Annotated in this window: 199 protein-coding genes, 1 tRNA gene and 2 pseudogenes (2 of these 202 running past the window's edge); 67 read left to right on the forward strand and 135 right to left on the reverse strand. The window is 67.3% G+C overall.

All coding sequences use genetic code 11. From position 1 onward, the window contains the following. Positions 1–6,849, reverse strand: partial view of an amino acid adenylation domain-containing protein gene (locus tag ACSUZC_RS13470; RefSeq protein WP_439029043.1) — the 5' portion only. The gene continues 1,386 nt to the left of window position 1, outside the view; the window shows 6,849 of its 8,235 coding nt (coding positions 1–6,849); it begins with the start codon at positions 6,847–6,849; its stop codon lies off the left edge, out of view. Between the two features lie 393 nt (positions 6,850–7,242). Here ACSUZC_RS13470 and ACSUZC_RS13475 point away from each other — a divergent pair, with 393 nt between their 5' ends. Further along, positions 7,243–8,145 carry a hydroxymethylglutaryl-CoA lyase gene (locus ACSUZC_RS13475; protein WP_439029044.1) on the forward strand — a complete coding sequence of 301 codons (903 nt, stop codon included), beginning with the start codon at positions 7,243–7,245 and terminating at the stop codon, positions 8,143–8,145. A gap of 46 nt (positions 8,146–8,191) precedes the next feature. On the opposite strand, the gene ACSUZC_RS13480 is transcribed toward ACSUZC_RS13475, so the two are convergent. After that, a complete protein-coding gene (locus ACSUZC_RS13480; RefSeq protein ID WP_439029045.1) occupies positions 8,192–8,635 on the reverse strand; it encodes a universal stress protein in 444 nt (147 codons plus the stop codon). Between the two features lie 179 nt (positions 8,636–8,814). After that, the gene (uvrB, locus tag ACSUZC_RS13485) at positions 8,815–10,971 is read right to left on the reverse strand and encodes an excinuclease ABC subunit UvrB (RefSeq protein ID WP_439029046.1); all 2,157 of its coding nucleotides are present in this window, start codon (positions 10,969–10,971) and stop codon (positions 8,815–8,817) included. Between the two features lie 103 nt (positions 10,972–11,074). On the opposite strand from uvrB, the gene ACSUZC_RS13490 reads away from it, so the two are divergent. Further along, positions 11,075–11,671 carry a DUF402 domain-containing protein gene (locus ACSUZC_RS13490; protein WP_439029047.1) on the forward strand — a complete coding sequence of 199 codons (597 nt, stop codon included), beginning with the start codon at positions 11,075–11,077 and terminating at the stop codon, positions 11,669–11,671. Here the strand turns inward: ACSUZC_RS13490 and ACSUZC_RS13495 are convergent. The 4 genes from ACSUZC_RS13495 to ACSUZC_RS13510 all read right to left on the reverse strand — a co-directional run bounded on the left by ACSUZC_RS13495 (position 11,665) and on the right by ACSUZC_RS13510 (position 15,354). Next, positions 11,665–12,135, reverse strand: a complete 471-nt coding sequence (locus tag ACSUZC_RS13495; protein ID WP_439029048.1) for a hypothetical protein — start codon at positions 12,133–12,135, stop codon at positions 11,665–11,667. The two genes, ACSUZC_RS13490 and ACSUZC_RS13495, sit on opposite strands and share 7 nt — an antisense overlap. Positions 12,136–12,270: 135 nt before the next feature. Beyond that, on the reverse strand, positions 12,271–13,167 hold the full coding sequence (gene coaE / locus ACSUZC_RS13500) for a dephospho-CoA kinase (RefSeq protein WP_439029049.1): 897 nt from the start codon (positions 13,165–13,167) through the stop codon (positions 12,271–12,273). Between the two features lie 136 nt (positions 13,168–13,303). Continuing rightward, complete coding sequence (gene aztD, locus ACSUZC_RS13505) at positions 13,304–14,569, reverse strand: zinc metallochaperone AztD (protein ID WP_439033119.1); 1,266 nt, start codon at positions 14,567–14,569, stop codon at positions 13,304–13,306. A 38-nt stretch (positions 14,570–14,607) separates the two neighbouring features. Next, complete coding sequence (locus ACSUZC_RS13510; RefSeq protein ID WP_439029050.1) at positions 14,608–15,354, reverse strand: TetR/AcrR family transcriptional regulator; 747 nt, start codon at positions 15,352–15,354, stop codon at positions 14,608–14,610. Positions 15,355–15,613: 259 nt separating this feature from the next. On the opposite strand from ACSUZC_RS13510, the gene ACSUZC_RS13515 reads away from it, so the two are divergent. Further along, positions 15,614–17,182, forward strand: a complete 1,569-nt coding sequence (locus ACSUZC_RS13515) for a DEAD/DEAH box helicase (RefSeq protein WP_439029051.1) — start codon at positions 15,614–15,616, stop codon at positions 17,180–17,182. Then, positions 17,179–17,775 (forward strand): SWIM zinc finger family protein, encoded by a 597-nt coding sequence (locus ACSUZC_RS13520; protein ID WP_439029052.1) that lies wholly within the window; start codon positions 17,179–17,181, stop codon positions 17,773–17,775. The genes ACSUZC_RS13515 and ACSUZC_RS13520 overlap by 4 nt, the downstream gene beginning before the upstream one ends. Positions 17,776–17,896: 121 nt before the next feature. On the opposite strand, the gene rpsA is transcribed toward ACSUZC_RS13520, so the two are convergent. Then, the gene (rpsA, locus tag ACSUZC_RS13525) at positions 17,897–19,378 is read right to left on the reverse strand and encodes a 30S ribosomal protein S1 (RefSeq protein ID WP_439029053.1); all 1,482 of its coding nucleotides are present in this window, start codon (positions 19,376–19,378) and stop codon (positions 17,897–17,899) included. A gap of 190 nt (positions 19,379–19,568) precedes the next feature. On the opposite strand from rpsA, the gene ACSUZC_RS13530 reads away from it, so the two are divergent. From ACSUZC_RS13530 to ACSUZC_RS13540, 3 genes are all read left to right on the forward strand, one after another. Further along, the gene (locus ACSUZC_RS13530) at positions 19,569–20,114 is read left to right on the forward strand and encodes a 2'-5' RNA ligase family protein (RefSeq protein WP_439029054.1); all 546 of its coding nucleotides are present in this window, start codon (positions 19,569–19,571) and stop codon (positions 20,112–20,114) included. Positions 20,115–20,294: 180 nt separating this feature from the next. After that, positions 20,295–21,404 carry a class I SAM-dependent methyltransferase gene (locus tag ACSUZC_RS13535; protein ID WP_439029055.1) on the forward strand — a complete coding sequence of 370 codons (1,110 nt, stop codon included), beginning with the start codon at positions 20,295–20,297 and terminating at the stop codon, positions 21,402–21,404. Positions 21,405–21,447: 43 nt separating this feature from the next. Beyond that, on the forward strand, positions 21,448–22,311 hold the full coding sequence (locus ACSUZC_RS13540; protein ID WP_439029056.1) for a class I SAM-dependent methyltransferase: 864 nt from the start codon (positions 21,448–21,450) through the stop codon (positions 22,309–22,311). 16 nt (positions 22,312–22,327) lie between these two features. Here the strand turns inward: ACSUZC_RS13540 and ACSUZC_RS13545 are convergent, their stop codons facing one another. The 6 genes from ACSUZC_RS13545 to ACSUZC_RS13570 all read right to left on the reverse strand — a co-directional run bounded on the left by ACSUZC_RS13545 (position 22,328) and on the right by ACSUZC_RS13570 (position 29,522). Beyond that, the gene (locus tag ACSUZC_RS13545; protein ID WP_439033120.1) at positions 22,328–23,080 is read right to left on the reverse strand and encodes an amino acid ABC transporter ATP-binding protein; all 753 of its coding nucleotides are present in this window, start codon (positions 23,078–23,080) and stop codon (positions 22,328–22,330) included. A 29-nt stretch (positions 23,081–23,109) separates the two neighbouring features. Then, the gene (locus ACSUZC_RS13550; RefSeq protein WP_439029057.1) at positions 23,110–24,072 is read right to left on the reverse strand and encodes an amino acid ABC transporter permease; all 963 of its coding nucleotides are present in this window, start codon (positions 24,070–24,072) and stop codon (positions 23,110–23,112) included. A 1-nt stretch (position 24,073) separates the two neighbouring features. Beyond that, positions 24,074–24,973, reverse strand: a complete 900-nt coding sequence (locus tag ACSUZC_RS13555) for an ABC transporter substrate-binding protein (RefSeq protein ID WP_439029058.1) — start codon at positions 24,971–24,973, stop codon at positions 24,074–24,076. 76 nt (positions 24,974–25,049) lie between these two features. Continuing rightward, the gene (locus ACSUZC_RS13560) at positions 25,050–26,141 is read right to left on the reverse strand and encodes an isocitrate/isopropylmalate dehydrogenase family protein (protein ID WP_439029059.1); all 1,092 of its coding nucleotides are present in this window, start codon (positions 26,139–26,141) and stop codon (positions 25,050–25,052) included. Beyond that, positions 26,141–28,921, reverse strand: coding sequence for a DNA polymerase I (gene polA, locus ACSUZC_RS13565; protein ID WP_439029060.1), 2,781 nt, complete (start codon positions 28,919–28,921; stop codon positions 26,141–26,143). Before polA ends, ACSUZC_RS13560 begins: the two co-directional genes overlap by 1 nt. A 31-nt stretch (positions 28,922–28,952) precedes the next feature. Next, complete coding sequence (locus ACSUZC_RS13570) at positions 28,953–29,522, reverse strand: GNAT family N-acetyltransferase (protein WP_439029061.1); 570 nt, start codon at positions 29,520–29,522, stop codon at positions 28,953–28,955. Positions 29,523–29,783: 261 nt separating this feature from the next. Here ACSUZC_RS13570 and ACSUZC_RS13575 point away from each other — a divergent pair, with 261 nt between their 5' ends. Genes ACSUZC_RS13575 through ACSUZC_RS13590 form a run of 4 tightly spaced genes read left to right on the forward strand, consistent with a single transcriptional unit; the run spans position 29,784 to position 33,956 of the window. Further along, on the forward strand, positions 29,784–31,037 hold the full coding sequence (locus ACSUZC_RS13575) for an ABC transporter permease subunit (RefSeq protein WP_439033121.1): 1,254 nt from the start codon (positions 29,784–29,786) through the stop codon (positions 31,035–31,037). A 3-nt stretch (positions 31,038–31,040) separates the two neighbouring features. Continuing rightward, positions 31,041–32,030 carry a branched-chain amino acid ABC transporter permease gene (locus tag ACSUZC_RS13580; protein WP_439029062.1) on the forward strand — a complete coding sequence of 330 codons (990 nt, stop codon included), beginning with the start codon at positions 31,041–31,043 and terminating at the stop codon, positions 32,028–32,030. After that, positions 32,023–33,147, forward strand: coding sequence for an ABC transporter ATP-binding protein (locus tag ACSUZC_RS13585; RefSeq protein ID WP_439029063.1), 1,125 nt, complete (start codon positions 32,023–32,025; stop codon positions 33,145–33,147). The genes ACSUZC_RS13580 and ACSUZC_RS13585 overlap by 8 nt, the downstream gene beginning before the upstream one ends. Then, complete coding sequence (locus tag ACSUZC_RS13590) at positions 33,144–33,956, forward strand: ABC transporter ATP-binding protein (RefSeq protein WP_439029064.1); 813 nt, start codon at positions 33,144–33,146, stop codon at positions 33,954–33,956. The genes ACSUZC_RS13585 and ACSUZC_RS13590 overlap by 4 nt, the downstream gene beginning before the upstream one ends. Before the next feature lie 58 nt (positions 33,957–34,014). Here ACSUZC_RS13590 and ACSUZC_RS13595 read toward each other — a convergent pair whose 3' ends face one another. Both ACSUZC_RS13595 and ACSUZC_RS13600 read right to left on the reverse strand, forming a co-directional pair. Beyond that, entirely contained in the window at positions 34,015–35,379 is a 1,365-nt protein-coding gene (locus ACSUZC_RS13595) for an ABC transporter substrate-binding protein (RefSeq protein WP_439029065.1), read from the reverse strand. A 159-nt stretch (positions 35,380–35,538) separates the two neighbouring features. Then, positions 35,539–36,162 carry an ANTAR domain-containing response regulator gene (locus ACSUZC_RS13600; RefSeq protein ID WP_439029066.1) on the reverse strand — a complete coding sequence of 208 codons (624 nt, stop codon included), beginning with the start codon at positions 36,160–36,162 and terminating at the stop codon, positions 35,539–35,541. 112 nt (positions 36,163–36,274) lie between these two features. Between ACSUZC_RS13600 and ACSUZC_RS13605 the strand changes: the two genes are divergently transcribed. Beyond that, positions 36,275–36,348 (forward strand) — tRNA-Leu (locus ACSUZC_RS13605). Between the two features lie 134 nt (positions 36,349–36,482). Here the strand turns inward: ACSUZC_RS13605 and ACSUZC_RS13610 are convergent. From ACSUZC_RS13610 to ACSUZC_RS13645, 8 genes are all read right to left on the reverse strand, one after another. After that, positions 36,483–36,911, reverse strand: a complete 429-nt coding sequence (locus tag ACSUZC_RS13610) for a tyrosine-type recombinase/integrase (protein WP_439029067.1) — start codon at positions 36,909–36,911, stop codon at positions 36,483–36,485. A gap of 1,458 nt (positions 36,912–38,369) precedes the next feature. Beyond that, positions 38,370–38,813 carry a hypothetical protein gene (locus ACSUZC_RS13615; protein WP_439029068.1) on the reverse strand — a complete coding sequence of 148 codons (444 nt, stop codon included), beginning with the start codon at positions 38,811–38,813 and terminating at the stop codon, positions 38,370–38,372. A 195-nt stretch (positions 38,814–39,008) separates the two neighbouring features. Next, positions 39,009–39,338 (reverse strand): TfoX/Sxy family protein, encoded by a 330-nt coding sequence (locus ACSUZC_RS13620; RefSeq protein WP_439029069.1) that lies wholly within the window; start codon positions 39,336–39,338, stop codon positions 39,009–39,011. Then, positions 39,335–40,303, reverse strand: coding sequence for a quinone oxidoreductase family protein (locus tag ACSUZC_RS13625; RefSeq protein WP_439029070.1), 969 nt, complete (start codon positions 40,301–40,303; stop codon positions 39,335–39,337). The genes ACSUZC_RS13620 and ACSUZC_RS13625 overlap by 4 nt, the downstream gene beginning before the upstream one ends. Before the next feature lie 9 nt (positions 40,304–40,312). Further along, a complete protein-coding gene (locus ACSUZC_RS13630) occupies positions 40,313–41,206 on the reverse strand; it encodes an NAD(P)H-binding protein (protein ID WP_439029071.1) in 894 nt (297 codons plus the stop codon). Between the two features lie 375 nt (positions 41,207–41,581). Continuing rightward, positions 41,582–43,006 (reverse strand): MFS transporter, encoded by a 1,425-nt coding sequence (locus ACSUZC_RS13635; protein WP_439029072.1) that lies wholly within the window; start codon positions 43,004–43,006, stop codon positions 41,582–41,584. A 198-nt stretch (positions 43,007–43,204) separates the two neighbouring features. Further along, the gene (locus ACSUZC_RS13640; protein ID WP_439029073.1) at positions 43,205–44,785 is read right to left on the reverse strand and encodes an AMP-binding protein; all 1,581 of its coding nucleotides are present in this window, start codon (positions 44,783–44,785) and stop codon (positions 43,205–43,207) included. A 58-nt stretch (positions 44,786–44,843) separates the two neighbouring features. After that, complete coding sequence (locus tag ACSUZC_RS13645) at positions 44,844–45,788, reverse strand: NAD(P)H-dependent flavin oxidoreductase (protein WP_439029074.1); 945 nt, start codon at positions 45,786–45,788, stop codon at positions 44,844–44,846. A gap of 125 nt (positions 45,789–45,913) precedes the next feature. On the opposite strand from ACSUZC_RS13645, the gene ACSUZC_RS13650 reads away from it, so the two are divergent. Next, entirely contained in the window at positions 45,914–46,570 is a 657-nt protein-coding gene (locus tag ACSUZC_RS13650) for a TetR/AcrR family transcriptional regulator (protein WP_439029075.1), read from the forward strand. 316 nt (positions 46,571–46,886) lie between these two features. Here the strand turns inward: ACSUZC_RS13650 and ACSUZC_RS13655 are convergent, their stop codons facing one another. Both ACSUZC_RS13655 and ACSUZC_RS13660 read right to left on the reverse strand, forming a co-directional pair. After that, on the reverse strand, positions 46,887–48,797 hold the full coding sequence (locus ACSUZC_RS13655; protein WP_439029076.1) for a flavin-containing monooxygenase: 1,911 nt from the start codon (positions 48,795–48,797) through the stop codon (positions 46,887–46,889). A 938-nt stretch (positions 48,798–49,735) separates the two neighbouring features. Beyond that, positions 49,736–50,329 (reverse strand): TetR/AcrR family transcriptional regulator, encoded by a 594-nt coding sequence (locus ACSUZC_RS13660; RefSeq protein WP_439029077.1) that lies wholly within the window; start codon positions 50,327–50,329, stop codon positions 49,736–49,738. Positions 50,330–50,755: 426 nt separating this feature from the next. Here ACSUZC_RS13660 and ACSUZC_RS13665 point away from each other — a divergent pair, with 426 nt between their 5' ends. The 3 genes from ACSUZC_RS13665 to ACSUZC_RS13675 all read left to right on the forward strand — a co-directional run bounded on the left by ACSUZC_RS13665 (position 50,756) and on the right by ACSUZC_RS13675 (position 53,101). Continuing rightward, entirely contained in the window at positions 50,756–51,688 is a 933-nt protein-coding gene (locus ACSUZC_RS13665) for an alpha/beta hydrolase (protein WP_439029078.1), read from the forward strand. A 51-nt stretch (positions 51,689–51,739) separates the two neighbouring features. Beyond that, on the forward strand, positions 51,740–52,012 hold the full coding sequence (locus ACSUZC_RS13670; protein WP_439029079.1) for a YciI family protein: 273 nt from the start codon (positions 51,740–51,742) through the stop codon (positions 52,010–52,012). A gap of 120 nt (positions 52,013–52,132) precedes the next feature. After that, complete coding sequence (locus tag ACSUZC_RS13675; RefSeq protein WP_439029080.1) at positions 52,133–53,101, forward strand: SCO6745 family protein; 969 nt, start codon at positions 52,133–52,135, stop codon at positions 53,099–53,101. A gap of 21 nt (positions 53,102–53,122) precedes the next feature. On the opposite strand, the gene ACSUZC_RS13680 is transcribed toward ACSUZC_RS13675, so the two are convergent. After that, positions 53,123–53,884 (reverse strand): enoyl-CoA hydratase/isomerase family protein, encoded by a 762-nt coding sequence (locus tag ACSUZC_RS13680; RefSeq protein ID WP_439029081.1) that lies wholly within the window; start codon positions 53,882–53,884, stop codon positions 53,123–53,125. Between the two features lie 72 nt (positions 53,885–53,956). On the opposite strand from ACSUZC_RS13680, the pseudogene ACSUZC_RS13685 reads away from it, so the two are divergent. Beyond that, positions 53,957–54,118, forward strand: a pseudogene (locus ACSUZC_RS13685) (helix-turn-helix domain-containing protein); the annotation flags it as partial. Positions 54,119–54,286: 168 nt separating this feature from the next. Further along, positions 54,287–54,829, forward strand: a complete 543-nt coding sequence (locus tag ACSUZC_RS13690; protein WP_439033122.1) for a TetR/AcrR family transcriptional regulator — start codon at positions 54,287–54,289, stop codon at positions 54,827–54,829. 1 nt (position 54,830) lies between these two features. On the opposite strand, the gene ACSUZC_RS13695 is transcribed toward ACSUZC_RS13690, so the two are convergent. The 3 genes from ACSUZC_RS13695 to ACSUZC_RS13705 all read right to left on the reverse strand — a co-directional run bounded on the left by ACSUZC_RS13695 (position 54,831) and on the right by ACSUZC_RS13705 (position 58,092). Continuing rightward, on the reverse strand, positions 54,831–55,661 hold the full coding sequence (locus tag ACSUZC_RS13695; protein ID WP_439029082.1) for an SDR family oxidoreductase: 831 nt from the start codon (positions 55,659–55,661) through the stop codon (positions 54,831–54,833). A gap of 95 nt (positions 55,662–55,756) precedes the next feature. Further along, a complete protein-coding gene (locus ACSUZC_RS13700) occupies positions 55,757–57,013 on the reverse strand; it encodes an acyl-CoA dehydrogenase family protein (RefSeq protein WP_439029083.1) in 1,257 nt (418 codons plus the stop codon). 20 nt (positions 57,014–57,033) lie between these two features. Continuing rightward, on the reverse strand, positions 57,034–58,092 hold the full coding sequence (locus tag ACSUZC_RS13705) for a phosphotransferase family protein (protein ID WP_439033123.1): 1,059 nt from the start codon (positions 58,090–58,092) through the stop codon (positions 57,034–57,036). Between the two features lie 504 nt (positions 58,093–58,596). Here ACSUZC_RS13705 and ACSUZC_RS13710 point away from each other — a divergent pair. The 9 genes from ACSUZC_RS13710 (at position 58,597) to ACSUZC_RS13750 (ending at position 69,846) form a co-directional block, all read left to right on the forward strand. Beyond that, positions 58,597–59,478 carry a TetR family transcriptional regulator gene (locus ACSUZC_RS13710; protein WP_439029084.1) on the forward strand — a complete coding sequence of 294 codons (882 nt, stop codon included), beginning with the start codon at positions 58,597–58,599 and terminating at the stop codon, positions 59,476–59,478. A gap of 176 nt (positions 59,479–59,654) precedes the next feature. Then, positions 59,655–60,626, forward strand: coding sequence for a cyclase family protein (locus ACSUZC_RS13715; RefSeq protein WP_439029085.1), 972 nt, complete (start codon positions 59,655–59,657; stop codon positions 60,624–60,626). A gap of 5 nt (positions 60,627–60,631) precedes the next feature. Continuing rightward, positions 60,632–62,287 carry a class I adenylate-forming enzyme family protein gene (locus ACSUZC_RS13720; protein ID WP_439029086.1) on the forward strand — a complete coding sequence of 552 codons (1,656 nt, stop codon included), beginning with the start codon at positions 60,632–60,634 and terminating at the stop codon, positions 62,285–62,287. 403 nt (positions 62,288–62,690) lie between these two features. Next, the gene (locus tag ACSUZC_RS13725; protein ID WP_439029087.1) at positions 62,691–63,779 is read left to right on the forward strand and encodes an SDR family oxidoreductase; all 1,089 of its coding nucleotides are present in this window, start codon (positions 62,691–62,693) and stop codon (positions 63,777–63,779) included. Positions 63,780–64,056: 277 nt separating this feature from the next. Then, a complete protein-coding gene (locus ACSUZC_RS13730; RefSeq protein WP_439029088.1) occupies positions 64,057–65,553 on the forward strand; it encodes a flavin-containing monooxygenase in 1,497 nt (498 codons plus the stop codon). Between the two features lie 59 nt (positions 65,554–65,612). Beyond that, positions 65,613–66,557 carry an alpha/beta hydrolase fold domain-containing protein gene (locus ACSUZC_RS13735; protein WP_439029089.1) on the forward strand — a complete coding sequence of 315 codons (945 nt, stop codon included), beginning with the start codon at positions 65,613–65,615 and terminating at the stop codon, positions 66,555–66,557. 61 nt (positions 66,558–66,618) lie between these two features. Beyond that, the gene (locus tag ACSUZC_RS13740) at positions 66,619–68,400 is read left to right on the forward strand and encodes a sigma-54-dependent Fis family transcriptional regulator (RefSeq protein ID WP_439029090.1); all 1,782 of its coding nucleotides are present in this window, start codon (positions 66,619–66,621) and stop codon (positions 68,398–68,400) included. A gap of 61 nt (positions 68,401–68,461) precedes the next feature. Further along, positions 68,462–69,514, forward strand: a complete 1,053-nt coding sequence (locus tag ACSUZC_RS13745; protein WP_439029091.1) for an NAD(P)-dependent alcohol dehydrogenase — start codon at positions 68,462–68,464, stop codon at positions 69,512–69,514. A gap of 11 nt (positions 69,515–69,525) precedes the next feature. Continuing rightward, on the forward strand, positions 69,526–69,846 hold the full coding sequence (locus ACSUZC_RS13750; protein ID WP_439029092.1) for an EthD family reductase: 321 nt from the start codon (positions 69,526–69,528) through the stop codon (positions 69,844–69,846). 358 nt (positions 69,847–70,204) lie between these two features. Here ACSUZC_RS13750 and ACSUZC_RS13755 read toward each other — a convergent pair whose 3' ends face one another. The 5 genes from ACSUZC_RS13755 to ACSUZC_RS13775 all read right to left on the reverse strand — a co-directional run bounded on the left by ACSUZC_RS13755 (position 70,205) and on the right by ACSUZC_RS13775 (position 76,973). Continuing rightward, positions 70,205–71,863 (reverse strand): class I adenylate-forming enzyme family protein, encoded by a 1,659-nt coding sequence (locus ACSUZC_RS13755; protein WP_439029093.1) that lies wholly within the window; start codon positions 71,861–71,863, stop codon positions 70,205–70,207. Positions 71,864–72,222: 359 nt separating this feature from the next. After that, positions 72,223–73,614, reverse strand: a complete 1,392-nt coding sequence (locus ACSUZC_RS13760; RefSeq protein WP_439029094.1) for a glycosyltransferase family 2 protein — start codon at positions 73,612–73,614, stop codon at positions 72,223–72,225. Then, positions 73,611–74,621 (reverse strand): hypothetical protein, encoded by a 1,011-nt coding sequence (locus tag ACSUZC_RS13765; protein ID WP_439029095.1) that lies wholly within the window; start codon positions 74,619–74,621, stop codon positions 73,611–73,613. The genes ACSUZC_RS13760 and ACSUZC_RS13765 overlap by 4 nt, the downstream gene beginning before the upstream one ends. Then, complete coding sequence (locus ACSUZC_RS13770) at positions 74,618–75,577, reverse strand: WcbI family polysaccharide biosynthesis putative acetyltransferase (RefSeq protein ID WP_439029096.1); 960 nt, start codon at positions 75,575–75,577, stop codon at positions 74,618–74,620. The genes ACSUZC_RS13765 and ACSUZC_RS13770 overlap by 4 nt, the downstream gene beginning before the upstream one ends. 253 nt (positions 75,578–75,830) lie before the next feature. Then, the gene (locus ACSUZC_RS13775) at positions 75,831–76,973 is read right to left on the reverse strand and encodes an acyl-CoA dehydrogenase family protein (RefSeq protein ID WP_439029097.1); all 1,143 of its coding nucleotides are present in this window, start codon (positions 76,971–76,973) and stop codon (positions 75,831–75,833) included. Between the two features lie 169 nt (positions 76,974–77,142). Here ACSUZC_RS13775 and ACSUZC_RS13780 point away from each other — a divergent pair, with 169 nt between their 5' ends. The 3 genes from ACSUZC_RS13780 (at position 77,143) to aqpZ (ending at position 79,597) form a co-directional block, all read left to right on the forward strand. Continuing rightward, positions 77,143–77,814 carry a hypothetical protein gene (locus ACSUZC_RS13780; RefSeq protein ID WP_439029098.1) on the forward strand — a complete coding sequence of 224 codons (672 nt, stop codon included), beginning with the start codon at positions 77,143–77,145 and terminating at the stop codon, positions 77,812–77,814. Between the two features lie 91 nt (positions 77,815–77,905). Then, positions 77,906–78,667 carry a pirin family protein gene (locus ACSUZC_RS13785; protein ID WP_439029099.1) on the forward strand — a complete coding sequence of 254 codons (762 nt, stop codon included), beginning with the start codon at positions 77,906–77,908 and terminating at the stop codon, positions 78,665–78,667. A 147-nt stretch (positions 78,668–78,814) separates the two neighbouring features. Further along, complete coding sequence (gene aqpZ, locus ACSUZC_RS13790) at positions 78,815–79,597, forward strand: aquaporin Z (protein WP_439029100.1); 783 nt, start codon at positions 78,815–78,817, stop codon at positions 79,595–79,597. A gap of 2 nt (positions 79,598–79,599) precedes the next feature. Here aqpZ and ACSUZC_RS13795 read toward each other — a convergent pair whose 3' ends face one another. Genes ACSUZC_RS13795 through ACSUZC_RS13830 form a run of 8 tightly spaced genes read right to left on the reverse strand, consistent with a single transcriptional unit; the run spans position 79,600 to position 88,325 of the window. Continuing rightward, positions 79,600–80,580, reverse strand: coding sequence for a 2-hydroxyacid dehydrogenase (locus tag ACSUZC_RS13795; protein ID WP_439029101.1), 981 nt, complete (start codon positions 80,578–80,580; stop codon positions 79,600–79,602). Between the two features lie 32 nt (positions 80,581–80,612). Then, positions 80,613–81,947, reverse strand: coding sequence for an enolase C-terminal domain-like protein (locus ACSUZC_RS13800; RefSeq protein ID WP_439029102.1), 1,335 nt, complete (start codon positions 81,945–81,947; stop codon positions 80,613–80,615). A 22-nt stretch (positions 81,948–81,969) separates the two neighbouring features. Next, positions 81,970–82,689: a sulfite exporter TauE/SafE family protein gene (locus ACSUZC_RS13805; protein WP_439029103.1), complete on the reverse strand. Its 720-nt coding sequence runs from the start codon at positions 82,687–82,689 to the stop codon at positions 81,970–81,972. Between the two features lie 7 nt (positions 82,690–82,696). Further along, positions 82,697–83,773 carry an ABC transporter ATP-binding protein gene (locus ACSUZC_RS13810; RefSeq protein WP_439029104.1) on the reverse strand — a complete coding sequence of 359 codons (1,077 nt, stop codon included), beginning with the start codon at positions 83,771–83,773 and terminating at the stop codon, positions 82,697–82,699. Further along, a complete protein-coding gene (locus tag ACSUZC_RS13815; RefSeq protein WP_439029105.1) occupies positions 83,766–84,785 on the reverse strand; it encodes an ABC transporter ATP-binding protein in 1,020 nt (339 codons plus the stop codon). The genes ACSUZC_RS13810 and ACSUZC_RS13815 overlap by 8 nt, the downstream gene beginning before the upstream one ends. Beyond that, entirely contained in the window at positions 84,782–85,780 is a 999-nt protein-coding gene (locus ACSUZC_RS13820) for an ABC transporter permease (protein ID WP_439029106.1), read from the reverse strand. Before ACSUZC_RS13820 ends, ACSUZC_RS13815 begins: the two co-directional genes overlap by 4 nt. A 28-nt stretch (positions 85,781–85,808) precedes the next feature. Beyond that, positions 85,809–86,735 (reverse strand): ABC transporter permease, encoded by a 927-nt coding sequence (locus ACSUZC_RS13825; RefSeq protein WP_439029107.1) that lies wholly within the window; start codon positions 86,733–86,735, stop codon positions 85,809–85,811. A 15-nt stretch (positions 86,736–86,750) separates the two neighbouring features. Beyond that, complete coding sequence (locus ACSUZC_RS13830; protein WP_439029108.1) at positions 86,751–88,325, reverse strand: ABC transporter substrate-binding protein; 1,575 nt, start codon at positions 88,323–88,325, stop codon at positions 86,751–86,753. 367 nt (positions 88,326–88,692) lie between these two features. Between ACSUZC_RS13830 and ACSUZC_RS13835 the strand changes: the two genes are divergently transcribed. Both ACSUZC_RS13835 and ACSUZC_RS13840 read left to right on the forward strand, forming a co-directional pair. After that, on the forward strand, positions 88,693–89,730 hold the full coding sequence (locus ACSUZC_RS13835) for a 2-hydroxyacid dehydrogenase (protein ID WP_439029109.1): 1,038 nt from the start codon (positions 88,693–88,695) through the stop codon (positions 89,728–89,730). Beyond that, positions 89,730–90,125: a universal stress protein gene (locus tag ACSUZC_RS13840; RefSeq protein ID WP_439029110.1), complete on the forward strand. Its 396-nt coding sequence runs from the start codon at positions 89,730–89,732 to the stop codon at positions 90,123–90,125. The genes ACSUZC_RS13835 and ACSUZC_RS13840 overlap by 1 nt, the downstream gene beginning before the upstream one ends. Before the next feature lie 4 nt (positions 90,126–90,129). Here ACSUZC_RS13840 and ACSUZC_RS13845 read toward each other — a convergent pair whose 3' ends face one another. The 4 genes from ACSUZC_RS13845 to ACSUZC_RS13860 form a co-directional block, all read right to left on the reverse strand. Further along, positions 90,130–91,023 (reverse strand): LysR substrate-binding domain-containing protein, encoded by an 894-nt coding sequence (locus tag ACSUZC_RS13845; protein ID WP_439029111.1) that lies wholly within the window; start codon positions 91,021–91,023, stop codon positions 90,130–90,132. Positions 91,024–91,110: 87 nt separating this feature from the next. Then, positions 91,111–92,409, reverse strand: a complete 1,299-nt coding sequence (locus ACSUZC_RS13850) for a glucarate dehydratase family protein (RefSeq protein WP_439033124.1) — start codon at positions 92,407–92,409, stop codon at positions 91,111–91,113. Between the two features lie 56 nt (positions 92,410–92,465). Beyond that, positions 92,466–93,398, reverse strand: a complete 933-nt coding sequence (locus ACSUZC_RS13855) for a 5-dehydro-4-deoxyglucarate dehydratase (RefSeq protein ID WP_439029112.1) — start codon at positions 93,396–93,398, stop codon at positions 92,466–92,468. A gap of 26 nt (positions 93,399–93,424) precedes the next feature. Next, a complete protein-coding gene (locus ACSUZC_RS13860; protein WP_439029113.1) occupies positions 93,425–95,035 on the reverse strand; it encodes an aldehyde dehydrogenase (NADP(+)) in 1,611 nt (536 codons plus the stop codon). 357 nt (positions 95,036–95,392) lie between these two features. On the opposite strand from ACSUZC_RS13860, the gene ACSUZC_RS13865 reads away from it, so the two are divergent. The 6 genes and pseudogenes from ACSUZC_RS13865 (at position 95,393) to ACSUZC_RS13890 (ending at position 99,853) form a co-directional block, all read left to right on the forward strand. Continuing rightward, positions 95,393–95,992 carry a hypothetical protein gene (locus ACSUZC_RS13865; protein WP_439029114.1) on the forward strand — a complete coding sequence of 200 codons (600 nt, stop codon included), beginning with the start codon at positions 95,393–95,395 and terminating at the stop codon, positions 95,990–95,992. Between the two features lie 334 nt (positions 95,993–96,326). Continuing rightward, positions 96,327–97,562: a fatty acid desaturase gene (locus ACSUZC_RS13870; protein WP_439029115.1), complete on the forward strand. Its 1,236-nt coding sequence runs from the start codon at positions 96,327–96,329 to the stop codon at positions 97,560–97,562. Continuing rightward, positions 97,559–97,708, forward strand: a pseudogene (locus ACSUZC_RS13875) (rubredoxin); the annotation flags it as partial. The gene ACSUZC_RS13870 and the pseudogene ACSUZC_RS13875, both read left to right, overlap by 4 nt. A 167-nt stretch (positions 97,709–97,875) precedes the next feature. Next, entirely contained in the window at positions 97,876–98,055 is a 180-nt protein-coding gene (locus ACSUZC_RS13880; protein ID WP_010842361.1) for a rubredoxin, read from the forward strand. Next, the gene (locus ACSUZC_RS13885) at positions 98,052–99,254 is read left to right on the forward strand and encodes an NAD(P)/FAD-dependent oxidoreductase (RefSeq protein ID WP_439029116.1); all 1,203 of its coding nucleotides are present in this window, start codon (positions 98,052–98,054) and stop codon (positions 99,252–99,254) included. The genes ACSUZC_RS13880 and ACSUZC_RS13885 overlap by 4 nt, the downstream gene beginning before the upstream one ends. Continuing rightward, on the forward strand, positions 99,251–99,853 hold the full coding sequence (locus ACSUZC_RS13890) for a TetR family transcriptional regulator (protein ID WP_439029117.1): 603 nt from the start codon (positions 99,251–99,253) through the stop codon (positions 99,851–99,853). The genes ACSUZC_RS13885 and ACSUZC_RS13890 overlap by 4 nt, the downstream gene beginning before the upstream one ends. Positions 99,854–99,856: 3 nt before the next feature. Here the strand turns inward: ACSUZC_RS13890 and ACSUZC_RS13895 are convergent, their stop codons facing one another. After that, entirely contained in the window at positions 99,857–101,341 is a 1,485-nt protein-coding gene (locus ACSUZC_RS13895) for a phospholipase D-like domain-containing protein (RefSeq protein WP_439029118.1), read from the reverse strand. A gap of 117 nt (positions 101,342–101,458) precedes the next feature. On the opposite strand from ACSUZC_RS13895, the gene ACSUZC_RS13900 reads away from it, so the two are divergent. From ACSUZC_RS13900 to ACSUZC_RS13925, 6 genes are all read left to right on the forward strand, one after another. Continuing rightward, on the forward strand, positions 101,459–102,097 hold the full coding sequence (locus ACSUZC_RS13900; protein ID WP_439029119.1) for a CHAP domain-containing protein: 639 nt from the start codon (positions 101,459–101,461) through the stop codon (positions 102,095–102,097). A gap of 30 nt (positions 102,098–102,127) precedes the next feature. Further along, complete coding sequence (locus ACSUZC_RS13905) at positions 102,128–102,760, forward strand: DUF2461 domain-containing protein (RefSeq protein WP_439029120.1); 633 nt, start codon at positions 102,128–102,130, stop codon at positions 102,758–102,760. A 162-nt stretch (positions 102,761–102,922) separates the two neighbouring features. Further along, positions 102,923–103,225 (forward strand): hypothetical protein, encoded by a 303-nt coding sequence (locus ACSUZC_RS13910; RefSeq protein WP_439029121.1) that lies wholly within the window; start codon positions 102,923–102,925, stop codon positions 103,223–103,225. Between the two features lie 34 nt (positions 103,226–103,259). Beyond that, positions 103,260–104,255 (forward strand): antibiotic biosynthesis monooxygenase, encoded by a 996-nt coding sequence (locus ACSUZC_RS13915; RefSeq protein ID WP_439029122.1) that lies wholly within the window; start codon positions 103,260–103,262, stop codon positions 104,253–104,255. Between the two features lie 78 nt (positions 104,256–104,333). Next, a complete protein-coding gene (locus ACSUZC_RS13920; RefSeq protein WP_439029123.1) occupies positions 104,334–105,731 on the forward strand; it encodes an amidohydrolase family protein in 1,398 nt (465 codons plus the stop codon). Positions 105,732–105,809: 78 nt separating this feature from the next. Continuing rightward, positions 105,810–106,736, forward strand: a complete 927-nt coding sequence (locus ACSUZC_RS13925) for an antibiotic biosynthesis monooxygenase (RefSeq protein ID WP_439029124.1) — start codon at positions 105,810–105,812, stop codon at positions 106,734–106,736. An 18-nt stretch (positions 106,737–106,754) separates the two neighbouring features. Here ACSUZC_RS13925 and ACSUZC_RS13930 read toward each other — a convergent pair whose 3' ends face one another. Then, a complete protein-coding gene (locus ACSUZC_RS13930; protein WP_439029125.1) occupies positions 106,755–107,162 on the reverse strand; it encodes a YchJ family protein in 408 nt (135 codons plus the stop codon). Between the two features lie 94 nt (positions 107,163–107,256). Between ACSUZC_RS13930 and ACSUZC_RS13935 the strand changes: the two genes are divergently transcribed. Then, complete coding sequence (locus tag ACSUZC_RS13935) at positions 107,257–107,481, forward strand: dodecin (protein ID WP_439029126.1); 225 nt, start codon at positions 107,257–107,259, stop codon at positions 107,479–107,481. A gap of 36 nt (positions 107,482–107,517) precedes the next feature. Here ACSUZC_RS13935 and ACSUZC_RS13940 read toward each other — a convergent pair whose 3' ends face one another. Next, positions 107,518–108,408: an alpha/beta fold hydrolase gene (locus tag ACSUZC_RS13940; protein ID WP_439029127.1), complete on the reverse strand. Its 891-nt coding sequence runs from the start codon at positions 108,406–108,408 to the stop codon at positions 107,518–107,520. 80 nt (positions 108,409–108,488) lie between these two features. Between ACSUZC_RS13940 and ACSUZC_RS13945 the strand changes: the two genes are divergently transcribed. From ACSUZC_RS13945 to eutC, 3 genes are all read left to right on the forward strand, one after another. Next, positions 108,489–109,106, forward strand: a complete 618-nt coding sequence (locus ACSUZC_RS13945) for a TetR/AcrR family transcriptional regulator (protein ID WP_439029128.1) — start codon at positions 108,489–108,491, stop codon at positions 109,104–109,106. Between the two features lie 113 nt (positions 109,107–109,219). Next, positions 109,220–110,629: an ethanolamine ammonia-lyase subunit EutB gene (locus ACSUZC_RS13950; protein ID WP_439029129.1), complete on the forward strand. Its 1,410-nt coding sequence runs from the start codon at positions 109,220–109,222 to the stop codon at positions 110,627–110,629. Then, positions 110,626–111,432: an ethanolamine ammonia-lyase subunit EutC gene (gene eutC / locus ACSUZC_RS13955; RefSeq protein WP_439029130.1), complete on the forward strand. Its 807-nt coding sequence runs from the start codon at positions 110,626–110,628 to the stop codon at positions 111,430–111,432. Before ACSUZC_RS13950 ends, eutC begins: the two co-directional genes overlap by 4 nt. A gap of 120 nt (positions 111,433–111,552) precedes the next feature. On the opposite strand, the gene ACSUZC_RS13960 is transcribed toward eutC, so the two are convergent. The 25 genes from ACSUZC_RS13960 to hisD form a co-directional block, all read right to left on the reverse strand. Beyond that, positions 111,553–111,894 carry an SHOCT domain-containing protein gene (locus tag ACSUZC_RS13960; RefSeq protein WP_439029131.1) on the reverse strand — a complete coding sequence of 114 codons (342 nt, stop codon included), beginning with the start codon at positions 111,892–111,894 and terminating at the stop codon, positions 111,553–111,555. Between the two features lie 43 nt (positions 111,895–111,937). Further along, positions 111,938–112,450, reverse strand: coding sequence for a DUF6325 family protein (locus ACSUZC_RS13965; RefSeq protein ID WP_439029132.1), 513 nt, complete (start codon positions 112,448–112,450; stop codon positions 111,938–111,940). A gap of 54 nt (positions 112,451–112,504) precedes the next feature. Next, complete coding sequence (locus ACSUZC_RS13970) at positions 112,505–114,331, reverse strand: AMP-dependent synthetase/ligase (RefSeq protein ID WP_439029133.1); 1,827 nt, start codon at positions 114,329–114,331, stop codon at positions 112,505–112,507. A gap of 108 nt (positions 114,332–114,439) precedes the next feature. After that, positions 114,440–116,425 carry an ABC transporter ATP-binding protein/permease gene (locus ACSUZC_RS13975; RefSeq protein WP_439029134.1) on the reverse strand — a complete coding sequence of 662 codons (1,986 nt, stop codon included), beginning with the start codon at positions 116,423–116,425 and terminating at the stop codon, positions 114,440–114,442. Positions 116,426–116,610: 185 nt separating this feature from the next. Continuing rightward, positions 116,611–117,099 (reverse strand): hypothetical protein, encoded by a 489-nt coding sequence (locus ACSUZC_RS13980; RefSeq protein WP_439029135.1) that lies wholly within the window; start codon positions 117,097–117,099, stop codon positions 116,611–116,613. A 22-nt stretch (positions 117,100–117,121) separates the two neighbouring features. After that, entirely contained in the window at positions 117,122–118,000 is an 879-nt protein-coding gene (locus tag ACSUZC_RS13985) for an acyl-CoA thioesterase (protein WP_439029136.1), read from the reverse strand. An 84-nt stretch (positions 118,001–118,084) separates the two neighbouring features. Beyond that, entirely contained in the window at positions 118,085–119,509 is a 1,425-nt protein-coding gene (pyk, locus tag ACSUZC_RS13990; protein ID WP_439029137.1) for a pyruvate kinase, read from the reverse strand. A gap of 160 nt (positions 119,510–119,669) precedes the next feature. Then, positions 119,670–121,175, reverse strand: coding sequence for a glutamate synthase subunit beta (locus ACSUZC_RS13995; RefSeq protein WP_439029138.1), 1,506 nt, complete (start codon positions 121,173–121,175; stop codon positions 119,670–119,672). Beyond that, on the reverse strand, positions 121,168–125,739 hold the full coding sequence (gene gltB / locus ACSUZC_RS14000; protein WP_439029139.1) for a glutamate synthase large subunit: 4,572 nt from the start codon (positions 125,737–125,739) through the stop codon (positions 121,168–121,170). The genes ACSUZC_RS13995 and gltB overlap by 8 nt, the downstream gene beginning before the upstream one ends. A gap of 314 nt (positions 125,740–126,053) precedes the next feature. Beyond that, on the reverse strand, positions 126,054–127,955 hold the full coding sequence (gene lgt / locus ACSUZC_RS14005) for a prolipoprotein diacylglyceryl transferase (protein ID WP_439029140.1): 1,902 nt from the start codon (positions 127,953–127,955) through the stop codon (positions 126,054–126,056). Between the two features lie 103 nt (positions 127,956–128,058). Beyond that, positions 128,059–128,868 carry a tryptophan synthase subunit alpha gene (gene trpA, locus ACSUZC_RS14010; protein WP_439029141.1) on the reverse strand — a complete coding sequence of 270 codons (810 nt, stop codon included), beginning with the start codon at positions 128,866–128,868 and terminating at the stop codon, positions 128,059–128,061. After that, positions 128,865–130,208: a tryptophan synthase subunit beta gene (gene trpB / locus ACSUZC_RS14015; RefSeq protein ID WP_439029142.1), complete on the reverse strand. Its 1,344-nt coding sequence runs from the start codon at positions 130,206–130,208 to the stop codon at positions 128,865–128,867. Before trpB ends, trpA begins: the two co-directional genes overlap by 4 nt. A 66-nt stretch (positions 130,209–130,274) precedes the next feature. Continuing rightward, on the reverse strand, positions 130,275–131,093 hold the full coding sequence (trpC, locus tag ACSUZC_RS14020; RefSeq protein WP_439029143.1) for an indole-3-glycerol phosphate synthase TrpC: 819 nt from the start codon (positions 131,091–131,093) through the stop codon (positions 130,275–130,277). 172 nt (positions 131,094–131,265) lie between these two features. After that, the gene (locus tag ACSUZC_RS14025) at positions 131,266–131,991 is read right to left on the reverse strand and encodes a TIGR02234 family membrane protein (protein WP_439033125.1); all 726 of its coding nucleotides are present in this window, start codon (positions 131,989–131,991) and stop codon (positions 131,266–131,268) included. A gap of 26 nt (positions 131,992–132,017) precedes the next feature. Continuing rightward, positions 132,018–133,610, reverse strand: a complete 1,593-nt coding sequence (locus tag ACSUZC_RS14030; RefSeq protein ID WP_439029144.1) for an anthranilate synthase component I — start codon at positions 133,608–133,610, stop codon at positions 132,018–132,020. Beyond that, complete coding sequence (locus ACSUZC_RS14035; RefSeq protein ID WP_004021167.1) at positions 133,607–133,786, reverse strand: tautomerase family protein; 180 nt, start codon at positions 133,784–133,786, stop codon at positions 133,607–133,609. Before ACSUZC_RS14035 ends, ACSUZC_RS14030 begins: the two co-directional genes overlap by 4 nt. 74 nt (positions 133,787–133,860) lie before the next feature. Next, complete coding sequence (gene hisI, locus ACSUZC_RS14040) at positions 133,861–134,301, reverse strand: phosphoribosyl-AMP cyclohydrolase (protein WP_439029145.1); 441 nt, start codon at positions 134,299–134,301, stop codon at positions 133,861–133,863. A gap of 43 nt (positions 134,302–134,344) precedes the next feature. Further along, the gene (gene hisF / locus ACSUZC_RS14045) at positions 134,345–135,118 is read right to left on the reverse strand and encodes an imidazole glycerol phosphate synthase subunit HisF (protein ID WP_439029146.1); all 774 of its coding nucleotides are present in this window, start codon (positions 135,116–135,118) and stop codon (positions 134,345–134,347) included. 62 nt (positions 135,119–135,180) lie between these two features. Beyond that, a complete protein-coding gene (locus ACSUZC_RS14050) occupies positions 135,181–136,002 on the reverse strand; it encodes an inositol monophosphatase family protein (RefSeq protein ID WP_439029147.1) in 822 nt (273 codons plus the stop codon). Beyond that, positions 136,002–136,745: a bifunctional 1-(5-phosphoribosyl)-5-((5-phosphoribosylamino)methylideneamino)imidazole-4-carboxamide isomerase/phosphoribosylanthranilate isomerase PriA gene (gene priA, locus ACSUZC_RS14055; protein ID WP_439029148.1), complete on the reverse strand. Its 744-nt coding sequence runs from the start codon at positions 136,743–136,745 to the stop codon at positions 136,002–136,004. The genes ACSUZC_RS14050 and priA overlap by 1 nt, the downstream gene beginning before the upstream one ends. Before the next feature lie 48 nt (positions 136,746–136,793). After that, complete coding sequence (locus tag ACSUZC_RS14060; protein ID WP_439029149.1) at positions 136,794–137,123, reverse strand: hypothetical protein; 330 nt, start codon at positions 137,121–137,123, stop codon at positions 136,794–136,796. Beyond that, positions 137,120–137,761 carry an imidazole glycerol phosphate synthase subunit HisH gene (gene hisH / locus ACSUZC_RS14065; protein WP_439029150.1) on the reverse strand — a complete coding sequence of 214 codons (642 nt, stop codon included), beginning with the start codon at positions 137,759–137,761 and terminating at the stop codon, positions 137,120–137,122. Before hisH ends, ACSUZC_RS14060 begins: the two co-directional genes overlap by 4 nt. Continuing rightward, positions 137,758–138,396, reverse strand: coding sequence for an imidazoleglycerol-phosphate dehydratase HisB (gene hisB / locus ACSUZC_RS14070; protein WP_439029151.1), 639 nt, complete (start codon positions 138,394–138,396; stop codon positions 137,758–137,760). Before hisB ends, hisH begins: the two co-directional genes overlap by 4 nt. Next, on the reverse strand, positions 138,393–139,538 hold the full coding sequence (locus tag ACSUZC_RS14075) for a histidinol-phosphate transaminase (RefSeq protein ID WP_439029152.1): 1,146 nt from the start codon (positions 139,536–139,538) through the stop codon (positions 138,393–138,395). Before ACSUZC_RS14075 ends, hisB begins: the two co-directional genes overlap by 4 nt. Then, positions 139,535–140,878 (reverse strand): histidinol dehydrogenase, encoded by a 1,344-nt coding sequence (gene hisD / locus ACSUZC_RS14080; RefSeq protein WP_439029153.1) that lies wholly within the window; start codon positions 140,876–140,878, stop codon positions 139,535–139,537. Before hisD ends, ACSUZC_RS14075 begins: the two co-directional genes overlap by 4 nt. 282 nt (positions 140,879–141,160) lie before the next feature. Here hisD and ACSUZC_RS14085 point away from each other — a divergent pair, with 282 nt between their 5' ends. Then, positions 141,161–141,481: a hypothetical protein gene (locus ACSUZC_RS14085; protein ID WP_439029154.1), complete on the forward strand. Its 321-nt coding sequence runs from the start codon at positions 141,161–141,163 to the stop codon at positions 141,479–141,481. Positions 141,482–141,485: 4 nt separating this feature from the next. Here ACSUZC_RS14085 and nadC read toward each other — a convergent pair whose 3' ends face one another. From nadC to ACSUZC_RS14105, 4 genes are all read right to left on the reverse strand, one after another. Then, positions 141,486–142,397, reverse strand: a complete 912-nt coding sequence (nadC, locus tag ACSUZC_RS14090; RefSeq protein ID WP_439029155.1) for a carboxylating nicotinate-nucleotide diphosphorylase — start codon at positions 142,395–142,397, stop codon at positions 141,486–141,488. Next, positions 142,394–143,461, reverse strand: coding sequence for a quinolinate synthase NadA (gene nadA, locus ACSUZC_RS14095; protein ID WP_439029156.1), 1,068 nt, complete (start codon positions 143,459–143,461; stop codon positions 142,394–142,396). Before nadA ends, nadC begins: the two co-directional genes overlap by 4 nt. Positions 143,462–143,656: 195 nt before the next feature. Beyond that, the gene (locus ACSUZC_RS14100; protein WP_439029157.1) at positions 143,657–144,190 is read right to left on the reverse strand and encodes a DUF1990 family protein; all 534 of its coding nucleotides are present in this window, start codon (positions 144,188–144,190) and stop codon (positions 143,657–143,659) included. Then, positions 144,187–144,447, reverse strand: a complete 261-nt coding sequence (locus tag ACSUZC_RS14105) for a helix-turn-helix domain-containing protein (protein ID WP_238421658.1) — start codon at positions 144,445–144,447, stop codon at positions 144,187–144,189. The genes ACSUZC_RS14100 and ACSUZC_RS14105 overlap by 4 nt, the downstream gene beginning before the upstream one ends. Positions 144,448–144,537: 90 nt before the next feature. On the opposite strand from ACSUZC_RS14105, the gene map reads away from it, so the two are divergent. Both map and ACSUZC_RS14115 read left to right on the forward strand, forming a co-directional pair. After that, positions 144,538–145,311 carry a type I methionyl aminopeptidase gene (map, locus tag ACSUZC_RS14110; RefSeq protein WP_439029158.1) on the forward strand — a complete coding sequence of 258 codons (774 nt, stop codon included), beginning with the start codon at positions 144,538–144,540 and terminating at the stop codon, positions 145,309–145,311. 87 nt (positions 145,312–145,398) lie between these two features. Further along, complete coding sequence (locus ACSUZC_RS14115) at positions 145,399–146,121, forward strand: NUDIX hydrolase (protein WP_439029159.1); 723 nt, start codon at positions 145,399–145,401, stop codon at positions 146,119–146,121. Here the strand turns inward: ACSUZC_RS14115 and ACSUZC_RS14120 are convergent. The 6 genes from ACSUZC_RS14120 to ACSUZC_RS14145 are packed head-to-tail and all read right to left on the reverse strand — an operon-like array spanning position 146,084 to position 151,397. Then, positions 146,084–146,728 (reverse strand): DUF2567 domain-containing protein, encoded by a 645-nt coding sequence (locus ACSUZC_RS14120; RefSeq protein ID WP_439029160.1) that lies wholly within the window; start codon positions 146,726–146,728, stop codon positions 146,084–146,086. The genes ACSUZC_RS14115 and ACSUZC_RS14120 overlap by 38 nt on opposite strands. Beyond that, entirely contained in the window at positions 146,725–146,964 is a 240-nt protein-coding gene (gene bsaP / locus ACSUZC_RS14125; protein ID WP_238421662.1) for a biotin synthase auxiliary protein BsaP, read from the reverse strand. Before bsaP ends, ACSUZC_RS14120 begins: the two co-directional genes overlap by 4 nt. A gap of 32 nt (positions 146,965–146,996) precedes the next feature. After that, complete coding sequence (bioB, locus tag ACSUZC_RS14130) at positions 146,997–148,034, reverse strand: biotin synthase BioB (RefSeq protein ID WP_439029161.1); 1,038 nt, start codon at positions 148,032–148,034, stop codon at positions 146,997–146,999. Between the two features lie 41 nt (positions 148,035–148,075). Next, positions 148,076–148,867 (reverse strand): dethiobiotin synthase, encoded by a 792-nt coding sequence (gene bioD / locus ACSUZC_RS14135; protein WP_439029162.1) that lies wholly within the window; start codon positions 148,865–148,867, stop codon positions 148,076–148,078. Next, positions 148,864–150,066, reverse strand: coding sequence for an 8-amino-7-oxononanoate synthase (locus ACSUZC_RS14140; protein WP_439029163.1), 1,203 nt, complete (start codon positions 150,064–150,066; stop codon positions 148,864–148,866). The genes bioD and ACSUZC_RS14140 overlap by 4 nt, the downstream gene beginning before the upstream one ends. Further along, positions 150,063–151,397, reverse strand: a complete 1,335-nt coding sequence (locus ACSUZC_RS14145) for an adenosylmethionine--8-amino-7-oxononanoate transaminase (protein ID WP_439029164.1) — start codon at positions 151,395–151,397, stop codon at positions 150,063–150,065. Before ACSUZC_RS14145 ends, ACSUZC_RS14140 begins: the two co-directional genes overlap by 4 nt. Before the next feature lie 134 nt (positions 151,398–151,531). Here ACSUZC_RS14145 and ACSUZC_RS14150 point away from each other — a divergent pair, with 134 nt between their 5' ends. The 4 genes from ACSUZC_RS14150 (at position 151,532) to treY (ending at position 159,423) form a co-directional block, all read left to right on the forward strand. Further along, positions 151,532–152,089, forward strand: coding sequence for a TetR family transcriptional regulator (locus tag ACSUZC_RS14150; protein WP_439029165.1), 558 nt, complete (start codon positions 151,532–151,534; stop codon positions 152,087–152,089). Positions 152,090–152,263: 174 nt separating this feature from the next. After that, a complete protein-coding gene (locus ACSUZC_RS14155) occupies positions 152,264–154,441 on the forward strand; it encodes an acyltransferase family protein (RefSeq protein ID WP_439029166.1) in 2,178 nt (725 codons plus the stop codon). Positions 154,442–154,550: 109 nt separating this feature from the next. Then, the gene (glgX, locus tag ACSUZC_RS14160; protein WP_439029167.1) at positions 154,551–157,112 is read left to right on the forward strand and encodes a glycogen debranching protein GlgX; all 2,562 of its coding nucleotides are present in this window, start codon (positions 154,551–154,553) and stop codon (positions 157,110–157,112) included. Between the two features lie 4 nt (positions 157,113–157,116). Beyond that, positions 157,117–159,423 carry a malto-oligosyltrehalose synthase gene (gene treY / locus ACSUZC_RS14165; RefSeq protein WP_439029168.1) on the forward strand — a complete coding sequence of 769 codons (2,307 nt, stop codon included), beginning with the start codon at positions 157,117–157,119 and terminating at the stop codon, positions 159,421–159,423. A gap of 75 nt (positions 159,424–159,498) precedes the next feature. Here the strand turns inward: treY and ACSUZC_RS14170 are convergent, their stop codons facing one another. The 9 genes from ACSUZC_RS14170 to ACSUZC_RS14210 all read right to left on the reverse strand — a co-directional run bounded on the left by ACSUZC_RS14170 (position 159,499) and on the right by ACSUZC_RS14210 (position 169,004). Beyond that, positions 159,499–160,395: a hypothetical protein gene (locus ACSUZC_RS14170; RefSeq protein WP_439029169.1), complete on the reverse strand. Its 897-nt coding sequence runs from the start codon at positions 160,393–160,395 to the stop codon at positions 159,499–159,501. A gap of 77 nt (positions 160,396–160,472) precedes the next feature. Continuing rightward, positions 160,473–161,645: an MlaD family protein gene (locus ACSUZC_RS14175; RefSeq protein ID WP_439029170.1), complete on the reverse strand. Its 1,173-nt coding sequence runs from the start codon at positions 161,643–161,645 to the stop codon at positions 160,473–160,475. Then, on the reverse strand, positions 161,642–162,796 hold the full coding sequence (locus ACSUZC_RS14180; RefSeq protein WP_439029171.1) for an MlaD family protein: 1,155 nt from the start codon (positions 162,794–162,796) through the stop codon (positions 161,642–161,644). The genes ACSUZC_RS14175 and ACSUZC_RS14180 overlap by 4 nt, the downstream gene beginning before the upstream one ends. After that, a complete protein-coding gene (locus ACSUZC_RS14185; protein ID WP_439029172.1) occupies positions 162,793–163,914 on the reverse strand; it encodes an MCE family protein in 1,122 nt (373 codons plus the stop codon). The genes ACSUZC_RS14180 and ACSUZC_RS14185 overlap by 4 nt, the downstream gene beginning before the upstream one ends. Then, positions 163,908–164,897: an MCE family protein gene (locus ACSUZC_RS14190; protein WP_439029173.1), complete on the reverse strand. Its 990-nt coding sequence runs from the start codon at positions 164,895–164,897 to the stop codon at positions 163,908–163,910. The genes ACSUZC_RS14185 and ACSUZC_RS14190 overlap by 7 nt, the downstream gene beginning before the upstream one ends. Continuing rightward, positions 164,894–165,928 carry an MCE family protein gene (locus ACSUZC_RS14195; RefSeq protein WP_439029174.1) on the reverse strand — a complete coding sequence of 345 codons (1,035 nt, stop codon included), beginning with the start codon at positions 165,926–165,928 and terminating at the stop codon, positions 164,894–164,896. Before ACSUZC_RS14195 ends, ACSUZC_RS14190 begins: the two co-directional genes overlap by 4 nt. Further along, on the reverse strand, positions 165,925–167,268 hold the full coding sequence (locus ACSUZC_RS14200) for an MlaD family protein (protein ID WP_439029175.1): 1,344 nt from the start codon (positions 167,266–167,268) through the stop codon (positions 165,925–165,927). Before ACSUZC_RS14200 ends, ACSUZC_RS14195 begins: the two co-directional genes overlap by 4 nt. Positions 167,269–167,278: 10 nt before the next feature. Next, entirely contained in the window at positions 167,279–168,145 is an 867-nt protein-coding gene (locus tag ACSUZC_RS14205) for an MlaE family ABC transporter permease (RefSeq protein ID WP_439029176.1), read from the reverse strand. A 1-nt stretch (position 168,146) separates the two neighbouring features. Continuing rightward, the gene (locus ACSUZC_RS14210; RefSeq protein ID WP_439029177.1) at positions 168,147–169,004 is read right to left on the reverse strand and encodes an MlaE family ABC transporter permease; all 858 of its coding nucleotides are present in this window, start codon (positions 169,002–169,004) and stop codon (positions 168,147–168,149) included. Between the two features lie 354 nt (positions 169,005–169,358). Here ACSUZC_RS14210 and treZ point away from each other — a divergent pair, with 354 nt between their 5' ends. Then, a complete protein-coding gene (treZ, locus tag ACSUZC_RS14215) occupies positions 169,359–171,110 on the forward strand; it encodes a malto-oligosyltrehalose trehalohydrolase (RefSeq protein ID WP_439029178.1) in 1,752 nt (583 codons plus the stop codon). Positions 171,111–171,159: 49 nt separating this feature from the next. Here treZ and ACSUZC_RS14220 read toward each other — a convergent pair whose 3' ends face one another. Both ACSUZC_RS14220 and ilvA read right to left on the reverse strand, forming a co-directional pair. Then, positions 171,160–171,486: a hypothetical protein gene (locus tag ACSUZC_RS14220; RefSeq protein ID WP_439029179.1), complete on the reverse strand. Its 327-nt coding sequence runs from the start codon at positions 171,484–171,486 to the stop codon at positions 171,160–171,162. A 161-nt stretch (positions 171,487–171,647) separates the two neighbouring features. Beyond that, the gene (gene ilvA, locus ACSUZC_RS14225) at positions 171,648–173,024 is read right to left on the reverse strand and encodes a threonine ammonia-lyase IlvA (protein ID WP_439029180.1); all 1,377 of its coding nucleotides are present in this window, start codon (positions 173,022–173,024) and stop codon (positions 171,648–171,650) included. Between the two features lie 238 nt (positions 173,025–173,262). Between ilvA and ACSUZC_RS14230 the strand changes: the two genes are divergently transcribed. Beyond that, positions 173,263–174,240 (forward strand): SMP-30/gluconolactonase/LRE family protein, encoded by a 978-nt coding sequence (locus ACSUZC_RS14230; protein ID WP_439029181.1) that lies wholly within the window; start codon positions 173,263–173,265, stop codon positions 174,238–174,240. On the opposite strand, the gene ACSUZC_RS14235 is transcribed toward ACSUZC_RS14230, so the two are convergent. The 5 genes from ACSUZC_RS14235 to lspA all read right to left on the reverse strand — a co-directional run bounded on the left by ACSUZC_RS14235 (position 174,183) and on the right by lspA (position 181,589). Continuing rightward, positions 174,183–174,452: a hypothetical protein gene (locus ACSUZC_RS14235; protein ID WP_439029182.1), complete on the reverse strand. Its 270-nt coding sequence runs from the start codon at positions 174,450–174,452 to the stop codon at positions 174,183–174,185. The two genes, ACSUZC_RS14230 and ACSUZC_RS14235, sit on opposite strands and share 58 nt — an antisense overlap. A 108-nt stretch (positions 174,453–174,560) precedes the next feature. Next, entirely contained in the window at positions 174,561–178,103 is a 3,543-nt protein-coding gene (gene dnaE / locus ACSUZC_RS14240) for a DNA polymerase III subunit alpha (protein ID WP_439029183.1), read from the reverse strand. Positions 178,104–178,268: 165 nt separating this feature from the next. Beyond that, on the reverse strand, positions 178,269–179,867 hold the full coding sequence (locus ACSUZC_RS14245; protein WP_439029184.1) for a protein kinase domain-containing protein: 1,599 nt from the start codon (positions 179,865–179,867) through the stop codon (positions 178,269–178,271). 80 nt (positions 179,868–179,947) lie between these two features. After that, positions 179,948–180,874 carry an RluA family pseudouridine synthase gene (locus ACSUZC_RS14250; RefSeq protein ID WP_439029185.1) on the reverse strand — a complete coding sequence of 309 codons (927 nt, stop codon included), beginning with the start codon at positions 180,872–180,874 and terminating at the stop codon, positions 179,948–179,950. Beyond that, the gene (lspA, locus tag ACSUZC_RS14255; RefSeq protein ID WP_439029186.1) at positions 180,867–181,589 is read right to left on the reverse strand and encodes a signal peptidase II; all 723 of its coding nucleotides are present in this window, start codon (positions 181,587–181,589) and stop codon (positions 180,867–180,869) included. Before lspA ends, ACSUZC_RS14250 begins: the two co-directional genes overlap by 8 nt. Before the next feature lie 40 nt (positions 181,590–181,629). Here lspA and ACSUZC_RS14260 point away from each other — a divergent pair, with 40 nt between their 5' ends. Beyond that, a complete protein-coding gene (locus ACSUZC_RS14260) occupies positions 181,630–182,574 on the forward strand; it encodes a hypothetical protein (RefSeq protein ID WP_439029187.1) in 945 nt (314 codons plus the stop codon). 21 nt (positions 182,575–182,595) lie between these two features. On the opposite strand, the gene ACSUZC_RS14265 is transcribed toward ACSUZC_RS14260, so the two are convergent. Next, entirely contained in the window at positions 182,596–183,075 is a 480-nt protein-coding gene (locus ACSUZC_RS14265) for a hypothetical protein (protein ID WP_439033126.1), read from the reverse strand. A gap of 269 nt (positions 183,076–183,344) precedes the next feature. Here ACSUZC_RS14265 and ACSUZC_RS14270 point away from each other — a divergent pair, with 269 nt between their 5' ends. Further along, positions 183,345–184,328: an asparaginase gene (locus tag ACSUZC_RS14270; RefSeq protein WP_439029188.1), complete on the forward strand. Its 984-nt coding sequence runs from the start codon at positions 183,345–183,347 to the stop codon at positions 184,326–184,328. Between the two features lie 14 nt (positions 184,329–184,342). Here ACSUZC_RS14270 and ACSUZC_RS14275 read toward each other — a convergent pair whose 3' ends face one another. Both ACSUZC_RS14275 and ACSUZC_RS14280 read right to left on the reverse strand, forming a co-directional pair. Continuing rightward, a complete protein-coding gene (locus ACSUZC_RS14275; protein WP_439033127.1) occupies positions 184,343–185,779 on the reverse strand; it encodes a DNA polymerase IV in 1,437 nt (478 codons plus the stop codon). Positions 185,780–185,888: 109 nt separating this feature from the next. Then, on the reverse strand, positions 185,889–186,377 hold the full coding sequence (locus ACSUZC_RS14280) for a nitroreductase family deazaflavin-dependent oxidoreductase (protein ID WP_439029189.1): 489 nt from the start codon (positions 186,375–186,377) through the stop codon (positions 185,889–185,891). 113 nt (positions 186,378–186,490) lie between these two features. Here ACSUZC_RS14280 and ACSUZC_RS14285 point away from each other — a divergent pair, with 113 nt between their 5' ends. After that, entirely contained in the window at positions 186,491–187,183 is a 693-nt protein-coding gene (locus ACSUZC_RS14285; RefSeq protein WP_439029190.1) for a TetR/AcrR family transcriptional regulator, read from the forward strand. Positions 187,184–187,243: 60 nt separating this feature from the next. On the opposite strand, the gene ACSUZC_RS14290 is transcribed toward ACSUZC_RS14285, so the two are convergent. From ACSUZC_RS14290 to ACSUZC_RS14400, 23 genes are all read right to left on the reverse strand, one after another. Next, entirely contained in the window at positions 187,244–188,101 is an 858-nt protein-coding gene (locus ACSUZC_RS14290; protein ID WP_439029191.1) for an RNA polymerase subunit sigma-24, read from the reverse strand. 300 nt (positions 188,102–188,401) lie between these two features. Next, the gene (gene ileS / locus ACSUZC_RS14295) at positions 188,402–191,575 is read right to left on the reverse strand and encodes an isoleucine--tRNA ligase (RefSeq protein ID WP_439033128.1); all 3,174 of its coding nucleotides are present in this window, start codon (positions 191,573–191,575) and stop codon (positions 188,402–188,404) included. A 322-nt stretch (positions 191,576–191,897) separates the two neighbouring features. Beyond that, the gene (locus tag ACSUZC_RS14300) at positions 191,898–192,806 is read right to left on the reverse strand and encodes a hypothetical protein (protein WP_439029192.1); all 909 of its coding nucleotides are present in this window, start codon (positions 192,804–192,806) and stop codon (positions 191,898–191,900) included. Positions 192,807–192,837: 31 nt separating this feature from the next. Beyond that, a complete protein-coding gene (gene wag31, locus ACSUZC_RS14305) occupies positions 192,838–193,650 on the reverse strand; it encodes a DivIVA-like cell division protein Wag31 (RefSeq protein WP_439029193.1) in 813 nt (270 codons plus the stop codon). A gap of 342 nt (positions 193,651–193,992) precedes the next feature. Continuing rightward, complete coding sequence (locus ACSUZC_RS14310) at positions 193,993–194,334, reverse strand: YggT family protein (RefSeq protein WP_439029194.1); 342 nt, start codon at positions 194,332–194,334, stop codon at positions 193,993–193,995. Between the two features lie 56 nt (positions 194,335–194,390). Beyond that, complete coding sequence (locus ACSUZC_RS14315) at positions 194,391–195,110, reverse strand: cell division protein SepF (protein ID WP_439029195.1); 720 nt, start codon at positions 195,108–195,110, stop codon at positions 194,391–194,393. A gap of 113 nt (positions 195,111–195,223) precedes the next feature. Next, complete coding sequence (locus ACSUZC_RS14320; protein ID WP_439029196.1) at positions 195,224–195,976, reverse strand: YggS family pyridoxal phosphate-dependent enzyme; 753 nt, start codon at positions 195,974–195,976, stop codon at positions 195,224–195,226. Positions 195,977–196,000: 24 nt separating this feature from the next. Beyond that, positions 196,001–196,849 carry a peptidoglycan editing factor PgeF gene (gene pgeF, locus ACSUZC_RS14325; RefSeq protein WP_439029197.1) on the reverse strand — a complete coding sequence of 283 codons (849 nt, stop codon included), beginning with the start codon at positions 196,847–196,849 and terminating at the stop codon, positions 196,001–196,003. A gap of 8 nt (positions 196,850–196,857) precedes the next feature. Next, positions 196,858–198,030 carry a cell division protein FtsZ gene (gene ftsZ / locus ACSUZC_RS14330; protein WP_439029198.1) on the reverse strand — a complete coding sequence of 391 codons (1,173 nt, stop codon included), beginning with the start codon at positions 198,028–198,030 and terminating at the stop codon, positions 196,858–196,860. 236 nt (positions 198,031–198,266) lie between these two features. After that, the gene (locus tag ACSUZC_RS14335; RefSeq protein ID WP_439029199.1) at positions 198,267–198,968 is read right to left on the reverse strand and encodes a cell division protein FtsQ/DivIB; all 702 of its coding nucleotides are present in this window, start codon (positions 198,966–198,968) and stop codon (positions 198,267–198,269) included. Beyond that, positions 198,965–200,509: a UDP-N-acetylmuramate--L-alanine ligase gene (gene murC / locus ACSUZC_RS14340; RefSeq protein WP_439033129.1), complete on the reverse strand. Its 1,545-nt coding sequence runs from the start codon at positions 200,507–200,509 to the stop codon at positions 198,965–198,967. Before murC ends, ACSUZC_RS14335 begins: the two co-directional genes overlap by 4 nt. A 55-nt stretch (positions 200,510–200,564) precedes the next feature. After that, positions 200,565–201,782, reverse strand: a complete 1,218-nt coding sequence (gene murG, locus ACSUZC_RS14345; RefSeq protein WP_439029200.1) for an undecaprenyldiphospho-muramoylpentapeptide beta-N-acetylglucosaminyltransferase — start codon at positions 201,780–201,782, stop codon at positions 200,565–200,567. A 50-nt stretch (positions 201,783–201,832) separates the two neighbouring features. After that, the gene (gene ftsW / locus ACSUZC_RS14350) at positions 201,833–203,809 is read right to left on the reverse strand and encodes a putative lipid II flippase FtsW (RefSeq protein ID WP_439029201.1); all 1,977 of its coding nucleotides are present in this window, start codon (positions 203,807–203,809) and stop codon (positions 201,833–201,835) included. Positions 203,810–203,861: 52 nt separating this feature from the next. Next, positions 203,862–205,475, reverse strand: coding sequence for a UDP-N-acetylmuramoyl-L-alanine--D-glutamate ligase (gene murD, locus ACSUZC_RS14355; protein ID WP_439029202.1), 1,614 nt, complete (start codon positions 205,473–205,475; stop codon positions 203,862–203,864). A 5-nt stretch (positions 205,476–205,480) separates the two neighbouring features. After that, the gene (gene mraY / locus ACSUZC_RS14360) at positions 205,481–206,578 is read right to left on the reverse strand and encodes a phospho-N-acetylmuramoyl-pentapeptide-transferase (RefSeq protein ID WP_439029203.1); all 1,098 of its coding nucleotides are present in this window, start codon (positions 206,576–206,578) and stop codon (positions 205,481–205,483) included. Positions 206,579–206,717: 139 nt separating this feature from the next. After that, on the reverse strand, positions 206,718–207,269 hold the full coding sequence (locus ACSUZC_RS14365; protein ID WP_439029204.1) for a UDP-N-acetylmuramoyl-tripeptide--D-alanyl-D-alanine ligase: 552 nt from the start codon (positions 207,267–207,269) through the stop codon (positions 206,718–206,720). Beyond that, positions 207,266–208,894: a UDP-N-acetylmuramoyl-L-alanyl-D-glutamate--2,6-diaminopimelate ligase gene (locus tag ACSUZC_RS14370; protein WP_439029205.1), complete on the reverse strand. Its 1,629-nt coding sequence runs from the start codon at positions 208,892–208,894 to the stop codon at positions 207,266–207,268. The genes ACSUZC_RS14365 and ACSUZC_RS14370 overlap by 4 nt, the downstream gene beginning before the upstream one ends. Positions 208,895–209,147: 253 nt before the next feature. Then, on the reverse strand, positions 209,148–211,088 hold the full coding sequence (locus ACSUZC_RS14375; RefSeq protein WP_439029206.1) for a peptidoglycan D,D-transpeptidase FtsI family protein: 1,941 nt from the start codon (positions 211,086–211,088) through the stop codon (positions 209,148–209,150). Positions 211,089–211,196: 108 nt separating this feature from the next. Next, positions 211,197–212,060 (reverse strand): hypothetical protein, encoded by an 864-nt coding sequence (locus ACSUZC_RS14380; RefSeq protein WP_439029207.1) that lies wholly within the window; start codon positions 212,058–212,060, stop codon positions 211,197–211,199. A gap of 2 nt (positions 212,061–212,062) precedes the next feature. Beyond that, positions 212,063–213,049 (reverse strand): 16S rRNA (cytosine(1402)-N(4))-methyltransferase RsmH, encoded by a 987-nt coding sequence (gene rsmH / locus ACSUZC_RS14385; protein WP_439029208.1) that lies wholly within the window; start codon positions 213,047–213,049, stop codon positions 212,063–212,065. 229 nt (positions 213,050–213,278) lie between these two features. Further along, the gene (gene mraZ, locus ACSUZC_RS14390; RefSeq protein ID WP_238423518.1) at positions 213,279–213,719 is read right to left on the reverse strand and encodes a division/cell wall cluster transcriptional repressor MraZ; all 441 of its coding nucleotides are present in this window, start codon (positions 213,717–213,719) and stop codon (positions 213,279–213,281) included. A 481-nt stretch (positions 213,720–214,200) separates the two neighbouring features. Continuing rightward, on the reverse strand, positions 214,201–214,599 hold the full coding sequence (locus ACSUZC_RS14395) for a DUF3040 domain-containing protein (RefSeq protein ID WP_439029209.1): 399 nt from the start codon (positions 214,597–214,599) through the stop codon (positions 214,201–214,203). A gap of 165 nt (positions 214,600–214,764) precedes the next feature. Beyond that, positions 214,765–215,238 (reverse strand): SAV_6107 family HEPN domain-containing protein, encoded by a 474-nt coding sequence (locus tag ACSUZC_RS14400; protein WP_439029210.1) that lies wholly within the window; start codon positions 215,236–215,238, stop codon positions 214,765–214,767. 396 nt (positions 215,239–215,634) lie between these two features. Here ACSUZC_RS14400 and ACSUZC_RS14405 point away from each other — a divergent pair, with 396 nt between their 5' ends. From ACSUZC_RS14405 to ACSUZC_RS14415, 3 genes are all read left to right on the forward strand, one after another. Beyond that, positions 215,635–216,309 (forward strand): GNAT family N-acetyltransferase, encoded by a 675-nt coding sequence (locus ACSUZC_RS14405; protein WP_439029211.1) that lies wholly within the window; start codon positions 215,635–215,637, stop codon positions 216,307–216,309. A gap of 1 nt (position 216,310) precedes the next feature. Further along, the gene (locus tag ACSUZC_RS14410) at positions 216,311–217,945 is read left to right on the forward strand and encodes a phytoene desaturase family protein (RefSeq protein ID WP_439029212.1); all 1,635 of its coding nucleotides are present in this window, start codon (positions 216,311–216,313) and stop codon (positions 217,943–217,945) included. 81 nt (positions 217,946–218,026) lie between these two features. Then, entirely contained in the window at positions 218,027–218,977 is a 951-nt protein-coding gene (locus tag ACSUZC_RS14415) for an LppM family (lipo)protein (protein WP_439029213.1), read from the forward strand. 55 nt (positions 218,978–219,032) lie between these two features. On the opposite strand, the gene metF is transcribed toward ACSUZC_RS14415, so the two are convergent. After that, a complete protein-coding gene (metF, locus tag ACSUZC_RS14420; RefSeq protein ID WP_439029214.1) occupies positions 219,033–220,010 on the reverse strand; it encodes a methylenetetrahydrofolate reductase [NAD(P)H] in 978 nt (325 codons plus the stop codon). Positions 220,011–220,021: 11 nt separating this feature from the next. Between metF and ACSUZC_RS14425 the strand changes: the two genes are divergently transcribed. Together ACSUZC_RS14425 and ACSUZC_RS14430 are read left to right on the forward strand one after the other, a co-directional pair. Then, positions 220,022–221,182, forward strand: a complete 1,161-nt coding sequence (locus tag ACSUZC_RS14425; protein ID WP_439029215.1) for a polyprenyl synthetase family protein — start codon at positions 220,022–220,024, stop codon at positions 221,180–221,182. Further along, positions 221,179–222,771 (forward strand): alpha-(1->6)-mannopyranosyltransferase A, encoded by a 1,593-nt coding sequence (locus ACSUZC_RS14430; protein WP_439029216.1) that lies wholly within the window; start codon positions 221,179–221,181, stop codon positions 222,769–222,771. Before ACSUZC_RS14425 ends, ACSUZC_RS14430 begins: the two co-directional genes overlap by 4 nt. On the opposite strand, the gene ACSUZC_RS14435 is transcribed toward ACSUZC_RS14430, so the two are convergent. Further along, complete coding sequence (locus ACSUZC_RS14435) at positions 222,759–223,124, reverse strand: Rv2175c family DNA-binding protein (RefSeq protein ID WP_439029217.1); 366 nt, start codon at positions 223,122–223,124, stop codon at positions 222,759–222,761. The genes ACSUZC_RS14430 and ACSUZC_RS14435 overlap by 13 nt on opposite strands. Positions 223,125–223,268: 144 nt before the next feature. Here ACSUZC_RS14435 and ACSUZC_RS14440 point away from each other — a divergent pair, with 144 nt between their 5' ends. Continuing rightward, positions 223,269–224,507, forward strand: a complete 1,239-nt coding sequence (locus ACSUZC_RS14440; RefSeq protein WP_439029218.1) for a protein kinase domain-containing protein — start codon at positions 223,269–223,271, stop codon at positions 224,505–224,507. A gap of 22 nt (positions 224,508–224,529) precedes the next feature. Here the strand turns inward: ACSUZC_RS14440 and ACSUZC_RS14445 are convergent, their stop codons facing one another. Both ACSUZC_RS14445 and ACSUZC_RS14450 read right to left on the reverse strand, forming a co-directional pair. Then, a complete protein-coding gene (locus ACSUZC_RS14445; protein WP_238423422.1) occupies positions 224,530–225,921 on the reverse strand; it encodes a class II 3-deoxy-7-phosphoheptulonate synthase in 1,392 nt (463 codons plus the stop codon). A 44-nt stretch (positions 225,922–225,965) separates the two neighbouring features. After that, complete coding sequence (locus tag ACSUZC_RS14450; protein ID WP_439029219.1) at positions 225,966–226,448, reverse strand: polyadenylate-specific 3'-exoribonuclease AS; 483 nt, start codon at positions 226,446–226,448, stop codon at positions 225,966–225,968. A gap of 103 nt (positions 226,449–226,551) precedes the next feature. Between ACSUZC_RS14450 and ACSUZC_RS14455 the strand changes: the two genes are divergently transcribed. Beyond that, positions 226,552–228,126 carry a mannosyltransferase gene (locus ACSUZC_RS14455; RefSeq protein WP_439033130.1) on the forward strand — a complete coding sequence of 525 codons (1,575 nt, stop codon included), beginning with the start codon at positions 226,552–226,554 and terminating at the stop codon, positions 228,124–228,126. Between the two features lie 12 nt (positions 228,127–228,138). Here the strand turns inward: ACSUZC_RS14455 and ACSUZC_RS14460 are convergent, their stop codons facing one another. From ACSUZC_RS14460 to ACSUZC_RS14475, 4 genes are all read right to left on the reverse strand, one after another. Next, positions 228,139–228,846, reverse strand: a complete 708-nt coding sequence (locus tag ACSUZC_RS14460; RefSeq protein WP_439033131.1) for a lysophospholipid acyltransferase family protein — start codon at positions 228,844–228,846, stop codon at positions 228,139–228,141. A 207-nt stretch (positions 228,847–229,053) separates the two neighbouring features. Next, positions 229,054–230,037, reverse strand: coding sequence for an ROK family protein (locus ACSUZC_RS14465; RefSeq protein ID WP_439029220.1), 984 nt, complete (start codon positions 230,035–230,037; stop codon positions 229,054–229,056). After that, entirely contained in the window at positions 230,037–230,492 is a 456-nt protein-coding gene (locus ACSUZC_RS14470; protein WP_439029221.1) for a hypothetical protein, read from the reverse strand. The genes ACSUZC_RS14465 and ACSUZC_RS14470 overlap by 1 nt, the downstream gene beginning before the upstream one ends. Positions 230,493–230,615: 123 nt before the next feature. After that, a protein-coding gene (locus ACSUZC_RS14475; protein WP_439033132.1) for an ArsA-related P-loop ATPase crosses the window boundary here: on the reverse strand, positions 230,616–230,686 show its end. The gene runs 1,186 nt beyond the window's last position; only the last 71 of its 1,257 coding nucleotides appear in the window; its start codon lies off the right edge, out of view; its stop codon occupies positions 230,616–230,618.

The raw sequence follows: 230,686 nt of genomic DNA on the forward strand, positions 1-230,686 counted from the left end.
CGCGCGCATCGCGTGGGCTGCGGTGAGGTCGAAACCCGGCTCCACGACGCCTGCGATCTCGTCGTCGACCTGGTGTTCGGCGACGTCGACGAGGGGAATCCGGAAGTCGTGCAACACGTCTGCGGCCGGCACGATGACCTGCATCGGACTGTCGCCGTGTAGCGGGTAGCGGGTCCGGAGCGATTCATGTCTGGCGATGAGATCGCCGACGGCACCGGTGAGCGCCGGGATGTCGAGGCGTCCGTCGAGCTCGAGTGTGAGGCCGATGTTGTACACCGACGACGTGAGGTCGACCTGATTGATGGACCACAGCGCGCGCTGGACGCCGGTGAGGGCGACCATGTGGGTGCGTTCGCGCGGCGTCAGCATCCGGCTCGGCGTCGTGGGGTCGCCGGTGGTCACGGCGGCCACGAAGTCGGCGACCGTGGGGTTCTCGAACAGCAGGGCCAGCGGCACTCGGCGACTTAGGTGTTGCTCGACCAGGTAGGTCACCTTGGTCGCGGAGAGCGAGCTGCCGCCGAGTTCGAAGAATCCGTCGTACACGCTCACCTCGTGTACGCCGAGGACGTCGGCGAAGATCCCGGCGACGACGACCTCGAGTCTGCTGCGCGGTGCGACGTAGGCGCGGGCGGGCGAGATGTCCACCGCGGGAAGGGCTCTGCGATCGACCTTCCCCGTGCGGGTGAGCGGGAGCTCGTCGAGGACGACCACGGTATGCGGCACGAGATGTGCGGGAAGCAGCGCGACAGCGTGGTCGAGGATCTGTTCGGGTGCCGGGATGCGTCCCGGTGTCGGGGTCACGTAGGACACCAGCACGGTGTCGCCGGCCGGCGTCGGCGTCCCGACGCTCACGGCTCCCTTGATGTCTGGGTGGGTGAGGAGCACACCGTCGACCTCGCCCGGCTCGACTCGCATCCCGCGGATCTTGATCTGGAAGTCGTTGCGTCCGTGATAGATCAACTCACCCGAGGGTGTCATGGTCACGAGGTCGCCGGTGCGGTACATCCGCGTGCCCTCGTCGAAGGGGTTGGCGACGAAGCGGGACGCGGACAGGGCGGAACGACCGTGGTATCCGAGTCCCAGTGCGCGGCCGGACAGATAGAGCTCGCCGACGACGCCGTGCGGAACCGGTCGTAGGCCGGCGTCGAGGACCAGCAGGCCGACACCCGAGATGGGGCCACCGATCGTCACGCGGTCGGTGGACCGCAGCGGGCCGGAGGCCGTGGCCCAGATGGTGGCCTCGGCGGGACCGTACAGATTGAGCAGCGGCCGCCCGGCGGCGTCCCAACGGGCGACGAGTTCCGGCGGGCACGCCTCCCCCGCCACCATCATCACGTCGACGCCGGGTACGACGCGGGGGTCGAGGGTGGCGAGGGCCGTCGGCGTCATGATCGCGTGGGTGACCCGGTGTTCGGACATGAGCGCTTCGAGCTCGGGGCCGGCGAACACCTCAGGTGGACTGATCACCAGCTGCGCGCCCGTGCCCACCGCGAACACGATCTCCCACAGCGCGACGTCGAAGCCGGGCGCGGCGACGTGGAGGATGCGGGAATCGGTGGTGGCGCCGAGCCTGCTCCGCTGTTCTGCGGTCAGCTCGGCGAGCCCCGCGTGGGTCAGCGCGGCCGCCTTCGGCCGGCCGGTGGAACCCGACGTGAACTGGAGATAGGCCACGTCGTCGACGGAGACCGGTCGGGTGCGTTCGGCGTCGCGGACCGGGTGCGCCGGCCGGCCCGCGATGCTCAGTTCGACTTCGAGGTCGTCGAGGAACCACTGCTCGACCAGGTGCCGGGGCATGTCGCTCTCGGCCTGGTCGCTGTCGGCCTGTCCGCTGTCGGTCGGGCCGCTGTCGGCGTGGTCGGTGTCGGTCGGGTCGCTGTCGGTCGGGTCGCTGTCGCCACCGGAGACGGTGATCACCAGGACCGCACCGCTGTCGGCGAGCATTGCGGCGCGACGCGCGGCGGGCAGGCGGGGGTCGACCATGACGAACGCGGCCCCGCTGAGGGCGACGCCGATCAGCGCCAGCACCGAACGGTGTGACCGCGGGATGCTGATCGCCACGACGTCGCCCGGTCCGATGCCCCGGTCGATGAGAACGCGTGCGATCTGGTTGGTCGCGGTGCTGACCTCGGCCCATCGCAACGTGCCCGCACCGGTCAGTGCCGGGGCCGCGGGGTCGGCGGCGGCCATGCCGGCGGCGAGTACATCGGCCAGGGTGACCTCTGGACGGCGCCCGCGAGGTGGCGCGGTGAGCGCTCGGACCACGTCGGGTCCGAGCACGTCGATGGTTCCGATCGCCCGGTCTGGGGCAAGAACCATCCGGGCGAGGACGTGGCGCAGGCATCCCGCCAGGAGTTCGATCGTGCGGGCGTCGAAAAGATCCGTGGCATAGGAGAACTCGACGGCGTACGCATCAGGGCGGTCGGTCACGGTGACGGTCACGTCGTATTTCGCCGCGGGCACTCGCGCGTCGAGGATCTCGGCCGAGCCGGCCCAGTGCGTGAGCGCCTCGAGCTGATCGGGCTGCACCGTCAGGGCCACCTGGAAGAGCGGTGAATGCGATGGTGAGCGATGCGGCGCCACGGCGTCGACGACACGTTCGAACGGCACGTCGGCGTGGCTCATCGCGCGGGCGCTGCGCCGGTGAGCGGCGGTGACGAGGTCGGCGACCGTGTCGCCGGGGCGGAGCGCGGTCCGCAGCACGACGGTGTTGACGAACATGCCGACGAGTTCGCCGACCGCGGGGTCGTCGCGTCCGGCGACCGCGGTGCCAATACTCACGTCGTCGGTGGCGGCGAGGCGGCCCAGCGTGAGGGCCAGTGCCGACTGGAACACCGCGAACGGTGTGGCTGACAACGATTTCGCGAGCGCCCGGATGCCGGCTGTCGCGTCTGCGTCGAGTTCGGTGTCGACGTGGGCACCCTCACTCGACATCACCCGCGGGCGCGGCCGGTCGGTGGGGAGTTCCAGTAGGTCCGGGGCGCCGTGTAGTTCCGATCGCCAGAAGTCGAGGCCCTCGATCAGGGTCTGCGACGGTGACTCCGGGGTGCCGAGCGTCGCCGCGCGCTCGATGGCCACGTCCGCGTACTGCATGGGCAACGGGGTGAAGGCGGGTCGGCCCCCGGCGCGGCGGCTGTCATAGGCCGTCATCAGGTCCCGCAGCAGTGGTCGGAGCGAGTGCCCGTCCGCGGCGATGTGGTGCAGGACCAGGACCACCACGTCGCCATCCGGATGACCCGTGATCAGCCGGTACCGGAACGGGATCTGGACGGCGAGATCGAAACCCACACCCGCGACGGCGGCGACGGCCGCGTCGACCCCGCCGTCCGAGGACGAGGACACACGCGCGACCGTCACCGTGTCCGCACCCAGCGCCTCGTCGGCCGCGTCGATGTCGAGGATGCGCTGTTCGGGTTCACCGTCGACCATCGGGAAGACGGTGCGCAGGATCTCGTGACGGTCCAGGACGTCGCGGACCGCCCGGCGCAGGATGCCCGGGTCGACCTCGTGGGACAGTCGCAGTGCCCCCGACATGTTGTAGGTGGACTCCGCCGGGGCCATCCGGTTGACGAACCACAGCCGGGTCTGCGCCTGCGACAACGGAATCCGGGCCGGCCGCGGTCGCGAGGAGGTGTGGGTGGCGGAATGCGCCGACGTCGGGGCCGGAACCGCTCGGCCGGCGAGATCAGCAAGGTCGTCGGCGTCGAAGACATCGGTCAACGCAATCGTCAACCCGTGATCGAGGCGCGCACGGGACACCATCCGTGCAGCGGTCAGCGAGTCGGCACCGAGCGCGAACAGGTTGTCCGCGACGCTGACGCTCTCGCGTCCGAGCGCTTGCGCCACCAGGGACACGACGGCCATCTCCGCGGGCGTTCGTGGCTCCCGGAACGGCACTGCGTGCGAATCGAAGTCGGGCGCAGGCAGGGCCCGTTGATCGAGCTTCCCCGACCGGGTCGTCGGGAAGGTGTCGAGGAACACGACGCCGAGCGGCACCATGTGTCCGGGAAGGCGGCGCCGGCAATGAGCCCGTACCGCATCGGCGTTGAGTTCGCCCGTTCCGCTCCGGGAGTCGGACTGCCCGGGACGCGAACGGAGATAGGCGACGAGAACGGGTCCGGGTGCGAGATCCCGGCGGGCGACCACGACCACCGCGTCAACGCCCGGCATCGATGCGATCACCGACTCCACCTCGCCGAGTTCTACCCGTTGACCGCGGATCTTCACCTGGTGATCGGTGCGGCCGAGATACTCCAGCTCGCCGTCGGAGGTCCACCGAACGAGGTCGCCGGTGCGGTACATCCGCGTGCCGGTCGGGCCGGCCGGATCGGTCACGAACCGCGACGAGGTCTGACCCGCAGCGCCGAGGTAGCAGTTCGCGAGTTGCGTTCCGGCCAGGTACAACTCGCCCGTCACCCCGATCGGCACCGGACGCAGGCGACTGTCGAGGACACGGACCTCGGTGCCCGGCACGGGGTGGCCGATGGGGACGACCGACCCGGCCCCGGCGACACGATGAGCGGTCACGTCGATGGCGGCCTCGGTCGGGCCGTAGAGGTTGATCAACTCGACTGACGAGGTGTCGCGGACCCGCCGTGCCAACTGGACCGACAGCGCCTCCCCCGACGTGAACACCCACCTCACGTGATCGGGGAACGACACCTCGCCGGGAGCGGCGTCATCCCGGAGCGCGGGGGTGTCCGTGTCGGTGCAGACGGAATCGAGAACCACGTCGAGATACGCATCGAGCATCGAGGGAACGAAGTGCGCGACCGTGACGCGCGCGTCGTCGATGAGGGCGCGCAGATACGACGGATCCCGGTGTCCCCCCGGGCGCGCGATGACCATCTGGGCCCCCGTACGCAACGGCCACAACAACTCCCAGACCGACACGTCGAAGGTCGCGGGGGTCTTGTAGAGCACGACGTCGCCGACCGAGATCGGGTGGTCGTCCTGCATCCACGTCAACCGCTGGTCGATGGCGGCATGCCCGATCTCGACACCTTTGGGGATACCGGTGGAGCCGGAGGTGAAGATGACGTACGCGGCCTGCGTCGGTGATGAGATGTGCCGCCGGCCGGGGCGCGCGTTCACCGGTACCGGCTCCTCGACCAGCTGAAGGCCTCGGTCGGTGAAGAAGCTCGCGTCCACCCGCAGCACCGGGTCGACGGCCGCGGTGACGGCCCGCCGGCGTTCCTCCGGTTCGGCGGGGTCGACCGGGACGTAGGCCGCGCCCAGTCCGATCGCGGCATAGACCGAGCAGATCTGTTCTATCGAGCGGTCCAATTCGACTATCACCCGATCGCCGGGACCCACTCCGGCCGCGGCGAAGCGATCTTCGAGCAGCGCGCAGGCCCGGGCGAAACCGGCGTAGGTGAGCGTGGTCGGACCGAACGTGATGGCGGGTGCGTCGGGAGTGGCGGCGACCTGGCGGTCGAACGCGGCCAGGATGTGGCCGTCGGTCGTGCGGGTCGCCGGACCCCCGTTTCCGAGCCGCTCGAGCGCCGACGATTCCCCGGGCATCAACAGATCGAGATCGGCGACGGGCCGGTGCGGCTCGTCGACGAATTGACCCAGGATGTGGAGCAGCCGGTGGCGGTGCGTGTCGAGTTCGTCGGGATCGTAGAGGCTGGGGTTGGCGTGCAGCCCGACCTCCAGCGGCGCGTCGGGCCCCGCGGCGAACACGTTCAACACCAGGTCTTCGACCATTCCGGCCGAGAGCATGTGGTATCCGACCCGAGCGCCGTCGATGACGATCGGCTTGTCGAAGAGCAGCAGGTTCACCAGGGGCCCGAAGGACGTGCCGGCGGCGTCGCCGAAGCCCGCCGCCGCCCTGATGTCCTCGGAGCGGTACCGCTGATGCCGGAGTCCCGCGGTGATCTCGGCGGTCACCGCGGAGACGACGTCGGCGCATGTCGCGCCTCCGACCCCGTCGATGCGCAGCGGCAGCATGTTGGAGACCATTCCGGCCGACTGTCTGATGCGCGCCGTCGTGCGCGCTGTGACCGGCAGACTCAGCACGATGTCGTCTCCGCCCGACATCCTCGCCAAGTAGGCGGCGAACGCCGCGGTCAGGACGGCAGCCACCGACGCATCGAGACTCTTGGCGCAGCGCCGCAGGGCTGCGTCGAGCGACGGTCCCAGCATCCCGGCCGCGACGACCGTCTCGCTGTGTATGCCGGATGTGGCCGGGTGTGTCGCGAGGCTCACGCGTTCGGGGAGCCCGGCCGCACGCTCGGACCAGAAGGCATGGTCGCGGTCGAAACGCGTGCTCTGTCGGTAGGCGGCATCGTCGGCAACGACCTCGGCGAGGCCTGCCCGACGCGGCGGCACGTACGGGCCGGTTCCCGACACGTCCGCGTTGTAGCGTGCGACTGCCTCATGCAGGCACACCAGAGCGCCGTATCCGTCGAAGGCGATGTGATGTCCGCGCATGTACCAGTAGGTGCGGTCGTCGGCGACACGGAGGAAGGCCGCGACGGCGACCGGCTCCCCGAGCAGATCGACGGAGCGCTGGTGATCGGCACGCATCCACTGATCCGCGGCGGCGACCGGGTCCGCGGCGCCGCGCAGGTCGATGTCGACGACATCGAACGGGACGGAATGGTCGACGAACTGCATCGGGATGCCGTCGATCTCGGTGACGCGTGTGTATGCGGTCTGGAGTTCTCGGGCCGCCTCGATCACGCCACGCCGGAACAGTTCTCGATCGAATTCGCGGCCGTCGTCGACGATGTCGAGATAGTGCGCCACCGTCACCGAGTGGTCGTCGTCGAGGTTCTCGGCGAACCACATGGCGCGTTGCGCAGCGGTCAGCTCGATGAGATCCGCCGTGTCGGGCACACCGGCCATCGCGAAGTGTCCGTCTCCCCCAGTCCCATCTCGGTGGGACACGTTGTCATGCATGCGTCGTCCGACTCGGATCGCGGCGAATGGGTCGCTCGACGACGACGCCCCCGCGTCCCCCCGATGCGATCGTCGAACAGCAACGAATCATACGCGGTACATCGCTACGCCTTCCGAAAGTGATACATCCCATTCGTGAATCACTCAGGCAATCCTTGCCACACTTGAAATACTCTGTGACAGATGGGATCACGTGCGTGCCATTCAGTCACACCGGTCACTCTCGTACCGCCACGGAGGGTTACCCGGCGGCGAGATTAGACCGTTCGACCGACACCGCGGAACGGCGTCCGCGGCCCCGGCGGGTGACGTGGGCATCGCAGCGGGCAAGATCGGGCCATGACTCCGGTGCAGGTGATCGAGGTGGGGCCGCGCGACGGTCTGCAGAACGAGAAGACCTTGCTGTCCGTCGACGACAAGGTCGAGTTGATCGTCCGAAGCGTGGACGCCGGCGTCCGCCGCATCGAGGCGGTCAGCTTCGTCAATCCCGCACGCGTCCCACAGATGGCCGGCGCCGAAGAGGTCATGCGTGGGGTACCGCGCGTGCCGGGAGTCTCCTACATCGGGCTCGTCCTCAATCGCCGCGGACTCCATCGAGCACTCGGCGCCGCGGTGGACGAGGTGAACGCGGTGGTCGCCGCCACCGACGAATTCAGCCGCCGTAATCAGGGCTGCGGCGTGGACGAGGCCGTGGCGGCGGCGATCGACGTCGTTCGCGACGCCCGCGCCGCGGGTCTTGCGACGACCGTGACGGTAGCGGTGTCGTTCGGGTGCCCCTTTGCCGGCGACGTCGATCCGACGCGGGTGGCCGACATCGTCGCGCGTCTGACCGACGGCGCCGCACCCGACGAGATCGCGCTGGCCGACACCATCGGAGTCGGTGTCCCCGCACAGGTGCGCCGGCTCGCCGAACTCACCGCAACGCGGGCACCGGGGATTCCACAGCGCTGGCATTTCCACAACACCCGCAACACGGGCTACGCCAACGCCCTGACCGCCCTCGACTCCGGCGCGAGCGCACTCGACGCCAGCATCGGCGGATTCGGTGGGTGCCCGTTCGCGCCCGCGGCGACCGGCAACATCGCCTCGGAGGACCTCGTCTATGCGCTCGACCGCTCGGGCGTCGATACCGGGATCGACATGCAGGCCCTCATCGACGCCGCGCACTGGCTGGGCAGGGCGCTCGACAAAGACGTCCCCGCACTCCTCGGGCGTGCCGGGGGTTTTCCGGCAGCCCGCTGAGGCGGGGACGTCGATTCGCCGGCGCGGTGCGCCGTTACAGCGGCTTCTATCCGGTGGTGTGCACGATCAGCACGTCGCATGCGGACTTGCGAGCGACGTCGGCCGGTACCGATCCGAGGAGCCGCCCCGCGATCGAGTTGAGTCCACGGTTGCCCACGACCAGCAGGTCTGCCTTGACATCGCTCACCAACTGCAGCAACGCGTCGACCGGCGCTCCCTTGACCGGTCGCTGAACGATGTTCGTGGCGCCGGCCTTGCTCGCGCGCTCCTTGGCGGTGCGCAGGATCTCCTCGGTGGGGGTCGATCCCGTGACCTGGTACGCCTCGTCCTTGAGGATGTCGGCGGCGTCGCCGGCACCACGCTCGTTCGGGAAATACGCGCAGGCGATCACCAGCTGTGCATCGCCGGCGAGCGCCCCAGCACGCTCCACGGCCTTCATCGACGACTCGGAGCCGTCGGTCCCGACGACGACGGTTTCGTAAGAGCTCATCCCAACCTCCCGACATGAAATCGCCTCGCTGCCCATCAGCGAGGCGTCACCGCGAATCCCCGAAACAAGGGGCTCTTGCATCGGGACACTAGTTTGCCACGGGTGGGTCTGTCCCCCGATCGTGGTGATCGGCACACTGACACCGCGCGACGATCAACCCGACATCGCAGGTCATTCCACTATTTGATGCCCGCGGCATCCATCCCGCGCATTTCCTTCTTGAGATCGGCGATCTCGTCCCGCAGCCGTCCGGCCAGCTCGAACTGCAGGTCACGAGCGGCATTCATCATCTGATCGGTCAGCTGCTTGACGAGATCGGCGAGCTCGGCCCGCGGCATCGCCGAGACGTCGCGCTTCTCGATGACGCCCGAGCTGCCCGCCTTGGACACTTCGCCCTGTGCACGACGACCGCGACTCGAGTTGCGACCCGAACCTCCCACGGCGACCGCCTCGTCCTCGGCCTCGCGGTACACCTGATCCAGGATGTCGGCGATCTTCTTGCGCAGCGGCTTCGGGTCGATGCCGTGTTCCTTGTTGTAGGCGATCTGCTTCTCCCGACGACGCTCGGTCTCGTCGATCGCGTTCCGCATCGAGTCGGTGATCTTGTCGGCGTACATGTGGACCTCGCCGGACACGTTGCGCGCGGCGCGGCCGATCGTCTGGATCAGTGACGTGGTGCTGCGGAGGAAACCCTCCTTGTCGGCGTCGAGGATGGCGACGAGCGACACCTCTGGGAGGTCGAGGCCCTCGCGCAACAGGTTGATGCCGACGAGCACGTCATAGTCACCGGATCGCAGTTGCCGCAGGAGCTCGACCCGGCGCAGGGTGTCCACCTCCGAGTGGAGATACCGGACGCGGATACCGAGTTCGAGCAGGTAGTCGGTGAGGTCCTCGGACATCTTCTTGGTCAGCGTCGTCACCAGGACCCGCTCGTCGCGGTCGGTACGCACCCGGATCTCGTGGACCAGGTCGTCGATCTGTCCCTTGGTCGGCTTGACGACGACCTGCGGATCGACGAGGCCCGTCGGCCGGATCACCTGCTCGACGAACTCACCGTTGGACTGTCCGAGTTCGTATGGCCCCGGGGTGGCCGACAAGTAGACCGTCTGCCCGATGCGGTCGACGAACTCGTCCCATGTCAGGGGTCGGTTGTCCACTGCCGACGGCAGGCGGAACCCGTATTCGACGAGGTTGCGCTTGCGGGACATGTCGCCTTCGTACATGCCGCCGATCTGAGGGACGGTCACATGCGACTCGTCGATGACCAGCAAGAAGTCGTCCGGGAAGTAGTCGATGAGGGTGGCCGGCGCACTCCCGGCGGCACGGCCGTCGATGTGGCGGGAGTAGTTCTCGATACCCGAACAGAACCCGACCTGTCGCATCATCTCCAGGTCGTAGGTGGTGCGCATGCGCAACCGCTGGGCCTCGAGCAGCTTGCCCTTGCCCTCCAGCTCGGCGAGTCGGTCCTCGAGCTCACGCTCGATGCTCGCCATCGCCCGTTCCATGCGCTCGGGACCGGCGACATAGTGGGTGGCCGGGAAGATGCGGAGTGAATCGACTTGGCGTACGACGTCACCGGTCAGCGGATGCAGGTAGTACAACGCCTCCACCTCGTCGCCGAAGAACTCGATGCGCACCGCCAGTTCCTCGTAGGACGGGATGATCTCGACGGTGTCACCGCGGACGCGGAAGCTGCCCCGGGTGAATGCTGTGTCGTTGCGGGTGTACTGGACGTCGACCAGCAACCTCAGCAGTGCGTCGCGGTCGATCTCCTGGCCGACATCGATCTCGACGGACCGGTCGAGATAGGACTGCGGCGTGCCGAGACCGTAGATGCACGACACCGACGCGACCACGACGACATCCCTCCGGGACAGCAGGCTCGAGGTCGCCGAGTGGCGGAGGCGCTCGACATCGTCGTTGATCGACGAGTCCTTCTCGATGTAGGTGTCGGTCTGGGCGATGTAGGCCTCGGGTTGGTAGTAGTCGTAGTACGAGACGAAGTACTCGACCGCGTTGTTCGGGAGCATCTCCCGCAGCTCGTTGGCGAGCTGTGCGGCCAAGGTCTTGTTGGGGGCCATCACCAGCGTCGGCCGCTGCACCTGCTCGATCAGCCACGCGGTCGTCGCGGATTTGCCCGTGCCGGTCGCACCGAGCAGGACGATGTCCCTCTCGCCCGCGGTGACGCGCTGGGTCAGATCCTTGATGGCGGCGGGCTGATCACCCGCCGGCTCGTACTCGCTGACGACGGTGAAGTGGCCTTCGGTCCGCTCGATCTCGCCGACCGGCCGGAACTCCGAGTGCGCGATGACGGGGCGTTCTGCTGCAAAAGCCATAGTGCCAGGGTAAACGCGCCCTATGACACAAGTGTTCCCTGCACCGTCCGACCCGACCACAGGCTCGGCCCCGCTCGGCCGCTCCCCTGTCTAGATTCAGAGCATGACGACCGATCGTGGACCGGCGACCGACGCACCGGCACCCGCGCCACCACCGTTGCATCCACCCAAACGCGAGCTCTTCGACGTACCGGCGATGACGAACACCGACAACAAGGGGTTCGTCCGCGAGGTCGAGGAGTATCGCGTCACCGAGTACGGGCTCTACATGTCGCGGCGGGCACCCGGGCATCCCAGGTTCGATCATCTGGAGTCCTGGCTCCTGCCCGCCCTGGGCCTGCGCGCCAACATCTTCCACTACCAGGGCGGCTACCGCGAAGGACAGCGGCTCTATCTCGACATCGGACACTTCCACGGCCCCGACGAGCACGGGCACTGGCATGCCGAGGACTGGTATCTCGATCTGGTCGACGTGCCCGGCACTCCACCGGTGCTGCTCGACGCCGACGAACTGCTCGAGGCACACCGGAGCGGTCTTCTCGAGACCGTCCGGTGTGTCGAGGCCATGGAGATCGCGATGCGGGCTCTCGTCGGCTCAGCCGAGCACGGACACGATGTGCAGGCCTGGCTGGACGCCACCGCTGGTGGCGTGGTCTTCTTTCGCGACCACCGTTACGACAGCCGTCACGACGCTCAGTAGGTGGGCAGGACGAAACAGGCTCCCCCGCGGATGAAGTCGGGGAACGGCACGCCGGTGCCGACGTTGACCGACCGGGTCTTCGTGACTCCGTCGAGGGTGGCGGTCAGGACATAACGTCCCGGTGCCGGCGGCCGCCAGACCGGTGTGATCTCGACGCTGGTCGGCTTCTGGTCGTAGATCGTGGCCGTCCGGCCGTTGCCGGTGGAGGTGACCTTCAGATTGGACTTCGACGATCGGGGGTCCCCGACGAGGACGGACAGTTCATAGTCGCAACCGGCGCCATAGGTCCCGTAGTTGGCCGAACCGTTGGCCGACGAACCGTAGCCGGCGAGGGTGTCCACCGCGATACCCTGTAGAGCCGCGTCGGCCGGACCGGCGAACGCCGCGCCCGCGAATGCCGCCACAGCGAATGTCAGTGCGCCCCCGACGATTCGAGCCCGATTTCTCTTACCCCGACCGACCATGTTCTGCTCCACTCCTCAGCTTCGATGCGCCTTGCACCCCCGGGAGTCGGGAGTGCGCGACTCACAAGCTAGCAGTGTGAGACCGGATGCGGACCACTTTTGGAAACGTTTGTAGTCACTTTTTGTGGCAGTGCCCTACCCGGTGGTCACGCGCACCGTCGCGGGGCGCCCCGGATCGCACGATCCGTAGACGTCCGGGCCGGCCTGGGCGAAACCACCGTCGGCGAGACGGTCGCCGAGCGCCAAGGCGGCTTCGGCATCACGGGCGGTGATCTGCAGCGTGGCCGACGACGGGTCGGTGACGTCGACCGCCGTCGCGAGTTCGCCGGCCAGCGCCCACAGCCTGTTGACCAAGCGCGCCGAGGGGCCGTCCGGGTTCGGCTCCGCGGCGACCAGTTCGGGAACCGGTTGGGCGACCCGTCGCGCCCGGACGTTGGATTCCAGGGGCACCAGGCGCTCATCCCAGATCCGAGCCGCCGCCGCGGCGAGGTCCTCCGGCGCGCCCGAATTGTCGAGCCAGACATCGGCCACCGCACGACGCTGGTCGTCGGTCGCCTGCGCCGCGATACGCGCTCGCGCGTCTGCCTCGCCGACACCGCGCATCGTCGTGAGACGGTGCAGGCGCACCTCCGCGTCCGCGTACACGATGACCACCAGATGGAAGAAGGGCGCCGTGTGGTTCTCGACCAGGAGCGGGATGTCCTGCACCACAATCGCATCCGCCGGTGCCGCATCGAGGAGCGCCTGCGTGCGCGCACCGATCAGCGGGTGGGTGATGCCGTTGAGCTTCTGGCGGGAGTCGTCGTCGACGAACGCCTTGGCCGCCAGGGCGGGCCGGTCGAGCGCCCCGTCCGCGGCGAGGATGTCGGCACCGAACGCGTCGACGAGCGCGGCCAGACCCTCGGAACCGGGTTCGACCACCTCCCGCGCGATCTTGTCCGCGTCGATGATGTACGCGCCCCGCTCGACGAAGGTCTTTGCCACGGTCGATTTGCCGGCACCGATACCACCGGTCAGTCCAAGCCTGATCACGCCCACCAGTCTGACAAATCCTCCGGCAGGACAATCACACGGGCGGAGAGCCGACCGGCCCCGGTCCCCGGAGACTCCCGACGATGACCGTCGTGGAGACCTCCCCGGGAAACGGGGCCGAGAGTGGCGCCGGCCGCTAGCCGGTGACCGCGGCGAGCTCGATGGTCTGGTGCGGCAGATCGGCCTCGCCGACCTTCTCGTTCTTGGTCAGGTCGATGGCGACGATCTTCTTGGCCGCAGGGTCGCTGACGTAGGCGATGTTCTCCTGGACCACGACGTTCGGCATCGGGGACTGCCACTCGTCCGGCTCGGTCCATGCACCGACCGCGGGGATCTCGGCGATCTCCTGGGCCGTGTTGACATCGAAGACATGCAGGGCGCCATCGGTTCCCAGGATCACGGCGGACCCACCCGGGCCACGCTCGATGGACCGGAAGCTGTAGGAGGTGCCGAGGTCGACGAGCCGTAGCTGACCGGTGCGGGTGTCGGTGAGCGAGAAGCGGGTCGGTCGTTCGAGTTCGGCGTCCGGGTCGGACTTGTAGTCGCCCAGGATGATCGGGGACTCCTCGCTGCCGGCCTGGTTACCGATGCGGCCGTACGGGTCCGGGCTGTCGACCTTGCGGATCTCGTTCCCGTTGACGATCAGGATGCCGTCCTCACACCCGAAGGCGAGGACCCCGCCGGCGCCGGCGGCCTCGCCGTGGACACCCGGGCACTGGTCGTTGCGCACGATCTCCTTGCGCTCGGCGTCGAGGATCGCGATACCGCTACGCGAGTCCTCGTTACCCACGGTGGTCACGACGGTCCCGTCCTCACGGAACACCGCGACGCCGTGGTGGGGCTCGGGAACGGTGAAGGTCGTCGACGCCGGGTTCCCGCGCAGGAGCTCGGCCGGTTCGACGATGTCGACCTCTCCGGTTCCGTCGGTGAACAGCGTGATGCGGGAGTCATGGGGTACGACGTGGCCCGGCTCCTCGCCACCGAAGGTCATGTCGGTGAGAGTCGGCGTGGTGGTGTAGTGGTGGCCGTGGTCACCGTGCTGACGGGTCCACGTGCCCATGTCGAGGACCCGGAATCCATCCGACTCCGACACGAACACGTTGCGACCGTTGTCGGCGCTGTTGAGCCTGATGAATCCGTCGACGGGGAGGTCGGCGACCTGCTCCAGGGACTCCGCGTCGAGGACGAGGATTCCGCCGTCGTAACTCAGCGCGAGACGCGGTGTGGCGCTTTGCTGTTCGACGGCCTTGGCGGCACTCGACGATGCGGGCGCGGATTCGCTCGAATCCTCGCTTCCACAAGCGACGAGAGCAAAGGACGCGGCGGCGAGCAGTGCGAGGGATCGGGTCAGATTTGTCCGTTGTGCAAACACCCGGACAGTCAACAGCCAATCGAAAATCATTGTCAACAACGCATGGTTGGCCTGAGCCGCGGGAGGCGTCATCCCACCAGCGGACGCAACCCGTCGAGGAGTCGCCCCAGGCCGAATTCGAAGGCCTCGTCGGGGGCACCCGGCGCCTGATGGTGCTCTCCGACCGTGGTGCCGACGCGGTTCGCCAACGGAAACGCGCCTTCGGGGATCACCGCATCCAGCTCAGGAGCAACCGCCTCCCACCACTGCACGTCGGTCATCCCCGTCTCGGACGCGGCGACTCGGGCCCCGAGTGCCTCGCGTGCGTTACCCGTCACGAACGCACCCACCAGGACGATGATGTTGTCCCGCTCCAGGTCCGTGATCGCCACGTCTTCCAGCAACTCGAGCTGCCGCTCATAGCGGGCCAGCCGATGCGGGCCGAGCACCTGGCGCCAGGGGGAGGCATCCAGTAACCACGGGTGCGCCAGGTACTCGCCGCGTAACACGTGCGCCATGGCCGCAAGCGACTCGAGCACCGAGGACGACCTCTCGGGCATCCGGGCCCTCGCGGTCACCTGGTCGATCATGAGGGCGACCAGGACGTCACGTGTCGGTATGTAGGTGTAGAGCGTCATCGGCCCGATCCCGAGTGCGCCCGCGAGCGCACGCATCGAGAGCGCATCCAGTCCACGGTCGTCCGCGAGCCGGATGGCCGTGTCCACGATGTCGTCGACGGACAATCGTTGCCGTGGACCACGACGCGGCGCCTCCGCCCCGATCTCCGAGCGCCACAGGAGACGGACGAGCGCACGGACATCCTCGACGGTCGACACGTTGCCACCTTTCCCGTACGGTGTACCGAGTCATTACTCCGTACACCGTACCAAGTGAGGTGTTCCACTGCCCGTTCAGGCCACCTACCTTCCCGACATCCATCAGTTCGCCCTCTGGTCATCGCACGGTCAGGCCGGCGACGGCCGTGCGGAGACATGCCGTCTCGCAGTCCCGGACGGGAACGACCTCGTCGTCCGGGACATCGCGTGCGACCTCGTCGACGTCGACGAGGTCGCAGCCAAGGATGGGGGCGGACTCGTGCAGCTCGCGCCGTCGGTGCATGCGTGGCAACGCGTCCTCGCCGGCCACCCGGACACGCCGCTCCCACTCGCCGCGCACGCCGAGGTGGATCCCACCGGTACCGCGGTGACCACCGCCGGCTTCGCGCGAGACGTGCTGCGCGATTGCATCGGCGTGGAGGACCGACTCCGCGAGGTCTTGCACGCCAGCCTGCGGCCGTACCAGGTCCGTGGGGTCTCGTGGCTGGCGCAGACGGCCGAGGCCTCCACCGGCGCCGTTCTCGCCGACGAGATGGGGCTCGGGAAGACGCTGCAGGCGATCGGGCTGCTGTGCTTACGCGCCTCGGAGGGCCCCCAGCTCATCGTGTGCCCGACGAGTCTGGTCAGCAACTGGGCACACGAGATCGGCCGTTTCGCACCCTCACTGACGGTGTCCACCGGCACCCTCGAGCACGCGCCGGCAACCGCGGGTTCGGTCACCGTGATCTCGTACGCCCGCCTGCGCCTGAACTCCGGCCACCTACGCGAACAACATTGGACGACAGCGGTATTCGACGAGGCCCAGGCTCTCAAGAATCCCCGCACGCAGCTCGCGAGAGCCGCACGCGACGTCGACGCAGGTGCACGAATCGCGCTGACGGGAACACCGATCGAGAACGGTCTCGACGACCTGTGGGCGATCTTGCGGGTCGTCGCGCCTGCCCTGTTCCCCCACAAGGCGGTCTTTCGGCGCCGGTTCACCCGGGCCGTGAACGACGGCGACACCGAAGCGCTGCAACGACTTCGTGTGGCGGTGGCACCGGTCGTGCTGGCACGCACCAAGTCCCGTGTGGCCGCCGCCCTACCCGCCAAGATCTCCAACCCGGTCCTCGTCGACCTCACCGAGGAGCAGGCCCGGCTCTACGACGACCACCTCGCCGACATCGAGGGAGACGGTTTCGGTCGCGGAATCGAGAGGCATGGGAGAATTCTGGCCACACTCACCCGACTCAAACAGATCTGCAATCACCCCGCCCTGGTCACCGGGGACGACGGGCTCCTCGCGGGTCGGTCGGGCAAACTGGATGTGTGCACTGATCTCCTCGACGAGAACCTGCGGACCGGCGCGGCCACGCTCGTCTTCACCCAGTATCGGGATACCGGCGAACTCCTCGTCCGGCACATAGCCGAGCAACTCGGCGTCGACGCCCCGTTCTTCCACGGCGGCCTCCCGGCAGCCCGCCGGAACGAACTCGTCGCGGACTTCCAGGCGGGCCGCGGCGGTGACGTGATGGTGATGAGTCTGAAGGCCGGCGGTGTCGGGCTCACCCTCACACGGGCATGCGACGTCATCCACTTCGATCGCTGGTGGAACCCGGCCGTCGAGGCGCAGGCATCCGATCGAGTCCATCGGATCGGCCAGCGGCGGCCGGTCACGGTCACGACTCTGACGACGGCCACCACGGTCGAGGAGCACATCGACAGCCTCCACCGGCGCAAATCCGCTCTCGGCACACACGCCGGCGACACCTCGGCCCTGACCGAGTTCACCCGTCTCGGCGACGAGCGGCTGATCGACATCCTGCGACGCGGTAGGGAATCCGAATGAGCAGCGCGACACCCGAATTCGGTTTCACCCGCTGGGGCGCCGAGGTCGTTCGACTCGCAGAGCCGTTGTCCGTCCGAGCACCCGAACCGCAGGCGCCACGTGCTCGCAGCATCGCCCGGAACGGCGGTGTCGAGCTGGACGTCGACGGCCGGTCCGTCCGCGGAAGGGTCCAGCGGGGCGGGCAGGCTTCGGTCGCCCATCTCGAGTTCGCACCGATGACGGCTGCGGCCGCATCGATCCTGCGAACGGTTCTGGGCGCGGCGAACGAGCCCGGGGACGAAACGCACCGGCAGGTCGTCGAATCCGGGACGTGGTCACCCGCGGCGTTGGATGCGGCGGACTGCTCCTGTCGAGGGCGCGGGGACCGGTGCGTTCACATCCTCGCCGTCCTGTACGCGACGGCCGCGGCGATCGATCGCGAGCCTGCACTGGCCCTGCGCCTGCGCGACTTCGACGCGTCGTTCGACGGCGTATCCGTCGACACTGCCCTCGATCCCCCGACGGGTCGTGTGCCGCCGCGCTGGACGGCGCTGACCGCCTTCGATGTCCGGGACTACTGGGACGTCGGGAGTCGTGTCGACCTGCGCGGCTGAACATCGCGACCGCGGTACCTGGCGATCCCCTCTCCCCGACGAGTTCACCAGTGACCACATACGAGAGAAGCCCTCCCGGAATCCGGGAGGGCTTCTCTGTGGTGCTCAGAGAGCGACGATGTCAGGCGTTGCCCGACAGCTTCTCGCGCAGTGCGGCGAGCTGCTCATCGCTGGCCAGCGAACCACCGGCCGACGAACCGCCGGTCGAGCTGCTGCTCGACGATGCGGCGCCTCCGCGGCTCTCCGAAGCCGACGAGTAGTCGGTCGGGGCGTTGGCGGCCTCGGCGGCAGCAGCGGCGAACTTCTCCATCTGGGCGGTGTGCATCTTGTGGCGACGCTCGGCCTCGGCGTACCGGGCCTCCCATGCCTCACGCTGCTTCTCGAAGCCTTCGAGCCATTCGTTGGTCTCGGCGTCGAAGCCCTCGGGGAAGATGTAGTTGCCCTGCTCGTCGTAGCTGTCGGCCATGCCGTACTTCGACGGGTCGAACTCTTCGGTGTAGTCCTCGTTGGCCTGCTTGAGGCTCAGCGAGATACGACGACGCTCGAGGTCGATGTCGATGACCTTGACCATCGCGTCGTCACCGACGGCGACAACCTGATCCGGCACCTCGACGTGGCGCTCGGCCAACTCGGAGATGTGGACCAGACCCTCGATGCCCTCGTCGACGCGGACGAACGCACCGAACGGCACCAGCTTGGTGACCTTGCCGGGCACGATCTGGCCGATGGCGTGGGTGCGAGCGAACTGACGCCACGGGTCTTCCTGAGTGGCCTTGAGCGACAGCGACACGCGCTCGCGGTCCAGATCGACGTCGAGGACCTCGACGGTGACCTCGTCGCCCACGGCGACGACCTCGGACGGGTGGTCGATGTGCTTCCAGGACAGCTCGGAGACGTGCACCAGACCGTCGACGCCGCCGAGATCGACGAACGCACCGAAGTTGACGATCGAGGACACGACGCCCTTGCGGACCTGGCCCTTCTGCAGCTGGTGCAGGAACTCGCTGCGGACCTCGGACTGGGTCTGCTCGAGCCATGCCCGGCGCGACAGGACCACGTTGTTGCGGTTCTTGTCGAGCTCGATGATCTTGGCTTCGATCTCCTTGCCGATGTACGGCTGCAGATCGCGGACGCGACGCATCTCCACCAGCGATGCCGGGAGGAAGCCACGCAGGCCGATGTCCAGGATCAGGCCGCCCTTGACGACCTCGATGACGGTGCCCTTGACGGCCTCGTCCTTCTCCTTGAGCTCCTCGATGGTGCCCCATGCCCGCTCGTACTGCGCGCGCTTCTTGGAGAGGATCAGACGACCTTCTTTGTCCTCCTTGGTGAGGACCAGGGCTTCGACCTCGTCACCGACGTTGACGACCTCGTTGGGGTCCACATCGTGCTTGATCGACAGTTCGCGAGAAGGGATGACGCCTTCGGTCTTGTAACCGATGTCGAGCAGAACCTCGTCCCGATCGACCTTGACGATGGTGCCTTCCACGATGTCGCCATCGTTGAAGTACTTGATCGTGGAGTCGATGGCGGCGAGAAAGTCCTCGGCAGTGCCGATGTCATTGACGGCTACTTGCGGCGAGGTGATCGTGGGGGACGACATATGTTGAGTTGCTCCGGACAGGTGTGTAGTAGGTACGATTCGTGGAACTGAGGATCAACACCGCCACCGGTCGATTACGTCTCCGACCTGGGCCTGTGTGAACCGCGCGTCATACGGCACACGCGCGTACAAAAGACTACTCCAGCGGCGTTGCGCTGGGCAAATAGCCCGCGAATGAGACCATGTCCACGTGGCACACTCGCTCGAACTGATTCTCGACGACACCTCCGACCAGCGGGTTCGCGACGAATGGGCCGTCCTCGCCGAGGCCGGGCTGCCCCATCAGGGTCGCGTCGCCTCGCCGACCAACCGTCCGCACGTCACCCTGGTCGCGGCGTCGGTGATCGATTCCGGCGTGGACACGGCTCTGTCGGCGGTGAGTACCAGACTGCCCATCACCATGCGCCTGGGCGCCCCGGTCGTGTTCGGCCACGGCCGGCGTATGACCCTCGCCAGGCTCGTGGTGCCGTCGACCGAGATCCTGTCGGTCCACGCCCAGGTCGCACGGGTGTCCGCGGAGTTCCTCGGACACGAATCCTCCCCCGCTTTCGACCACACGCGGACAGGCAGATGGACGCCCCATGTCACGCTCGCTCGACGACTCGACACCGAGCAGCTCGCGCGCGCCCTCGCCATCCTCGAACTGCATTCCGAGATCGTCGGTTCGTTTGTCGCGGTGCGCCGTTGGGACCCTGACGCCGGCGTCGACCACGTCTTCGCGGGGCGGGCCTGCTGACCGTGGATCTGGAGACGGCGCCGCGATTCTCGCTCTAGCCCGCGCTCACGGCGGACAGGTTACCCACGTGCGGACGCCCGACGGACGGATCCGTTTGTCTGCACCCCGTCCGGCAGACGTCTGACATCTGTCCGGGCAAACGCCGGTGAAGTGCGTCACATCCGCGCCATCATCGAGATCATGACCGAACCACCGAACCACAGGAACACCGTCGAGGACAGCGGCAACGCCGTCGGCGCAGAGGAGTTCGCCGAGCGACTGTTCGCCTCCACGCTTGCGACCGTCGAAACCTTGAGCGTCTACCTCGGCGAGCGACTCGGGTGGTACCGCTGCCTGGCCGACGACGGTCCCCTCACCGCCGATGCGCTGGCCGCGCGCACGAACACCGACGCCCGATACGCCCGGGAATGGCTGGAGATGCAGAGCGCCTACCGCATCCTCGACGTAGACCTGTCGGCCGATCCCCCGGTGTTCGGCATCTCCGCAGGCGTCGCCGAGGTGCTCACCGACACCGCGAGCCTGTCCTATCTCGGCGCGCTGCCCCGGATGTTCGCCGCCGCGGCACGCCACCTGCCGGAGTTGCTCGAGGCCTACCGCACCGGAGGGGGCGTCAGCTGGGAAGCGCTCGGCGCCGACGCCCGCGAGTGTCAGGCCGCACTGAACCGCCCGTGGTTCGACTCCCGGTTGGCGCCTGCGCTCGCCGGTGTCGACCATGTGCACGCAACGCTCTCCCGACCGGGTGCGCGCATCGCCGACATCGGGTACGGAGCGGGTTACTCCACGATCGCACTGGCCCGGGCGTACCCGGAGGCCACGTTCGTCGGGCTCGACGTCGACGAGGCGTCGGTGCGGATGGCGCAGGACAACGCTGCTGCCGCGGGGGTGACGGACCGGGTACGTTTCCTTGTTGCTGACGGTGACGAGGCCGCCACACACGGCCCGTTCGACGCCGCCTTCGCCTTCGAGTGCCTGCACGACATGCCCCGGCCCGTCGAGGTCCTCGCGGCCGTCCGCTCAGCGTTGTCTCCCGGCGCCTCGATGATCGTGATGGACGAGGCCGTGTCCGATGAATTCGCCGGCCCGGCAGACGATCTCGACAAGATCATGTACGGGTTCTCGCTCCTGGTCTGTCTCCCGGATTCCATGAGCTCTCCCCCATCTGCCGCGACTGGAACCGTGTTCCGGACTTCGACGCTGCGAACGTATGCCCGCGACGCGGGGTATCGGGACGTCGTGGTGTTGCCGATCGAGGACTTCAGCTTCTTCCGCTTCTACGAATTGACCACCTGAACGGGGCACCGGCCGGACCCGACCGAGGCCCTAAGATCGCAGGATGCCCTCCGATGAGGCGGATTACACGCACACTCCGTCGAACTCCGACCCGTCGCCCCGCTCGCCGCGGGCCCTCGGGGACGTCGACTCCACGACCAGCGACCGGGCCAGCCGGTGGTGGTGGGACCACGACGCCGACAACTATCACGTCGAACACGGTGAGTTCCTGGGCACCTACAGCACGGGCGGCGACTTCGTCTGGTGTCCGGAGGGCGTGCGTGAATCCGAGGTCCATCTGCTGGGCGAGATCGAGAACCGCGACATCCTCGAAATCGGTTGCGGGTCGGCGCCCTGCGCCCGCTGGCTCGCCGCACATGGTGCGCGCGCGGTCGGCGTCGACCTGTCGCGCCGCATGCTGGGCATCGGGCTCGATGCGATGGCCGCCGAAGGTGTCCGCGTCCCGCTGGTCCAGGCGACTGCCGAGACGTTGCCGTTCGCGGCGGAGTCCTTCGACGCCGCGTGCTCGGCGTTCGGTGCCGTCCCGTTCGTCGCGGACTCCGCCGGGGTGATGGCCGAAGTGGCGCGGGTGTTGAAACCCGGGGGCCGCTGGGTGTTCGCGGTCAACCACCCGATGCGGTGGATGTTCCTCGACGATCCGGGACCCGAGGGCCTGACCGTACGCATCCCCTACTTCAATCGCACCCCGTACACCGAGACGGATGCGAACGGCGCTCTGACCTATGTCGAACACCACCGGACGATCGGAGACCGGGTACGCGAACTCCGAGCGGCCGGTTTCATCCTCGACGACATCATCGAACCAGAGTGGCCGGACGGTTTCGACCGCGAATGGGGCCAGTGGAGTCCGTTGCGCGGCAGCTACTTTCCCGGTACAGCGATCTTCTGCAGCCACAAAGCCGGGTGACGGGCGAGAACCGTTCTCAGAGGAGTTTCGACAGGAACTCGCGTGTCCGCGGTTCGCGGGGATTGGCGAGCAGTTCCCGCGGATCCCCCTTCTCCACCACGACGCCGGCGTCCATGAAGACCAGCTGATCTGCGACCTCGCGCGCGAAGCCCATCTCGTGGGTCACCACCATCATGGTCATGCCATCGGCCGCGAGTTCACGCATCACCTTGAGCACGTCACCGACGAGCTCGGGGTCGAGCGCCGAGGTCGGCTCGTCGAACAGCATGAGCTTCGGGTCCATCGCCAGCGCCCGAGCGATCGCGACCCGCTGCTGCTGTCCGCCGGAGAGCTGCGCGGGGTAGGCGTCCGAGCGCGACGACAGCCCGACCCGGTCGAGCAGGTAGCGGGCCTTCTCCTCTGCTTCGGCGCGCGACTGCCTCTTCACCTGCATCGGCGCCTCGATCACGTTCTCGAGCGCCGTGCGATGCGGGAACAGGTTGAAGTGCTGGAATACCATGCCGATGTCACGGCGTTGGGTCGCCGCGTCCTTCGCGCTCATCTCGTAGAGCTTGTCGCCGCGTTCGCGGTAACCGATGAGATCACCGTCGACGTAGAGGCGCCCGGCATTGACGCGCTCGAGGTGGTTCACGCATCGCAGAAACGTCGACTTGCCCGAGCCGGACGGGCCGATCATGCACAGGACCTCACCGCGCGCGACCTCGAGCGAGATCCCCTTCAGGACCTCCACCGAGCCGAAACTCTTGCAGACCCGGTCGGCCCGCACCATCGGCGTGCTCGCCGGCATCCCGTCCACACTCACGCTTTTTCTCCCCCTGCGGGCCCCGCGGCACCACCTGGCGCCGTCGCGGCACCATCGGCCATGGTCTTGAGTTGCCGTGCGGTCAGGTGGCGGGTCGCTCCCTTGGCGTAGTAACGCTCCAGGTAATACTGCCCCACCATCAGGATGCTGGTGACCGCGAGATACCAGGTGGAGGCCACGAGCAGCAGCGGGATCGGCTCGAAGATCACGCCGGAGATGTCACGCTGGCGCCCGTAGAGGTCGAGTGTGAGCGGCACCGCGGCGACCAGGCTGGTGGTCTTGAGCATGCTGATCAGTTCGTTGCCCGTCGGCGGGATGATCACGCGCATCGCCTGCGGGAGCACGGTGCGTCGCATGGTCTGCGACCACGACATGCCCAGGGCCACCGACGCCTCTGTCTGCCCCTCGCCCACCGACGACACCCCGGCTCGGACGATCTCGGCCATGTAGGCCGCCTCGTTCAGACCCAGCCCGATGACCGCGAACAGGAATGCGGCGTTGAGGGTCTGGATGTCCAGCGACACGAACTGGTGGACGAACGGGATGCCCAGATCGATCTGCTTGTAGATCGCCGGGAACAGCCCCCAGAACACCAGTTGCACGTACACCGGTGTGCCGCGGAAGATCCACAGGTACACCCACGACGTCCCCCGCAGAACGGGATTGGGGCTCAATCGCATGATCGCGAGCAACACGCCGAGGACCACCGCGATCGCCATCGACAGCAGCGTCAGCGCCAGCGTGTACCCGACGCCCGACAAGATGCGCGAATCGAACAGGTAGTTGCCGTAGGTGCCCCAGCCGTATGCCTCGTTGGTCGCCGCACCGTAGATGAACAGGGCGGCGAGCACGACGATCACGACGGCGGCGATCCACTGACCGGGCCGGCGCAGCGGGATCGCCTTGATCGGTTCGGGTTCGCTTGCCGCCGTTACGGTGCCGGGCTGCGGTGACGTCATGTCAGCTCACCGCGCCGTTGATTTCGGAGACATCGATCATGCCCTCCTCGAGGCCCCAGTTGGCCGCGATCTCTCGGTACTGTCCGTTGTCGATCAGATACTGCGCGGCTCGCTGCAGTGCGAGGGCGAGCGGCGAACCCTTTCGCACGGGCCATCCGTACGGGGCGGAGTCGAACACCCCACCCGCGGGCTTCAGTCGATCCTCGGTGCGCTTGATGGCGTAGGCCGTGACCGGCGAGTCGGCCGACATCGCGTCGACGCGCCCCAGGATCAATGCGTTGACCGCTTCGTCCTGGCTGTCGAACTTGACCTTGTCGATCGCGGGTTTGCCCGCGGCGACGCAGGCCTCGCTCTTGGCGGGCACCTCGTCGGTGTCCTCGTAGGTGGTGGTCTGTACCGCGACCCGGAGTCCGCAGGCGTTGTCCGGGTCGATGACGTCGTCGTTGTCGGCCGCCTGTGCCCACTGCACGCCCGCGCTGTAGTAGGTGACGAAGTCGACCTGCTTCTCGCGTTCCAGCGTGTCGGTGAACGACGACATGCCCAGCTGATACGTGCCTGCCTGCACGGACGGGATGATCGTGTCGAACTGGGATTCCTTGTAGTCCGGGACCAGTCCGAGCACCTTGCCGACCGCGTTCATCAGGTCGACGTCGTAGCCCACGATCTTGCCGGTCGCGTCCTTGTATTCGTTCGGCTGGTACGGGATGTTGACCCCGACCACGAGCCGGCCGGTGCGAGCGATCTCCGGCGGCACGAGCGCGGCGATCTGCGGCACCTTCGCGACATCGACGTCGATGGGTGTCACCTGGTTGGCGCGCTCGCGTTCCTCGTTGTTCACGCAACCGGTCACCACCACGGTGATTGCGAGGAGGACGCCGAGCCAGCGAGCCACACGCGTCACTCCACCTCCCTTCGTCCGGCTAAGCGCACCCACATACTGTAGTTCGCCCGCGCCGCCCCGGCTCGCCACCCGCCGTTCATGCCCGGTCATCGCGAACGGTCGCCACGACCGCGTCCGCGAACTCGGAGGTCGACGCGGTCCCGCCGAGATCGGATGTGGCGCTCGAGGCGAGGGTGGCGGCTACGGCGGAGTCCATGCGCGTGCCCGCGGCGACGAGCGCGGCGTCGTCGACCATCTGTCCGTACCGGCGGAATGCCATCGCCACCGACACGATCATCGCCACCGGGTTGGCGATCCCGCGGCCCGCGATGTCGGGTGCGGCACCGTGGGTGGCCTGCGCCATGACCCTGCTCGCCGAGCAGTTGACGGAGCCGGCGATGCCCAGGGAACCCGCCAGCTCGCCCGCCAGGTCCGAAAGGATGTCCCCGAACAGATTCTCGGTGACGAGGACGTCGAAGTCGCCGGGACGACGGACGAGCAGTGCGGCCATCGCGTCGACATGTTGCTCGTCGACGTCGACGTCCGGGAAGTCGGTGGCCACCTCACGACAGACATCTCGGAACAGTCCCGTCGTCAGACGGAGGACATTGGCCTTGTGCACGATCGTCACGCGCGCCGGGCGGTGCGGACCGGCGCGATCGAGCGCGGCTTCGAAGGCGACACGGGCGATGCGCTCGCTCGCGCCTCGCGTGACGAGCCCCACCGACAGTGCGACGTCCGGTGTCGGCATGAACTCGCCGCTGCCGACCGCCATGTTGCGATCGGCATAGAGGCCTTCGGAGTTCTCGCGGACGATCAGGATGTCCATATCCGGTGTCACCGCACGAACCCCGGGAAAGGCGACCGCCGGCCGGAGGTTGGCGAAGAGGTCGTAGCGGGTTCGCAGCACCGCACCCGGTGTGCGACCGCGGTGTTCGATCGGATACGACGCGGAGTCATGCGGGCCGACGATCCACAGCGGGAGCTCGTCGAGCGCGGCCAAGGTCTCCATCGGCACCGGGTCGGCGTGTGACGCTATCGCGTCCGACCCGAAAGGCAGTTCGAGCCAGTCGATCTCGATGCCCGATGCGCGTGCGGCGGCATCAGCGACGGCCATCGCCGCCGGGACGATCTCGCCTCCGATGCCGTCCCCGACCAGGACACCGACCCGCCGTGCGTCCGGGGTCATCAATGCGCCGCGTCGTCCCAGGACCGACCGAAACCGACCGACACCTCCAGCGGCACCGACAACGTGATGGCGCTGCCCATCTCCTCGCGCACGACCGCCTCCACCGCATCTCGCTCGCCCGCGGCGACCTCGATGACCAGCTCGTCGTGGACCTGGAGCAGCGTCCGCGACACCAGCTTCTCGGCGGCGAGACGCTTGTGCACGTTGATCATCGCGACCTTGATGATGTCGGCGGCGGTGCCCTGGATCGGCGCGTTGAGCGCCATCCGCTCGGCGGACTGCCGTCGTTGCCAGTTGTCGCTGTTGAGGTCGGGCAGGTAGCGGCGACGACCGAAGAGGGTCGCGGTGTACTCGTTGCGGCGGGCCTCGGCGACGACGTCGTGCAGGTAGTCCCGGACTCCGCCGAACCGCGCGAAGTACGCCTCCATCTGTTCCTTGGCCTCGTCGCGGCTGATCTTGAGTTGCGCTGCCAGCCCGAAAGCGCTGAGGCCGTAGGCGAGTCCGTACGACATGGCCTTCACCCGATGACGCATCTCGGTGGTCACCTCGTCGATCGGCACCCCGAACGCCCGTGATCCGACGAAGTTGTGGAGGTCCTCACCGGTGTTGAAGGCCTCGATGAGGCCGGCGTCCTCGGACAGGTGAGCCATGATCCGCATCTCGATCTGGCTGTAGTCGGCGGTCATCAGACACTCGAAGGGCTCACCCGTCGCCGAGTCGGAGCCGACGACGAAACCACGACGGATCTCGCGACCGGCCTCGGTCCGTACCGGGATGTTCTGCAGGTTCGGCTCGGTCGACGACAGGCGACCCGTCGCGGCGATCGTCTGGTTGAACGTGGTGTGGATGCGGCCGTCGTCGGCGACGGACTTCAGCAGGCCATCGACGGTCACCTTCAGTCGCGTGGCGTCGCGATGCTCGAGCAGGTGCGCCAGGAACGGGTGTTCGGTCTTCTCGTAGAGCGACTGCAGCGCATCTGCGTCGGTGGTGTACCCGGTCTTGGTCTTCTTGGTCTTCGGCATGTCCAGCTTGTCGAAGAGCACGGTTTGCAACTGTTTGGGCGAACCGAGATTGATCTGCTCGCCGATCACCTCGTAGGACGCCTCGGCCGCGGCCCGGATTCGGTCCGCGAACATCTGCTCGAGGGCGCCGAAATGGTCGACGTCGACCGCGATGCCGGCCGCCTCGGCATCGGCGAGCACGAACGACAGCGGCAACTCCATCTCCGTGAGCAGGGGCTTGGAGTCGATGCGGTCCAGTTCGGTGTCGAGTGTGTCGGCGAGTTCTTGCACCGCCCGCGCCTCGAGCATGTGTTGTTCGGCCACGTGGCCGTCGGTGTCGTCGTCGAGCAGCGACATCTGCCCGTTTCCCGGGCCGTCGTCGGCACGGAGCTCGCGCCGCAGGTAGCGCAGCGCGAGGTCGTCGAGGTTGAACGAGCGCTGTCCCGGGCGGACCAGATAGGCGGCGAGTGAGGTGTCGCTGGTGACGCCGTCGAGCTTCCACCCCCGGGGACGCAGCGCGTGAACGGCCCACTTCGCCTCGTGCACGGCCTTGAGCGCTGACGCGTCGCCGAGCCATTCGGCAAGCGCCGCTTCATCTTCCGGGCTCATCGCGGTGACGTCGACATAGGCCGAGGAACCGTCGGCGGCAGCGATCGCGATCCCGCTCGGGTCGGAACCGACGACGACGTGCGGTGCGGTGACGGCGAGCCCGGTGCGCCCGGTACGCGCGTGTTCGGTCAGCCAGCCCGCGACCTCGCCGGCACCGAGGACCGCGCCGTCGAGGTCGAAACCCGCTTCCGCCTCCGGCTCGACAGAGCTCAGCGTCGAGAACAGCCGGTCGCGCAGAACGCGGAATTCGAGGTCGTCGAAGAGCTGATGGATTCGGTCGCGGTCCCAGCCGACCATCGCGAGATCGTCCGGCGACGCGGGCAACTGCATGTCGCGGACCAACTCGGTGAGTTGGCGATTTGTCTGCACCGACGCGAGATGGGCGCGCAACGCGTCGCCCACCTTGCCCTTGACCTCGTCGACGTGGTCGACGAGGGCCGCGAGCGACCCGTACTCACGGATCCACTTCGACGCCGTCTTCTCCCCGACCCCGGGAATGCCCGGCAAGTTGTCGCTCGGGTCGCCCCGGAGGGCGGCGTAGTCGGGATACTGCGCCGGCGTCAGGCCGTACTTCTTCTCCACTTCCTCGGGCGTGAAGCGGGTCAGGTCCGAGACACCCTTGCGCGGGTAGAGCACGGTGGTCGACGCGTCGACGAGCTGCAGGGAATCGCGGTCACCGGTGACGATGAGCACCTTGTAACCGTCTTCCCGCGCCCTCGTCGCGAGGGTGGCGATGATGTCGTCGGCCTCGTAACCCTCGATGGCCATCACGGTGACACCGAGTGCGTCGAGGACTTCCTTGGTGAGGTCGACCTGCCCGTTGAACTCATCGGGCGACTTGGAGCGCTGCGCCTTGTACTCGGGGTACATCTCCGAGCGGAACGTCTTGCGCGAGACGTCGAAGGCGGCGGCGATATGGGTCGGTCCCTCGTCGCGCAACAGGTTGATGAGCATCGACGTGAAGCCGTAGACGGCGTTGGTCGTCTGGCCCGAATGGGTCTTGAAGTTCTCCGCGGGCAGCGCGAAGAACGCGCGGTAGGCCAGGGAGTGCCCGTCGAGGAGCATCAACACCGGCTGCTTGGTCTTGCCCTTGCCTCCGGCTGCCGTCTTGCCGGCCGTTCCGGTCGCCGTGGCGGGGGTCGTTGCCGGGGAACTCTGCGCTGGACTCACGTCGCAGAGTCTAGTGATCGGTCCCGACAGCTCACATCGGCCGGTACATGGTCCACACCTTCGGACCGTCGAGTGGCAACTCGAACTCCTCGGTCACCGTGAAGCCGAAACGCTCATAGAGTGGCACGTTGCGAACGTTGGAACACTCCAGATATGCGGGGCCGTCGATCTGGTCGAGCCGGTGACGCAGGAGGGTGGTGCCGACACCCACGCCGTGGACGGGTGCGCCGATCTGCCCGAGGTACCAGTGGGGTTCTTTGGGCCTGCGTTTGCCGAACTCCTCCTCGAGTTTGGCACCGCGGTTCATCCGGGAGCCCATCGCGCGAAAGAACCCCCACATGGACGCGATCTGCGCCGTCGTCGACACCTTGTGTCCGGGCGGGTCCCAGGCGGCGGCACCCACCGGCTGTCCGTCGCGCATCGCGAGGTCGAGTGTCGCCTTCGCGCCGTGGCTGTAGGTCAGCAACGTGCGGAACATGATCCGGTGCCGCGAGGTGTCCGGCTGCATCCACACGGTCACGGGATCGTCGGCGAAGGCCTGCGCGAGCAGTCCACTGGCGAGTTCGACATCGGTGGTGGTTGCGACGGTGACCGGGACCATCGGCCCAGCGTACGACCCGGACCGGCTCCCCGGCGGCACATTGGCCGAAAGTCGGGACCGCGATGGGCAGCAGAAGTTACTTCCGGGAAACCTCGTTGTCGCCACGTGGTGACGACAACGCCGCTAATGTCCCGCAGGATGACATCGCAACGCGCCGGCACCTGTGCACAGACGCCGCCCCGATGCGCTCTCGATGACCGCTCCGAGATCGAGAGCCATCCACCTGCTCCTTGTTTCCCCAAGCGGCCCACCGCGATCGCGATGTTGCTGCTCGTCGCCGCCTCGATCCTCTTCGGGATCCTCGGCACCGGCGCCGCCACCGCCGCACCCGGTGATCCGGTGCGCGTCTTCGGCGTGCTGCGAAACGGTCCGGACAAGGTCGAGGGCGTGGAACTCGAGGCGAAGAACGCGTCGGGTGCCGTGGTCGGTACGGCGACGTCCTCGGCCACGGGTGCCTGGTCCATCAACGTGCCGCCCGGCAAGTACACGATCGTCGTCGACACCGAGTCACTGCCCGACGGCGTGGAGGTCCAGAAGGCCGAACTGCCCGTCGACGTCAGCGGCGGGACCGCACGCCCGGTCATCTTCTCCTTCGGCGATGTTCGCACGGGAACCGAGGTGTCTGCCGTCTCCGAACTGACCCGCCTGGCGATCGACGGCATCCGCTTCGGCCTCATCATCGCGATCACCGGCGTCGGCCTCAGCCTGATCTTCGGCACGACCGGTCTGACGAACTTCGCGCATGGCGAGCTGGTGACACTGGGTGCGGTCATCGCCTGGGTCATCAACGTGAAACTCGGCGTGCAGCTCATCCCGGCGACGATCCTCGCGGTGATCGTCGGCGTGGGCATCGGCATCCTCAACGAACTCGGTCTGTGGCGCCCGTTGCGACGACGACGAACGGGGCTGATCGCCATGCTCGTCGTGTCGATCGGCCTGTCGTTGGTGCTGCGCTACCTGATCCTGATCTTCTTCTCCGACCGGGCCGAACCGTTCGACGACTATCAGGCACAGACGCAGATCGGGTCGGGTCCGTTCGCGATCACCCCGGTCAACCTGGCGTGCATCGTCATCAGCATCGTGGTGCTCCTCGGAGTCGCACTGCTGCTGCAGCGCACCCGGATCGGCAAGGCGATGCGCGCGGTCGCCGACAACAAGGACCTCGCCGAGTCGTCCGGTATCGATGTCGACCGGGTCATCCTCTTCGTGTGGGCCCTGGCCGGCGGCCTGGCGACGCTCGGCGGGGTGATGTTCGCACTGTCCGAACTCGGTGGTCGCGTGCAGTGGGAGATGGGATTCAAGCTCCTGCTGCTGATGTTCGCCGGCATCACCCTCGGCGGACTCGGCACGGCCTACGGCGCACTGCTCGGATGTGTGATCGTCGGCCTGTTGGTCCAGCTGTCGACCTACTTCCTCAGCCCCGACCTGAAGTACATCGGCGGTCTGTTGATCCTGATCATCATCCTGACCATCCGGCCCCAGGGCATTCTCGGATCTCGAGCGAGGATCGGCTGACCCATGGACATCATCTCAGCGCTCCAGATAGCGATCGCACAGCTGATCGGCCCGTCGGCGATCTTCTACGCCCTGCTGGCCATCGGCCTCAACCTGCACTTCGGCTACGCCGGACTGCTCAACTTCGGCCAGATCGCGTTCGCCCTGCTCGGCGGTTACGGCGTCGGCATCATGGCGGTCAACTACGACCAGCCGCTGTGGCTCGGCGGCATCATCGGCATCGCCGCGGCCGGGATGCTCGCAGTGATCCTGGGTATCCCGACCCTGCGCCTGCGGGCCGACTATCTGGCGATCGTCACGATCGCCGCGTCGGAGATCCTGCGGTTGGTCTTCCGTTCGACGTCGTCCGACGACTTCACCCATTCCACCAACGGCATCTACGGTTATGCGGGCAGCTTCTTCTCGATCAGCCCGTTCGACAACGGCAAGCAGTACTCGTTCTTCGGGGTCAAGTTCCTCGGCGGCGACCTCTGGTCGATGGTGGTGGGCTGGATCATCGTCGGCCTGTTGTGCCTCATGGTCTACCTCCTCGTCCGCAGCCCGTGGGGCCGGGTGCTCAAGGCAGTCCGTGAGGACGAGGACGCCGCACGCTCGCTGGGCAAGAACGCCTACTTCTACAAGATGCAGGCCCTCGTGCTCGGCGGTTGCATCGGCGGACTCGCCGGCGTCTTCAATGCCCTTGCCACACAGTCGATCAACCCCGACTTCTACTCGACGGCGCAGACGTTCTTCGCCTACGGCGCCCTCATCCTCGGCGGCGCGGCCACCGTCTTCGGTCCGGTGCTCGGCGCGATGCTGTTCTGGTTCCTGCTTGCCGTGCCCGACGCGCTCCTGCGCCAGGCCACCTCGGGCGATGACCCGCTCCTGCATCTGTCGGCCCAGCAGGTCGGCGCATTCCGGTACGTCCTCCTCGGTCTGGCGATCATCCTGATGATGGTGTTCCGACCGCAAGGACTGCTCGGCAACAAGAGGGAGGTGCAGCTCGATGCCTGATCACCCCACACCGCCCGCCGGCCGCCACTCGGCACCCGACGCCGACTCCACACCGGACGTCGCGTCCGCTCCCCCGGCGATCCGGGCCACGCGCCGGGACCTCACCACACTGTCGGCCACCGAACGGTCGCGATTGTTCGCCGATGTCTCGGCCGACCCGGGCTCGGCCAAGCCGGACCCGATCATCGTGGTGGACAACATCTCCCGCACGTTCGGCGGTATCAAGGCGGTGCAGGTCGACCATCTCGAGGTGCAGCGGGGCGCCATCACCGGACTCATCGGTCCCAACGGCGCCGGCAAGACCACGTTCTTCAACCTGATCACCGGTTTCGACAAACCCGACTCCGGCACCTGGTCACTCAACGGCGCTCCGCTCGGTCGGATGGTTCCCCACCAGGTGGCCCGTCGCGGCATGGTGCGCACGTTCCAGCTCACCAAGGCACTCGCGAAACTCACTGTCCTCGACAACGTCAAGCTCGGCGCGTCCGGCCAGCGCGGCGAGCATTTCCTGGCCGCGCTGGCGCCCTGGACGTGGCGAAAGCAGGAAGCCGAGATCACCGAGCGCGCACACGATTTGCTGCGCCGCTTCAAGCTCGACGCCAAGGCGGACGACCACGCAGGTTCCTTGTCGGGCGGCCAGCGCAAGTTGCTGGAGATGGCGCGCGCCTTGATGACCGACCCGGAGATCGTCATGCTCGACGAGCCGATGGCCGGCGTGAACCCGGCGCTCACCCAGAGCCTCCTCGAGCACATCAAGTCGCTGCGCGACGAGGGCGTGACGGTCGTCTTCGTCGAGCACGACATGGACGTCATCCGTGACATCAGCGACTGGGTGGTGGTCATGGCGCAGGGTCAGATCATCGCCGAGTCGCTGCCGGATCGGTTGGGCGAGAACAACGCCGTCGTCGACGCCTACCTGGGTGGGCACCACGATCAGGCGCTGGAGTTCGACGACCAGGGCCGGCCGGTCGGCGCCACCGCGGTGCTCGCGGAGAAGGTGGAGGCCGCGATCGAGGCGACGCTCGAAGGGGGCGGAGACCTGTCCGAGGTCACCGAACTCCCACCCATGTCGCCCGACACGACACCAGCCCCGGACGAGAAGGACGGCACACGATGACGACCGAACCCGGCGGGCAGTTGACGCCGGCACAGCTCGCGGCCACCCCGGAGGAACACCGCAAGCTCGCCGGCAACGCTCTGATGAGGGCCGACGACATCACCGCCGGTTACCTGCCCGGGATCAACATCCTGGAAGAGTGCAACTTCTACCTCGACGACGGCGAGATCGTCGGCATCATCGGTCCCAACGGCGCGGGAAAGTCGACGCTGCTGAAGACCCTGTTCGGACTGATCCCCGTTCGTAAGGGCACCGTGACTCTGCGCGGCGACGACATCACCTCGGCCAAGGCGCACGTTCTGGTCGACAAGGGCGTCGGATATGTGCCGCAGACCCAGAATGTGTTCCCCGCGTTGACCATCGAAGAGAATCTCGAGATGGGCGTATACCTGCGCCCGAAGACCTTCACCAAACGGTTCGAGTTCGTCTCCGAACTGTTTCCGCTCCTGTCCGAACGCCGGAAGGTCAAGGCGGGCGCGCTGTCCGGCGGTGAACGTCAGATGGTGGCGATGGGACGCGCCCTGATGATGGAGCCGGCCGTACTCCTGCTCGACGAACCGTCGGCGGGCCTGTCCCCCATGTTCCAGGACGAGGTGTTCATCCGCTGCAAGGCGATCAACGCGACCGGGGTGTCCATCATCATGGTCGAGCAGAACGCGCGTCGGTGTCTGCAGATCTGCGACCGCGGATACGTTCTGGACCAAGGGCGCAACGCCTACACCGACACCGGACGCAACCTCGCCAACGATCCGAAGATCATCGAGCTCTACCTCGGCACGCTCGCGGGCAGGTCCGAGAAGAAGGACTAGACCGACAGACGACGAGACCCCCGGCTCGGAAACCGGGGGTCTCGTCGTGTGCGGTGTTCTACTGCGCCGCGACCGACACGTACTTGCGTGTCGGGGTGAGCAGCTTGTTGCTGTCGTCGAACTCGAGGATGCCGTAGGAGCCCACGCTGGGTTCACCGGCGGCGTTGAAGGCGAGATTGCCGGTCTTGCCGACGTAGGCGATCGTCTTGCCGCTGTTCAGCGCGTCCAGGCAGGCCTGGTAGGAGTCGCAGTTCTCGTCGCCGTTGGTCACGCCGATGATGTTCGCCGCGATCGTGCGCCCGTCTGTCGACTTGGCGGCGGTTGCCGCGAGTGCACTGAGCACAGCGGCGTCGTAGCTCTCACCGGAGTAGTTGAAGTCGATGAGATCGCTGTCGAGTTCCTTGAGGGCAGCCTGGAAGTCGCCGCTGGTCTGCGTCAGCGGTGTGGTTCCCTTCATGCCCTTCAACAGCCCGGCACCCACGGCCTCGCCGAGTGCGTTGCCCATGTTCCCGTCGACGCCGTAGACCAGCTTTCCGTCACTCGGCCCGATGCCGACCTCGTGCATGCGCGTGATGATCTTGGCGCTCTCCTCGAACCCGATGACGGCGATGCCGTCCGGGTCGAAGTTCTTCACCTGATCGACTTCGGCGTTGAACGACTGGGCGTTCGGGTCGTAGATGATCTTCTGGATCTGGTCGGCGGGCACACCCGCGGCCTCGAGGTCGCGCACGGTGTTGTCGGCCAGACCGGTTCCGTACGGATCGTTGAGGGCGAGGATCGACACGCGCTGCACGCCGTCCTCAGCCATCGTCTGCGAGAGTGCCTGCGCCTGCAGGACATCGGCGGGCGCGGTGCGGAAGTACTGGCCCTTGTCCTCGTAGCAGGTGAACTCGTCGGAGGTGTTCGCGGGCGAGAACATGACCGCACCCGCGTTGGCGACCTTGTCGATGACCTTCAGTGACACCGACGACGACGCCGCACCGATGATCACCTGTGTACCGGCGCTGAGTTCCCGGTCGACGGTGGCGTTCGCCGTGTCGGTGGTGGTGTCGCCGGAGTCGCCGGTGACGATTTCGACCGGCTTGTCCAGGACACCGCCGGCGGCGTTGATGTCCTTGACCGCGAGGTTCACCCCGGCTTCCATGGGCGGTCCGAGGAAGGCCAGCGAACCGGTGGCCGGGAGCAGCGTGCCGATCTTCAGCGGCGCGGTGCTGGCCGGACCGGCGACGGGCTTCGGCGGATTGCACGCCAGTTTCTGCGCGAGGCCGAGACCCGGAGGGGCGGGAGTGGACTCGACGGCGGCGCTCGACGACGCCTCCGAACCTCCGTCGGAACCCGAGTCAGAGCTGCTGCAGCCGGTGACCACCAGCGCTGCCGCCGCGGTCACGACCACTGCCCCGCTCTTCAAGAAGCGAAAGGACATCAATGCTCTCCTTGCGATTGGCGTTGTCACGAAGGCGGCACTTCGAGATACCGAGAACCGCGCCTCGCTGGAGAAAAGCTAGCGCGATCTTGTTGCCGCTGCGTAAAGACAGCGAAACTGACGTACGCACAGCGCCATTTGCCGACGCAATCGCCGCGATCACTCGGCTCCGAGGGTCTCCACGACAACCTGCGCAACGGCTTTCATCGTCGTCCTGCGGTCCATCGCGGCGCGCTGGATCCATTTGAAGGCCTCGGGTTCGGACAGCGTCTGCTTCTCCATGAGAAGCCCTTTGGCACGTTCGACGAGCTTGCGGGTCTCGAGTCGCTCATTCATCGTCGCGACCTCGCCCTCGAGTTGCTTCAATTCCTGATAGCGACTCACCGCCACCTCGATGGCCGGCACCAGATCGGCCTTGGTGAACGGTTTGACCAGGTATGCCATGGCGCCGGCGTCGCGCGCCTTGTCGATGAAGTCCCGTTGACTGAATGCGGTCAGCATGACGACCGGCGCGAGTCGTTTCTTGGCGATCTCGGTCGCCGCGTCGATGCCGTCACGTACGGGCATCTTGATGTCCATGATCACGAGGTCGGGCGACAGCGACTCCGTCAGTTCGACGGCGACCTGTCCGTTCGGGGCCTCTCCAACGACGTCGTACCCCTCTTCGCGGAGCATCTCGATCAGATCCATCCGGATCAACGAGTCATCCTCGGCGACCAGCACCCGATGCGTAGTCGTGCTCTCACCGGCCGTTGTCGTCGCACTGTCGGTCACCGTGACCATCCCCTCCTCCGGGTCCGCTGGGCCGCGTCCGTGTGCACGCAGAGTACCGGTTGGCAGGCACATCGGCCGATCATCTAGAGTTGGTCTCCGGCGCGGGGCAACCCGTGTACTGGCCCCCGTAGCCCAATTGGCAGAGGCAACGGATTCAAAACCCGTCCAGTGTCAGTTCGAGTCTGACCGGGGGCACCGTGTCGAGGCAGGTCAAAGCTCATTTCGGGGACGCCCGCAGAGTCGCGATCAGACCCGGTATGCAGGCAGTATGAAAGCACTTTCAGCTGCAGCGCCCATCACATGAGCGATTTCGACCAAATCCTCGGGCATCAGGTGCCCGTACGATCTAGCGTCGTCGTCGCCGTCTTGTGCCCCAGCAGTGTTTGGAGCACCTTGACGTTGGCTCCGGCGCTGATGGCGAGCGAAGCGTACGTGTGCCGCAATTGATGGGGCCTGACCTTGGGAAATCCCTCAACGGACTTCATGCAGGACTTCACAGCGGAGTCGAGACACCGAAGCGCACCGATCGTCACCCAGCGCGTCTCCGTGATCGGAGGCCACACGAGTTTGCCGGCTGACCGTTTGCCGAACTGTTTCCCGAGCGGCCCCAGAGCAACGCGACCGCCCCCTCCGCCAGTCGAATGAGCTGCACGTGATCGAGGTGTACTGTGCTCGGCCTCCAGCCTTCGCGAGAGTTCGAAATCTTCGGCGGGAAAGGCGACGCGTCGGTAAGCGCAGGCAAGACCCCTCAAAGGCATCGGGCGCCTACGACACCGCTGCCGGTGGAAACTTGGCGGTCGGCGAGTGCACGTCGGTGCTGGTCAGACGGGTCTGCGACTGCGTGGACGCAACCGGGAACGTACTAATTGGCTATAGCCAGCCCATCGAAGTGGGCCACAGGATTACTCGCCGGGCGACGAGGCCTGTGGCTCGCGGTTTATCCGACGTCAGATGGCGTGCAGCTCGACAGCGGCACCTAGCGTATCCAAGTGTTCGGTGTTGCCTATCCGGGCCTGGACGGCTGCTCCGCAGACGATGTCCGCGGCCCACAGTGCCGGTTCCATACGGCCCACCGCGTGTTCAATGCAGAGTCGACTGCACCGCCCGCTGAGCTCGCGCATCTTCAACGTCGACATGTCACTGTTGTCGAGCTGGCCCCGCGATTCCAAGTGAAGGTGGAACAGGGAATGTGCGCCAGATCAGGCAGCAGGAACCCCATGCATCTGCGGCGGTGTCGGCGGTTGTTGGCACCGGCTTCGGTGCGGACAACGACGAAGCGGGCGACCGGGAGCTCTGCGACAGCGCGCACCCATGTGACGCGACGTTCGTGCTGGCTTCCGCGCCAATGGACCTTGGGTTCCCCAATTCGTAGCCCTTCCATGGCTTTACGGAAGGTCAACGACATCGTCTTCTCCACAGAGCAGCCGCCATCAGGTACACGCCCGGGTCCAGGTCTGGGCGTGATCCGCTGTCTCGGCCCACGCGATCAGCACGCCCACGAGACTAACCATGGGCCCAGACGCTGATGCCCGCGCGCCACCCCGCTCGAACGTGATCAGATGCTTGTTGAGTCATTGCTTTTCTCCCGCAGCGGCTTTGGCTCGGCTTGTCGCCTGGCTTTGTAGCTGCTGGCGATAGTCGGTCCTGAACGGTTCATGTAGTGCGCGGGTGGTATCGGCACTGGGTCACACCTGGTGAGCTTGGGGTTGGCCACCTTTGGATGTGGGTTTGAAGTAGCTTCTCTTTGTCGAGTTCGTTGAATCCACGCTCGGCTGTGCGCTCTGAGACGCTATACCACTCCTGCGCTCGTTCCAGCGCCATTCAAACGAGGTGTCCCTGCGCCCTGGGTTTCTTTCGTGTTCGAGGTACACAACCCTTGCGGCCACGGGCGGGTCTAATCAGTCCAGTGCGGACGCGGCACGTGTCGGTGTGCGCTTATGAGAAGCCGGGCATGGTGGATCCGCACTGAGCGGACTCTTAGGGTGCATCGGGATCCTCGAGGAGGTGCTCGGTGCGTCCGAGGAGTGCTGTTCTCTACTGGTCGAGGGCATCGAAGATGTCGTCGAAGTCCTCGAGTTCGCCGGCTGCGCGGCGCCGCGCGGTGATCGCGTTGTAATAGGTGTGGTCCAACTCCACAGCGACAACTGGAGCAGGGGCGTTCTCGGTGGGGCGGGCGCGGCACTCAAGTACCCCCGTTGTCCATTCGGTGCGCTGGGTCACCGGCCGTCCGGGCGAGCCCGCAGGTAAGTGTGCAGGAAGGTGTCGACGGCACGCGAGTTCATGCCAGTGGTGGTGTCGCCGATCGGTGCGGTGGGGTTGCCCACCGGTCGAAGGTCGGCAGCAACGCAGCGTCGGGGTCGTAGTGCTCGAGCCAGAACACCTCCGGAGCGGTGGCCCGGGCGGGTGTGGTGTTCAGAACCGGTGCCCACGGCGAGAAGCGGCAACACCGAATACACCCCGTGCGGGTTGTCTGCCTCGAGCGAGATGGTGATGTGGTGTCCGCCAGCGACATACAGCACACCGACCGCGACGTCGACCGTCACGTCACCGCAACGCAGCTCCCCCACCCGCGCGACAGGCAGTCCCAGTCGGCACACCAGGGTCAGGATGAGCGCGTCGCGGCGCCCGAAAAGACCTGCCCGCCAACCACTGTCCGGCAAGCCTCGACAAGACTGCCAATCGTGAATGTTGTCAGCGTAATACGTTAGTACACTGCGTTTTGTCACCGGACGATTGCAACACGAGTCGCCCTTACGTGCTACCGCACACGTTCTCAGCCGCCGCTTCAATCATCGTCGTGAACACTACTCACATGTAGCCCGAGCAGACAGATCCGCGGGCGCAGCACCCGCCCTCTACTTGCCGGCGCGTTTTGACGCGTCCACTCCGATCTTCACCCAGCGGGCCATCTCGTCAGCGTCGTCGTAGGCACTTTCTGGCACCGACCAGTAAGGCAGGTATACCTTCTGACGGCGCCCCTTGCGGCGGCGATAGGACATGCGCACACCGCCGGCCTTCTCGATCTTCGCGGCCGCCTTCTTGTCGCCTTTCACCAGCAGCTCGTCCTTGCGTTGGAACGCTATGATCTTGCCGTTGAGGTAGATGCCCTTGCCACCGAACACGGGCCGAATCGACACCTGCCCAACGGAATCGAAGAATTCGGCGATGCGCGCATCGTCCATCATCGCGCCCCCTGCATGTCGAGCAGAACGCGGCCGAGCGGACGCGCCTTCTCGGCGAAGGCGTGAGCTTCGCCTGCATCCGCCAGTGAGAAGGATCGTTCGACCGGCATGGTCAACTCACCCACCGCGGCACGCGCCATCAGCTCGGCGATAACGCCCCGGGCACGCGGCGTGCCCATTTCCTTGCCGTACACAAAGCTGAACACGGTGAGGCTCTGCAGCGAGAGGTCCTCGAAGCCAAACTTGGTGGACGTGCCGCCCGACGCTCCGACCAGGCCATAGCGGCCCTTGAACGCGCAGGCGCCGAACAGTGGATCGCCGCCCGCCATGTCGAGCACGAGATCAGCGCCGCGACCGTTGGTCAGCGCTTTCACCCGCTCGACCACGTCCTCTGCCTCATAGTCGATCAGGTGGTCAGCGCCGAGTTCGGCGATGCGGTTCAGCCGCTCTGACGTCGCCGCAACCGCGATCACCCGGGCGCCGGCCTGATGGGCAAGCTGCACTGCGGCGATGCCGACGCCGCCCGCAGCACCCCGCACCAGCACCGTCTCGCCCGGCTTCAGGCGGCCATACTCGAACAGCCCGTCATGCGCGGTGCCGAACTCGACCGGTACCGCCGCGGCCACAGACAGGTCCAGCCCATCGGGTACTGGATAGGCGTGGTTGTCCCCAACGGCGAACAATTCGGCATGGCTCCCAGCGAAGGCAAAGCCTGCCACCCGGTCGCCGGGGCGCAGGCCGGCCACCTCCGCGCCGACTGCCTCGACCACGCCCGACGCCTGGTAGCCGACGACATGCGGGGTGTCGCCCGGCGGGGGCGTATTGCGGCGGCTGAGCAGGTCACCGCCTTGGAGTGCTGCGTGAGCGACCCGGATCAGCACGGTGGCCGGGCCGACTACCGGGTCGGCAATGTCATGGATTGTGAGCACGTCCGGCTCGCCGTTGCGTTGGTAGGCTGCAGCTTTCATCGCGTGTCCTCACTTGTCCATCAGGTTGTCGGCCGAGAAGTTTGCGGCCAAGTAGTCATTGAACCGCTGCGGCGCGTCGCCGGTGGTGGTCTCCACTGCGTCGCTGACGGGCGCATCGCGGCGATCGGCGAAGGGCATGAGCGTCGCTGCAACGCCCGCCGCTGCCGTCTTCGACATCGGCGTGTTCTTGGTCAACCAGTCGACATAGCTGTCGGGCGTCAGGTCGAGCACGTCGATCGGGCGGCCGAGGCCGGCGGCATACCGAACTGCGATCTCGTCGATGGTCAGCGTCTCCGGTCCGGTCAGCGGCAGGATGCGCGTTCCGCGAACCGGGTCGAGAAGGAGCGCGGCAATCGTCCTCGCCACGTCGTCGGGCGCGATCGGCGCGAGCGAAGTGCTCCGGCGCGGCCAGGCAAACACGCCGTGCGCCAACGCCGCCCGGACGAAAGGTAGCTGGTCCAGGTCCGCCCACCAGGTCGGGCGCACGATGGCATAGGAATCGAACAACCGCTGCACGTCCGCCTCGTTGGCGCCGTGGCGCGCGGCAACCGGATCGGGCTCGTTGGGCCGCTCCTCTGCCAATGTCACCGACTCGCTGGACAACTTCACCGCGTATCCGACTCCCGCCTGCGCCGCGGCTTCCAGTGCGTGGCGCTCGCGGTCGGGGCCAGCATCGCCGGCGGTGATGACGCACACCGCGTCCGCGTCCGCGAACAGGTCTGCAAGGCCCTCGGGCTGATCGAGGTCCACGATGTGGGTCTCTGCCGCGCCCGCTGGACGGGCTTTCTCCCCACCCTGCGGAGAACCAACCAACGCGACTACATGGTTCTCGTTGCCGATCCGCTGGCAGACTCGTGCGCCGATATGGCCGCTCGCGCCGGTGATGACGATTTTGAGACTCATGGCCATATCCTATCTTGTGAAGTGTGCGGGCGATCAGGCGAACCTGTGTCAATCCTTCCGAATTTGCCGCCCCACCAACGGCATCCATCGAGACGAAGGCACTAGTTCTTAGCTGGAGCTCCAGTACCTAAATCAGTCCAGTGATAGCTCACGTCGGGGACTACTATTGCTGACGGCTTCAGCAGCGCGTTCTGCCCCACTCAGGTTGAGACCGGATGATCTGGCGTCAATCGATGTAACCAACAGTGACGTTTCGCCTTTCGCCACCGGTGACGAACGCACAGACGCAACCGTGACCTGTTCCTGGAGCGCAGGTGTGGACGCACAGCGTGCGGCGATCACCCGCAGCACTCGCAGACGATTGGTGCAGCGTTGCTAGACCTTTGGTGCGGTGGTGTGTCCCGCGCGGATCTGTTCCCCGAGGTCTGTCACAGGAGCTGTTTTGGCTCCGGCCGCAATTGATTCGAGGCTTCGCCCCCGTGTGCGTTCGCCGAACACACCCAGGATGGTGCCGGCGATGCCGACCGAGACCGCGAGGTACACGAACACCGAGGTGAATCCCATCTGTTTGAGGATTTCGGCGACCACGAACATGCAGAACACCGTTGCGATTCGGCCGCCGCTGTTCGGGATCCCGGTGCCGAGCGCCCGTAGCTGCGTAGGAAAGATTTCTGGCATGTAGGTGTAAAGGATCGCGGTCGCGCAGTAGAGGAGGAAGCTGACCATCACTCCGCCGATGAGGAAGAGCACATCGTTGTCGGTGAAACCGACCAGGAGCAGAAACAGTGCACAGGCCAGGAATACGACCATGACGGTGGTACGTCGTTCGAAGCGTTCGATGAGGACGCTGGCCAGGAGTGCGCCGGGGCAGGCGGCCAGGGCCACGATGGTGGTGTAGTTCAAGCTGGCAGTGGTAGAGAATCCGTGCTCACCGAGAAGCAGTGGCAGCCATGAGTTGAAGCCGTAGAACGCTGAGGTAGCAAAGATCAGGACCGATGACATGACGACGGTTCGTCTGAGAAAGCCACCGCGCACGAGATCGGCTGCCTTGCCTGCCTGAACGACGGGTTCCGGCGTCGGTACGGGCAGGGGGCTGCCGGTTTGACGGGTTGCCTCGGTTTCCAGCATCGCGACGAGGTCAGCCGCAGACTCGGTGTCCTTGTCGTTTTGCTCACGCCAGCGAATCGACTCAGGGAGCATTCTCCATGCGACGAGACTGATAGCCATGCCAAATCCGCCGAAGACGAATACCCAACGCCAACTGTTGTCGCCCATGGGGATAACCCAGCGGCTGAACAGCGACATCAAAGGGATCCCGAGAAAAGCGACGGCCGCAGCCAGCGACTGGACTTTGCCTCTGTGCATCCGTGGGAACATCTCGGATACGTAGGTCAAAGCGGCAACGGTGACGGCGTAAAGGCCTGCACCGATGAAGAATCGGTAAATTCCGAGCTGTAGGGGGCCGGTAGAGGTGGCCGACAGTATCGAGAGCACCGAGTAAAAGAGGGTTCCGAACATGAGCAGTCGCTGGCGGCCGAACCGGTCGGCGAGCCAACCGCCGACCAAAGAACCCGCAGCCATCCCAAGGAAGGCGCTGGCACTTATCCAAGCCACCTGATCCACCGAGATCCCCCACTGCTTGCGCAATGTCGGTGCCACGTAGGCGAACGCGTTGAGATCGGCCATCTCGAAGACAAGCAGAGCGGTGACGAGAACGCCCCACACCTTATGTAGACGAGTGAGGACCGGTAACCGGTTGAGTCTTTCGGCGAGGGTATGTTCAGTCATACGGGTGGTCATGGCGTTGCCTTCCTGAATCGGCGGGTTGAAAGTCGATGCCGTCCACACGTGGGGTTGGGACGGTCATTGCGACGAGCGGACACTCGTCATGATGCGGGTGTTGGACCGTGCTGCGCGGCGCGGATATTTGATCCCAGGTTTCGACCACTGTTGAAAGCTCGTCGTGTCCGGACCGCGTCGTTCTCAACCGTGTCGTTTCTAGAAGCGTGATGACCACGTCGCGCTGAGGAGCTTCTTGTCGATCTTGCCGACCCCGGTCGATGGCAGAGAGTCGACAATTCGCAGGTTCTTCGGGGTGTGTAGCGATCCCTTCGATGCGCGTACGTGGTTCAGGAGGTCTTCGACAGTTGCGGTGGCCTCGGGACGCAGGACCACCGCAGCGGTCACCGCCTCGCCCCACCGTTCGTCAGAAGTGCCGAACACTGCTGCGGCAGAAACGGCTTCGTGCCTGGCGAGGACGTCTTCGATCTCTCGAGGGAAGATGTTGAACCCGCCGCTGATGATCATGTCTTTGATTCTGTCGACGATGGTCATGTACCCGCGGTCGTCGGCGCGGACGATATCGCCGGTGTGTAGCCACCCGTTTGCGAACGCTTCAGCGGTCTGATCTGGTTGGCGCCAATATTCGTCCATCACGCCGGGTCCGCGTACGCACAGTTCGCCGGATGCGCCGGGAGACATGCGGTTTCCGTCGATGTCAAGTATCGCGCTTTGCACTGTCGATACCGGGACGCCGCACGATCCCCGCAAGCTTTGATCGAGGTGGTCGTTACGCCGCAGGATTGAAATCGGGTAGCACTCTGTTTGGCCGTAGAGCTGGCCGAAGATGGGGCCGAGTCGTTCGATCCCCTCGTCGAGGCGGGCACCTGACATCGGAGATGCGCCGTAGAGCAGCAGCTCGAGCGCACTGAGATCGGTGCGTTCGAGGTCTGGATGGTCGAGTAGACCGTAGATCATCGTCGGAACCATCAACGTCATGCTGATGTGGTTCCGCGCCATCACCTCGAGCACTCGATCAGCGTCGAAACGATCTTCGAAGTAGACCGTTCCGCCGCGTGAGAGGACGGGCAGGATCTTCGTTCCGGCGACGTGCGTCATGGGCGCAACCACGAGATACTGTGCTTCGAAGGGGATTTCAAAGTCCGTGGCGGTACCCAGGAGCGCTTGGTAGGCATACTTGCCGTGCCGCCGGACCGCTCCCTTTGGACGGCCTGTGGTGCCGCCTGTGTAATTGATCATCGCGATCTCGTCGCTACAGGCATCATCGTGGGGCCGGGATGCACCCACGGCGAGTGCCTCAGCCAGCAGATCAGGCACCTCATCGCTCGGACCGATACCCCACACCGTGGTACCGGCGGCGAACTCGGCAAGCTGTGCGGCGCGTTCACAGTGCCGGCGGGTATCGACCAAACAAGCTACTGCGTCCAAGTCGTCGAGTTGGAACAGATGATCATCCAACGAGCCCATCGGGTGCAGCCAGGAGGCGACCATTCCGCTGGCCAGCACAGCAATGCTTGCGCACCATGCTTCGGCGCGGTTGCCTGACAGCAGCGCGATTCTGTCCCCCCGGCGGAAGCCGCGAACGGACAAGACCCTCTGGAAGCGTCCGATCAGATCGGCAGCTGCCGCATAGGTGAGTTCACCGTCGTGATCGGAAAAAGCGATCCGCGAGGGATACCGGGCGAGGATTCGGATCGTCAGTTCACTGACCGTTGCGCTCGCCCACATATTCGAGGTTGTCCCGGGCGATGGCTGGCCGTCGGCTGTCTCGATTGTCATAGGTTTCCTTTGATCCGAGCGTGCGTGTCACAGAAGTTCGCGGATGCTGGCTGCAGGCTTAGGTGCGCTCGCGAACGGCGACGCGGTACTCGGTGACCAACCGTTCGATCACCGCGGCAACCGGTTCGACGCTGCGAACCCCCGACACCGAATGTCCTGCGCTCCAGACCTGGGTCCAGCGGGCGGGGCCGTGACCGCCGCTGCCGTACATCGCGGCGGCTGAGTCGACTGTGACGGTTTCGTCCAGGTGTGCCGGATCAAGACCAGCGGCCCGGATGGACGCCTCGAGCATGTTGGCCGACAGTCCGGTAAACGCGCGGGTCAAAATCACATCGTCGAGGCTGCTGTCAACCAGCATCTGCTTGTACTCGGCGGCTGCGCGGCTCTCCTCCGTAGCGAGAAAAGTCGTTCCCATATAACCGAAGTCGCAGCCCAATGTCTCTGACGCCGCGAGAGATCGACCGTCGCTGATCCCGCCGGCCAGGACGATCGGGCCCTCGTAAAACGCACGGACCGCACGCACGAAGGCAAACGGATTGAGCCAGCCGGTCTGCCCTCCAGCACCGGCGGTCAGCAGCACCAATCCGTCTGCGCCTGCATCCACCGCCTGCCGGGCATGTCGCAGAGTAGCCACGTCGGACATGACCACGGCGCCGACGTCGTGCAACACCTCGATTGCCGCTTCCGGCGACCCAACACTGGTGATCACCACCTCGACCTCGTGTTGGGCCAACAGTTTGAGGTCCTCGGTAAATCGCGGAGACCGCATGATCAAGTTCGCTGCGAACGGAGCCGCCTCGGGCGCGATCTCGCTCTTGAGGTGCGTCAGCCACTGATCTAGTTCGACTGCAGTGCGCGCGTTCGCAGTCGGAAAGCTTCCGATCACTCCAACGGAGCAGGTGGCGGCGACCAATTCCGGTCCGGAGACGTGAAGCATGGGTGCCGCGATCGCTGGGAGCCTCAGCCGGTCCCCCCACTTTTGCGCAAGCGAGACCCTCGGCATGACAGCTCCTCTGTGTTGGTTGAACCTGATCTGTGCGAGGACCCGTCCGACTCGGACGGCACGCGCAGGCCGCGGGCCACATTTGCGTGATAAGCGTTTAGCAAATATCGCCTACAATGTGATCCATGTCAACCCCGACGTCGAGTGAGCAACCTCCGCTCCCTACTCCGCCCCGAAAGCGTCAGAGCCATCAAGAGCGCAGAAGCATCGCCGAGCAGGCGCTGATGGAGGCCGCCCGCCAGCTCATATCCCGCCGCGGCGTCGACCTGACCTCGGTCGCAGATATCGGCGAGCTAGCCGGCTACAGCCGGGGCCTGGTCAACCATCGCTTCGGCTCGAAAACCGCCCTACTCCAGCAACTCGCCCTTACGAGTCAGAAAGTGGTCGAAGATCGCCTGAACGACCACTACGAGAACAAGTTCGAGGCAGTGCTGCGACTGGCGCACGTCTATCTCCAATGGGTCGAGGAAGAAGAAGACTTCGCGCGCGCGTTCTTTGCGATGTGGGGGGCAGCCCAGCCGGATGAGTCCATCCTGCGCGAGGTGTTCGTCGTCCTCGACGACATCTTTCGTAAGCGTTTCGCCGACTTGCTCGTCGCAGGCCAAGTTCAGCGAACCATACGAGCTGACATCGACGCCCCAGCAGTCGCTGTGGTGCTGGTAGCTATGGCTCGAGGAACGGGAATGCAGTACGTGATCGCTCCGCATCGCGTCGACCTCGGAGCAGTCGACGCGACAATGCAGGCATTTATCGAGCAAGCCCTGAGGCCGGTCGCCAGCTGAGAGATCTCCGTCTTTAACGGATCTCCTTAGGACCGAACTCGTTTGCACCCAGAGCCGCGTCTGTGTGAGAGAAATCCCGCAACGCCCGCTGATTAGATTTTCGAGGGGAGTCCTCAAACAGTCGACGAAAGGCGGGCACGGTGAGTGGCGGCGGTCCGGAACCAATGGGCTCGGGGCGCCCGGGAGATCGACCCGCAGCTGTAGCTGGTCGTGGCCTCGATTCGGGGTACCCCACAAGAACTGTCGAGGCCACGACCACCAACACAACATCGGTCAAGCCGTGAGACGAGTGCGCATTTCGTCGAGACCGACCGTTCTACTTTAGAACAATGTGGGTTTCAGCCGGCTGGCGCAACCGTGCCCACCAGTCTTCAAAGCGCAGTGGGTTGGGCAGAATAACGTCGCCTCTCGAGTTCCGGTAATAGGTCGTCGATCGTGTCTCACGAGCCCAGATGGAGTCTTTCAACTGCTCGGTCATCTCTGTCACCCAGGCGTCGAAGGCGGCATCGGTGACCTCTAGCGACGACGAATTGGTTTCGAACAGCAGCTGCAACGACTCCATTACGTAGTGCACGATCATCTCAACCGGGAAGTTGTGTCCGCCACCATGTCCGGGCGAGGCGTGCGGCCCTGAGGTGATGAACAGGTTCGGGAAGCCGGGTACCTGGCAACCGTTATAGGCGGCCGGGGAGTCCTGCCACACATCCGCGAGCAGCTGTCCACCCTTTCCTGCGATATCGATATGTGAAAGGTACTTGAACTCGAAACCGGTGGCGTAGACGATGATGTCCACCTCGTGAAGCCGGCCCTCGCCGTCGATGATACCCTCGGGCACAACCGACGTGATACCCGACGTGACGAGTTCCGACTTCTCCGACTTCAACGCCTCGAAATAGCGGCCTGGATCTCGGATTATCCGTTTGCCCCAGGGGGCGAATGAAGGCGTCAACTTCTCTTTCAGATCAGGCCGATCCGCAAACATTTCGTCGAGGTAGGAAAGTCCCACTTTCAGGGCCTCGTCATTCAGAGGGCTGATCGACAAGTCGTGCTCAGACGCCCACTTCTCGTCGAAACGGACCATCTCGTAATTGGAGTCGCTGGAGGGCAGGAACGTGAGAAGCCGGTGCCAGTTGACGTAGAACGGAAAATTTTTTGCGAGCCACCGATGTTCGTGAGGGAGCGGGTCCTTGCCCGCGCTCGGCATCACCCAGTGAGGTTGGCGTTGAAAGACCGAAAGGCTGCTGACCTCTTCGATGAGCGAGTCGACGATCTGCACGCTGGTGCACCCGGTGCCGACCACAGCCACCCGCTTGCCCTTGAAGTCACAGGAATGGTCCCATTCCGAAGAATGAAACGATGTCCCAGCGAAGCTGCTCAGTCCTTCAACAGTTGGAAACTGGGGGCCGGTCAAGTATCCAGCCGCCGTGACGACCGCATTGGCGCGGAGTAGCGCCTCTTCGCCGTCTGCGATGTACCGAATCTCCCACTCTTGATCGTCTTCCAGCCACGTCATCGAGGTCACGGTTGAGTTGAATTGCAGAGTATCGCCGATGTCGTACTTCTCGACCACCTTTTCCAGGTAGTCGAGGTACTCGGCACCCGTGGGGAATGCCTTCTTCCAGTCAGGGTTCAGCTCGAAGTGGAAGGAATAGAACGCGCTGGGCGTGTCCACTCCGACACCGGGGTACGTGTTCTTCCACCAGACTCCACCCAGCGCGGGGCGAGATTCCAGAACAGTCACGTCGATCCCGGCCCGTTTGGCCGAGATCGCCGTCGATATGCCGGCCATCCCCGCACCCATGACAGCTAGCTTGAAGCCCTCCGGCGCCTTGGCGGTCCGGTCGAGTGTCTGCGCGAACCGCACGAATCCGCCCTGCTCCCTGTAGAACTCAGCGGACTCTGGAGCCACCGTCCACCCGACCAGGGCCGAACACAGCGCTGCAAAGTCAGCATCCGAGAGATCCGACGCGTCCCGATTCAGACGTTCCGGCGACTTGTTCATTGCTTCGATCGCCCACGCACGGAGCTCGCGCGCATCTTCGCTGGGGAGCTCGGCAACGATGCCGGTTCCATCAAAATGATGACGAAGGCGTGACGCATACCGCTCGATCGGCGAGGTATCGCCGGTCATCGTCACCAAACTGGCAAGAAGGAGTGCCGGGTTGGCGACTCCGACCGCCGATTCGAGATCGAGGGCTTCATCTGCTCTGACGAGTTCAGTGGTCAAGGGAATACTCCATTCGGGACAGATCGTGCGGGTTTGATCCGAGGGAAAGACGCGGTGACAGTAGGTGTGGTCCACGAGTCGATCACTGCCACCGACGATTTGGTGGTGCGTTGTGATTACTAGTCACCACTGTCTGGTAATCAGGACTGTAATGAGGATCACGTAGACAGTCAAGGGTTGACTTCGCCAGCCGTGAGAGCTGAGCGACCTGTCCCCTGGTTTCCTGCACCGGCGAACAGAAGTGGTCGGGGTCCGGTGCGACTCATCATTCGGCCCCGAAGACATCCCAGAACCGGGACGATTATCGCCACCAGCAGAAGGATGAGGCAAGACGCGTCAATGGCCCGATTGCTACCGCCCCGGCGATGAGTGTGGAGAGGAGTACCTACGTGGAGGCAGCAGGTGAGATCTGCAGCTCGGTCGACAGCAACCCGATCATCGGAATGACCATGAGAGCCTGGATCTCCGCGATCGCTGCGATCATCGCCAATCCGATTGCCGCCCAGAACTTACGCGGAGGAAGTCGAGTCGATGCGGACTCAACGGATCGTCGAAAGGAACTGTCGATAGTAGGCGTCGACGTGTGAAGTGTTGCCCGCGATGGGTCCAAACTGTGATCTCTCGTGTGACACGTGCGAGGGGATGACGCTCATGAGAAATGTTGCCTGACAAGACGCTGGCCACGAGGCCAACCTGCAGCGACCCGGCATTAGCGGAGACCTGCGCGCGGCGGCCGTAAGGGCCACTTGACGGCATCCCCATGCTCGCCAGGTCACCTTTCTAGCGTGTTGTGACTAGTATTTCAAGAGCGACCGAATTGCGCTCGTACAAACGTCTTTAGAACAACTCGAATGTGGGCGCGCAAGCACGCGGGACCGCGGGCGGACGCGGCCGCGACGCCAAGGGGAGTTTGGGGACCGGCAGGAGGGATAGCTGGATCAGTTGCGGTGAGGAGCCAAGGCGTGGAGGAGCAGACCGACGACCGACCGTTCAAAACCGGCTGACAGCGGTCGGTCAGTTAAGGTGGATTCGAGCCACAGGGCACCGACCAGACATCGCGCAACGGTTCTGAGTTCGACGTCAGCTCGGAGCTCGCCACGCTGTCGTGCGCGCCGCAATACCTGCTCTACCGTGCGATTGGCCGGCAGAGCGGCCTTGTTTTTGTACTCTTTGACTACTTCCGGGAACATTTCGCCCTCGGCCAGCACATGCGCAAAGACCGAACTGAGGCGCGAATCGTTGAACACCTCCGCCCAGTCGTGCGCCAGGACACGCAAGTCCCCTTGCAGCGTGCCGGTATCAGGCACGTGAATTCGGCGTTCGGTGCGTCGAAGCGCATCGGTGATCAGGCTGTCACGCTCTGGCCATCGGAGATACACGGTGGCACGTGCGACGCCGGCCTCTTTGGCGACGCGTTGTACGGAGAAGTTCTGGAACCCGCGAGTGGCCAGCTCGGTGATGGCAGCATCCAGCACAGCATCATCGATGTTGTCGTCTCGTGGCCGGCCCACGGATCGCGGCACTGCGGCCATGTAATCCTCGCACTTCATTCGGGTGCAACCAGTCTACTGGCCGGGCTTTTTGCCTGATTGGTGACCCTATCGCGAAGTTGTGGACATGAAACCATCGTTCACCCACAGCACCTGAGGTGCCCACAGTCGGCTGCATTACGACGAGGAAGGCCGTCTGGCGCATACTCACGCGAACCATGCTGCGCGCGAGCGAAATAGGTAGTCCGATCCGCAGTCGGCTAGTGCCTTGTTATTTCCGACACTCGATGCTAGAAATGTTGTCAGCATCACATATTGGCGCCGGTCGCCGGTAACCGACCGCTCTGGTGCCCACGTCGCGCCGGCGCACCGTCGATACATCCTGGTGCGCTTGGCGGGCGCTTGGCTGCCGAAACCCGCCCATCGATCAACAACATCTACCGCCACCGCAGGAATAGGAGCGCCACGATGGCCCTCGATCCCGATGCCCGCGAGCTTCAAGACGTGCTCATCGACCAACCACTGGATCTCGATGATCTCGAAACCACTCGAACGCTGTTCTCCTCGGCACCCACTCCCCCGGCGCCGGAAATCGAAGTGGTGCAAGACGCAACTGCGCGAGGCCCCTACGGCGACATCCCTTTGCGCCTCTATCGACCAACTGCCGGTTCGGCCTCGCCCGCGGTCGTGTGGCTGCATGGTGGCGGGTTCGCGATCGGCGATCTCGATAGTCACGATGCGTGGTGCCACCACCTGGCGGCGGCCAGTGACTGTGTTGTCATCGCGGTCGACTACCGACTTGCACCGGAGCACAAGTTTCCGGTACCCGGCGAAGACTGCTTTGCCGCCGTGGAGTGGGTGCACGCCCATGCTGCCGAACTCGGGATCGACGCTGCACGGATCGCCATAGGCGGCGACAGCGCCGGAGCGACTCTCGCCACCGTTGTCGCCCAGATGCTTCGCGACCGCAAGAGCGATGCTGTGGTTCAGCAGCAGATCCTCGCTTACCCGACGGTCTACCTTCGGGTATCGAATCCGGAGTACAGCACAGGATTTCTCAGTGCCAGTGTGTGCGAACAGTTCTGGCAACTGTACATCGGTAGGGATGCCGATCGACTTGATCGATACTGCGCGCCGAGTAACGCCGGCGACTTGGGTGGTTTGCCACCCGCGTTCGTGCTGACCGCCGAAGAAGATCCCACGCGCGACGACGCCGAGCGATACGGCGCCCAACTGTCCGCCGCTGGTGTACGCGCCACAGTCAAACGCTATCCCGGCACCTTCCACGGGTTCCTCACGATGCAGGGTGTGCTCGGTCGCGCATCCGAGGCGCTCGACGACGTTGCTCGTGCAGTCCGCTCCGAATTGGGAGCTCCTGCAGCGACTCCCGCCACCGTCTGAACACGGGAGATCCTCCATAGCATTTGGATTCAACCGAAGAAGGAGCAAACAATGAAAATCGCCATACATGTCAGCACCTACGAGCGCGAACCGACGCCGGAAGAGACAGAAGCGCACGTGGGATGGCTGATTGAGCGGCAGAATGCGGGAGTGCTCCTGGCAGCAGGATTACGCTCAACCGGTGACGGCGGTGTGGTCATTCTCGGCGAGCACGATTCGTTGGACACGATCGACAGTGATCCATATGCTGCAGCCGGCGTAGCGACGTACGACACCACGACACTCGAAGCCGCACTCGGCACCTTGGCCACACAGGACCGATAGGTTCAGCGCCAGCTCAGCACTTCAGGCGTGCGGGTTCAGACGCGTGTGCACCGCATTCAGGTGCAAGTTCACCTCAAATAACAAAGGAGCGAGAATGTTTGACCTACGACGGGTTCGCCCATGTATGGCCGCAAGCAAGAAATGGCTTCACGCATGATCGGTTACGCCGATGGGCGACTGGTCATGCCGGCTGTCGGGCTGGGCGAGATGTTCTATGTGGTACCCCTTCTGGCGCCCGCAACGCGTGAACCCTACGAACGCATTGGCTTGACTGACATCGGCAGCACATACTTCGCGACGCGCTCAGCGCCGCTAGGTGCGGTCCCGGTCGAAACCGTGATCGCCACCTTCTTCGGTTGGTATCCGGGGAAGGTACGCCGGTATCTACCTCCGGCGTGGGAGTCGACCACTCCCGCCAAAGCCCTGCACGCGCAGCGAGTGGTTGTCGACGCCACGCTCCGGCGCGCCCTGGGATCGTGGATCGACAGCCCTGAGGCGCGCGAGATGGCGCTGTTGATGCGCAAGGCTGCAGAAGATCGCGATATCGTGGGACGCCCGTTGTTCTCCGCATTTTCGGCCCTCCCATGGCCTGACCCCGCCGAAGCACACATGACCATCTGGCACGCCTTCGCCCTGCTCCGCGAGTTCCGCGGCGATTCCCACCTCGCAGTGTTGGTCGCGAACAATATCGACGCTTGTGAATGCCACCTCATGATGGCCGCAGCAGTAGTGGCAGGTTGCCAGTGCCATCAGTCGTTTGCGGGGACCGGTACGAAGGTCGACGTCGAGACTCCGCCCAATGCGGCTGTGCTGGCCGATCGGGAATGGCCGGTCAGCGAACGCAAAGCCGCGCTCGGACGTCTGACCGATCGGGGTTTGCTTACCGCCGACGGTGATATGACGGCCGCCGGCATGCAGTTTCACCTCGACCTGGAACGTCAGACTGATCGCGCCGCGACCTCTCCCTGGGAGGAGGCCGACAACAGTGTGGATCGGCTCAACGAATTGTTACCGGAACCGGTCGGGTTGTTGGCTCAGGCATGGAACCTCGACGCGGACAAGACGCACTTCGCCACCGCCGTCGAGTAGACCCACTTGCCGACGAAGCCCCTACCGAGCCGCAAACTGTCCGATGCGGATGACGGCGTCGGGCGACGAACTGACCGCGGCGATGGTCGCGGCTTCGTCGGCCAAGTGTTCGTCGAAGGTCCGTGCGAAAGAAGCGCGGGCCAGGCGGCGTGTCTGTCCGACAGCCGGAAACGGTGCACGGGCGAGGATCTCGACGAGTTCGTCCACCCTGCTACCCACCGCATCGTCGCCTACGACATCGGTGATCAAACCCCACTCGAGTGCCTCGTCAGCGTCGAGAACTTTGGCAGCGAGCAACATCTGAGTTGCGCGCCGAAATCCAACCACACGCGGGAGCAGCGTCGAGACGCCGCAGTCCGGGGACAACCCGACTGCCGAGTATGCGGCGACAAACTTGCTGGACTTGCCCGCGACGACAAAATCCGACGCTAGCACCAGGCCGAGTCCAGCACCTGCGGCCGAACCCTGCACTGCCGCAACCACCGGAATCGGCAGGGTGTCCAGCGTGATGAGGGCCCGGTGCACTATGCCAGCGAGATCGGACAGGAACTCGGGGGTGTTGTCCGACTCGGCCATCCGTCGGACATCACCGCCTGCACAGAAGTTCTTGCCACCACCGGAGAGCACGACCACGCGGGCCTTCGTCTCGGCGACGAGGCGTTCGATCGCTGCCTCCAGCGCAGACGCGAGTTCGGGATCGAGAGCATTGGAGGCGGCGGGTCGGTTCAGGTGAATACGCACAACTCCGCGTGGGTCGATGAAGTACTCGACGGGGATCATCATGGTCCTACTTTCTGTTGTCTAGAGCGGTTTGTTCGGCTTTTCCGAACAGTAATGTTCCGTTAGGCTGAACAGATGTCGGTTTCGAGGAGTACGGACAGCCCTGGTGTCCACATCGGCGCCCGCGTGCGGGAAGTGCGGAAGGCAACGGGTGTGTCTCTTCGTGAGCTGGCGCGGCGTCTGGCGCTGAGCCCAGCGACCATCACCGCGCTGGAGAAGGGCCGGACGACGATGAGTGTCGACCGGCTGCACGAGATCGCTTCGGCGCTCGAGGTCTCGCCCACAGAACTGTTCGCCACGGGTACCCCCGTTGACACTCGGACGACCGCCGATCACGATACGCCCGCCCGCGGGCATTGGCGCGAGTTCGCGGACCCGGGGATGGACCCTGTGCTCCGAGCGGCATTGTCCTGCATCGTCGATCAGGGATATCACGGCTGTTCCATTCGCGATATCGCCGAGAAGGCCGACTCGAGTGTGTCCGCTCTGTACAACTATTACCCGAGCAAGCAGGCGATGTTGGTCGCGCTGTTCGACATGACGATGACCGATCTGCTTGGCCGCGCCACCGCAGCGAGAGACGAAAGTGAACCGGGTGAACCCGTCGAGCGGTTCTCGCGACTTGTGGAATCGTTGACCCTGTACCACAGCTACCGCAAGGAGATGGGCTTCGTCGGTGCGAGCGAGATGCGCAGTCTCGAAGGAGAGAACTATGCGGCGATCGCGGCGAAACGTGTTGCGCTGCAACGTATGGTGGATGCCGAGGTGCTGTCGGGGGTTGAACTCGGAGTCTTCGCCACGAACCGGCCGCACGAGGCGGCGCGGGCGGTGGTGACCATGTGCGTGGCGGTGTCCCAGTGGTACAACCCCGACGGCGACGAATCTCCCGAGGACATCGCCTCCACCTATGTGCGGTTCGCGTTGGATCTCGTTGTGCACCGGAAGTGATCTAGCGAGGGTCGACGAAGATGTCGTAGTCGAGCGGCTCGACACCTCCGTAAGGGGTGAGGTCGGTGATGCCGACTTCGGCCAACACGTCGACGTCGATCAACGTCTTGCCTGATCGGTATCCTGGGGTGTGCGAGAGCACGGCAGCGGCAGCATCGGCCATCACCTGTGGGCTGCGCGCGTGTGAAGTGCCCTCCTCGCCGCCCAGCAAGTTCTTCACCGCAGCCGTTGCGATGGTGGTCTCGGGCCACAGACAGTTGCTCGCGATGCCGGCCTCTGCGAACTCCGCAGCGAAACCTAAAGCCAGCAAGGACATTCCGTACTTTCCAAGGGTGTACCCGGGATGCTTGCCCAGCCACTCCTCGGACATGTTCAGCGGCGGCGACAACGTCAGAACGTGTGCCGACGAAGACTTCTTGAGGTGGGGCAGGCATGCCTGCGTCAAGGCGAACGTTCCGCGCACGTTGACCTGCTGGATGAGGTCGAATCTCTTCAGCGGCAGATCCTCGGTGCCGGAGAGATTCAAGACGCTCGCGTTGTTGATGCAGATGTCCACACCGCCGAACGTCTCGACCGCCGTGCGCGCGGCCCGCTCGACGTCCTCGCCGTTTCGCACGTCGCCGACCACGCCGACAGCTTGTCCGCCCGCTGCCTCGATCTCGTCCACCGCAGTGTGGATCGTGCCTGGTAGACGAGGGTCGGGACTGTCGGTCTTGGCCAGGAGCACCAGGTTCGCTCCGCCGCGTGCAAGTTCGGTCGCGATGGCCAGACCGATGCCGCGGCTACCGCCGGACATGACGGCTGTGACACCGTCGAAACGCTTGTCGCTCATGTTTCACCTCAGATTCGTTCGATGATGGTGGGCGTGGCGATGCCGCCGCCCTTGCGCGGTCGCGCGCATCAGGCGCGCCTCCAGGGTCGATCCTTTTACTGAGCAGACTTCCTCAGCTCCGCCTTTGCGATGGTGCGTACATGAACTTCGTCCGGGCCGTCGAAGATTCGCATTGCTCGGTGCCACCCGTACATCGCTGCGAGCGGCACGTCGTCGCTGACGCCCGCTCCACCATGGACCTGAATTGCTCGATCGATCGCATCGAGGGCAACGCGCGGAACAGACACCTTCGCGGCCGAAACGTAAGGAGCTGCAGCCTTGTTGCCGTGCTCGTCGGTGATCTTCGACGCGTACTGACACAGCAGCCGTGCCTGATCGATCGCGATCCGGGACTCGGCGATCTGCGCCTGCACGACGCCCTGCTCGGCAAGCGGTTTTCCGAACGCGACCCGGGATTGGGCGCGCGAGACCATCAGACCGAGAGCACGTTCCGCGGCGCCGAGAGCGCGCATGCAGTGGTGGATACGGCCGGGGCCGAGGCGTGCCTGCGCTATCGCGAAGCCCGCGCCTTCCTCGCCGAGGATGTTGCTCACCGGCACCCGCACGTTTTCGTACACCACTTCACAGTGCCCGTGCTGGTCGTGACGACCGAACACCGGAACGTCGCGGACCACCGTCACACCCGGGGTGTCGGTCGGCACCAACACCATCGACTGCTGCCGATGAGTCACGGCGTCGGGGTCTGTCTTGCCCATCACGATGAGCAGCTTGCAGCGGGGGTCGGATGCACCGCTGGTCCACCATTTGCGTCCGTTGATGACGTAGTCGTCCCCGTCGCGCTGGATGGTGGTCTGGATATTGGTGGCATCAGAACTGGCGACCTCGACCTCGGTCATCGAGAACGCAGATCGAATCTTGCCGTCCTTCAACGGTTCCAGCCACCGGGTCTGCTGCTCTTCGGTGCCGAACAGATGCAACAGTTCCATGTTTCCGGTGTCGGGCGCCTGTCCGTTCGTCGCCTCCGGAGCCAAATGCAAGCTCCAGCCGGTGATTTCGGCCAGACCTGCGTAGTCGAGCTGACTGATTCCGGAGTACGCAGGGAGGAACAGATTCCACAATCCGCGTGAGCGAGCTTCCTCCTTGAGGGCCTCGACAACAGGCGGCAGAGTGCTGTCGCCTGGCCCGACCTGCGCACGGTAGGCCTCGTATTCGTGTTCGGCGGGAAAGACGTGCGTGTGCATGAAGTCGACGAGCGTTTCGCGGAGCTCGAGCGCCTTGGCCGACGGTCTGAGATCGAGCGAGGCAACGTCGACGGTTGCGGGCATGGCCGACGTATTGACCGAGTGAGTCATGTAGGTGTCCTTCGGTGGATTCAGCCGGCCAAGCCGGTGACGGATGAAGCAGATGCACGCTCGAGTGCGCGTCCGAGGAGCGGACCGACCATCTCGCCGACGCCGGCGAAGTCCTCACCCTCGGTGTGCCCCTGGGCGTGACGGGCGTGGATGCCTTCGAGGATGATCGCTATCTTGAAATCGGCGAACACCAGATACCAGTCGATGTCCGGTACATCGATCCCGCGAGCGCTCACGTACCGCTCGACCAGCTCGTCGCGGGTGGGAAAGCCCGGCAGTGCCGTCGCGCCTGCGGTGATGGGATTGAAGAACTCGCCTTCGTGGTCCCAGAACGAGCACAAGATGCCGAGGTCGGTGATCGTGTCTCCCAGCGTGGACATCTCCCAGTCGAGGACCCCGAGAATACGAGTGGGGTCGTCGCGATCGACCATCATGTTGTCGATCTTGAAGTCTCCGTGCACGATTCCCGGATAGCTTCGCGAGGGCAGACCCGCTTGGAGGCGTCGAAACAGCTCGGCGACCTCCGGTCGATCAGACGTGGCCGACGCGTCCCACTGGCGTTGCCAACGTTGGATCTGCCGCGCGAGAAAGCCCTCGGGCTTGCCCCAATTGGCGAGCCCGACATCGGCGGGATCGATATCGTGCAACTCGGCGAGTGTGGTCATCATCGAATCCGCCAGACCGGCGCGCTGGGCTTCGGTGAGCTGCAGGGTGTCGTTCTGCGTTCGTAGCGTGATCCCGTCCAGCTTGTCCATGACGTAGAACGACGCTCCGATCACCGAAGGATCCGTGCACAGCCCTACGGTTCTGGGGACCGGTACGGCGCTGTCCTTCAAGGACGACAACGCACGGTATTCGCGGCCCATGTCGTGCGCGGTGGGAAGCACGTGTCCCTGGGGAGGTCGCCGGAGGATCCAGCTGCGGTCACCGTCGGTCAGCGCGTACGTGGGGTTCGAGCGACCGCCCGCGATGAGGGTGGCCTTCAGATCCCCGACGGTGCCGGTTTCGACTCCGCGCAGCCATTCTCGCACGCGGATCACGTCGAGTTTCTCCACTGCCGAGGTGGTGCTCACGGTTATCCCTTCGATTGATTCTGCACCGCCGACATCCTTGGGCGAGAACGCGGGAGGGTTCGGCAGTCGCAGGTTCACCATCGGAGCGAGCGCGGGCCAGGTTGCCGACCCGTGTTCGTGATCGCATCGCGCCGTCGTGCTCCGACCTTCCGACTCGCTTGCGGGCGCACAGGGCTCTCGCGGCAGCCCGTTGATTCTCAACATGCTCGCGAACGAACGCTCGTTTGTCAACGTTGCTGATCGATCCAAAAGTGCTGTTCTAGCTGTCGAGTCCATTCGACGCGTTCAGCACATGCATCGCGGACCTTCAGCTTTCGAAACACTGGACACGTGAATCGCGCGTCCGCTCACCCCGTCGGGACCGACAGTTTGCGTCGCGGGCCGGCGTCCGCGGACGCTTCTTCTCATGCGCGGGTTATCGGGGGCGAAAATCAGACGTCCGGCGGATCGGCTGCTCAGCCGTCATGCTCCGGGCTTGCAACTTGGTGGAGGCCTCGTACTGTGTTCAGCATGTCCGAACAGGCCAACGGCGCACACAGCGGAGACGTCGTCCGCGCGACGCGGCTTGAAGCCGGTCAGACCCTGCGCCAGCTCGCCGCCTCGATCGGAGTCAGCGTCGGCACGATGAGCGCCATCGAGAACGGGAAGGTCGGCTTGAACGTCGACAGATTGCGCGCCATCGCCGAGGCCCTCGGGGTCCCACCCTCTCACCTTCTGCGCCCCCAGCGTTCTGAGTCGCGCGAATCGAGGTCAGTTGAGGACCGAGATCCCGCATCGCCCCACTCGACGTGGCGCGTTTTCGACGATCTGGACCTGGACCCGGTCTTGGCCTCCGCCGTGGAGGTGTTTCGCGAAACCGGGTATCACGGTGCGACGATGCGCCTGATCGCCGCCGGTGCGGACATCAGTGTGGCGGGCATCTACCACCACTATCCGAGCAAGAAGCATCTTCTGCTCGAGCTGATCGGCCGGGCTTACGAGGACCTCCGCTGGCGACTGGAAGCCGCTGCCGAGGACAGCGACGCGGCTAAGGCGTTCGCGAACATGGTGGAAGCCGTCGTCTTGTTTCGCGAGAAGCGCCGCTCCTTGGCCTTCGTCATGGTCACGGAGGCGTCGCGGGCAGAAGTTCTTGCGGGCGCAGTGCCGGGAACGGGCCACGGCGACGTGCGGGAGATGTTCGAGCGGGTTGCATACCGAGCGGTTCAATCCAAGGAGTTCAGCATTCCTGAACCCCGCTTCGCGATCAGTGCAATCTTGACCATGTGCCTCACCCCCTCGACCTGGATCGAGGCCGAGGCTGCGATCCAGCCTTCGCGAGTGGCACGCATATACGCGAACTTGGCACTTTCCATGATGCAGTATCGCTCTCACCAGCATGTTCAGGGGAGCTGAACCAGCTCTACAGCCGGTCCGATTCCCGCGTGTCATACAACCCCCGGCGATTCGGCAACTTCTCGGAAACCCTTGACGGAACCCCTGTGCGATGAGACGCTCACCACAATGAACAAACCGAATGAACGATCGGACTGTTCAGATCTCACCTCTTTCTAGACTCTCGAAAGGCAGCCATGAGCCAGCATCATGACGTACCGGGGATGGGCGAACTCCTCAAGGACTCTCCGAAGAACTGGGGCAAGTGGGGAGATGACGACGAGGTCGGCGCCCTGAACTATCTCGGCGCCGACGAAGTGCTCCGCGGGACCCGGTACGTGAAGTCCGGTGAAGTCTTCACTCTCCAGGTTCCGATGGGGCATCCGCACGGTGACCCGGTCTTCCCCGGCCGGGTGGGAACCAAACGGGTCAACGTTCTCGACGAATCGTCCTGGGACGAGGGCAAAGAGGGAGCCCCCGACTTCGCCGGCGGTCTGCACTACGCGGACGACAAGGCCGAGATATTCCTGCAGGGCTCCTCGCAGTACGACGCGCTCGGACACGTCTGGTACGACGGCCAGATCTGGAACGGCTACGACGCCCGCACCACCGTGGGCGGCAATAAGAAGGCGTCCGTGCAGCCCATCGCCGAGCGTGGCGTCGTCGGCCGCGGCGTGCTCATCGACATCGCCCGTCACCGAGGCAAGAAGTGGCTGGACAAGGGTGAGACGTTCACCCACCTAGATATCCAGGAAGCTGCAAAGGCGCAGGGTGTGGTCCTCGAGAAGCGCGACATCCTTCTCATCCGCACCGGTTTCATGACCTACTTCTACGCAGTCTCGGGCGAGGAATTCTACGATGGTTTCATCGAGCCAGGCCTGACCTACTCACCCGAGCTGGTCGACTGGTTCAACGAGATGGAGATCCCCAACCTCGTCACCGACACCATCGCCAACGAGGTGACCCAGGACCCCGTCTCCGGTGTGATGTTGCCGTTGCACTGCGCACTCATGCGTAACCTCGGCATCGTCCTGACCGAGATCTGCGACATGGACAAGCTCGCAGATGCCTGCGCGGCCGACGGCCGGTGGGACTTCCTCTACACAGCCGCACCGCTGAACATCGTCGAGGGAACCGGTGCGCCGGTCAACCCCGTCGTCCTTCGGTGACGCCGGTGAGCATCTACGACAACAAGGTCTGGCTCAAGCACTACCCGGATCCTGGTAAGACCTCCCTCGAGATCGAGTTCGACACCGCACTGGACATGTTCAAGTCGACCGTCACTCGCAACGCCGACGGCGATGCGATCCGGTACTTCGACGGGCGGATCACCGCCCGAGAGCTCGACGAGTTGTCCGACGCGTTCGCCGTGGGCATCCTCGACTCCGGGTTCGAACCTGGTGAGAGAGTGGTCATCTACGCTCAGAACATTCCGCAATTCGTCATCGCACAACTGGGCACGTGGAAGGCCGGCGGGATCGCCGTGTCGGCAAACCCCATGTACCGCAGCCGCGAGCTCACCGAGATCTTGCGGGACTCCGGTGCGACCGTTCTCGTGTCGATGCAAGGCCTCTACCGTGACGTCGCCTCACAGGTCGTGCAGAACACGGACGTCCGCACGGTCATCACCACGTCCGAGCTGGAGTACCAGAGCGCCAACCGTGGCCCGCTGGCGGCGGTCACCCCGATCGAGTGCCCGGGCACGATCGACATGGCGACCATGATGGCCGAGTTCCGGGGTCAGACGCCACCACCGGCCGACCTAGGCCCGGAGTCGATCGCATTCCTCACTTACACCTCGGGGACCACCGGGCCACCCAAAGGTGCGATGACCACCCATCGGAACGTCGTGTTCAACGCCCAGACCTATCGGGACTGGGTCGGACTCGACTCCGAGGACGTGGTCCTGGGTGTGGCGCCGCTTTTCCACATCACCGGCCTGATCGCACACATCGCGGTCTCACTGCTCACCGGGGCGCCGCTGATCCTCATGGGCCGGATGGACCCGATGGAGACCATCCGCGCGGTCGAGGAACATCGGGCGACGTTCACCGTCGGGTCCATCACGGTATTCATCGCACTCATGAATACCCCCGACGTTCAACGCGAGTCGCTGGCCAGCCTTACCAAGATCTACTCCGGCGGTGCTCCCATCCCGCCCAGCACAATCCGGGCGTTCGAGGAGAAATTCGGCCACTACATACACAACATCTACGGTCTGACCGAAACCACATCGCCGTCGCACGGCGTCCCCTTCGGCGTCCGTGCGCCCGTGGACGAGATCACGGGCGCAACCTCAGTGGGTGTCCCGGTTTATGACACCGTCGTGCGGATCGTCGATGAGAACGGAAATGACCTGCCCCCCGGCGAGATCGGGGAACTCGTCACCGCCGGACCGCAAGTGGTCGCAGGGTACTGGAACAAGCCGGAGGCCACGGAGAAGGACCTGCCCGGCGGTGTACTGAACACCGGAGACGTCGGCTTCATGGACTCTGACGGCTGGTTCTACATTGTCGACCGCAAGAAGGACCAGATCAACGCCTCGGGCTACAAAGTCTGGCCGCGCGAGGTCGAGGACGTGCTCTACGAGCACGAGTCGGTCCGCGAGGCAGCGGTCATCGGCGTACCCGACGAGTACCGGGGAGAGACGGTCAAGGCCTTCGTCAGCCTGAGGCCGGGGAAATCGGCGACCGCGGAAGAACTGATCGCCCACTGCAAGTCGCAGATGGCCGCGTACAAATATCCGCGGGAGGTCGTGATCGTGGACGAAATCCCCAAGACCGCCACAGGCAAATTGCTCCGACGAGCACTGCGGGCCTCCCCCAGTTAGGGCGTCACCAGCATCAGCCCTACCACGTTGATGATCGCGAAAGCCGTCACACGAAGTATTCGCCGCATTGTCGGGAAGACATCTGCCGCCGAATCTTAGGGTCTGATTGCGAACGCTCGACAACGTTGCCCTCTGCGGCGTCTCGGCCCCGGTACAGCAATCACCGGGGCCGGGCGCGTCCGACGATGGTGTATCTCGGCCGCAGCCGCGAAGCGTCATACCTCTGCGCACTGCAACTGGGTAGACCGATTGGCTCCGGTTGTCGCTGAACTGCCTAAACCAAGACATCCCCCGTCAGGTGCAGCAAATATCTCGCGAAAAGGCCGCCGATCTATCGATAGCGCCCCCCAACGCTTCCAACATCCCTCACGAGGGACCTACATCAGGATCAAAAAGGAAACACATGTCCTCGACCGTACTCATTGCTGGTGCAAGCGGACTGATCGGAACAGCTGCTGTAGATGCCTTTCTAGCAGATGGATGGGATGTTATCGCTGTCTCCCGGCGACGCCCCGAAACGACAAGCACTCGTCCTTACCGCCACCTTCCCCTGAATCTTCAGGACGCCGACGAGGTCGATAAGGCCGTCGCCGAGTTGTCCGACGTTACTCATGTCGTGTACACAGCGGTTTATGAAAAACCTGGCCTGATCGAGGGATGGACAGATCCCGACCAGATGTCCACCAACAGCGCGATGCTCCAAAATCTGATCGATCCGCTTTGCAAGGTTGCTTCGATCAAGCAGGTCTCGCTGTTCCAAGGGACGAAAGCCTATGGAATTCACCTGCATCCCATGCCGATTCCCGCCCGCGAACGATATCCGCGGGACGACCATGCGAACTTCTACTGGCTGCAGGAGGATTACATAAAGGAAAAGTCGGCCGCCGACAAGTTCGATTGGACGATCTTTCGGCCACAGCTGGTCGTCGGGCCCGCGGTGGGCGTGGTCATGAATCTTCCACCCGTGATCGGCGTATACGCCGCAATTTGCAAAGAAGAAGGCCTGCCTTTCAGCTTTCCTGGCGGCGCACCATATGTGTGGGAAGCGGTTGATACCAGACTCATCGCCAACGCCCTGGTATGGGCGGCGGCTACACCTAGCGCCGCCGGAGAGCACTTCAATCTCACGAACGGTGAAGTATTCTCGTGGCGGGACCTCTGGCCGGCACTGGCAGATGAACTCGGCGTGGAAGCGGGACCGGACAACCCGGTTTCATTGGGGGAATTTCTTCCCGCAAAGGCCGACGTCTGGAAGAGGATCGTCGAGAAGTACGGACTTCGTGAACTCAGTATCGAGGAGATTCTCGGCGAGTCTCACTACTACGCGGACTTTTGCATGGCTTATGGCGCAACCGAACCCCCTCCCCCCGCATTTGTCAGCACTGTGAAAATCAAGCAGGCCGGATTCACTGAAACATGGGACACGCAGGAGTCGTTCCGCCATTGGCTCCGCCACTTGGTCGAACGGAAGATCCTGCCCGATTATCGCTGACCTCTGAGGAGATCCGGGGGGCCAGTCGCCGTTCTACGGGTAGGTCCTGGGGTTAGCACTGCACCTTGGGCCTACCCGTAGTGGTTGATCACGACGTTCGTTGCCGCAGTGGGTGATAAGGAGAACCCGTCCCTGTGGTGTTTGCGTTCCTCCCGATGATGGGATCAAGGCGTTTCAGATCGGAACATCTACGGATTGTGATCGCTGACACAGTGATTGACAGAACGACGCACATCTTCGATCCACGCGACGAAACCCACCAGGAGGACAATCCACAATGCAGGTCACCGAGAGACACGGACGGCGCTTCGCTACCATCATCGGCGCCGGCCCAGGCGGGATCGCCGCCGCCATGGCACTGAAAGCCGCCGGCATAGACGACTTCCTCATTGTTGAGCGAGCCGCGACAGTCGGCGGGACCTGGACCAACAACCGGTATCCGGGACTGTGCTGCGACGTACCTTCGCTGGTGTATGGCTTCAACGTTGAGCAAAAGGTCGACTGGTCTCGTGCATTCGCACCGCAGCCGGAAATCCGTCGCTACATCCAGGAAGTCGCCGACAAGTACGACGTGACCGATCATATCCGGTTCCAGACGACGGTCGTCGCAGCCGAGTGGTCCGATGAGACCGGCGCCTGGACCCTGACGGCCGAAGACGGATGGACGACGTCGTCGACCGTTGTGATCAGCGCACTCGGAATGTTCAACCGTCTTCACTGGCCAGAGATCCCCGGATTGCAGGACTTCGCCGGAACCACCGTGCACGCCGGCGCGTGGCCCGAGCAGAAGCCAGACCTGGCAGGCAAGGCCGTTGCCGTCATCGGTACGGCCGCGTCGGCCGTGCAGATGGTACCCGAACTCGCCAAAGAGGTTGGCGCCCTTGATGTTTATCAGCGCACTCCGAACTGGATCTTTCCGAAGGAGGACCCGGAGTACACCGCCGAAGAGCTGGAGGGCTTTCGCAACGACCCCGCATCACTCAACGGTCCGCGCGCAGACGTCGTCGACTACTTCGAACGTCTCGTGACCTACGACGAGCCGGAAATGATCGAAGAGCTCCGGGCCAGCGCAATGGAGAATCTGGCGGTGATCCAGGACGCTGAGCTGCGTCGCAAGATGGTGCCCAGTGTTCCGATCGGCGCACAGCGACCGCTGTTCTCCAACACCTTTTACCCGACGTTCAATGAAGACCACGTGGAGCTCGTGACCGAGGCGATCAGCCATATCACTCCGCACGGAATCGTGTCCGTCGACGGGCGCGAGCGAAAATACGATGCGATCATCGCCGCCACCGGCTACAAGACAGACAGGTTCCTGTCGGTCATCGATGTCAAGGGTCGGGGCGGGCGGGCACTGACAGAGGTTTGGGCTGAGGGTGCGTACGCCTACAAGGGGATGACCATTCCGGAGTTTCCCAACCTGTTCATGCTCTACGGACCCAACACCAACAACGGCTCGATCATCCGCATGCTGGAGCTACAGGCCGACTACGTCGTCGCGAAACTCCAGCGCATGCGAGATGAAGGGTTGGACAGTATCGAAGTCAGCGATGACGCGACGGTGGAGTACAACGCCTGGCTGCAGCGCAAATTGGACTCGGTGGGACCTTGGCGGGAAGTCGGCAGTCGCTACTACCGGTCCGACTCCGGGCGGATCGTGACCCAATGGCCGGGCAACATGGCCGACTTCGAAAAGCTGTTGAGCGATCCGGACGACGGCGCATTCACTGTCTCCGCAGCACAGGTGACCGAGCCCGAGAAGACCTCCGTCTAAACCCACCACGCCCTCCCCGTCCGTCTCGCCGACGGGGCCTGACCAAGGAGATATTGACAATGCCGTTGGATCCCCAGACCGAAGGCCTGCTCGATGCGTTGGCCGCCCAAGGCGTACCTCCGTTCGATCAGATGACCGTCGCACAAGCCCGCGAAACCGCCCATGCGTTCATCGATTTACAGGGTGACGCAGAGGAGGTTGCCGAGGTGCGGACTGAGACCGTGCCGGTTGACGGCGGCACAATCGACGTCCGCATCTACCGACCGGATGCCGAGGGGCCGCTGCCACTCGTGGTGTACTTCCATGGCGGAGGCTGGGTGATCGGCGACCTCGCTGTCGCCGACAAACCGTGTCGGGCGCTGGCGAACGCCGCCCGCGCGGTCGTCGCGTCCGTCGACTACCGGCTGGCACCCGAGTATCCGTTCCCTACGCCTTTTGACGACTGCTACGCCGCCACCGTCTGGCTTGCGCAGAACGCCGCCGACTTCGGCGCCGACGCGGGTGACCTGACGGTGAGCGGGGACAGCGCGGGCGGAAATCTGGCAACCACCGTCAGTCTGGCCGCCCGCGACCGTAACGGCCCGAAGATCGCGCGCCAGGTTCTGCTCTACCCGGTGACCTCGCCTGCCGAGGGCAGCCCCTTCGCCTCTTATGTCGAGAACGCCGAGGGGTATCTACTGACCGCCGGCAGTATGCGGTGGTTCTGGAACCACTACCTGCCCTCGCCGGGCGACGTTCACAATCCCTATGCTGTCCCGCTCGCCGCAGCCGATCTCTCAGGTCTGCCGCCGGCGTTCATTGCCGTATGTGAGTACGACCCGCTCCGCGACGAGGGAATCGCATACGCGGAAAAGCTAAGGGGGGCAGGCGTTCCCGTCACCCTGCACCGAATCGACGGTGCCGTCCACGGACTGTACTGGATGGGCGGGGCGGTGGAGCTCGGAAGGTCCCTGCTCGACGAGGTCGCCGCAGTAGTCCGGGCCACCGCACCGGAGTCGCTGTGAGCATGACCGACACTGTGTCGGCGGTAGTGGCATGCGCAGGCACTGTCGCATAGGAGCATCGATGGAAACGCACGTCGACATGCCCAGAGGCGCAGAGGTTTTGGGCGGCTCAACACGAAAGCGTGAGGACTTCACTCGCGACCCCCTCCCCGAACGTGGCGCACGTAGTTTGGCACAGCAGAGGTTGCCGCGAGAGGTGGACTCCTCGTGGCGGCGATCCGAGTTGTGCGGGCTCGACCCCGACCGCTTCTCCCCGCGTTACGAGCCCGACCGCATCACGCAGGATTCGTTTGTGGCGGTTTCAGGAACGGTCCTCGACCGCTTGTTCCAGCCGCTCGACGGTGGACCGACCGCTGTGATGTTGACGGATGCCGGCGGCCATATCCAGCGGGCATGGAGCGGGGAGAAGCCCGTCCGGAAGTTTCTGGCAGAAATGGGTGGTGAGCCTGGTTTCCTGTTCAGTGAGGAAGTGCTGGGCACCAACGGCCTGGGCACGGCGCTGGAGACGGGGCGGCCGATCAAGATTCGTGGATCTGAGCACTTTCTGACCGCCTACGCGCCGTTCGTGTGCGCAGCCACCCCGATTCACCACCCATTGACCCGTCGGCTGATGGGCGCAGTCAACGTTGCGCGCCGACTCACCGACGACGACGACCTCTTGCTCCCGTGGGGCATGGCTGCGGCCCGCGAGATCGAGGATGAGATGCTCCGCCGGGCGACGCGTCAAGATCGCCTTGTGTTCGACCGCTTCGTCGCCGTGGCTCGCAACTCACGAGCAGCTGTCGCCTGTATCAGCGAGCGCATGATGATCTGCAATCCAGCCGCCCGCAGCATCGAGGAGCTCGGTAGGCCGTTCGTCTGGGAGCAGGTCGCCCAGAACTCATCACGGGGTACCTTCACTCTGCCCACTGGAGTGACGGTACCGATCCAGACTGACGAGATCGTCGACGGAGGCACGGCGGTGGGGCTCGTGATCCAATTGAATTTGCAGTCAGCCACCCGCCCCGGATCGCGTGGCAAAGCACTCACCGCCGGCATCTCCAGGGCAGTCGATCCGCGACTGAGCCCAGCGGACACGCGGCGGGTACTGGTCGTGGGTGAGCCTGGGACCGGGAAGTCAACGTATGCCGAAAAGCAAGCGGCAGCCGTCGGCGACGCGCCGATGGCTCGGCTGGACTGTGCACTACAGCGGGTGGAGGGGACTGCGTGGTTCTCATCGCTGGCGGCCCGACTGGCTGAGCGGGGTAGTGCTGTCCTGTTGACCCATGTGGAGGCGTTCGATGACATTGCCGCGACGACGGTGTGCGCGATCTTGGACCGGGCTGGGGAAGACGGCGCGCGACTGTTCGCGACCGCCGACATCGGCGCACCCATTCACCAGGCCCTGATCGACCGAATAGGAGGACGGGTTCAGCTGGACTCCCTCGCCCAACGCCCCGAACGTATTCCGGATTTGATCCGAGACCTCACCGAACGGCACGCACCACGCCGCCCTGCACCCGTCTGGCCGCCCGAGACCACACGGATACTCACACGAGCCCCGTGGACCGGCAACATTCGGCAGCTCGAGTCGGTGGTCCGAGCCACGCTCGCCCACTCCGTCTCGAGCTCGGTCCAGATACACGATCTTCCCCCCGAGGTACTCGCGACCGTCGCAACGCGCCCCCTCTCTCGCCTCGAGCAGCTCGAATTCACCGAGATCATGGGCACGCTCGCCAAAACCAAGGGCAACCGCGCGCAGGCGGCCACACTCCTGCAGATCGGCCGCACCACCCTGTACCGGCGGCTTCGGTCGTTCGGTATCGACCCGGAGACCACTTTCCATCTGACCGACGGTCATTAGCGGGGGCACGCGCCGGCCACAGATTCGACGACACCACACCGCAGACACGAATGGAGAACACATGAAAGCCGCAGTACTCACCGAATACCGCAGAGACTTCGAGATCACCGAGGTCCAAGACCCCACCATCACAGCCCCGGACGAAGCCATCGTGCGAGTCGGTGCCGCCGGTCTCTGCCGCACTGACCTCCACCTTTGGGACGGGCAGTTCGACGAGGCTCACAAGGCGGCAGATCTGAGCCTGCCGTTCGTATGCGGACACGAGACCGCGGGCTGGGTCGAAGAAATCGGGCCAGGCGTGCGGCACCTCGCCGTCGGCGACGCAGTCCTGCTGCACCCTCTGGCGACGTGTGGCTACTGCAAGGCGTGCCGGGCAGGCGACGACATGCACTGCACCGCCAGCATGTTTCCCGGTGTGTTCGCCCCCGGTGGATTCGCCGAATACGTCAAGACCAACGCGCGAGCACTGGTGCCACTCCCCGACAACCTCACACCTGCACAGGTTGCGCCACTGGGTTGCGCTGGACTCACTGCTTACCGCGCAGTCCGTAAATCGTTGCCACTCGCCGTCCCCGGGACCCATACCGTGGTCCTGGGCGCAGGCGGTCTCGGACACATCGGGATCCAAGCCCTTCGCGCGCTCTCGCAAACGGAGATCATCGTCGTCGACCGCAGCGAGACCGCACTCGAACATGCCCGCGGCTGGGGCGCCGACCATCGGGTGCTCGCCAAAGACGACCGGTCCCACGTGTCTGAAATCCGCGAGCTCACCGGCGGCGCCGGCGCCGCAGTCGTCATCGATTTCGTCGGGGAAGGCGGCGCCGAGCGGGACGGAGTCGAGCTCCTCGGACCGAATGGCGTGGACATGCTGGTCGGCTACGGCGGAAAGCTCGAAGTCGAGATCCTCGGTGAGGCGCTCTTCCCGGAGACCAGCTTCGTCGGCAACATCTGCGGAAACTACAACGAACTGGTCGAGCTGGTCGCCTTGACCGCTCGGGGCACGATCGACCTCACAACGACGTTGTTCCCGCTCGACGGCGTCAACGACGCTCTGCACGCACTCGACGAAGGCCGTCTCATCGGTCGCGGTCTGCTGACACCCAACGAGAAATGAAGGAAGAGCCAATGTTCACAGTGACGTTCGTGATCCACGAGAAAGACGACTTCGACCGGACCGAAGCCCTGCAGTACTGGCGTGATACCCACGGCCCCTTGGCCGCGAAGATCCCTGGGGTACAGCACTACGTACAGCAACACGCTGTAGGCGCACCCGAAGGGGAACCCCCCTTTTTGGGCGTAGCCAGCATCCGCTTCGCCGACAAAGCGGCGTTCGAGCACGCGGCAGCGAGCCCTGAATTCGCCGCCGCGATCGACGATCTGCAGAACTTCTCCGACGCGAGTTCCTTACCGACGGCGTTCGTCGAAGAAGTCACGATCGTCAGCTGAAGCCGCTGTTTCTACCAGCCCAGGAGAATCCCACCAGGGAGCAGTTCGGCGAACTGTTCACCCAGATGCATCCGATCCCGGTCCCCAGTATCGAACCGGAGGATGTGATCGACGGGCTGCTCCTGGCCTCCGACCGGGCCCGCTACGTTACGGGAACGCAACTCAAGGTCGACGCCGGCTACATTGCCCTGAGACGCAACCCCGTTCGTGCGCGAACCAGCAGCCCCGCGGCCGCGGGCCGGTACTGAGGATGACCTCTTCGGTAACCAGCATTCCCGGCTGCGGGGCCGGTCCCCTCGGTGATGGTTCCGAATCTTCATCAGCAAACAGCACCCCACGTGGGAGGGTAGATAACGGGTTAATGTTGACGGAGTGCTCTACGCATGAGTTTGCCTGTCGCAGTGCGTGGTAGCGCGTCCACCAATTCGATTTCCCGCGGGTACTTATACGCAGACATACGGGCTCGGCAGTATTCGATCAACTCAACGACCGTCGCGGTCTCACCGGGCCGTAACGCGACATACGCCCGCGTGGATTGGCCCCGATAGTCGTCAGGGATTCCGATGACTGCAACTTCACGCACCGCCGGGTGCGATGCAAGCACCTGCTCGACCTCGAATGGCCACACCTTGTAACCCGCAGCGTTGATGAGATCCGTGCTGCGATCTACAACGTAGAACCAACCGTCTGAGTCCATGAATCCGACGTCGCCCGTTCTGAGGGCCCCATCGACGAACGATGCGCTTGTTGCCGCCTCCCGCCGCCAGTAGCCCGCAACGATCTGGGGACCAGAGGTGACCAACTCGCCGATCACGCCAGGTGAAACCGGCTGCCTCTTGTCGTCGACAACCTTGACCATGGTGTCGAAAACCGGCAATCCGACGGAAAGTACACCGGTCTCATCGTCTATCGGCGCGCGCACGCCGAACGGAACCATGTGCGACGGCGACGTCGATTCTGTCTGCCCGTACACGTTGTAGATGTAGCCTCCGAGAGCGGCTTCGAGCCGTTCAGCGGTCGCAGGCGGGATCGGCAGCCCTCCCGAACACCGCACTCGCAAGCTGGACAGGTCCTCCGGGGTGATTCCCGGCTCCTCAGCGAGCGCGATGTACGCGGTGATCGCGGCTACTGCAAATCTGGGCTGCCACTCACGAACAGCGTCGAGAATGACACCCGCATCGAACCGATGAGTGAGGACGATGGGCGAACGTAACAGAAGCGCCAACATCACCGAGCCAACCAGTCCGGTGACATGGAAGATTGGGGCCATGGCAAGGATCGGCTCCCCCGCGGCAAGACCGAACCAGTCGCGATAACCCTGTGCGCTGAAGGCCAGATTACGATGAGTCACCATGGCGCCCTTGGGTTCCCCAGTGGTGCCGGATGTCGGGGCGAGCACCGCGATGTCGGATGGCGCCGGTAAATGCACCTTCGGCGTCGGGCCGCCAAAGCTCGACAGGACGGCGACGAGGTCGAGCGTGTCGCCGACCGCACGCCGGGTGACATCGCTGAGAATGCGGGCATCGTTGCGAAGTTGAAAGTCAAGAGACGAGACAGTCACAACGGTGCGTATTGCGGTGTCCCCGGGCAACAGAACTCGCCGCGCCACATCGTCGTAAACATCGCCCAGGATCAGCAAGGCGGTCGGCGCGTAATCCCGAACCGCCACCTCGAACTCGTGCTCCCTGCTCATCGGACTGATGAAAGCCGCGATACCTCTGGCTTTCCACGCGGCCACGAGACCGATCACGACAGCAGGATTGTTCTGCAGACACAGCGCCAGGCGATCTCCGGGCACGAAGCCGCGCGAGATCAGGAGGGAGGCCAGGGCGTCCGAAGCCCGATCGACTTCTCTCCACGTGATCGTCGCGTCGAAGTAGTAGATAGCCGGCCCGTCCGGTGCTGCGCTGACCGCGGCGTAGAAGATCGCCAGGGCCGAATCGAACTCGATGGGCCGCTCGACAGGACGCCCTGCCGGGTAGCTGGCGAGCCAGGGGCGTTCGTCGTACGCGCTCACGGCCGCGCCCAGTTCACGCGAAGGAGCATCGAGGAGACCACGGTGACAGTCTACGTTTCTTGTTCTACGCCACGGCAGAATAGCCGTGTAGGACTCAGAGCTGTCGGCGCGGACGACGTGTCCGGCACCTTGGCAGCGTGCTACCCGACCCGGCACGCGGAGCCGGTTTCAGGGGCGTAAGACACCCAACTGTCGCAGAGAAGGGTTGTGAGTTCTGCTACCTACGCGACCCAAGTTCTACTGGCGAATGTGCGAGGATCGTTCGCGAACGCAGACCCTGTCGACCCATGATCGGAACCTTCACAACACGTCCAGTGGCCGCTCGCGCCTGACCGGGAGCTCCAGCGCCGGATCGACGCTCACCAGGACAACAACGGCTCCCCATCCGCGACGGAGATGCCGACTTCATCGTGGTGCACAGTCCGGACCCCGAACAGCCGCTGCAGGAGTTCGTCAGCACCCACATCGGTGTGGGCCGACCATCGTCGGACCCGGTGTCGTGCGCGCGACGACGCGACCGTCACCGACGCGGGCGGCGAGCCGTCGAAGTCCACCGTCACCTGGCCGCACTCCCCCGGCGCAAGCTGGGCCGTGAGCAGCGCGAGGGAATCACCGGAGAAGACGACGGGCCCGGTGACCTCGACGACGAACCTGCACCGCGACAGCGTCGATGCGTCCGGATCACCGATCCGGATACGCGAATCATGCACGCCCAGTTGGGCGATCAATTCATCGGCGTACGCCCCCACCAGCCAGACGGCCGCATCGACCCCGCGAAGCGCACTGGCGACTGTCTGCATCAGGGATGCCGCGCTGTGACCCTCCGTCGACACGACCACCGCGATGTCGGGGATCGGATACCACAGACCGGCGGTCCTGGCCGCCGGATCGGTGACGAGCGGGGCCAGCGCGAGAGCTTCGGCGTTCTTCGCCGAGATCCGTTCGGGCACCGCACGCTCGGCCCAATCGGGACCATCGTGCCATGCGACCGCACGGGGTTCGTGCGCGAACACCGCGCCCATCATGAAGGCCCGGTTGGCGAACTCCCAGTCCTCTCCGCCGTACCGGACGAACGACGGATCGAATCCTCCAACATCGTCGAATAGGTCACGGCTGCAAGTCATCACCGCACTGATCATGTACTTGTAGCTGTCCCAGCCCGGGGCCAGGAGGTTCGACGTGCGGTCGTACGCGTCGACCAGCCAGCCGGGTTCGCAGTCGTGCGAGGTTTCGAGGTACTGGTACTCGGACAGCCAGTCGACCACCGAGTTCGGTGCAACCCCACTCAGATCGGCATGTTTGCGCCGGCCGACCACGAGTGCGTCGGGTGCCGCGGCCGGCAGCCTGACCGCGCGGCGGAGATAACCGGCTGTCGGAACCGTGTCTGCGTCGAGAAAACACAGGATCGAGCCCTTCGACGCCGCGACTCCCAGGTTGCGGGCGGCCGCCGCACGAAAGCCCTTGTCCTCCTGCGATACCACCGTGATGGTCAATCGGGATGTCCACGCGCTGACATCCGGCGAGCAGGACGAACCGTCGTCGGCGACCACCACCTCGAGTCGATCAGCCGGGTAGGTCTGCGCCGTCAACGCCTCGAGAACGAGCGCGAGTTGGCGCGGCTGGTTGTAGTACGGGATCACCACACTCACCAGCGGGGTCACCACCGAGGGTTCAGGCAACAGGTCGTCGACGAGGTCCCAACGGTTGTCGGGCAACGTGATCCGACCATCGCCGAGCCCAATGGCCGTCACGCACTCCACCGCCGCAACAACCGCTCATGTACTCGCCCGACGTCGACAGCTGTGGGTGACGGCACCACTGCTGGATCGATCCAGGTGTCCGCCGGATGCAGGAACGCACTCTCGATGGCGGCCCGAAGCGCTTCGTCGGTGTTCTCGTGCATCGTCAACACCCCTGGGGAACGCGCGGCGAGTTCCTCGGTGTAGGTGGTGCGCGGCACCAGTGGCCTGCGCCCGGCGGAGATCCAGGAGTTGATCGAGCCAGATGCGGACATGTGCCGGTGATAGGCAACGGGAACCGTCACTGCGGTAGAGGCCCGCTGGAGTTCGTCGTCGGTCAGATATCCCGTGATCTCGCACCGCCTTCCCATGTCGGCCGCGAGCTTGGCGAGGTCATCGGCCAGATCCTCGTGTCCTGGTGACGGAGTGCCGAGCGCGACGAAACCGACCGACGGATCGAGACCGGACATCGCACGAAGTGTCTCGAGGTGCCCCTTCCCGGGATACAGGTAACCGAGCACACCGACCGTCGATTCCGATGTCTCCGAGGGCTTGTCGACGCGGCGGGAGTCGATCATCAGCGGTACGACCTCCACGTCGATCGCCGGGTCGACGTACTCGGCGAACAGCGACGCCTCGTGTCGGCTCGACACGATCACGCCGGTCGCCGCTCGGGCCACCGAGTGGAAGAACTCAACGCGTGCCTGCATTGCCCTTCCGTCCGAAGGCTGGGGTAGGTCGTGCAACGTCACCGAGACCGGCCGGCGAAGACCCGCGATCATCGCGAGCAGATTGTCGCGTGCTTGCACAGGCGTGCGTCCGAACAGACGATCGGTCACGTGCACGTGCACGAGCGCACAGTCGGCCAGCCCCGCGGGCAGGCCGGCGCGGAGTGTGCGCATGTGCGCCAGACGATGATGACCGCCCTCGGCGGTCACCGCGTCGAACACCGATTGCGCATACCGCACCACACCGTGCGACCGGGGTCCGACGAGGAGGTGTCCCAGGGGTCTCGTCATGCCATCCCCAGGATCTCGATGAGGTCGACGTAGCGGTCCAGCACGGCATCGATGAACTCGGGATGATCGGCGTACCAGAGCATCTGGCTGCGGTGGACGTCCTCCTCGGTGAGCGTCGCGCCGTTGACGTCCCAGAATGCCCGCGGGGATGCGTCGACACCGAGCGCATCGATCACCCGCTGTTCCAACGGCGCGCGGACGTTGCCCAGCAGCTCACGCGATGGCGGAATCGGCGCCGATGCACCGAGTGCGTCGAGCATCCGGTGACCGAGCCTCAGCAGTACCCGGTTCCCGGGATGGTTGATCGTGTGGGCGGCCTCGGCCCCGGCCTCGAGCAGGATGTCGGAGATGGCGATGTCACACTGGCGGCGTTCGCGAGCCGCGAGCTGGCCCACACTCCAGTGCGCTGCCTCCCGGAGGCGCTCGCCCGCGACGTCGACGTCCCATTCGTCGAAGGATTGACGGCCGTCTCGCACGGCGAGGACCGTTCGGAGGTCGTGATACGGCACGGCAGCGGGCACCGCCGACGGCTGCGAGGGATGCCTGGCGATGACCTGAAACGGATACAACCCGCCGTAGCGGATGACCGGCCAGACGATGACGGACGCCGACGGCGTCAGTTCGGCCAGGTCCGGTCCACCGATCGGTAGGCCTCGGTATCCGGCACGCACCGGTTGGGACACGATGACCGCGGCCCGCCGGACGAGGTTCTCGACGTGGGCGATGTCGGAGGACTCGAGTTCGTGGACCGGCGGGACGCGGACGGTACGGAACGGCAGGTCCGGGGAGCTGGACAACACGATCCGCAAGGCTTCGGCCTGGCAATTCCCCCAGACGACGAGCAGTTCCCGATCGTCGGTGACCTCACCGGACTCGGCATCGAACCCCGCGACGCCGTAGAAGTCGCCGTAGTGTCGTGTCCGCCCGTCCACCGGCACGTCGTGACCCGAGGTCATTCGAGCTCCGAAGTGGCGCGAGCGCCGTGGTGGTTCTCTGTCATCACCAGTACTGACTCCTTCTCCAACAGGCCCGGCCGGGTTCCTGAACCCTTGTATATCCGTTTCGCCCGCTAAAGAATCATCGCGCTGATCACACCACGTAGGTCATCACCGGCACCTGTTCCACGCCGCCCCTCGGCCGGCTCGGCGACACCGACGGCCCCGGTGATCGCGTCACCGGGGCCGTCGTCTGTTCGGAGTCGCTGGATCGTCAGAGCGTCCGCGCGATGATCTCCTTCATGATCTCGTTGGTGCCCGCATAGATCTTCTGCACACGGTTGTCGGCCCACAGACGGGCGATCGGGTACTCGTTCATGTAGCCGTAGCCACCGAACAGCTGGAGGCACTCGTCGGCGACCACCATGGCGCGGTCGCTGGTCCACCACTTGGCCATGGCGACGGTCGGGATGTCGAGTTCGCCCTTGAGGTGCTTGGTGATGCAGTCGTCGACGAAGACGCGGCCGATGCGCGTCTCGGTGGCCGCCTCGGCGAGTTTGAACTTGGTGTTCTGGAAGCTGAAGATCGGCCGACCGAAGGCTGTGCGGTCCTTGGTGTAGGCGATGGTCTCCGAGACCGCCTTCTCCATGCCCGCGACCGACGCCACGGCGATGATGAGCCGCTCCTGCGGGAGCTGCTGCATCAGCTGGATGAAGCCCTGCCCTTCCTCGGCGCCGAGGAGATTCGAGGTGGGGACACGCACACCGTCGAAGAACAGCTCCGAGGTGTCCTGCCCGCGCTGGCCGACCTTGTCGAGCACCCGACCGCGACGGAAGCCCTCGCGGTCCGCCTCGACCAGGATGAGCGAGATGCCCTTGGCCCCCTCGGAGACGTCGGTCTTGGCCACGACGATGATGATGTCGGCTTGGCTGCCGTTGGTGATGAACGTCTTCGAGCCGTCGATGACGTACTCGTCACCCTGCTTGATCGCCTTGGTCTTCACGTTCTGCAGGTCTGATCCGGTGCCCGGTTCGGTCATCGCGATGGCACCGACCGCCTCGCCGCTCGCCATCTTCGGCAGCCAGGCGGTCTTCTGCTCCTCAGAGCCGTATTCGAGGATGTAGTGCGCGACGATCCCGTTGTGGAGGCTGACGCCCCAGGAACTGTCGGCGACGCGGGCCTGTTCCTCGATCAGCACGGCCTCATGGGCAAAGGTGCCCCCGCCGCCGCCGTACTCCTCGGGGATGGACATGCAGAGCAGGCCGAGCTCTCCGGCCTTGTTCCACAGGTCGCGGTCGACGTGGTGCTGTTCGATGAACTTCTCGGCGTTCGGCTTGATCTCCTTCTCGCAGAAACTGCGAGCCAGATCGCGCAGCGCGCTGAGATCGTCGTCTTCCCAAGAGGACCGTTCGGCCATGGTGTTCGTACCTATCCACGAGTGACAATATCAACGGCGAGCGTAACAGTGATCGTTGGCAGCATTGTGGCGGCGGGGTCCCCGGCCGACGAACTGGACCCGTCGAGGCGGCGGCGATGAGATCCTTCTATCGCTCCTTTCGCCGGAGCGGATCGGAGGGGACTCAGCGATGAGCGAGGACACGTCGCCCGCCGACCCCCTGACACGCGCCGAACAGCGCTGGACCGCGTCGGCTTTCGTGCTGATCGCCATGGCCATACCGTTCCTGCTACCCGCTCGCTATTCGGCGGGCACCGAGTGGCTGCTCCCAGCGGTCGAGGGCACCGTCCTCCTCACTCTGATCGTGGTGGACCCGGGCCGGATCGACCGTCCTGGACGCTGGGTCCGGGCACTGTCGATCGGACTTGTCGTCGCGATCGCGGCCGGCGCGGCGTGGGGCGCGGGACGACTTGTCTGGGAACTCCTCCACGGCAATCCGCAGACGGAGGCGGCGAACGAACTGCTCGTCGCGGGCGCGCTGGTCTGGTCGCAGACCGTCATCGCGTTCGCCTTTCTCTATTGGGAACTCGACGGCGGCGGGCCCGTCAACAGGCACCTGCAGCGGCGCGCCTGTCCAGACCTGGTGTTTCCGCAGCAACTCGACCCCGATCTGGCTCCGCCGGGGTGGCGCCCGGTCTACTTCGATTACCTCTACCTGGCCCTCACCAATGCGACCGCGTTCAGTCCCACCGACGTCATGCCGTTCACCCGACGCGCCAAGCTCGCGATGGCGGTCCAGTCGATGCTGTCGATCGTGATCCTGAGCCTCGTCGTAGCCAACGCCGTCAACCTCCTCGACTGAGATGCCGGGCCCGCGCGGAATACCGCCCGACGCCGCTCGGTTGTCCCCAACCGATTCGGCAACAGGACCGAATCGGCGGAACGGAGTGCAGATGACGAGCGAGACACCCAGCACCGCGTCGACGCGGACGATCATCCCCGCCGCCGATCGCCACGTCTTCCGGAGTGGCTGGCTCGACTCACGACAGTCCTTCCCCGCCACGGGGAATTTCGACCTCGCGGCCAATGCCCACGGGGTGTTGCTGGTGCACAACGACGACCGGGTGGAGGCGGGCGAGGGGTTCGACGCGCACTTCCATCGCGATGCCGAGATCGTGACCTGGGTTCTCGACGGTGCTGTTGCACATCGTGATTCGTCAGGCAAGTCCGGCGTGATCGTACCCGGCGTGGCCCAGCGGATGAGCGCGGGCCGCGGGATCACCCACTCCGAGGCCAACGCATCGACGCGGACCCAGGACGAGGACCTGCGGGTCGTGCAGATGTGGATCGCACCGGAGCATCCCGGCGGCGAACCCGATTACGCCGAGCACGATTTCAGCGACACGCTGGAGTCGGGTGAGTTGATCACCGTCGTCTCCGGGATGACGGATCATGCGGGCACCGACGCCATCTCGATCAAGAACCCCGGCGCCGCTCTGCACGTGGCCCGCATTCGTTCCGGGAAAGCGGTCACCGTGCCATCGGCGCCGTTCGGACATCTCTACGTCGCACGGGGATCCGCGGTGCTGCCCGACGGTGTGCCGCTCGAGGAAGGGGACGCGGTCCGTACCACCGACGCCGACGCGTTCACCGTCACGAGCGTCGACGGAGCCGAGATCCTGTTCTGGGAGATGCACACCGGATTCGGCCACTGACCGCCCCCGCGCGCTTCACTGACGTGTACTCGATTTGCCATATCGTTGCCGACAGCCGACCGCGGCACTACCCTGTGACGCGTTCGACGTCGGTGAGGTTTCCCGTACGGCCCTTGCCGGTCCCAAGAACCGAGCGAAAGGACCCTCATGCCTTCTCCGTCGCCCGTCGCCCGACTAGGGGCAGAACTCTTCGGAACCTTCTGGCTGGTCTTCGGCGGTTGCGGTAGCGCGATCTACGCCGCCAAGCAGATCGCACAATCCGAGGACGGCCAGGACACGTTCCAGGTCGGAATCGGCTTTCTCGGTGTATCTCTGGCGTTCGGGCTGACCGTGGTGACGATGGCGTACGCGGTCGGTCATGTCTCGGGCGCCCATTTCAATCCGGCCATCAGCCTGGGTGCCGCCGTCAGCGGACGGTTGTCGTGGCGAGAACTGCCCTCCTATTGGATCGCCCAGGTGGTCGGCGGATTGCTCGCAGGTCTGATGCTCTTCCTCATCGCGAAGGGCCAACCGGGATTCGTGGCCGAGGGCAACATGGCCGCCAACGGATTCGGCGAACATTCACCGAGCAACTACTCGCTCGTCGCCGTCTTGATCGCCGAGATCCTGCTCACCGCCTTCTTCCTGGTGGTGGTCCTCGGTGCCACCGACGGACGCGCGCCGTCCGGATTCGGACCGCTCGCCATCGGATTGTGTCTGACCTTGATCCACCTGATCTCGATCCCGATCAGCAACACCTCCGTGAACCCGGCCCGCTCGACAGCAGTCGCGTTCTTCAACGGAAACGGTGCGCCCGGCCAGCTGTGGGCGTTCTGGGTCGCCCCGCTGATCGGCGGACTCATCGGCGGACTTCTCTATCCGCTGCTGTTCGAGAACGGGAGGTTCGCACTGCGCTCGGCGGAACGGGCCGAGGAGTCCGCGGTGGCCTGACCTCAGGGACGTGGCCACACCACGCGGGCGAGTTCGCGACCCTCCGCCAATCGCACGATGTTGTCGGTGACATCGCGGACGCGGCCCACGAATGTGTCGTGGGTGACCCCTGAGACATGGGGTGTCATCAGCACATTGGGCAGTTCACCGAATGGGAGTTCCGACGGATGCCCGCGGTCTCCGGACGTCGGATAGTGATACCAGACGTCGATCACCGCGCCGCCGATGTGGGCGCCCCGTAAGGCCTCGTACAGATCCTGCTCCACGACGAGCGGGCCGCGACCCACATTGACGAGCACACCCCCGGGCCCCAGCAGTTCGAGCTGCGCCCGGCCGATCATTCCCTCGGTGTCGACTGTCAGCGGCGCCGACACGACCACGACATCGGAATCAGCCATCAGTCGGTCGAGTTCGGAGGTGTCTCCGTACCACTCGAGTCCGGCGTCGTCGCCGACCCGTCCCGACCCGGTGACCGCGCACGCGCGAGCACCGAAAGCGCCCAGGAGATCGGCGGTTCTCCGGCCGATGTGGCCGAAACCGACGTATCCGACCGTCGCACCGCGCAACGTCCGCGGCTGCGCCACGTCATCCCGATACACCGCCGACGCCCACATCCCCTGCCGTAGAGCGTGATCCTGGGACGGCAGATCGCGGCGCAGGGCCACGGTCGTCGCCACGATGTACTCGGCGATCGAGTCTTCGTGATGAAACGTGTTGGCCACCTTCGTACCGGCGCGCAGGTCCTCGAAGCTGACCTTGTCGGTACCCGCGCCCCCGGTGTGCACCAAGCGCAGACGCGCGGCGGCGTGTGCCATCGCCGGCGTGAACCGTCCCCCCACGTAGACATCCGCATCGGTCAGATCGGCGACCAGTTCTTTCTCGTCGAACGCGCGGTGCCAGGAGATCTCGACCCCGGCGGGCACCAGGGATTCGAACATCTCGCGGTGCGGGCGCAGGTTGCGCTCCCCCACGACCACTTTCACGCTCGGACCCTCGTCCCGTCGATCCGCACCGTTCAGTTCCTCACCAGCGCCGGACGCTTGCTGTCGAAGGTCCAGTCCGGGATGAGGAACTGCATGCCGATCGCATCATCGCGCGCGCCGAGTCCCTCGGACATATACAGCTGATGCGCGGCCTCCACCTGCGCCATGTCCAGATCGACGCCGAGACCGGGCCGATCGGGCACGGTGAGATGTCCGTCCACGATCTCATAGGGCTCGGTGGTGAGGCGCTGCCCGTCCTGCCAGATCCAGTGGGTGTCGATGGCGGTGATGTCTCCCGGGGCGGCCGCGGCGACGTGGGTGAACATCGCCAGCGAGACATCGAAATGGTTGTTGGAGTGCGATCCCCAGGTCAGCCCCCAGGCGTCGCAGAGTTGTGCGACACGCACCGATCCGGCCATCGTCCAGAAATGCGGATCGGCCAGCGGGATGTCGACCGCGCCGGTCCGGATGGTGTGCCCGAGTTCGCGCCAGTCGGTGGCGATCATGTTGGTCGCGGTGGGCAGCCCCGTGGCACGTTTGAACTCCGCCATCACCTCCCGACCCGAGAATCGTCCTTCGGGACCGACCGGGTCCTCGGCGTAGGCGACGACATCGCGCAGCCGTCGACCGATCCTGATCGCCTCGTCTAGCAACCACCCGCCGTTGGGGTCGAGGGTCACACGCGCAGTGGGGAATCGCTCGGCGAGCGCGGTGACGACATCGGCCTCGTCGTCCGGCGCGAGTACACCGCCCTTGAGTTTGAAATCGGCGAAGCCGTACCGCTTCTGGGCCGCCTCGGCCAGGGCGACGACCCCGGTTGCATCGAGTGCCTCCTGGTGGCGCAGACGCAACCAGTCGTCGGTCTCCCCCGACCCGTCCGCGTAGTCGAGGTTTGTCTTCGACCGGTCGCCCACGAAGAAGAGGTAGCCCAGGGCCGGCACGCGGTCTCGCTGTTTGCCCTCTCCGAGCAGCGCGGCCACCGACACCCCGAGGTGGCGGCCGAGCAGGTCGAGCAGCGCCGACTCGACAGCGGTCACGGCATGAATCGTGACCCGCTGATCGAAGGTCTGATCGCCGCGGCCGCCGCGGTCTCGATTGGCGAAGGTTCGCCGGATGTCCTGCAGGACCGCGTGCAACTCACCGATCCCCCGTCCCTCGACGATCGGACGGGCATCGTCGAGCGTTCGGCGGATGGGTTCTCCGCCGGGGACCTCGCCGACACCCTGGTTGCCCTCTGAATCGGTGAGGATGACCAGGTTGCGGGTGAAGAACGGTGCGTGCGCGCCGGACAGGTTGAGCAACATGCTGTCCCGGCCTGCGACCGGGACCACACGCATCTCGGTGACCACCGGTGTCGTCGTCGTCATGGGGTGAGTCCTTTCAGTGTGGTCAGAAGAAGATCTGCTGCCCGATGAGGGCGGTGGCGCCCAGAGCGGACACGATGATCGACACCGCGCGAAGGCGCTTTCGGTCGAGGAATCGGTTGATGAACCGCGATGCGACGAATCCGAGCACCACGGCCGGGACCAGTGCCACGAAAGCCTGCAGGATGTCCATGGAAAGGCTGCCGGTGGCCGCGAGTGCGCCCAGCGACATGAGGCTGCCGACCAGGAAGAAGGCACTCATGTTGCTGCGAACGTGCGCGTTCGCCGCCCCGGAATAGACCAGCGCCATCGGCGGGCCGCCGATCGAGGTGGCGGTCCCCAGCAGGCCCGAGGCCGCACCCGCGGTCGCGAGGTTGCGCCGCAACGGCTCCGGCCGCCACCCGGTGGAGGCGACCGCGACACCGCCCAGCACCACCGCGGCCAGGAGCAGCGACAGCCCGCGGGCGGGCAACCAGACCAACAGGAGCGCCCCCGCGATGGTCCCCGGCACCCGGCCGGCTAGCGCCCACCCCGTGCCCCGCAGGTCCAGGCTCGCGCGTTCGCGCACCACGACCATGAGGGTCACGACGGTCGCCGAGGCGATCAGCAGACCGGGGAGCAGCGCGGGTGCCACCAGAGCCACGACCGGCGCCGCCAGCATCCCCATCCCGAAGCCGATCGAGGCCTGCATGCAGGACGCCAGGAAAACGGCGACGACGATGACGACGATCGTCACGACATCCACGCCGCGGTCACGACGCGACCGCGGGCATGCCGAGGCTCACGCGGCCACGCGGATGGAAGCACTCGGCCATGTGACCGATCTCCTGGCCATCGGTGGCGACCGGCGGAACCGCGGATGCGCAGATGTCGGAGGCGTGGGCACAGCGGGTGCGGAACCGGCACCCCGATGGCGGATTGAGGGGCGAGGGCACCTCGCCGCTGAGCAGTATGCGCTCGCGGCGTGTGGCGGGGTCGAGCGTGGGCGCCGCCGACATCAACGCCTCGGTGTACGGGTGTGCTGGATGGTCGAAAACGGCTTCGGTGCTGCCGGTCTCGACGATACGTCCCAGGTACATCACCGCCACCCGGTCGGCGACGTGCCGGACCACGGACAGATCGTGCGAGATGAAGATGTAGGAGATGTCGAGTTCTTGCTGCAATTCGTTCAGGAGGTTCAGAACCTGGGCCTGCACGGACAGATCCAGAGCCGACACCGGCTCGTCACAGATGATGACCTCGGGGTTGAGCGCGAGCGCGCGGGCGATCCCCAACCGCTGGCGCTGACCGCCCGAGAACTCCTGGGGGCTCCGGTGTTCGTCGCTCGGCCGGAGCCCGACCAGGTGGAGCAGTTCTCGTACCCGGGCGGCGCGGTCGCGCTTACGCGGATAGAGGTCTCTGTGCGTACGCCATGGCTCGCCGATGATGTCGGCCGCGGTCATCCGGTTGTTCAGCGAGGCGTAGGGGTCCTGGAAGACCATCTGCACCTTGCGTCGCAGGGCCAGAAGGTCTTTGCCCTTCAACCGGTACGGATCGGTGCCGTCCCACCGGACGGTGCCGGCGTCGGGACGCTCGAGCATCATCAGCGTGCGCGCGAGAGTGGATTTGCCGCAGCCTGATTCACCTACCAGACCGAGGGTCTCGCCGCGTCGGAGATCGAGGTTGATTCCGTCGAGCGCGCGCAGTTGCCGCCGTCCGCCCTTCGCCGGCACCACGAACGTCTTGCCGACGTCGCGGACTTCGAGGACCTGGGCGGTGTTCGGGGTCACGGCGTTTTTCGACGTGACGTTCGCGGCCGTGATGTTCTCCGCGGTGACGGTGTCAGACATTGTCGATCTCCTCCGAGAAGTGGCATGCCGCTTGCCGATTCGGACCAGTGCCGGACAGGGCAGGACGCTCGGACACACATCGCGCACGGGCGAGCGGGCAGCGCGCCTGGTAGACGCAGCCGGCGGGAATGGAATGCAGGTCTGGCGGGGTGCCGCCAATGGACTTGAGGTCGGCGCCTCGTTCGGTGCTGACGGGCACCGAGTCGAGCAGGCCCTTCGTGTACGGGTGCCGGGGGTTGCCGAACACATCGGCGACCGGTCCGGTCTCGACCACGTTGCCCGCGTACATGATCGCCACCCGGTCGGCCTGTTCGGCGACGAGCGCCAGGTCGTGGGTGATCAGCACGACGGCCATGTCGTGCTCGGTGCGGAGCCGGTGCAGCAGCGCCATGATCTGGGCCTGCACCGTCACGTCCAACGCGGTGGTGGGCTCGTCGGCGAGGAGCACCTTGGGACTCAGCGCCACCGCCATCGCGATGAGGAGGCGTTGCCGCATGCCGCCGGAGAACTGGTGGGGGTAGGAGTCGATGCGGGATTCCGGTTCGGGGATGCCGACGTGACGCATCAGCTCGATCGCCTCGTGCCGGGCCTTCTTCTTCGACATCTTGCGATGAATCCGGAAGGGTTCGGCGAGTTGGGTTCCCACCGTGTACACGGGGTTGAGGGCGGTGAGTGCGTCTTGGAAGACGATCGCGAGCTGCGTGCCGGCCAGCTCCCGGCGGGTCGATGACTTCGCGGTGACGAGGTCAACGTCGTCGAGAGTGATCGACCCCTCCTTGATCGCGGCGATCGGGTCGAGCAGCCCGACGAGGGCTTGCGCCGTCATCGACTTGCCACATCCCGATTCGCCGAGCAGCGCGAGGGTTTCACCGCGCCTGGCCCGGAACGAGACGTGATCCACGGCGCGGACGGGCCCGGACGGTGTCCGCAGCTCCACGGTCAGATCGGTGACGTCGAGCGCCACACGGTCGTCGATGCCGGACTCCGGTCGGTCGAGGGCGGGTGCACTCATCGCAGCGCCTTTCGTGAGGAGAAGAAGCGCTTACGCGCATTCGGGGTGGTCAGACGCCAGCGCTGGCCCGGGTCGGTGGCGATGCGGGCCCACGCGGCGAGGATCGTCGCCGACACCGTGGTGATGACGATGGCGAGGCCGGGGAAGAACGACAGCCACCACGCGGTCTGGAGGTAGGTGCGTCCCTGCGACACCATCAGTCCCCAGCTGATGTCGGGCGGCTGGATCCCGATCCCGAGGAACGACAGGGACGACTCCGCCAGCATCACGTAACAGAAGTCCAGGGTGGCCACCGTGAGCAGGGTGGGCAACAGGATGGGCAACACGTGACCGCGGACGATCGAACCACTGCTGGCCCCGAATGTCCTTGCGGCATCGACGAACACGCGGCTCTGCAACTCGGCGGACTCGGCGCGGGCGGTGCGCAGGTAGATCGGGATACGTGTGATCGCCAGAACCGCGATGATGTTGGCCGCGCTCGGTGAGAACACGTACAGGATCACGACCGCGAGCAGCAGGGACGGGAAGCTCATGATGACGTCGGCGACGCGCATGGCGGTGGTCTCACGCCAGCCGCGGTGGTAGCCGGCCCACATGCCGATGGCCGAGCCGATGACACACGAGATAATGACCGCGGGCAGCGACACCAACAATGTGGTCTGGCAGGCGACGATCAGCCGGGCCAACATGCTGCGACCGAGCGGATCGGTCCCCAGGATGTTCATCCAGCCGGTGTCGAGGCTGAACGGCGCCAGATTCGATTCATCGAGGTTCTGGTCGGTGGCCGCGTCGCCGACCAGCCACGGACCGAAGATCGCGGTGAGCAGGATGACGGTCAGGACACCCGCGGCGACCGTCGCGAACCTGTCGCGGAACAGCAGGCGCCACAGGGGCAGTTGCGACCGCGGCACCTTGTTGGTCGCGACCGAGTCTCCGGTCGGGTCGGTCGAGGCGACGGGGCTCGTCGGGTCGAGGGGTTCGGTGACGATGGACATGGTGTGTACTCCTCGGAATTCCCGGCGCCTAGACCGTGGCCTTGTCGCGAACGCGCGGGTCCAGCAGTGCCAGGCCCGCATCGATCACGATGTTCAAGATGAAGATGCTGATGGCGGTGAGGAGCACCGCGGCCTGCAGGACGGCGAAGTCACGTTGCAGGATCGAATCGATCATCAGCTTGCCGATGCCGGGCCATCCGAAGATGGCCTCGACGATGACCGCGCCGTTGATCAGTCCGACGGCGAGATCGCCCGCGACGGTCAGGGCGGGTGCGGCCGCATTGCGCAGTGCGTGGTGGGTGACGACACGGAGGTCCCCGGCGCCCTTGCTCCGGGCCACCTTCACGTAGGGAGCCGACAGCGCCGAGACCATCGCGCCGCGGACCACCTGGGTGAGGACTCCCAGTGGCCGGATCATCAGGGTCGCGATCGGCAGCACCCAGGCGAGCGTGCCGCCGGTCCCCGATGTCGGCAGCACGCCGAGGACGACGGCGAAGATCCAGATGCCGGTGATGGCGAACCAGAAGTCCGGGACGCTGGCCGCTGTCATGGACAGCAGGCTGGAGAAGCGGTCGGCCAGCGAGTTGGGCCGGTAGGCCGCCCAGCAGCCGATGACGATCGAGCCGAGGATCGAGAGCACGAGCGTCACGAACGCCAGCTGCAGGGTCGCCGGGAACGCGCGCAGGGCCATGCCCGCAGCTTCCTGGCCGGTCTTGAGCGACTCACCGAAGTCGAGGTGGAGGACCCCGCTCAGGTAGTCGGTCATCTGCTGCCAGATCGGCTTGTCGAGCCCGTTCGCCGCGGCGAACTCGGCACGCTGTTCCGGCGTCGCGGACACGGGTAGGTAGAGGTTGGTGGGGTCGCCGGTGAGCCGGGCCATGAAGAACACGCCGAACAAGACGATGATCAGCGGGATCAGGCTGGTGAACATCCGGCGCCGGAGGAAGGTGAGCATCGGTTCGCCTCGATTTCAGTCGTTCTGGGCTGGCGCATGGGTCATCTCGGCGAGGCGCATCTCATCGCCGGTGGCCGAGTTGGGCTGATAGGCAATTCTTTTCGCCTTCGCGAGGACTGCCTGCATGTGCGCGATGTAGGCGTACTGCCGGATCTCGCGCGGCTCGGCGGCGAGAACCGCGGACAATGCGTCCTGACGGGCCTGCCCGGTGAGTGCCTCGGCGGCCAGGATCTGCTTGTCGTATGCGGCGGTTCCGTAGGTGCTCTGGTATCCGTCGGACAACATGTACTGGTCCAGGGTGAACTGGGTGTCGCCGGCTTGGTTGCCGTGCATGATCATCAGCAGCACCGGTCCGGACCCCGGCACGAAAGGCCTTGTCTGATATTGCATCTGGCCGGAGGTGTCCATCATCTCGATGTCGACGTCCAAGCCGATGCGGTCGAGGGTGAACTGGATGTTCTCGATGGTCTCGTTGATCTTCGGGAACTGCCCTGTGCGGCCGATGAGCCGGATGGTGCGATCGACGGGCACGCCGTCCGCGCGGGCCTCGTCGACGAGTCGCCTGGCGTGGTCGAGGTCGTATGACGTGGGGGTGAGCTCATCGTTGTAGCCGACGATGCCTTTGCCGACCAGCTGGGCTGCGGGGGTGCCGAGGCCCTGGAACAGCGCGTCGACGATCCCCGCACGGTTGATCGAGTGGTCGATCGCCTCGCGGACGCGGTAGTCGTTCAGCGGCGCATCGGTGGCCTGCATCCGCAGCGCCGTCGTCTCGTTGTTGGTGTAGGCCGTCCCCAGATCGCCGGCACCGTCCTCCGGGCCGAGGGAGGTCGCGAGGTCGGCCTCGTCGTTGGTGACCATCGCGGCGCGAACACTGCCCTCACCGCGCCACTGGTACACGGCGCGGGAGAACTGCGGCGCCTCGCCGTGGTAGTTCGGATTGGCCTTCAGCGCCACCCGCTGGCCGGAATCCCAGAAGTCGACCATGTAGGGGCCCGTTCCGATCGGGACCCGCACCTTGTCGTCCGGGGTCGTGGTCCGCGGCACCACCTCGATGAAGGAGAGCCGCAGTGGCAGGATCGGGTCGGGCGTCTCGGTGCGCACCTCGACGGTGTCCGGGTCGACGACGCTGACCTCGCGCTTGCTGTCGTCGAACACGTAGCCGTTGACATCGCACCCGATCGCGCCGTTGAAGGTTCGTTCGATCGAGAAGGCGGCGTCGACGGCGTCGAACGGTTGGCCGTTGCTGAACCGCACACCGTCGGCCGTGCTGAGGCGCCACACGTTCGGCTCCACCTGGGTCCACGCGGTGGCGAGGCTGGGCTGCAGCGCCCCGGTCCCGGGGTCTCGTTCGATGAGGGGCTCGGTGATGTTCGATCGCACGACGACACCGGTCGCGGTGAGCGACGCGTCACAGGGCTCCAGTGTCGGGGGTTCCTGCGGCAGGACGATCCGAAGCGTGTCCGGGCTCGCGGTCTCACTCGCGGTGGTGTTGGCGACACTGCATCCGGTGACGGTCAGCAGGGCCACCGCGGACAGCGCCAGCGCGCCCGCGGCCGGGCGCTTCAGTGATCGCAGCGTGGCGATCTGCATGGGGACCTCCGATGGGAAAGGGAGCGAGTGATCTCGCGGCGGGCTGGACCGCGTTTGTGACGGTAGCCACACGCTATGAGCGACCGATTGGCGGCGTCAACAGAGCAAAACCCCAGGAACAAGCCTCTTCGGCGGGTTTTCGGGTGGTCTCGCGAACACTGCCGGAGATCGTCCCGACAGGAGAAACACACGCTGACCTGACGGTTCTCCCCTCCGGGTCGCCCCCCCACCGAATCGACGACCGCCTGTCCATACAGTTTGGGTATCGATCCATGTTATTTGCGTGTTGGACAGGTATTCGACGTCGCTTCTAGCGTGAAGTCATCCACTTGGACCGGTCCGTGTCCACGACAGTTCGAGGAGAATCATGACGAGCAGCCCCGCCGGCACCGTGTCGACGATCGATAGCGTTGCCGGACAGAACGTTTCCCGGCCCGGAAGCGTGCTGCGGGTCGGTCCGCTGAAGCCGTCCCTCGAGGATCTGCTCACGACCGTCTACGGCGCCGAGCGCCTCCCGGACGGTCCGGCACGCACCGCGTTCCTGCGCGAACACGCAGACGCGGTCACCGCCGTCGTCACCTCCGGACGCACCGGGGTCGATGCCGAGCTGATGTCAGCTCTCCCCAACCTCGGCGCGATCGTGCACTTCGGCGTCGGGTACGACACCACCGACATCGCCCGCGCAGCGGAACTCGGCATCGGGGTCAGCAACACCCCGGACGTCCTGACCGATTGTGTCGCGGACACGGCTGTCGGCCTCCTCCTCGACACCATGCGCGGACTGGCCGCCGCCGACCGGTACGTCCGCGCAGGCCGGTGGCCCGTCGAGGGGAACGTCCCTCTCACGCGGAAGGTGTCGGGAACCCGTGTCGGCATCCTCGGGCTTGGCCGGATCGGCGCAGCCATCGCCCATCGGCTGACCGCTTTCGGCTGCCACATCTCTTACCACAATCGCCGCGTCGTCGACGGGTCGCCGTATCGGTACGCGGCGTCGCCCAGAGAACTCGCGGCAGAGGTCGATGCCCTCATCGTCGCGGCCGCCGGCGGCGCCGACACCCGCGGTCTCGTCGATCGTGACGTCCTGGAAGCACTGGGAGACAAGGGCTTTCTTGTCAACGTCGCCCGCGGCAGCGTCGTGGACGAAGACGCGCTGATCGACTCACTGCAGAACGGACGCCTCGCCGGCGCAGGACTGGACGTCTTCGCGTCCGAGCCCGAGGTGCCGGCCGCACTGCTGTCGATGGACAACGTGGTACTCCTCCCCCACCTCGCAAGCGGAACCGTCGAGACGCGCGCCGCCATGCAGGACCTCACACTCGCCAACCTCGACACGTATCTGCGGACCGGCGATCTGGTGACACCCGTTGTCACCCCGGCTCCGACGCACACCCGGAAGGACGTCTGATGTCGGTTGTACTCAGCTATCTGCCCACCCAGGAGGGCCGCGGCGCCCTCCCCTTCGGTTTCGCCGAGGCGCGTATGCGGGGTACCGACATCGTCGTGGTGGCCGACGGGGACAGCGCGTCGTCGCCGCAGTTCCTCGTCGATCTCGAGACGGCGCGTACCACCGCGCAGGCGCAGGATGTCGACTACCGCGTCGTCGAGAACGACCCGGGCCTGTCACACGCCGACCAGCTCATCGATGTGTCCTACGACGACGACGCCGAACTGCTCGTGATCGGGCAGCGCAGACGGTCACCGGTCGGCAAGCTGCTCACCGGAAGCGTGGTCCAGCGCGTGCTGCTCGACGCACAGTGCCCGGTCGTGGCGGTCAAGCCACCGGTCCGCGCTGCGGTCTGACTCCTCAGATCCACTCCCGTTCCGGGAGCACGTCTTTGAGAAAACGAGCCAGCGCCGGATTGTTGTTGTCCGCCCGCCAGGCGACATTCATCTGCACCGGGCGGTCGCGGATCGCGGTGACCTGTTTGAAGACCACCCCGTCGGGGTGCATGGTCATCGCGGACTCCGGCACCAGCGCCATACCGAGCCCGGAGTGCACGAGCACCAGCATGGTGTGCACCTGCGTGACGTACTGGACGTACCGCGGCGAGGCACCGACAGCCGTGAACGTACTGATGAGCAGCTCGTTGAAGTATCGGGCATCCGTCGGCGAGTACATGATGACGGCCTGACCGTCGAAATCCTCGATCGTGAGGTGTTCGACCCCGGCGTACTCGTGGTCGGCGGGCAACGCGGCGACAAGACGTTCGTGATGGAGCGGCCGGGAACTGATGCCCGGTCGCGAGATCGGCGGTCGGACGACCCCGAGGTCGAGATCGCCACGGACCAGGGCCTCGACCTGGGCGGCGGTGACCATCTCGCGCAGGACGAGCCGCACGTCGGGTAGTCGTTCGCGTGCGGTCTGCATGAGCCGCGGCAGTACCGCCCTCGCCGAGGCGCCGGTGAAACCGATGTTGACGGTTCCGAGATCGCCTGCGGGCACCCGCCGAACGGTCAAGGCCGCGCCCTCGGCCAGCGCGACGATGCGCCTGGCATCGGGCAGGAAAGCCGTTCCGGCCGCGGTCAGCGACACGGCCCGGCTGCTCCGTTCGATCAACTGCACCCCGAGCTCGTGCTCGAGCTGCTGGATCTGCCGGCTCAGCGGCGGCTGGGTCATGTGCAACCGCTCGGCGGCCCGCCCGAAGTGCAGCTCCTCGGCGACCGCGATGAAACACGTGAGACGCGACAAGGAGAACATCGATTCACTTTCGGCATCAGTTCCCGCGATTCGCGGGTGTGTCCGGATGACGCTAGCCGATTGCCCCACACGGGTCGAGGGCCCTGTTCACCAACGGGGGCTGGTGTTCTCGAAAGCCGGATCGATCGACTGCATGTACCCCGTGTCGTCCCTGTCCCGGATACCGCAATCCAGATACTGCTGGTGCAAGCGCTCGAGCGCGCGCTCGTCGATTTCCACACCGAGACCCGGTCCGGTCGGTACCGGCACCGCGCCGTCGACGATCGTGAGGGCGCCGGGTTGCACGACATCTTCGTGCTTCCAGGGCCAATGCGTGTCGCAGGCGTAGGTGAGGTTGGGGGTCGCCGCCGCCAGGTGCACCATCGCCGCCAGGCTGATACCCAGATGCGAGTTGGAATGCATCGACAGACCCATCCCGAAGGTCTCGCAGATCCCGCCCAGCAGGCGGGAACGCTGCAGCCCACCCCAGTAGTGGTGATCGGACAGGACGACCGACACGGAGTTCTTCCGCACCGCGGGCTCCAGATGGTCGAAGGCGACGACACACATGTTGGTCGCCAGCGGCATCGTCGCCGAGGCGGCGACCTCCGCCATCCCGTCCAGCCCCGGGGTCGGGTCCTCCAGATACTGGACGATCCCGTCCAGTTCGGCCGCGACACGTTTGGACGTCTCGACCGTCCACGCGGCGTTGGGGTCGAGACGCAGTGGTAAGTCCGGGAATTCGGTCCGCAGCGCCTTGATCGCCGCGATCTCCTCGTCCGGATGGAACACACCACCCTTGAGCTTGATCGCGGAGAAACCGTACCGGTCGATCATCCGGTGCGCCTGCCGGACGAGGCCGGCGGGGTCGATGGCCTCGCCCCACTCGTCGGACAGCCCGTTGGAGCCGTGGGCGCCGGGATGCGAGGCCCATTTGTAGAACAGATACGCACTGAAGGGCACCCGGTCGCGGACTCGTCCGCCGAGCAGATCGCTCACCGGACGCCCCAGTGCCTTGCCCTGGATGTCCAGGCAGGCCACCTCGAACGGTGAGAACACCCGATCGGTGGTGCTGGCCGTGGTGATCATGCCGGCCACGCCGTCGCCGCCGGTCACCGACAGGGTCGCGATCCGCTCGTCGATCGTGCTCCGGATTCGGTGGAGCGCGAACACGTCCAGGCCGGTGATGACGTCTGCGGCCGCGTCCATCCGCGCGAGATGCGCGGTGTCGGCGTAGGTCTCGCCGAGCCCGCGAAGGCCACCGGCGGTCTCGATCTGGATGATCGCCCGCAGAGCGTACGGTTGGTGCACTCCGACGGTGTTGAGCAGGGGCGGGTCGACGAAGGCGACGGGTGTGACCGTCACCCGGGTGATCGTCGTGTCGAACCGCGGACCCGCGCCGACGATCTCGAGACCGGCGGGCGGGTACGCGGCAGTGGTCTGGATGGACACGGTACGAACTCTCAGACGGCCGCGCGGGCGGCGAGGTTACCGGCGAGCACGGCGCGGCCCGCGGCGATGATCTGCTCGAGCTCCGCCTGGTGCTCGGGCGTCGGCTGCACGAGCGGTGCCCGGACCGGGCCGGCGTCGATCCCTTCCATCGTCACCCCGTGCTTCACGAGTGCCACCGCGTAACCGGGCACCGTGTTGCGAAGGCGGACCAGCGGATGGAAGAAGTCGCGCAGCAACGCCTCGGTCAGTTCGGTGTCACCGGTCTCCAGCGAGTTGTAGAACGCCAGTGCCAGTTCGGGGGCGAAGGCGAAGGTCGCCGACGAGTACAGCGTGACACCGAGGGCGCGATAGGCCTGCTGAGTGATCTCGGCGGTGGGCAGACCGTTGAAGAACAGGAAGTCCTTGCTGTCGCCCAGCGCCTCCTTCACGGCGATGACGATGCGCGACACGTTGTCGAGATCGCCGGTGCCGTCCTTGAATCCGATGACAGTCGGCAGCTTCGACACCTGGATCGCCGACTCCTCGTCGAACACCGCGTTGCCGCGGTTGTACACGATCAGCGGGAGGTCGGTGCTCGCCGCCACCGATCGGGTGTACTCGGCGAGGCCGGCGGGCGGCATGGTCACCAGATACGGCGGCAGGAGCAGGAGACCATCCGCGCCATTGGCTTTCGCGCTCACCGCGAACTCACGCGCCTGGATCAGCGAGCCGCCTGCACCGGCGAAGACCGGGACGCGACCGGCGACGGTGTCGACGGCGCACCGTACGATGCGGCCGAACTCCTCGAGGCCGAGCGCATGGAATTCGCCAGTGCCACAAGCGACGAACACTCCACCGGGGCCAGCTGCGACACCGCGGTCGATGTGTTCGGCGAGACGGCGGTAATCGACCTCACCGTTGCTGTCGAAGGGAGTGACGGGAAAGAACAGGACGCCGTTGAGCATTGGGACTCCTTGGGGTGGTGGTGAGGTCAGTCGCGGGTGAGTTCGCCGTCGACACGGCGCCAGATGTGGTCGGGGTTGCCCTGCGCTATCGGGGCGGGCAGCAGGTCGGCGGGAACGTCCTGGTAAGCCACCGGCCGCAGGAACCGTTCGATCGCCAGCGACCCGACGCTGGTGGTCCGGCTGTCCGAAGTCGCCGGATACGGACCGCCGTGCACCATGGCGTGACCGACCTCGACGCCGGTGGGCCACCCGTTGAACAGGATTCGTCCCGCTTTGAGTTCGAGTATCTCGAGCAGCTCGCGAGCGGCGTCGTGATCGGAGTCGACGGCGTGGATCGTCGCGGTCAGCTGGCCTTCGATCCGCGAGGTCACGTCTGCGACCTGGTCCAGGTCACGGCATCGCACGATCAGACTCGACGAGCCGAAGATCTCCTGCTGCAGGGTCTCCGAGGCCAGGAACGAGGCGGCGTCGGTGCCGAACAGCGCCGGACGGCAGAAATACGACCCCGCCGCCTCGTCTGCCCGAGCGAGAACCTCCGCGGTGCCGGCGAACTCGTCGACCGCGGCCGCGTAGTTCGCCGCGATCCCGGGCGTGAGCATCGGAGTGGGTTCGCTCTCGCCGATCGCTTCGGACGCGGCTGCGATGAACGCGTCGAGATCCGGTCCGTCGACCGCGATGACGAGACCGGGATTGGTGCAGAACTGTCCCGACCCCATGGTCAGCGATCCCACGAAGGCGCGGCCGAGCCCCGCCGCATCGGCGCGCAGCGCGCCGGCGAGCGGGTACACGGGGTTGATCGAACTCATCTCGGCGTACACCGGGATCGGCTCCGGTCGAGCCGCGGCTGCGCGGACGAGAGCCGTTCCGCCCGAACGGGAACCGGTGAAGCCGACGGCCTTGATCCGCGGGTCGGTGACCAGGGCGATACCGAGTTCGGGCCCGCTGCCGTACAACATCGAGAACGTTCCCGCAGGCATGCCGGCCTCGGCGATCGCCTCGGTGATGGCCCGGGCCACGAGTTCCGACGTCCCGGGGTGGGCGTCATGTGCCTTGACCACCACCGGGCACCCGGCAGCGAGGGCCGAGGCGGTGTCACCACCGGCGACCGAGAACGCGAGCGGGAAGTTGCTGGCGCCGAAGACCGCCACGGGTCCCAGCGGCACCTTCCGCTGCCGGATGTCCGCACGCGGGAGCGGTGTGCGATCGGGGCGGGCGGGATCGATCCGCGCCCCGTTCCAGCTCCCCTCACGGAGAACGGAGGCGAACAGCCGGAGCTGTCCGGATGTGCGGCCGACCTCACCGCTGATACGTGCGGCCGGCAGGCCCGTCTCCGCGACGGCGCGCTCGACGAGCACGTCGCGGGCCGCGTCCAACTTGTCGGCGATCGCCGACAGGAACTGTGCTCGCCGCTCCGACGACGTCGCCCGGTAGGGCCCGAAGGCCTCGGCCGCCGCTGCGGCGGCCGCATCGACGTCGGCGGCCGAGCCGTGCGCGTATGCGGGAAGCAGTCGCTGGCCGGTGGTGGGGTCGACCGCGTGTACGGCGTCCCCGGAACCGGTCACACGAACGCCGGCGATGATCATCTCTCCGGTCAGGTCCTGTGTTGTCAGTGGTGCCGGCGGTTGCGCAATGGTCATCGTCTTCCGTCCCTGGGTCGATGTCTGGGGTCGATGCGAGATCCGCGGCGGTGCCACACCGCTGTGATCTCGGCCATGCTCCGACCGTAAGACCGGGCATTCATTCATGTCCAAGTCAAATAGTCACGCCGTCGATTCAGATCCGGCATCGATCCAGCTGTAGACACCTGCGTCACCGAGACATCGAACGTCATCCGTCCGGACCATTGCCGACCCCGACTCCACACAGCCGCGTATCGGCGATGCGACAATCACTGCGCCGAAACCCGACATACCGCACGATCGCCGAGCCACGACGAGTCGCCGGAGCCGGACCGGGCACCTCTCCTCCCCGACGAAAGCGAAATCCAGAACCCGATGAAGCGCATTCGCCTCCTCGCCGTCATGGCCCTGGCCGTCTCGGCACTCACCGTTTCCTTCGGCACCGCCCACGGTGCCCCCGCACCCGCGGTCCCCTCACATCACTCGATCGCATCCGCCGACGGGACCTCCATCACGTCCCAGCTGCGCAACGCGACCTTCGTCGCGGGCGAACAGGAGCTCCGGGTCGTCGACTCGAAGGGCCGGACCATCGAACGCGTCGGACTGGTGCTGCCCTTCGCCGGCGCCGCCGTTCCGATGCGCGCGCAGGTCTCCGCGGACCGCACCCAGGCGACCTTCACGCCGATCCTCTCCCCCGAGGCGCGTGCGGCGATCGCAGCCGGCGTTCGTCCGGCGTCGGCGAAGAAGGACCGCGCGTACCAGAGCATGATCTGGCACATCAACAACGGCTGGAACCGCGGCGGCAACGTCACCACCGCCATCGGGGCGCTCGCCGGCCTCGTCATCGGCTGCATCGTCATCGTCGGTTGCGTCTGGGGCGCAGGCGTCGGTGCTGCCATCGGTGCGGTCATCGGAATCAACAACGGCGACCCCCGCGCAGGACAGTCGATCCTCGACTGGATCAACACGCCGTAGCACCACCACGCGCCGCCGCTGGGCGGCCGTGACGGACACCTGATCCCCAACTCCCGAGTCCGGGAGTTGGGGATCTTGTTTGTCGCCCACCCTCATGCGAGTCCAGGCACCACGGCCCGCGATCGATGCACAGTCAACGGAAATCGACGCCCGGTCAACGAAATCGGCAGCACAGTCGACGTTTTGTGGGTCCGCCACCCTCGAGCAGCTGGATGCACCGCGCACGGGTTTCTGCCCGCCGACGCTTTACAAATTGCTCTCTATGTCTAGACAACAGACATTGTCTCGGTTAATGTCCAGTGCTGTACGTCACATTCCGAGACAGGAGCGCGCCTTGGGTACCGCACCGACCGAATCCGCCGCGGGTATGCCGGCCGTCGAATGGAGAGACAAGAAACGCCATCTGTGGCTTCTCGGTCTCATCCCACCGACATCGATCTTCCTGGCCATGGGCCTGGTCGCCGCGTTCAACGCGATCGGGCACGGCCTCGACACGGTGTCACCGGTGTGGTGGTGGATCGGCCCGATGCTGGTGTACGTCCTGCTGCCCATTCTCGACGTGTTCTTCGGACCGGACGGATCGAATCCGCCCGAGGAGTTGATGGAGCAGTTGGAGAACGACAAGTACTACCGCTACTGCACCTACGTCTACATCCCGTTCCAGATCGCCAGTCTCGTCACCGCGTGCTACCTGTGGACCGCCGACGACCTCAGCTGGCTGGGACTCGACGGCGGACTCGGACTCGTCTCGAAGATCGGGCTGGCGCTGTCCATCGGTGTCATGGGTGGGATCGGTATCAACACCGCGCACGAGCTCGGCCACAAGAAGGACGATCTCGAACGCTGCCTGTCGAAGATCACGCTCGCACAGACCTTCTACGGTCACTTCTACATCGAGCACAACCGCGGTCATCATGTCCGCGTCGCGACCCCCGAGGATCCGGCCAGCTCGCGCTTCGGGGAGTCGTTCTGGCGGTTCCTGCCGCGCAGCGTCTGGGGGAGCCTGAGATCGTCGGTGGAACTCGAACGAAAGCGTCTCGATCGCGCCGGGAAGCGGTTCTGGCATCCGAGCAACGACGTCCTCAACGCCTGGGCGATGTCGATCGCGCTGTGGGGCGCACTCGCCGCCGTCTTCGGCTGGGAGGTCCTGCCGTTCCTCGTCGTGCAGGCGATCTACGGGTTCTCACTGCTCGAGACCGTCAACTATCTCGAGCACTACGGACTGCTGCGCAGCAAGACCCGGTCCGGACGCTATGAGCGCTGCACCCCGGAGCACAGCTGGAACTCCGACCACATCTGCACGAACATCTTCCTGTATCACCTCCAGCGCCACAGCGATCACCACGCGAATCCGACTCGCCGGTATCAGACACTCCGCAGTTTCGATGGCGCACCGAATCTTCCGAGCGGGCACGCGAGCATGATCACGCTCGCCTACTTCCCGCCGGTCTGGCGACGGGTCATGGACAAGCGGGTGCTCGACCACTACGAGGGCGACGTCGAACGCATCAACATCGCTCCGCACCGTCGGGAGCGCGTCCTCGCCGAGCACGGGGTCTCGGCCCGATGAGCACCTACCGCTGTCCCGTGTGCGACTACGTCTACGACGAGACCGTCGGCGCCCCGCGTGAGGGTTTTCCGCCCGGCACCACCTGGGCGACCATCCCCGACGATTGGCCGTGTCCCGACTGCGGCGTGCGGGAGAAGATCGACTTTCTCGGCGCCGGGAGCGAAGCGAGCGGGCCGAATGATCTCGGCGCCGGGAGCGAAGCGAGCGGGCCGAATGACCCCGGCGCCGGGAGCGAAGCGAGCGGGCCGAATGACCCCGGCGCCGGGAGCGAAGCGAGCGGGCCGAATGACCCCGGCGAAGGAGTGGCAGTCCGATGAACTTCAAACTGTTCCGTTGCGAGGTGTGCGGTTTCGAATACGACGAGGAACTCGGGTGGCCCGAGGACGGCATCGAACCGGGGACCCGCTGGGCCGACATCCCGGACGACTGGAGCTGCCCGGACTGCGGCGCGGCCAAGGCCGACTTCGAGATGATCGAGGTGGCCCGGCCGTGACCGCCTCGCCGCCGGGGACGGCCGCCGGGCTGTCGGTGGTGATCGTCGGCACCGGGGTCGCCGGCATCACCGCGGCGGAATCACTGCGGGCCAACGGTTTCGACGGATCGATCACCGTATTCGGCGACGAGCCCCATCTCCCCTACAGACGCACGGCGTTGAGCAAGGGGATCGTCGTCGGCGACCTGTCCGACGCCGGGATCACCCTGCGCCCGCCGACGTATTGGACCGACCGCGGTATCGACATCGTCACCTCGGCGAGGGTCGTCGACGTCGATCCCCGAGCCCGCCGCGTGCGGCTCGCGGATCGGTCCGAAGTCGCCTACGACTCCCTCGTCCTCGCCACCGGCGGACGGGCACGACGGCTTCCCGGCGCTGCGTCAGCGGTGCCGTCGCTGCGTACCCGCGACGACGTCGACCGGATTCGGGCCGCGCTCGACGAGGGTCCGGTCGTGATCGTGGGCGGTGGCCTCATCGGTACCGAGATCGCCGCGGCGGTCGCCTCCTCCGGCGATGGCACACGTGTCTCCATCGTCGAGGCCGCGCCGTCATTGCTGTCCCGCGTGGTCCCGACCGTGATCGCCGATGACGTCGTCGATCTCCATCGCGCACACGGGGTGCACATCCACACATCAGCGCAGATCGCGTCCGCGGACGCGGGCGGAGTGACTCTCGCCGACGGCACGCGACTGGCCGGCACGGTCATCAGCGCGATCGGGATGGAACCCGACGTCGGACCGGCGAACGCCGCGGGTCTGTCCACGGGGACGGCGGGCATCGTGGTCGACGACGCCCTGCGCACGTCGACGGCCGGGATCTACGCCGCCGGCGACGTCGCGGCCCGACCCCACCCGTTGACAGGTACCCCCGTGCGGGCCGAGCAGTGGCTCACCGCGACCGAACACGGCAGACTGGTCGCCATGACCATCGCCACCGACCTGGGATCGGCCCCGTCCGGCGTCCCGGCGCCCCGGGTGCCACTCGCCTGGACGATGCAGTACGGCACCAACGTCCAGATCGTGGGCTGGCCTGCGGCCGGCGCCCGAGTTGTGCTCGACGTCGACGGATCATGCACCACGGCAAGATGTTTCGACGAGGATCGACTCGTCGGCGCCGTCTGCATGGGGCGCGGCGGCGCGGCACGGCAGATCCGGGACGAGATCGAGGCCACGCTCCGACCGGCCGGCATCGGGGCATGACCATCCGCAACTACGCGCTCGACAGCAAAGCGCTCCTGCGCAACTCGCTGCTCGACGGGTTGCACGACCTGTTGCTCGACCGGGACTGGGCGGCCGTGCGGATGTCCGATGTCGCCGCCGCCACCGGGGTGAGTCGCCAGACGGTCTACAACGAGTTCGGGTCCAGATACGGACTCGCACAGGGTTATGCGGTCAGGCTGGCCGGACGATTCGCCGGTCACATCACCGATTCGATCGCCGCCCACGTCGAGGATGTGACGGGTGCCCTCCAGACGGGGTTCAGCGAGTTCTTCGCCGGCGTCGCCTCGGACCCGCTCATCGCCTCGCTGTTGTCGGGCGAGGCCAAGCCCGATCTGATGAAACTGATCACCACCGACGCCGCGCCCATCATCACCACGGGAGCCGATCGCCTCGCCGACGCATTCCGCGAATCGTCGTGGCTCTCGATGCCCGACTCGGACATCGTGCGGATCTCACGAGCGATCACGCGGATGGCCCTGAGCTACATCGCCATGCCGCCCGAAGGCGACCGCGATGTCGCCTCCGACCTCGCCGAGATCATCGCCCCGGCAATCGAGGCGGCACGGATCCGACGCTGAGGGTCAGCGGCGCAACAGACTTCGCGTACCGCGGCGGATCACCGCGCGGTATACGCGTTCGACGGTTCCCGTTCGCGCGTCCTCGGGGTCGACGAGTTCGTTCTCGGCGATGTTCGACCGCTCGTCGTCGATCGATTCACGATCGAACTCCTCCAGCGTCCGGCCGGGGCCCACCAGCGCGTCGACGGCCGCGATGAGCGAACGCTTCTTCGCCACGGCTGCGTCGAAGGTCTCGGCCGTGACATCGAGGTGCTCGGAGAGCAGCCGCGTGCGCATCGCGGTGATGGTCTCGCGCAGGTCGCGGTCATCGTCATCCGAAGGGTTCGCCTCGATGGCCACGTCGCATTCGCTGTCGAAGCCCAGCGAGCGGTTGTTGAGGTTCGACGAGCCGACGCGCAGGAGGACGTCGTCCACGATCAGGACCTTGGCGTGCACGTAGATCGGGTCGCCGTTCGAGGTGGCGGGATAGTAGGCACGGAACCGATCGTGCACGTCCGCCCGCCAGAGCAACTGCAGCAGTTTGTGCCGGGCCCCGTCCATCGCGAGACGTTCCACGCGGCTGTCGGAATGTCGCGGCAGCACGACGACGATCTCGGGACCGTCGGGTTCGGCGAGCCGGTCGGCGAGTGCCTCGGCGATCTCGCGCGCCGCCAGGTACTGGCTCTCGATGTAGATCGTCCGGCGAGCCGCGGCGAACGCGGCGCGGTAGAGCAGGCGGATCTCCTCCACCTGCGGACGGGAGTCGTAGTACGGGATCGTCCGTGCCACCGCGACCTCGCAGTCGGTGAAGGTCACGTCCAGCTCTTCGGGCCAGATGTCGGGTCCGTCGGTGTCGACGAGCGGTGCCAGCTGTTCACCGGTCGCCGCCTCCCACCGATCGTGCGCGACACCTGCGACGACCCTCGCGGCGTCCCCGTCGAGCGCGACCGTGACATCGTGCCAGGGTCCGTGCGGTCGGCCATCGGGATCGCGTCGGAATTCGTTGTGGGACAGATGCTCTGAGGTGTCCCACCGGTCGACCGTCATGTCGATGCCGCCGCAGAACGCGAACTGGTCGTCGATCACCGCGATCTTCTGATGGTGTGCCGCCGACACGGGATGCGCCGCGTCGATCCGGTAGTGCAGGCGACGCCCGGTCAGCAGGTCCTGGACGAACGGGGGCGCCACGCCGCGCAGGATGCCGGTGAACGCACCGACGCTCCAGCGCAGGACGTGGATCTCCAGCTCGGGACGGTTGTCGATGAGCCAGCGCAGGAAGTTGCCGAGTTCGTCGGGGACCTCGTCGTGCGGACTCCGCGGATCGAGGCTGATGCGGGTGTCCACATCCCATCCGATGAGCACCACCCGCCGCCGCGCCTGGAGCAGCGCCGACTTGGCGTGCAGGAAGTAGTCCGCAGCGTCGACGATGCACGCGACGCGGCCTGCGGTCGCAATCTCCCGGCAGGTGTCCCCCGCACGCAGGATCGGTTCGTGAGCTGACTCGTCCACCCTGTTACTTCCTCTCGCATCCGGCCTGTCCTCGACCGGCGTCCCATTGTGCCAAGGCGGGGCGCCACCCATCCAAGCGCCGCCTGCCGTCTGCGGCCGGTGCCTACACTCGTCGAGGTGAGAGCACTCGTCCCGGATTCCCCGGCCGGTCCCGAGCGCGCGGCCCCGGCGCGCCGGCGCCGGCGCACGTCGGGGATCGTCGCCGCCCTCCTGGCCGCGGCACTCGTCGCGGGCATCGTCGCGTGGCAGTCCGTACCGGAGCGTTGGCTCCCCTGGGACACCGCGGTGTTCCCGCAGACCGACCCCACGTCGCTCACACCGGACCAGCGCCGGATCGTCGACCTCGCGCGAGCGCAGCACAATGCGCAGCGTCCGGGCACCTTCTACTCCGAAGGTGTCGACGAGCCGTGGTGCGCGAACTTCGTGAGCTGGATCATGCGCGAGGCCGGCCTCCCGCTCGCCAACCCCCACTCGGGAAGCTGGCGGATCCCCGGGGTGTACACCCTTCAGGAGTTCTACGAGGCCCACGACCGGTTCGAGCCCGTCGGCGGTTACGACCCGCAGGTCGGCGACGTCGTGCTCTACGACCGTTCCTCGGGATTCGGCCAGCACACCAACATCGTGGTTGCGGTCGACGGCGAGACCGCCATCACCGTCGGCGGGAACGAGATGGGCAAGATCCGGGTGCACACGCTCGAGTGGGCATCCGACGGCGGCGTCGTCGGATTCGGCAGAGTCGCCCGGGACGAGGCATGAGGAGCGGCAGGTCATGAGGAGCGGCGGGTCATGAGGTTCGACGGTTTTCCGGAGGCCGCCCTCGACTTCTACGACGACCTCGAGATCGACAACTCGAAGTCGTTCTGGGAGGACCACAAGGAGATCTACCGCACCGCCGTCGCGGAGCCGATGCGCGCACTCACCGACGCCCTCGCGGAGGAGTTCGGTCCCGCGAAGATCTTCCGGCCCCACCGCGACGTCCGCTTCTCCAAGGACAAGACGCCGTTCAAGACCCATCAGGGTGCGTTCGTCGCCGTCGGGCCGGCAACCGGGTACTACGTCCAGATCGGCGCGCCCGGCGTCCGTGTCGGCGCCGGGTTCTACGAGGCGTCGCCGGCCCGTCTGGCCGAACTGCGCAGGGCCGTCGACCACGACGTGCACGGTTCAGAGCTCGAACGTCTCCTCGACCGACTCGCCGACGACGGCTTCGAGATCGGCGGCGATCGGCTCAAGACCGCGCCGCGGGGTTTCCCGATCGACCACCCGCGCATCGCGTTGCTGCGCCACCGATCGCTGTCGGTGAGCCGCGACTACGGGTTCGACGCGATCATCCATTCCCCGGACCTCGTGGATCGCGTATGCCGGGACTGGCGGGCGACGGTGCCCTTCGTCGAATGGGTCGCGCTCCGCACCGGCGCCTGACGACGCTGCCCCACCGCGGTGTCCGGACGCGAATTCACGACGAGTTCTCCGGTTTGGCGCGCGCATGTGTCCGAGGCAGGGTGATACTGGTCGCCGACCGCCTCGGCGGCGACTCGCACCCCGAACCACCTGAACCGATCACGAGCACCGGGCGGACAGCCGATGACGACCTCTCCCGACGGCATCGCCGCGGAGTTCGACGCCGCGTGGCCGGGCCGCGTGCATCCACGGGGACCATCCGGTCATCGGGAGTCGCTGCGCCGCATATTCTTTCCCGACGCCACGCGTGACACCCTCGACGTTCTCGCGACCGACGCGATCGGTGTTCACAGCGTCGAGGTCCGGCCCGGAGTCGCCGAAACCGAACAAGAGGCCGAAGCGGCGTTCGGCGGCAATCCCTGGCGACTTCGGCTCCTGCGGGACCACATGGAACCGGGACGGGTGCTGGGGGTTTCTCCGCTCTGACCGCCAGCCCGCTCCAGACCACTCCGGAGGACCCATGACCGACGAGATCTCCCGGCCTGAGTCCGCGCGTCAGGCCGGAGCGCACGAAGGGGCCGCGACGCTCATCATCGGTCAGCGCGTCCACGCGGGTATGGACGACCGCTACCGCGAGTGGTACGGGAAGATCGAGACAGCCGCCGCCGGATTTCCCGGGTTCGTCGGATCGAAGCTACGGTCCCCTGATCCCAGCCAGCCGGACTGGACGGCCATCTACGGGTTCGACTCGGTCGGCCACCTTCAGGATTGGCTCAACAGCGCCGCCCGGCTCACCCTCGTCGACGAGGGCGCCCCCCTTTTCGACGGCCCAGCCACCGCGCAGGTGCTCGCGCCGGACACCGCGGAGCCGGAGACCCTGGTGACCGTGGTGGTCACGCACCGGGTCGACGAGTCCAGGATCGACGACTTCCTGGCGTGGCAGCGACAGGTCGACGACGCCGAGCACCGCTTCCCGGGCTTCCGGGGCACCGAACTGTTCCGGCCGATCCCAGGCGTCCAAGAGGAGTGGACGATCTCCTACCGCTTCGACACCGCCGAACACCTCGACGCGTGGCTGACGTCGGGCGAGCGTGCCCGGCTCCTGGCCGAGGCCGAGGAGTTCGGCGATTTCACGCTGCGCCGGATCGACCACTCCTTCGGCAACTGGTTCACCCACGGCGACGACGACGCACCGCCGCCCTCGAACTTCAAGACATCCGTGGCGGTCTGGGTCGGCCTCTATCCCACGGTCGTGTTCCTCACCCTGATGACCGCGCCCCTGGGCATGCCACTGTGGCTGGGCATGCTCATCGGGAACCTGTTGTCCAGCTTCGCGATGAGCTACCTCACGATGCCGTACTACGTGAACCGTCTCCTCGGATGGTGGTTGCAACCGAGAACGCCGGCTCCGCACACCCGGACCAACGTCCGGGGTGCGTTGTTCATCGTCGCGTTGAACGCGGCGTGGGTCGCGATCTTCTATCTGATCACGGTCCAGTTCTGGACTCTCCCGTGAGTGCGTCGCCGTGACAACGGATGTCGCCAGGCGTGTCCCGCACACACCTACCGCAAACACACCAACCGAGGAGCATCGATGACCGACACCGTCCACTACGGGCACATCTTCCATCTGGCCGGAAGTCCCGCGATCACGGAGGCCGTCGACGCGCTGGTCTCGATCCCCGACGGCGCTCTGGTCGTCGGCCAGGACGGCACGATCACATTCGCCGGCGAGAGAGCCGATCTCCCGGCCGAGTTCGCCTCGGCGGAGTTCCACGACCACCCGGGCGGGTACCTGATACCGGGATTCGTCGACACCCACATCCACTTCCCGCAGACCTACGCCGGCGACTCCTACGGCGGCGGCCAGCTGCTCGAATGGCTCAACCTCTGTATCTTTCCGTCCGAGTCCAGGTTCGCCGACCCCGAGTTCGCCCAGGCCGCGGCGGTCGAGTTCACCAGACGACGCGTCGCCGCGGGGACGACGGCGATGATGGTGTTCGGTTCCGCCTTCCCCCATGCCCAGGACTCCCTGTTCACCGAAACCCGGAAGGCAGGGCTGCGCATCGTGGCCGGCCGGGGTATCCAGACCGTCGGTGGCGACACCGCCAAGCCGCTGCTGACCTCAGAAGAAGACGCAATCCGTCTCACCCGCGCCGAGATCGACAAGTGGCACGCCGCCGACACCGGCGACTACCGCACGGCACTGCTCCACGTCGCGATCGTGCCGCGATTTGCGCTGTCGGTGACCACCGAAACACTCAGGAACCTCGGCGATCTCTACGACGAGTACCGCGACCAGGGCGTCTACGTCCACACCCATCTCAACGAGAACAACCGTCCCGGCACCGGCGAGATCGACACCACCAAGGAGGTCTACCAGGTCGACTCCTACCTCGACACCTACGACGGCAAGTTCCTGCCCGGCTCCGAGGTGGGCGGCAAGAGCCTGCTCGGCAGGCGCACCATCCTCGCGCATTGCGTGCACTGCCAGGACGCGGAGCTCGAGCGCATGGCGGAGACCGGCACCTCCATCTCCCACTGTCCGGTCTCGCAGTTGTTCCTCGGATCGGGCACGATGCCGTGGAAGCGCACCGTCGCGGCAGGCGTGAACATCTCCGCCGGAACCGATTTCGGCGGTGGCGACGAGTGGTTGATCCCCCGCGTCCTCGGCGACGCCTTCAAACAGCACATCACCGAACCCGGAGACGCCGGCGTGTCGATGCATCCGGCCGAGATGCTGTTCATCGGAACGCTCGGCGGAGCGCGCGCCCTCGACATGGAAAGTCGCTTCGGCAATTTCGACCAGGGCAAGGAAGCCGACTTCCTCGTCGTCGAACCCGTGGACGCGCTGAAGTCCACGCTGGACAACGCCGTACGTTCCGACGATCCCGATCTCGCCCGCGACCAGACCCTGTTCGGCCTGCTGATGGGCCTGCGCGAATCATCCATCGCCGAGGTCTATGTGCAGGGGCGTCGGGTCACCGTCTGATCGGACCCGACACCTCGAGCCGCACAGGACACGACGATCGTCTCCAGCCACGACCCCACCGACACCGCGGTCATCGCGGTGTCGGTGTTCCATGCCCGGCCCGACGGCGACTTCGCCGGCTGGGCCGCGACGCTTGCCGCATCGGCCACCGACTCCGAAGGCTGCCTGGGAGCCGCGGTCTCGGCGGTCGACGACGGGCATTTCGACCCGGCGGTCGCGACCACATTCGTCGACGAGGAGGCATTGGACCGGTGGCTCGACAGTCCGCACCACACCGCGGCGCTCGACGCCGGGCGAGTACACGGCTGGTTCCCGGCGGCGCCGGTGCTCGAGCTCGTCGACGGTCAGTCGCCACCGCCGGGTGTCGGCGCATTCCGTCACGACATCGTGGCGGGAGCGATCGGCGATTTCGTCGCCGCGCAACATGTGTTGACCGATGCGGCAAGCGACTTCGGCGGTTACGAGGGCACCGCGCTGTTCGTCGACGAGCAGCGTGAGACGTCGCTGTCGGTGTTGCGGTTCCGCACGGACCGGCAACTCGCCGCATGGGTGTCGTCGAGCCGACGCAGCGAAGCGCTCGCCGGACTGCGGTCGAGTCTGACCCACGACTTCGAGACGATGACGAGCACCACCGCGTTCGGTACTACCGTGCGCACCGACCGCGGTCGGATACTGCAGACGCCGAACTGGAAGTCGGCGATGATGGTGCTGTTGGTTCTGTACCCCACGGTGATGACTCTGTCGCGGTTCCTCGGCCCGACCCTCGACCGCCTCGGCGCGCAGCCGTGGCTCGCCCTGTGGTTAAGTCAGGTCGTCAGCGTCAGCCTCATGCAGTGGTGGCTGATGCCGTGGGCGTCACGGCCGTTCCGGCGGTGGCTCGACCCGGTCGACGGAAGCAACTGGCGCAGCAGCATCGCGGGGGCGGGAGCCGTCCTGCTCATCTACCTGCTGTGCCTCGCAGTGTTCGCCAACGTGACGTGGCTGCAGTTCTGGGACTACGCGTGACCCGTCCCGTCCGCGGAATCAGCCGACCACCCCGTCGAGGTAGACCCAGCGGCCGTCCGATCGTGCGAAACGGCTGCGCTCGTGCAGAGATCCCCGTTCCGCGCCTCGCCGGTAGTGCGCGGTGAAGGTGACCTCACCCTCGGTGTCGAAGGGTGATCCGGCTCTGCTCGACTCGATGTCGAGGCGGTACCAGCGCATCGACGCGTCGAGCTCCAGCTCGGCAGGGCGGGTGTCGGGGTGCCAGCTCACGAGCAGATGGTTGCGATCTCCGAGCGCGAAAGCGGTGAAACGGGAACGCATCAAGGCCTCGGCGGTCGGCGCAGCACGCTCACCGGCGAGAACGGGTCCGCAGCAGTCGTCGAGAACGAGACCCGACAGACACGGACATCTCTCGGAGACATCTCGGTTTACCGATTCACTGGTCACCTTTCGATCTTAGGGGTAGACAGGAGGAGCGGTCGGCTGCTCGTCCAGGCCACCGCACCCCAGGCCCGCAGGTTTCACGATTGGAGCGATCCCCTTGTCGGACAATGTGTATCGAGTCATCGAAGTCGTCGGGTCCTCGGACTCCGGCACTGACGACGCCATCCGGAATGCGATCGCGCGCGCGGCCCAGACCGTCAATCATCTCGACTGGTTCGAGGTGACCGAAACCCGTGGCCACATCGAGAACGGCCAGATCGCACACTTTCAGGTCACGCTGAAGGTCGGCTTCAAGCTCGAGGGTTCCGACGACGCGACGTAGCTCTCGGCGCCTGCGGGCGATCTTTCGGCGCGTTGCTCACGACTCGGTTCTCGCGGTCGTGAGGAACGCGCCGATCTCGTCGGCGACGGTCTGCGGGTCGTCGAGCATGGGCAGCACCGCCGCATCCGGCATCGGGACGTAGCGCCCGCCCGGTAGCAGACCGGCCAGCCGGGGACCGTGAGCAGGCGGCATCACGCGATTGTCGGGCGACCACAGCACGAGCACCTCGCCGCCGAAACCGGCGAGCGCTTCGGTTCGCCGGATGAGTTCGGCGGCATCGAAATCCGACGTCGCGTACTTGGTCACATCGCGCCGGATCCGTGGATCGGTCAGCACTGGATCGGTCCAGCGCCGCATCTGAGCCGGGTCCACCGGACCGTTGACCATCCAGCCCCACAGCATCGGCAACCGACGTAACCACCCGATGCGCAACTGTCGAGCGGCGAGAGTGATCCCGCCGGGCAGTCGTACGGCGAGGGTCGCCATTTTGCCCGGGAGGCCCGGCGGAAAGTTGTCGAAGGCCTCACACGGTAGGACGACCATCCGCCCGACTCGCCGGTCGAGCCCGAGGGCGGTCAGGAACAGCGCGCCGCCCCAGTCCGAATGGACGAGTGTCACGTCGTCGAGGTCGAGCGCGTCGAGAACGTCGGCGACGAGGCCGACCATGCCGTCCAGCGAAAGGTCGGCGTCCGCGTGCAGTGGAACGCGGTGCGATCCGAGCGGCAGCACCGGCCTGATGTACCGGAATCCGCTGGGCAACAACGGGATCACCGCATCCCAGACCTCGTGGTCCATCAGCAGGCCGTGCAGTAACACCACAGGCGGGCCGGCGCCGTCGTCGGCATACTCGATGGTTCCCGCGGGTGTGTCGATCCGCTTCATGGTCGACGACCGATCATCCCTCATCGCCTTGTGGTCGTGTGTCATGACCATCTCCTCTGGTGGCTGTGAGTCGACGGGAGGACGAGAGCCGTCTAGAACGATCACTCTAGAACAGATGCTCTAGAATGGCCAGGGTGAAGACGGACGAACGCATCGTGGTGGCGATGACCGAATTGCTCCGCAGGCAGGGATATGCCGCGACCGGTATCAAACAGGTAGTGGACGCGGCCGGCGCACCGATCGGTTCCATCTACCACCACTTCAGTGGAGGTAAGCGCGATGTCGCGGCCGCCGCACTACGCCGATCCGGCGCGGCGTACGGAGAGCTCGTCGGGATGTTGCTCGCCCCGTATGACGACATCGCGGAGGGAATCGAAGCGGCGTTCGCCTCGGCGGCGGAGACCATATCCGACAGCGGTTGGCTCAACATGTGTCCGGTGGGGACTGTCGCGGGCGAGGTCGCCGACACCGAACCGACGCTCCGGGCGATCGCCGCGGAAGTGATCGACGGGTGGGTGGACCAGGGCTCGGCGCTGTATCGAGCACGAGGCCTGCCCGAAGCGGACGCGCGTGCGCTGATGCTGGCCGTGGTGGCCTCGCTCGAAGGCGCTTTCATCCTTGCTCGCACCCAGCGGTCGACGGCCCCGATCCTCGCGGCCGGACGCGCGATGGGCGCCTACGCCCGGCAACTGACAGCCGAGGCGAGGAGCGCCGACTCCACCATCACCATCGGCCCGGCCTGACCTCGCGGTGCCGGGGCGGCGCAGTTCGCGTTCGCCATGCGACTCCTCGGGACCGAACCTAGACTTCGGGGGACCATGACGCGCGACCATTCCCCTCCCCGCCGGGACGACCGATGAGGTACACCCAGACGATCGCCGGAACCACCCATGAGTTCGACGGCCTCGTCGAACTCATGGCGAAGGCGACCCCCCGCCGTTCCGGTGACGAGCTGGCCGGCTGTGCCGCGGACTCCGACGCCGAACGTGCCGCTGCGGCTTGGCAACTCGCCGACGTTCCCTTGGCCCGGTTCCTCGAGGAGCCGCTGGTGCCCTACGAATCCGACGAGGTCACCCGGCTGATCATCGACACCCATGACCGGAGCGCTTTCGCCGAGATCGGGCATCTGACCGTCGGCGGGTTCCGGGACTGGCTGCTGGAGATCGCGACACGTTCCGACGCCGGTGAGCGGCTCTCCCGGGTCGGACCCGGACTGACTCCGGAGATGGTCGCAGCCGCGTCGAAGATCATGCGGAACCAGGACCTCATCCTGGTTGCCGCCGCGGCGAGGGTGACGTCGGCCTTTCGCACCACCATCGGACTGCCCGGCCGGATCGCGACGCGCCTCCAGCCCAACCACCCCACCGACGACCCTCGGGGTATCGCCGCGGCCACGCTCGACGGCCTTCTGATGGGATGCGGCGACGCGGTCATCGGGATCAACCCGGCATCGGACTCACCTCGGGCGACCGCGGACCTGCTCCACATGCTCGACGACATCCGCCGGCGTTTCGAGATACCGATGCAGTCATGCGTGCTGTCGCACGTCACGACCACCGTCGATCTCATCGGGCAAGGCGTACCGGTCGACCTCGTGTTCCAGTCGATCGCGGGCACAGAGGGCGCCAACACAGGGTTCGGCGTGACGCTGGAGATGCTGCGCGACGCCGACGAGGCGTGCCGGTCACTGCGTCGCGGAACGGTGGGCGACAACGTGATGTACCTGGAAACCGGTCAGGGATCGGCACTTTCGGCCGGTGCGCACCTCGGGACCGGCGGCAAACCGGTCGACCAGCAGACCCTGGAGACCCGCGCGTACGCGGTGGCGCGGGTACTCAAACCGTTGCTGATCAACACCGTCGTCGGGTTCATCGGTCCCGAATATCTCTACGACGGCAAACAGATCATCCGTGCCGGACTCGAGGATCACTTCTGCGGCAAGCTACTCGGGCTGCCGATGGGCGTCGACGTCTGCTACACCAACCATGCCGAAGCCGATCAGGACGACATGGACACGCTCCTCACGTTGCTCGGCGTCGCCGGGGCCGCGTTCGTCATCGCCGTGCCGGGGGCAGACGACGTGATGCTCGGTTATCAGAGCCTGTCGTTCCACGACGCGCTCTATGTGCGTGAGGCACTGGACCTTCGGCCCGCACCCGAGTTCGAGTCCTGGCTCGCCCGACTCGGTATGACCGATGGCGACGGTCGTATTCTGCCGGTGGATCCCGGCGAGTCTCCCCTGCTATCGCTGACGGCGGGACGATGACGGCGGACCGACCCACATCTGCGGACGAGAAGTCACAGCGACCCGACCCGTGGGCCGACCTGCGCCGGTCCACGCAGGCCCGTATCGGGCTCGGCCGCGCGGGCAATTCGCTTCCGTCGCGGCGGGTCCTGGAATTCCAGGCCGCCCATGCCCTCGCGCGCGACGCCGTGCACGAGCCACTCGACGTCGACGCGTTCGCACGTGACATCGGCGACCTCGACCTCGACGACCCGATCGTGGTCACCAGCCGCGCGACGACGCGCAGCGAGTACCTGCGCCGACCCGATCTGGGCCGGGTGCCGGACGACCTCTCGCAGATCCCGCGCGCCGACACCGAAATCGGGATCGTGCTGGCCGACGGGCTGTCGCCGCGGGCTCTCGCCGACCACGGCCGCGGCCTCGTCGAGGCACTGCTGCGACAGTTCGACGGCCGGTACTCCATCGCGCCGCCGGTCATCGCGACCGAGGCCCGAGTCGCTCTCGGTGATCACATCGGCGAGGCCCTCGGCGTCACCACCCTCATCGTGATCATCGGTGAGCGACCGGGGCTCTCGGTCGCCGACAGCCTCGGGATCTACCTCACGCATCTCCCCCGGCCGGGACGTGCCGACTCTGACCGGAATTGCATCTCGAACATCCACCCGCCTGACGGCCTGCACTACGACGTCGCCGCGCGGACCACCGCCGCACTCATCGACGGGGCCCGGCGACTCGGACGATCCGGGGTTGCGCTGAAGGACATGTCACGCGCCGGAACACCCGGCGGGATCGACAACGCGGAGGCACTCCCGCACGAGTCGTGAGCACCTCCGCGGCCCACAAGCGCTACTTCGGCATCACCTGCGCTACTTGCAACCAGCGCGGATCGAGGTCAGGTAGCGCGTCTGCTGTGCCCTCCGGGACCGGCAGTGATGCAGTTCGGGTCAGGTCCCGAGGATCTTGGCCTTCTGTGCGGCGAACTCGGCTTCGGTGAGGATGCCCTGCTGGTAGAGCGTCCCGAGTTCTTTGAGCGCCGAGATAGTGTCCGTCGGGCTCGGCGCGGGGGTCTGTCGGGGTGGCTGTTGCTGGGGGGCTTCGGTGTACTGGGGTTGGGCGTACTGGGGTTGGGCGTACTGGGGTTGGGAGTACTGCTGCTGCGGATTCTGCGCCGAGCCGCCTTGCTGTGCCCACCGGCTCGCCTGGCGTCGTGATACCCGGTTACTCACCGCCGTCGCGGTGCCGGAGATGACGGCGGTACGTGCGACGCCACGGAGGAGTCCTGGCATGATGCGTCCTTTCGGAGTTCAGAGTCGACCGTCGACAGTCATGTCACGCGGTCGATGCGATCGTCGCCTCGTCGACCGCATCGAGTTGGGCGAGCAGCGCTTCCACCGGTATCCGCCCCGACGCCACGAGCCGCCCACCGTTGTTGCGTACCGCCGTGGCGAACGGCGCGGCCCAGGTGTTCTCCCATATCAACACGGCGGCACTGGATCCCGGCTCGATCACCCCGGCTGCTTCTGCGAGGTCGGCGTCGTCGAGCAGCGAGGTCGACGCTCCGTCGAAGATCGCGAAGTCCACTCCGAGCGAATCGATCTCGAGACGGGCAACCGTCCCGTCGGCGTCCTTGGTGATGAAGACGATGTCGATGAGCCGCACGATCCCGCGATCGATCAGATCGATCAGGTGCGGAAGCGCCTCACCGGTGGGTTGCCTACCCGCCCACTCGATGACGATGTAATCGATGGGCCCGAGTTCTCTGTCCGCTCCGCCATCCGCGGGTCGAGTCTCCCCGCTGTTCGCGTCCACCGCGCGGCCGGCAGCGGATTCCTGCTCTTCCATGTTTTTCTCCCCGGTCGCTGGTCTCTCAACGATGTGTTCCCGCGATCGGCATCCCTACCGCAGGTCGACGACCGACTGTCCGGGGCGCGCCTCGTACAACTCGCCGATCTCGGCGGCGTACTTCGTCTCGATCGGCTTGCGCCGCAGCTTCATCGTCGGGGTGAGCTCGTCCCCGCCGGGGTCCCACGCGGTCGGCACGATGGTGAACCGCTTGACCTGCTCGACCCGCGAGAGGGTCTTGTTCCCCGCCCGGACGGCCATGGAGATCTCCTCGACCACCTGGGGATGCGACGACAACTCGGCCAGGTCCGCCCCCGACACGTCGAGTGCCTTGGCCCGCGCGGCGGCGGCATCCGGGTCGAGGACCACCAGCGCCGAGACGTAGGGTTTGGAGTCCCCGATCGCGGCCACCTGACCGATCAGCGACGACGCCGCCTTCATCGCGTTCTCGATGTTGGTGGGCGACATGTTCTTCCCGGACTCATTGATCATGAGTTCCTTCTTGCGGTCGACGATCGTGACGTTTCCCTCGTCGTCGATCGTCGCGATGTCGCCCGTGGACAGCCAGCCGTCGGCGTCGATCGTCTCGGCGGTCTTGTCCGGCATACCGCGATAACCACGCATCACAACCGGCCCGCGGACGAGGAGTTCACCGTCGTCGGCCAGACGGACTTCGATGCCGCGCACCGGTTTCCCGACGGTCCCGATCCGCAGATTGTCGTTGGTCGTCATCGTCGAGACGCCGGTCGTCTCCGACATCCCCCACACCTCGAGGACCGGGATACCCAGGCCCAGGAAGAACTTCAGCACCTCGGGCGGGATCGCCGCCGCACCCGAGCCCGCGAAGGACACCTGGTCCAGACCCAACGCCGTCCCGACCTTGTGCAAGACCAGGCGATCCGCGAGACCGTGGGCGAGACCAGGCGACCCCGTGCCGTCGATCTGGGCTTGCGCCCTCGACGCCCCGGTCCGGAAGGCCCAGCCGGCGAGCGCCTTCTTCACCGGGCTCGACTCTTCGGCGAGCTTCGCCTCGATACCGGCACGGATCTTCTGCCAGACCCGGGGAACTCCGAAGAAGAAGGTGGGGTGTACGTCCGGTAGGGCGGCCGCGATCTCCCGCGGGTCGGGCACAGTGGTGATCTGGATGCCGCGCATCATGTTCGCCGCATGCGAGGACACCCGGTCGGCGATGTGCGCGGCCGGCAGGTAGGAGATCGCACGATCATCGAAACCGGCCTCGACGATCTCCGCGAGCGCCGTCATCTCCGCGACGATGTTGCGGTGGGTGATCTCCACGCCCTTCGGCGGACCCGTCGTCCCTGATGTGTAGATGAGGGTGGCGAGGTCGTCGGATTCGACGGCCTGCCACGATGCGGTGAAATCGAAGCCCTCCGGTGGTGGCGTCTGTTCGACGTCGGCGAGCGAGATCGTCCCCGTCGCCACCCCGTCGACGACGATCGTGGTCGCAACGCCCGTCGACGCCGCGGTGATCACGGGCAGGAAGACCTGCTCGGTGATGACCACGGAGTTGGCGGCATTGCCGAACAGGTACTCGACCTGCTCGGGCGAACTCGTGTTGTAGATGGAGAAGGGGATCGCACCCAGATGCAGGGCCGCGGTGTCCACCAGGTGGAACTCGGGACGGTTCGTCAGCATGATCCCCACGGTGTCGCCGCGGGAGACGCCCAACGCCGCGAGACCGCCCGCGATCGCCTCCACCCGGCGCGCGTACTGCGCCCAGGTGATCTCCTCGATGCCGCCGACGGTACGGATGGCGACGGCGTCCGGCCGCACCGTGACCGTCTGCTGGAACGCCGCCGGAAGCGTCGCCACCGCAACGCCCGTCTGATGGGGGAAAGTGATCGGTTCGGTTGCGGTCATCGCGTCCTCGACTAGCCGTGGGTGGTGTGTTTCACATCACAATAGCCACCTCTGCGGCTGACCGCGGCCGGATCACCCATGAGGTAATCGGCCGGCAAAATCAACTGGTCACGACTGTTTGTCCAGCGAAGGACCTTCCTGAATCGGGTCGAGGGTCCACGCGCCGCCGCCTGTCAGCTGGAGCACTTCGGTGTGGTGCTGATCGGTGGAGCTGCGATGACTGACCGACACCAGGATCGTCTCCGGCAGCTCGGTCCGGATGAGCGAATACAGCGAGAACTCCAGACCCTCGTCGACGGCCGAGGTGGCTTCGTCCATGAACACCGCTTGCGGCCGTGTCAGCAGGATGCGGGCGAACGCGACTCGTTGCTGCTCGCCCGGCGACAGGACCTTGACCCAGTCCTCCTCGTCGTGGAGCCGGTTGACCAGATGCGGGAGGAAGACCTTCTCCAGGGCGGCTCTGATGGCGTCGTCGCCGATGTCGTCGGGCAGGGCTGGATATGCGACGGCGGTCCGCAGGTCGCCCAGCGGGATGTAGGGCATCTGCGAGAGGAACAGCGTGTGCTCCCCCGGTGGCCGGGCGAATTCGCCGTCGATGAACGGCCACAGCCCGGCGAGCCCGCGGAGCAGGGTGGTCTTGCCCGAACCCGAGCGCCCCTTGACGACGAGCGCGGACCCCGGACTCAGCGACAGGTTGAGCGCGCGGATCAACTCGTCGCCGTCGGGCGTCTTGATGTCGATGTCGGACAGGGCGACAGCGCGGTCGCGGTCGGCGGTCTTCACCTCGGGCAGCGACCGCGAGCGTGCGTCGGCGTCGGCGAGGCCGTCGAGACGGATGATCGACGCCCGCAGAACTGTGAAGTCGTCGTAGGCGTTTCGGAAGAACGAGAGAGCATCGTGCATCTCGGCGAACGCCGACGACGTCTGCGACACGTCACCGAGCTTGATCTGTCCGTCGAAGAATCGTGGTGCCTGCACGAGGTACGGGAACACCACCGACAGTTGCGTGACGCTGAAGTTCCAGCCGACGAAGGCCAACTGCACGTGGATGATCTGCCAGAAGTTCTTGACGACGGCACGGAAGCGGGACATCAGGTTGGTGTGCTCGACGCGCTCACCGCTGTAGAAGGCGACGTTCTCCGCGCCGTCGCGGATCCGGACGAGTGCGTAGCGGAAGTTGGCGGTCAGGCGTTCACGCCAGAAGTTCAGCCGGATCAGTGGGCGGCCGATGGCGAACGCGACGACGCTGGCGACGAGCACGTACACCAGTACCAGCCACATCATCATGCGCGGGATCTCGACACCGAAGACGGTCAGCGGTCCGGAGAGTTCCCAGAGCACGATCGCGAACGACACGATCGACGCACAGGCCGGAAGGACACCGTTCGTCGACGATCCGCCCCCGCCCCAGAACAGTGTCGAACCCGAGGACACGACCGTGGTGATGTCGGCTTCGATACGTTGATCAGGGTTGTCCACACCCGGGTGGATGTCGGTCGGCCTTTGCTGGAGATCGGACTTGCCGCGCCCGAACCGCCTGCGGCGCAGCAACCCTGCGCTCAGGTCGACGAAACGGTTGCGGTAGAAGGCGCGGCCGGCCATCCAGTCCGCGGTGGCACCCTCGGTGAGCCAGTAGCGCAACCGAATCTCGAACGCCGCGCCCACGTAGATCTCGACCATCGTACGAACGACATGAATGGTCGCGAGAATGCCGAACACGGCCATCGAGTGCCAGAAGGCACTCTTGCCCATCTCGAGCATCTCCGCGCCCTGCGGACCCCCCGCGGCCAACCCCTCGCCTGCGGTCTGGAGCGATGTGAAGAGGTCGTTGCTCCAATAGGAGACGAGCACTGAGACCCGCACGCCGAAGAGCGACAGCAGGGTCAGCGCGACGACGAGCCCCCATGCGGCGACCCGAGTCTCCCGCCCGGTGAAGAAGCCGCCGATGACGCGCCACAGCGGCCCGCCCCACCGACTGAACCGCGCCAGCAGGTATCCGATGACAAGGACGGCCGCGGCCGAGATCGCGAACGCGATGGCCAACCATTTGAGACTGGCCCACACCTCGTTGCCCCAGTCGATGCTGTACTCCACGCACACTCCTCGCTTCGGACATCACCACGGACATCCCGGTCGACGAACTCGGGTCGATCTAACCGAGGAGCCGGTCCGCACAACGGCTTCGGAGACTCAACGATGATCCGGCGAAGTTTAACCCGACGTTCATCCGGTGTCCGGACAACCGCGACGATGTCACTCGGGCGCACCGGGCGACGGCCTCAACCGAGCGGGCGCAGCACGACACCTTGTTCGAGGGCCGCCGTCGAGACCGGCTGCGAGAACCGCGGACCAGCAGCATCACCGAGGGTGACCAGGTAGCCGGCGTCGATGCGCTCGACACCGTCGACCTCGAAGGTCAGCTGACAACCGTCGTCGCCTCGGAGGAACACCGACAGTGTCGTCGTGGCAACTTCGCCACCGGCCGCGTCGTAGAGCACGACCGAGGCACCTCGGGCGAGCGTTCCGCCACCCGGGAGCGTTGCGACCTCTCGCGTACAGTCCGCGACCACCCCGCCCTTGGCGGTGAAAGTGGGCGTCGCCAGCAGACCCGCGATGACGGCAGCGGCCACGATGACGGCGAAGACGACCATCGCGATCGAGGTCGCGACGATGACCGGCACCCGTGTGCGCCGCTGCCACGTCCGACGCGGCAACGGCGGTCCGGGGTCCAGCCACATCTCGGGCCCGGAGCCGTGCTGGGCGGTCATCGGTCTGCCACGCTCGCCGCGCTCACTTCTTGGGCGGGAAGTACTTGATCAACGCCTCCTGCACGACCGAGGTCGCGAGCGTTCCGTCTCGCTTCCAGAAACGACCCGAGCCCATACCCCTCGAACCGGTCGCCACCGGCGAGCGGGTGGCGTACAACAGCCAGTCGTCGAAGCGGAACTCGCGGTGGAACCACATCGAGTGGTTCACGGTCGCGGCGAAGAGCCTGTCGATTCCCCAGGACAGTCCGTGGGTGGTGATGATCGAGTCGAGAACGGTGGTGTCCGAGGCGTAACACATTGCGGCGACGTGCATCACGGGATCGTCGGGCATCGTGCCGTCCGCCTTCATCCAGACCCGGTTGTCGGTGAGCCGCTCCCCCGACTCCTTCGCCTTCCAGCTCGGATCGTTGGCGAAACGGATGTCGATGGGATGCAAGGCGTTGACGAACGTCGCGATCCGTTCTTCGTAACCCTTGAAATGTTCTCCGAGAGTAGGCAATTCCTCGGGATAAGGCACCTGCGGGATCTCGACCGCGTGCTCGAGACCCGCGGTGTTGTCCTGGAACGCGACCAGCATCGTGAAGATCTCTTCGCCGCCCTGCTTCGCGGTCACCTGCCGGTTGGCGAACGACCGTCCGTCGCGGAAGCGGTCGACGTGGTACTCCATCGGAATGGTGACGTCGCCGCCGCGGATGAAGTGGGCGTGCAGCGCGTGGATCGGCGGGTTGCCGCGGCTCAGGGTCCGAGCCGCGGCGACGACGCCTTGACCGAGCAGCTGGCCACCGAACGTGCGGGCGGTGACCTGCTCGGGATGGTGCCCGATGAACAGGTTCTCGTCCTGACGTTCGACGTCGAGCAGGGCGAGCAGCTTGTCGAGATCTCCGGCCTGGTCCGCGGTCATGCCCCACACCCTATGGCCGGTCGGTGCGGCGGCATGCACCGCCCCGACCGACGTCCTCGCCGGGACGGACCCGGCGAGGGGGGGTCAGTGATCCTGCTCGCCGATGCGGTGAACGTGGATCAGGTTCGTCGAACCGACGGTGCCGGGCGGCGCGCCGGCGACGATCACCACGACGTCGCCCTCGGCGAGTCGGCCGATACGCAACAGCTGGTGGTCGACCTGATCGATCATGTGGTCGGTCGTGTCGACGCGGTCGACGATGAACGTCTCCGTACCCCAGCTCAGCGCGAGCTGACTGCGCACGGCCTGCGTCGGCGTGAACGCCAGCAGCGGCAGCCGTGAGTGCAGGCGGGCGAGACGGCGGACGGTGTCCCCGGACTGGGTGAAGGCCACCAGCGCCTTGACCTCCAGGCGCTCGCCGATGTCACGGGCCGCGTAGGAGATCACACCGCGCTTGGTGCGCGGCACGTGCGACAGCGGCGGCACATCACGCGGGCCGCTCTCGACAGCGCGGCAGATGCGATCCATCGTGCGCACCGTCTCCAGCGGATACTTGCCGACCGAGGTCTCACCGGACAACATCACCGCGTCCGCGCCGTCGAGCACCGCGTTCGCGACGTCTGAGGCCTCCGCGCGCGTCGGGCGCGAGTTCTCGATCATGGAGTCCAGCATCTGCGTCGCCACGATCACCGGCTTCGCGTTCTCGCGCGCCATCTGGATGGCCCGCTTCTGCACCAGCGGCACTTCTTCGAGCGGCAGCTCGACGCCGAGATCGCCGCGGGCGACCATGATCGCGTCGAAGGCGAGGACGATGGCCTCGAGATTGTCGATCGCCTCCGGCTTCTCGAGTTTCGCGATCACCGGGACCCGGCGCCCGACGCGGTCCATGACCTCGTGGACGAGCTCGATGTCGGACGGGCTGCGGACGAACGACAGCGCGACCATGTCCACACCCAGGCCCAGCGCGAACTCGAGGTCGGCGACGTCCTTCTCCGACATCGCAGGCACGGAGACGCTCATACCCGGTAGGGACAGTCCCTTGTTGTTGCTCACGGGGCCGCCCTCGGTGACGGTGCAGACGACGTCGTTGCCCTCCACCGCCGAGACCGTGAGGCCGACCTTGCCGTCGTCGACGAGCAGGCGGTCGCCCGCGCTCGCGTCCTCGGCGAGTTGCTTGTAGGTGGTGGAGACGCGGTCGTGGTCACCCTTGACGTCGTCGACGGTGATACGGACCTCCTCGCCGGTCTCCCAGACCGTCGAACCGTCGCAACCGTCGAAACGGCCGAGGCGGATCTTGGGACCCTGGAGATCGGCGAGGACGCCCACGGCCTTCTCCGTGGCGTCCGAGGCCTTGCGGACGCGCGCATAGACGGCCGCATGGTCCTCATGCGTGCCGTGGCTGAAGTTCATTCGGGCCACGTCCATGCCGCATTCGACGAGCTCTTTCAGACGCTCGTCGCTTGCGGTGGCCGGGCCGAGGGTGCAGACGATCTTGGTTCGGCGTGTCACACAGGCCACCTTAGTCCTCATCGACCGTCCAACTCCATGTCGCGGATCAGTTGTCACCGGCCGGCCATTCGACGTTACCGCTGGTGGCGGCGGGCTACCGCCGGGTATGAAATTTACTTAACTTGTTGCGGCCGCGAGAATTCGGCGGTCCACGCCCCGGTCAGCGCAACGAGAGCGGGAGCGCAGCCGGACGGACAGGAGAGGGCAGATCGGATTCACCGACGAGGAACTCGTCGACCGCACGCGCTGTCGACCGGCCCTCGGCGATCGCCCACACCACGAGCGAGGCACCCCGGTGGGCGTCACCGCACACGAACACGCCGGGCGCGTCGGTCTGCCAGTCGCTGCCGCACCCGATCACCCCACGCGGATTGAGCTCGATCTCGAGATCGTCGAGCAGTTCGCCGCGACGCACACCGGCGAACCCGATCGCGAACAACGCGAGCTGGCAGGGAATCTCGAACTCCTCGCCGACCGGGGTGATCTCCCGTCGACCGTCCGCACCGCGCGTCACCTCGACCTCGGCGAGCACCAGCGCGGTGACGTTCCCGTCGTCGTCGCCGACGAACCGCTGAACCGCCACCTGGTGCAGACGCTCGCCACCCTCGTCATGTGCACTCGACGTGCGCATCACCAGTGGCCACGTCGGCCACGGCGACCGCTCGTCGTCGCGCTGACCGGGGAGTTCCGGGTTGTAGTCGAGCTGGACGACCGATGCCGCACCCTGGCGGTGGGCGGTGCCCAGGCAGTCGGCGCCGGTGTCTCCGCCGCCGATGATGACGACGTGCTTGCCGGCCGCGGTGACCGGCGACGGGCCGTCACCCTCACACTCCCGGTTGGCGGGAACGAGATGCTCCATGGCGAGATGGACGCCGTTGAGCTCACGGCCGGGAACCGGATTGTCGCGGGCCTCCATCGCGCCGACGGCGAGGACGAGGGCGTCGTGCCGGGCCCGCAGATCGGCGACCGTCAGCTCGGTACCCACATCGCAGTTGGTGACGAATGTCGTTCCCTCGGCACGCATCTGCGCCACCCGACGGTCGATGTCGGATTTCTGCAATTTGTACTCGGGGATGCCGTAACGCAGCAACCCACCGAGGCGGTCGTCACGTTCGTACACCGTCACGTCGTGTCCGGCGCGGGTGAGCTGTTGCGCCACAGCGAGTCCGGCCGGTCCCGAACCGACCACCCCGACCGATTTGCCGGTCTTGGACTCCGGTGGCTCCGGACCGATCACTCCTTCGGCCCACGATTCGTAGGCGATGGTCTTCTCGATGCGTTTGATGGTCACGCTACCGCCGGTCGCCTGCTCCGAGATCGAGAGCACGCAGGCCGCCTCGCACGGCGCCGGGCACACCATGCCGGTGAACTCCGGAAAGTTGTTGGTGGCGTGCAGCCGGTCGCTCGCCGCATCCCATCGCCCGCGCCGCACGAGATCGTTCCACTCCGGGATGAGGTTACCCAGGGGGCAACCCGCGGTTCCGGAGTGGCAGAACGGGATACCGCAATCCATGCATCGACGGGCCTGCGTGCTCACCTCGTCGAGCACCTTGGCCGGGTTGTCGGCGTGCTCGTACACATCGGCCCAGTCCTGGACGCGTTCGGCGACCGGACGGTACTTCGCTTCTTTTCTCGGGATCTCCAGGAATCCGCGCGGATCAGCCACGTGCTGCCTCCATGATCGCTGAGTCGACGTCGCGTCCCTCGGCCTCGGCCATGCGGGCCGCGTCGAGAACACGCTTGTAATCGGTGGGCATGACCTTGGTGAACGCCAGGCACCGCCGGGGCCAATCCGCGAGGATCGACGCACCGATCGCCGAACCGGTCAACTCGGTGTGCCTGATGATGGTCTGCTTGAGCCAGGTCAGATCTTCGGGATCGGGTCGCATCAGTTTGACCATGGCCATGTTGACCTTCTGGTGGTCGAGGTCGTGGACGAACGCGATGCCGCCGGACATCCCGGCCGCGAGATTGCGCCCGGTGGGCCCGAGGACGACGACACGCCCCCCGGTCATGTACTCGCAGGCGTGATCACCCACGCCCTCGACGACCGCGGTCGCGCCGGAGTTGCGCACGGAGAAGCGTTCTCCGACACGGCCTCGCAGGTAAACCTCGCCCGAGGTCGCGCCGTAGAGGATCGTGTTGCCCGCGATCACCTGGTCCTCGGCGACGAACAACGAGTCGGGGTCCGGTGCCACCACGATGGTGCCACCGCACAGCCCCTTGCCGACGTAGTCGTTGGTGTCACCGGTGAGCTTGATGGTCACGCCCGGCGGCAGGAAGGCACCGAGCGACTGTCCCGCCGACCCGGTGAGCTTCACCGTGATCGTGTCCGGGGCGAGCCCGTCCGCCCCGTAGCGTCGCGTGACCTCGGCGCCGAGCAGCGTTCCGACAGTGCGGTTCACGTTGCGGACCGGTAGTTCCAAGGTCACGGGATGGGCGTCTTCGAGCGCGCCCTCGGCGAGCTGGATCATGGTCTGGTCGAGCGCACGCTCCAGACCGTGCTCCTGCCCGCGCATGCGACGGCTCGGCCCCTTGCCCTCGACCTTGCGGAAGATCGGTGTGAGATCGAGACCGCGAGACTTCCAGTGCGCCACGGCGGTGTCGGTGTGCAGCCTGTCGGACTGGCCGATGGCCTCGTCGAGCGTGCGATAGCCCAACCGCGCCAGATGCTCCCGGACGTCCTCGGCGATGAACCGGAAGAAGTTGACCAAGTGGTCGACCTGCCCGGTGAACCGTGACCGCAGCAGCGGATTCTGCGTCGCGACACCGACCGGGCAGGTGTCGAGATGGCAGACGCGCATCATGATGCACCCGGCGACGATCAGCGGTGCCGTCGAGAAACCGTACTCCTCGGCGCCGAGCAGGGCCGCGGTGATGACATCCCGGCCGGTGCGCAGCGCGCCGTCGCACTGCACCGTGATGCGGTCGCGTAAACCGTTCAGCATCAAGGTCTGCTGGGCGTCGGCGAGTCCGATCTCCCAGGGCGTACCGGCATGTTTCAGCGACGTCAGCGGAGACGCCCCGGTGCCACCGTCGTGTCCGGAGATGAGGACGACATCGGCGTGAGCCTTCGACACTCCCGTCGCGACGGTTCCCACGCCGACGGCGCTGACGAGTTTGACGTGGATGCGGGCCTGCGAGTTCGCGTTCTTCAGGTCGTGGATCAGTTGCGCCAGATCCTCGATCGAATAGATGTCATGGTGTGGGGGCGGTGAGATCAGGGCGACGCCCGGCGTCGAATGCCGGGTCTTGGCGATCCACGGATACACCTTGTACGCCGGGAGTTGCCCGCCCTCACCGGGTTTGGCACCCTGGGCCATCTTGATCTGGATGTCGGTCGCGTTGATCAGGTAGTCACTGGTCACGCCGAAACGGCCCGACGCGACCTGTTTGACGGCGCTGCGTCGTTCCGGATCGTAGAGACGCTCGACATCCTCCCCGCCCTCCCCCGAGTTCGAGCGGCCGCCGATCCTGTTCATCGCCATCGCGATCGTCTCGTGGGCCTCCGCCGAGATCGAGCCATAGCTCATCGCCCCGGTGTTGAAGCGCTTCATGATCGCCTCGACGGGTTCCACCTCGTCGAGCGGGATCGGTTCGCGCGCATCGAGATCGAAGTCGAACAGTCCGCGCAGCGTGCCGCCCTCGCGGGACAGGCGGTCGACCTCGTCGGAGTACTTCCGGAAGATCTCGGCCTGCCCTGTCTTGGTGGCGTGCTGCAGCAGGAAGATGGTCTCGGGCGTGAACAGGTGCAGCTCGCCCTCGCGCCGGTACTGGTACTCCCCGCCCACCTCGAGCCGGCGGTACACCTGCTCGGTGGGGTTCTCCGGGAAGGCGCGGTGGTGGCGGATGCGCACCTCTTCGGCCAGTTCGTCGAGTCCGACGCCCTCGATCCGGGACACCGTGCGCGTGAAGTACTCGCGCACCACCTCCGAGGACAGGCCGACAGCCTCGAAAGCCTGTGCCGCGGTGTACGAGCTGATGGTGGAGATACCCATCTTGCTCATCACCTTGAGCACGCCCTTGCCGAGCGCCTCGAGGTAGTTGCCGATCGCCTTGGCCCGCGTCACCCCGGTGAGCTCACCCTCGGCGATCAGATCCTCGATCGTCTCCAGCGCGAGATACGGGTTGACCGCGGCCGCACCGAAACCGATGAGGGTCGCGATGTGATGGACCTCGCGGGCATCGCCGGACTCCACCACGAGTGCCACGCGGGTGCGCTCCTTGGTGCGCACGAGGTGATGGTGCACCGCCGACGTCGCGAGCAGCGACGGGATGGGCGCGTGATCGGAGTCGGTCAGGCGGTCGGAGATCACGAGCGTGGTGTGACCTTCGGCGATCGCCTGGCTGGCGCGCCGTCGCAGGTCTTCGAGCGCGGCCGCGAGTCCCGGGCCACCCTCGGACACCTCGTACAGCGCGCGCAGGACCTTCGCCGACAGCCCGGGGTTGTCGCCGTCGTCGTTGATGTGCACGAGTTTCGCCAGCTCGGCGTTGTCCAGCACGGGCCAGTGCACCATGATCTGTCGACACGACGCCGCGGTCGGCCGCAGCAGGTTCTGTTCCGGACCCATGACGCGGGCCATCGAGGTCACGATCTCCTCGCGGATCGCGTCCAGCGGCGGATTGGTCACCTGGGCGAAGAGTTCGACGAAGTAGTCGTAGAGCAGGCGTGAGCGCTGCGAGAGCACCGCGACCGGGGTGTCGGTACCCATCGAACCCAGGGGTTCGTATCCCGACGCCGCCATCGGTGTGAGCAGGACACGAAGGTCCTCCTCGGTGTAGCCGAACGAGATCTGCCGCCGCACGACCGTGTCGTGATTGGGTTGGAACACCGGCCGATCCGGCAGCGTCGCGATGTCCAGGAGCCCGGCATGCAACCACTCGTCGTAGGCTTCGGCGCCCATCAGCTCGCCTTTGATCTCCTCGTCCGGGATGATCCGGCCCTGTTCGGTGTCGACGAGAAACATCCGGCCGGGTTCGAGCCGGCCCTTGCTGATGACCTCGTCCACCGGGACGTCGAGGACGCCCGCCTCCGAGGCGAGGATGACGCGACCGTCGCGGGTCTGCCACCACCTCCCCGGCCGGAGACCATTGCGGTCGAGGACCGCACCGACGACGGTGCCGTCGGTGAAGGTCACGCAGGCGGGGCCGTCCCACGCCTCCATCAGCGACGCGTTGAACCGCAGGAACGCACGCCGCCCGGGATCCATGTCGGGGACGTTCTCCCACGCCTCGGGCACCATCATCATCACCGCGTGCGGAACACTGCGTCCGCCGAGGTGCAGGAGTTCGAGCACCTCGTCGAGCGATGCCGAATCCGAGGCCTCCGGGGTGCAGATCGGGAAAGCGCGGCGGAGGTCTCCCGGGATGAGATCGGTCTCGAGCAGGGCCTCGCGCGCCCGCATCCGGTTGCGGTTGCCCCGGACCGTGTTGATCTCGCCGTTGTGGGCGACGAACCGGAACGGATGAGCGAGCGGCCACGACGGAAAGGTGTTGGTGGAGAAGCGCGAATGCACGATGGCGATCGCGCTCTGGCAACGGTCGTCGCGCAGATCCGCATAGTAGAGCGGCAGCTGCATGGTGGTGAGCATGCCCTTGTAGACCATGGTGCGGCTCGACAACGACGGGAAGTACAGCCCGGTCCCGGCTTCCTCGATCTCCGGGGTCACGCGTTCGGCCTGTTTGCGGAACGCATAGATGTGACGATCGAGTGCCAGCCCGGCGATGCGCTCGGCACCCGCCTCGGGGTCCACGGTCACGAACAGCTGCATCATGTACGGCATGCAGGCCACGGCCGTACCGCCGACGTCCGCGTGCTCGTGGTCGACCGGCAGGTCTCGCCAACCCAGGATCGTGATGCCCTCGTCGGCCGCGAGCGCCTCGACACGTTCGATCGCCGCGCGTCGCGAATCGATGTCCATGGGCAGGAAACAGATCCCGGCAGCATAGGTGTGCGAGCCGTCCGCCGCGGGTTCCGGGAGGTCGAAATCCACGGTTGCGCGCAGCAGTTCATCGGGTAGCTGGATCAGGATCCCGGCGCCGTCACCACTGTTCGTCTCGGCCCCGGCGGCCCCGCGGTGCTCGAGGTTCTCGAGCGCAAGGAGCCCGTCGGCAACGATCGAATGCGAACGGCGACCGTGGATGTCGGTGACCATCGCGACGCCGCACGAATCGACCTCGGCCTCCGGGTCGTAGAGCCCTTGCTTGGCCGGGAGCGCGGAAAACAGCATCTGTACCTCCACTCGGACCGAGACGACGGTCCGCTGCTGAGTGTCCATTGGGACAGCACTGGCCCGCGGAGCATTGCGCGGCTTGCGAGTGACCGTGCCGAGATCGGTACCGGGCTGTGTCACGAACCATGAGTCAGAACGTGTGAACCATGTGGAGCGCCGTGACGTCGGTACCGGGCGGAGGGATCGCGCGCCGTGAAAACTCGATCTTATCCGAACGTGGCACTCGGCGTCCGCTCCCGAGACCTGTGACGCTCGCGACCAGACCGCCCGGCCTCCACGAGGCGAGCGGTCAGACTGTCAGAAGATGCCGGTCAGCGCTTGCCCTGATCGGCGGCCGGGCCGTCCTCGCCGGGCGTCGGGTCGGCGGGCTCGGTGCCGGTGGACTCGGTGGTGTCGGTGTCGGTGTTCTCGGTGTCAGTGTTCTCGGTGGTCTCGGTGTCGGTGCTCTCGGTGTCGGTGCTCGCGGTGTCGACGGGCGCCGCGGTGGCGGGCGCCGCCTCGGCGGACTCGTCGGCGTCAGGGTCGGCCTCGATACCAGCGGCTGATCCGGCGGCTTCGACCTCCGCGTCGGCGTCGACGTCTGTGTTCACTCCGCCATCCGTGGCGGCTTCAGCGGGCTCCCTGGCCTCGGGTTCGGCGGCCTCGGGTTCGGCGGCCTGGGGTTCGGTGGCCTGGGGTTCGGTGGACCCGGGTTCTGCCGCTGTTGCGGCTTCGGGATCGGCGGCCGCGAGTTCTGCCTCTGTTGCGGCCTCGGTCTCGGGTTCGGGCAGGGACTCGGCGTCGGTCCCGACGGACCCGTCACCGGTATCGGATTCGGGACGTGCCTCGGGCGCGGTCACCGCAACGTCAGCGGTCTCGGTGTCCTCGGCCTCGGAATCCTTGTTCTCGGAAACCTCGGTGTTCTCGGAAACCTTGGTCTCGCCGTCCGCGGCCTCGGTATCTGCGGCCCCGGCGTCTGCTCCCCCGGTATCTGCGGTCCCGGCGTCTGCTCCCCCGGTATCTGCGGTCCCGGCATCTGTGGGCACGGTGGCTGCGACCTCGGCCGAGCCCGTCGAGTCCGTTGTATCCGCAACCCCGTCGGCCGGTTCGTCTTCGACTGCCTCGCTCCCGGTCGTCATCAGGTGGTCCGGGGTCTGGTCGTCGTCGCCCGTGTCGTCGTCATCGAACAGCGACGACCCGCCGCTCCCGGCTGCGGCGGTCGCGACTGCGCCTGCTGCGGCCGGCGCAGTCGCGGTCGACGCGGGCTTCTCGGGTTCGAGGTCCTCGTCGTACCAGTCGTCGACGTAGCCCGCCACCCCCTGCTCCTCCAGCTCGGCAGCGCGGTCGTCGTGGTACATCTCGAGCCCTTGCTCACGTCCCTTGGTGGCCACCACGAAGTAGATGATCGCGCCGAGGAACACCAGGGCCGCGGTGAAGAGGTTGGGTCGGATCCCCGCGATGTCGTTGGCGACGGCGGCGCGATCGTCGCGGAGCAACTCCACGAAGAACCGGCCAAGGCAGTATCCGGCGACGTAGAGCGCGAACAGCCGGCCGTGACCGATGCGGAACAGTCGGTCGACGGCCACGAGCAGCACCACAATGAGAACGTTCCACAACAGCTCGTAGAGGAACGTCGGATGCACCACCGCGACGACGACGCCGTTGGACACGCCGTCGATCAGTCCGGGATCGGAGTATCCGGCGGCGTTCTCCCGCTCGTAGATCTCCAGTCCCCACGGCAACGTTGTCTCGCGGCCGTACAGCTCCTGGTTGAAGTAGTTGCCCAATCGGCCGATGGCCTGCGCCAACAGGATCGGCGGCGCGATGGCATCGCCGAAGGCGGGCAGTCGGATACCTCGCCTGCGCGCGCCGATCCAGGCACCGACCGCACCGAGCGCCACCGCTCCCCAGATCCCGAGACCGCCGTCCCAGATCTTGAGGGCGTCGATCGGTTCCTTGAGTGCATCGGACCCGAAGTAGGTCTTCCAGTCGGTGATGAGGTGGTAGAGGCGACCACCGAGCAGTCCGAACGGGACGGCCCAGATCGCGACGTCGAGTACCTCGCCGTCCTGACCGCCGCGGGCGATCCATCGCCGGTTGCCCCACCAGACCGCGACGATGATGCCGGCGATGATGCACAGCGCGTAGGCACGCAGCGGGAACGGTCCGATGTCCCACACACCCTGGGGCGGACTGGGAAGGTAGGCCAGCATCGTCGAACTCGGCGCGGTCACCGTGCCACCCTAACCGAACGGACCCGATGCCCAGCGCGGCCATCGGCCGCACTCGATGCCACGCACGCGCAATACCCGGCGGTGGTGCGGTCCGCGAGACGGGTCAGACGGAAGCGCGGCGTGAGCGCACGCCCTCGGCCAGCTCGGAGACCAGGGAGGCCAGACGATCCTGCCCCGCGTTGGCGGCTGTCACCAGGGCGGACCCGACGATGACTCCGTCGGCGTACGAGGCGATCTGAGCCGCCTGCTCGCGGTTGCGCACACCGAGACCGACGCCGATCGGGATGTCGGAGTGATCGCGGATCCGGGCGCACAGCTCGGGTGCCATGTCCGACACCGCATCCCGCGCACCGGTCACACCCATGGTGGACGCCGCGTAGACGAAACCACGTGAGGCGTCGACGGTCAGGGCGATCCGCTCGGTGGTCGACGACGGGGCGACGAGGTAGATCCGGTCGAGTCCGTGCGCGTCGGATGCCTCATGCCACTCCGCCCCCTCTTCCGGGATCAGATTCGGGGTGATGAGTCCGGCTCCCCCGGCAGCGGCCAGATCGCGGGCGAAGTTGTCCACCCCGTACTTGAGCACCGGGTTCCAGTAGCTCATGACGACGGCGGTGCCACCCGCCGAGGTGATCGCCTCGACGGCGGTGAACACATCACGAACGCGCACACCGTTCGTGAGGGCGAGGTCGGCGGCGTCCTGGATGGTCGGCCCGTCCATGACCGGGTCGGAGTAGGGCACCCCGACCTCGATGATGTCGCAGCCGGCATCGACCATCGTCGTGAACGAGGTCAGCGAGTCGTCGAGCGTCGGGAAACCGACCGGGAGATAGCCGATGAGCGCGCTACGCCCCTCCTCGCGGCAACGTGCGAAGACGGGACCGAGCTTCGACGGGGCGGTCTGTGTGCTCATGCATGCTCTCCCGGCTTGTGGACATCCGACGACTGCGAGATGGTGGCCTCGTCCTGGGAGGGCGGAGCGTCGAACAGTCCGAACCAGCGCGCCGCGGTGTCCACGTCCTTGTCGCCACGCCCGGACAGGCTCACGACGATGACCGAACCTTCACCGAGTTCCTGGCCCAGCTTCAGGGCACCTGCCACGGCATGAGCGGACTCGACCGCCGGGATGATGCCCTCGCGCCGGCTCAGCAGCGAGAGGGCGTCCATGGCCTCGGTGTCGGTGATGGGACGGTACTCCGCACGCCCGGTGTCCTTGAGGTAGGCGTGCTCGGGTCCGACGCCCGGGTAGTCCAGCCCTGCCGAGATCGAATGCGACTCGATGGTCTGTCCGTCGTCGTCCTGCAGCAGGTAGGAGTAGGCGCCCTGGAACGCACCGGGCGTCCCGCCGGTGAAAGTCGCTGCGTGACGGCCTGTTTCGACGCCGTCTCCGGCAGCCTCGAAACCGACCAGGCGGACACCTTCGTCGTCGATGAACGGGTGGAAGATGCCGATGGCGTTGGAACCGCCGCCGACACAAGCGGTCACCGCATCGGGCAACCGTCCGGCTTTCTCCAGGATCTGGACACGGGCCTCGAGGCCGACGACGCGCTGGAGGTCGCGGACCATGACCGGGAACGGATGCGGGCCGGCCGCCGTACCGAAGCAGTAATAGGTGTTGTGCGCGTTGGTGACCCAGTCACGCATCGCTTCGTTGATCGCGTCCTTGAGGGTCGCCGAGCCGTTGTCGACGGCGACGACCTCCGCGCCCAGCAGACGCATGCGGGCGACGTTGAGTGCCTGGCGATCGGTGTCGACGCGCCCCATGTAGATCACACACTCGAGACCGAGCAGCGCGCACGCCGTCGCGGTGGCGACGCCGTGCTGGCCGGCACCGGTCTCGGCGATGACGCGGTGCTTGCCCATCCGCTGAGCCAGGAGCGCCTGCCCCAGGACGTTGTTGATCTTGTGCGAACCGGTGTGGTTGAGATCCTCACGCTTGAGGAAGACACGTGCCCCACCCGCGAACTCCGACAGTCGCTTCGCCTCGTAGAGCGGAGACGGACGGCCCGCGTAATCGCGCTGCAGACGATCGAGTTCGGCGAGGAAGTCGTCGTCGGCGCGCATCTTCTGGAAGGTCGTGGTGACCTCGTCGATGACTGCCATCAACGCCTCGGGGACGTGCCGGCCGCCGTAGACGCCGAAATGTCCGTGCTCATCGGGCTCGATGGACGTGCGCGTCGTCAGACCGACGCTCGCCGGGGGCAGCACAGTGGTCTGGGCGGAAGCGGGGGGCGAATCAGGCTGAGGGGTCACTACATCTCACAGTCGATCGGGCCGACGACAACATGGGCCGAGATCGACCCGAAGGCGAAGGCGAAGTCAGCGAACGGGTTTCGGGCACGACGGGTGGGTACCGGCGGTGACGAGTTCGCGCACGGCGGCGCGGGGGTCACCACTGGTGACGAGACCCTCTCCCACGAGGACCGCGTCGGCGCCGGCGCCGGCGTAGGCCAGCAGATCAGCGGTACCGCGGACGCCGGATTCGGCGATCCGGATGGTCTCGGTGGGCAGCCCGGGAGCGATGCGCGAGAACGTGTCTCGCTCGACCTGAAGAGTCTTGAGGTTGCGGGCATTGACACCCACGACGGAGGCACCGGCCTCCAGTGCGCGGTCCGCCTCTTCTTCGGTGTGCACCTCGACGAGGGCCGTCATGCCCAGGCTCTCCGTGCGATCGAGCAGCGATGCGAGGACGTTCTGTTCGAGCGCGGCGACGATCAGGAGGATGACGTCCGCACCGTGCGCCCGCGCCTCGTGGATCTGGTAGGTGCCGACGATGAAGTCCTTGCGCAGCACCGGGATGTCGACGGCGGCGCGAACGGCGTCGAGGTCGGCGAGCGAACCGCGGAACCGCCGTTCCTCGGTGAGGACGCTGATGATCCTGGCGCCACCGTCCTCGTAGGCGCGGGCGAGCTCGGCGGGATCGCCGATGCTCGCGAGTTCGCCCTTCGACGGACTCGCGCGCTTGACCTCCGCGATGACGCCGATGCCGGGCAGCCGGAGCGCGGCGAGCGCGTCCTTGGGGTCAGGAGCCTTGGCAGAGGCCGCCTTGACGGCCGCGAAATCGACCACTGCCTCGCGGGCCGCGACGTCGGCCTTCACTCCCTCGATGATCGACTCGAGAACGTTGGGCATGCTCACAGCGACTGGCTCCCTTCCGCTCGTCGTGTGTTCTCAGGGTAGACCGGCCGTCCCGGCAACATACGGCCGGGTTGGCCGTTGACGTGTCCCACGACACCCTCCACCGCGACCGCCGTCACGTCGTCTCGCCGACCGCGGGCCACCCCACGCGAGGCGCCCGCCCGCGGCGTCGTCACTTGTCGCCGGAGTCCGAGGGCTCGGTCGGATCGATCCCGGTGTCGAGGGCGTCCCACATCATGCGTTCGTTCGCGTCCGGCTTCCCCCCTGGCGACGGTCTCCCGTCGGTCGACGCGCCCGAGGGGCCCGGTCCGGTTGTCGGCTCGGGCGACTCCGTCCCGGCGGACTTGCGCTTCTCGTAGTCGGCGAAGATCTCGGTCTCGATCTCGTCGCGGCGTGCGGCGGGAGTCCGGTACTTCGACGACAGCGTCGCGCCCTTGGCCACGCGCAGGAGCGCCACCGCGGCACCCACCGCACACAGCGTGCCGAGGAGGACGACGAGCGCGGCGATCGTGTTGGTGTCGATGTAGAGCACGATGTACCGATCCGGGATGCTGCCGGCGTCTGCGGCGTAGTCCGAGTCGGCACCGCCGGTGATCAGGGAGATCGCCGGGAATGCTGCGAGCACGCCGCCCGCCGCGACCAGCAGGGCGACGGCACGCAGTGCCCAGCCGCGAACCGACAGGGCTGCCGCGATGCCGGCGAGGTAGACCAGGGCCAGCGGTGTGAGCCACGGACTCCAGTCCCCGCCGTTGACCTCGAACGCGCGTTGCGGTGACAGACCGTCCTCGGCCGAGATCGTGGCCCAGGTCATGCGGCTCGATCCCCAGAACGCGGCGGCGGTGGCGGCCATCAGGAGGGCCGCGATCATCTGCAACCGTCGAACGGCCTTGCGGCGCATGGTCTCGGGATCGGGTGGTGACGTGGTCACGAGGTCTCCCCCACTCGGCGCATCGTTGCGGCGGCAGCGACGGCGTTGAGCACCGCCGTGGCCTTGTTGCGCGCCTCGTTGTACTCGTATTCGGGTTCGCTGTCGGCGACGACGCCGCCGCCGGCCTGCACGTAGGCGGTGCCGCGCGCGAGCAACGCGGTGCGGATGGCGATCGCGGTGTCGGCGTTGCCCGCGAAGTCGATGTAGCCGACGATGCCGCCGTAGAGACCCCGGCGCGTCTTCTCGTGTTCGTCGATCAGTTCCATCGCCCGCACCTTCGGCGCTCCGGTCAGCGTCCCGGCCGGGAAGCACGCGGTCACCGCGTCGAGCGCGTGCTTGTCGTCGCGCAGCGTGCCCGACACCGTCGACACCAGGTGCATGACGTGGCTGTAGCGCTCGATGTGGCGGTAGTCGCTGACCTTCACGGTGCCGGGAACGCAGACCCGTCCGAGGTCGTTGCGCCCGAGGTCGACCAGCATCAGGTGCTCGGCGTTCTCCTTCTCGTCCTCCAGGAGGCCTTTGCCGAGGAGCTGGTCCTCTTCCTCGGTGGCACCCCGCCACCGGGTGCCGGCGATGGGATGCGTGGTGGCGATCCGGTCGGCCACCGTGACCAGGGCCTCGGGACTGCTGCCGACGATGGTGAACGGCTTCCGGGCGATGGCGTCCGGCGAGCCGGTCTCGCTGTTCTCCTCGGTACCGGGCATACGCAGCAGGTACATGTAGGGGCTGGGGTTCGACGCGCGCAGCACCCGGTAGACGTCGAGCGGGTCGGCATCGGAGTCCATCTCGAACCGCATCGACGGAACGACCTGGAACGCTTCGCCCGCCTCGATCTCACCCACGAGCGCGGTGACGATCTCGCTGTACTCGTCGAGGGATCGCTGCGCGCGGTAGTCGGGCCGCGGGCGGTCGAAGGTGGACACGGTCGAGGGCGCGGGAGCCGCGAGGGCCTCGGTCATCCGGTCGAGGCGTGCGACGGCGTCGGCGTAGGCGTCCTCGGCCCGCTCGTCGGAACCGTCCCAGTTGACCGCGTTGGCGATGAGCGTGATCGTGCCCTCGTGGTGGTCGACCGCGGCGAGGTCGGTGGCCAGCACCATCATCATGTCGGGCAGACCGAGGTCGTCGACCGTCGTCTCGGGGAGCCGTTCGAGGCGCCGGACCATGTCGTAGGCCATGAATCCGACGAAACCGCCGGTGAGCGGCGGCATGTCCGGCAGCGGATCGGTCTGCAGGAGGCGCAGCGACTCGGCGAGGACGTCGAGGGCGTCGCCACCCTCGGGGGCGCCGACGGGCACCGAGCCCCACCAATGCGCCTGACCGTCGACGACGGTGAGTGCGGACGGGGCACCGGCACCGATGAACGACCAGCGCGACCACGACCGGCCGTTCTCGGCCGACTCGAGCAGGAAGGTCCCGGACCTGTCGCCGGCGAGTTTGCGGTAGGCCGACAGTGGCGTCTCCGAATCCGCCAGCACCTTGCGGGTGACGGGGACGACCCGGTGGTCGCGGGCGAGGTCGAGGAACTCCGACAGGGACGTGGTGGCCGAGCCCGCTGTCCCGGCCCGCCCGCCCGCGGTGGTGGCCGTCATCCGAGCGGCTCGCCGCCGACGCCCCACTGGTTACGCGGCACCTCGGTGATCGTCACCCAGACCGAATCGGGGTTCTTGCCGGTGGCCTTGGCGTACGCCTCGGTCACCGCCGCGATGGTCTCGCGTTTGACACGATCGGACAGTCCCGGCGTCTGCGAGATCTGGATGAGGGGCATGGACGCACCGCCTTTCGAAGGTCTCGAGCTCTGGCGGGGCCCCGGGTTCGCGACCCGGGACCCGTCTCACCGCTCTATTGTGCTGGGTCGGCCGGTCCGCGTCCGGCGTCGACCCCGGAAGTACCGCCCCGGGCACCGAATTCCAGCGGCTCGGTGTCGAATTCCAGCGGCTCGGTGTCGAATTCCAGCGGCTCGGTGTCGAAGCAGCTGTGGTTTCCGGTGTGGCAGGCCGCGCCGACCTGATCGACGACGAGCAGCACCGTGTCACCGTCGCAGTCCAGTCGCGCGTCGTGGACGTACTGGGTGTGGCCGCTGGTCTCGCCCTTCACCCAGTACTCCTGGCGCGACCGGGAATAGTAGGTGCCCTTGCGGGTGGCGAGGGTGCGCTCGAGGGCCACGTCGTCCATCCACGCCACCATCAGCACCGTTCCGGTGCTGCGTTCCTGCGCCACCGCCGTGAACAATCCGTCGGCATTGCGCTTGAGACGTGCGGCGAGATCCGGGTCGAGGGTCATCGGCGGACTCCCTGTTCGGCGCGTCGGACGCGGCGTCCGGCGCTCATCGGACGGTGATCCCGGCGTCGTGCATCGCGGACTTCACCTGGGCAACCGTCAGTTCGCCGAAGTGGAACACCGACGCGGCGAGGACGGCATCGGCACCGGCGTGCACCGCGGGGGCGAAATCCTCGACGCGTCCCGCACCTCCGCTGGCGATCACCGGCACCGAGACCGCCACGCGCACGGCGCGGAGCATGCGAAGGTCGAAGCCCTGCTTGGTGCCGTCGGCGTCCATCGAGTTCAGCAGGATCTCCCCCACTCCGAGATCCTGTCCGCGGCGTGCCCATTCGACGGCGTCGATACCGGTGCCCTTGCGGCCGCCGTGTGTCGTGACCTCCCAGCCCGACGGAGTCGGCTCGGAACCGTCGGGAACGGTGCGAGCGTCGACCGACAACACGATGCACTGCGAGCCGAAGCGGCGGCTCATCTCCGCCAGGACCTCGGGACGGGCGATGGCAGCGGTGTTCACGCTCACCTTGTCGGCACCGGCACGCAGCATGGTGTCGACATCTTCGACGGTACGGATACCGCCGCCGACCGTGAGCGGGATGAAGACCTGATCGGCGGTCCGCTTGACGACCTCGATCATCGTCGAACGTCCCGAACTCGAGGCGGTGACGTCGAGGAAGGTGAGTTCGTCGGCGCCCTCGCGGTCATAGCGCTCCGCGAGTTCGACCGGGTCGCCGGCATCGCGCAGGTTCGCGAAGTTGACGCCCTTGACGACGCGGCCGTCGTCGACGTCGAGACACGGGATCACCCGCGTTGCCAAGGTCATCGGGACTCCATCGCCGGATGGGTGTACATCGGAACCGGTAGCTGCATCGGGAGACCGGACGTTCATTCCGACCACTCCTCGATCGTCTCGTGGATGACGCGCATCAATCCGGCGTGGACGGTGGGGGTGCCCGCGACGAGCGACGGTGACGACACCGTCCACGGCCGGCCCGCGATGTCGGTGGCCACGCCCCCGGCGGCGCGGACGAGTGCGGCGCCTGCCGCGTTGTCCCACGGGTGCCTGCCGAACGCGATCGCGCCGCCGAACACACCTGCCGCGGTGAAGGCCATGTCCACACCGGTGGAGCCGGTCATCCGGATCCGCGCGGCGCGGGTGCTGAGTTCGCGCAGGAGATCCGCGCGGCGGGTCCCGGGGTAGCGGCCACCTCCGCGGGCGTCGAAGGGACCGAAAGCGACGGCCGCCTCGGACAATTCCATGTCGGGAGCGGGGGCGACGGGTGTGCCGTCGAGCAACAGCGGCCCGTCGACATGCGCCGCATAGCGGCGGCCCACCAGCGGCAGCCAGGTCAGACCGAGGGTCGCCTGGCCGTCGACGACGAGGCCGAGGAGGATGCCGGTCAGCGGCATCCCGGCGGAGTAGTTGAAGGTCCCGTCGATCGGGTCGAGCACCCACACCGGGCCGTCGACGACGTCGGCGCCGCCGAATTCCTCACCGTGGACCGGTATCTGGGTGCGATCGGCGAGCGCCGCGCCGATGTGGCGTTCGAGATCCAGGTCGATCTGGGTGGCGAAGTCGGTCCCGCCCTTGTCCACGGCACTCGGCGCGCCCTGGCCGTCGACGAAACGCTCGACGGCGTCGTCGAGGATCGACCCGGCGGTGTCGAGGAGCCGAGGGAGATCGAGGGTGGTGTGCGATGCGGTCATCAGGCCTCGGCGACCGCCGTGAGGGCCTCGGGCAGCGTGAACCGGCCCGCGTACAGCGCCTTGCCGACGATCGCACCCTCGACGCCCTGCCCGGTGAGGCCGGCGATGGCGACGAGGTCGTCGATGGCGGAGACGCCACCGGAGGCGACGATCGGCGCGTCGGTGGCGGCGGCGACCTCGGCGAGCAGTTCGAGGTTGGGGCCGGCCAAGGTGCCGTCCTTGGACACGTCGGTCACCACGTAGCGGGCGCAGCCATCGCGGTCGAGCCGCTCGAGAACCTCCCACAGGTCGCCGCCGTCGGTGACCCACCCGCGACCGCGCAGGCGGTACGACGCGCCATCCCTGATGACGTCGAGCCCGACCGCGATGCGGTCACCGTGCTCGGCGATCGCGCGGGCACACCATTCCGGGTTCTCGAGGGCGGCGGTGCCGAGGTTCACCCGGGTGCATCCGGTGGCGAGCGCCGCGGCGAGCGAGTCGTCGTCGCGGATGCCGCCGGACAGCTCGACCTTGACGTCCAGTTCCCCGACGACCCCGGCCAGCAGATCGCGGTTGTCGCCGCGCCCGAAGGCGGCGTCGAGATCGACCAGATGGATCCACTCCGCGCCGTCGCGCTGCCACGCCAAGGCGGCGTCGCGCGGGGAGCCGTAGGAGGTCTCCGTGCCGGCCGCGCCCTGGACCAGGCGGACTGCCTGCCCGTCGGCGACGTCGACGGCGGGAAGGAGTTCGAGGGTGCTACCCATGGGTGAGTCGTTTCCTTGTCTGTATGCGTGTCGAGCGGTCGTTCGGTGTCACTCCGGGGGCTGGAGTGGCGGGCGCGGGCCGCGGACGTGCCCGGCCCGCTCGGCGAGCAGACCCGCACGGGCCCGGTCCACCATGCGGTTGGCAACGGTACCGATCGCGGCGATCATCGCAGCCACCGCCACCAGCGCGGCGACGAGTCCGGCGATCGGTGACCAGTGTGCGCAGAGGACGATGATCGGCACCGACACGACGAGCACCAGCACGCCTGCACCGAGAGCGTAGAAGGCGAGTTTCGCGATCGAGAAATCGCTCGATCCGGACCGGCCGGGGTCGGCCGGGGACTCGCCGTCGTCGCGACCCGGCGCGGCCCCGGTCATGAGAGTCCCCGCACCCAGTTCTCCAGCAGGTGGGCTCCGGCGTCGCCGGACTTCTCGGGGTGGAACTGGGTGGCCGACAGCGGCCCGTTCTCGACCGCGGCCAGGAAGCGACCACCATGATCGGACCAGGTCAGCTTGGGTGCTCGCAGGGGCGACCCGACGTTGTCCATGTCCCACGTCTGCGCGGCATAGGAGTGCACGAAGTAGAAGCGGGTGTCGGCATCGAGTCCGTCGAACAGCACCGAGCCCTCCGGGGCGTCGACGGTGTTCCACCCCATGTGCGGGAGCACCGGCGCCGGCAGCTGGGTCACGCTGCCCGGCCACTCCCCGCAGCCGTCGGCTTCGACACCGAACTCGACGCCGTGCTCGAACATGATCTGCATGCCCACGCAGATGCCGAGCACCGGGCGGCCGCCGGCGAGACGGCGGCCCACGATCCGGTCGCCCTTGACCGCGCGGAGCCCTTCCATGCAGGCCGCGAACGCGCCGACCCCGGGCACGACCAATCCGGTGGCCTCGAGTGCGGTGGTGAAATCGGAGGTCACCGTGACCTGTGCCCCGGTCCGTTCCAGCGCACGCTGCGCCGACCGCAGGTTGCCCGACCCGTAGTCGAGGATGGCGACGTCGGCGGTGGTCACAACGCCCCCTTCGTCGACGGCACACCGGTGACGCGCGCGTCGTATTCGGTGGCGGCGCGCAGGGCGCGGGCCACGGCCTTGAACTCGGCTTCGGTGATGTGGTGCTGGTCGCGGCCGTACAGGACACGGACATGCAGCGCGATGCGTGCGTTGAGCGCGATCGACTCGAAGACGTGCCGGTTGATGACCGTCGAATACGGCACTCCGGGGTAGCCCCCGATCACGGCGGTCAGCATGTGGTCGGGTTCGCCGGTGTGTACGCAGTACGGACGGCCCGAGACGTCGACGACCGCCTGGGCGAGTGTCTCGTCCATCGGGATCCAGGAGTCACCGAAGCGGCGGATGCCCTTCTTGTCGCCGAGAGCCTGGCCCAGCGCCTGGCCCAGGACGATCGCGGTGTCCTCGATGGTGTGGTGCCCCTCGACCTCGATGTCGCCGTCGGCCTTGACCGCGAGGTCGAAGCTGCCGTGCTGACCGAACGCGGTCAGCATGTGGTCGAAGAACGCGATGCCCGTCGAGATGTTCGTCACGCCGGTGCCGTCGAGGTTCAGCTCGACGGAGATCGACGACTCCCGGGTGGTCCGTTCGACCTTCGCGATACGTGGTGCCCGGCTCTCGGATGCGGGGTTGCTCACTGGGTGTTCTCCAGATCTGTGGTGGCGAGCGTGCGGCTGACGTCGAGGAAGGCGTCGTTCTCGTGCGCGAGTCCGACGGTCACCCGGAGGTGGCCGGCGATCCCGACGTCGCGGATGAGGACGCCTTGGTCGAGGTAACGCTGCCACGACGCTGCCGCATCCCGGAAACCACCGAACAGCACGAAGTTCGAGTCGGACTCGACCACGCGGTACCCGGATTCGGTCAGCGCGGCGACCACACGCTCGCGTTCGGCGATGATCGCGGCGACCCCGGCGAGGGTGTCGTCGCTGTGCCGAAGGGCCGCGCGCGCAGCAGCCTGGGTCAGCACGGACAGGTGGTAGGGCAGCCGCACGAGCTGGATGGCGTCGACGACGGCCGGCGCCGCGGCGAGATAACCGAGGCGTCCGCCGGCGAAGGCGAACGCCTTGCTCATGGTGCGGCTGACGACGACCTTCGACGGGAACTCGTCGATGAGCTCGACGGCGCTGGGCGCCGCGGAGAACTCCGCGTACGCCTCGTCGACGATCACGATGCCCGGTGCGGCCTCGACGATCCGGCGGAGATCGGCGAGCGGGATCGAGCCGCCGGTCGGGTTGTTGGGCGAGGTCACGAAGACGACGTCGGGCCGCCGGTTGGCGACTTCGGCGACCGCGTACTCGGTGTCGAGGGAGAAGTCGCCCGCCCGCGCGGCGACCAGCCAGGTGGTGTCCGTGCCGTCGGAGATGATCGGGTGCATCGAGTACGACGGCACGAACCCGAGCGCGCTGCGTCCCGGCCCGCCGAACGCCTGCAGCAGCTGCTGCAGGACCTCGTTGGAACCGTTTGCCGCCCAAAGGTTCTCGACGCCGAGGCGAACCCCGGTCGCCCGGGTCAGATACGCCGCCAGGTCGGCACGCAGAGCGACGGCGTCGCGGTCGGGGTAGCGGTGCAGTTCGGCCGCCGCGTCCCGCACGGATGCGGTGAGGTCGTCGATCAACGCCTGCGACGGGGCATGCGGGTTCTCGTTGGTGTTGAGGATCACCGGCACCTTGAGTTGCGGCGCTCCGTAGGCGGTCTTGCCGCGCAGGTTCTCGCGCAGGGGCAGATCGTCGACGGCGATCGCGCTGCCCGGCGCGCCCGTCATCGGATCGGCGGCCGTCATCGGTCCGCGCTCCCCACGAAACGCTGCTTGACCGCGTCGCCGTGGCCGGGCAGGTCCTCGGCGTCGGCCAGGGTCACCACCTTGTCGGCGACCTCCCGCAGCGCGGCCTCGTCGTAGTCGATGACGTGGACGCCCTTGAGGAACGTCTGTACCGACAGGCCTGAGGCGAACCGCGCCGAACCCGACGTCGGCAGAACGTGATTGGAGCCGGCGCAGTAGTCACCGAGACTCACCGGGGCGTACGGGCCGACGAAGATCGCACCTGCGTTGTGCACGCGGTCGGCGACCGCTGCGGCGTCGCGCGTCTGGATTTCGAGGTGTTCGGCCGCGTAGGCGTCGACGACGGCCAGCCCGGCCTCCAGGTCGTCGACGAGGACGACACCCGACTGGTCCCCCGACAGCGCCGTCGTGACCCGCTCACGGTGCTTGGTGGCGGCCACCTGGGTGTCGAGCGCGGCGTCGACGGCGTCGGCGAGGTCGGCGCTGTCGGTGACGAGCACCGAGGCCGCGAGCACGTCGTGTTCGGCCTGGCTGATGAGATCGGAGGCGAGGATGCCGGGATCGGCGGAGTCGTCGGCGAGGATCGCGATCTCGGTCGGGCCGGCCTCGGAGTCGATGCCCACCACGCTGCGGCAGAGGCGCTTGGCGGCGGTGACGTAGATGTTGCCCGGACCGGTGATGAGGTCGACGGGGTCGAGAACCGCGTTCGGGACATCGGCCTGCGCGGTGTCGACACCGCCGTAGGCGAGCAGGGCGACGCCCTGGGCGCCGCCGACCGCCCACACCTCGTCGACGTCGAGGAGCGCGCAGGCGGCGAGAATGGTCGGGTGCGGCCATCCGCCGAAGTCCTTCTGCGGCGGTGAGGCGACGACCAGCGAAGCGACCCCGGCCTCCTGGGCGGGCACGACGTTCATGATGACCGAGGACGGGTAGACGGCGTTGCCGCCGGGGACGTAGAGGCCGACGCGGCGGACCGGGATCCACTTCTCGCTGACGACACCGCCGTCGACGACCTGCGTGCGGGTGGTCTCACGGCGCTGGTCGGCGTGGACCGTCCGCGCGCGCCGGATGGATTCGCGTAGCGCGTCGGCCACCTGCGGGTCGAGCTCGGCGAGGGCGTCGGCGATGACCTGCGCGGGCACCCGTACGGATGCGGGACGGACGCCGTCGAACTTCTCCCCGAAGTCGAGTGCGGATGTGCTGCCGTTCTCGGCGACCGCATGCACCACCGGCGTCACCGTGTCGAGGACGGCGTTGACATCGGTGCCCCCGCGGGGCAGCGCACGACGCAACTCGGCGAGCGTCGGCGTGCTACCGCGCAGGTCAATTCGGGCGAGCATGATCTCTCCTGGTGGCTGCGGATTTACCCGACAAGGATACGTGTCGGATGCCAGCGGGTTTCTGGTGCGGGTGGTGCGACGGTCCTCCCCGCGAGAGCTGCGGCAGTATGGTCCGCCATCCGGACGACACTGCCGCAACAATCCGCCGAGCTCCCGAACCGTCGACCGTGCGCCGTTTTCCGCCGACCGTGCGCCGCTTTCCGCCGACCGTGCGCCGTGTTCCGTCGAGTGTGCGCCGTAACCCTCTCGCGCGACCAGCTTGTCGCGATTACCCTCCGACGCGTGTCCGAACCACAAGTGCCGCTGTCCCTCTGCTGCCTGCTCTGGGCGCACGACGGCGCGGCCGACGCCCTGACCCGATACGAGGACACCGTTCTCGGTCTGCTCCCCGAACACGGCGGCGCGGTGCTCAACCGGGTGGTCGGCGACGGACACGACGGCACACCACACGAGGTGCAGATCCTGCGCTTCGCCGATCGCAGCGCACTCGACGCCTATCTCGCCGACCCACGCCGCGCGGCGCTCGGGGGCGAGCGAGATCGGGTGATCGCCCGTACCGAGGTCTTCGAGGTCGACGTCCGAACGGGCGGCGCAGATAGCTGAGCGCCTACGGCGCCGGGATGTCCAGGCCGAGGTCCAGCACGGTGACCGAGTGCGTCAGCGCCCCGACGGCCAGGTAGTCGACGCCGGTACGGGCGTAGTCGGCGGCGACGTCGAGGGACAGCCCGCCGGAGCTCTCCAGCTTGGTCTCGGGCGAGCGGGTGTTGCGACGTTGCACGGCCATCTGGGTCGCCCACGGTTCGAAGTTGTCGAGCAGCACCAGCTGCGGTTGCAGTTCGAGGACCTCGTCGAGCTGGGACAGCGAGTCCACCTCGACCTCGACGGGCAACCCGGGTGCTGCGTCTCGCACGGCCCGCAACGCGGCCGCGACCGACCCTGCGGCGACGACGTGGTTGTCCTTGATGAGGGCGGCGTCGCCGAGACCCATCCGGTGGTTGACTCCCCCGCCGGCGCGGACCGCGTACTTCTGCAGGTGGCGCAGACCGGGCAGCGTCTTTCGGGAGTCACGGATTCTCGCGCCGGTCCCCTCCACCGCGGCCACCCAGGCCGCGGTGGCCGTGGCAATACCCGACATGTGCGAGATCAGGTTCAGCGCAGTGCGTTCCGCGGTCAGCAGCGCGCGCGTCGGGGCGTGCACGGACAACACGACGGTGCCCGGTTCGACGCGGCCACCATCGTCGACCCGGGTCCCGATCGAGTACTCGCCCACACCGATCACCTCGTCGAAGACCGCCTCGACGACGGGGACACCGGCGATGACGCCGTGCGCGCGGCTGATGATCGCCGCGTCGACGACCGCATCGGCGGGCACCGTGGACGCGGTCGTGACGTCGGGCCCGTACCGCAGGTCCTCGTCGAGCGCGGTCCGGATCAACGCGCGGACCTCGTCGGTGACCGCGGCACCCAGTTCGCCACCCGCGGCTTGACCGACGAAATCGTCGCTCACGCCAGCGCTCATTCGCCCGAGCCGGGGTTGCCGATCGCGATCATCCGCTCGACGCTCTTGCGCGCCTTCGCGGCGACATCGGCGGCGACGAAGACCTCGTCGCGACCCTCGCGCAGGCACCGGAGCAGGGCGGCGGGAGTGATCATCTTCATGTAGGGGCACGACGCGCGATCGTTGACCGCCTGGAAGTCGACGCCCGGCGCGGCTTTACGCAACTGGTGCAGCATCCCGACCTCGGTGGCGACGAGGACCTGCTTGGCACCGGTCTCGCGGGCCGCGTCGAGCATGCCGCCGGTCGAGAGGATCTTCACCTTCTCCTCGGGCACGAAGCCCTCGCCCGCCAGGTACAGCGCCGACGTCGCGCACCCGCACTCCGGGTGGATGAACAGGTCGGCATCGGGGTGAGCGTTGGCCTGCGCGGTCAGCTCGTCACCGTTGATACCGGCGTGGACGTGGCATTCGCCCGCCCAGATGTGGATGTTGTCGCGACCGGTCTCGCGCTTGACGTGCGCGCCGAGGAACTGATCGGGCAGGAACAGCACGTCGCGGTCGGGATCGATCGAGGCGACCACGTCGACAGCGTTCGACGAGGTGCAGCAGATGTCGGTGAGCCCCTTCACCTCGGCGGTGGTGTTGACGTAGGACACCACCAGCGCGTCGGGGTACTCGGCCTTCCATGCGCGCAGTTCGTCCGCGGTGATCGAGTCGGCCAGCGAGCAACCGGCGCGCTCGTCGGGGATCAGGACCCGCTTCTCGGGGCTCAGGATCTTGGCGGTCTCCGCCATGAAGTGCACGCCGCAGAAGATGATCTCGTCCGAGTCGACCTCGGCCGCGATCCGCGACAGCGCGAGAGAGTCACCGACGTGATCGGCCACATCCTGGATGGCCGGGAGCTGGTAGTTGTGCGCGAGCAGCGTCGCGTTGCGAGCGCGGGCGAGTCGACGGACCTCGTCCGCCCACTCCTGGGTCGGCTCGACACCGGTGTATCCACCGGGTGCGTCATACCACTGCGCATCGATGAGCGCCGACGCTGTAGGCGCGGTCACGGCCGCCGGGCGATCGCTGGTGATGCTCATTGCCACTCCTCTGGCTGCCCGGAACGACCATCGGCTCCGGGACGCTGGTTCCCCAGATCACGGGCCGTGTGTCCGAGGCAGGTTTTCGACTCGTGGTCGAAAACGCTATGCATCGTAACATTCGCCACACCGCAGGCATTCCCGCGACGGTCGCCGACGGGCACCGGTGACCGCCCGCCACCCGCGGATCCCCTGTCAGGGACACATGAGGGCGTCGAGATAACGGTCGGTCATCCTCGACTGGACGAACCTGCCGACGGGACCGCCCAGCCGGGTGAACCATCGACCCGGCCGCGAGAAGGCGACGATGTGCCCGACGACGGTGTCGTCGTCGCACCACTGCACCCAGAACCGCTCCTCACCGGACTCCGGGTGCCCGGGCAGGGTGCCGTAGGCGAAGCCCCGCTCGCGGTCGGAGTCGATCACCTCGACCACCCGGCATCGTGCGGGCAGCCCCACGCGTCCGATCCCCAGGCGCAGGGTGACCGACGCGCCGACCGAGACGGCCGGGAGCCCACCGTCGCGTTCGGCGACGACCTCGAGGCCGGCACGACGATGCATGTCCCAGTTCAGGATTCGTGACGAGGCGGCGACAAAGCAGTCCTGTCCGGCACCGACGACGCGCGAGCGGCGCACGTGGTGGTAACCCTCCGGCAGCTCTCCGGCGGTGGCACCGACCTCCCGGTAGGTCAGCTCCGATCGCCCTGCCGACTCCTGCTGCGGGGTCATCCGGCGCGCGCCACCTCGGCCTCGAGCACCAGCGCGAGGTCGTCGAGCGAGGTGTCGAGGGCCCTGGCGAGCGCGGCGATCGTCGCGAACGCCGGTGTCGGCATCCGCCCGGTCTCGATCTTGCGGAGCGTCTCGGGTGAGATCCCGGCGCCGACCGCGACATCACCGAGCGGGCGTCCCCCGCGCAACTCGCGCAACCGGGCCCCCAGCCGGCGGCCGGCGGCGATCTGTTCCGGGGTCAACGGGTTACGCACCATGCGGCGATCGTAGCCGATCCGGTATACCTATACCGGAGCGACGGTATTTCTATACCGTCCACACCCCGACTCGACACCGAAGGACACCAGATGGTCGAACTGAAGACACCCGACGAGGTCGCCGCGATGGGGGTGACCGGGAAGTTCATCGCCGACCTGCTCGACGACCTGACCGAGCGCGCCGACGTGGGTGTGAACCTCCTGGATCTCGAGGAGCGTGCACGCGAGCTGATCGCCGCACGTGGTGCGCAATCGTGCTACTGGGACTATTCCCCCTCGTTCGGGCGCGGACCGTTCCGCAATGTCATCTGTCTGTCGGTGAACGACGCTGTGCTGCATGGCCTTCCGCACGATCACGTGCTCGCCGACGGAGACCTGCTGTCGATGGACATCGCGGTGTCGATCGACGGCTGGGTGGCCGACTCCGCCCGGAGCATCATCGTCGGGACACCGAGACCCGAGGACCGGCGTCTCGTCGAGGCGACCGAGGAGGCACTTGCGGCCGCCATCGACGCCGCACGACCCGAGGGACGACTCGGGGACATCTCCGCCGCCATCGGATCGGTCGCCAAGTCGTACGGCTATCGCGTCAACACGGAATTCGGCGGTCACGGACTCGGACGCACCATGCACGAGGACCCGCACGTGGCCAACGTGGGCAGGGCCGGCCGCGGCATGAGGCTGCGTCCCGGCCTCACCCTCGCGCTGGAACCCTGGTTCACCCTGGGTTCCGACCGCATCAAGTTCGATGCCGACGGATGGACGATTCGCTCGTTCGACGGTACGCGCGGTGCCCACAGCGAACACACCATCGCGGTCACCGACGGCGAGGCGCTGATACTGACGTCGAACGGACCGCGGTAGCGCGAGCGGCTCCGACACTGCTCGGCGCTGATCCTCCCGGCTCACCAGCGGGCACGATCGAGCGAGCCGAGCCCTACAATCGAGCGCATGCCAGCCGCCGGGTCCGAGCCGCCCATCGCCGACGGCACGACACTCCGGGTGGAAGTGCTCAGCGTCGTGTTCCAGATCCGGGCGTCCTCCCCCGGCACCGACGAGGACAACGCATCGCTGTGCGTGCTGCTCTCGCGGTCATCCACCGACTGCTGGGCACTTCCCGGCGGCGGCGTCGGAACCGACGAGACGCTGTCGGCGAGTGCCCGCCGGCTCGTCGCCGACACCCTCGACGTCCGGGAGATAGCGCATCTCGAGCAGTTGTCGGTGTTCTCCGACCCGCGGCGGGTGCCCGTGGTCCGCACGATCGCGTCGACCTACATGGGACTGGTGCCCTCGGACGCGTCCGCGTCGTTGCCCGACGGCGCCGCCTGGTTCGGCGTCGACCGATTACCGTCGCTCGCCTTCGATCACGGTGACATCATCGACGCGGCCCGGCATCGGCTGGCCGCGAAACTGTCCTACACCAACATCGCCTTCGCGCTGGCGCCGGCCCGCTTCCCGATGTCGCAACTCTCCGATATCTATTGCGCCGCATTGGGATATCCCGTGGACACGACCAATCTCCTGCGCATCCTGAGCCGCCGGGCCGTCGTGGTCGCCACCGGAACCGTCGGCAAGACCGGTCGTTCCGGGGGCCGGCCCCCGGCCCTCTACGCCTTCGCCGACAAGGAATTACGCGTCACGGACGAGTTCGCGACGCTGCGTCCGCCGATGTGATGTCGACCGCCGGCCAGTCGATGTCGTCGAGATCACCGACGCCGAGATCGGCGGTCCGCGAGGACAACACGCACACCAGGTACACCACTGCGAACGCGAACGGGGCACAGATGAGCAGCGTCCACGGGTCGCTCGGTCCCGATCGCGTACCACCGTCGAGCCAGAGTTCCGGCGCGACGCGGTAGACCGCCTCGACCGGCATCGTGGCCGGGTCGTCGTCGAAGCGCAGGCCCGCCACCCACATGCCGACCGTCGCCGCCAGCGCCCCACCGGCAGCGCTCGCCGTCACCGGCGCCACGAATCCGCGGACCCCGCGCCAGGTCCGGGCCGTGAACCACACGAGCAGTGCGGCAACGCCGCCGTAGGCGAACATCACCAGCGCGAACGCTCCGACCCCGCCGAAGTCGGTCGAGACGTCCTCCCGACGCAGGCCTTCGACGACGATCCCGGTGGTCGCGGGGGTGACGAGCCCCCAGATGACGCCCGCGACCGCACCGAGCGCCAGCACAGCGAGCACCACGGCGACCAGCCGTGCGAGCGGGCGCACCAGCCGTCGGGGCGATCCGGGTTCGAACCCGCGGACGTGCGAGCCGTCGGACACGCTCATCGTCGGCCCAGCTCCGTCGAGTCGACGGTGCCGTGACGCGAACAACGTGCGTCCCAGCCGTCGGGCCGCACCTGGACGACCATCCGCCGGCCGCACTGCCCACAGAAGCGCGGCGGTTCCAGACCGAGACGGGCCGCCGGCGGAATCGCCTCGGGCGCCTGCAGTTCCAGTTCGAGTCCGGTGTAGACGCCGAACCTGCACGGTTCGGCGAGCGGACCCGGGACGGTGTCGATCATGAGAACACGCTACCGATCGCCGGAACCGGTCGTCAGATCGTGTCGTTCAGCGACTTGATCGGCATCGACAGATCGCTGAGGAGATCGAGATCGTCCTCGGCCGGACGACCGAGCGTCGTGAGGTAGTTGCCGACGATGACGGCGTTGATGCCGCCGAGAATGCCCTGTTTGGCGCCGAGGTCCCCCAGGGTGATCTCACGCCCTCCGGCGAACCGGAGGATCGTGCGCGGCAGCGCCAGACGGAACGCCGCGACCGACTTGAGCGCCTCGGACGCGGGCAGCACGTCGAGATCCCCGAACGGGGTTCCGGGCCGCGGGTTGAGGAAGTTCAGGGGCACCTCGTCGGGCTCGAGTTCGGCGAGCTCGGCCGCGAACTCGGCACGCTGCTCGAGTGTTTCGCCCATACCGAGGATGCCGCCGCAGCAGACCTCCATCCCGGCGTCGCGGATCATGCGCAGGGTGTCCCAGCGCTCCTCCCAGGTGTGGGTGGTGACGACATTCGGGAAGTGGCTGCGTGCCGTCTCGAGGTTGTGGTTGTAGCGGTGCACGCCCATGTCGCGCAGCTGATCGACCTGCTCCTGGGTGAGCATGCCGAGGCTGCAGGCGATCTGGATGTCGACCTCGTTGCGGATGGCCTCGATTCCCGCCGCGACCTGACTCAGCAGCCGCTTGTCGGGCCCGCGGACCGCGGCCACGATGCAGAACTCGGTCGCACCCGTCTTGGCGGTCTGCTTGGCCGCCTCGACCAGGGACGGGATGTCGATCCAGGCGCTGCGCACCGGTGAGGCGAACAGTCCCGACTGGGAACAGAAGTGGCAGTCCTCCGGGCACCCGCCGGTCTTCAACGAGATGATGCCCTCGACCTCGACCTCCGGTCCGCACCAGCGCATCCGCACGTCGTGCGCCAGTTGCAGCAGCTCGGTGAGGCGCTCATCGGGCAGACGCAGGACGCGCAGGACCTGATCGCGATCGAGTGGTTCGCCGCGCTCGAGCACCTGCTCGCGGGCGAGCGCGAGGATGTCCTCGGAGGTTTCGGTCGTGCCGGCTGCATCGACGGTTGCCTGGGTCACTGGTGTACTCCTCGAGATGAATGTCCCTTGACGGGAACGGGTTACGAAGTCCGGACGAGCTGTTCCGGAAGGTGGGACAGGGTGGTGGCGAGCCAGTCCGGGTCGAACCAGGACGGTGCGAGCCGACGGAACCGCGCGGGTTCGACAGCCGCCGCGCCTGCGGGCAGGACGCCGACGACGGGTACGCCGGTGACGCGCGGCAGGTCGGTGCGGTTGCAGCGCATTGCGAGATCGGGATCGTCAGGCCACCACCCGATCAGGAGGCCGGCCGGCCGCAGTCCGCGCGACCGCACGGCATCGACGGTCAGCTCGGCATGGTTGAGCGAGCCGAGACCCGGCGCCACCACCACGACGACTCCGTCCGCGGTTCCCGGCACGAGCGTCGACGCGGCGATGTCGAGCAGGGTGGCCGACTCGCCCAGTCGCACCATCACCCCGCCTGCCCCTTCCACCAGGGTCAGGGCGTGGGACTCGGCCAGTTCGTCCACCGTGCGCACGATCGCGGCGGGATCGGCGAACGCCATCCCGGCGCGCCGTGCGGCGGTGTCGGGTGCGAGCGGCTCGGGATATCGGAACGATTCCGCGGTCGTGACCTCACCGGCGAGTCGGACGACCTCGGCCAGATCACCCGGTTCACCGGGACCCATCCCGGTCTGCACCGGCTTGTAGACGGCGACCCGGTCAGCGGGCCCCGCGGGGCTCGTCGATCCTGGACCTGACACCTCAGGGAGCCGGTGCGCCGCGGCGGCGAGCGCAGCGGTCGCGACAGTCTTGCCGACATCGGTGGAGGTACCGGTGACGGCGAGTACGCGGCCGCGTGAAGACGCGGTCATCGGGCGCCCACCTCACGCAGGGCCGCGTCGACGACGCCGGCCACGTGGTCGAGGATCTCGGTGTCGAGATCGGCGCGCACCGTGATCCGGAGGCGGGAGGTACCGGGCGGCACGGACGGGGGCCGGAAGCACCCGACCAGGACACCTCGTGCCCGGCAGGCCGCGGCCGCCGCGACCGCACGCTGCGGGTCGCCGACGATGATCGAGATGACCGCTGCGGCGGGTTCCTCGGCGCCGCAGGCCCGGGCGAGGTGGCGGGTGTTGTCGCGCAACCGTTCCGGCAGTCCGGGATCGAGGCGCAATACGTCGAGGGCCGCACGCGCGGCCCCCACCGCCGCCGGGTTGAGACCGGTGTCGAAGATGAAGGGACGGGCACAGTCGATCAGATGTGACCGCAGGAGTCGCGACCCCAGCACCACCCCGCCCTGCGACCCCAGGGATTTCGACAGCACGGTCGTCATCACGAGGTCGGGCGCCCCGGACAGACCGCGCTCGGCGAGCAGGCCGCGGCCACCGGGTCCTCGGACCCCCAGTGCGTGCGCCTCGTCGACGAGCAGCACCGCACCATGGGCGCGTGCGGCAGCGTAGAGGTCGGCGACCGGCGCCGGCTCACCGTCGATGCTGTAGACCGAATCGGTGACGACCAGCGCACGCCGTTCGGTGCGCTGCGCCAGCGCGGAGCGGACGGCGTCGTGGTCGCCGCGGTCGACGACCACCACACGGGCACGCGACAACCGGCACCCGTCGATGAGTGACGCATGCGTACCGGTGTCGCTGACGATGAGGTCGCCTCGTTGCGCCAGCGCGGTGATCGCCCCGACATTCGCGAGGTACCCCGACGAGAAGGCAAGGGCGGCGGGGAAGTCGAGGAAGTCGGCCAGCTCGGCTTCGAGGTCCGTGTGCGCGCTGGTCGTCCCGACGACCAGGCGTGAGGCCGTCGCACCGCCACCCCACTGCCGGGCGGCGGCCTGCGCACCGGCGATGACGGCGGGATGCGTCGACAGGCCGAGGTAGTCGTTGGAACCGAGGTTGATCTCGTCGCCATCGGCCCGACGGACGTGCGGCTCACGATGCAGACCGGCCTCGACCCGATCGCGTGCGGCGCCGGCCAGCCACGCGAGCCCGACCTCGCCGCCGTCGGCGCGGCCACCGGCATCGCGACCGGCACCGACATCGCTCGGCGTCTGCGTGGATGTCATGCCCCGACTCCCATCGGTCGGCGGTCGCGGACGCTCACACGGACGGCAGCAGCGACCCCGCGGACGATCACGGCGATGTCCTCGTCCGTGCAGATGAACGGAGGCATCGTGTACACCAGATTCCGGAACGGTCGTAGCCAGGCGCCCGCATCCACCGCTGCCTCGGTGGCGGCGGTCATGTCGACCGGACGGTCGAGTTCGACGACGCCGATGGCCCCCTTCACCCGGACGTCGGACACCCCGTCGAGATCCCCCAGCGGCGCCAGGCCGTCGAGAAGACCCTGTTCGATCGCGTGCACCCGATCGGCCCACGGAGACTCGAGCAACAACTCGATCGCCTCGACCGCGACCGCGCAGGCGAGCGGGTTGGCCATGAAAGTCGGCCCGTGCGCGAGGCCGCCCGCCTCTCCCTCGCTGATGACCTCGGCGATCCGCGTCGTGCACAGCGTGGCGGCCAGCGTCATGTATCCACCTGTCAGGGCCTTGCCGACGCACATGATGTCGGGCGACACACCCGGGTCCGTCGACGCCGGGCCACCCGGACCGGGAACGGCATCGGCGGCGAACATCGTGCCGGTACGGCCGAAACCCGTCGCGATCTCGTCGAAGATGAGCAGGACGTCATGCCGGTCACAGATGTCGCGCAGGGAGCGCAGGTATTCGGCGTCGTGGAAACGCATGCCGCCGGCGCCCTGGACGATCGGTTCGACGATGATCGCGGCCAGCTCGTCCCGGTGCGCGCGGACCGCGTCCTCGAGCCGCACGACGTACTCGGGCCGGAACTCGGCGGGCGGGGCGTCGACGAAGACCTGGCGAGCCAGCACCGCCGACCACATCGAGTGCATCCCGCCCTCGGGGTCGCAGACGCTCATCGGGGTGAAGGTGTCGCCGTGGTAGCCGCCGCGCCAGGTCATCAACCGCGTACGTCCCGCCTGCCCGCGGCTCCGCCAGTACTGCAGCGCCATCTTCACCGCGACCTCGACCGACACCGAGCCCGAATCGCAGAAGAAGACCTTCTGCAGCGGCGCCGGGGTCACCTCGACCAGCAACCGGGCGAGACGTGCGGCGGGTTCGTGGGTCAGACCGCCGAACATGACGTGCGACATCCGGCCCAGCTGTGCGGTCGCGGCGGCGTCGAGGCGCGGGTGCCGGTAACCGTGGATCGCCGCCCACCAGGAACTCATCCCGTCGACGACCGATCGTCCGTCGGCGAGCTGCAGTCGAACACCCGATGCGGACGACACGACGAGCGGGCGGGCCGGCGCGGGCATCGCGCCGTAGGGATGCCAGATGTGCTGGGCGTCGACGCGACTGATCTCGTCGGAGTCCACGGTGCACCTTTCTCCCTGTGACGGCGGCACTCCTGGACAACGTCCAGGAGTCCTGAACACCGTACAGGCAACCCTGGACGGTGTACAGGCGGCTGGTTCCGGCGACCTCTGCCGAGATCACTACGCTGACGCGGGTGAGCAACAGCCGCACCGACGTTCTCCGCGCAGCCCGCGACATCCTCGGCGAGCACAGCCTGGCCGACCTGTCGATGCGACGGTTGGCCACCGAACTCGGCGTGCGCCCCAATGCGCTGTACTGGCATTTCCCCAACAAGCAGACACTTCTGGCCGCGCTGGCCGACGACATCCTCGGCTCTGTCGCCATCCCCGACACCGGAATTCGCTGGGATGACCGGCTGGATCGACTGGCGACCGACATGCGGGCGGCGCTGCTCGAGGTCCCCGACAGCGCCGAGATCGTCTCGTCGAGCTGGGCCAGCGGCCTGTCCGCGAAGACGATCACCGCCGACATCATCGCCGCCGGCCACGCCGGCGGACTGTCGATCCGCGACGCCGAAGCCGTGAGCACCGCACTGTGCCAGCTGGTCATCGGCCTGACCATCGAGGAGCAGACCCGCGCGCAGATGGAACGGCTCGGTGTCATCGAGCCGTCGGGGCGCGACTTCGGCGGCGAGTTCCGCGACGGGTTGTCGATCATCCTCGACGGGGCGCGCACGCGACGGACTCGGTAGGTCCCTGACGGCAGCTCCCGGACGGCCCGATCGGCCGGGTGTCGCATCCGCCGGAATCGGAATTTCACAGCTTCGGCGGGTACATTGCTAGCCGATCAGCCCCGGCCCGACCCCGCGAGAGGCGGCCCACCCCCGACCGGAAAGACACCTTCTGTGGCATCGACGACGAGAGTGGTGGCACCGGAGTCGGCGCCCTCGACTCCGACGACGCCCGCCTACCGGACCGACCTCGACGGCCTGCGAGGCATCGCCATCGCCCTCGTCGCCTGCTTCCACGTCTGGTTCGGCAAGGTCTCCGGCGGCGTCGACGTCTTCCTCACGCTGTCCGGGTACTTCTTCATCGGCTCGCTACTGCGGCACGCGATCTCCAGTCAGGCCCCGCACGTCACCTTCCGGGACACGCTCAACCCGTGGCCGCGGCTGAAACGACTCCTCAAGCGGCTGCTCCCGGCACTGTTCACGGTGCTGATCGCGGTCACCCTGCTCACCCTGCTGATCCTGCCCCAGACACGCTGGGCCAACGTCGGGCGCGAGGTCATCGCCAGCGCGCTCTACTACCAGAACTGGTACCTGGCGCAGAATTCTCAGGACTACCTCGCGGCGAGCTCGGCGAACAGTCCGCTGCAACACATCTGGTCGATGTCGGTGCAGGGCCAGTTCTTCGTCCTGACACTCCTCGTCGCGCTCGCGTTCGCGGCACTGTTGAAACTCGGCGCCCGCCTCGCGCAGCCGTTCGCCGACCCGCGGATCATCCGGCTCGTCGTCGGCGGTGCGCTGTTGCTCGTAGCGCTGGTGTCGTTCTACTGGGCGCACCGCGGGCTGGCGATCAACCAGCCCTACAACTACTACGACACGCTCTCGCGTCTCTGGGAGCCGCTCGCCGGTGGCCTGCTGGCGATCTGGCTGCCGACCCTGCGCGTCCCCAACTGGGTGCGCAACATCGCGACGGTCTTCGCTCTGGCGCTGATCGTCAGCTGCGGATTCTGGATCGACGGCGTGAACGCCTACCCGGGACCGATGGCCCTCGTCCCGGTCGGCGCGACGCTGCTCATCATCTGGGCCGGTGGTACCGCCCTGCAGAAGCCACCGAGTGGGGCGCATGCCGCCGCGCAGGAGATGCCCGTCGTCAACCGCTGGCTCGCCGGCAGCTGGCCGGTATGGCTGGGCACGATCGCCTACGCCCTCTACCTCTGGCACTGGCCGCTGCTCATCTTCTACCTGACATGGCGCGACAAGAACCACGCGAACTTCATCGAAGGCGTCGGCATCCTCGCGGTGTCGGTCGGGCTGGCCTGGCTGACCAAGCGCTACATCGAGGATCCGTTGCGTGGCGGCAACCGGTCGGCGCTCGTCCGCGGCACCCGCGACGGGCGATCCCGGTGGTTGTCGTACACCTCGGTGGTGACCTCGATCCTGGTGGTGGCCACCTTGGTGACCGGTATAGGGATCACCGTGTGGGAACGACACGTCGCCAACATCGTCGTCGACACCAAGAATCTCGACCCCCGCTCATACCCCGGTGCGCGCGCACTTCTCGACGGCTGGCCGGTCCCCGCGGTCGACCCACAGCCGTCCGCTCTGGCCGTGATCAAGGACTTCCCGGAGACCTCCACCGACGGCTACATGAGCGACTTCACCGACAACGAGATCCATGTCGGCGTCTACGGCGACCCCAACGCCACCCGGACCATCGCGCTGGCCGGTGGTTCACATGCCGAGATGTGGATCTCCGCCCTCGACATCCTCGGCAAACGCAACGGTTTCAAGGTGACGACGTACCTCAAGATGGGGTGTCCGTTGTCGACCAACCCGGTCCCCAAACAGCGCGGGGTCCCCTACCCCGAGTGCTACGACTGGGGCCAACGCGTCATCGACCGGGTGATCGCCGACAAACCCGACGCCGTCCTCACCAACTCCACCCGGCCCCGGGACTACGAGCCCGGCGACTGGGTACCGCCGGACTATGTGCCCATCTTCGACCGCTTCCTCGGCGCCGGCGTCCCCGTGCTCGGCATGCGCGACACGCCCTGGCCGAAGAACGCGAAGGGCACGATCGACACGCCGATCTGCCTCGCCGACGGCGGCGACGCCGAGAGTTGCGGGTCACGCCGCGACGCCGTCCTCGCTCCCGAGGATCCCGCGGTTGCGCTCGCCGCGACGCGACCCGACTTCCATCCCCTGGACATGTCGGACGGGATCTGCGACGCGGAGCGGTGCCCGGCGATCGTCGGCAACATCACCGTCTACAAGGACCCCCACCACCTGAGCGCCACCTACGTCCGCAGTCTCACCGACGAGCTCGGACGGCAGATGGCAGCTCAGCTGCCGTGGACCGGGCCGCAGGTACCCTGACCGGCGCCCGGCGAACCCCCACGAAGCCGTCGCGTGGGACATCTCTCAACGCGTGGGCGCCGCGGCGTTCCGAGATGACCGTCCGCCGCAACGCGACTAGTGTCGACTCATGACGTCGCCGAAGGCGGGTGAGTCCGTGCCGCCGTCCCCCGGTGAGCAGCCGGACGATTCGAACACCTCCCCGCAGACCCCCCAACCGGACACCTCGACGAGCACGACCGACACCTCGTCGGGCGAGGACGCCGGCGGTCGGTCGGTGGAGCTACCGGCCGACCCCGCGCACACCGACGTCCTCGTCGAGCCCGAACCGGAACCCATCCCGGTCTGGCCCGGCACTCCCTATCCGCTCGGCGCGACCTATGACGGTGTGGGAACCAACTTCTCACTGTTCTCCGAGGTCGCCGAGGCAGTCGAGCTGTGTCTGATCGACCAGGACGGCAAGGAACGTCGCATCCGCCTCGAAGAGGTGGACGGTTACTGCTGGCACTGCTATCTCCCCAACATCGGTCCCGGGCAGTTCTACGGATTCCGCGTCTACGGGCCGTACGACCCGGCACAGGGACTCCGATGCGATCCGAGCAAGCTCCTGCTCGACCCGTACGGCAAGGCATTCCACGGGGAGTTCGACGGCGACGCCTCGCTGTTCTCCTACCCGTTGCCGACGCCGCCCGACGAGACCGACTCCGACGGATCACCCGAGAACCACACACCCGGGGACGAGACGACCGAGTCGGCCACGCCCGGCGACGACTCTGCCGAGGACACCCCGGTCGTCGACGGTGACCCGGACAGCGGGGACGAACCCGCCGGAGCGGACGGGCAGGGCGGCGACGCCGATTCCCCGTCGGACTCCGCACAGGCGTCCGACGACGCCCCCGAGCAGTCGCAGGCCGCACCCGAACCCGAGCCGAACCCGATGCCCCAGCTGGATTCGCTCGGTCACACGATGTTGTCGGTGGTCATCAACCCGTACTTCGACTGGCAGAACGATCGCGCTCCCAATCGTCCGTACCACCAGACCGTGATCTACGAAGCCCACGTCAAGGGCATGACCGCCACGCATCCCGGAATCCCCGAAAACCTGCGCGGCACGTACGCGGGGCTGTGCCACCCGGTGATCATCGAACATCTCCAGTCCCTGGGGATCACCGCCATCGAGCTCATGCCCGTCCACCAGTTCATGCAGGACTTCGTGCTGCGCGACAAGGGACTCCGAAATTACTGGGGCTACAACACCTTCGGGTTCCTGGCACCCCACATCGAGTACTCGTCGAACCCGGATCAGCCGGCCAGCGCGGTCACCGAGTTCAAGGCGATGGTGCGGGAGTTCCACAACGCAGGCATCGAAGTCATCCTCGACGTGGTCTACAACCACACCGCCGAGGGCAACCACCTCGGTCCGACCGTGTCGTTCCGGGGCATCGACAACGCCGCCTACTACCGCCTCGTCGACGGCGAACCCGAGATGTACATGGACTACACGGGGACCGGCAACAGCCTCAACGGCCGTCACCCGCACACCCTGCAGCTCATCATGGATTCGCTGCGGTACTGGATCCTCGAGATGCACGTCGACGGCTTCCGGTTCGACCTCGCCTCGACACTCGCCCGCGAGTTGCACGACGTCGACCGGTTGTCGGCGTTCTTCGATCTGGTGCAGCAGGATCCGGTCGTCAGCCAGGTGAAGCTCATCGCCGAACCGTGGGACGTCGGCGAGGGCGGTTACCAGGTCGGCAACTTCCCCCCGCTGTGGACCGAGTGGAACGGCAAGTACCGCGACACCATGCGCGACTACTGGCGCGGTGAACCGTCGACACTGGGCGAGTTCGCCTCGCGGTTGACCGGGTCGTCGGATCTGTACGAGGCCACCGGCCGACGCCCGCTCGCCAGCATCAACTTCGTGATCGCCCACGACGGGTTCACCTTGCGGGACCTGGTGTCCTACAACGAGAAACACAACGCGGCCAACGGCGAGGACAACCGGGACGGCGAGAGCCACAACCGGTCCTGGAACTGCGGGGTGGAGGGTCCGACCGACGATCCGGAGATCAACGCGCTGCGGGCCCGCCAGCAGCGCAACGTCCTGGCGACGCTGTTCTTGTCCCAGGGCACCCCCATGCTCGCGCACGGCGACGAGATCGGCCGTACCCAGCAGGGCAACAACAACGTCTACTGCCAGGACTCCGAACTGTCCTGGATGGACTGGACTCTGGCGGAGGACAACGCCGACCTGCTCGAGTTCACCCGCAGAGCCATCGCGTTGCGCACACACCACCCGGTGTTCCGTCGGCGGAAGTTCTTCGGCGGCAAACCGATCCGATGGGGCGACCAGGCTCTCGACATCGCGTGGCTCACTCCTGCCGGTGAGGAGATGACGGCGGAGGACTGGGACAGCGGGTTCGGCAAGAGCCTCGCGGTCTTCCTGAACGGAAACGGCCTCGGCGAGAAGGACGAACGCGGCGAACTGGTCGTCGACGACTCGTTCTTCATCTGCTTCAACGCCCACTACGAGGACCTCGAATTCGCCCTGCCCCCGAAGTGGTACGGGAGCGAATGGGTCGGCGAGCTCGACACCACCCATCCGACCGGCGAGACCGACCTGACCGCCGAGGTGGGACAGACGGTCACCGTCGGCGGGCGGTCGGTGTTGGTACTGCGGAAGACGTCCTGACCGGATGAGCACGCGCCCTCAGCCACGAGCGACCTACCGACTGCAACTGCACAGCGACTTCGACTTCGCCGACGCCACAGCGGTTCTCGACCATCTCGTCGAACTCGGGGTCAGCCACGTCTACCTCTCCCCGATCGGCACCGCGTCGGAAGGTTCCACGCACGGGTACGACTGGTTGCCTCCGCCCGCGGTCGCACCCGCACTCGGAGGCCTCGACGGTTTCCGCGAACTGCGGGCCGCGGCGACCGCACGCGGACTCGGCCTGATCATCGACATCGTGCCGAACCACACCGGGGTCGCGGACGCCCTCGCCAACCCGTGGTTCGCGGATCTCCTTCGCCACGGCCGGGATTCGGAGTTCGCCACCTACTTCGACGTCGACTTCACCGACGACAACGGCGTGGACGGCAAGATCGCCCTGCCCGTCGTGGCCGCCGATGGCGACCTGAGTCCGCTCGAGATCGACGACGACGGCGATCTCCGCTACTACGACCACGCGTTCCCGGTCGCTCCGGGTACCGGTGACGGCACCGCGGCGCAGGTTCACGATCGTCAGCACTATCGGCTCGTTCCCTGGAACAGCGGACTCATCGGCTACCGCCGGTTCTTCACGGTCAACGAGCTCGCCGGACTCCGCCAAGAGGTTCCCGAGGTGTACGACGCCACCCACGGTTGGTTGCGCGACCTGCTCGACGCCGATCTCGTCGACGGTCTCCGCGTGGACCATCCGGACGGTCTCTGGGATCCACAGGACTACCTTCGCCGCCTGCGCTCCGATGTCGGAGACGACCGCCTGATCTACATCGAGAAGATCCTGGGCCCTGATGAGCCCCTCGAGCCGACGCTGCCGGTAGAGGGAACGACGGGGTACGACCAGATGCGGGTCATCGACGCGCTGTTCGTCGCGCCGTCCGGGGTGATGCAACTGACCGAACTGCACGAGCGGGTCACCGGTGAGACCGGCGACGGGCGGTGGATCGAGTCCGCCGAGCACCAGCGAAAGCTCACGACACTGCGCGAGTCCTTCCCTACCGAGCTCAGACGACTCGTCCGCGCCGTGCTCGACGCCGACCCCTCGGCCGATCGAGCCGACATCGCCGCGGCATGCGGCGAGCTGATCGCGGCCCTCGGCGTGTACCGAGCCGACTACCCGTCGTTGCGCCCGCGACTGCTGGCCGTCGCCACGCGGATCGCCGACGAGACCCCCGAGCTCGCGGCGGCGCTGGATCTCATCGTCCGCGCGACGGCGATACCCGGCGCCGCGACGTCGCGGCTGGCGCAGACATGCGGTGCGGTGACCGCGAAGAGCGTCGAGGACAGCCTCTTCTACCGCACGGCGCGCCTGGTGTCGGCCCAGGAAGTCGGCGCCGACCCGGCGAACCCGGTGTTGTCGATCCGGGAGTTCCACCAGCACAACACAGAACGCGCCGAACGCTGGCCTCTCGCCATGACCGCGTCGTCGACCCACGACACCAAACGCGGCGAGGACGTGCGTGCCCGCATCGCGGTTCTCTCGCAGGTCCCCGACCGATGGTCACGTCTGGTCGAGACCGTGTGGCGGGACACGGAGATTCCCGACGATTTCACCTGCTATTTCCTACTGCAGAACATCTTCGGAGTGTGGCCCCCCGACGGGAAGGTCACCGACGAGTTGCGTCACAGGCTTGTCGAGTACGCCCGCAAAGCAACACGCGAAGCCGGCCTGCGCACCACGTGGACCGAGGTCGACGAGGGGTTCGAGACCGCGGTGCAGACGTGGATCGATCAGGTCACGACGGGTTCCGTCGCGACCGCGATCACCGAACTCGTTCGCCGTGTCACGTCCGCCTGGGAGCAGGAAGCCCTCGCGCGCAAGGCGATAGCCATCCTGGCTCCCGGAGTGCCCGACATCTACCAGGGCACCGAGTGGTGGGAGGACTCGCTCGTCGACCCGGACAACCGACGGCCGGTGGATTTCGGCCGGTCCCTTGATCATCCGAAGTCGCAGCTCGTCCAGTCGGCCCTGCGGACCCGTGCCGCCCATCCGGATGCCTTCGGTGCGACGGGCAGCTATCGCGGACTGGACGCCGACGGTCCGGCATCCGATCACGTGATCGCCTTTCTCCGGGGTACCGCCGACGCCGCGGACGTGGTGACGATCACCGCCCGCTACACCCACAGCCTCGATCCCGCATCGGCGGCCGCGACGACGATCGAGCTACCCGCCGGGTCGCGGTGGCGCGACGTTCGGACGGGCGTGGTCTACACCGGGGCCGTCGACCTGGCCACCGCCCGGCAGACACATCCGGTGGCAATCCTCGTTCAGGCCTGACCACCAACCCTCGAGAGACGACCTCGCGCACCACCGATCGGTGGTGCGCGAGGTCGTCTGTTGAGTGCGAGCCGGTCAGCCCGCGGGTGCAGGCGCGGGCTGCGGTGCCTGTTGCGGCTGCTGTGGCGCGGATGCGCCTCCGCCCGGCAGCGACTGCGACGGATCGATCTGGCCGCTGGGGCTACCCGGCGGACCGTCGACCTTGGACACCAGCCACTTGCCGTCCTCTTTGCTCAGATCCAGACGGAACACCATCAGACTGGTGCCGCCGTTGGGCAACTTGGAGCTGCGGCCCGTGACCTCGGCCATCACCACCGTCTTGGCGGTGTCGGCTGCCACCGCCTCGACCGCGACGACGCTGATCGTCGACGACACCTCGATGTTCAGCGACTCGACGTTCGCCTCGGTGTCGGCACGCTCCTGTTCGAGGCGGTCACGCAACTCCCCGGTGGACAGCGGACCCAGGAGTTCCTTGGAGTTGCCCGCGTTGGCGGCGTTGAGCGTGGTCACGAGCTTGGTAACGAAGTCCGCCGACGCCGTCTTCGAGTCGGCGAAGGCGTCCGCTTCGCGCTGGAGATCGTAGGCCCGCCACCCCAGGAATCCGACGAGGGCGACAAGTGCGATCGCCAGTACCGCCGCGAGAAGCTTCTTGATCCCGTTCCCGGTGACCGTGAACGAGAACTCGCGACGGTCCGAGGCCTTGTCCGACGCCGTCGGCCGGGACTCACCCCTCGACGTCGGCGCCTCGTCGTCCGCGTTCGGCTTCGGGGTCGTTGCCGAACCGGAGCCGGAACGACGCGCGGACTTGCCGCGCGGCGCCGCCGCCGGGGTGTCGGTCGTGCCGGTGTCGGTCGTGCCGGTGTCGTCGGCGTTCGAGCCCTCGGCCCCCGAACCGGTGTCGGTCTCGACTGACACGGCGTCGGCCTCCTCCTCGGGTTTGGGTGTCACGTCAGGGTCATTCCGGTCAGTCATCTACAGGTCACGCAACTTGTCTGTCGTCTGGTGCCGAGCGGCCGTCTGAGTCGATCGGCCGTCCGGGTGAGCGGCGGTCACTTGTCGAGTGGCACGGTGCGCGCGTTCGGGTCGTAACCCGGCGGCGGGCCCGCAGTGTCGTCACCCGGCGGTCGCGGCGCGTTGGCCGAACCACGGATCTGCTGACGCGGATCCTCGGTCACACAGTACAGATTCGTCGGAATGGTGAGTTCGAGGATCTGGGTGGGCCGACGAGGCGTCACCGGGTAGTTGCAGCTCGGCCGCGGGTACACCGAAGCAAGTGCCCACCAGGCACCGTCGTGGAACATGGTGAGGCTTTTGATACTCGCGTCGCGGATCGCCGGCAGGAGCGTGGCGAGCGCCGGCGCCCGCAGCGCGCCCTGCTGGGCGATGTCGACGAACTGCTTCGTCACGTCGGTGACCGGATCGGTGAGCTGAGTGATGGAACCGGCAAGACTCGTGAACTGGGACGGCCCGCGGTCGAGGAGCGTCCGTAGTTCCTTGTCCGATGCCGCCGCCGAGTTGACCAGACTGCTCAGGCCCGCCACGGTGCCACTGAGGTCCGGCTGGATCTGAGCTGTCGTCTTGAAGATCGTGCCCGCGTTCTGGATGAACTTGGTGGTCTCGGGCAGCGCCGTGTAGAGGTCGGCGAAAATCGTTCCGCCGGAGTCGAAGATCACCGACAGGTCGTTGGTGCCGTCCTCGGAGTACAGCGCGATCTTGAGATTGTCCACGGCCGAACGGAGTTTCGCCGGGTCGATCTGATTGATCAGTTCGAGCGAGGATTCCAGTAGCTGGGAGAACGGGACCGTCACCTCGGTCTGCTCGGCCCTGATGACGTCGCCGTCTTTCAGGTAGGGACCATCGGAGGTCGGCGGCTGGAAGTCCACGTACTGCTCACCGGCCGCCGACAGACCCAGCGCGGCGACCACGGCGTCCCGGTTGATCTTGTACCGGTCGTCGACCGACACACGGACCTTGACCGAGTCGGGCTGCACCTGAATGGAATCCACGTCGCCGACCCGGGCACCGCGGAGGGTGACTCCCGAGGTCTCCTGCAGGCCACCGGAGATGGGGAACTCGATCGTCAGCGAATATTTGTCGGCGAACGGCTGCCACCGCAGCACGCCGAGGGCGAGGTACGCCAAACCGACGACCATCACCATCACGAGGGCGATGTTGCCCACGAGCACCGAATTCCTGCGCAGGACGCCGAACAGGCCGCTCATCCGCAACACCCCCTCGTCCCAGTGATCCGCGCCAGAATGCGGGTGAGTGTCTGCTGCAGCGCCGCCGACGCCTCGTCGACGTCCTGGACCTCGGGAAGCCTGCTGGCCGAATCGAATCCGACGCCCGGGGTCAGCCAGTACACCTTCGCCGACACCGCGGCCGCACTACCCGGAGTGGACTTGACCCACTTCGGCGTGAGCGTGTGCAGGTTGTCGGCGAGAGATCCGAGCGGTCCCGCTGCCTGCCGTAGACCGGCCATCACCGTCGCCAGATGCCCGAGCATCTCGACGAGGTTGTCCTGGTCGGTGTCGAGGAAGTCGTTGGTCGCCGCCGTGACCTGCTGGGTCTTGTCGAGGGTGGTCAGGATCGTGCCGATCTGCCCGTTGAGCGCCTCGAGAGCGGGGCCGAGCTTGTTGATCGACGCCATGATCTGCGCGCGCCCGTCGGCGAGTTGCCCGGTGAGGACGCGGGTACTCGCCAAGGAGCGGTCGACCGCGGCCGAACTCTGATTGAGCTTGCGGATGCCGGTCGTGAGGCCGCGGATGGCGCCGTTGAGATCCGACGGGTTGGTCGACACCGCACTGCTGAGTTCGGTGAGGATGACGGTGAGCGAGTTCAGTGAGCCACTGTCCACCACGCCGCTCATGCTGATCAGCAGGTCCTCGACGGTCGCGGCGGCCGAGGTCGGACCGGTGAGCGTGTCACCGTCGACCATGTACCCGTCCCGGGCCTCGATCGCCGGCATCAGCGCCACGAAGACATCGCCGAGCGGCGTCGCCTGGCGTAACTCGGCGCCGGTCCCCACGGGCAGTTTGGTCTTCTTGCTGACCTTCATCGTGACGATGGCCGTGTAGTCCTTGGCGACGAGATCGGTGACCTGCCCGACGTCGGTGCCGTTCAACTTGACCTTGGCCTGCGCGGGCAGGTTCAGCGCGTTGTCGAAATTCGCCTTCAGGGTGATCGAGTCGCCGATCCCGCCCGGTGCGGGCAGCGGGATCTGCTCGACGGTGAGGCTCGGGAGCACACCACAACCGGTGAGCCCCATGAGAGCGGCGACCAGCAGCGCGAGAACGCCGCCGCGCCGCGCGCGACGGCCCGAACCGGGCGCCCCGGGCCGGGTGTCCAGGGATTCCTTGGTGGCCGCTCTCATTTCGTCAGCTCCAGCATGGCCGAGTAGATACCGAGATCGGGGCCGAAGTCCTTGAGCTTGCCGGTGCGGCAACCATCCTTCTGGAGGTTGATCGCCTCACAGAACTCGGCCAGCAGCTCGTTGTCCACTAGAGACTTGTCGAGCAGCGCCTGTGCACGCCAGGCGCCCTGCTCGGCCGAGATCGAGTTGCTCAGGTTCTGGAACAGCAGCGGGCCCACGTCGATGGTCTCCACCACCTGACGCGAGTAGTCGCTGAGATTCGCGGTCAGTGCCGCGAGCCGGTCGAACGACACGGACATGGTGTTCGTGTTGTTCTGCAGGAACGCGGTGGTGTTGAGCAGTGTCTGGTTCAGGTTGCGCAGTGTGGCGAGAAGACCCGGCGACTGGGCACCGAGCAGTTCCGACACCTCGTTGACCGACTTGGAGAACGCCGTCATCTTGGGGTAGTTCTGCACGAGCTTGGTGGTCAGTGCCTCGATGGTCTCGATGATGTCGACGAGTGCATCGCTGTTTCCTGCGACGACATCGGAGGCGGAACCGAGTTCGTCGAGTGCGGCCCGGATCTCCTCACCGTTGCCCGTCGCGATCCCCGAGGTGATGTCGATCATCTCGGCGAGCGGCCCCGGGCCGTCGCCTTGTCCCTTCAGCGCGACCACCAGACCGTCGATGGCGTCGAACAGTTCGCCGACGGACACGGGACTCTTGGTCTCCTTGAGCACCGCGCCGTCCTCGAGCTTCGGCCCGCCCTGGTAGGCGGGAGAGAGCTCGACGTGGCGGGTGGTGACGATCGAGGTGTTCACGATCGCTGCCGTCGCGTCCGCGGGCACGGGGACCTCGTCGTCGATCGTCATGGTCACCTTGACCCGTTCGCCCTGGGGTTCCACGGCGGTCACCTGACCGACCGGCATGCCGAGGACGGCGACGTCGTTGGTGACGTAGAGGCCGGCCACGTTCTCGAAGTAGGCCGTGACCTCGATCGCCTGACCGACGGCCGCTTTCCAGCTGCCGGGGATCATCGAGCAACCGGATAGTCCCAGGATGCCGAGCAATGCGACGCCCACCAGCACGACAGGACGCCGCGCTCCGTTGGCGCGCACAGTGTTTCGCGATGTCAGCATCCGTCCACCACCCGGGCTAGGCACAGCCAGTTGTCGGGGAAGATCCCCCAGGGCAGGTAACCGTTCGCGTACGGACCGTCGCCGATCACGTTGTTCGTCAGGCGTGCGGTCACCGGCAGGATCTCCAGGAGCTTGCGCAGGTTGTTGCGGTTCTTCTCCAGGCCCTGGGTGATCGTGTTGAGGTTCGCCATGAGCGGGGCGAACTGGTTCGCGTTCTCACCGGCGACCGCGCTCGCCTGCTCGGTGAGTTCGGCGATGCCGTCGAGCATGCGGGTCACGAGATCCTCACGGGCGACGATCTTCTGGGTCAGGTCGCGACCCTGCCCGACGATGATCGCGAGCTGCGCCTGATTGTCGTTGACGATGTTGGTGATCGTCTTGGTGTCGGCGATCAGCTGGTTGATCTGGTCCTTGCGATTGGTGATGACCTTCGACATCTGCGTCAGGGCCTCGAATGTGGGCTCGGTGATCGCAGGGACGCCGGCCAGCTGCCGGTTCAACGTCCGGATGCTCTCGGAGAGGGTCTTGTCGTCGATACCGGTGAGGATCGGAGCGCCCTCTTCGATGGTGCGTTGCAGGTCGTAGGGCACGGCGGTCTTCGCGATGTGCCCGTCGGGTGCCTCTTCGGGCGAATTCCCCAGCGAGACATCGATGTAGCGCTGCCCGAGGAGCGTCGACATCTTGATCTCCGCCGACCCGTCCGCGGTGACCCGCACGTCGCTGTCGACCTTCATGGTGATCGCCACATGATCACCCGCCAGCTCCGTGTCGGTGACCTCGCCGACGTTGATGCCGGCGACCCGCACCTTGTCGCCGGGCCGGATTCCTCCGGCTTGGGCGAAGTCACCCGTCAGCGTCTTCTTGCCCAGGTGCGCACCCGCGAGCGCGGTCACACCCAGCAGCAGGGCGATGATCACGACGGCCCCGATCAGACCGAACCACACCCGCCTGTTGTCGCGGAAACTCCTCCGGAACCAGCTCATCGGCACACCACCGAGTGATTCGTTCCGCCGATCTTGTTGAAGATCCCGGGCGGCAGCAGCACGTCGCCGATGGCGATGTCGAGATCGCATGCGTAGATGTTCAAGTATGCACCCTCACCGAGCACGAGCGGGAAGTGACCGAGGAAGACCGGGGCGTCAACGGCCATCCGGTCGAGTTTGGCGCCGTTCTCGATCAGCGTCCTGGTCGCCAGCCTGCCGTCGGTCGCGGCGTCGGCGAGGCTCTGCCGGCTGCGACTGAGGACGTCGGCGAAACCGCTCGCGGTGCGCCCGATGTCGGAGACCGCACTGCCGAAGGCCGCCGAGTTGGAGTTGAGGTTGGCGATCAGCGCGGACATGGATTCGATGACCGTGCCGAGCTGGCCGCCCTGCCGGGACAGGTCGCGCATGACCGAACTCAGGTTGTTGATGATCGCCCCCAGCACGACGTCGCGGTTGGCGGTGTCGTCGGCGAGACGGCCCACCTCGGCGACGGTGTAGCTCAGCGACACGGAGTTGCCCTGGAACGCCTCGAGCAGACCCTGCGACAGCGCATTCACCTGTTCGGGGGTGAGTGTCTCGAACACCGGCTGGAAGCCGGCGAGCAGCTTGGTGACGTCGAAGGAGTCCTCGGAGGGCAGTTCGAGGGTGGCCCCGGGGTCGAGCGGCCGGCTGTCACGGCCTTCGACGAGTGTCAGGTTCAGGTACCGCTGGCCGATGAGGTTCTGATAGCGGATCGCCGCGCGGGTGTTGGTGAAGACCGTCTGGTCGTTCTGGACCTCGAAGGTGACACGCGCCCGGCCGTCGTCGAGGTCGATCTTGTCCACGCGTCCGACGCGAACGCCGGCCATGCGGACGTCGTCGCCGGTGGCGAGTCCCGAGGCATCGCCGAAGAAGGTGGTGTAGCTGTTGGTCGTACCCGACACCGAACGTTCCAGGGTCGAGAAGATCACATAGGTCACCAGCAACGCGGCGATGCCGAAGATGGTGAACCCGATCAGCGGTTTGCGGATCGAGCCTGAGGCCGCGCTCATCGTCCCCCTCCCTGGCCGTCGGTGTTCTTCTTCTGGGGACCGTCGGCGGCGTCTCGAACCTCGAGCGACTGGACGAGCGGTCCGAGCATGATGGTGTCCGCGGCCGAGGGCGTACGGCGCAGCACCGCGCCGAGCGTCTTGTTGTCCGCGTCGGTGGTCACGTTGCCGACCGGACGGTTGCGGCGCATCCCGTCGGACGGGTAGATCGCCAGCGGACCCGACATCGTCGGCCCGGTACCCGTTCCCGGGCCCACACATCCGGGTCCGCGGAGGGTCCCATACGGGCCGCCGTCATAGACCGGGCAGTTCTGCCGCGTGTAGCGCTGGAACGCCCCGAAGCTGACACCGGCGTTGAGCGTCACGTGCCCGTTGACACCGGTGAACACCGTCAGCACCCGGGCGGCGAGATTGTTCAGCGCGATGATGCCCTGCGGCAACGAGTTCGGTTCGAGCACAAGTGCACCCAACATCCGGTTCAGATCGGTGACGAGGCGCTGACCCCCGTTGCCGCTGCGGGCGAACAGCAGCTGGGTCTGATCGAGCAAGCCCTGGCTGGCGGTGAGCACCGCGGTCAGGTCGCGCTGCTTCTCGGCGATGGTCACCGCCGGGATCACGCTGCGCCCGAGTGTGTCGAGCAGTTGCGGGGCCGATTGCGACAGGCCCTTCATCGCGTTGTCGAAATTGTCGAAACCCGGTGGCGCCCCGGGCGGGAACTGATTGTTGATCGAGTCGAAGTAGGTCCGCAGCACTCCTACGAACGAACCGAACACAGAGCCGCCACCCTTCAGCGCGTCGGCGATGGTCCCGAGAACCTGGGCCAGCTCCTCGGGCGGGACGGCGTCGAGGATCTGACGCAGTTCGTTCTGTGCGTCCTGCAGCTTGATCGTCTCGAGCGAGGTGTCGGCCGCGATCACGTCGCCGGCGGCGAGGCGGTCACCGTTGACCTCACCGGGTGCCACGAGCTCGACGGAGTTGACGCCGAACAGGTTCGACGGAACCGTGCGGGCGGTCACCGCGGCCGGGATGCCGTCGGCCTGCGCAGGCTCGATGTCGATGCCGACCTTCTTGATCACGTTCGCGGCATCGGTCTGGGCGGCATCGTCGACGGCGATGGACTTGACCGACCCGACGATCAGTCCGTTGAAGCGGACGTCGGCACCGGTGGCGAGTCCGTCGCCGACATCGACGAGGTCGGCGGTCACGGCCACGGTCTTGCTGAAGGTCCCCTGGTACCGCATGAACAGCAGGACGAAGATCACCAGCAACACCAAGAGAAATGCGACGCCACGCAGAACGTATTGCAGCAGCGAGGGATTGCGCCCGTCGGTCGCGATGTTCACGGTCTCCCCCTCATCCTGAGATCTTGATCCCGGGCGACGTGCCCCAGAACACCAGCGTCATGACCAGATTCGCGAACACGATCACGATGATCGCCAAGCGGATGGCGTGTCCCGCGGCGACTCCCACACCCTCGGGACCCCCGGAGGCGAAGTAACCGTAATAGCACTGGATGAACGTCGTCAGCAGGACGAAGACGATCACCTTCACAAACGAGAACAACATGTCCCACGAGACGAGGAACTGGTTGAAGTAGTACAGGTACGTGCCCTCGCCCTGCCCGCTCTGCAGCATGAACATGAACTGGCAGGCGAGGTAGTTCGCGGCCAGCGACACCGAGTAGAGCGGGACGATCGCCAGCACGGCGGCGCACATGCGGGTGGTCACCAGATACGGCAGCGGACGGATCGCGATCGCCTCGAGGGCGTCGATCTCCTCGGCGATTCGCATCGACCCCAGCTGCGCGGTGAAGCGGCACCCCGACTGCGCGGTGAACGCCGTCGCGGCGAGCAGGGGCGCGATCTCGCGGGTCGTCGCGAACGCCGACAGACCGCCGGTCACCGGCGACATACCCAGCAGGTTGAGCGCGGTGTATCCCTCGATGCCCACGGTGGCGCCACCCATGACCCCGAGGATCACCATGACGCCGACCGTGCCGCCGCCCACGACGATGGCGCCGTTACCCCACGCCACGTCCGCGAGCAGACGCCAGACCTCTTTGCTGTAGTGGCGGAAGGCGAGCGGGACCGCGGCGATGGAGCGGACCAGGAACGTGATGAGGTGCCCCATCGCCGCGAGCGCGTCGCGAGGACCGCGATACACGGACTTGGCGGCCTCGAGCGGCCGCAGGGCCGGTGGCACATACCGAGACGCGGCCATCTCACACCACCTTTGCCGGGAACAGGATCGTGAACAGCTGCGTCAGGATGACGTTCACGGTGAAGAGCAACAGGACCGAATTGACGACCGCGGCGTTGACCGAGTTGGCCACACCAGCGGGTCCGCCCTTGGTGGAGAGGCCGCGATCGCAGGCGACAATCGCCACGATCGCGCCGAATATCACCGCTTTGGCCAGCGCGAACATGAGGTCGGCGGTGGTCGCGAAGGACGCAAAGGTACCCGTGTAACTGCCCGGCGTACCGCCCTGGAAGTACACGTTGAAGACGTAACCGGTGATGAAGCCGACGAAGCACACGAAGCCGCAGAGCAGGAAGCTGACGACCATGGTCGCCAGCAGACGCGGCGAGATCAGACGTTCGATGGGGTTGACACCCATGACGCGCATGGCGTCGATCTCGTCGCGGATGGTGCGCGAACCGAGGTCGGCGGCGATGGCCGACCCGACGGCGCCGGCCAGCAACAGTGAGGTGACCAGCGGCGCACCCTGACGGATGACACCCAGGCCGGTGGCCGCGCCCGAGAACGACGTCGCGCCGACCTGACCGGCGATGTTGGACACCTGGATCGAGACGATCACACCGATCGGGATGGCGACGAGCAGCGTCGGGAACACCGACGTACTGGCCATGAAGGCGCACTGACGGACGAACTCCCCGAAGGGGAAGCGTCGTTTGGCGAGGTCGGCGAACAGCGTCCGGAACACCTCGACGAACATGCCCAGCTGGCGTCCGAATGTGTCGAACGACGCCACGACGTGGCCGTCGAACCACGACCGCACCGCACCCGGCCTCTTGCGACCGACCTCCTCGTCATCCGAGGTGACTGCGTTTGTGCTCAATCCCTACCCTTGCGTCTCGGCTAACCCGTTCACCGGCCGTCAGGTCTCGACGGCGCGCGTCCGATCGGACTCGCGTCATCGTTTCCGCAGAACTGCGTCGCGTGCCCCCCGCGGGCTAAGCGTCGCGGGTAACGTACCCCATTTCTCTGGTGCAAGTGTGTCCGGCCTCACAGTAGCGCCCGACTGCAGTGTTCCGAGGTTCGACATACCTTGCTTGATGTGACGAATCCCCCGACCGCTACCGCTGATGACCAGAGCACAATAACTTGGGCGGGCGACCAACGGGAACAAAACCTATCACTTCGTTCCATTGCGAGTCCGTTCCGGTCGCCGCGCGCCCTGCACGAGGTACGCGTGTGGGCCCCGAATGCCCAGGTGGTGGAGCTCGTCGTCGAGCCGGATGGGCCCGGCACGCCTCGAGGATCGGTGCCCATGACGGCAGAGACCGGCGGGTGGTGGCGGGTCGATGCGGGAGCCGCGCTCACCGCCGGGCCCGAGGCCCGATATGGCTTCTCGGTGGACGGTGGCCCGGCCCGACCGGACCCGCGCTCGGTGCGGCAGCCCGAGGGCGTCCACGAACTCTCAGCGCTGTTCACCGTGGACGACTCGATCTGGCACGACGGCGACTGGCGGGGGCGCGACATCCGAGGTGCCGTCGTCTACGAGCTTCATCTCGGCACGTTCACCCCTGAGGGCACGCTCGCCTCCGCGATCGAGCGCCTCGACCATCTCGTCGGACTCGGCGTCGACTTCGTCGAACTGATGCCGGTCAACGCGTTCAACGGTGCGCACAACTGGGGATACGATGGGGTCGGCTGGTATGCGGTGCAGGAGACCTACGGCGGACCGGCGGCGCTGGCCCGCTTCGTCGACGCCTGCCACGGCAAGGGACTCGGCGTCGCTCTCGACGTCGTCTACAACCACCTCGGACCGTCGGGCAACTACCTACCCGACTTCGGCCCCTACCTGAGCCAGGGCGTCACGTCCTGGGGATCGTCGGTGAATCTGTCCGATCCGGACTCCGACGAGGTGCGCGCCTTCATCACCGGCACGGCACTGCGGTGGTTCACCGAATTCCACGTCGACGCGCTGCGTCTCGACGCCGTCCACGCACTCGCCGATCATCGGGCGGTCCACATTCTCGAAGAACTCGCGGCGGCGACCGATGCCCTGGCGGCCCAGCTCGGGCGGCCGCTCTCCCTGATCGCCGAGAGCGACCTCAACGACCCGCGAATGATACTGCCGCGCAAGGTGCACGGCCTGGGGCTGACCGCACAGTGGGATGACGACATCCACCATGCGATCCATACCCTGGTGTCGGGCGAACGGCAGGGTTACTACAGCGACTTCGGGAGCTTCGACTGCCTCGCCAAGGTGTTGACCGGGGGCTTCTTCCACGACGGCACCTATTCGTCGTTCCGGCGGCGGTGTCACGGCCGGCCGATCCCGACCGACGTCGTCCCGGCGTCGGCGCTACTGGCCTATACGTGCAACCACGACCAGATCGGCAACCGCGCGATCGGTGACCGGCCGAGTGCCTATCTCGACGGCGGGCAGCTCGCCATCAAGGCGGCCCTGGTCCTGTTGTCCCCGTTCACCCCCATGCTCTTCATGGGCGAGGAGTGGGCTGCGGCAACACCTTTCCAGTTCTTCACCTCCCACCCGGAACCGGAGCTGGGCCGCGCGACCGCGGAGGGACGCAAGTCCGAATTCGCCGAACACGGCTGGGACAGCGACGATGTGCCCGATCCGCAGGATCCGGGGACCTTCGAGAGGTCGAAACTCGACTGGGCCGAACTCGACGAGCCCGACCACGCGCGCGTCCTCGACTTCTACCGCGCCCTGATCTCGCTGCGCAGATCGGAACCCGCTCTGCATGATCCGCGATTCGCATCGGTGTCGGTCGACTTCGACGAGAACGCCGGATGGTTCACGATGGAGCGCGGCGACTGGACGGTCGTGTGTGTGCCCGGTGGGACACCGGTCTCGGTACCGATCACGATGGATGTCCGATTGTCCTGGGAGGCAGTGGAATCGGCGGACGGTCGACTCGAGTCGCCGGGCCACAACGTGGTCATCGGGGTGCGTACCCACACCGCCTCATAGCCCGAAACCGCGGTGACCGCGGTTTCGGGCTATGGGTCGGAGGGTGGGGTCAGACGGCGTCGCCGCCGTCGATGCTGCCGAAGTCGCCGACCTCGACGTTGCCCTCGTCGTCGACGGCGGTGTCGAAGGTGCCGTCGGCATCGGTGTCGGCCACGGCGATGTCGGTGTATCCGTCGGCGTCGGTGTCGGCTTCGATGATGTCGATCTCGCCGTCGGCGTTGGTGTCGTAGGCGATGGAGTCGGCCTGGCCGTCGCCGTCGGTGTCGAGGACGGCGTCGGTGGTGCCGTCGCCGTCGACGTCGGTGAGTGCGGCGTCGACGCTGCCGTCGCCATCGGTGTCGACGAGAACGGCGTCGGCGGGGATCTCAGTGCTCATGGTGTGGGGCCTTCCAAGTGGTGTGCAGTGCTTCTGGGCGGTTCATGTACTTGGAGGCGGCATCGGGCCGGAATGTTCCCGGGTCGACGGGAGTCGTTCGAACGGCCGACGTGGTGGGCCGAACAGGCATGCTCACATGACGGTGGAGATCACCGCAGAATTCAGGTCAGGTACTCGTACGCCGGCGAGCCGGGTTCGAGCCGCTCGCAATGGAGTCGGGACCGGTCCATGCGCTCCATGAGACCGCCGAGACCGTCCCGATGGCCGAGCTCGACGCCGACGAGTGCGGCGCCGGTCTCCCGGTTGTTGCGCTTGACGTACTCGAACATCGTGACGTCGTCGTCGGGACCGAGGACCTCGTCGAGGAACCGGCGCAGCGCGCCGGGCTCCTGCGGGAAGTCGACGAGGAAGTAGTGCTTCAGGCCACGATGCACGAGCGACCGCTCGATGATCTCGCCGTACCGGGAGACGTCGTTGTTGCCCCCGGAGATCAGACAGACCACCGCGGCGTCGTCGGGCAGCTGCAACTTGTCGAGGGCCGCGATCGCGAGCGCGCCCGCGGGTTCGGCGATGATGCCCTCGTTCTGGTAGAGCTCGAGCATCGCCGAGCAGATGGCGCCCTCGTCGACGTGCATGATGTGCGCGGAACCCGCTGCGGGCGAGAACGATTCGTCCGGCAAGATGCGGGTCGCGGGAGTCGAGGTGATCGTGGACAACACCGGATGGTCGCTGACGGTGGCACCCAGCTGCGCGAGCACCCGATGCCCGATGGTGCCGATCCGTTTGACCGCCGCACCGTCCACGAACGGGTCGATCTCGTCCAGGGTGACCGGTCCACCGTTGACCAGCGCGGCACTCAGCGACACCGCACCGGTCGGTTCGACTCCGATGATGGTGACGTCATCGGACAACCCACGGAAGTAGGTCGCCATCCCGGCCAGGCACCCGCCGCCGCCCACCGGGGCGACGACGACATCGGGTACGCGGCCCATCTGAGTGACGATCTCGTGGGCGATCGTGCCCTGGCCTGCCGCGGTGCGCGGATCGTCGAACGCGTGAATCCACGCCGATCCCGTCCGGATCACGTCGTCCTGCGCGGCGGCGGCAGCGGCGTCGTAGGTCTCCCCGACCGCCTTCAGCTCGACGAAGTCGCCTCCGTGCCACAGGATCCGGTCCCGCTTCTGTTTGGGGGTGGTGGTCGGCACGTAGATCCGGCCGGGCACTTTCATGCTGCGACACGCGAAGGCCACGCCCTGGGCGTGGTTGCCCGCGCTCGCCGCGACCACGCCACGGGACAGCTCCGCTTCGGAGAGTTGCGCCATCACGTTGTAGGCGCCGCGCAGCTTGTATGAGCGGACGGCCTGTAGGTCCTCCCGTTTCAGGAAGATCTCCGCACCCACGTCGGCCGACAACCGGGGGCACGGTTCCAGCGGAGTACGGGCCACGGCATCGGCGATGCGGATCGACGCGGCTTCGATCGCGTCTACCGACAGGGCCTGCTGATGAACCGGGACGTGGTGCGTACTCACATCAGCCATGTTCTCACTGCCGGGCCCCGTTCCGTCGGTGCGGGTTGCGTTGAGGGTCGAGCTCATCCGGGACGACAGGCGGCGATACGGCGAACCGGCCTCATCGGCACCGGCGCAGGCGTCACACTGGACGAGCGCGTGTGAAAGAACGCGAGGCGGGTACCACACGAACGCCCCACCACCCGGTCGGCGACCCTGTCGACCTTCGGATGCCGGAGCACGACCACAACTCACCCGGGAGCAGCCCATGACATCTCGCTCACCCATCCGTTCACGACTGCCCCGATGGGCAGCCCTCGCCGCGGCCGTCGCGTTGACCGCCGGGCTCGGTGCTGCGGTCGCTCCTGCTCCGGCGTCCGCGGCACCGGTGTGTGCCGGTGCCGGACAGACTCCTCGGCTCGTCGGTTCCGTTCCGGGTGCCGCGCTCGAGGGTCTGACCGTCGACGCAGCCGGACGGCTCTACACGACCGATCTGATCTCGGGCCGCGTCTACCGCCTCGCCGGGCCGGGAGCCCCCGCGGTTCCGATCGCCCGGGTTCCCGGTGGGAGCGGAGCGGGTGCGCTCGCGTGGACACCGGGCGGGACCCTGCTGGTGGGCTACGGCGCCGATCCGCGCGTCATCGTCGGAGACGCCCTGCGTCACGCCGGCATCGCACGCCTCGACGTCACCAGCCGCGCACTGCGCCCCTGGGTGTCGGGATTGTCCGCGGCCAACGGGATGGACGTCTCTGCACGCGGAAACGTCTACGCCACCAACGACTTCGGCAATCTCATCGGACGGGTGACGCCGAACGGGGCCGTCCAGGCCGCCTGGGGAGCGCTGCCGAGCGCCAACGGGGCGGTCCTCGGCCGCGGGGACGGGTGGCTCTACGTGTCGCGGACCTTCGTCAACCCCGGGGTCAGCCGGATCTCGACAACCAATCCCGCGGTGGTGCAGAGCCTGCTGAGCGTCGGTGCGCCGTCCACTCCGGACGGTCTCACCCTGGATTCGCGCGATCGCCCGGTCGTACCGTTCAACGCCACCGGCGAGATCGTGCGCATCACCTCACCGGGACGCTACTGCGTCCTCGCGACAGGGCTGCCGACCTCGAGCGTGGTGTCGTACGGACGTGGGAACCGTGGATTCTCCGCAGGACGGCTCTTCCGGGCCGGGTTCGACGGCCGGATCTACGAGATCCCCGGCGGATTCGACGCCGGTGCGACCGCTGCCGTTCCGGGCAGGTAACGCTCGCCCCACCAGACGGCGAGGACCACGACCCCGGTCAGCCAGGCCGTGACCTGGGGCGATCCCAGGACAACCAGTCCGAGCACCGCTGCGACAAGGCCCGCGACAACCGCGTGGGCCTTGTGCGCAGGCCACCGCACGCCGAGAACATCGACGGTGCGTCGCTCACGCGGCGCGGGGCGAGCGGGGTTGACGTCGATCAGTGTCGTCATCGCGAAACCACTCCCAAGCCGGTCGTCGTACAGGACGTGACGTCGAGTATAGCGTCCAGCGAAGGAAAATGTTCGGTGGCCCGAACTTGCGGTGTCGGCCGACCGCGGTCAGCTCAGACAGCTGGGTCCGAGCAGGGCTTTCAGGTCGCCCATGAGCGCGGAGCTCGGCGCCACCCGCAGCGACTCCGTGAGTTTCAGCTGGGTCTGCCGTTTGTCGCTGACCAAGGTGACGTGGACGTCGGCCATCCCGGGATGTCGTGTCAGCACCTGCTTGAGCGCCTGTACCCGGTCGGGCGTGCAGAGCCGCGCCGAGAGGGTCAGCGCCACCGGCTTGGTCGCCCCGGCTGTCTCGAGGTCGGGCACCGCCAGGTCGTTCGCGCTGATCATCATGCTGTCCTCGCGCAGGTTCACCCGCGCCTTGATGAGAACGATGTTGTCCGCGACGATGTCCATCCCGTAGGCGACATACGCCCGCGGGAAGAAGTAGACCTCGACACCACCGACCATGTCTTCGAGGGTGACCGCGGCCCAGGGCTCACCCTTCTTGTTCACGCGCCGGGTCACCGAGGAGATGATGCCGCCGATCGTGATCTGTGCGCCGTCGGCGACGTTCCCCTCGAGAAGCGTCGTGATGGAGGTGTCGGTGTGCGCGGCGATCGCATGCTCGACGCCACTCAACGGGTGGCCGGACACGTAGAGCCCCAGCATTTCTCGTTCGATCGCGAGCTTGTGCTTGGTGTCCCACTCCTCTTCGGGCACCTTCACGGCGAACACCTCGGCCATGGAGTCGTCGGCACCACCGGCGTCGCCGAACAGATCGAACTGTCCGATCGCCTCGGCCTTCTTGGTCCCGATGACCGATTCCACGGCCTCCCCGTGGATCAGGAACAGGCCCTTGCGCGGATGACCGAGCGAATCGAAGGCACCCGCCTTGATCAGCGACTCCGTCACCTTCTTGTTGCAGGCGGTGACGTCGATCTTGCCCAGATAGTCGGAGAAGTTGGTGAACTTCCCCTTCTCCTCGCGCGCGGCGATGATCGAGCCGACGACTCCGGATCCGACGTTGCGGATCGCCGCGAGACCGAACCGGATGTCCTTGCCGACGGCGGCGAAGTTGCGCTGCGACTCGTTCACGTCGGGCGGCAGCACCGTGATGCCGAGCTTGCGGCAGTCGGCGAGGTAGATCGCGGCCTTGTCCTTGTCGTCGCCGACGGAGGTCAGCAGGCCCGCCATGTACTCGGCCGGGTAATTGGCCTTGAGGTACGCGGTCCAGAACGACACCAGTCCATACCCTGCGGCGTGCGACTTGTTGAACGCGTAACCGGCGAACGGTAGGACGGTGTCCCACAGCGCGGTGATCGCGGCCTGGGAGAAACCGTTGTTGCGCATGCCCTCCGCGAAGCCGTCGTAGGCCTCGTCGAGGATCTCCTTCTTCTTCTTGCCCATCGCGCGTCGGAGCAGGTCGGCCTGTCCGAGCGAGTATCCGGCGACCTTCTGGGCGATCTGCATGATCTGCTCTTGGTAGACGATCAGGCCGTAGGTCTCGGAGAGGATCTCCTTGAGCGGTTCTTCCAGCTCGGGATGGATCGGCCGGATGTCCTGCAGACCGTTCTTGCGCTTGGCGTAGTCGGTGTGCGCGTTCACACCCATGGGACCGGGGCGATACAGCGCCAGGACGGCGACGATGTCCTCGAACCCGGTGGGCTGCATCATCTTCAGGAGCTCGCGCATCGCCGCGCCGTCGAGCTGGAACACGCCGAGGGTGTCTCCGCGGGCGAGGAGCTCGTAGGTCTTCGGGTCTTCGAGGGGCAACGCATCGAGGTCGAGGTCGATGCCCCGGTTGAGCTTGATGTTCTCGAGGGCATCACCGATGACGGTCAGGTTGCGCAGACCGAGGAAGTCCATCTTCAGCAGGCCGATGGCCTCGCACGACGGATAGTCCCAGCCGGTGATGATGGCGCCGTCCTGCGCACGCTTCCACACCGGAATGGCATCGGTGAGCGGTTCCGACGACATGATGACCGCGCAGGCGTGCACGCCCGCGTTGCGGATCAGGCCTTCCAGACCGATGGCGGTGTCGTAGATCTTCTTGACGTCCGGGTCGGTCTCGATGAGCGTGCGGACCTCGGTGGCCTCGTTGTATCGCTCGTGCTCGGGGTTGGTGATGCCCCAGACCGGGATGTCCTTGGCCATGATGGGCGGCGGCAGGGCTTTGGTGATGCGGTCGGCGATCGCGAAACCCGGCTGGCCGAACTGGACTCGGGCCGAGTCCTTGATGGCGGCCTTGGTCTTGATGGTGCCGAAGGTGATGACCTGGGCGACCTTGTCACTGCCCCACCGGTCGGTGGCGTACCGCACCATCTCGCCGCGGCGACGGTCGTCGAAGTCGATGTCGATGTCGGGCATCGACACACGCTCGGGGTTGAGGAACCGCTCGAACAGGAGCCCGTGCGGGATGGGGTCGATGTTGGTGATGCCCAGGGCCCACGCGACCAGCGAACCGGCGGCCGAACCACGACCCGGCCCGACGCGGATGCCGACCTCCAGCGCATGGCGGATGAGGTCCCCGACCACCAGGAAGTACGCCGGGAACCCCATCTGGATGATGACGTCGAGTTCGTAGTTGGCGCGCTGCAGGTATTCCTCGGGCACCTCGGTGCCGGCGAATCGCCGCTCGGCGAGCCCCTTGGCGACCTCCTTGCGCAGGAAGGTCTGCTGCGTCTCGCCGTCAGGCACCGGGAAGACCGGCATCCGGTCACGGTGGGTGAAGACCTCTTTGTAGGACTCGACGCGTTCGCCGATCTCGAGGGTGTTGTCGCACGCGCCCGGGACGATCGAATCCCACTGCTCGCGCATCTCGGCCGCGGACTTCAGGTAGTAGCCGTCGCCGTCGAACTTGAAGCGGGTCGGATCGGAGAGGGTCTTGCCGGTCTGCACACACAGCAGCGCCTCGTGCGCAGCAGCGTGTTCCTTGGTGACGTAGTGGCAGTCGTTGGTGACGATGGGTTTGATACCCAGCTTGCGACCGATCTCGAGCAGCCCGTCGCGCACGCGCCGCTCGATCTCGAGGCCGTGCTCCATCAGCTCGAGGTAGAAGTTGTCCTTGCCGAAGATCTCCTGCCACTTCGCCGCGGCCTCGAGCGCCTCGCGATCGTGACCGAGCCGGAGCCGCGTCTGCACCTCACCGGACGGGCAACCCGTCGTCGCGATGATCCCCTCGGCGTGCTCGGCGATCAGGTCCACGTCCATCCGCGACCACTTGCCGAGCTGTCCCTCGATCGACGCCAGCGACGACAACTTGAACAGGTTGCGCAGGCCGGTCGAGTTCTCGGCGACCATGGTCATGTGCGTGTACGCACCCGAGCCCGAGACGTCATCGCTCTTCTGTTCGCGGGTACCCCACTGGATCCGTTTGGTGTCGAACCGTGAACCGGGGGCGATGTAGGCCTCGATGCCGATGATCGGCTTGATGTCGTTCTTGACGGCGGTGTTGTAGAACTCGCTGGCGCCGAACATGTTCCCGTGGTCGGTCATGCCGATCGCGGTCATCCCCAGACGTTTGGCCTCGGCGAACAACGGCGACACCTTGGCCGCACCGTCGAGCATGGAGTACTCGGTGTGGTTGTGCAGGTGTACAAACGAGTCCGTCACTGTGCCTCTTCTGTGGATACGAGTCGGGGGATGCGTTCAGTCGGTGAGGGGTCTGCCGGGTCCGAGTCGGGGTCCACTTTAGGCGCGTCCACCGACACCTCCCCGCTGCCACTCCGCGCCGTGACGGATGTGACGGCTGTGGTATCGAAAACCTGTCCATCCGGCTTACAGCGCCGCCACCAGGACGACGATCAGGATCACCGCCACCACGGCCACGACAGCCAGGATCACACGCGATCGGTTCGATGCGCCGCGGCCTCCCGACCCGGCGTCACCGACCGCGCCCGACGATCCCCCGCCCGGTCTGTGGGGACTCGCGCCGGGCGGAACCGGCCCACCGACCGGGCCGGGCGGAACCGGCCCCCCGACGGCGTACCGCGCGCCGCTCCCGGGTGACCGGTCCGCGCCGTACCGCCCTGCTCGGGGCCGGTCAACTCGGGGTCGGCCGGCCCCGGGTTGGGCTCGGAGGTGATCGTTGCTCTGCCGCAACGGATTCGACGGCGGATGCTGCCACACCGCCGGATCTGCACCGGTCGCCGGTCGCGCGGTCTGCGACCGCGGCGACCCGGGCTGCGATCTCGCGGGTGGTGTCGACCGCGGTGTGGGATTCGGGGTCACGGGATTCGGGGTGGCGGGGTTCGGTGAGGCCCGGCCGGTCGGGGGCCGCGGACCCGGGCGGCCCGGCATCGCACGCAGAGTGACGTCGTCCGCCGAGGACACGGCGGCGGCCTGGTCGCGCGGCCGGCGGTCGCGCTCGCCTCGCGCAGCGCGCCGTGGCGGCACCGGTGTGCCACGGGCGGCCGGGGGGCGCGGAGTCCCCGGGACGGTCTCGGCGTCGAGGTCGGCGACGGAACGCGGCCGGACGGTGCGCAGACTCGTCGCCAGCGCGTCGGCGAACTCCCGACAGGTGGCGAAACGCTCGTCGGGACGCTTCGCCATCGCCTTCGCGATCACCGCGTCGGCCGCCGGCGGAACGGCCGGTACGAGGTCGGAGATGCGCGGAACCGGCTCCTTCAGATGCGCCCCGATGACGGCGCCGTTGTCGCGGTCGTCGAAGGGCACCCGGCCGGTGAGTAGGTGAAATGTGGAGGCGGCGAGCGAGTATTGATCGGTCCGGCCGTCGAGGCGGCGACCCGTCAGCTGCTCCGGCGAGGCATAGGACAGGGTCGCGAGGACCGTGCCGACCGACGTCAGCGCCTCGGTCTCGTCGGAGAGCTTCGCGACACCGAAATCGGTGAGGAGAACGCGCTGCTCGTCGAACGACGAGTCCTCGTCGACCTCGGCGAGGAGGATGTTGGCCGGTTTCACGTCCCGGTGGAAAAGGCCACGACGGTTCGCATGGTCGATGCCGCGGGCGACCTCGGACACGATGTGGACGACGCGCCGCGGCGCGAACGGGCCCCGCGCCGCGAGCTCGCGCGCACAATCGGTCCCGGGCACGTACTGCATCGCGATCCACAGCAGGTCGGACTCCCCCGATGCCGACGACGACGCACCCGACTTCGCGGTCGTCGGCACACTCGCGCGGCCGCGGTTGAAGACGGTGACGATGTTGGGGTGATCCAGAGTCGCCGCGACCTCGGCCTCACGGAGGAAACGCCGGCGGAAATTGCTGTCGGTGAGGCCCGCCGAGGCCTTCAAGACCTTGAGCGCGTCGTAGCGCGGGAGTTCCGGATGGCGAGCGAGGAAGACCGCGCCCATGCCACCACTACCCAGTACCCGTTCGACGCGGTACCCGGCGACGAGGGTTCCCGGCTCGAGCACCCCCTCAATCTAGGCGAGTTCGGCCGGTCTGTCGCCCACTCACCATCCATCCGAACGCGCTGGTGGGGCGACCCCGCGGATCACGTCTCGCGCAGGACGTCGAGCGCGTGCTGCAGGTCGTCGGGATACGACGACGTGAACTCCACCTGGCGACCGTCGGCCGGGTGCGCGAACCCCAGCGACCTCGCGTGCAGCCACTGTCGTTCGAGGCCGAGTCTCTTCGCCAGAACCGGGTCGGCCCCGTAGGTCGGGTCGCCGCAACACGGGTGGTGCAGCGCCGAGAAGTGGACCCGGATCTGATGTGTCCGACCGGTCTCGAGGTGGACGTCGAGCAACGATGCCGCGGCGAACATCTCCAGGGTGTCGTAGTGGGTGATGCTCGGCTTCCCGTTGGCGGTGACCGCGAACTTCCAGTCGTTGCCGCGGTGGCGTCCGATGGGCGCGTCGATCGTGCCCGACGACGGATCGAGGTGCCCCTGGACGAGCGCGTGGTACCCCTTGTCGACGGTCCGCTGCTTGAACGCCCGCTTGAGCAGGGTGTATGCGCGTTCGGACACCGCAACCACCATCACACCCGAGGTGCCGACATCGAGCCTGTGCACGATGCCCTGGCGCTCATGCGCGCCCGAGGTCGAGATGCGGAAGCCCGCGGCGGCCAACGCTCCGATGACGGTCGGGCCACTCCAGCCCACCGACGGATGTGCCGCCACCCCCACCGGCTTGTCGACGACGACGATGTCGGAGTCGTGATAGATCACCTCGAGATCCTCGACCGGGGTCGGCTCGACGCGTAGGGGCTCATCCGGTTCGGGCAGGGTCACATGCAGCATCGACCCGGCGGCGAGCTTGTGCGACTTCCCCACCACCGCACCGTCGACGATCACGTCCCCCTCCTCGGCGAGCGTTGCCACGACCGTGCGCGACAGTCCGAGCATCCGGGACACGCCGGCGTCCACGCGCATCCCGTCCAGGCCGTCCGGCACCGGGAGGAACCGGGATTCACGCATGTGCGCCACCCTCCGTGCGGGCGGCACCGTGCCGGTCACGGCGCGCGGCCCATCCGGTGCGCGTGCCGTCGTAGTCGAATCCGAGGGCCGACAGCACGACGAGCAGGACGGCCCCGCACACCACAGCCGAGTCGGCGACGTTGAACACCGGCCACCACCCCACCGAGACGAAGTCGACGACGTGGCCCTGCAGGACCTGCGGCGAGCGGAAGATGCGATCGATCAGGTTGCCGATGGCCCCACCCAGCACGAGCGCCAGGCCGAGGGCCCACCACCGGGAGCGGAGCCGACTGCTGTACCGGATGATGACCACGACGACGACGAGCGCGATGATCGAGAGCACCCACGTGTAGCCGGTGGCGAGACTGAACGCGGCGCCACTGTTACGGACGAGGCGCAGTGTGACGACGTCACCGATGATCTCGACCGGATCGCGCGGATCGAGCGTCGCGACCGCAATCGACTTGGTGAGCTGATCGAGGCCGAGGATCACGACCGCGATACCCAGCACCGCAACGGTCATCCGCGACAGAAGTCGCCCCCGCCCGCCGGATTCTTCTGGACCGGATTCTTCTGGGCCGGATTCTTCTGGGCCGGATTCTTCTGGACCGGGCTCCTCGGGACCGGGGGCACCGGGTTGTGCGGTGTCGGCTGTCGGCGATCCGGCGTCGCGCGGGTCCGTCTGCTCCGGATCCGTCCGGGGTTGGTCATCCACAGCATCATTGTCCACGACCCGTCGAATACGCTGGCTACCCGTGCCCCCGCGTCCACGTGTGATCCGGTCTCTCGTCCCGTCGCTAGCCGCGGCCACCGCACTGTCTGTCCTGATCGCGGGATGCTCGTCGGGGCCGGAAGACGCGCCGCAGGCCACTCCCTCGACCGCGGCGGGGTGCGCCACCGACTCCGCTTCGCGCGCGGCGGGTGCGGCGCCCGTGCCGATCGCACCCGCGACGGTGACCGTCCTGGACGCCGGCACCGGTGACCGCCGGGTGCCGGCCGCGGCTCCGGACGTGGCGACGCCCCAGACGGTCACGCTGGTGACGACCTCGGAGGTCGCGTCACCGGGCAGCGCGGACGCTCAGACCCTCGACATGCCGCTGACGGCCCGCTTCGGCTGCACCGACCCGACGGATCTCGAGATGGACCTGAACACCGTCACCTCACCGGACACGACCCTGAACGATCAGTTGTCGGCGATGACCGGGAGCAAGGTCGGACTCACCCTGGCACCCGGCCTGGCACCGGTGTCCCTGCGCATCGCGCCGGCCGCCGATGCCGGCGGAGAGGCCCGCCTGGCGGTCGAGCAGGCGCTGGTGTCGGCGATGAACACGACCGTCGCGCTGCCCACCGAACCGATAGCGATCGGGGCGTCGTGGCGCAGTGAGCGGGTGATCGCCTCCGCGGCGACGGTCACCCAGACGATCGAGGCGAAACTCACCGCGTGGGAGGGCAGCCGGCTGACGATCGAGTTCACCTCGGACGAGTCGCCGGTGAACTCGGTCTTCGCGATCCCCGGGGGCGGTGACAGCCTCACCATCAGCCGCTACACCTACTCGGGCCGGGGCACGATGACGGTCGATCTGACACGCGGGCTCCCCGTGGCCGGCGAGGCGACCTACCGGGGAGCCCGTGAGCTCGTCGGTGCGGACCCGGCCCGCCCGCTGATTCAGCAGACCGGGTTGTCCGTCACCTGGCGATAGTTGTTCGGTTGTCGTGTGGACTCAGCTCGCGGGCGAGCACATCGCGCTCTCGACCTGGTACAGGCCGAGCAGGTTGCACACCGTCTCGTTCGAGAGCTTCCAGCGTCCGTCGTCGAACACGATGGTCGACTCGGCATTGGTCGGCGGGTTGCCCGCGGTCTCGATCCGCACCTTGACGCGAGCCTTGTTGGGGCCTGCGCTGATGACGGGGTTGACCAGGACCCAGTCGACGTCGGAGTTCTCCGCACGCGCCTTCACCAGCTGATCGAAGATCGCCGGATCCTTCTCCGAACCCTCCACGAACTGGATCTTCTCCGCCCGCGGGACGTCGGGGTCGACAGCCTGGCTCACCATCTCGTTCAGAGCGGCGATCGACGGCGGCTTGCTGCCGTTGGTGAGCTCGGACCCGTCTCCGCCGGCGGAAGCCGTGTCGGAGCTGGTCAGGGTCGGTGCGGGTGGCGCATCGGCGTCATCGCCCCCACAAGCTGCGACGGTGGTCATCAACGCTGCCGCGATCATGGTCGCGCCCAGAAATTTCCGATACTTCAAGGATCTCCCTCACTGTGTTCTCGGCATGGGGCGCTCTCGCGAGCACTCTCCCACCTCGATGGCGAACGTGTCTGCCGGGTCGACCCGGCGACAGCCCACACCACTATGCCAAACGCCGCGGTCTCCGGGTCTGCGGTACCGGACGACCCGCCGGGTGTCCGGGCATCGCCGACCCGGCAACGCTTGACGCGCCTCCACGGTTCCGGTGACTCTTGGACACCATGACACCCACCTCCGGCACGAGCCGCCCGACCATCGTGCTGATCAGCACCGGAGGCACCATCGCCGCTCAGACGACCGCCGACGGTGCGGTGCCCGCCCTCGGCGCCGCCGAGCTCGTGTCGAGCGTGTCGACCTCCCCGTCCGGCTCGACGGCGCAGGGTGCCGGGACACACGTCCGCGCCGTCGACCTGCTGCGTGTGGACAGCTCCGCGATGACGGTGGCCGATCAGTTCACGATCGTTCGCGCGGTCGTCGACGCGCTCGCCGACGACACGGTGCTTGGCGTCGTCGTCACGCACGGCACCGACACGATGGAAGAGACCGCCTTTCTCGCCGACCTCTACCACGCCGACGACCGCCCGGTCGTCTTCACCGGCGCGCAGTTGCCGGCCGACTCCCCCGGCGCGGACGGTCCCGCCAACGTCGCCGCGGCGCTCGCCGCGGCCGCCGATCCCGCCTCCCGCGGCCTCGGCGTGCTGGTGGCCCTGGGCGGACGGGTGTTGCCGGCGCGCGGTGTGTTCAAGACCTCGACCACCGATCCCGTGGCGTTCGACACCGTCCACCCCGGCCTGGCCCGGCGGGTGCTGCCCGGACCCATCCCGCTCGGCCGGACCGCGCGTGTCGATTCGTTCACGCTCTATCCGGGCGTCTCACCCGGGCTGATCGCCGCTGCGGTCGCACAGAACGCCGCGGGACTCGTGCTCGCCGCGACCGGCTCGGGCAACACACACCCGGACGTCACCGCCGAGGTCGCCCTCGCCGTCCAGCACGGAGTGCCCGTGGTGGTGACGAGCCGCGTTCCGCGTGGCGAGGTCTCGGCCACCTACGGAGGCGGGGGCGGGGCGGTCGATCTGCGGCGCGCGGGCGCGATCGTGTCACCGTGGTTGCGGGCCCCGCAGGCCCGGATGGCTCTCATCGCCCTGCTGACGGGCGGACACGATCACGGCGAGATCGCCGACTTCTTTCTCGCACAGACCTTCTGAGCCGGGCTCGGCCGTCACTCGGCGCCGGGAGAGTCCCAGTCGAGACTCTCGAGCGGATCGGCCGGCCGGAGCGTCGGGTCGTCGACGGCGAACGTGCGGGTGCGTCCCGGCCCGGTTGTCCGGGTCTCGAAGCGCACGGTGACGACGCCGTGTCCGCTCCCCTGCACCCAGCCGTGTCCGTACTCCGGATGGGACACGTCGGCGCCGGGTCCGAAACGGCCGCTCGGCAGCGCACTGCCACCGGGAGCGAATCGGGGCGGCTCCACCGACGACGTGGAGACGTCCGAGTCGCGGCCACCGCCGTCCGCGGTCTCCGCGACCTCGACCACGAGACCGCCGGCGGTGTCCCCTGCGTCGGCACTGTCATGATGCGTCATCTCGACACCGTCCTCCGGCCCGGCTCCGATCTCGTCGAACAACGCGTACTGCTGCACCGCGGTCAGTCCGGAAAAGCCAACACCCACAAGGCGGATCGCCCCGACCGATTGCGGATCGAGCGCGAGTCGCTGAGCGGTGCGCTCGAGGTCGTCGAACTCGGTCGTCGCGGCTGCCGTGGTCGCCGAACGCGTCAGGATCGACATGTCGGATCGTTTTAGCTTCAACACGACGGTCCGGGCGCCCCGGCCGTCGGCGAGCAGGCGGCGGTGGGCATCGGTGGCCGCCTTGCGAATGGCGCGGCGCAGCGAGTCGAGTTCGACGATGTCCTCGGCGAACGTCGACTCCGCGCTGATCTGTTTCGCCGAGGCACGTTCGGCGACGGGACGGTCGTCGATGCCGTGCGCGAGCCGATGCAGGGCGGGTCCGACGGTGGCGCCGAGCACCGAGGCCACCTCGACCGGCGACATCGCGGCGAGGTCGCCGATGGTCATGATCCCCAGGCGGGCCAGTCGATCTCCCGACACCGGACCGATACCCCACAACTTGCGGACCGGGAGCGCATGGAGGAACTCGCGCTCCCCGGACGGCGGGATCACCATCACACCATCGGGTTTGGCCATCCCCGACGCGATCTTGGCGAGCTGCTTGCCACTGCCCAGCCCGACCGACGCAGCCAGGCCGACCTCGGACCGAATCCGGGCCCGGAGGCGTTCGGCGAACTCGCGCGCGTCGGCGACGGTGGCACCGGCCAACTCCGCGGGCTCGGCGAAGGCCTCGTCGAAGGACAGCGTCTCGATGACCGGAACCGCTTCGCGCACAAGGGCGAACACGCGTTTGCTGACCACGCTGTACACCGCGCCGCGTGGCGGGATCACCACACCGGTGGGGCCGATCAGGCGGCGCGCCTGATGCATCGGCATGGCCGAACCCGCTCCGAACACCCGCGCCTCGTAGCTCGCCCCGGCGACCACGCCGCGGCCGCCTGAACCGCCGACGAGGACCGGACGTCCGCGCAGTGTCGGCCGGGTGAGTTGCTCGACGGAGGCGAAGAACGCATCCATGTCGAGGTGCATCACCCAGCGTGGACTCCGCTCACCGGACTCGCCGAGCGGCGATCCCGACCCCGGCGTCGGGTCGGCCCCGGCGGTCGGAACGGCTTCGGGACGCGGCACCCGTCCCAGTCTAGTGAGCGGGAGTCGTCCGACCCGGAGACCGGTGAGCAGGAGTGACGGCGAAGACGGGGATCAGCCCGGCGCGGGCCGCGAGTTCGGTGTCCGAGGACTTCAGATCCAGACCTTCGGGCAGAAAACGTCCCACCTCCCAGCCCCAGCGACGCAGGTACTCGCGGATGATCGGCGTGCGAAGGGTCGGGTCCACCTCGGTGAGGGCGACGTCGACGCGGCGGCGGCCACGACGCAGCTCGACGGTTCCCGCAGCCCGGGCGTTGCGCACCCACTGGGTCTCACCGCGCACGGCCACCAGGTATTCACCGCCGTCGAAGCGCAGGACGTTGACCGGTACGCGCTGCGGGCTTCCGGAGCGGCGTCCCACGACCGTGAGGGTCTGGGCGCCGGCGAGATTGACGCCGCGATCGGCGAGCCACCGGATCATGCGGTTGACGACGGCGTCTGCGCCGTGCGGGGCTTTGTAGTGACCGGCTGTGGTGGACATGGGAGGCCTTTCGACTGAGTTGCGATTCGAGAGCACCGCTCTCGAAATCGAGTGTGCACCGCGCCGGCCCAGAAATCAAGAGCACCGCTCTCGCTTGTGGCAGGATGGCGCCCATGGCCACCGGACGCAGCCGCGCGGAGAACCGCGCGATGATGACCGACGAGATCCGTCGCCTCGGTCGTGAGCACCTGACCACTTACGGTGCGGCGGGACTCTCCCTGCGTGCCATCGCCCGCGACATGGGCGTCGTCTCCTCGGCGGTGTACCGGTACGTCCCCAGTCGCGATGAACTCCTGACGATGCTGGTCGTGGAGGCCTACACCGACATCGCGGACGCGGTCGAGTCGGCCGTCGGCTCGGTCGAGCCATCACGACGGCAGGATCGACTGCGGATCGCCGCCGCGACCGCCCGGACCTGGGCACTCGACGACCCCGCTCGATGGGCACTCCTCTTCGGCAGCCCGGTGCCCGGGTACTCCGCGCCGGGCGACCGGACCATCGGGCCCGGGACGCGAATCCCGGCGTTGCTTCTCCGCGAGTGCGCCGCCGCGCATGCCGAGGGCCTGTTACGCGCCGATCTTCCCGCCCCCGCCGAGGGCATTGCCGCCGACATGGGCGCGATCCGGACCGAATTCGGACTCGGGTCCCCGCCGGCGGTGCTCGCCGCGGCGACCACCCTGTGGGCTGTGCTCGTCGGCGGGATCAGCCTGGAAACGTTCGGTCAGTACGGCGCCGACACCTTCGCCCACCCGGACGAACTCTTCCGGCACCAGATCGATCTCACCCTCGCGACGATGTTCGCGTGACGGCCGCCGACGAGCGGCGGCCCCCTCCCGTGATCGCTCGATCATCGACAGAGACCGGGATCATCTGGCGATCGCGCGTGGCCGGTCCGCCGCGGTGAGCTTGTCCGGGTTGCGCATGGCATAGACATGGTCGATCAAGCCGCCGTCAAGGCGCAGTGTCAGCGCGGACTGCAGGTGTCCTTCGTAGTAGACCGTGATCCCCGGCTGACTGTTGAAGACCGACGCGTCGGCCCGGTAGCCGTCGACCACGGCACCGATCCGGGCGAAACCCGACAACACACGTGCGACGTCGAGAGCGCCGTGAACGGGTCGGCGTACGGCAATCGCCTTCCCGTCGCTGTCGGCGGTGAGCACGGCGTCCGGTGTCAGCATCGACATCAGGTCGTCGACGTTCCCGGACTCGGCGACGGTGAGGAAGTCCTCGACGAAGGCCTCTGCGCGGACGCTGTCGACGGGCTCGAAACTCGGTCGGCACGCCGCGACGTGAGCACGGGCCCGACGAGCGGTCTCCCGCACTTCGGCCTCCGGCGAGCACAGGATGGTCCCGATCTCGGCGTCGGTGACACCGAACACCTCACCGAGGACGTACACGACGCGGTCCTCCGGCTGCAAGGATTCCAGAATCAGCAACATCGCTGTCGAGATCGACTCCGCCAGAACGGGATCGAATCCCGGGTCGTGATCGTCGAGCAAGAGCGGTTCCGGTAGCCAGGGACCCGTGTAGTTCTCGCTCGCGCGCAGTCTCGAACGCAAGGAGTCCAGTGCCGCCCGCGTGACCAGCGTGGTGAGCGCGAGCCGGTCGCCGTCGACCAGGTCCTCGCCGACGCCGGCGACGATATCCTCCGCGGCGACCGAGGAGCCCAGGATCTCGTAGACCATAGTGAAGAGCTGCGGCCGTAGATCGGCTGATCGATCCATAGGCCGTTCCACGTGGGTGCCGGTCATCGGTGGTGTCGGGCCTCTCCTGGTGCGCGGGTCGGCGCCGGCCGTACGCGTCCGCCACCGACGCCGAACTCGGACGGTGCCCGCGCGTGACCGGGTCGCCGCGAAGTCCACACCTGGGCTGCGGTGTCGACTCGTGACAGTGGCCCACACGCTACCGCGAGATCCCCGCGTTCCACCCCGACTACGTGATCTGGTCCCGACTTTGAGCCGGGCGCCTCGCAGAACACGGCGCCGCGCCGCCTCGCTCCCGGAGGTCCGGGAGCGAGGCAGCGGTCAGCCCGCCTTGGCGATGTCGGCCGTGACGCCGTCCCCGAGTTCGACGGCTGCGGCCTCGGTAGCTGTCGTGACGTCGAAACGCACCGCGAGGACCTCCCCCGCGATCAGGTCGGCGTGCGTCTGCGCCCATTCGAGACGCTCGCCGGGTACGACGAGGCGCACCTCGATCCGGTCGGAGACGTCGAGGCCCAGGTTGCGTCGGGCGTCCTGCAGCTCCCGGACCCGGTCCTTCGCCCAGCCCTCGGCTTCGAGTTCGGGAGTGACCGCGGTGTCGAGGACCACCAGCCCTGCGCCACCGGGCAGTTCGGCCGTGGAGTCGGGTTCGACCGCGACCAGACGGCGGGTGAACTCGCCCTCGTGCAGCTCGATGCCGTCCGCGTCGACGACCTCGGTACCGTCAGCGGCATCGCGCACCGACCAGTTCCCCGACTTGACCGCCTTGATCGCACGCTGGACGTCCTTGCCCAGACGCGGACCCGCGGCCCGGGCGTTCACCGCGACCTCGTACCGGCCGTACACGCTGGCGTCGGTGGCGAGCGTGACCGATTTGACGTTCATCTCGTCCTTGATCAGGTCGACGAACGGTTCCAGTGCCCCCGCGGTGGACGAGGCCACCGTGAGTCCCGACAGCGGCAGGCGGACGCGCAGCTTGTTGGCCTTGCGCACACTCGACGCCGTCGAACAGACGGCCTGAACCTGGTCCATGGCGCTCACCAGGTCGACGTCGGACGGCAGCTCACCTGCGGCGGGCCAGTCGGTCAGATGCACCGACCGTTCTCCCGTCAGCCCACGCCAGATCGCCTCGGTGGCCAGCGGGAGCAGCGGCGAGGCGAGTCGGCACGCGACCTCGAGCACCGTGTACAGGGTGTCGAAGGCATCGGAGTCCTCGTCCTGCCCCGCCCAGAAGCGCGCGCGCGAACGACGCACGTACCAATTGGTCAGCGACTCGACGAACTCCCGGAACGCATCGCACGCACCGGCGATGTCGTAGACGTCGAGCGCCTCGGTCATCGAGTCACGTGTCGTCGCCAGCTTCGCGAGGATGTAGCGGTCGAGCACATGCTGTGAATCCGTGCGCCACACCGCGGGTCGCTCGGCGTAGAGCTGCAGGAAGCTGTAGGCGTTCCACAGCGGCAACAAGGCCTGCCGCACGCCCTCGCGGATGCCGCGTTCGGTGACGACGAGGTTGCCGCCGCGCAGGATCGGCGACGCCATGAGGAACCAGCGCATGGCGTCGGAACCGTCGCGGTCGAAGACCTCGTTGACATCGGGGTAGTTGCGCTTCGACTTCGACATCTTCTGCCCGTCGTCGCCCAGCACGATGCCGTGTGCGGCAACCGTTTTGAACGCCGGGCGGTCGAACAGGGCGGTGGCGAGCACGTGCAGGGTGTAGAACCAGCCGCGGGTCTGCCCGTTGTACTCGACGATGAAGTCGCCCGGGTTGTGGGCGGGCGCCGATGCCGAGCCGCCGCCCTGTCCGTCACCCCCTTGTCCGTCATCACCGTCGAACCAGTCACGGTTCTCGAACGGATAGTGCACCTGCGCGAAGGGCATCGAACCCGATTCGAACCAGCAGTCGAGGACCTCGGGCACCCGCCGCATCGTCGACTTCCCGCTCGGATCATCGGGATTCGGGCGGGTGAGGTCGTCGATGAAGGGGCGGTGCAGGTTGTCCGGGCGCACCCCGAAGTCGCGCTCGAGCTCGTCGAGCGAGCCGTACACGTCGATGCGCGGGTGCTCCGGATCGTCGGAGATCCATACGGGCAGCGGCGCACCCCAGTAGCGGTTGCGGCTGATGTTCCAGTCGCGCGCGCCCTCCAGCCACTTGCCGAACTGTCCGTCACGGATGTGCTCGGGCACCCAGGTGATCTGTTTGTTCAACTCCACCATGCGGTCACGGAACTGGGTGACCGCGACGAACCACGACGCCACCGCCATGTAGATGAGCGGCTGGCCCGATCGCCACGAGTGCGGGTAGGAGTGCTCGATGGTCTCGTGGCGCAGGATACGCCCGGTCGCCTTGAGGTCCTTGATGATCACCGGGTTGGCGTCGAAGACCATCAGGCCCTCGTAGGGCGGCACCTGCGAGGTGAAACGGCCGCCCGGATCGAGGGGCTGGACGACCTCGATGCCGTTGGCGGTGGCGAGGTCCATGTCCTCCTCACCGAAAGCCGGTGCGAGGTGGACGATCCCGGTGCCGCTGTCGGTGGTGACGTAGTCGCCCAGCAGCACCCGGTGCGAGTTCGGGTGGCCGGCGAAGAAGTCGAAGGGAGGCGTGTAGGACAGATCCTTCAGATCCGCGCCACGGTGAGTGCCGAGCACCTCCGGGTCGCTGATCTCCTTGGCGTAGGCGCCCAGCAGCGCCTCGGCCAGGAGGTACTGCTGACCGTCGGCTGCCTTGACGTGTGCATAGGTGACGTCGGGGTTGACCGCGATCGCGAGGTTCGACGGCAGGGTCCACGGCGTGGTCGTCCAGATGAGCGCGTTGACACCGTCGAGCGAGGACAAGGGGCCGTCGGGAACCCTCAGCGGCATCGTGACGGTGACCGCCGGGTCCTGCCGCATCCGGTAGGCGTCGTCGAGCTTGGACTCCTGGTTCGACAGCGGCGTCTGCTCGTACCAGCTGTACGGCAGCACGCGGTAACCCTGGTAGATCAAACCCTTGTCGTAGAGCGCCTTGAATGCCCACATCACCGACTCCATGAAGTCGAGATCGAGGGTCTTGTAGTCGTTGTCGAAGTCGACCCAGCGCGCCTGCCGGGTCACGTAGTCGCGCCACTCCCCGGTGTACCGCAGCACCGAGTCGCGGCAGTACTCGTTGAACTTCGCCATGCCCATCTTCTCGATCTCCGACTTGTCGGTGATCCCGAGCTGGCGTTCGGCCTCGAGTTCGGCGGGGAGACCATGTGTGTCCCAACCGAATCGGCGGTCGACCTTCTTACCGAGCATGGTCTGGTACCGCGGTACCACGTCCTTGACGTAACCGGTCAGCAGGTGGCCGTAGTGAGGTAGTCCGTTGGCGAAGGGCGGGCCGTCGTAGAAGACGAACTCGTCGGCATCCGCGCGGTTCTCGATGGACGCGGCGAAGGTCGAGTCGGCCTCCCAGTACTGCAGAACCCGCTGTTCCACCGAAGGGAAGTCGGGCGCACTCCGGCCGGTACCCCCGGTCATGTCGATCTTCGGGTACACCCGTCCGGTGTGGGTGGGGTCGGTCACGGCTCGTCTCCTCGTGCCTGGTGATGTCTCATCGGCACGGGGACGCACACCATCGGTCTGCGCGGTACCACCCCGCTTGCGCCGGGAATCCGGCGCCACTCGTCGAACCGCGACGGCGGACGCCGCACGATCCCGCGGCTGTCACGGGCCACACCCGCCCGGTTCTACTGAGGACCCGAGGGTCCTGTTCTTCCGGGTGCTCCCCGGTGATGGCCGGATCGACGCGACCATCAGTGTAGCCGCGTGCCACCAGCAGCGGCCAACGGGTTGACCGCCATCACTCCGGCGGTGGGTGCCAGTTCGGATCGAGCGGGTCGAAGCCGGCGTCACGGGGTCGGCGGGGGGAAGCGTCTCCCCGCCCCTCCGACGGGATCCGGTCGGCGGGCTCCACGGTGTCCCCGCCACGCTGCTCCTCCGACGCCCATCGCGGAGGGGTGGCCGGGAACGGGGGCGACTCGTACGACCGTTCGCCCGAGTTCGGAACCGGCCCTCGGTCCGGTCGACCGAAGTCCGGACGGCGTTCTTCCGGCGCCCATTGCTGCCGAGGCGGCGGGCCGGGACGGTCCGATCGAGGGGGGCCCGACGGTGCCGCTCGAGTCGGGGCAGGACGAACCGGGCCGGGATGCTGCGCACCCTGCTGTCCCGGCTGACGAGGGTCGAACCGCTGGGTCGAGTCGTCGCGCCGGACGGGTCCGACGACGGTCGGATCTCCGGAAGGGTCGCCACCGACCGACCGCAGATAATCCTCGAGAGTGCCCTCTCGTCGTTCCTGCGCGGGACGGCCGGATGGTTCGGGGCGCTCGGGTGCGGCCATTCCGGGTTCGAACGGCGGTGAGTCATACCGTGATCGGGGACCCGACGGGGCATTGTCACCACCCGTCGGGGCGTCGACAGCCTGCGTCGGATATCGCCTGGTGGGCTCGTCCGCGTCGGAGCCGCCCGGGGATGACGCCTGCTCAGTATCGGACTCGGACGAGTAGGGATCTCGACCGGCACCCGGCACCATGTCCTCGATGGAGCGTCCGGCCTCTGCTCGTCGACCCGAGAAGACGTCGACGAGAAGGAAACCGAGCCCGACGAGACAGACCACGATGCAGGCGACGGCGAGCCACACGGTCCCGGTGATGAGACCGAGGATCAGCAGCACGAACCCGATGAGGGTCGCGGCCAGGGCCAGGGTCAGCACATCACCAGCCTACTGTGCACGTCGTGCCGGGTCAGCTGGGCGAGTAGCTGCTGAATCCGCCGCTGCCCGGGTCGTTCGAGAAGGACTGATCGGGCCGCCCACCCTCGACCGGCGCAGCGCTGCCGCGCTGCTGCAACTCTTCGAGCTGGGATTCGAGGTAGGTCTTGAGACGGGTCCGGTACTCGCGCTCGAAGGTCTTGAGCTGTTCGATCCGGCCCTCGAGGACACCGCGCTGCTGATTGATCGTGCCCATGATCTCGCTGTGCTTGCGCTCGGCGTCGCTCTGCAGTGCGTCCGCACGCTCTTGAGCCTGGCGCAGCTGGGCCTCCGACCGCGTCTGGGCATCGGCCAGGATGGCCTCGGACCGCTGACGTGCATCGGCGAGCATGGCGTCGGACTTGGTCTGGGCTTCCGAGACCATCGTGTCGGCGCGTGTCTGTGCGTCGGACAGCATGGCGTCGGCGTCCGCACGGGCACTGCCGGTGAGGCGGTCGGCGGTGTCCTGCGCGAGCGCGAGGACGCGCGCGGCGCGCACGTTCGCGTCGTCGTTGGTCGCCTGCGGGGCGGGCGTGGGTGCCGGCGCGACTGGCTCGGGCGCTGCGGGCTTGGCGAACATCTGGGTGCGGTCGTCGGCCCCAGAACCACCACCGGAGCGTGCGTCGGCGAGCTCGCCCTCGAGTTCTTCTACGCGCTGCTTGAGGTCCGTGTTCTCCTCGATCAGCCGCGCGAGCTCGGCCTCGACGAAGTCGAGGAACTGATCGACCTCATCCTCGTTGTAACCGCGCTTTCCGATGGGCGGTTTGCTGAACGCGACGTTGTGCACATCAGCTGGAGTCAGCCGCATGTCGGTTCCCCTCGTGTCTGGTGGTGAACTTGTGTTCAGTTGGCGGGCCGTCCAACCCGGATCGCGCGACGGTGAGTCGTTCGACCAATACAGGTTGTCACTAACTATTCATACCAGTCAAAAATTGTAACTGGCGACCAATCCTGTCACACGCGAACCGCTGGTCGCACGTTGCCGATGCGCTGTTGCAACCGAACGGTCATCCGAAGATGATCTCCAACGGTAGACCATCGCCGTCTCGCGAGGTACCCGAGCGCGGATCGGCGGGGCGCGGATCGACACTGTGGATCACGCGGGTCGACCATCTCCCCGACAGGTCGGCGGCGGAGAACGGTAAGACGATCAGGACCGGGACAGCAGGCCGGCCAGGGCCACCGAGTCGGCAAGCGCGTCCGCACGCAGACCGTTGACCACGTTCATTCCGATGATCACCACCAGCATCACGATCATGAGGGACAGGTCGAGTCGGATCGGTCCCAGCGGGATCGGCGGGAGGATTCGCCGCAGCGCCTTGATGGGCGGGTCGGTTGCCGTGAAGACCATCTCGATGACGACCACCGCGAAACCGGTCGGCCGCCACTCGTGGGCGAAGGTCCGGACGAGTTCGACGACCAGCCGACCCAGTAGGAGCAACCAAAAAATCAACAGGACGTAATACAAGACGCCCAACAGAATCGCAGCCACGCGTCAAGAGTGCCTGATCGTCGCGGACTTCGGCGAACCGAGGCCGTCGGCGCGTGTCAGGCGTGGTTGTAGAAGCCGGTCTCGGCGATCTTGCGGCGGTCCTCCGGCGAGACGTCGACGTCGGCGGGCGACAGGAGGAACACCTTCGTCGCGACCTTGTCGAACGAGCCGCGCAGGGCGAAGGCCAGTCCGGCGGCGAAATCGACGAGGCGCTTGGCGTCGTCGTTGCTCATGTCGACGAGGTCCATGATGACCGGATTCCCGTCGCGGAAGCGCTCGCCGATGGTGCGGGCCTCGCTGTAGTCCGAGGGACGCAGGGTGGTGATCTTCTGCAGTGGGCTGTCGGCGAAGACCCGCTCGAGTTCCACGCGCGGGTCGGGACCCATCGAACGGGAGGCGGTGGCCGCGCGCAGCGCCGCACCGGAGGACCGCTGCAGCGGTTCGAGGCGGGCGCCCCCGCGCATCGGCGCCTCGGCGGTCGCCCGCGATCCGGCGTAGGCGTACTCGGGAACGTATTCGGGAGCCATCTCGAATCCGCCGTCGAAATGACGGTCGGACAGTTCGTCGCGGTACGCCATCTCGTCGCGGTATCCCGCGTCGCGGAACGCCGGCTCGTAGCCCGGGTCGTAGGACGAGTCGCCGTAGTAGTCGTCGCGGTAGGCGCGCTCACGTGACCGCTCGCGCAGCGGCGGAGCCGACTCCTCGAGGTAGTCGTCCTCGTATTCACTCGGCGGCACCATGCCGAAGTAAGCCTTGAACTTCTGCATCGTGGTCATAGTCGGCCTCTCTGTCATTCGACGCCGGTGTGCTGCCGTGCCGGATGGTGCATCTGATGTCAGTGAGCTAATTGCGCTTGCTGTGTCACTTGGTTCTGGTGTTACCAATGTGATTACTGAGAGAGTAGCGGCCGGTCGCCCATGATCGCGGTTCCGACACGCACACATGTCGACCCCGCCGCGACCGCGGCCTCGAGGTCACCTGACATGCCGGCCGACAGTTCGACCGCGTCCGGATGGCGGGTGCGGAACTCCTGATGGATACGCGCGGATTCGGCCATCCAGCGATCGGCGTCGCCGTGGAGCGGGGCGATGACCATGAGCCCGCGCAACCGCAGCGACCCGGCCGCGACGACCTGGTCGGCGAGTGGCGGGAGATCACGCTCGGCGACGCCGCTGCGCTCGGGATCACCGTCCAGACTCACCTGGAGCAGTACGTCGAGCGGCGCCTGCCGCTCCCCCTCGTCCAGGGCCGCCGTCGCCGCCCGGTCGAGGGATTCCACGACCTTGGACCGGTCGACCGAATGAACCGCCCGTGCCCACCGTGCGATGGACCGGGCCTTCTTGGACTGCACGCCACCGATCATGTCGAACACCGGGACGTCGTCGGGTTCCGGCGGAATCCAGTCGGCGAGCACCTCGGCGACCTTGCGACCCGCCTCCGGTTCGCGGGACTCGCCGAAGGCCCGCTCCCCGAGGTCGAGCAGGCGGCGCACGTCGGCGGCGGGAAAGAACTTGGTGACCACCAGCAGTTCGCACGATCCCGCGGGCCGGCCTGCCGCGTCGACGGCCGCATCGAGGCGACGGTGCACCCCGGCCAGCCGGTCGGCCAGTTCGGCGGTACGCGCATCACGTGAGTCGGTCATGTCCCATTCTTCGTCTCGGCCTGACTACTTCTCGTGGGCGAGCCGGTCCGCATCGGATGGTTGTCCGGACGGCTCCTGCACGCCTGGCCCGAGTTCGATGTCCCCGAGTTCGATGTCCCCGTGCTGGATGTCCCCGTGCTGGATGTCACCGTCGGGATCATCGTCGACTTCGGGATCGATCCAGATGACCGACGCGAGACGGCCGGTGGGCGCACCCCTACGGTGACTGAAGAGACTCGGGTCCGAGATGGTGCAGCGCGGATCGATCGCCACTCCCCCGACACCTGCTTCGAGCAGTTGCCGCCGCAGCCCGGCCCGGAGGTCGAGGCCGGTGGTGCCCTTCTTGGTTCGCACGGCACTGCCGGGCAGATGTTTCTCCACGTCGGCTTGCATCGCGGGCGGCACCTCGTAGTGGTCACCACTGGCGGCCGGACCGAGGAAGGCTCCGATGGATTCGATGCGCGCGCCGAGCTCGACCATCGCGCGCAGCGTGGCGGGCACGATACCGATCCGGGCGCCCACCCGTCCGGCGTGGACACCGGCGATGACCCCGGCCTCGTCGTCGCTCAACAGCACGGGCACACAGTCCGCGGACAGCACCGCGAGGGCCAGTCCAGGGGTCGTGGTGACCAGCGCGTCGGTGGCGGGCACCGGTTCGCTCACCGGGCCGTCGACCACGGTGATCGTCCGGCTGTGGATCTGTTCCATCCACACGACCGAACCCGGTGCCACACCGATCTGTTCGGCGAGGCGACTTCGGTTGGCGGACACCGCCTCCGGATCGTCTCCTACGTGGTCACCGAGATTGAACGTGTCATACGGCGGCACCGAGACGCCGCCGGCACGGGTGGTGACCACACGGCGCACCCGCATCAGCGCGCTCAGCGCTTCATGAACGACGGCACGTCGACGTCGTCGTCATCGAGCCGGACGGTGTTGCGACGCGGCGGCTCGGCGTCCTGCTCGCGCTCGAACGGATCGCCTGCGCCCTTGGGCATGTCACCGAACAGCGGATCGTTCTTGGCCGGCTGGGACACCGCCCCGGCCTGCCCCGGCCCGACCGCGGAGCGTCCCGCGGCGGCGGGCACATCGGCGCGCTTCTTCGGTGTGCCGCCGTCGAATCCGGCCGCGATGACCGTGACGCGCACCTCGTCGCCGAGGTTGTCGTCGATGACCGTGCCGAAGATGATGTTCGCGTCCTCGTGGGCGGCCTCCTGCACCTGCGTCGCGGCGTTGTGGATCTCGAACAGACCCAGGTCGCTACCGCCGGCGATCGAGATGAGCACGCCGCGAGCACCTTCCATGGATGCCTCGAGCAGTGGCGAGTTGATCGCCGACTCGGCGGCCTTGCGGGCCCGCTCTTCGCCCCGTGCCGAACCGATGCCCATCAGTGCGCTGCCTGCGTCGCTCATCACGCCCTTGACGTCGGCGAAGTCGACGTTGATCAGACCGGGTGTGGTGATGAGGTCGGTGATGCCCTGGACACCGTTGAGCAGGACCTCGTCGGCGCTGCGGAAGGCATCCATCAGGCTGACCTGGGCGTCGCCGAGCTGCAGCAGCCGGTCGTTGGGGATGACGATGAGGGTGTCGCAGGACTCGCGCAGAGCGGTGATGCCTGCCTCGGCCTGACCGCCGCGACGCTTGCCCTCGAAGGAGAACGGCCGGGTGACGACGCCGACGGTCAGTGCGCCGAGTTTGCGGGCGATCTGAGCGACGACCGGCGCGCCGCCGGTACCGGTGCCGCCACCCTCACCCGCGGTGACGAACACCATGTCGGCGCCCTTGAGGAGCTCCTCGATCTCGTCGCGAGCGTCCTCGGCGGCCCGACGGCCGACCTCGGGATCGGCCCCGGCCCCGAGGCCACGTGTGGAGTCGCGGCCGACGTCGAGTTTCACGTCGGCGTCGCTCATCAGCAGCGCCTGCGCGTCGGTGTTGATCGCGATGAACTCGACTCCCTTGAGTCCCTGTTCGATCATCCGGTTGACGGCATTCACGCCGCCACCGCCGATGCCGACGACCTTGATGACGGCCAGGTAGTTGTGCGGTGGCGTCATGCGCTCGCCTTCCTTGTGTGGGTCCTGCTCGTGATGGGTGGTGCTGTTGGCCGGAGGTGCCGGGCGACAAACCCTAAACCTGAACCATAGATTTAGAGTTATGTCAAGTAACTGCTTGTGGGGATGACGCTAGGCATCGAAGGCCGCGGTATCCACATCCGCCCTCGGCGTGTCGGCAAGTCGTACCGAATTCGGCCGGAGTTCTCAGCTTTTCGGCGTTCGACGGCCCGCGGAGCTCACCGGTACGCCGGGAACTCGGGACTCGACACGTTGTACATGGACGCCTTGCGTGTCAGCAGGTGCGTGAGAGTCCGTGCCTTCTCGTCGCCGCGGTCACTGTCCCCCCACACCACGGTCCGCTTGCGCGTCAGCGTGAACTCGATGTCGACCGGCGAGGTCGCGGTCACCCGGATCACCTGCCGGGCCAGCGATTCGGGGAGTCCGGCCACCGCGGCGATGGTCTCCCTCGTGGTCGGGTCCGCGGGACCCGGATTGGGGGTGTCGAGCACCGGCAGTTTGAGGACCTCGGGAGGGACGCCCTGGGTGCGGTCGTAGTCGAGGAAGGCCACACCCGACCTATCCAGGACGTGGACCTCGTCGCCGTTGTTGACGATCACGACGGGCACGCGTTCGGTGACCGTGATGGTGAGTGACGACGGATAGGTGCGCTGCACCCGGACCGACTCCACCGACGGGATGGTCGCGACCCGCTGCGCGACCGCCTTCGTGTCGACCTGGAGCAGGGGCGTACCCGCGGGCACGGCCGCGGCGCGCAGGATCTCGTCGGCCGGGATCGCACCGTTGTCGCGGACATCGGTGCTGCGCACCGACATCAGCGGGGTCAGGTAGGCGATCAAGACCAGACCGACACCGGCGGCGATGACCATCAGGGCGCCGAGGACCACGCGGGCCCGGCGTCGCTGTGGCCACCTGATCACGACACCTGCCCCGTCAGTCCGGGGTCCTCGGCGCCGGCGCCGGTGGCGTCGGGAGATCGGTCGTCGGGAGATCGGTCGTCGGGAGATCGGTCGGCGAGTGCGGCCAGGATCTCCGGTCCCTGCATGGTGATGTCGCCCGCTCCGAGGGTGAGGACCACATCTCCCCGTCGGGCGAGGTCGGCGACCTGCCCGGCGAGTCGGGAGAGGTCGGGGGCGAAGACTCCCGGCACGGTGAGCTTGTCGGCGATCGTGCGTCCGCTCACCCCTGGGACCGGCGCCTCACGGGCGCCGTACACGTCGGCGACGACCACCGCGTCCGCGAGGTCGAGGGCAGTTGCGAACTCGTCGGCGAACTCGAGGGTCCGCGAGTACAGGTGCGGTTGGAACACCGCGATGACGCGCCCGCGGGACGAGTCCCCACCGGCGCGCGCCGAGATCATGTCCTGTGCCGCCGACAGGACGGCACGCACCTCGGTCGGGTGATGCGCGTAGTCGTCTATGACCTCGACCCCGCCGCGTTGGCCCCGGAACTCGAACCGCCGGTGGACACCGCCGAACGAACCGATTCCGGCCAGGATCCCGTCGAGTCGCTCGGTGTCCGCGTCGGCGAGACCGGTGACCCGCGCCGCGCCGATCGCCGCGGCCAATGCGTTGAGCGCCATGTGTTCCCCGGGCAGCGGGAGAGTCAGCTGCCGTTCGGCACCGTCGGGGCACACCGGCGCCGCGAACCGCACGGTGGCCGTTCCCCCGCCGCCGCGTGCTTCCCAGGACTGCAGTGTCGCGACGTTGGGCACGTCGGGTGCGAGATCGGCGTGCGCTCCGCGCCCGTACCCGAGGACGGTCACCCCGCGGTCGGTCAGTGTTTCCGCGACGCGCCCGGCCAGGGCTGCCGACCCGGCGTCGTCGAGACACACCACCAGTGAGCCGCCGGAGACGATCCGCGCGGCGAATCTGTCGAACACGTCGACGTAGGCCTCGATGGAGCCGAAGAAATCGAGATGGTCGGCGTCGATGTTGGTGACGACGACGACGTCCGGGGTGTACTCGAGCAGCGAACCGTCACTCTCGTCGGCCTCGGCGACGAAGACGGGGTCGCCGCCGTGGTGGGCGTTGGTGCCCGACTCGTTCAGCTCGCCACCGATCGCGAAGGACGGGTCGATGCCCGCGTGCTGCAAGGCGACGACGGCCATCGAGGTCGTCGACGTCTTGCCGTGGGTGCCCGCGATGAGCAGGCTGCGCTGTCCGACCATCAGTTGAGCGAGGACCCGGGGACGCAACAACACCGGGATGCCACGGGACTTCGCGGCGACGAGTTCCGGGTTGGTCTTGGGGATCGCGGCGTGCGTCGTGACGACCACCGACGGCCCGCCCGGGATCTGGTCGAGCGCGGAGGGGTCGTGTCCCACCTGCACCCTCGCGCCGCGGGTCCTCAGTTCGAGAATGCCGCGGCTGTTCTTGGCGTCGGACCCGGACACCTGACCTCCCCGCGCGAGGAGTATCCGCGCCAGGCCCGACATCCCGGCGCCGCCGATACCGACCATGTGCACTCGCTGCAGTTCCGGGGGCAGCTCACCCGCACCGCCGGGCGACGACGTCTCATCGGTCACGTCGCGACCTCCCACGGCGTCCCGACCGGAAATCCTGGGCGAGTTCGATCGCGGCGGTCGCGACCGCCGCCGCGGCGTCACGGTGTCCGGTTCCGGCTGCTGCCGTCGACATCTGTTGCAGCCGAGCCGGATCCTTCAGGAGCGTCGGTACCTCGCGGGCCACCCAGTCGGCGTCCACGGTCGCGTCGTCGACCAGGAGTCCCCCACCGGCCTCGACGACCGGCAGCGCGTTGAGCCGCTGCTCACCGTTGCCGTGCGGGAGCGGCACGTAGATGGCGGGCAGCCCGGTCGCCGACACCTCGGCGACCGTCATGGCACCGGACCGGCACATCACCAGATCTGCGGCCGAGTAGGCGAGGTCCATCCGCTTGAGGTAGCCGACGGCGCGATACGGCGGCGCGCCGTCGACGACCGCGGGATCGATCGAGTTCTTGGGGCCGTAGGCATGCAACACGCCGATGCCGTTCTTGCCCAACGCTTCTGCCGCACCGGACACCGCGTCGTTGAGACGTTGTGCGCCTTGGGAGCCGCCGAAGACGAGCAGCGTCGGGGCATCGTCGTCGAGGCTGAAGTAGTGACGCGCCTTGGCCCGCAGCTCGGCGCGGTCGAGTTCGGCGAGGACTCCGCGGACCGGGATGCCCACGACCGTCGCATCGAGCCCGGAGCCGTCGACGGCCGCGAGGACGCGGTCGGCGAATCGTGCACCCACCTTGTTGGCGATCCCCGCCGAGGCGTTGGCCTCGTGGATGACGATCGGGATCCGGCGCCGCCGCCGCAGGTGCATCTGCGCGGCGAGGTAGGCCGGCACCGCGACGTAGCCGCCGAAACCGATGACGACGTCGGCGTCGACCTCGTCGAGGATCTTGCGGGTCGCGGCCACCGACCCGATGAGCCGTCCCGGTACCCGGGCCAGATCGAGTCCCGCTTTGCGTGGCAGCGGCACCGGTGGGATGAGGCGTAGGTCGTACCCACGTTCGGGGACAAGTGTGACCTCGAGGCCACGGCTCGTGCCGAGGGCGGTGATGCGGGCGGTCGGGTCGATGCGGGACACCGCGTCGGCGACGGCGAGCGCGGGTTCGATGTGCCCGGCCGTGCCACCTCCGGCGACCACCACCGACAGCGGGCGGCCCTTCGGCCGACCGGTCGTATGAGATTGTCCTGCACCCGAACTCACCGGTGTCGTCACTCCATTCCAGCCTGTGTCCATGTCTGGCGGGTCCACAGTCGCGGGTTCTGCGTCGTCTCGGGTCCGGCCGGTCAGCGTCGACCGGCGCCGCGGCGCGGCTGCCGATCCGGATCGGCGGACCGGGCGGAACGCGTCTGGTGGGCCCCCGCCCGCCAGCCCGGAGACGCCGGACGGCGCGCCGTGCCCTGTCCCTGATACCCGCCACCGTAGTCGACGCCGGGTCGCGTGGACCACGCAGACCGCGCCTGGCCGCGCGCAGCACCGTCGACGCCGGGTCGCGTGGACCACGCAGACCGCGCCTGGCCGCGCGCAGCACCGTCGACGCCGGGTCGCGTCGACCAGGTAGCCCGTCCCTGACCGCGCGCGGCCGCACCCGTGTCGCGACGCGGCGTCGTCGCGCGTGCACCGCGACGGTCGGCGGTGCGGCGCGCGTCCTGCGTGGGTTCGGTCGACCGGGCGCTCCGCTTCCAGGGCATCGTGAAGCGGGTGCGACTCCGGCCGGAGTCGTTCGCGGGTGCCCGTCCGCTGGGTGGCCGGGGCCTTCCGGCGGCGGGAGCCCGCCCTCCCCAGCCGGTTCGGCCGGTCGATCCGGGCGCCGACATCCGCGTCGCGGATGTCCGTCGCCGATCCAGCCGGTCGCGCAACGACTCGGCTCGGGTCTGCCGATAGGCGACGGGTGTCGGCAGCCGGAGCCACCGGGCGAAGCGGCCCGGCGAACCGGTGGTGAGGGTGGCGACCGCCTCGGGTTCATGCCTCGCGGCGTTGGCGAGCAGGCCGAGCATCGCGAGCACGGTCAGCGTGGACGTGCCACCTGCGGAGATGAGGGGCAGCTGGATGCCGGTGACCGGAAGGAGACCGATCACGTAACCGATGTTGATGAACGCCTGTGCGGTGATGAGCACCGTGATGGTCGCCGACATCAGTCGGAGGAACGGGTCGGTGGATCGGTGGGCGATGCGGAACCCGATGTAGGCGAGGACGACGAACAGGAAGACCACCATCAGTCCGCCGAGGAGGCCGAGTTCCTCGCCGATGATCGCGAAGATGAAGTCGTTGTGGGCGTTGGGCAGGTAGTTCCACTTGGCGCTGGACTGTCCGAGTCCCACACCGAAGACCCCGCCGTTCGCGAGGGCGTAGGTGGCCTGTCGCGCCTGGTAGCCGGCGCCCTGGGGGTCGTCGACGTTGCCGAGGAAGCTCATCACGCGCTGCGACCGGTAGCCCTCGGCGAGCGCGAGGATGACCGCGAGGACGATGCCGGACACCGCGAACGACACGAACACCTTGATCGGCAGGCCGGCGAACCACAGCATCGCACCGACGATGATCGCGATGGTGATCGTCGTCGACAGGTTGGGCTCGAGGATGATCAGCAGGCACACCAGCATCGCGACGGGCACGAGCGGGACGAGCAGTTCGCGCAGGGACGCGCGATCGCGGCGACGCGAGGCCAGCAGATGGGCACCCCAGATGCACAGCGCGACCTTCACCAGCTCCGAGGGCTGCACCGACAGTCCATAGATGACGAACCAGCGTCGGGCGCCCTGACTCAGGGTGCCGACCCCGGGGATGAGGACGAGGGCCAGCAGCACGACCGCGATGAACATCGTGGGTGCGGCGAAGCGTCGCAGGAGCCGCACCGGCAGGCGCAGCATGAAATAGAAGACGACCAATCCGAGCAGCGCGAAGATCATCTGCGTCGCGAACAGCCCGTACGCCGACCCTTCTTTGGAGTACCCCTCCACCGACGAGGCCGACAGCACCATCACCAGCCCGAAGGCGGTGAGCAGGAACGACATCGTGAGGATCAGCTGATACGACGCGAGCGGACGCGCCAGCAGGTTCCGGATGCCCTCGATGACCACCGCCGGAACGGAGGCGGTGGCACCCGCGGCCGCACCGGCCCGGCGTGCGGCCTCGGCGGGTTTCGTGCGCGAACCCCGCGTCGTCTCGGCGGAGCGCTCGGCGTCGTCGTCCCGGTTGTCGGCCGACGGGTCCTCGGATGCTGTCGAGGGCTCGGTCTCGCCGGTTGCGTCCGGCTCGTCGCTCACGGCGTCACCACCGTGGTCGGGGCGTCGGCCGCGGTCTCGCTGCCCACGCGACTCACCGTCCCGAACGCGTGGGCCCGGCGATGCGGCGCGCGGCGCCGGCGAAGGCATCGCCGCGGGCACCGTAGCCGGGGAACATGTCGAGCGAGGCAGCCGCGGGGGCGAGCAGCACCGCATCGGGAGTCGGGTCGCTGGCGACGGCGAGCTCCCAGGCTTCCTCGACCGCCCGTTCCAGAACGGCTACCGAGGTCGCCGTCCGAGCGGGGTCCGTGGGCGCGGAAGAGTGCGCGGTGGTGTCCGGCGATGAGGGGGCGGGAGTGGCCTCTCCCGGGCGATGCACGTTCACCGTGCCATCGTCCCCTGTGAATACTGTGACTGTTGGGACTTCTGGGGCGTGTCGCGCGATCGCCTCGACAACCAGTTGCCGATCTCGTCCGATCGCGACCACGCCGGCGAGGCGACCACCCACCGCGGCGAGCATCTCGTCCATCGATGCGCCCTTGAGCAATCCGCCGGCGATGAGCACCACCCGGTCGAAGGCCGACACCGCCGCCTGCGCGGCGTGCGGGTTGGTGGCCTTCGAGTCGTCGACGAAGACGATGCCGTCGCGGGCGGCGACGACCTCACCGCGATGGCCGGCCGGCCGGAACGAGTCGAGGCCGGCGCGCACCGCGTCGCGGTCGATGCCGACGGCCAGCGCCAGCGCCGACGCCGCGAGCGCGTCGGCGATCCCGGACGGTCCCGCGGGAACCACGCGGTCGGCGGCGAACAGGCGCCCGGCGCCGAAGGCCCGGTCGGTGAGCCAGCCGTCGTCGACGCCGAGCTCCCCCTCCGCCGGCCGCGCGAGTGTGAACCCGACCCGGCGACCCGAGGCAGGCAGACCGGACGCGACCGCGTCGTCGAGCCCGACGACCGAGACCGCTCCCCGCAGCGCGCCCGCCTTCGCCATCGCGTAGGAGTCGAAGGAACCGTGCCAGTCGAGATGGTCCTCGGCGACGTTGAGCACGACGCCGGCATCGGGTCGTACCGATGGCGCCCAGTGCAGCTGGAACGACGACAGTTCGGCGCAGAGCACGTCCACCCGCGGTGTCGCCCGCATCGCGTCGAGCACCGGCAGTCCGATGTTGCCGCATGCGGCGCCCGCCCGGTCCGATGCCTCGACGATCCCGGCGAGCATCGACGTCGTCGTGGTCTTCCCGTTGGTTCCGGTGACCACCAGCCAGGTACGCGGCTCGCCCAGCAGACCGGCGCGGTCCACGCGCCAGGCGAGCTCGACCTCGCCCCAGACCGGGACCCCGCCCGCGGTCGCCGCGTCGACGAGGGCATGTGTCGGAGCGAAACCCGGCGACACGACGACGACGGCGGTGCGGCCGGTCCACTCGTGATCGCCGAGCAGGTCCGACACCGCAACCGGCTCGACGCCCTGCGCGGCCAGCTCGTCGACCCCGGCCACCGCGCGAATCGCCGCATCGCGCGTCGCGTGGTCCGCATCGCGCGCGGCGAACCGGTCGTCGGCGAGCAGGACCTGCGCGCCGAGCGTCACCAGGTATCGCGCCGCGGACATTCCCGCCGTGCCGGCACCGCCGACCACGACGGTCCGTCCGTCGAGGTCACGCGGGGACGGTCCGTCGGGTTGCGAACCGGCGGCGTCGGGTCGCCGATCAGCCATGGGGCTCAGCCATTGGTCGTCAGGAACTCGCCGTAGAACAGCGACAGTCCGAGTGCGCAGGCGATGGCGGTGAGCAGCCAGAACCGGATGATCACGGTGGTCTCGGCCCACCCGCCGAGTTCGAAGTGGTGGTGGAAGGGAGCCATCCGGAACACGCGGCGCCCGGTGGTCCGGAAGAAGGCGATCTGGATGACCACCGACATGATCTCGGCGACGAACAGCGCACCGATCACGACGGCGAGCAACTCGGTACGCGTGGTGATCGACAGTCCGGCGAGCATGCCCCCCAGCGCCAGCGAGCCGGTGTCGCCCATGAAGATCTTGGCCGGCGCCGCGTTCCACCACAGGAAGCCCAGGCACGCGCCGCCACCGGCCACCGCGATCAGCGCGAGGTCGAGCGGGTCACGCACCTGGTAGCACCCGGTGGGGATCTCGCTGGGCGGCTTCGCGCCGCCCGCGCAGGCGTTGACGAACTGGAAGAACGTGACGAGGACGTAGGAGCCGAGGACCATCGCCATCGATCCCGCGGCCAGCCCGTCGAGCCCGTCGGTGAAGTTCACCGCGTTCGACCAGGCCGCCACCACGAGCCAGCAGAACACCACGAACACCACCGAGCCGAGAGTGATCGCGTCGATGTCACGCACGTAGGAGAGGTTGGTGCTCGCCGGGGTGTAGCCGTAGTCGTTGCGGAACTGCAGGACCAGGATGCCGAAGAGGATCGCCGCGACGAACTGCCCGATCGACTTGGCGGTCTTGTTCAGGCCGAGGTTGCGGTGCTTGCGGATCTTGATGATGTCGTCGAGGAAACCGACGACGCCCAGTGCGGTCGCGAGCCCGAGGACCAGCAGACCCGACGCAGTGGGTCCGTTCCCCGAGTCGGTGAACAGTCCCACCAGGTGCGCGCCGAAGTACCCGGCCCACAGCGCCGCCAGGATCGCGACACCGCCCATCGACGGTGTGCCGCGCTTGGTCTGATGACTCTTCGGGCCCTCGACCCGGATCTCCTGACCGAAGCCCTGCCGGGAGAACACCTTGATGAGGACCGGGGTGAGCAGGATCGACACCGCGATCGCGATCGCACCCGCGAGCAGGATCTGTGTCACCGTGCTGCCCTCGTGTCCACTCCGTACCCGACCCTGTCGTCTGTCACGCTTCTGTACCCGCCCACGTCTGTGTCCCCGAACCTGTCCTGTGTCGTGCGCCCGTGTCGCTCACCGGGCTCCTTCGCCGCCACCTGCGCGCTCACGGCTCCCCCTCGCCGTCGTCGGGTGCGGTCGCCGGCTCCGCGTCGGCGACCTGCCATCCGCAGCGCTCACTCCATGCGGCGATCACCGAGTCCAGATCCGCGGTCGCCGACGCCAGCAGCACGATGTCGCCTGCGGCAGGACGCCAGTCGGGATCGGCGTCGACCAGGCGAGCCGCGTCGTCGACCGACTCGACGAGGCGCGCCTCGTCACCCCACGAACCCTCCATGATCGCGCCCTGGTGCAGCGCACGGACCGACCGCGAGTCCCCGACACAGAGAGTCTTGTCGACGGCAAGCCGCACCGCCAGACGACCGACGAGATCGTGTTCGACGACGCGCTGGTTCTCGTCCAAGCTCGGCGGCGACGCCAGTTCGGCGATCACCGCCCACGTGCGTGGACGGTCGTCGCCGCTGGTCTCTCCCCCGGGGGTCTGGACTCCAGGCCGGCGCCCGCCCGCATGTTCGGCGAGTCGTCGGATCAGCACACGCGCGTCGTCGACCGTCACCGGCGCATCCCCGCGGAGGACCGTGACCACAGGTGCGGTCATCGATCACCCTCGCGCACAGCGGAACCCTCGAGCGCACGGGCGACGACCTCGCGATCGTCGAACGGATGCTTCACGCCGTCGATCTCCTGACCTGCCTCGTGTCCCTTGCCCGCGACGAGCACGATGTCACCCTCCCGAGCCCAGGCGACGGCGGCCTCGATCGCTGCGGCCCGGTCGTCGATCTCGCGGACCGGCTCGGCTCCGGCCGGACGGTCGGCGGCGGCCACCGCTCGCGCGCCGGCGGACACCTCGGCGCGTATCGCGGCCGGGTCCTCGGTGCGTGGGTTGTCGTCGGTGACGATCACGAGCTCGGCGCCGCGCGCTGCCGCCGCGCCCATGAGCGGACGTTTGCCGGTGTCGCGGTCCCCGCCTGCCCCGATGACGATCGCCACCCGGCCGGCGGCCTGCTTTCGCAGGGTCGCCAGGACGGCCTCGACCGCACCGGGTTTGTGGGCGTAGTCGACGAGGGCGAGGAACGGCTGTCCACGGTCGATGCGTTGCAGTCGCCCGGGCACGCTCACCGACGCGATGGCCTCGAGTGCGGTGGACACCCCGACCCCCGCGGCGTGCGCCACCGCGACCGCGAGCAGACCGTTGGCCACGTTGTAACGCCCCGGGAACGGGACCAGCAGATCGTATGTGCCGTCGGGCCCGGTGAACGGAGTGCGCGACGAGCCGTCGGCAGCGAGCTCCGAGTCGGCGGCGTGCCAGTGGGCAGGCGTCGGTCCCGTGGAGACCGTGACCGGTTGCATGTGCGCCGCTTCGCCCGGACGACGCGCGAGTTCGGCCATGCGCCGACCCCAGTCGTCGTCGACACACACCACGGCGCGCACCGCGTGGGTGGGCGCCGACGGCACGAACAGCTGCGCCTTCGCGTCGAAGTAGGCGTGCATGGTCTGGTGGAAGTCGAGATGGTCCTGCGACAGGTTCGTGAACGCGCCGATCGCGAAATGCGCGCCGTCGACCCGGCCGAGGGCCAGCGCATGACTGGACACCTCCATGACGACGGTGTCGACGCCGTCCTCCAGCATCGCGGCGAGCAGGGCCTGCAGGGTGGGCGCCTCGGGTGTGGTCAGCGAACTCGGCTGGGCGACACCGTTGACACGGGTCTCGACGGTGCCGATCAGCCCCACCGAGTGGCCCGCGGCGAGCAGCGCCGCCTCGACGAGGTAGGAGGTCGTGGTCTTGCCCGATGTCCCGGTGATGCCGATCAGCTTGAGGCGCTGCGACGGGTTGCCGTAGACGCGGGCACTGACGCTACCCAGGACGCTGCGCGGGGTGGGATGGACGAGGACCGCCACTGCGGTCTCCGGCGGCAGCACGCGGGCGAGCTCGGCGCGCCCGGCCGGGTCGGTCAGGATGGCCGAGGCCCCCGCGGCCACGGCCTGGTCGGCGAAGCGGGCGCCGTGAGTGCTCGATCCCGGCAGTGCGGCGAACAGGTCGCCCGAGCGGACCTCCTGCGCCCGCAGGGTGACGCCCCGCACGGACGTCTCCGATGCGGCGCCGCCGACCAGATCGAGTCGGGCGCCGGTTGCGGTGGACAACACCGCCACCGGGGTCGGGGTCACATCCTGCGGACGGATGGGTGTGTCGCCGCGTGCGGAGGTTCGTCGACGAGACGCCATGCTGCAGTCGCCTCCTCGGTTCTGTCGGGTCCGGTCCAGGCGCTGGGCCTGCTCAGGACTGTGATGGTCGCGAAACGGTGTCGGGCGCCGGTTCCCGGGGTGGTGCCGGGGCGGGCCCGGTGGGGGTCGGGGCTCAGAATTGCACTCACGATACCGACCGCCGGGTAGGCCCCCGGGACACGGTGCACGCTGCGCGAAGAGGTACGGGCGAGATGCCCGATCTGTCCGACGGCCCGCCCCGGCCCCGGCAGGCCTACCGGGCGGTGAGTGTCAGTCTCGGCGCGGGCGGCGAGAGCGGCACCTGGGATCGCTGCAGCATCCACGACGCGATGGTCGAGAACAGCGGTCCGGCCGACTGGCCGCCCGAGCCGTCGGAACTACGCCGCGGGTTGTCGAGCATGATCCCGATGACGTAGCGCGGTTTGTCCGCCGGCGCGATGCCCGCGAAGGTGATGTTGTACCGCGAGTTGGAGTAGCAGCCACAGGACGGATCGACCTGCTGGGCCGTCCCGGTCTTGCCGGAGACCTGGTAGCCGTCCACGGCTGCCGTTGTCCCGGTACCCATCTGCTCCCCCATCGGGTCGTTCTGTACCACCGACCGGAACATGTCCCGGACCGTGCGGGCGGTCGACTCGCTGACGACGCGGACCGGTTGCGGGCGCGCCCGGTCCTCCGGCGCCGACCCGTCGCGTTGTTCGGAGGCGAGGATTCGCGGCGCGATGCGCAACCCGTCGTTGGCGATCGCCTGGTACATCGCCGTCATCTGCAGCAGCGTCATCGAGAGTCCCTGTCCGATGGGCAGGTTCGCAAACGAACCACCGGACCACTGGCTGAGGGCGGGGACCTCGCCCGCGCTCTCGGCCGGCAGCCCGACGCCGGTTCGCTGGCCGAGGCCGAACCGCTTGACCATGTCGGCGAACCGTTCCTCGCCGATCCGCTGCGCGAGCATGAGCGTCCCGACGTTCGACGACTTACCGAAGATGCCGGTGGTCGTGTACGGCTCGACGCCGTGCGGCCAGGCGTCGCGCACCGTCACACCTGCCATCCGGATGTTGCCCGGCACCTGATGGACCGTGTCCGGCCTCGTGATGCCGTATTCGATGGCGGCCGAGGCCGCGATGAGCTTGTTGACCGAACCGGGCTCGAACGGCGACGTGACCGCGGGGTTGCCGAGATCGGCGTCGGGTTGTTCCGACAGCGGGATCGACGCGTTGAAGGTCCCGTCGTTGGCCATGGCGAGCACCTCGCCGGTCTTCGCGTCGAGCACCACCGCCGAGGCGCCCTGCGCGCCCGACGCCTGCTTGGCCTTCATCACCTGGCTCTGGACGAACCACTGGGTGTCGGAGTCGAGCGTGAGACGGACCGTCGCGCCGTTGAGCGCCGGATGCACGTTGCGCATGCTGCCGGGGATGATGGCGCCGTCGGAGCCGCGATCGTAGGTCCGCGACCCGTCGGTTCCCGAGAGGATGGAATCGAGCGACGCCTCGAGCCCGATGAGTCCGTTGCCGTCGTAGTTGACGTCACCGACGACGTTCGCGGCCAGCGATCCGCCCGGATAGAGACGGATGCTCTGGGGGTCGGCACCGACCTCCGGGAACTCCTCGGTGATCCGGGACGCGACGTCGGGACTCACCGATCGGGCGAGGTAGACGAAGGTCTCCTCACCGGTGACCTTGGCGAGCAGATCCTGCTCGCTGATCGACCCGCCGAGCGCCACCGAGACTCCCCTGGCGATGTCTTTGAGCCTGGTCTCGACATCGGGGAGGGCGGGGTTCTTGCGGTGCTCTTCCTCGATGGTCTTGCGTACCGCCTTGGGCAGGAACGTCAGCGACCGCGCTTCGTCGGTGTAGGCGAGTGGACGCCCGTTGCGGTCGAGGATCGCCCCTCGCTTCGCGGTGAGCACCTGGGTGTACTCGCGCTGTTGAGCCGCCTCGGCCGAGATGGAGCCGGCCTGCACCGTGTGCACGACGATCATCTTGACGGCCACCGCCAACACCACCAGCAGTACCAGCACTCCCGCCGCCCGGGCGCGGAACACGAAGCTGTGCGGCCCTGCGTCCTTGCCCCACCGGCTTTTTCCGCCGCGCCGCGGACCGCCGGCCGGCTTACCGCTGCCTGATCCCCGCCCGCCGTCCCGGCGCCGTTCCGGGCGAGACGGCCCGTGGCCGATCCGCTCGAAGGTCGCACGTGTCATGGTCGTCAATTGTTCACCGCCTCAACGCGGTGGGCCCGGATTTGGCCCCGGCGGGTTGGAGATGGTGCCGGAGATCCGGCGCACACCGATCCGCGCTGGATACATCTATCACGGGGTCGGGACCACGTTCGGAGCCGGCGTCGGTGTGGACGGCGCCGGATTCGCCGGGGGCACCGTACTCGTCGCGGACGGAATGGGATTCGCGCCGGGGGGCGTCGTCTGCCCGGGCGTCGGCGTCGCCCCGGGAGGCGTCGAGCCACCCGGAACCTGCTGCGGCGTCGTGGGTTGCGGCGTCGTGGGCTGTGCGGTCGCGGACTCGGACGTTGTTCCTCCCGACCCCTCCGCACCCGCCGACCGTCCGCCGAGTCCGATCGAATCGTCGACCTGGCTGGGATCGATGGTCTCGGCGGGATCCGGCTGGGTGTCGGGGTTGAGGCTCCCCATCGGGCGGCCCGACGCCGGGCTGGGCGTACCGACGACGCGTGGGCGGCGCGGGTCGTCGACGATCATGCGAGCCGGGTTCTGGGCCGGGATCATGCCGAGACGCGCTGCCTTGTCGGACAATTCGGGCGCGGAGTTGCCGCTTTCATATGTTCGTTTGAGGGCGTCCCGCTGATCGATGAGCGACTGGTTCTGCGTCCGTTCGATGCCGAGCTTGTAGGAATCCTGGGCGGCTTTGGTGGACAGCCACAGACTCAGGCCCAGACCGAGGACCAGCAAGGCGATGACGGGCACGACGAAAGGAGTGTGCTGCAGCCGCTCTCGGAGGGAGACGCCGGTCATCGACAACCCGCCGCCGGTACGACGCGGCGGCGCGACGCGTCCGGCAGCGGTGCGTCGGCGTCGACGGTCGAGCGCACGCTGGGCGGCGCGCGAGCGGGTGGCGCGTTCGGATTCGATCTGGGTCCGGCGCGATCGTCGTGAGGCGCGGTCGTCGTCGACGCGTGGGCTGGCCTCGTGCAGGATGGTCATGCTCAGCCCTTCTTCTCGACTCGTTCGATGGCGCGGACGCGGACGGGCGCAGATCGCGGGTTGGTGGCCAGCTCGTCGGAGTCGGGACGCTCGGCCCCGCGCGTGACGAGCCGGAATTCCGGTGCGTGACCCGGCAATTCGACGGGCAGGCCGGGTGGGGAGGTGGACAGGATGCGGGACGCGAACTCGCGCTTGACGATTCGGTCCTCCAGAGACTGGTAGCTCATGACCACCACGCGCCCGCCGACCACGAGCGAGGACAGGGCCGCGGGCAACGCCTCGCGCAGGACGTCGAGTTCGTGGTTGACCTCGATGCGCAGTGCCTGGAAAGTCCGCTTGGCCGGATGGCCTCCGGTGCGCCGGGTAGCCGCCGGGATGGCGTCGTAGAGCAGTTCCACGAGTCGAGCACTCGTCGTGAACGGCTCCTTCTCCCGCTCGCGCAGGACTGCCGAGGCGATACGACCGGCGAAACGCTCTTCGCCGTATTCCGAGAGCACACGGGCCAATTCGCCGTGCGAGTAGGTGTTGAGGACGTCGGCGGCGGTGAGCGGATCGTCGGAATTCATGCGCATGTCCAGCGGCGCGTCCACCGAATATGCGAATCCGCGACCCGCCTGATCGAGCTGCATCGACGAGACCCCGAGGTCGAAGAGTGCGGCGTCGATCGCCGGCTCCCCCGCCGCCGCCAGAACGTCGGCGATCTCGTGAAAGGTCGCCTGGTGCAGTGAGATACGGTCGGCGTGCCGGGCGAGGCGGCGTCGGGCGATGTCGAGAGCGGACGCGTCGCGGTCGATGCCGACGACCCGGACGCCGGGGAACGAGTCGAGCACGAGTTCGGTGTGTCCGCCGGCCCCGAGCGTGGCGTCGAGAAAGACCCGCCGATCGTCGACATCCAGAGTGGGCGTGAGCAACTCGACGATGCGGGTACCCATGACCGGAACATGGCCGAACTCTCCGGAGCGGCGCGGTTCGTCACCTGCTTCGTCCACGGAAGGGCCCCTATCGGAGTGTCGGCGGAATCGGCTGTCGGCGGGTTCTGCTCGTCGGCACGAGCCGGGGCGAGGTGAGACCGTCGTCCGGATGGAGCGGGGTCCCGACCCGATCACGCACCTGGCGTTGGGGAAGTACGCCAGGGTCGGACCGGGCCGGGGCCTCGTGCCACCCGGAGCACCTGGGCATCGACATCGTCGCGCCCGTGCTGGTCTCCACCTCTCTCGGCTACAACACCGCGTTCAGCGCGGCGGAGTTGGCGGCCGAGAAGTTCTCCTCGTGCTGGGTCTGGTACTCGTCCCAAGCGGCCGAATCCCAGATCTCGAGGTGATCGAAGCTGCCGAACACCACACACTCTTTGGACAGTCCCGCGTAGACACGGTGATCACCGGACAGGCTGATCCTGCCCTGACCATCGGGTCGCTGCTCTTCCGAACCGGCGAAGAACGTTCGCTGGAACGCACGCAGATCCGGATCGTTACGGGACGCCTCGACGATCCGCGCCGCGATCGCATCGAACTCCTCGGTTCGATACACCGACAGGCTGTGATCCTGGCCCTTGGTGACCACTACCCCTCCTGCAAGTGCGTCGCGGAACTTGGCGGGCAACGTGAGCCGCCCCTTGTCGTCCAACTTGGGCGTGTAGGTGCCGACGAATCGCACGGACACATCGACACCTCCTGCCCTCCGGGATCTGCGCCGTCATACTCCGACTCGCCAAACCCAGTGATGCCCACAGTACCCCACTTTCCACCACTTTCCACCCCCACAGCCCCCTTACGTCGCCCCTGTCAGCAAACTCGCAGTTCAAGAGCGCAAAAGATCGCCGACGGCCGCGTGTCGTCCGCCGATCGATCGGGACGTCTCCACCTCAACAGGGCGCGGGTACCGATACAGATGTGACCGATGAGCCGTGTGAGACCTCGGACAACACCGGGTGGGGCGAAGTGGGGCATTCGAGTGGGGCGAAGTGGGGAGCCCCGGTGGGGCGCAGTGGGGTGCGACATGAAATCGGTCAGTCGATGCAGGTGGACGCACGAAAAAGCCGCGCACCTCACGGCGCGCGGCTTGTTTCGGTATGTGGCTGACGTCTGTGGCGGTCGGCGCTCAGCCGGACGTCGATAGACGCGGGGTGGTCGTGGTCAGGAGATCATTCTTGTTCGAACCGGCGGTTGAACCGCTCTTCCATACGTTCGGACAACTTGCGCTTGGACCCTGCAGGCCCGGACTGCTTCTTCCCTCCGCGGGGCGCCGAAGTGGTGGCGTCGGACGAGCCGCCTCCCCACAGCGCGAAGAGTCCGGCACCGAACATCACGAGGAAGCCCAGCAGACTGACGATCGGGAACCCGCCGATACTGATGTCGACGATCAGTCCGCCGACGAGCATCACCAGTCCGACGACGAAGATCGCCGCCGCCTGCAAGCGACGACGACCACTCGACCTACCCAGGCGTCGACGTTTGACACTGGACGCAAACTTGGGGTCTTCCGCGTACAGAGCGCTCTCGATCTGTTCGAGCATGCGTTGCTCGTGCTCCGAAAGTGGCACCGACCCTCCTTCTACTGATCCGTGACGCCGACGAAGGTCACCCGCGACCGGAAAGGCGTCTGCGCCTATATCGTCCCATGATACGAGGTGAAACCGACCGCGACCACCATTCCTCGCTGTGGGAATCACCGGTCCGTGCCAGAAGTCGCAAAAGTGTGGCCGGATTCACGCCGTCGCCCCGATCTGCGGCAGCTCGGAACCCAACTTTCCCTGTTCGTACGCGATGATCATGGTTTCGACCCGACGCAGGAAGTCCAGCACGAGCATGCGCATCCCGGCGACGCTGTCGGGATCGAGTGTGCGGATGATCCCGGACTCGATCTTCATCCGAACGGGCGACAGGGCGGCGAAGCGGGCCGCGATGGGCGCGAGCTCCGGTGCGACCACGCCGATGCGGGTCCAGGCGTTGGACGTCTTGCGCCGGACGGAACCGACCGGCTCGTGAACGGCCAGCGCCGCCCCGGAGGCGCGCAGCGCCACGAGGTACAACTGACGGAACCGCTCGGCGTCGTCGGTGACCCCGTCGGCGTTGTCGAAGAGCAGGTGGGCACGCTCGAGGAGGTCACGAGCACGACCGACCATCATCGGGTCGACCCGTGTCGACGGGACGGAAGCGGTGGCGCTGCGATGCCTGGCCATGGCGACCTCCTCTGCGATGTGTGTGTCCGGCGGCAGACGCTTCCCTCGTCCGCCGCCGGACCGTGTCTCTGGATGAACGCGAACAGCTTGCGGAGGCACATTCATCGAACATCCGTTCGACACGTTCAATATAGCTAGGCTGGCGTCTGTCTTCAAGGCGTATGGGAGTCTTCGACGCCCCCGGGGCCTTCGCGGACCCCACGACGCCCGAATCCGCCGGCGAGATGTACAACAACGACCAGCGACGACCCCATTCCCCGCAGAGTCTGCATCATCGAGAGGACATTTCCCGGACGTGGCCCACGAAGCGATGCCCCTCGAGGTGAAGGTCGCGCGCTCGACGATGACGGGCGTGGGAGCAGGCGTGGCCACGACGACGCAGAGGACGGACGTCCGTTGACCATCCGCGTGGTGCGCCTGCACGGTCAGGATGCGCATGTGTGGCTCGAACCCGCACTCGACATCTACGTGGCGGCCATGGACTATCCGCGCGGCACGGAGATCCACCGTGCCGGCCTCTGGCGCGAACACATAGCCAGGCCGGGCTGGCATGCGGTCGGCGCGGTGGGCACCGTGTCACCCCGGGAGGCACGCACGATGCCCGTCGCCCGGCGCCGCGTGGGACCGCCGGTCGGCGTCGGCCCCGACGACATCCTCCTCGGCATCGCCTACGGGTACACCGGCGCGACCGGACAGTGGTGGAACCAGCAGCTGCGCGTCGGACTGCGGCAGACCGGGCGGCCCCCGGAGCTGATCGAGACGATCGCGCGCGACTACTTCGAACTCACCGAGCTGCACGTGCACCCGTCGGCGCAGGGTCGCGGCATCGGGCAGTGGCTGCTCGCCCGGTTGCTCGCCGACCGTCCCGAACGTCACGTGCTCCTCTCGACACCCGAGATCCCGGCGGAGGACAACCGCGCGTGGTCGCTGTACCGGCGCATGGGTTTCTCCGACGTCCTGCGTCACTTCACGTTCTCCGGCGACCCTCGCCCCTTCGCCTTCCTCGGCCGACCACTGCCGCTGGACCTCCGTCCGCCGGCAGCCGGCCCACGCACCCGAACGGGGGCATGACATGCACGGCACCCGACGCGACGCGATCGTCATCGGCGCAGGTCACAACGGCCTGATCGCCGCGGCATATCTGGCGCGGGCCGGACAGGAGGTAGAGGTCCTCGAGCGGGACGAGATCCCCGGCGGCGCGGTCTCGACCGTCGAACGCTTCCCGGGTCACCGGATCGATCGCGGCTCCTCTGCCCACCTGATGATCAGGCACTCCCCCGTCATCGACGACCTGGAGCTGGGCGCCCACGGCCTGCGTTACGTCGACTGCGATCCGTGGGCCTTCGTGCCCGCCACCGCCGACGCACCGGCCATCGTCTTCCGCACCGACCTCGACGCAACGTGCGCCTCCATCGAGAATGCTTGTGGCCCAGAGGATGCCGAGGCCTATCGGCGGTTCGTCGCGACATGGACACCGCGTGCGTCCTCGGTCATGGACGCGTTCTATCAGCCCGCCACGATGGCCCGGTTCGGCCGGGCCTTCGGCGGCCTCGGCCACACCGCGTCCACCGCGCGCACCGGGATGTTCGGACGACGCTCCGGGCGGGTGGCGAACCTGACCGCCGAGCTGATGTCCTCCGGCGACACCCTTCTCGACGGGTACTTCCGTTCCGAGCAACTCAAGGCGGGTCTCGCCTGGTTCGGCGCTCAGTCCGGGCCGCCGATGAGCGCCCCGGGCACGGCTCCGATGATCGGTTTCGCAGCACTCATGCACCGCATCCCGCCGGGTCGTGCGATCGGCGGCAGTGGCGCGTTGACCGAGGCGCTCGTCCGTCGGATCGGGCAGGACGGTGGACGCATCACCTGCGCCGACCCCGCGGTGTCGGTGGCCCGCTGCGGCGATCACTGGCAGGTCCGGACCGAGTCCGGTGAACTGCGCTGCGCCGCCACGGTCATCCACGCGTGTCACATCCTCACGACGCTGGACATGCTCGCGGCGGGCGGCTTCGACGCCGGGACCATCGATGCATGGCGACGCACCATCGTCGTCGGCAACGGCATCGGGATGGCGGTCCGGCTCGGGACGACATCGCTGCCCGACTACCAGGGGCTTCCGGCCGATCTGCCGTCGCATGGCGTGCACTCGGCTCTCGGATTGCTGGTCACCGACCGGGCGCAGCTCGCCACCGCGTACGGCTCGGCGGCCGCGGGACTGCTGCCACCCCGCCCGGCCGTGGTGGCGATGAGTTACTCCGCCATCGACCCGACGCTGGCCCCGCCGGGACGCAGCGTGATCAATCTCTGGGCGCAGTGGCATCCGTACCGGTTGGCCGAGGGTGACTGGTCCACGGCCGGCGCCCGGGCCGCGCAGGCGGTCTGCGACGAGGTCGACAGGTACGCACCGGGATTCGCGGCGTCGATCGACCATCGATACGTGCAGACACCGCAGGATCTGGCGGACGAACTCGGTCTGATCGGCGGCAACATCATGCATGTCGAGATGTCCATCGACCAGATGTTCATGTGGCGTCCCACGCCGGACCTCTCCGGTCACCGCATCCCCGGCGCGGACGGCCTGCTGCTCGCCGGGGCGTCGACGCACCCCGGCGGCGGGGTCACCGGCGCAAGCGGTTACATCGCCGCGCACCTGGCTCTCAAACGAGGGGCCCTGACCCGCAGGCGCGGGTTTCCGTTCGGCCGTTCCTGACCGACGCGGTACCGCCAGGCCGTCGCCGCCGGACGCGGCGCGGGCTGTGGGTGACCCGCGGGCCGCACCCGGTCTGGCACGATGAGCACCGTGCGATCGTCGAATCCCCAACAGGGTGCGCCAGAATCCCGTCGAGTCCGGCGGCTGCTGCCGTCCGTGGTGGCCGTCGCGCTCGTGGCCGTGTCGCCGCTGATGGCCGGCTGCCTCGAACGCTCCACGACGGTGGGTGACCGGTATTCGGGGAGCGTCATCGTCGCCACCACCCCGGACAATCCTCGCGGGGCCCCGCAGCTCGACCTCCCCGAATCGATGGTCGGGCAGGTGTCGGTGACCGACTACCGCGACACGCCCGAACCGGCGGGGGCCGCCGAGTCGTCCGCCCCGAGCGGCGCTCCGGCGTCCGAACCGGCTGCCCCCTCGGACACCGACGAGGGGTCCGGGGACGGGAACGCCGACGAGGACGATCCGGCCACCCGGGTCGGCACCCGCGCGACGTTCACCGACCTCACCGCGGGGCAGTTCGGTCAGCTCGGCGACATCGTCGCCGACGCCTACGGTGATACCTCGCTCACGATGGACCTCACCGCCAAGCGCAGCGGTGAGGTGGTGCGCTTCCGCGGCGACGCCGATCTGTCCGAGCTCGTCCCCGGTCGAGATTACGTTCAGCTCACGGTCACCTTCGGCGGTCCGGTGACCGCGACGAACGGTGAGCAGATCGGGGAATCGACCGTGACCTGGACGCCGGCGCCCGGCGAACCGTCCGACTTCAGCGCCGACGCCACCTACCCCGATCCGGCGACCGCGGCCGTCGGCAGCTGGTCGTGGTTCGTCGCGCTGATGTGCGTGATCGTCGTCCTGGTGATCGTCCGCATCGCCTACACCAAGCGGTATCGGGGCCCGCGGCCCGGCCGTCCGGTGGCGAACACGACCGCACCCTCGAGCATCTCCGGGGAAGGCCTCGCCGCCGCGGCCGACCCGGACGCTGCGCGCACCCACTCCGGGCCGACACCCCCGCCGCAGGTTACGCGGTAGCCCGCCACCCGGCCCGGGGAGCCCCGGCCGACCGATTCGGTCCGCGCGACCGGGGTCAGGCCGGGACGTGCAATGCGGCGTCGATGTCGACGCCGAGCCGTCCGAGGACCTCGGTCGTGGCCTTGGCGAAGTTCAGGCTGCAGAAGTGCAGGCACGGAACACCTTCGGCGACGAGTCGCTGCGCCATCTCGGTGGCGAAGTCGATGCCGACCGCCCGCACCGCGGCACGGTCCTCCTCCGCGCCGTTGCCCGCCGCCCGGGCGAAGCGCTCCTCGACGTCGGGCGGGATGACCGAACCCGACAGCTGCACCATCCGCCGGGCAGTGGCCAGCGAGGTGACCGGCATGATGCCGGGGATGATCGGTTTGGCGCCCTGTTCGGGATCGGCCGCCTGGACGCGGTCACGCAACCGCAAGTAGTGCTCCACGTCGAAGAACATCTGGGTGATCGAGTACTCCGCCCCGGCGCGCAGCTTGCTCACCAGCGTGCGGGTGTCGTGCTCGATGTCGGGTGATCGGTGATGGGTCTCCGGAAACGACGCGACGCCGACGTGGAAGTCGCCCAGTGTGTCGATGAGGCGGACGAGTTGCTCGGCGTATTCGACGCCGTCGGGGTGGGCGACCCACTCGCCGAGCGGGTCGCCCGGAGGGTCACCGCGCAGGGCGAGGATGTTGGTGATGCCCTGATCGGCGTAGGCGCCGACGAGCGCGCGCAACTCGGCGATGCTGTGGTTGACCGCCGTGAGGTGGGCCACCGGCAACAGCGTGGTCTGCGCCGCGAGCTCGCCGGTGATGCGCACCGTCCGGTCCCGGGTCGAGCCGCCGGCACCGTAGGTCATCGACACGAACGCGGGCGACAATCGCTCGAAGGTCCGGACCGCCCGCCACAGCCGGGCCTCCGCCTCGGCGTCGCGCGGAGGGAAGAACTCGACGGAGAACGGGACCGGGCCGCGATGAGGTGCGGACAGGCGTTCGACGATCGAGGGTGCCGGAGCGGTTGGGGTCACCCGCACAGTGTACGGAGCGATTCGCATAGCCTGGCAGGGTGACCTCCACGATCCCCACGCCGACGTCGCTCGACGAGGTCCCGGCGGCCGTCGAGGCCGAACTGCGGGCGTTCTTCGCCGATGCCGTACCCGCGGCCGCCGGGATCGCTCCGGTGGTGGGTGAGGCCGCCGAACTGATCCGCGACTTCGTCCTACGGGGCGGCAAACGCATCCGGCCGGTGTTCGCCTTCGCCGGATGGCGTTGCGGCACATCGTCGCCGGGTCGCTCGGCGACCGGGGTCGCCGGGTCGGCCGACGCGCCCGACGCCGGAGATGCGCTGCGCGTGTGCGCGGCCCTCGAACTCGTGCAGGCGTGTGCGCTGATCCACGACGACATCATCGACCACTCGGACACACGGCGCGGACACCCCACCGCCCACCGAGAGTTCGAGTCCCGGCACATCGCGGCCGGATGGTCCGGGGATCCGGGTTCACACGGTGTCGCCGCCGCGATCCTGGCGGGCGACTTCGCGCTGGCCTGGGCCGACGATCTGGTGCACGGGCACCGGCCGGGCGTGGTCTCGACGAGCTCCGCCGGCGGAGCTCGCCGGCTGCCCGCCGATGTCGGGGTGACGTGGACCGCGATGCGGACCGAGGTGCTCGGCGGTCAGTTCCTCGACATCGTCAACGAGGCCGGAGGTGACGAGTCCACCGAAGCGGCCTATCGGGTGATGGAGTTCAAGACCGCCGCATACACGGTCGCGCGGCCCCTGGAGCTCGGGGCCCGGCTCGCCGGGGCGCCGGAAGACCTGGTGGCGCAACTTCGTTCGATCGGGCACGACCTGGGCATCGCCTTTCAGCTGCAGGACGACCTGCTCGGTGTGTTCGGCGACCCGGAGCGCACCGGCAAACCGTCCGGCGACGATCTGGCCTCGGACAAGCGCACCGCACTCCGCGCCATCGCCATCAGACGTGCCGACGACGCCGACCCCGCCCTCGGGGCGAGGCTTCGTTCCTACCTGGGCCGCTCGCTCGACGACGAGGAACTCCGTTCGGCCAGGGCGATCGTCACCGACATCGGGGCCGTGGCCGAGGTGGAGCGCTCGATCGACGACCTCCTCCGCTCGGCACTGGTGTCGCTCGACGCCGCCGAGATCGGTGGGGACATCCGCGCCGAGCTGACCGCGGTCGCACATCGCCTCGCCCATCGACAGGCATGAGCTCGGCCGTGGCGCCCACGCAGACCCGGCCCAGGACCGGTCGCGGTGATCTGATCCTCGGCGCGATCGGGTCCGGACTCATCTGCCTCGGCAGTTTCGGTGTCGGCGACCGGCCGCGCAACTCGCCCGTGCTCTCCGATCTCGGGCTCAGCTGGATCACCTACGGACACGGGAAGACCGTCCTCGGCATCGCATTCTGGCTGGGCGTGTTCCTGATGGTGTTCGCGTGGGTTCGCCTGGGCCGCCGCATCTTCGGGGTGCGCCGCGGGTCGGGCAACGCAGCCGCAGACATACCTGATGCCGACGACGTCCCGGCGGTGCCGAGCACCCGGACGTTGAGCCGGTGGCTCCTGCTGTGGGCCGCACCGCTGTTCGTCGCGGTACCGGTCTACAGCCGAGACGTATATGCCTACCTCGCCCAGGGAGCCGTGTTCGGGGCGGGGTTCGATCCCTATGCCGACGGTCCCGCCCACCTGCCCGGCCCGCTCGTCGACAGCATGGCGCAGGTCTGGGCCACCACCACCGCCCCGTACGGCCCGTTCTTCATGGGCATGCTCCGGGTGGTCACCGAGATCACCGGCGACGATCTCGTCCTCGGCGTGCTCGCCATCCGGCTCGTCCTGCTGCCCGGACTCTTCCTGTCGCTCTGGGCGATTCCGCGGCTCGCACGGAGGTTCGGCGCGTCACCCCAGGCAGGCCTGTGGTTGGCGTTGTTCAACCCGATGGTCCTCATCCACCTGGTGGCGGGACCGCACGTCGAGTTGCTGATGATGGGTGTCCTCGTCACCGGGATCGCGCTCGCGGCCGGTGGTCGACACGTCGCGGGCACCGCCGTCCTCGCGCTCGCGGTCTCCATCAAGATCACCGCCGGCATCGCGCTGCCGTTCGTGGTGTGGATCTGGTTGGCCGACATCCGTTCCCGGCGTCCGATCACCAGCCGGGACGTGGCGACGGTGTTCGCGTCCGTCGTCGGTATCGCCGTCGCCGTCTTCGGGTTCTGGACCCTGGTCGTCGGACTCGGCCTGGGCTGGCTCACCGGGTTGGGCTGGGCTGACGTGATTGTCAACTGGTTCACCATCCCCACGCTGGCCGCACATCTGGTGACCCTGGCCGCCGCGCCGTTCGTCGCCCTCAACCTCCAACCGGTACTCGAGGTCACCCGCATGATCGGGTCCGCGGTCCTCGCGGTGACCCTGGTCGTCCTGTGGTGGAGTCATCGACGGGATGCGCGCGACGCCGTGGCCGGGATGGCGTGGGCGATGCTCGCGGTGCTGCTCCTCGAACCGTCGACCCTGCCCTGGTACTACACCTGGGTCCTGGCCATCGCGGTCGCCTTCGACCTCCCGCCGTGGGTCCGCGCCACGGTCGTCGGGGTCTCGACGTTCATGCTCATCGTGTTCCAGCCCGACGACGCGATCGTGTTCTACAAACCGTTCGAGGTCGCGCTGGCAGTCGCGCTCGCGGGGCTGGCGGCCTGGTCGCTCGTTTACCCCGACCCGCTACGTCTGGGACGGCTCGGACGGTGGATGTGGGGCTCCGCGCCGAGCGACGCCGGCGGTCGCGTACCCGCGGCCGATCAGAAGGCCTGAGCCTGTGCGCGTCGGATGACCTCGCGCGCCGAATCGGTGTGCAGCGCGGCGGCCGGGCAGATGCCGAGATCGTCCAGGTCGGTGAACAGCCACGTCATCGCCTCGTCGCGCGTGTAGCCACCGTCGAGCAGGACCCCGACCAGACCGTAGAAGTGCTTCACCACGCCCAGGTCGTCGAAGAACAGGGCCGGGATGGCCGGCTGCCCGTCACGGGACACGGCGAGCAGGTGATGATCGCGGATCAGGGTGCGCACCCGGCTCGAGGACACCTCGAGTTTCGCGGCGACCTCGTCGAGCGACAGGAGCTCGACATCGGCGGGCAGGGCGTCACGCGAGAGCGGAAGGGAGACCACGCCGAAAGGGTAACGGGTCATCGCGGCCGGGGAAAACCGCTCGCGCCGAACCACACCGCCCGCCCTTGCCGGCCCGCGACGTCCGCGAGGGTCATGCGTGGCGCTCACCCCCGAGCCTCCGGCGCTGCAGGTAGATTCAGCACCGTGAATTCTCCCGTCGACGCGATGCTCGGGACGGTCCTCGAGGGCCGGTACCGCATCGACGCCCCCATCGCGCGCGGTGGCATGTCGGCGGTCTACCTCGCGGTCGATCTGCGGCTGGGGCGCGACGTGGCGGTCAAGGTCATGGACTCGCGCTACTCCGGCGACCCGCAGTTCCTGCGCCGCTTCGAGTTCGAGGCGCGTGCCGTCGCCGGTCTGAAGCATCCCGGGCTCGTTGCCGTCTACGACCAGGGCATCGACAACGGCATCGCCTTCCTCGTGATGGAACTGGTCGACGGCGGCAGTCTGCGCGAGCTGCTGCGGGAACGCGGACCGATGCCGCCGCACGCGGTCGTCGCCGTCGCCTCGCCCGTGCTCGGCGGTTTGGGTACGGCGCACGCGGCGGGACTCGTCCATCGCGACGTGAAGCCGGAGAACGTGCTGATCTCCGACGAGGGCGAGGTCAAGGTCGCCGACTTCGGTCTCGTGCGGGCCGTCGCCGAGGCCGGGGTGACCTCGGCGAGCGTCATTCTCGGCACCGCCGCCTACCTGTCCCCCGAACAGGTCGAGTCGACTCATGCCGACGCTCGCAGCGATGTCTACTCGATGGGCGTGATGATGTTCGAATTGCTCACCGGTAGAACCCCTTTCCATGGGGACTCGCCGCTGGCGCTGGCCTATCAGCGGCTCACCTTCGACGTCCCGGCACCCGGTGACGTGATCCCCGGCGTGCCCGCCGAGTTCGACGAGATCGTGCTGCGCGCCACCGAACGCGACCCGGCCGACCGGTTCGCCGACGCGTTCGAGATGCAGCACGCGCTGCTCTCCGTCGCCGACGAGCTGGATCTCCCGCCGTTCACCGTCCCGGCGCCCCGTCGGTCGGCCGAACGACAAACGGTGTCACGGTTCCGCGGGCCGGGAGCCGCTCACGGGACGCGCATGCAGTCGGTACCGGGGCCGCACACCCCGGCGTCGGAGGAAGTGCGATCCGCGGATGAGCACCCGCCCGCCGGGCCCGTGGACACCCCGGTCGAGGAACTCGCGCCTCGGCGGCACCCACCGCAACCCTCGCGCGGGCGTGACGTTCGCGACCGCGGGTCCCGCGGCGAGATCGTCGAGCCCGAACTGATCGGCGGCAATCGCCTCACGGCGCTGGTGTGGGTCGTGCTGGTGCTGCTGATGGCCGCGGGACTCGGGGCTGCCGGCTACTGGGTCGGCGCCACGTTCCTCGCGATCGGCTGAACCCGGTCGGCCAGGGGGATCGTCAGCCCCGCAGCATCTCCGCGACGAGGAACGCCAGCTCCAGGGACTGCTGGGTGTTCAGGCGCGGGTCACATGCGGTCTCGTAGCGTCCGGCGAGGTCGAGATCGGAGATCTCCTGGGCGCCACCGAGGCACTCGGTCACGTCTTCGCCGGTGAGCTCGACGTGGACCCCGCCGGGGTGACTGCCGAGTGCGCGATGCACCTCGAAGAATCCCTGGACCTCGTCGACGATGCGGTCGAAGTGACGGGTCTTGAAACCAGTGGAGGCCTCGTGGGTGTTGCCGTGCATCGGGTCGCACTGCCAGATGACCTTGTGCCCGGTCGCCTCGACGGCCCCGACGATCGCCGGGAGGACGTCGCGGACCTTGCCGTTGCCCATCCGTGCGACGAGGGTCAGGCGCCCCGGAACGTTGTGCGGGTCGAGCCGCTCGACGTACTCGACGGCCTGCTCGGGTGTCGTGGTGGGTCCGATCTTGATGCCGATCGGGTTGGAGATGAGCTCGGCGAAGGCGATGTGGGCCCCGTCGAGCTGCCGGGTCCGCTCCCCGATCCACAGGAAGTGCGCCGAGAGATCGTAGAGGACCTTCCCCTCGCCCTCGGGATCGTCGGCGAGCCGGAGCATCGCACGTTCGTAGTCGAGGACGAGTGCCTCGTGCGAGGCGAAGATCGCCGCCGAGTTCAGGCTCGAGTCGGTGACGCCGCAGGCGTCCATGAAGCGCAGGCCGCGGTCGATCTCGGAGGCGAGCGCCTCATACCGGGCACCGGCCGGGGATGTGCGCACGAACTCGCGGTTCCAGTCATGCACACGCGTCAGGTCGGCCTCGGCCTGGGTGAGCGCGCGCACCAGGTTCATCGCCGCTGCCGCGTTGGCGTAGGCGCGCACCAGGCGGGACGGGTCGTGAGCCCGGATCGCCGCGTCGGCCGGGAAGCCGTTCACCATGTCGCCGCGGTACGACGGGAGCCCGAGGGCGTCGACGTCCGACGACCTCGGCTTCGCGTACTGACCCGCGATGCGCGCGAGTTTGACCACCGGCGTACTCGCGCCGTAGGTCAGCACTACGGCCATCTGGAGCAGCGTGCGGATGTTGCCCTTGATGTGGGGCTCGGTGTTGTCGGCGAAGGTCTCGGCGCAGTCGCCGCCCTGCAACAGGAACGCCCGCCCCTCGGCGACGTCGGCCAGCTGGGACGCCAGCGTCTGCACCTCGGCCGGCATGCAGATCGGCGGCACCGATTCGAGGACCGTGCGCATCTTGCGAGCCTCATCGGCAGGCCAGCTCGGCTGCTGCACGGCCGGCCGGCTCATCGCCGCGTCGAAGCGCTCCTGCAGGTCACCCGGCAGCGGCGGAAGCTCGGGGAGTTCGTCGATCGGAACGTCTACGGTCCAGTTCACCACCCGCTCCACAGTAGTGGAGTCCGGGCCGCCGACTCGTCCGCGGGTCAGTGGCGCGACTTCTCGATCGCCTCCCAGCGCCGCAGGTTGTGCCGTGCATCACTCAGGGCATCGTGGGCGTCCGACGGTGCGGGCGGCAGCGCGGGACGGCCGGCGGCCTCCCAGTGCTGGCGCAGTTCCCGGGTGAAGCGCGGGATCGGTCGCGGCAGCGCGGTCATCGGCCCCCAGAGCTGACACAGCACGACGTGGTCGTAGGCCCCGACCCACGCCCACAACTCGATGTCGGTGCCGTCGGCGGTCAGGAACTCGAGCAGGTCATCGCGGATCCGGCGACGGTCGCGCCACGCCGACGACGACGGCGACGGCAGCTTCGGCAACACGTTGGCCCGCACCCACTCGCCGGCCCGCCCGGGGTCGAAATCCGTCGACACCGCGTAGAACTCGCGACCGTCCTCGCCGACCACCCCGATCGAGACGAGCTCGATGGTGGTGCCGTCCTCGATGAACTCGGAGTCGTAGAAGAACCGCATGGGTCAAGTATTCACACACCCCGGACCCGACCCGCTCACCGCGCACCGTTTCGCCATACCCGGCCTCCGCTGTCTACCCTGGTATTTCGTGCGCTCCAGGTCTGTGCTGGCGACCGCTTTCCTGGCGGCGTCCATCATCGCGCGGCTCGTCTGGGACACGCTGACCGTGAACGGCAGGAACTTCGTGGACCTGCACGTTTACCGCGACGGTTCGGCGGGTCTCGCCGACGGGTCGCTCTATTTGTTCACCTACGCCGGTGAGACCGACTTCGCGCTGCCCTTCACCTATCCGCCGTTCGCGGCGGTCGTGCTGTATCCCCTGTCCCTGGTCCCATGGGATCTCGTGGCGATCGGATGGCAGCTCGCCACGTTCGCCGCACTCTACGCATGCGTGGTCCTGGCCCTGCGCCTGTGCGGTTCGACCACCGATGTCTACGCGATCGCCGCGCTGTGGACCGCGCCCGCGATCTGGTGCGAACCGGTGCGGGTGACGCTGGACTACGGACAGATCAACGTGTTCCTCATGCTCGGCACCCTGGCGGCGATCACCTGGGCGCGCAGCGACCGCGGGGTGCTCGCGGGCGGCGCGCTCATCGGACTCATGGCCGGTATCAAGCTCACTCCCGCGATCACGGGCCTCTGGTACCTCGCCGTACGTCGGCCGCTGGGCGCCGCGGCCGCCGCTGCCGCGTTCGTCTTCACGGTCCTCAGCTGTCTGCTGCTGTTCCCCGACGTCACCCGCACGTACTACGGGACGCTCTTCGGCGATGCCGAGCGCATCGGTCCGGTCGAGGCCGTGATCAACCAGAGTCTGCGCGGCACACTGTCCCGCTTCGCGGGGTTCGACGTCGGCACGGGATGGATCTGGGCCGCCGGTGTGGTCGTCGCGACGATCGTGGCGGTCGTCGCGTGGCGGTCGGTGTCCGACGCACTCGGCATCCTGCTGGTCGTCCAGTTCCTCGGTCTGCTCATCTCGCCGATCTCGTGGGTCCACCACTGGGTCTGGGTCATCCCGCTCGCGATCTGGCTGGTGCACGGAGCCGGCGCCCGACGCCGCGGATCACGGGCCGTGCTCGCGATGTGGCTGCTGGTGGCCGGCCTCGGAATCCCGTGGCTGCTGCGGGTCACGATCGAATACGGTCCCCACCCGCCTGCCGTCCTGGAGGCCGTCCTGGGCGCCGCGTGGCCGGTCGCAACCCTCGTCACCATGGGCTGGATGATCGCGACGCGCTCGAAGCGTGGGAACGATCCGGCCGACGCTTGCCCCGCAGAGGTGGTCGCGGCCGCGATCGTCGTCGACGACCGGGTTCTGCTGGCGCGTCGGGCGCACCCCGTCGAGCTGGCCGGTAAATGGGAATTGCCCGGCGGGCGCGTCGAATCCGGCGAGTCGCATGCCGCGGCCGTCCACCGCGAGATCCGGGAAGAACTCGGCGCCGAGGTCGAGGCGGGTGAATCCGTCGGGTCAGCGGTGGCCCTGCCCGGTGGCCTCACGATGTACGCATACCTCGCCCGGCTGCGTTCGGGAACACCGGAGGCGCTCGAACATCTCGACGTGCAGTGGTTCACGGCCGACGAGCTCCGGGGGCTCGACCTCGACGAGGTCGTGCCCGCCGACCGCGACTGGCTCCCCCACCTGTGTGCCGTCCTCGACGACGCCCGCGTGGGCGGCACCGGCTGAGTCGGAGCGCCCTCAGGCCGCGTCGGCGGCGGGCGGCTGGACCGCGGGCGCCTGGTTCTTCAGGCTGGCGGCGTAGACGTCGACGTACTGCTGGCCGGAGAGCTGCATCAGCTCGTACATGATCTCGTCGGTGACCGCACGCTCGATGTAGCGGTTGCCTTCCATTCCCTCGTAACGGGAGAAGTCGAGCGGTTTACCGATCCGCACGCCGACCTTGGTGGGCCGGGGCAGGATGCTGCCGGGCGGATTGAACTTGTGCGTGTCGATCATCGCGACCGGGATGACCGGGACACCGGTGTCCATGGCCAGTCGCGCCAGTCCGGTCTTGCCCTTGTAGAGGCGGCCGTCCGGCGAGCGGGTGCCCTCGGGGTACATGCCCATCAACTTCCCGCTGCCCAGCTGACGGCGCGCCGCGGTCAACGCACCCTCGGCGGCCTCGGCACCCGAACGGTCGATGGGGATCTGGCCGGCGGCGGTGAAGAACCACCGCTGGAATGCGCCCTTGAGGCCGGTTCCGGTGAAGTACTCGTTCTTCGCGAGGAAGTAGATCCGCCGGTCCACCATCAGCGGGAGGAAGAAGCTGTCCATCACCGCCAGGTGGTTGCTCGCGAGGATCGCGGGACCGTCGGCCGGGATGTTCTCGTGCCCCTCGATCGTGGGCCGACCGAAGACCCGGAGCAGCGGACCGAGAAAGATGTACTTGAACGCCCAGTACCACATGGAACTCTCCTCGCCGCGCACGCCGACCGATGCTGTCACCGTCGGACGACCGATGCCGCAACCGCGGACACGGTGGGTACTCCGACGACAAGACCTTACCCGCGTCGAACTCTACCGACCGTCTGCGGCATCGGCAGCGGCGTCCGGTCGTTCGGCCCACGCCGGGCCCGACCGGCGGCGGCATCGGGTGCCCGACACCGGTGGCGCCTACGCGTGGGCTTCTCGTTCTCTGTCCGGCACCGACCGGATCGCCTGCCGCGCAACCTCTGCGGCGCCGACCACCCCGGCCGTCTCGCCGAGTTGGGTGCCGCGGATGCGGGCCAGCTGGCGGTGTCCGGCGCCGGTGACCTGCCGGGCGTAGTGCTCGCGCGCCTCGTCGAGGAACAGACCCGACGCCGCACCGACGCCACCGGCCAGCACGATCAGGTCCGGGTCGAAGATGTCGGCGATCATCGCGAGTCCCTGACCGAGGGACGCCGCGAAGCGGGCGAACGCCGCCAGGGCGACGGCGTCACCGTCGGCGGCCGCACCCGCCACCCGCCGGCCGGTCAGCGAACCCGGGTCCGCCGCGACGTCGGCGGCGAGCTGGCTACGTCCCCAGTCGCCGTCCGCCAGCAGTTCGACGACGGTGTCCACCAGGGCCGTGCCGCTGCAGTAGCGTTCCCAGCATCCCCGTTTGCCGCAGGCACAGGCGCGCCCGTCCGGAACGATCGTCAGATGCCCGAGTTCCGGTGCGACACCGTAACTTCCGCGATAGATCTCACCGTCGATGACGAAACCCGCGCCGATACCGGTGCCGATGGCGAGGACGACGGTGTTGTGTCCGCGAGCCGCGGCTCCGAACCGCCACTCGGCGACCGCCGCCGCGTTGGCATCGTGCTCGGCGAACACCGGAATGCCGACACGCCGCGTCATGTCCTCGGCCACCGGCGACTCGCGCCACGGGAGGTGCGGTGCGAAGCGGACGATCCTGCGATCGGTGGTGAGGAATCCGGCGATCGCCAGACCCACGGCCTTGGCGTCCCAGCGCGAGGTCAGTTCGCCGACGAGTCGGTCGAGGCAGTGCTCGAGCGCCTGGGCGGTGGGCGGCGTCTGCGCCCGCAGGGTGTCGAGCATCGCGCCGCGGTCGTCGACCACCGAGGCACGCACGCTGGTGCCACCGATGTCGATCCCGATCGTCAAGTCGCCCATCAGGTCTCCGCCTCCGGATCGGTCTGGCGGCGCGGCGCACGCGCCGGTTCGCCAGGGGCGGGGGCAGGCGGACCGATGCGGACCGCGATCGGCTCGTAGTGACGCGGGGTCGCGGCTGTGGAGGGTGCCGAGCGCAGCGCCTCGGCAACGGCCTCGAGCACCGCGACGACCGCCGCGATCAGGCGGGCGATAAGGTCACCGATCTCGGTCAGCAACGACGTGATCTCCCCCGAGGCACCTGCCAGCGCGTTCCCGAGCGGCCCGCCCGGCGCGAACGCGCCGAGACCGGCTCCCGCCGCCGCGTCCTGCGGTCCGGGAGCGAACATCGCTGCGAGATGGTCGATCTGCGCTGCGAGCCCGAGCAACAGATCGCGCACGGGATCGGCTGCCCCGTCCTGCCGGTCGCGACCGGACCCGTCTCCGGCCTGCCGGAACGTCTCCTCGTCCGTGCCCATCGCGACTCTCCCCTTCCTCGCACTGTCGTCTCGCCGCCGTGCTCACCGGCTCACGGCCCCGCGACGGCCGACGTCGTGAGCGGTTCATTCCAGCGAACCGTACCGCGCGGCGCCCGTCGGGTCCTACCTGCGCGGCCACACCGCCGGGTCCGGGACGAACCCGATGTTCAGCTTCGCGCCGTCCCAGTCGGCGC

The organism is Gordonia terrae (assembly GCF_051789125.1).
GTDB classification, from domain to species: domain Bacteria; phylum Actinomycetota; class Actinomycetes; order Mycobacteriales; family Mycobacteriaceae; genus Gordonia; species Gordonia terrae_A.

Coding starts and splice junctions, on each gene's coding strand:
- ACSUZC_RS13710 (WP_439029084.1), top strand. CDS start 58,597: ATGTCCGAACAGGCCAACGGCGCACACAGCGGAGACGTCGTCCGCGCG.
- ACSUZC_RS14060 (WP_439029149.1), bottom strand. CDS start 137,123: ATGACCGGGGCCGCGCCGGGTCGCGACGACGGCGAGTCCCCGGCCGAC.
- ACSUZC_RS13985 (WP_439029136.1), bottom strand. CDS start 118,000: ATGACCGCGGACCAGGCCGGAGATCTCGACAAGCTGCTCGCCCTGCTC.
- map (WP_439029158.1), top strand. CDS start 144,538: ATGGTCGAACTGAAGACACCCGACGAGGTCGCCGCGATGGGGGTGACC.
- ACSUZC_RS13680 (WP_439029081.1), bottom strand. CDS start 53,884: ATGATGATCCCCGTCGAGTACTTCATCGACCCACGCGGAGTTGTGCGT.
- nadC (WP_439029155.1), bottom strand. CDS start 142,397: ATGAGCGCTGGCGTGAGCGACGATTTCGTCGGTCAAGCCGCGGGTGGC.
- ACSUZC_RS13675 (WP_439029080.1), top strand. CDS start 52,133: ATGTATGGCCGCAAGCAAGAAATGGCTTCACGCATGATCGGTTACGCC.
- ACSUZC_RS14315 (WP_439029195.1), bottom strand. CDS start 195,110: ATGACCACGATGCAGAAGTTCAAGGCTTACTTCGGCATGGTGCCGCCG.
- ACSUZC_RS13920 (WP_439029123.1), top strand. CDS start 104,334: ATGACCGACACCGTCCACTACGGGCACATCTTCCATCTGGCCGGAAGT.
- ACSUZC_RS14235 (WP_439029182.1), bottom strand. CDS start 174,452: ATGACGACACTGATCGACGTCAACCCCGCTCGCCCCGCGCCGCGTGAG.
- ACSUZC_RS13940 (WP_439029127.1), bottom strand. CDS start 108,408: ATGACACACGACCACAAGGCGATGAGGGATGATCGGTCGTCGACCATG.
- ACSUZC_RS13660 (WP_439029077.1), bottom strand. CDS start 50,329: ATGGCCGCAGTGCCGCGATCCGTGGGCCGGCCACGAGACGACAACATC.
- treY (WP_439029168.1), top strand. CDS start 157,117: ATGAGCACGCGCCCTCAGCCACGAGCGACCTACCGACTGCAACTGCAC.
- ACSUZC_RS13820 (WP_439029106.1), bottom strand. CDS start 85,780: ATGTCCATCGTCACCGAACCCCTCGACCCGACGAGCCCCGTCGCCTCG.
- ACSUZC_RS13635 (WP_439029072.1), bottom strand. CDS start 43,006: ATGACCACCCGTATGACTGAACATACCCTCGCCGAAAGACTCAACCGG.
- ACSUZC_RS14275 (WP_439033127.1), bottom strand. CDS start 185,779: ATGCACCTCGACATGGATGCGTTCTTCGCCTCCGTCGAGCAACTCACC.
- ACSUZC_RS14105 (WP_238421658.1), bottom strand. CDS start 144,447: ATGGTGCGTAACCCGTTGACCCCGGAACAGATCGCCGCCGGCCGCCGG.
- ACSUZC_RS13855 (WP_439029112.1), bottom strand. CDS start 93,398: ATGCTCAACGGCGTCCTGTTCTTTCCCGTCACTCCCTTCGACAGCAAC.
- nadA (WP_439029156.1), bottom strand. CDS start 143,461: ATGAGCATCACCAGCGATCGCCCGGCGGCCGTGACCGCGCCTACAGCG.
- ACSUZC_RS13630 (WP_439029071.1), bottom strand. CDS start 41,206: ATGAGTCTCAAAATCGTCATCACCGGCGCGAGCGGCCATATCGGCGCA.
- murC (WP_439033129.1), bottom strand. CDS start 200,509: ATGGTCGGTATCGGCGGCGCCGGGATGTCGGGCCTGGCGCGGATACTC.
- ftsZ (WP_439029198.1), bottom strand. CDS start 198,030: ATGACGCCACCGCACAACTACCTGGCCGTCATCAAGGTCGTCGGCATC.
- ACSUZC_RS13785 (WP_439029099.1), top strand. CDS start 77,906: ATGACGAGCGAGACACCCAGCACCGCGTCGACGCGGACGATCATCCCC.
- hisD (WP_439029153.1), bottom strand. CDS start 140,878: ATGCTCGCCCGAATTGACCTGCGCGGTAGCACGCCGACGCTCGCCGAG.
- ilvA (WP_439029180.1), bottom strand. CDS start 173,024: ATGGCTGATGTGAGTACGCACCACGTCCCGGTTCATCAGCAGGCCCTG.
- ACSUZC_RS13890 (WP_439029117.1), top strand. CDS start 99,251: ATGACCATCCGCAACTACGCGCTCGACAGCAAAGCGCTCCTGCGCAAC.
- aqpZ (WP_439029100.1), top strand. CDS start 78,815: ATGCCTTCTCCGTCGCCCGTCGCCCGACTAGGGGCAGAACTCTTCGGA.
- ACSUZC_RS13665 (WP_439029078.1), top strand. CDS start 50,756: ATGGCCCTCGATCCCGATGCCCGCGAGCTTCAAGACGTGCTCATCGAC.
- ACSUZC_RS13765 (WP_439029095.1), bottom strand. CDS start 74,621: ATGACGAGACCCCTGGGACACCTCCTCGTCGGACCCCGGTCGCACGGT.
- ACSUZC_RS14470 (WP_439029221.1), bottom strand. CDS start 230,492: ATGGGCACGGACGAGGAGACGTTCCGGCAGGCCGGAGACGGGTCCGGT.
- ACSUZC_RS13590 (WP_439029064.1), top strand. CDS start 33,144: ATGACGACCGAACCCGGCGGGCAGTTGACGCCGGCACAGCTCGCGGCC.
- ACSUZC_RS13645 (WP_439029074.1), bottom strand. CDS start 45,788: ATGCCGAGGGTCTCGCTTGCGCAAAAGTGGGGGGACCGGCTGAGGCTC.
- ACSUZC_RS13915 (WP_439029122.1), top strand. CDS start 103,260: ATGACCGACGAGATCTCCCGGCCTGAGTCCGCGCGTCAGGCCGGAGCG.
- ACSUZC_RS14170 (WP_439029169.1), bottom strand. CDS start 160,395: ATGACTGACCGGAATGACCCTGACGTGACACCCAAACCCGAGGAGGAG.
- ACSUZC_RS14280 (WP_439029189.1), bottom strand. CDS start 186,377: ATGTCCACCACAGCCGGTCACTACAAAGCCCCGCACGGCGCAGACGCC.
- priA (WP_439029148.1), bottom strand. CDS start 136,745: ATGGGTAGCACCCTCGAACTCCTTCCCGCCGTCGACGTCGCCGACGGG.
- rpsA (WP_439029053.1), bottom strand. CDS start 19,378: ATGTCGTCCCCCACGATCACCTCGCCGCAAGTAGCCGTCAATGACATC.
- ACSUZC_RS13640 (WP_439029073.1), bottom strand. CDS start 44,785: ATGACAATCGAGACAGCCGACGGCCAGCCATCGCCCGGGACAACCTCG.
- ACSUZC_RS13775 (WP_439029097.1), bottom strand. CDS start 76,973: ATGGCCGAACGGTCCTCTTGGGAAGACGACGATCTCAGCGCGCTGCGC.
- ACSUZC_RS14230 (WP_439029181.1), top strand. CDS start 173,263: ATGACATCTCGCTCACCCATCCGTTCACGACTGCCCCGATGGGCAGCC.
- ACSUZC_RS13780 (WP_439029098.1), top strand. CDS start 77,143: ATGAGCGAGGACACGTCGCCCGCCGACCCCCTGACACGCGCCGAACAG.
- ACSUZC_RS14270 (WP_439029188.1), top strand. CDS start 183,345: ATGACACCCACCTCCGGCACGAGCCGCCCGACCATCGTGCTGATCAGC.
- hisI (WP_439029145.1), bottom strand. CDS start 134,301: ATGACCCTCGACCCGGATCTCGCCGCACGTCTCAAGCGCAATGCCGAC.
- glgX (WP_439029167.1), top strand. CDS start 154,551: ATGACGTCGCCGAAGGCGGGTGAGTCCGTGCCGCCGTCCCCCGGTGAG.
- ACSUZC_RS13750 (WP_439029092.1), top strand. CDS start 69,526: ATGTTCACAGTGACGTTCGTGATCCACGAGAAAGACGACTTCGACCGG.
- ACSUZC_RS13670 (WP_439029079.1), top strand. CDS start 51,740: ATGAAAATCGCCATACATGTCAGCACCTACGAGCGCGAACCGACGCCG.
- ACSUZC_RS13730 (WP_439029088.1), top strand. CDS start 64,057: ATGCAGGTCACCGAGAGACACGGACGGCGCTTCGCTACCATCATCGGC.
- ACSUZC_RS14075 (WP_439029152.1), bottom strand. CDS start 139,538: ATGACGGCCGCCGATCCGATGACGGGCGCGCCGGGCAGCGCGATCGCC.
- ACSUZC_RS13480 (WP_439029045.1), bottom strand. CDS start 8,635: ATGAGCTCTTACGAAACCGTCGTCGTCGGGACCGACGGCTCCGAGTCG.
- ACSUZC_RS13580 (WP_439029062.1), top strand. CDS start 31,041: ATGGACATCATCTCAGCGCTCCAGATAGCGATCGCACAGCTGATCGGC.
- ACSUZC_RS13825 (WP_439029107.1), bottom strand. CDS start 86,735: ATGCTCACCTTCCTCCGGCGCCGGATGTTCACCAGCCTGATCCCGCTG.
- ACSUZC_RS13770 (WP_439029096.1), bottom strand. CDS start 75,577: ATGACCTCGGGTCACGACGTGCCGGTGGACGGGCGGACACGACACTAC.
- ACSUZC_RS13570 (WP_439029061.1), bottom strand. CDS start 29,522: ATGGTCCCGGTCACCGTCGCAACCACCACCGATGTCGAACTCGCCAGT.
- ACSUZC_RS13575 (WP_439033121.1), top strand. CDS start 29,784: ATGTTGCTGCTCGTCGCCGCCTCGATCCTCTTCGGGATCCTCGGCACC.
- eutC (WP_439029130.1), top strand. CDS start 110,626: ATGACGGCGGACCGACCCACATCTGCGGACGAGAAGTCACAGCGACCC.
- ACSUZC_RS13865 (WP_439029114.1), top strand. CDS start 95,393: ATGAAGCGCATTCGCCTCCTCGCCGTCATGGCCCTGGCCGTCTCGGCA.
- ACSUZC_RS14450 (WP_439029219.1), bottom strand. CDS start 226,448: ATGCGGTTCTTCTACGACTCCGAGTTCATCGAGGACGGCACCACCATC.
- ACSUZC_RS14415 (WP_439029213.1), top strand. CDS start 218,027: ATGAGCACCGTGCGATCGTCGAATCCCCAACAGGGTGCGCCAGAATCC.
- ACSUZC_RS13700 (WP_439029083.1), bottom strand. CDS start 57,013: ATGACTCACTCGGTCAATACGTCGGCCATGCCCGCAACCGTCGACGTT.
- ACSUZC_RS14195 (WP_439029174.1), bottom strand. CDS start 165,928: ATGAGCGCGGCCTCAGGCTCGATCCGCAAACCGCTGATCGGGTTCACC.
- ACSUZC_RS13560 (WP_439029059.1), bottom strand. CDS start 26,141: ATGACCCCGGACGCACGGCGGGTCGGTGTCCTGGTCGGGGACGGCATC.
- ACSUZC_RS13585 (WP_439029063.1), top strand. CDS start 32,023: ATGCCTGATCACCCCACACCGCCCGCCGGCCGCCACTCGGCACCCGAC.
- ACSUZC_RS13495 (WP_439029048.1), bottom strand. CDS start 12,135: ATGGTCGGTCGGGGTAAGAGAAATCGGGCTCGAATCGTCGGGGGCGCA.
- ACSUZC_RS13845 (WP_439029111.1), bottom strand. CDS start 91,023: ATGTTCTCCTTGTCGCGTCTCACGTGTTTCATCGCGGTCGCCGAGGAG.
- ACSUZC_RS13800 (WP_439029102.1), bottom strand. CDS start 81,947: ATGACGACGACGACACCGGTGGTCACCGAGATGCGTGTGGTCCCGGTC.
- ACSUZC_RS13610 (WP_439029067.1), bottom strand. CDS start 36,911: ATGCCTTTGAGGGGTCTTGCCTGCGCTTACCGACGCGTCGCCTTTCCC.
- aztD (WP_439033119.1), bottom strand. CDS start 14,569: ATGATTTTCGATTGGCTGTTGACTGTCCGGGTGTTTGCACAACGGACA.
- ACSUZC_RS13815 (WP_439029105.1), bottom strand. CDS start 84,785: ATGAGTGCACCCGCCCTCGACCGACCGGAGTCCGGCATCGACGACCGT.
- ACSUZC_RS14410 (WP_439029212.1), top strand. CDS start 216,311: ATGCACGGCACCCGACGCGACGCGATCGTCATCGGCGCAGGTCACAAC.
- ACSUZC_RS14175 (WP_439029170.1), bottom strand. CDS start 161,645: ATGAGCGGCCTGTTCGGCGTCCTGCGCAGGAATTCGGTGCTCGTGGGC.
- ACSUZC_RS13540 (WP_439029056.1), top strand. CDS start 21,448: ATGCCCTCCGATGAGGCGGATTACACGCACACTCCGTCGAACTCCGAC.
- ACSUZC_RS13880 (WP_010842361.1), top strand. CDS start 97,876: ATGAACTTCAAACTGTTCCGTTGCGAGGTGTGCGGTTTCGAATACGAC.
- ACSUZC_RS13620 (WP_439029069.1), bottom strand. CDS start 39,338: ATGATGGACGATGCGCGCATCGCCGAATTCTTCGATTCCGTTGGGCAG.
- ACSUZC_RS14190 (WP_439029173.1), bottom strand. CDS start 164,897: ATGAGCTGGTTCCGGAGGAGTTTCCGCGACAACAGGCGGGTGTGGTTC.
- ACSUZC_RS13745 (WP_439029091.1), top strand. CDS start 68,462: ATGAAAGCCGCAGTACTCACCGAATACCGCAGAGACTTCGAGATCACC.
- ACSUZC_RS13600 (WP_439029066.1), bottom strand. CDS start 36,162: ATGGTCACGGTGACCGACAGTGCGACGACAACGGCCGGTGAGAGCACG.
- ACSUZC_RS14250 (WP_439029185.1), bottom strand. CDS start 180,874: ATGCGTGAATCCCGGTTCCTCCCGGTGCCGGACGGCCTGGACGGGATG.
- metF (WP_439029214.1), bottom strand. CDS start 220,010: ATGCGAATCGCTCCGTACACTGTGCGGGTGACCCCAACCGCTCCGGCA.
- ACSUZC_RS13830 (WP_439029108.1), bottom strand. CDS start 88,325: ATGCAGATCGCCACGCTGCGATCACTGAAGCGCCCGGCCGCGGGCGCG.
- ACSUZC_RS14265 (WP_439033126.1), bottom strand. CDS start 183,075: ATGACCACCGTCGCAGCTTGTGGGGGCGATGACGCCGATGCGCCACCC.
- ACSUZC_RS13905 (WP_439029120.1), top strand. CDS start 102,128: ATGAGGTTCGACGGTTTTCCGGAGGCCGCCCTCGACTTCTACGACGAC.
- ACSUZC_RS13950 (WP_439029129.1), top strand. CDS start 109,220: ATGAGGTACACCCAGACGATCGCCGGAACCACCCATGAGTTCGACGGC.
- ACSUZC_RS13835 (WP_439029109.1), top strand. CDS start 88,693: ATGACGAGCAGCCCCGCCGGCACCGTGTCGACGATCGATAGCGTTGCC.
- gltB (WP_439029139.1), bottom strand. CDS start 125,739: ATGCTGTTTTCCGCGCTCCCGGCCAAGCAAGGGCTCTACGACCCGGAG.
- ACSUZC_RS14050 (WP_439029147.1), bottom strand. CDS start 136,002: ATGACCGCATCGCACACCACCCTCGATCTCCCTCGGCTCCTCGACACC.
- ACSUZC_RS13475 (WP_439029044.1), top strand. CDS start 7,243: ATGACTCCGGTGCAGGTGATCGAGGTGGGGCCGCGCGACGGTCTGCAG.
- pgeF (WP_439029197.1), bottom strand. CDS start 196,849: ATGCGGGTGCGCCGTGTGGTCACCACCCGTGCCGGCGGCGTCTCGGTG.
- ACSUZC_RS14185 (WP_439029172.1), bottom strand. CDS start 163,914: ATGCTGACATCGCGAAACACTGTGCGCGCCAACGGAGCGCGGCGTCCT.
- ACSUZC_RS14365 (WP_439029204.1), bottom strand. CDS start 207,269: ATGACCGCACCTGTGGTCACGGTCCTCCGCGGGGATGCGCCGGTGACG.
- ACSUZC_RS14285 (WP_439029190.1), top strand. CDS start 186,491: ATGGCCACCGGACGCAGCCGCGCGGAGAACCGCGCGATGATGACCGAC.
- ACSUZC_RS14220 (WP_439029179.1), bottom strand. CDS start 171,486: ATGAGCACTGAGATCCCCGCCGACGCCGTTCTCGTCGACACCGATGGC.
- ACSUZC_RS13735 (WP_439029089.1), top strand. CDS start 65,613: ATGCCGTTGGATCCCCAGACCGAAGGCCTGCTCGATGCGTTGGCCGCC.
- ACSUZC_RS13535 (WP_439029055.1), top strand. CDS start 20,295: ATGACCGAACCACCGAACCACAGGAACACCGTCGAGGACAGCGGCAAC.
- ACSUZC_RS13740 (WP_439029090.1), top strand. CDS start 66,619: ATGGAAACGCACGTCGACATGCCCAGAGGCGCAGAGGTTTTGGGCGGC.
- ACSUZC_RS14465 (WP_439029220.1), bottom strand. CDS start 230,037: ATGGGCGACTTGACGATCGGGATCGACATCGGTGGCACCAGCGTGCGT.
- ACSUZC_RS13840 (WP_439029110.1), top strand. CDS start 89,730: ATGTCGGTTGTACTCAGCTATCTGCCCACCCAGGAGGGCCGCGGCGCC.
- ACSUZC_RS13715 (WP_439029085.1), top strand. CDS start 59,655: ATGAGCCAGCATCATGACGTACCGGGGATGGGCGAACTCCTCAAGGAC.
- ACSUZC_RS13725 (WP_439029087.1), top strand. CDS start 62,691: ATGTCCTCGACCGTACTCATTGCTGGTGCAAGCGGACTGATCGGAACA.
- ACSUZC_RS14370 (WP_439029205.1), bottom strand. CDS start 208,894: ATGGCGTCTCGTCGACGAACCTCCGCACGCGGCGACACACCCATCCGT.
- murG (WP_439029200.1), bottom strand. CDS start 201,782: ATGGACACAGGCTGGAATGGAGTGACGACACCGGTGAGTTCGGGTGCA.
- ACSUZC_RS13625 (WP_439029070.1), bottom strand. CDS start 40,303: ATGAAAGCTGCAGCCTACCAACGCAACGGCGAGCCGGACGTGCTCACA.
- ACSUZC_RS14100 (WP_439029157.1), bottom strand. CDS start 144,190: ATGACCCCGCAGCAGGAGTCGGCAGGGCGATCGGAGCTGACCTACCGG.
- bsaP (WP_238421662.1), bottom strand. CDS start 146,964: ATGATCGACACCGTCCCGGGTCCGCTCGCCGAACCGTGCAGGTTCGGC.
- ACSUZC_RS13970 (WP_439029133.1), bottom strand. CDS start 114,331: ATGACCGCAACCGAACCGATCACTTTCCCCCATCAGACGGGCGTTGCG.
- ACSUZC_RS14120 (WP_439029160.1), bottom strand. CDS start 146,728: ATGAGCGTGTCCGACGGCTCGCACGTCCGCGGGTTCGAACCCGGATCG.
- ACSUZC_RS14030 (WP_439029144.1), bottom strand. CDS start 133,610: ATGACGGCCACCACCGCGGGCGGGCGGGCCGGGACAGCGGGCTCGGCC.
- ACSUZC_RS14180 (WP_439029171.1), bottom strand. CDS start 162,796: ATGAGAGCGGCCACCAAGGAATCCCTGGACACCCGGCCCGGGGCGCCC.
- ACSUZC_RS13550 (WP_439029057.1), bottom strand. CDS start 24,072: ATGACGTCACCGCAGCCCGGCACCGTAACGGCGGCAAGCGAACCCGAA.
- ACSUZC_RS14460 (WP_439033131.1), bottom strand. CDS start 228,846: ATGTGGTACTGGGCGTTCAAGTACATCTTTCTCGGTCCGCTGCTCCGG.
- murD (WP_439029202.1), bottom strand. CDS start 205,475: ATGGCTGATCGGCGACCCGACGCCGCCGGTTCGCAACCCGACGGACCG.
- bioD (WP_439029162.1), bottom strand. CDS start 148,867: ATGACCGCGTCTTCACGCGGCCGCGTACTCGCCGTCACCGGTACCTCC.
- hisF (WP_439029146.1), bottom strand. CDS start 135,118: ATGACCTTGGCAACGCGGGTGATCCCGTGTCTCGACGTCGACGACGGC.
- ACSUZC_RS14290 (WP_439029191.1), bottom strand. CDS start 188,101: ATGGATCGATCAGCCGATCTACGGCCGCAGCTCTTCACTATGGTCTAC.
- ACSUZC_RS13520 (WP_439029052.1), top strand. CDS start 17,179: ATGAGCAGCGCGACACCCGAATTCGGTTTCACCCGCTGGGGCGCCGAG.
- ACSUZC_RS13695 (WP_439029082.1), bottom strand. CDS start 55,661: ATGAGCGACAAGCGTTTCGACGGTGTCACAGCCGTCATGTCCGGCGGT.
- ileS (WP_439033128.1), bottom strand. CDS start 191,575: ATGACCGGGGGTACCGGCCGGAGTGCGCCCGACTTCCCTTCGGTGGAA.
- ACSUZC_RS13595 (WP_439029065.1), bottom strand. CDS start 35,379: ATGTCCTTTCGCTTCTTGAAGAGCGGGGCAGTGGTCGTGACCGCGGCG.
- ACSUZC_RS14320 (WP_439029196.1), bottom strand. CDS start 195,976: ATGACCGACTCACGTGATGCGCGTACCGCCGAACTGGCCGACCGGCTG.
- ACSUZC_RS13945 (WP_439029128.1), top strand. CDS start 108,489: ATGGCCAGGGTGAAGACGGACGAACGCATCGTGGTGGCGATGACCGAA.
- ACSUZC_RS14140 (WP_439029163.1), bottom strand. CDS start 150,066: ATGACATCCACGCAGACGCCGAGCGATGTCGGTGCCGGTCGCGATGCC.
- ACSUZC_RS14430 (WP_439029216.1), top strand. CDS start 221,179: ATGAGCTCGGCCGTGGCGCCCACGCAGACCCGGCCCAGGACCGGTCGC.
- ACSUZC_RS13860 (WP_439029113.1), bottom strand. CDS start 95,035: ATGACCATTGCGCAACCGCCGGCACCACTGACAACACAGGACCTGACC.
- ACSUZC_RS13910 (WP_439029121.1), top strand. CDS start 102,923: ATGACGACCTCTCCCGACGGCATCGCCGCGGAGTTCGACGCCGCGTGG.
- trpA (WP_439029141.1), bottom strand. CDS start 128,868: ATGAGCACACAGACCGCCCCGTCGAAGCTCGGTCCCGTCTTCGCACGT.
- ACSUZC_RS13960 (WP_439029131.1), bottom strand. CDS start 111,894: ATGCCAGGACTCCTCCGTGGCGTCGCACGTACCGCCGTCATCTCCGGC.
- ACSUZC_RS13810 (WP_439029104.1), bottom strand. CDS start 83,773: ATGTCTGACACCGTCACCGCGGAGAACATCACGGCCGCGAACGTCACG.
- uvrB (WP_439029046.1), bottom strand. CDS start 10,971: ATGGCTTTTGCAGCAGAACGCCCCGTCATCGCGCACTCGGAGTTCCGG.
- ACSUZC_RS14375 (WP_439029206.1), bottom strand. CDS start 211,088: ATGACACGTGCGACCTTCGAGCGGATCGGCCACGGGCCGTCTCGCCCG.
- ACSUZC_RS13490 (WP_439029047.1), top strand. CDS start 11,075: ATGACGACCGATCGTGGACCGGCGACCGACGCACCGGCACCCGCGCCA.
- ACSUZC_RS14205 (WP_439029176.1), bottom strand. CDS start 168,145: ATGGCCGCGTCTCGGTATGTGCCACCGGCCCTGCGGCCGCTCGAGGCC.
- ACSUZC_RS14035 (WP_004021167.1), bottom strand. CDS start 133,786: ATGCCCCTCATCCAGATCTCGCAGACGCCGGGACTGTCCGATCGTGTC.
- ACSUZC_RS14025 (WP_439033125.1), bottom strand. CDS start 131,991: ATGCGCCGCAAGGCCGTTCGACGGTTGCAGATGATCGCGGCCCTCCTG.
- ACSUZC_RS13650 (WP_439029075.1), top strand. CDS start 45,914: ATGTCAACCCCGACGTCGAGTGAGCAACCTCCGCTCCCTACTCCGCCC.
- ACSUZC_RS14380 (WP_439029207.1), bottom strand. CDS start 212,060: ATGACCATCCTGCACGAGGCCAGCCCACGCGTCGACGACGACCGCGCC.
- ACSUZC_RS14400 (WP_439029210.1), bottom strand. CDS start 215,238: ATGGCCAGGCATCGCAGCGCCACCGCTTCCGTCCCGTCGACACGGGTC.
- ACSUZC_RS13545 (WP_439033120.1), bottom strand. CDS start 23,080: ATGGTGCGGGCCGACCGGGTCTGCAAGAGTTTCGGCTCGGTGGAGGTC.
- ACSUZC_RS13980 (WP_439029135.1), bottom strand. CDS start 117,099: ATGACCGCCCAGCACGGCTCCGGGCCCGAGATGTGGCTGGACCCCGGA.
- ACSUZC_RS14115 (WP_439029159.1), top strand. CDS start 145,399: ATGCCAGCCGCCGGGTCCGAGCCGCCCATCGCCGACGGCACGACACTC.
- ACSUZC_RS13965 (WP_439029132.1), bottom strand. CDS start 112,450: ATGGAAGAGCAGGAATCCGCTGCCGGCCGCGCGGTGGACGCGAACAGC.
- wag31 (WP_439029193.1), bottom strand. CDS start 193,650: ATGCGGCTGACTCCAGCTGATGTGCACAACGTCGCGTTCAGCAAACCG.